The 230,686-nt window shown below is 54.3% G+C and carries 191 protein-coding genes (1 of these 191 only partly in view); 96 read left to right on the top strand and 95 right to left on the bottom strand.

Features of this window, described 5'->3' with window-relative positions; translation table 11 throughout:
- The 7 genes from CA264_RS09645 to CA264_RS09615 all read left to right on the top strand — a co-directional run.
- Window positions 1–232: the final stretch of a hypothetical protein gene (locus CA264_RS09645; RefSeq protein ID WP_025606694.1), read on the top strand. 242 nt of this gene lie to the left of the window's left edge; only the last 232 of its 474 coding nucleotides appear in the window; its start codon lies off the left edge, out of view; the stop codon is at window positions 230–232.
- An 82-nt stretch (window positions 233–314) separates the two neighbouring features.
- Window positions 315–1,121 (top strand): alpha/beta hydrolase family protein, encoded by an 807-nt coding sequence (locus tag CA264_RS09640; RefSeq protein ID WP_025606693.1) that lies wholly within the window; start codon window positions 315–317, stop codon window positions 1,119–1,121.
- A gap of 118 nt (window positions 1,122–1,239) precedes the next feature.
- Window positions 1,240–2,324 (top strand): IS3 family transposase gene (locus CA264_RS09635; RefSeq protein ID WP_237151203.1). Its coding sequence is split into 2 segments (ribosomal slippage): window positions 1,240–1,501 and window positions 1,501–2,324, totalling 1,086 coding nucleotides; the frame shifts between segments, so codons are not numbered across the junction.
- A 77-nt stretch (window positions 2,325–2,401) separates the two neighbouring features.
- Window positions 2,402–2,971 carry a hypothetical protein gene (locus CA264_RS09630; RefSeq protein WP_025606687.1) on the top strand — a complete coding sequence of 190 codons (570 nt, stop codon included), beginning with the start codon at window positions 2,402–2,404 and terminating at the stop codon, window positions 2,969–2,971.
- Window positions 2,968–3,648: a hypothetical protein gene (locus CA264_RS09625; RefSeq protein WP_157593673.1), complete on the top strand. Its 681-nt coding sequence runs from the start codon at window positions 2,968–2,970 to the stop codon at window positions 3,646–3,648. Before CA264_RS09630 ends, CA264_RS09625 begins: the two co-directional genes overlap by 4 nt.
- An 81-nt stretch (window positions 3,649–3,729) precedes the next feature.
- Window positions 3,730–4,179 (top strand): hypothetical protein, encoded by a 450-nt coding sequence (locus tag CA264_RS09620; protein WP_025606684.1) that lies wholly within the window; start codon window positions 3,730–3,732, stop codon window positions 4,177–4,179.
- An 86-nt stretch (window positions 4,180–4,265) separates the two neighbouring features.
- Window positions 4,266–4,595: a hypothetical protein gene (locus CA264_RS09615; protein WP_025606682.1), complete on the top strand. Its 330-nt coding sequence runs from the start codon at window positions 4,266–4,268 to the stop codon at window positions 4,593–4,595.
- Between the two features lie 420 nt (window positions 4,596–5,015).
- Here the strand turns inward: CA264_RS09615 and CA264_RS09610 are convergent, their stop codons facing one another.
- The 9 genes from CA264_RS09610 to CA264_RS09575 all read right to left on the bottom strand — a co-directional run bounded on the left by CA264_RS09610 (window position 5,016) and on the right by CA264_RS09575 (window position 14,682).
- Complete coding sequence (locus CA264_RS09610; protein WP_157593672.1) at window positions 5,016–5,540, bottom strand: hypothetical protein; 525 nt, start codon at window positions 5,538–5,540, stop codon at window positions 5,016–5,018.
- A gap of 77 nt (window positions 5,541–5,617) precedes the next feature.
- Window positions 5,618–7,111 (bottom strand): amino acid permease, encoded by a 1,494-nt coding sequence (locus CA264_RS09605; RefSeq protein ID WP_025606680.1) that lies wholly within the window; start codon window positions 7,109–7,111, stop codon window positions 5,618–5,620.
- Between the two features lie 111 nt (window positions 7,112–7,222).
- Entirely contained in the window at window positions 7,223–7,579 is a 357-nt protein-coding gene (locus CA264_RS21835) for a hypothetical protein (protein WP_157593671.1), read from the bottom strand.
- A 19-nt stretch (window positions 7,580–7,598) separates the two neighbouring features.
- A complete protein-coding gene (locus CA264_RS09600) occupies window positions 7,599–9,332 on the bottom strand; it encodes an amino acid permease (protein ID WP_025606678.1) in 1,734 nt (577 codons plus the stop codon).
- Window positions 9,325–10,449: a lysylphosphatidylglycerol synthase transmembrane domain-containing protein gene (locus CA264_RS09595; RefSeq protein ID WP_025606676.1), complete on the bottom strand. Its 1,125-nt coding sequence runs from the start codon at window positions 10,447–10,449 to the stop codon at window positions 9,325–9,327. The genes CA264_RS09600 and CA264_RS09595 overlap by 8 nt, the downstream gene beginning before the upstream one ends.
- A gap of 12 nt (window positions 10,450–10,461) precedes the next feature.
- Window positions 10,462–12,399 (bottom strand): KUP/HAK/KT family potassium transporter, encoded by a 1,938-nt coding sequence (locus CA264_RS09590; RefSeq protein WP_025606674.1) that lies wholly within the window; start codon window positions 12,397–12,399, stop codon window positions 10,462–10,464.
- Window positions 12,400–12,457: 58 nt separating this feature from the next.
- Entirely contained in the window at window positions 12,458–13,111 is a 654-nt protein-coding gene (locus CA264_RS09585) for a DedA family protein (RefSeq protein WP_025606673.1), read from the bottom strand.
- Window positions 13,112–13,224: 113 nt separating this feature from the next.
- Window positions 13,225–13,584: a hypothetical protein gene (locus CA264_RS09580; protein ID WP_025606671.1), complete on the bottom strand. Its 360-nt coding sequence runs from the start codon at window positions 13,582–13,584 to the stop codon at window positions 13,225–13,227.
- 147 nt (window positions 13,585–13,731) lie between these two features.
- On the bottom strand, window positions 13,732–14,682 hold the full coding sequence (locus CA264_RS09575) for a calcium/sodium antiporter (protein ID WP_025606669.1): 951 nt from the start codon (window positions 14,680–14,682) through the stop codon (window positions 13,732–13,734).
- Between the two features lie 186 nt (window positions 14,683–14,868).
- Here CA264_RS09575 and CA264_RS09570 point away from each other — a divergent pair, with 186 nt between their 5' ends.
- The 3 genes from CA264_RS09570 (at window position 14,869) to CA264_RS09560 (ending at window position 17,593) form a co-directional block, all read left to right on the top strand.
- Window positions 14,869–15,990: an acyltransferase family protein gene (locus CA264_RS09570; RefSeq protein WP_157593670.1), complete on the top strand. Its 1,122-nt coding sequence runs from the start codon at window positions 14,869–14,871 to the stop codon at window positions 15,988–15,990.
- A gap of 220 nt (window positions 15,991–16,210) precedes the next feature.
- Window positions 16,211–16,777 carry a Crp/Fnr family transcriptional regulator gene (locus tag CA264_RS09565; RefSeq protein WP_025606665.1) on the top strand — a complete coding sequence of 189 codons (567 nt, stop codon included), beginning with the start codon at window positions 16,211–16,213 and terminating at the stop codon, window positions 16,775–16,777.
- A 78-nt stretch (window positions 16,778–16,855) separates the two neighbouring features.
- The gene (locus CA264_RS09560) at window positions 16,856–17,593 is read left to right on the top strand and encodes an SDR family oxidoreductase (RefSeq protein WP_025606663.1); all 738 of its coding nucleotides are present in this window, start codon (window positions 16,856–16,858) and stop codon (window positions 17,591–17,593) included.
- A gap of 145 nt (window positions 17,594–17,738) precedes the next feature.
- On the opposite strand, the gene CA264_RS09555 is transcribed toward CA264_RS09560, so the two are convergent.
- Both CA264_RS09555 and CA264_RS09550 read right to left on the bottom strand, forming a co-directional pair.
- The gene (locus CA264_RS09555; RefSeq protein ID WP_025606661.1) at window positions 17,739–18,686 is read right to left on the bottom strand and encodes a phospholipase D-like domain-containing protein; all 948 of its coding nucleotides are present in this window, start codon (window positions 18,684–18,686) and stop codon (window positions 17,739–17,741) included.
- Window positions 18,687–18,799: 113 nt separating this feature from the next.
- Window positions 18,800–19,015, bottom strand: a complete 216-nt coding sequence (locus CA264_RS09550) for a hypothetical protein (RefSeq protein ID WP_025606660.1) — start codon at window positions 19,013–19,015, stop codon at window positions 18,800–18,802.
- A gap of 335 nt (window positions 19,016–19,350) precedes the next feature.
- Here CA264_RS09550 and CA264_RS09545 point away from each other — a divergent pair, with 335 nt between their 5' ends.
- The 9 genes from CA264_RS09545 (at window position 19,351) to CA264_RS09505 (ending at window position 30,679) form a co-directional block, all read left to right on the top strand.
- Window positions 19,351–20,706 carry a sigma-54-dependent transcriptional regulator gene (locus tag CA264_RS09545; RefSeq protein ID WP_025606659.1) on the top strand — a complete coding sequence of 452 codons (1,356 nt, stop codon included), beginning with the start codon at window positions 19,351–19,353 and terminating at the stop codon, window positions 20,704–20,706.
- Window positions 20,707–21,068: 362 nt separating this feature from the next.
- A complete protein-coding gene (locus CA264_RS09540) occupies window positions 21,069–21,428 on the top strand; it encodes a DUF7674 family protein (RefSeq protein ID WP_157593669.1) in 360 nt (119 codons plus the stop codon).
- Window positions 21,429–21,470: 42 nt separating this feature from the next.
- The gene (gene kdpF / locus CA264_RS09535; RefSeq protein ID WP_071784601.1) at window positions 21,471–21,548 is read left to right on the top strand and encodes a K(+)-transporting ATPase subunit F; all 78 of its coding nucleotides are present in this window, start codon (window positions 21,471–21,473) and stop codon (window positions 21,546–21,548) included.
- Window positions 21,549–21,572: 24 nt separating this feature from the next.
- Complete coding sequence (gene kdpA / locus CA264_RS09530; RefSeq protein WP_025606655.1) at window positions 21,573–23,270, top strand: potassium-transporting ATPase subunit KdpA; 1,698 nt, start codon at window positions 21,573–21,575, stop codon at window positions 23,268–23,270.
- Window positions 23,271–23,385: 115 nt separating this feature from the next.
- A complete protein-coding gene (gene kdpB / locus CA264_RS09525) occupies window positions 23,386–25,437 on the top strand; it encodes a potassium-transporting ATPase subunit KdpB (protein ID WP_025606653.1) in 2,052 nt (683 codons plus the stop codon).
- 185 nt (window positions 25,438–25,622) lie between these two features.
- On the top strand, window positions 25,623–26,186 hold the full coding sequence (locus CA264_RS09520; RefSeq protein WP_025606651.1) for a K(+)-transporting ATPase subunit C: 564 nt from the start codon (window positions 25,623–25,625) through the stop codon (window positions 26,184–26,186).
- 321 nt (window positions 26,187–26,507) lie between these two features.
- A complete protein-coding gene (locus tag CA264_RS09515; protein ID WP_036775999.1) occupies window positions 26,508–27,596 on the top strand; it encodes a porin in 1,089 nt (362 codons plus the stop codon).
- A gap of 55 nt (window positions 27,597–27,651) precedes the next feature.
- Window positions 27,652–28,800, top strand: coding sequence for a universal stress protein (locus CA264_RS09510; RefSeq protein ID WP_036776380.1), 1,149 nt, complete (start codon window positions 27,652–27,654; stop codon window positions 28,798–28,800).
- Window positions 28,801–28,846: 46 nt separating this feature from the next.
- Entirely contained in the window at window positions 28,847–30,679 is a 1,833-nt protein-coding gene (locus CA264_RS09505; RefSeq protein ID WP_025606646.1) for an ATP-binding protein, read from the top strand.
- Window positions 30,680–30,811: 132 nt separating this feature from the next.
- On the opposite strand, the gene CA264_RS09500 is transcribed toward CA264_RS09505, so the two are convergent.
- The 3 genes from CA264_RS09500 to CA264_RS09490 form a co-directional block, all read right to left on the bottom strand.
- Window positions 30,812–31,873 carry an NAD(P)H-dependent flavin oxidoreductase gene (locus CA264_RS09500; protein WP_025606644.1) on the bottom strand — a complete coding sequence of 354 codons (1,062 nt, stop codon included), beginning with the start codon at window positions 31,871–31,873 and terminating at the stop codon, window positions 30,812–30,814.
- 181 nt (window positions 31,874–32,054) lie between these two features.
- On the bottom strand, window positions 32,055–32,567 hold the full coding sequence (locus CA264_RS09495) for a hypothetical protein (protein WP_211332070.1): 513 nt from the start codon (window positions 32,565–32,567) through the stop codon (window positions 32,055–32,057).
- Window positions 32,568–32,569: 2 nt separating this feature from the next.
- On the bottom strand, window positions 32,570–33,463 hold the full coding sequence (locus CA264_RS09490; RefSeq protein WP_025606642.1) for a LysR family transcriptional regulator: 894 nt from the start codon (window positions 33,461–33,463) through the stop codon (window positions 32,570–32,572).
- Between the two features lie 106 nt (window positions 33,464–33,569).
- Here CA264_RS09490 and CA264_RS09485 point away from each other — a divergent pair, with 106 nt between their 5' ends.
- The gene (locus tag CA264_RS09485; protein WP_036775996.1) at window positions 33,570–33,818 is read left to right on the top strand and encodes a CBU_0592 family membrane protein; all 249 of its coding nucleotides are present in this window, start codon (window positions 33,570–33,572) and stop codon (window positions 33,816–33,818) included.
- A 150-nt stretch (window positions 33,819–33,968) separates the two neighbouring features.
- Here the strand turns inward: CA264_RS09485 and leuB are convergent, their stop codons facing one another.
- The 4 genes from leuB to CA264_RS09465 are packed head-to-tail and all read right to left on the bottom strand — an operon-like array spanning window position 33,969 to window position 38,236.
- Window positions 33,969–35,090: a 3-isopropylmalate dehydrogenase gene (leuB, locus tag CA264_RS09480; RefSeq protein ID WP_025606638.1), complete on the bottom strand. Its 1,122-nt coding sequence runs from the start codon at window positions 35,088–35,090 to the stop codon at window positions 33,969–33,971.
- Entirely contained in the window at window positions 35,078–35,674 is a 597-nt protein-coding gene (leuD, locus tag CA264_RS09475) for a 3-isopropylmalate dehydratase small subunit (RefSeq protein WP_025606637.1), read from the bottom strand. The genes leuB and leuD overlap by 13 nt, the downstream gene beginning before the upstream one ends.
- The gene (gene leuC / locus CA264_RS09470) at window positions 35,674–37,068 is read right to left on the bottom strand and encodes a 3-isopropylmalate dehydratase large subunit (RefSeq protein WP_025606635.1); all 1,395 of its coding nucleotides are present in this window, start codon (window positions 37,066–37,068) and stop codon (window positions 35,674–35,676) included. Before leuC ends, leuD begins: the two co-directional genes overlap by 1 nt.
- A gap of 1 nt (window position 37,069) precedes the next feature.
- Window positions 37,070–38,236, bottom strand: coding sequence for a 2-isopropylmalate synthase (locus CA264_RS09465; RefSeq protein ID WP_025606633.1), 1,167 nt, complete (start codon window positions 38,234–38,236; stop codon window positions 37,070–37,072).
- A 148-nt stretch (window positions 38,237–38,384) separates the two neighbouring features.
- Between CA264_RS09465 and CA264_RS09460 the strand changes: the two genes are divergently transcribed.
- Window positions 38,385–39,929 carry a hypothetical protein gene (locus CA264_RS09460; RefSeq protein ID WP_025606631.1) on the top strand — a complete coding sequence of 515 codons (1,545 nt, stop codon included), beginning with the start codon at window positions 38,385–38,387 and terminating at the stop codon, window positions 39,927–39,929.
- A 43-nt stretch (window positions 39,930–39,972) separates the two neighbouring features.
- Here the strand turns inward: CA264_RS09460 and CA264_RS09455 are convergent, their stop codons facing one another.
- Window positions 39,973–40,530: a sugar O-acetyltransferase gene (locus tag CA264_RS09455; protein ID WP_025606629.1), complete on the bottom strand. Its 558-nt coding sequence runs from the start codon at window positions 40,528–40,530 to the stop codon at window positions 39,973–39,975.
- A gap of 501 nt (window positions 40,531–41,031) precedes the next feature.
- Between CA264_RS09455 and CA264_RS09450 the strand changes: the two genes are divergently transcribed.
- The gene (locus tag CA264_RS09450; RefSeq protein WP_025606627.1) at window positions 41,032–41,826 is read left to right on the top strand and encodes a hypothetical protein; all 795 of its coding nucleotides are present in this window, start codon (window positions 41,032–41,034) and stop codon (window positions 41,824–41,826) included.
- A gap of 171 nt (window positions 41,827–41,997) precedes the next feature.
- Window positions 41,998–43,911 (top strand): RecQ family ATP-dependent DNA helicase, encoded by a 1,914-nt coding sequence (locus tag CA264_RS09445; protein WP_025606625.1) that lies wholly within the window; start codon window positions 41,998–42,000, stop codon window positions 43,909–43,911.
- A gap of 280 nt (window positions 43,912–44,191) precedes the next feature.
- Here the strand turns inward: CA264_RS09445 and CA264_RS09440 are convergent, their stop codons facing one another.
- Together CA264_RS09440 and CA264_RS09435 are read right to left on the bottom strand one after the other, a co-directional pair.
- Complete coding sequence (locus CA264_RS09440) at window positions 44,192–44,425, bottom strand: hypothetical protein (RefSeq protein WP_025606623.1); 234 nt, start codon at window positions 44,423–44,425, stop codon at window positions 44,192–44,194.
- A gap of 88 nt (window positions 44,426–44,513) precedes the next feature.
- The gene (locus CA264_RS09435) at window positions 44,514–44,741 is read right to left on the bottom strand and encodes a VF530 family protein (protein ID WP_025606621.1); all 228 of its coding nucleotides are present in this window, start codon (window positions 44,739–44,741) and stop codon (window positions 44,514–44,516) included.
- Window positions 44,742–44,812: 71 nt separating this feature from the next.
- On the opposite strand from CA264_RS09435, the gene CA264_RS09430 reads away from it, so the two are divergent.
- From CA264_RS09430 to CA264_RS09410, 5 genes are all read left to right on the top strand, one after another.
- The gene (locus tag CA264_RS09430) at window positions 44,813–45,436 is read left to right on the top strand and encodes a YdcF family protein (RefSeq protein ID WP_036776374.1); all 624 of its coding nucleotides are present in this window, start codon (window positions 44,813–44,815) and stop codon (window positions 45,434–45,436) included.
- A gap of 84 nt (window positions 45,437–45,520) precedes the next feature.
- Complete coding sequence (locus CA264_RS09425; protein ID WP_025606619.1) at window positions 45,521–46,471, top strand: NADP-dependent oxidoreductase; 951 nt, start codon at window positions 45,521–45,523, stop codon at window positions 46,469–46,471.
- Between the two features lie 278 nt (window positions 46,472–46,749).
- Window positions 46,750–49,239, top strand: a complete 2,490-nt coding sequence (locus CA264_RS09420; RefSeq protein WP_025606617.1) for a zinc-dependent metalloprotease — start codon at window positions 46,750–46,752, stop codon at window positions 49,237–49,239.
- A gap of 208 nt (window positions 49,240–49,447) precedes the next feature.
- Window positions 49,448–49,849 (top strand): hypothetical protein, encoded by a 402-nt coding sequence (locus CA264_RS09415; protein WP_025606615.1) that lies wholly within the window; start codon window positions 49,448–49,450, stop codon window positions 49,847–49,849.
- 7 nt (window positions 49,850–49,856) lie between these two features.
- Window positions 49,857–50,057 carry a helix-turn-helix transcriptional regulator gene (locus CA264_RS09410; RefSeq protein WP_025606613.1) on the top strand — a complete coding sequence of 67 codons (201 nt, stop codon included), beginning with the start codon at window positions 49,857–49,859 and terminating at the stop codon, window positions 50,055–50,057.
- 90 nt (window positions 50,058–50,147) lie between these two features.
- On the opposite strand, the gene CA264_RS09405 is transcribed toward CA264_RS09410, so the two are convergent.
- The 6 genes from CA264_RS09405 to hppD form a co-directional block, all read right to left on the bottom strand.
- The gene (locus CA264_RS09405) at window positions 50,148–51,728 is read right to left on the bottom strand and encodes an amidase family protein (protein WP_025606611.1); all 1,581 of its coding nucleotides are present in this window, start codon (window positions 51,726–51,728) and stop codon (window positions 50,148–50,150) included.
- Between the two features lie 163 nt (window positions 51,729–51,891).
- Complete coding sequence (locus CA264_RS09400; RefSeq protein ID WP_025606609.1) at window positions 51,892–53,181, bottom strand: acetyl-CoA hydrolase/transferase family protein; 1,290 nt, start codon at window positions 53,179–53,181, stop codon at window positions 51,892–51,894.
- Between the two features lie 55 nt (window positions 53,182–53,236).
- On the bottom strand, window positions 53,237–54,436 hold the full coding sequence (locus CA264_RS09395; protein WP_025606608.1) for a phosphoglycerate kinase: 1,200 nt from the start codon (window positions 54,434–54,436) through the stop codon (window positions 53,237–53,239).
- A gap of 109 nt (window positions 54,437–54,545) precedes the next feature.
- Entirely contained in the window at window positions 54,546–55,133 is a 588-nt protein-coding gene (locus CA264_RS09390; RefSeq protein ID WP_025606606.1) for a nitroreductase family protein, read from the bottom strand.
- A 351-nt stretch (window positions 55,134–55,484) separates the two neighbouring features.
- Complete coding sequence (locus tag CA264_RS09385) at window positions 55,485–57,218, bottom strand: phospho-sugar mutase (RefSeq protein WP_025606605.1); 1,734 nt, start codon at window positions 57,216–57,218, stop codon at window positions 55,485–55,487.
- A gap of 193 nt (window positions 57,219–57,411) precedes the next feature.
- A complete protein-coding gene (hppD, locus tag CA264_RS09380; protein ID WP_025606603.1) occupies window positions 57,412–58,506 on the bottom strand; it encodes a 4-hydroxyphenylpyruvate dioxygenase in 1,095 nt (364 codons plus the stop codon).
- Between the two features lie 147 nt (window positions 58,507–58,653).
- Between hppD and CA264_RS09375 the strand changes: the two genes are divergently transcribed.
- Window positions 58,654–59,052 carry a hypothetical protein gene (locus CA264_RS09375; RefSeq protein ID WP_025606602.1) on the top strand — a complete coding sequence of 133 codons (399 nt, stop codon included), beginning with the start codon at window positions 58,654–58,656 and terminating at the stop codon, window positions 59,050–59,052.
- 259 nt (window positions 59,053–59,311) lie between these two features.
- Window positions 59,312–60,550 carry a serine hydrolase domain-containing protein gene (locus CA264_RS09370; protein ID WP_025606599.1) on the top strand — a complete coding sequence of 413 codons (1,239 nt, stop codon included), beginning with the start codon at window positions 59,312–59,314 and terminating at the stop codon, window positions 60,548–60,550.
- A 98-nt stretch (window positions 60,551–60,648) separates the two neighbouring features.
- Here CA264_RS09370 and CA264_RS09365 read toward each other — a convergent pair whose 3' ends face one another.
- Window positions 60,649–60,867 (bottom strand): hypothetical protein, encoded by a 219-nt coding sequence (locus CA264_RS09365; RefSeq protein ID WP_025606597.1) that lies wholly within the window; start codon window positions 60,865–60,867, stop codon window positions 60,649–60,651.
- Window positions 60,868–61,368: 501 nt separating this feature from the next.
- Between CA264_RS09365 and CA264_RS09360 the strand changes: the two genes are divergently transcribed.
- Window positions 61,369–61,734 (top strand): methylglyoxal synthase, encoded by a 366-nt coding sequence (locus tag CA264_RS09360; protein ID WP_036776369.1) that lies wholly within the window; start codon window positions 61,369–61,371, stop codon window positions 61,732–61,734.
- A 271-nt stretch (window positions 61,735–62,005) separates the two neighbouring features.
- Window positions 62,006–62,593 (top strand): hypothetical protein, encoded by a 588-nt coding sequence (locus CA264_RS09355; RefSeq protein WP_025606593.1) that lies wholly within the window; start codon window positions 62,006–62,008, stop codon window positions 62,591–62,593.
- Window positions 62,594–62,675: 82 nt separating this feature from the next.
- Here CA264_RS09355 and CA264_RS09350 read toward each other — a convergent pair whose 3' ends face one another.
- The 9 genes from CA264_RS09350 to CA264_RS09310 form a co-directional block, all read right to left on the bottom strand.
- Window positions 62,676–63,839, bottom strand: a complete 1,164-nt coding sequence (locus tag CA264_RS09350) for an acyltransferase family protein (RefSeq protein ID WP_025606591.1) — start codon at window positions 63,837–63,839, stop codon at window positions 62,676–62,678.
- A gap of 173 nt (window positions 63,840–64,012) precedes the next feature.
- Window positions 64,013–64,987, bottom strand: a complete 975-nt coding sequence (gene trpS, locus CA264_RS09345; protein WP_025606590.1) for a tryptophan--tRNA ligase — start codon at window positions 64,985–64,987, stop codon at window positions 64,013–64,015.
- Between the two features lie 89 nt (window positions 64,988–65,076).
- Window positions 65,077–65,622 carry a copper resistance protein NlpE N-terminal domain-containing protein gene (locus CA264_RS09340; RefSeq protein WP_025606589.1) on the bottom strand — a complete coding sequence of 182 codons (546 nt, stop codon included), beginning with the start codon at window positions 65,620–65,622 and terminating at the stop codon, window positions 65,077–65,079.
- Window positions 65,623–65,925: 303 nt separating this feature from the next.
- Complete coding sequence (locus CA264_RS09335) at window positions 65,926–66,840, bottom strand: EamA family transporter (RefSeq protein WP_025606587.1); 915 nt, start codon at window positions 66,838–66,840, stop codon at window positions 65,926–65,928.
- A gap of 251 nt (window positions 66,841–67,091) precedes the next feature.
- Window positions 67,092–67,898 carry a queuosine precursor transporter gene (locus CA264_RS09330; protein WP_025606585.1) on the bottom strand — a complete coding sequence of 269 codons (807 nt, stop codon included), beginning with the start codon at window positions 67,896–67,898 and terminating at the stop codon, window positions 67,092–67,094.
- A gap of 360 nt (window positions 67,899–68,258) precedes the next feature.
- Complete coding sequence (locus CA264_RS09325) at window positions 68,259–69,176, bottom strand: ribonuclease Z (protein ID WP_025606584.1); 918 nt, start codon at window positions 69,174–69,176, stop codon at window positions 68,259–68,261.
- Window positions 69,177–69,191: 15 nt separating this feature from the next.
- Window positions 69,192–69,569 (bottom strand): STAS domain-containing protein, encoded by a 378-nt coding sequence (locus CA264_RS09320; RefSeq protein WP_025606582.1) that lies wholly within the window; start codon window positions 69,567–69,569, stop codon window positions 69,192–69,194.
- A 54-nt stretch (window positions 69,570–69,623) separates the two neighbouring features.
- Entirely contained in the window at window positions 69,624–70,571 is a 948-nt protein-coding gene (locus CA264_RS09315; protein WP_025606580.1) for a phosphoribosylaminoimidazolesuccinocarboxamide synthase, read from the bottom strand.
- A 174-nt stretch (window positions 70,572–70,745) separates the two neighbouring features.
- On the bottom strand, window positions 70,746–72,218 hold the full coding sequence (locus CA264_RS09310; protein ID WP_025606578.1) for an SDR family oxidoreductase: 1,473 nt from the start codon (window positions 72,216–72,218) through the stop codon (window positions 70,746–70,748).
- Window positions 72,219–72,403: 185 nt separating this feature from the next.
- Between CA264_RS09310 and CA264_RS09305 the strand changes: the two genes are divergently transcribed.
- Entirely contained in the window at window positions 72,404–72,841 is a 438-nt protein-coding gene (locus tag CA264_RS09305) for a nucleoside deaminase (RefSeq protein WP_025606576.1), read from the top strand.
- A gap of 15 nt (window positions 72,842–72,856) precedes the next feature.
- Here the strand turns inward: CA264_RS09305 and CA264_RS09300 are convergent, their stop codons facing one another.
- Window positions 72,857–74,332, bottom strand: coding sequence for a helix-turn-helix domain-containing protein (locus CA264_RS09300; protein WP_025606575.1), 1,476 nt, complete (start codon window positions 74,330–74,332; stop codon window positions 72,857–72,859).
- Window positions 74,333–74,494: 162 nt separating this feature from the next.
- On the opposite strand from CA264_RS09300, the gene aceB reads away from it, so the two are divergent.
- Together aceB and aceA are read left to right on the top strand one after the other, a co-directional pair.
- On the top strand, window positions 74,495–76,093 hold the full coding sequence (aceB, locus tag CA264_RS09295) for a malate synthase A (RefSeq protein ID WP_025606573.1): 1,599 nt from the start codon (window positions 74,495–74,497) through the stop codon (window positions 76,091–76,093).
- A 101-nt stretch (window positions 76,094–76,194) separates the two neighbouring features.
- Window positions 76,195–77,475 carry an isocitrate lyase gene (gene aceA, locus CA264_RS09290; protein ID WP_025606571.1) on the top strand — a complete coding sequence of 427 codons (1,281 nt, stop codon included), beginning with the start codon at window positions 76,195–76,197 and terminating at the stop codon, window positions 77,473–77,475.
- 85 nt (window positions 77,476–77,560) lie between these two features.
- Here the strand turns inward: aceA and CA264_RS09285 are convergent, their stop codons facing one another.
- From CA264_RS09285 to CA264_RS09270, 4 genes are all read right to left on the bottom strand, one after another.
- Complete coding sequence (locus tag CA264_RS09285; RefSeq protein WP_025606570.1) at window positions 77,561–78,610, bottom strand: CNNM domain-containing protein; 1,050 nt, start codon at window positions 78,608–78,610, stop codon at window positions 77,561–77,563.
- 38 nt (window positions 78,611–78,648) lie between these two features.
- Window positions 78,649–78,909 (bottom strand): hypothetical protein, encoded by a 261-nt coding sequence (locus tag CA264_RS22080; protein WP_157593668.1) that lies wholly within the window; start codon window positions 78,907–78,909, stop codon window positions 78,649–78,651.
- A 127-nt stretch (window positions 78,910–79,036) separates the two neighbouring features.
- Window positions 79,037–80,464, bottom strand: a complete 1,428-nt coding sequence (locus tag CA264_RS09275; RefSeq protein WP_025606568.1) for an aldehyde dehydrogenase — start codon at window positions 80,462–80,464, stop codon at window positions 79,037–79,039.
- Between the two features lie 3 nt (window positions 80,465–80,467).
- On the bottom strand, window positions 80,468–81,322 hold the full coding sequence (locus CA264_RS09270; RefSeq protein WP_025606567.1) for an SDR family oxidoreductase: 855 nt from the start codon (window positions 81,320–81,322) through the stop codon (window positions 80,468–80,470).
- A 158-nt stretch (window positions 81,323–81,480) separates the two neighbouring features.
- Here CA264_RS09270 and CA264_RS09265 point away from each other — a divergent pair, with 158 nt between their 5' ends.
- Entirely contained in the window at window positions 81,481–82,326 is an 846-nt protein-coding gene (locus CA264_RS09265; RefSeq protein WP_025606566.1) for a hydroxymethylglutaryl-CoA lyase, read from the top strand.
- A 3-nt stretch (window positions 82,327–82,329) separates the two neighbouring features.
- Window positions 82,330–83,070 carry a (Fe-S)-binding protein gene (locus CA264_RS09260; protein ID WP_036775989.1) on the top strand — a complete coding sequence of 247 codons (741 nt, stop codon included), beginning with the start codon at window positions 82,330–82,332 and terminating at the stop codon, window positions 83,068–83,070.
- A gap of 201 nt (window positions 83,071–83,271) precedes the next feature.
- On the opposite strand, the gene CA264_RS09255 is transcribed toward CA264_RS09260, so the two are convergent.
- From CA264_RS09255 to CA264_RS09245, 3 genes are all read right to left on the bottom strand, one after another.
- Window positions 83,272–83,595, bottom strand: a complete 324-nt coding sequence (locus CA264_RS09255) for a 2Fe-2S iron-sulfur cluster-binding protein (RefSeq protein WP_025606563.1) — start codon at window positions 83,593–83,595, stop codon at window positions 83,272–83,274.
- The gene (locus CA264_RS09250; protein WP_036775986.1) at window positions 83,592–84,608 is read right to left on the bottom strand and encodes an NAD(P)/FAD-dependent oxidoreductase; all 1,017 of its coding nucleotides are present in this window, start codon (window positions 84,606–84,608) and stop codon (window positions 83,592–83,594) included. Before CA264_RS09250 ends, CA264_RS09255 begins: the two co-directional genes overlap by 4 nt.
- Window positions 84,609–84,722: 114 nt before the next feature.
- On the bottom strand, window positions 84,723–85,460 hold the full coding sequence (locus tag CA264_RS09245; protein WP_025606559.1) for a DUF72 domain-containing protein: 738 nt from the start codon (window positions 85,458–85,460) through the stop codon (window positions 84,723–84,725).
- Between the two features lie 239 nt (window positions 85,461–85,699).
- On the opposite strand from CA264_RS09245, the gene CA264_RS09240 reads away from it, so the two are divergent.
- The 3 genes from CA264_RS09240 (at window position 85,700) to CA264_RS09230 (ending at window position 89,368) form a co-directional block, all read left to right on the top strand.
- On the top strand, window positions 85,700–86,320 hold the full coding sequence (locus tag CA264_RS09240) for a hypothetical protein (RefSeq protein WP_025606557.1): 621 nt from the start codon (window positions 85,700–85,702) through the stop codon (window positions 86,318–86,320).
- 140 nt (window positions 86,321–86,460) lie between these two features.
- Window positions 86,461–87,228 carry a hypothetical protein gene (locus CA264_RS09235; protein WP_025606556.1) on the top strand — a complete coding sequence of 256 codons (768 nt, stop codon included), beginning with the start codon at window positions 86,461–86,463 and terminating at the stop codon, window positions 87,226–87,228.
- A 154-nt stretch (window positions 87,229–87,382) separates the two neighbouring features.
- On the top strand, window positions 87,383–89,368 hold the full coding sequence (locus tag CA264_RS09230; RefSeq protein ID WP_025606554.1) for a PAS domain-containing protein: 1,986 nt from the start codon (window positions 87,383–87,385) through the stop codon (window positions 89,366–89,368).
- Between the two features lie 8 nt (window positions 89,369–89,376).
- On the opposite strand, the gene CA264_RS09225 is transcribed toward CA264_RS09230, so the two are convergent.
- Entirely contained in the window at window positions 89,377–89,712 is a 336-nt protein-coding gene (locus tag CA264_RS09225) for a hypothetical protein (RefSeq protein WP_025606552.1), read from the bottom strand.
- Window positions 89,709–90,113 (bottom strand): STAS domain-containing protein, encoded by a 405-nt coding sequence (locus tag CA264_RS09220; protein WP_071784600.1) that lies wholly within the window; start codon window positions 90,111–90,113, stop codon window positions 89,709–89,711. The genes CA264_RS09225 and CA264_RS09220 overlap by 4 nt, the downstream gene beginning before the upstream one ends.
- Before the next feature lie 490 nt (window positions 90,114–90,603).
- Here CA264_RS09220 and CA264_RS09215 point away from each other — a divergent pair, with 490 nt between their 5' ends.
- Together CA264_RS09215 and CA264_RS09210 are read left to right on the top strand one after the other, a co-directional pair.
- Window positions 90,604–91,254 carry a response regulator gene (locus tag CA264_RS09215; RefSeq protein ID WP_025606548.1) on the top strand — a complete coding sequence of 217 codons (651 nt, stop codon included), beginning with the start codon at window positions 90,604–90,606 and terminating at the stop codon, window positions 91,252–91,254.
- 143 nt (window positions 91,255–91,397) lie between these two features.
- Complete coding sequence (locus tag CA264_RS09210; protein ID WP_025606546.1) at window positions 91,398–92,261, top strand: pirin family protein; 864 nt, start codon at window positions 91,398–91,400, stop codon at window positions 92,259–92,261.
- Window position 92,262: 1 nt separating this feature from the next.
- On the opposite strand, the gene CA264_RS09205 is transcribed toward CA264_RS09210, so the two are convergent.
- Window positions 92,263–92,667, bottom strand: a complete 405-nt coding sequence (locus CA264_RS09205; protein ID WP_157593667.1) for a hypothetical protein — start codon at window positions 92,665–92,667, stop codon at window positions 92,263–92,265.
- A 165-nt stretch (window positions 92,668–92,832) separates the two neighbouring features.
- Between CA264_RS09205 and CA264_RS09200 the strand changes: the two genes are divergently transcribed.
- Entirely contained in the window at window positions 92,833–93,435 is a 603-nt protein-coding gene (locus CA264_RS09200; RefSeq protein WP_237151202.1) for an AraC family transcriptional regulator, read from the top strand.
- A 142-nt stretch (window positions 93,436–93,577) separates the two neighbouring features.
- Here the strand turns inward: CA264_RS09200 and CA264_RS09195 are convergent, their stop codons facing one another.
- The 10 genes from CA264_RS09195 to CA264_RS09150 form a co-directional block, all read right to left on the bottom strand.
- On the bottom strand, window positions 93,578–94,990 hold the full coding sequence (locus tag CA264_RS09195) for an MBL fold metallo-hydrolase (protein ID WP_119570434.1): 1,413 nt from the start codon (window positions 94,988–94,990) through the stop codon (window positions 93,578–93,580).
- A gap of 83 nt (window positions 94,991–95,073) precedes the next feature.
- A complete protein-coding gene (locus CA264_RS09190; protein ID WP_025606540.1) occupies window positions 95,074–95,874 on the bottom strand; it encodes a sulfite exporter TauE/SafE family protein in 801 nt (266 codons plus the stop codon).
- A 188-nt stretch (window positions 95,875–96,062) separates the two neighbouring features.
- On the bottom strand, window positions 96,063–96,710 hold the full coding sequence (locus CA264_RS09185; RefSeq protein ID WP_025606539.1) for a Crp/Fnr family transcriptional regulator: 648 nt from the start codon (window positions 96,708–96,710) through the stop codon (window positions 96,063–96,065).
- 126 nt (window positions 96,711–96,836) lie between these two features.
- Entirely contained in the window at window positions 96,837–98,198 is a 1,362-nt protein-coding gene (locus CA264_RS09180) for an ammonium transporter (RefSeq protein WP_025606538.1), read from the bottom strand.
- Window positions 98,199–98,640: 442 nt separating this feature from the next.
- Window positions 98,641–99,291 (bottom strand): CatA-like O-acetyltransferase, encoded by a 651-nt coding sequence (locus CA264_RS09175; protein WP_025606536.1) that lies wholly within the window; start codon window positions 99,289–99,291, stop codon window positions 98,641–98,643.
- Between the two features lie 180 nt (window positions 99,292–99,471).
- Window positions 99,472–101,001, bottom strand: coding sequence for a S8 family peptidase (locus CA264_RS09170; RefSeq protein WP_025606534.1), 1,530 nt, complete (start codon window positions 100,999–101,001; stop codon window positions 99,472–99,474).
- Between the two features lie 228 nt (window positions 101,002–101,229).
- Window positions 101,230–103,524 carry a patatin-like phospholipase family protein gene (locus CA264_RS09165; RefSeq protein WP_025606532.1) on the bottom strand — a complete coding sequence of 765 codons (2,295 nt, stop codon included), beginning with the start codon at window positions 103,522–103,524 and terminating at the stop codon, window positions 101,230–101,232.
- 205 nt (window positions 103,525–103,729) lie between these two features.
- Window positions 103,730–105,148 (bottom strand): sugar MFS transporter, encoded by a 1,419-nt coding sequence (locus CA264_RS09160; protein ID WP_025606530.1) that lies wholly within the window; start codon window positions 105,146–105,148, stop codon window positions 103,730–103,732.
- A 239-nt stretch (window positions 105,149–105,387) separates the two neighbouring features.
- Window positions 105,388–106,572, bottom strand: a complete 1,185-nt coding sequence (locus CA264_RS09155; protein WP_036775978.1) for an aldose epimerase family protein — start codon at window positions 106,570–106,572, stop codon at window positions 105,388–105,390.
- Between the two features lie 105 nt (window positions 106,573–106,677).
- Entirely contained in the window at window positions 106,678–107,355 is a 678-nt protein-coding gene (locus CA264_RS09150; RefSeq protein WP_084196189.1) for an RNA polymerase sigma factor, read from the bottom strand.
- 554 nt (window positions 107,356–107,909) lie between these two features.
- Between CA264_RS09150 and CA264_RS09145 the strand changes: the two genes are divergently transcribed.
- Window positions 107,910–108,830: a mechanosensitive ion channel family protein gene (locus CA264_RS09145; protein WP_025606526.1), complete on the top strand. Its 921-nt coding sequence runs from the start codon at window positions 107,910–107,912 to the stop codon at window positions 108,828–108,830.
- Here the strand turns inward: CA264_RS09145 and CA264_RS09140 are convergent.
- The 4 genes from CA264_RS09140 to namA form a co-directional block, all read right to left on the bottom strand.
- Window positions 108,827–110,089: a metal-dependent hydrolase family protein gene (locus tag CA264_RS09140; protein ID WP_025606524.1), complete on the bottom strand. Its 1,263-nt coding sequence runs from the start codon at window positions 110,087–110,089 to the stop codon at window positions 108,827–108,829. The two genes, CA264_RS09145 and CA264_RS09140, sit on opposite strands and share 4 nt — an antisense overlap.
- A gap of 145 nt (window positions 110,090–110,234) precedes the next feature.
- Window positions 110,235–111,884, bottom strand: a complete 1,650-nt coding sequence (locus CA264_RS09135) for a M1 family metallopeptidase (RefSeq protein ID WP_025606522.1) — start codon at window positions 111,882–111,884, stop codon at window positions 110,235–110,237.
- Between the two features lie 138 nt (window positions 111,885–112,022).
- Entirely contained in the window at window positions 112,023–112,307 is a 285-nt protein-coding gene (locus tag CA264_RS09130) for a GNAT family N-acetyltransferase (protein WP_025606520.1), read from the bottom strand.
- Window positions 112,308–112,361: 54 nt separating this feature from the next.
- Complete coding sequence (gene namA / locus CA264_RS09125; protein WP_025606518.1) at window positions 112,362–113,438, bottom strand: NADPH dehydrogenase NamA; 1,077 nt, start codon at window positions 113,436–113,438, stop codon at window positions 112,362–112,364.
- A gap of 265 nt (window positions 113,439–113,703) precedes the next feature.
- Between namA and CA264_RS09120 the strand changes: the two genes are divergently transcribed.
- Window positions 113,704–116,019, top strand: coding sequence for a GH92 family glycosyl hydrolase (locus CA264_RS09120; protein WP_025606516.1), 2,316 nt, complete (start codon window positions 113,704–113,706; stop codon window positions 116,017–116,019).
- 3 nt (window positions 116,020–116,022) lie between these two features.
- Here the strand turns inward: CA264_RS09120 and CA264_RS09115 are convergent, their stop codons facing one another.
- From CA264_RS09115 to CA264_RS09090, 5 genes are all read right to left on the bottom strand, one after another.
- Entirely contained in the window at window positions 116,023–117,075 is a 1,053-nt protein-coding gene (locus tag CA264_RS09115) for an FUSC family protein (protein WP_025606514.1), read from the bottom strand.
- A 220-nt stretch (window positions 117,076–117,295) separates the two neighbouring features.
- Window positions 117,296–117,694: a response regulator gene (locus CA264_RS09110; RefSeq protein ID WP_025606513.1), complete on the bottom strand. Its 399-nt coding sequence runs from the start codon at window positions 117,692–117,694 to the stop codon at window positions 117,296–117,298.
- A 689-nt stretch (window positions 117,695–118,383) separates the two neighbouring features.
- On the bottom strand, window positions 118,384–119,505 hold the full coding sequence (locus CA264_RS09100; protein WP_025606509.1) for a PAS domain-containing sensor histidine kinase: 1,122 nt from the start codon (window positions 119,503–119,505) through the stop codon (window positions 118,384–118,386).
- 51 nt (window positions 119,506–119,556) lie between these two features.
- Window positions 119,557–119,946, bottom strand: a complete 390-nt coding sequence (locus tag CA264_RS09095) for a response regulator (protein WP_025606507.1) — start codon at window positions 119,944–119,946, stop codon at window positions 119,557–119,559.
- Complete coding sequence (locus CA264_RS09090) at window positions 119,936–122,125, bottom strand: PAS domain-containing sensor histidine kinase (protein ID WP_025606506.1); 2,190 nt, start codon at window positions 122,123–122,125, stop codon at window positions 119,936–119,938. Before CA264_RS09090 ends, CA264_RS09095 begins: the two co-directional genes overlap by 11 nt.
- Window positions 122,126–122,876: 751 nt before the next feature.
- On the opposite strand from CA264_RS09090, the gene CA264_RS09085 reads away from it, so the two are divergent.
- The 5 genes from CA264_RS09085 (at window position 122,877) to CA264_RS09065 (ending at window position 132,571) form a co-directional block, all read left to right on the top strand.
- Window positions 122,877–123,917: a FecR family protein gene (locus CA264_RS09085; protein WP_025606504.1), complete on the top strand. Its 1,041-nt coding sequence runs from the start codon at window positions 122,877–122,879 to the stop codon at window positions 123,915–123,917.
- A gap of 22 nt (window positions 123,918–123,939) precedes the next feature.
- Complete coding sequence (locus CA264_RS09080) at window positions 123,940–127,230, top strand: SusC/RagA family TonB-linked outer membrane protein (RefSeq protein ID WP_084196188.1); 3,291 nt, start codon at window positions 123,940–123,942, stop codon at window positions 127,228–127,230.
- Window positions 127,231–127,244: 14 nt separating this feature from the next.
- Window positions 127,245–128,837 carry a RagB/SusD family nutrient uptake outer membrane protein gene (locus CA264_RS09075; RefSeq protein WP_036775975.1) on the top strand — a complete coding sequence of 531 codons (1,593 nt, stop codon included), beginning with the start codon at window positions 127,245–127,247 and terminating at the stop codon, window positions 128,835–128,837.
- Between the two features lie 72 nt (window positions 128,838–128,909).
- Window positions 128,910–129,971, top strand: a complete 1,062-nt coding sequence (locus CA264_RS09070) for a SusE domain-containing protein (RefSeq protein WP_025606500.1) — start codon at window positions 128,910–128,912, stop codon at window positions 129,969–129,971.
- A gap of 128 nt (window positions 129,972–130,099) precedes the next feature.
- Complete coding sequence (locus tag CA264_RS09065) at window positions 130,100–132,571, top strand: glycoside hydrolase family 31 protein (RefSeq protein WP_025606499.1); 2,472 nt, start codon at window positions 130,100–130,102, stop codon at window positions 132,569–132,571.
- A 758-nt stretch (window positions 132,572–133,329) separates the two neighbouring features.
- Here the strand turns inward: CA264_RS09065 and CA264_RS09060 are convergent.
- Window positions 133,330–134,982: a M28 family peptidase gene (locus CA264_RS09060; protein WP_025606497.1), complete on the bottom strand. Its 1,653-nt coding sequence runs from the start codon at window positions 134,980–134,982 to the stop codon at window positions 133,330–133,332.
- Between the two features lie 95 nt (window positions 134,983–135,077).
- Window positions 135,078–135,962, bottom strand: a complete 885-nt coding sequence (locus CA264_RS09055; protein ID WP_237151201.1) for an alpha/beta hydrolase family protein — start codon at window positions 135,960–135,962, stop codon at window positions 135,078–135,080.
- A gap of 256 nt (window positions 135,963–136,218) precedes the next feature.
- On the opposite strand from CA264_RS09055, the gene CA264_RS09050 reads away from it, so the two are divergent.
- A complete protein-coding gene (locus CA264_RS09050; RefSeq protein ID WP_036775973.1) occupies window positions 136,219–137,373 on the top strand; it encodes an acyl-CoA dehydrogenase family protein in 1,155 nt (384 codons plus the stop codon).
- 5 nt (window positions 137,374–137,378) lie between these two features.
- On the top strand, window positions 137,379–138,905 hold the full coding sequence (locus CA264_RS09045; RefSeq protein ID WP_025606495.1) for a sensor histidine kinase: 1,527 nt from the start codon (window positions 137,379–137,381) through the stop codon (window positions 138,903–138,905).
- A 14-nt stretch (window positions 138,906–138,919) separates the two neighbouring features.
- Here the strand turns inward: CA264_RS09045 and CA264_RS09040 are convergent, their stop codons facing one another.
- Window positions 138,920–139,429: a hypothetical protein gene (locus tag CA264_RS09040; protein WP_025606493.1), complete on the bottom strand. Its 510-nt coding sequence runs from the start codon at window positions 139,427–139,429 to the stop codon at window positions 138,920–138,922.
- Between the two features lie 550 nt (window positions 139,430–139,979).
- On the opposite strand from CA264_RS09040, the gene CA264_RS09030 reads away from it, so the two are divergent.
- The 8 genes from CA264_RS09030 to CA264_RS08995 all read left to right on the top strand — a co-directional run bounded on the left by CA264_RS09030 (window position 139,980) and on the right by CA264_RS08995 (window position 149,821).
- Window positions 139,980–141,377: an NAD(P)/FAD-dependent oxidoreductase gene (locus CA264_RS09030; RefSeq protein ID WP_025606491.1), complete on the top strand. Its 1,398-nt coding sequence runs from the start codon at window positions 139,980–139,982 to the stop codon at window positions 141,375–141,377.
- Complete coding sequence (locus CA264_RS09025; RefSeq protein ID WP_025606489.1) at window positions 141,374–142,918, top strand: 4Fe-4S binding protein; 1,545 nt, start codon at window positions 141,374–141,376, stop codon at window positions 142,916–142,918. Before CA264_RS09030 ends, CA264_RS09025 begins: the two co-directional genes overlap by 4 nt.
- Window positions 142,918–144,387, top strand: coding sequence for a glycosyltransferase (locus tag CA264_RS09020; protein WP_025606487.1), 1,470 nt, complete (start codon window positions 142,918–142,920; stop codon window positions 144,385–144,387). Before CA264_RS09025 ends, CA264_RS09020 begins: the two co-directional genes overlap by 1 nt.
- Before the next feature lie 3 nt (window positions 144,388–144,390).
- On the top strand, window positions 144,391–144,759 hold the full coding sequence (locus CA264_RS09015; protein WP_025606484.1) for a hypothetical protein: 369 nt from the start codon (window positions 144,391–144,393) through the stop codon (window positions 144,757–144,759).
- Between the two features lie 120 nt (window positions 144,760–144,879).
- On the top strand, window positions 144,880–145,803 hold the full coding sequence (locus CA264_RS09010; protein ID WP_025606482.1) for a hypothetical protein: 924 nt from the start codon (window positions 144,880–144,882) through the stop codon (window positions 145,801–145,803).
- Between the two features lie 8 nt (window positions 145,804–145,811).
- The gene (locus CA264_RS09005) at window positions 145,812–147,665 is read left to right on the top strand and encodes a glycoside hydrolase family 15 protein (protein ID WP_335682959.1); all 1,854 of its coding nucleotides are present in this window, start codon (window positions 145,812–145,814) and stop codon (window positions 147,663–147,665) included.
- A 213-nt stretch (window positions 147,666–147,878) separates the two neighbouring features.
- Complete coding sequence (locus tag CA264_RS09000) at window positions 147,879–148,694, top strand: SDR family NAD(P)-dependent oxidoreductase (protein WP_025606479.1); 816 nt, start codon at window positions 147,879–147,881, stop codon at window positions 148,692–148,694.
- Between the two features lie 242 nt (window positions 148,695–148,936).
- Entirely contained in the window at window positions 148,937–149,821 is an 885-nt protein-coding gene (locus CA264_RS08995) for an alpha/beta fold hydrolase (RefSeq protein WP_025606477.1), read from the top strand.
- Between the two features lies 1 nt (window position 149,822).
- Here the strand turns inward: CA264_RS08995 and dinB are convergent, their stop codons facing one another.
- Entirely contained in the window at window positions 149,823–150,905 is a 1,083-nt protein-coding gene (gene dinB, locus CA264_RS08990) for a DNA polymerase IV (protein WP_025606475.1), read from the bottom strand.
- A gap of 136 nt (window positions 150,906–151,041) precedes the next feature.
- Between dinB and CA264_RS08985 the strand changes: the two genes are divergently transcribed.
- The 4 genes from CA264_RS08985 (at window position 151,042) to CA264_RS08970 (ending at window position 155,014) form a co-directional block, all read left to right on the top strand.
- Window positions 151,042–151,878: an oxidoreductase gene (locus CA264_RS08985; protein WP_025606474.1), complete on the top strand. Its 837-nt coding sequence runs from the start codon at window positions 151,042–151,044 to the stop codon at window positions 151,876–151,878.
- 368 nt (window positions 151,879–152,246) lie between these two features.
- A complete protein-coding gene (locus tag CA264_RS08980; protein WP_025606472.1) occupies window positions 152,247–152,927 on the top strand; it encodes a type 1 glutamine amidotransferase domain-containing protein in 681 nt (226 codons plus the stop codon).
- A 187-nt stretch (window positions 152,928–153,114) separates the two neighbouring features.
- Entirely contained in the window at window positions 153,115–153,999 is an 885-nt protein-coding gene (gene cysM / locus CA264_RS08975; protein ID WP_025606471.1) for a cysteine synthase CysM, read from the top strand.
- Between the two features lie 163 nt (window positions 154,000–154,162).
- Window positions 154,163–155,014 carry a pirin family protein gene (locus CA264_RS08970; protein ID WP_025606470.1) on the top strand — a complete coding sequence of 284 codons (852 nt, stop codon included), beginning with the start codon at window positions 154,163–154,165 and terminating at the stop codon, window positions 155,012–155,014.
- Window positions 155,015–155,114: 100 nt separating this feature from the next.
- Here CA264_RS08970 and CA264_RS08965 read toward each other — a convergent pair whose 3' ends face one another.
- Together CA264_RS08965 and rluF are read right to left on the bottom strand one after the other, a co-directional pair.
- The gene (locus CA264_RS08965; protein WP_025606468.1) at window positions 155,115–156,137 is read right to left on the bottom strand and encodes a pseudouridine synthase; all 1,023 of its coding nucleotides are present in this window, start codon (window positions 156,135–156,137) and stop codon (window positions 155,115–155,117) included.
- A 156-nt stretch (window positions 156,138–156,293) separates the two neighbouring features.
- Window positions 156,294–157,280, bottom strand: a complete 987-nt coding sequence (gene rluF, locus CA264_RS08960; protein ID WP_025606466.1) for a 23S rRNA pseudouridine(2604) synthase RluF — start codon at window positions 157,278–157,280, stop codon at window positions 156,294–156,296.
- 97 nt (window positions 157,281–157,377) lie between these two features.
- On the opposite strand from rluF, the gene CA264_RS21830 reads away from it, so the two are divergent.
- Window positions 157,378–157,530 (top strand): hypothetical protein, encoded by a 153-nt coding sequence (locus CA264_RS21830; RefSeq protein ID WP_157593666.1) that lies wholly within the window; start codon window positions 157,378–157,380, stop codon window positions 157,528–157,530.
- Here CA264_RS21830 and CA264_RS08955 read toward each other — a convergent pair.
- The 5 genes from CA264_RS08955 to CA264_RS08935 all read right to left on the bottom strand — a co-directional run bounded on the left by CA264_RS08955 (window position 157,518) and on the right by CA264_RS08935 (window position 165,027).
- Window positions 157,518–158,138, bottom strand: a complete 621-nt coding sequence (locus CA264_RS08955; RefSeq protein ID WP_025606464.1) for an HAD-IB family phosphatase — start codon at window positions 158,136–158,138, stop codon at window positions 157,518–157,520. The genes CA264_RS21830 and CA264_RS08955 overlap by 13 nt on opposite strands.
- A gap of 225 nt (window positions 158,139–158,363) precedes the next feature.
- Window positions 158,364–159,311, bottom strand: coding sequence for a universal stress protein (locus CA264_RS08950; protein WP_025606462.1), 948 nt, complete (start codon window positions 159,309–159,311; stop codon window positions 158,364–158,366).
- Window positions 159,312–159,501: 190 nt separating this feature from the next.
- Complete coding sequence (locus CA264_RS08945; RefSeq protein ID WP_025606461.1) at window positions 159,502–161,055, bottom strand: M20/M25/M40 family metallo-hydrolase; 1,554 nt, start codon at window positions 161,053–161,055, stop codon at window positions 159,502–159,504.
- A gap of 137 nt (window positions 161,056–161,192) precedes the next feature.
- Window positions 161,193–162,452 carry a metallophosphoesterase gene (locus CA264_RS08940; protein WP_025606459.1) on the bottom strand — a complete coding sequence of 420 codons (1,260 nt, stop codon included), beginning with the start codon at window positions 162,450–162,452 and terminating at the stop codon, window positions 161,193–161,195.
- A 130-nt stretch (window positions 162,453–162,582) separates the two neighbouring features.
- On the bottom strand, window positions 162,583–165,027 hold the full coding sequence (locus CA264_RS08935; RefSeq protein ID WP_025606457.1) for a zinc-dependent metalloprotease: 2,445 nt from the start codon (window positions 165,025–165,027) through the stop codon (window positions 162,583–162,585).
- Window positions 165,028–165,238: 211 nt separating this feature from the next.
- On the opposite strand from CA264_RS08935, the gene CA264_RS08930 reads away from it, so the two are divergent.
- Genes CA264_RS08930 through CA264_RS08920 form a run of 3 tightly spaced genes read left to right on the top strand, consistent with a single transcriptional unit; the run spans window position 165,239 to window position 167,264 of the window.
- Entirely contained in the window at window positions 165,239–165,715 is a 477-nt protein-coding gene (locus CA264_RS08930) for a c-type cytochrome (RefSeq protein ID WP_036775970.1), read from the top strand.
- An 8-nt stretch (window positions 165,716–165,723) separates the two neighbouring features.
- The gene (locus tag CA264_RS08925; protein WP_025606454.1) at window positions 165,724–166,356 is read left to right on the top strand and encodes a 3-keto-disaccharide hydrolase; all 633 of its coding nucleotides are present in this window, start codon (window positions 165,724–165,726) and stop codon (window positions 166,354–166,356) included.
- Window positions 166,357–166,370: 14 nt separating this feature from the next.
- Window positions 166,371–167,264, top strand: a complete 894-nt coding sequence (locus tag CA264_RS08920; RefSeq protein WP_025606452.1) for an SMP-30/gluconolactonase/LRE family protein — start codon at window positions 166,371–166,373, stop codon at window positions 167,262–167,264.
- 1 nt (window position 167,265) lies between these two features.
- Here CA264_RS08920 and CA264_RS08915 read toward each other — a convergent pair whose 3' ends face one another.
- Entirely contained in the window at window positions 167,266–167,889 is a 624-nt protein-coding gene (locus tag CA264_RS08915) for a class I SAM-dependent methyltransferase (protein WP_025606450.1), read from the bottom strand.
- Between the two features lie 124 nt (window positions 167,890–168,013).
- Between CA264_RS08915 and hutU the strand changes: the two genes are divergently transcribed.
- The 3 genes from hutU to hutG all read left to right on the top strand — a co-directional run bounded on the left by hutU (window position 168,014) and on the right by hutG (window position 172,526).
- Window positions 168,014–169,717, top strand: a complete 1,704-nt coding sequence (gene hutU / locus CA264_RS08910; protein WP_025606448.1) for a urocanate hydratase — start codon at window positions 168,014–168,016, stop codon at window positions 169,715–169,717.
- A gap of 552 nt (window positions 169,718–170,269) precedes the next feature.
- Window positions 170,270–171,514 (top strand): imidazolonepropionase, encoded by a 1,245-nt coding sequence (gene hutI / locus CA264_RS08905; protein WP_025606446.1) that lies wholly within the window; start codon window positions 170,270–170,272, stop codon window positions 171,512–171,514.
- 37 nt (window positions 171,515–171,551) lie between these two features.
- Entirely contained in the window at window positions 171,552–172,526 is a 975-nt protein-coding gene (gene hutG / locus CA264_RS08900) for a formimidoylglutamase (protein WP_025606445.1), read from the top strand.
- A 74-nt stretch (window positions 172,527–172,600) separates the two neighbouring features.
- Here hutG and CA264_RS08895 read toward each other — a convergent pair whose 3' ends face one another.
- The 8 genes from CA264_RS08895 to CA264_RS08860 form a co-directional block, all read right to left on the bottom strand.
- Window positions 172,601–173,002, bottom strand: coding sequence for a hypothetical protein (locus tag CA264_RS08895; protein ID WP_025606443.1), 402 nt, complete (start codon window positions 173,000–173,002; stop codon window positions 172,601–172,603).
- A gap of 59 nt (window positions 173,003–173,061) precedes the next feature.
- Complete coding sequence (locus CA264_RS08890) at window positions 173,062–173,979, bottom strand: DUF1835 domain-containing protein (protein ID WP_025606441.1); 918 nt, start codon at window positions 173,977–173,979, stop codon at window positions 173,062–173,064.
- Between the two features lie 102 nt (window positions 173,980–174,081).
- Window positions 174,082–174,957, bottom strand: coding sequence for an SMP-30/gluconolactonase/LRE family protein (locus CA264_RS08885; protein WP_051364394.1), 876 nt, complete (start codon window positions 174,955–174,957; stop codon window positions 174,082–174,084).
- A gap of 62 nt (window positions 174,958–175,019) precedes the next feature.
- Window positions 175,020–176,132: an AMP-binding protein gene (locus CA264_RS08880; protein WP_025606438.1), complete on the bottom strand. Its 1,113-nt coding sequence runs from the start codon at window positions 176,130–176,132 to the stop codon at window positions 175,020–175,022.
- A 267-nt stretch (window positions 176,133–176,399) separates the two neighbouring features.
- Window positions 176,400–176,855: a DoxX family protein gene (locus CA264_RS08875; protein WP_025606437.1), complete on the bottom strand. Its 456-nt coding sequence runs from the start codon at window positions 176,853–176,855 to the stop codon at window positions 176,400–176,402.
- 463 nt (window positions 176,856–177,318) lie between these two features.
- Entirely contained in the window at window positions 177,319–179,022 is a 1,704-nt protein-coding gene (menD, locus tag CA264_RS08870; RefSeq protein ID WP_025606435.1) for a 2-succinyl-5-enolpyruvyl-6-hydroxy-3-cyclohexene-1-carboxylic-acid synthase, read from the bottom strand.
- 82 nt (window positions 179,023–179,104) lie between these two features.
- Entirely contained in the window at window positions 179,105–180,280 is a 1,176-nt protein-coding gene (locus tag CA264_RS08865) for a chorismate-binding protein (protein ID WP_025606433.1), read from the bottom strand.
- Between the two features lie 37 nt (window positions 180,281–180,317).
- Window positions 180,318–180,737, bottom strand: coding sequence for a PaaI family thioesterase (locus tag CA264_RS08860; protein ID WP_025606431.1), 420 nt, complete (start codon window positions 180,735–180,737; stop codon window positions 180,318–180,320).
- Window positions 180,738–180,796: 59 nt separating this feature from the next.
- Here CA264_RS08860 and CA264_RS08855 point away from each other — a divergent pair, with 59 nt between their 5' ends.
- Both CA264_RS08855 and CA264_RS08850 read left to right on the top strand, forming a co-directional pair.
- Window positions 180,797–181,426, top strand: a complete 630-nt coding sequence (locus CA264_RS08855) for a histidine phosphatase family protein (protein ID WP_025606429.1) — start codon at window positions 180,797–180,799, stop codon at window positions 181,424–181,426.
- Window positions 181,427–181,635: 209 nt separating this feature from the next.
- On the top strand, window positions 181,636–183,312 hold the full coding sequence (locus tag CA264_RS08850; RefSeq protein ID WP_025606427.1) for a pyruvate dehydrogenase complex dihydrolipoamide acetyltransferase: 1,677 nt from the start codon (window positions 181,636–181,638) through the stop codon (window positions 183,310–183,312).
- A gap of 214 nt (window positions 183,313–183,526) precedes the next feature.
- On the opposite strand, the gene CA264_RS08845 is transcribed toward CA264_RS08850, so the two are convergent.
- Complete coding sequence (locus CA264_RS08845; protein ID WP_025606426.1) at window positions 183,527–186,130, bottom strand: M1 family metallopeptidase; 2,604 nt, start codon at window positions 186,128–186,130, stop codon at window positions 183,527–183,529.
- 353 nt (window positions 186,131–186,483) lie between these two features.
- On the opposite strand from CA264_RS08845, the gene yjjX reads away from it, so the two are divergent.
- From yjjX to CA264_RS22200, 13 genes are all read left to right on the top strand, one after another.
- A complete protein-coding gene (gene yjjX, locus CA264_RS08840; RefSeq protein WP_025606424.1) occupies window positions 186,484–187,050 on the top strand; it encodes an inosine/xanthosine triphosphatase in 567 nt (188 codons plus the stop codon).
- An 8-nt stretch (window positions 187,051–187,058) separates the two neighbouring features.
- Window positions 187,059–187,787, top strand: a complete 729-nt coding sequence (pxpB, locus tag CA264_RS08835; RefSeq protein ID WP_025606423.1) for a 5-oxoprolinase subunit PxpB — start codon at window positions 187,059–187,061, stop codon at window positions 187,785–187,787.
- On the top strand, window positions 187,784–188,797 hold the full coding sequence (locus CA264_RS08830; RefSeq protein WP_025606422.1) for a 5-oxoprolinase subunit C family protein: 1,014 nt from the start codon (window positions 187,784–187,786) through the stop codon (window positions 188,795–188,797). Before pxpB ends, CA264_RS08830 begins: the two co-directional genes overlap by 4 nt.
- A complete protein-coding gene (locus CA264_RS08825) occupies window positions 188,794–189,555 on the top strand; it encodes a LamB/YcsF family protein (RefSeq protein ID WP_025606421.1) in 762 nt (253 codons plus the stop codon). The genes CA264_RS08830 and CA264_RS08825 overlap by 4 nt, the downstream gene beginning before the upstream one ends.
- Window positions 189,556–189,562: 7 nt before the next feature.
- Window positions 189,563–190,753 carry an NRAMP family divalent metal transporter gene (locus CA264_RS08820; RefSeq protein WP_025606420.1) on the top strand — a complete coding sequence of 397 codons (1,191 nt, stop codon included), beginning with the start codon at window positions 189,563–189,565 and terminating at the stop codon, window positions 190,751–190,753.
- A gap of 113 nt (window positions 190,754–190,866) precedes the next feature.
- Complete coding sequence (locus tag CA264_RS08815; protein ID WP_025606419.1) at window positions 190,867–191,628, top strand: Mut7-C RNAse domain-containing protein; 762 nt, start codon at window positions 190,867–190,869, stop codon at window positions 191,626–191,628.
- 70 nt (window positions 191,629–191,698) lie between these two features.
- Window positions 191,699–192,523, top strand: coding sequence for a ZIP family metal transporter (locus tag CA264_RS08810; RefSeq protein ID WP_025606418.1), 825 nt, complete (start codon window positions 191,699–191,701; stop codon window positions 192,521–192,523).
- 571 nt (window positions 192,524–193,094) lie between these two features.
- Window positions 193,095–196,205: a SusC/RagA family TonB-linked outer membrane protein gene (locus tag CA264_RS08805; protein ID WP_025606417.1), complete on the top strand. Its 3,111-nt coding sequence runs from the start codon at window positions 193,095–193,097 to the stop codon at window positions 196,203–196,205.
- An 11-nt stretch (window positions 196,206–196,216) separates the two neighbouring features.
- On the top strand, window positions 196,217–197,881 hold the full coding sequence (locus CA264_RS08800) for a SusD/RagB family nutrient-binding outer membrane lipoprotein (RefSeq protein ID WP_025606415.1): 1,665 nt from the start codon (window positions 196,217–196,219) through the stop codon (window positions 197,879–197,881).
- Window positions 197,882–197,893: 12 nt separating this feature from the next.
- Window positions 197,894–198,649, top strand: a complete 756-nt coding sequence (locus tag CA264_RS08795) for a DUF4397 domain-containing protein (RefSeq protein ID WP_025606413.1) — start codon at window positions 197,894–197,896, stop codon at window positions 198,647–198,649.
- A gap of 244 nt (window positions 198,650–198,893) precedes the next feature.
- Window positions 198,894–199,505, top strand: a complete 612-nt coding sequence (locus tag CA264_RS08790) for a peptidoglycan recognition protein family protein (RefSeq protein WP_084196242.1) — start codon at window positions 198,894–198,896, stop codon at window positions 199,503–199,505.
- Window positions 199,506–199,587: 82 nt separating this feature from the next.
- Window positions 199,588–201,453, top strand: a complete 1,866-nt coding sequence (locus CA264_RS08785) for a glycoside hydrolase family 9 protein (RefSeq protein ID WP_237151200.1) — start codon at window positions 199,588–199,590, stop codon at window positions 201,451–201,453.
- A 20-nt stretch (window positions 201,454–201,473) separates the two neighbouring features.
- Window positions 201,474–202,154: a polysaccharide deacetylase family protein gene (locus CA264_RS22200; RefSeq protein WP_162912106.1), complete on the top strand. Its 681-nt coding sequence runs from the start codon at window positions 201,474–201,476 to the stop codon at window positions 202,152–202,154.
- A 75-nt stretch (window positions 202,155–202,229) separates the two neighbouring features.
- Here the strand turns inward: CA264_RS22200 and CA264_RS08780 are convergent, their stop codons facing one another.
- A complete protein-coding gene (locus CA264_RS08780) occupies window positions 202,230–203,756 on the bottom strand; it encodes a glycoside hydrolase family 10-like protein (RefSeq protein WP_025606410.1) in 1,527 nt (508 codons plus the stop codon).
- Window positions 203,757–204,011: 255 nt separating this feature from the next.
- On the opposite strand from CA264_RS08780, the gene CA264_RS08775 reads away from it, so the two are divergent.
- Both CA264_RS08775 and CA264_RS08770 read left to right on the top strand, forming a co-directional pair.
- Complete coding sequence (locus tag CA264_RS08775) at window positions 204,012–207,038, top strand: glycoside hydrolase family 3 N-terminal domain-containing protein (RefSeq protein ID WP_036775966.1); 3,027 nt, start codon at window positions 204,012–204,014, stop codon at window positions 207,036–207,038.
- A gap of 436 nt (window positions 207,039–207,474) precedes the next feature.
- On the top strand, window positions 207,475–207,900 hold the full coding sequence (locus CA264_RS08770; RefSeq protein WP_025606407.1) for a hypothetical protein: 426 nt from the start codon (window positions 207,475–207,477) through the stop codon (window positions 207,898–207,900).
- A gap of 30 nt (window positions 207,901–207,930) precedes the next feature.
- Here the strand turns inward: CA264_RS08770 and CA264_RS21820 are convergent, their stop codons facing one another.
- Window positions 207,931–208,086 (bottom strand): hypothetical protein, encoded by a 156-nt coding sequence (locus tag CA264_RS21820; RefSeq protein ID WP_157593665.1) that lies wholly within the window; start codon window positions 208,084–208,086, stop codon window positions 207,931–207,933.
- Between the two features lie 135 nt (window positions 208,087–208,221).
- On the opposite strand from CA264_RS21820, the gene CA264_RS08765 reads away from it, so the two are divergent.
- The 3 genes from CA264_RS08765 to CA264_RS08755 are packed head-to-tail and all read left to right on the top strand — an operon-like array spanning window position 208,222 to window position 213,923.
- Window positions 208,222–209,304, top strand: a complete 1,083-nt coding sequence (locus tag CA264_RS08765; RefSeq protein WP_025606406.1) for an efflux RND transporter periplasmic adaptor subunit — start codon at window positions 208,222–208,224, stop codon at window positions 209,302–209,304.
- A gap of 25 nt (window positions 209,305–209,329) precedes the next feature.
- Window positions 209,330–212,497, top strand: a complete 3,168-nt coding sequence (locus CA264_RS08760) for an efflux RND transporter permease subunit (protein ID WP_025606405.1) — start codon at window positions 209,330–209,332, stop codon at window positions 212,495–212,497.
- Window positions 212,490–213,923, top strand: coding sequence for a TolC family protein (locus tag CA264_RS08755; protein ID WP_025606403.1), 1,434 nt, complete (start codon window positions 212,490–212,492; stop codon window positions 213,921–213,923). The genes CA264_RS08760 and CA264_RS08755 overlap by 8 nt, the downstream gene beginning before the upstream one ends.
- A gap of 145 nt (window positions 213,924–214,068) precedes the next feature.
- Here CA264_RS08755 and nagB read toward each other — a convergent pair whose 3' ends face one another.
- From nagB to CA264_RS08735, 4 genes are all read right to left on the bottom strand, one after another.
- Window positions 214,069–216,033: a glucosamine-6-phosphate deaminase gene (nagB, locus tag CA264_RS08750; protein WP_071784584.1), complete on the bottom strand. Its 1,965-nt coding sequence runs from the start codon at window positions 216,031–216,033 to the stop codon at window positions 214,069–214,071.
- Window positions 216,034–216,070: 37 nt separating this feature from the next.
- Complete coding sequence (locus CA264_RS08745; protein ID WP_025606399.1) at window positions 216,071–217,321, bottom strand: ROK family transcriptional regulator; 1,251 nt, start codon at window positions 217,319–217,321, stop codon at window positions 216,071–216,073.
- 555 nt (window positions 217,322–217,876) lie between these two features.
- Window positions 217,877–219,295 carry a SusD/RagB family nutrient-binding outer membrane lipoprotein gene (locus CA264_RS08740; RefSeq protein ID WP_025606397.1) on the bottom strand — a complete coding sequence of 473 codons (1,419 nt, stop codon included), beginning with the start codon at window positions 219,293–219,295 and terminating at the stop codon, window positions 217,877–217,879.
- Window positions 219,296–219,308: 13 nt separating this feature from the next.
- On the bottom strand, window positions 219,309–222,533 hold the full coding sequence (locus CA264_RS08735) for a SusC/RagA family TonB-linked outer membrane protein (protein ID WP_025606395.1): 3,225 nt from the start codon (window positions 222,531–222,533) through the stop codon (window positions 219,309–219,311).
- Between the two features lie 346 nt (window positions 222,534–222,879).
- Between CA264_RS08735 and CA264_RS08730 the strand changes: the two genes are divergently transcribed.
- The 4 genes from CA264_RS08730 (at window position 222,880) to CA264_RS08715 (ending at window position 227,759) form a co-directional block, all read left to right on the top strand.
- Window positions 222,880–224,238: a D-alanyl-D-alanine carboxypeptidase/D-alanyl-D-alanine-endopeptidase gene (locus CA264_RS08730; protein WP_071784583.1), complete on the top strand. Its 1,359-nt coding sequence runs from the start codon at window positions 222,880–222,882 to the stop codon at window positions 224,236–224,238.
- Between the two features lie 144 nt (window positions 224,239–224,382).
- Window positions 224,383–225,396: a dipeptide epimerase gene (locus CA264_RS08725; RefSeq protein WP_025606392.1), complete on the top strand. Its 1,014-nt coding sequence runs from the start codon at window positions 224,383–224,385 to the stop codon at window positions 225,394–225,396.
- Window positions 225,396–226,484, top strand: coding sequence for an aminotransferase class I/II-fold pyridoxal phosphate-dependent enzyme (locus CA264_RS08720; protein ID WP_025606390.1), 1,089 nt, complete (start codon window positions 225,396–225,398; stop codon window positions 226,482–226,484). Before CA264_RS08725 ends, CA264_RS08720 begins: the two co-directional genes overlap by 1 nt.
- 96 nt (window positions 226,485–226,580) lie before the next feature.
- Window positions 226,581–227,759 (top strand): C40 family peptidase, encoded by a 1,179-nt coding sequence (locus CA264_RS08715; protein ID WP_025606389.1) that lies wholly within the window; start codon window positions 226,581–226,583, stop codon window positions 227,757–227,759.
- Between the two features lie 76 nt (window positions 227,760–227,835).
- Here CA264_RS08715 and CA264_RS08710 read toward each other — a convergent pair whose 3' ends face one another.
- Complete coding sequence (locus CA264_RS08710) at window positions 227,836–228,885, bottom strand: serine hydrolase domain-containing protein (RefSeq protein WP_025606388.1); 1,050 nt, start codon at window positions 228,883–228,885, stop codon at window positions 227,836–227,838.
- A gap of 276 nt (window positions 228,886–229,161) precedes the next feature.
- Here CA264_RS08710 and CA264_RS08705 point away from each other — a divergent pair, with 276 nt between their 5' ends.
- Window positions 229,162–230,421: a DUF819 family protein gene (locus tag CA264_RS08705; protein ID WP_025606386.1), complete on the top strand. Its 1,260-nt coding sequence runs from the start codon at window positions 229,162–229,164 to the stop codon at window positions 230,419–230,421.
- Window positions 230,422–230,686: the final 265 nt, after the last annotated feature.

Here is a 230,686-nt window from a genome sequence, read left to right as displayed (position 1 = left end):
TGAAGGTGAGCTTAGCGTAATTTTAAAAGACAAAGATGGAATCATCTACCATTACCTTTTCCCTCTAAACTTTCAAAACGGGCAGTTTTATGTTCCAATCCTGCCTTTGAGAGCTAAAAAAGAGAAAGGAGAAATACGGCTGTTAAACTCTGGTGGTGGCCGAGCTGTCTATTCCTTTGACCAGAAGGAAAAGCAGTTCAAATTCATCAAGTATGAAAGCTGGGGAATTTAAGAACAACATCCACTAACCACACCCATAAGCCAGCTACGCCGCCTTATGGCCAAGCACGTTACCTTTAATACACAACTATAAAATGAAAAACATACTTCTAGTTATTATTTTGCTTTTTTCCATTGACAGTTATGCTATCAAGCCAGTAAGAGAGTATGTTACCACACCAGATAGCCTAGGGATGAATTATAAGCAGCAGGTAGTAAGAACTCCTGATGGATATGATCTAAACACGTGGCTTATAAAGCCAGCACCATCTAAAGACAACAAAACTACATTGGTACTGGCTTATGCCGACGGCGGCAACATGCCCTATTGGCTTTACCACATTAAGGCGCTAACAGAAAGCGGATACACTGTGGTCGCCTTTGACTACAGGGGATTTGGTAAAAGCTCAGACTTTGAGATAAACCCACTGAACCTTTACTACAACGAATTTGCCACTGACCTTCAATCTGTACTAGGATGGACGAAGAAGAGCATCAAGGGAAATAGGACTGGTATACTGGCCTTCTCTATGGGGACTATCGTCGCAACTCTTGCCCTGCAACAGGAAAAAGCGGACTTTCTGATAGGTGAAGGTTATGTGTATGATCCTACTGCCTATGTAGCAAAAATAAAGGCACTGAAGAACAGGGACATCATCTTACCTAAGGGTGCCGCCAACTATACTTCACAGCTGAAAAGAATACAGTATGACATGCTTCTTGTGGCAGGTGAGAAAGACGAATTCACGACAGTAGAAGACAGTGAGAAGATTGCCCAGCAAAGGAGTAACAGGGAAACCTTAAGGCACAGCGGCAACCACACAGAAGGATTTATTACAATGACCAAAGAAAACTTCGGTGATATGTATATAAAAGAACTCACTAAGTTCACCCAAAAATAAAAAGTACTAAAAGGTAACCACACCCATAAGCCAGCTACGCCGCCTTATGGCCAATTACGTAGACTTCCCTGAAAGTCGGCCATTGTAAAGTTACAAAAACCTATAACTTTATAATGGAATGAAGAAGACACGCTTCACAGAATCACAGATCATCAAGGCCCTCAAGGAGCATGAGCAGGGCCGCAACGCCCAGGAGCTCTGCCGGGAACTGGGCATCACCACGGCCGCCTTCTACAAGTGGCGCCAGCGCTACGCGGGGCTGGAGGTAAAGGAGCTCAAGCGGATGAAGGAGCTGGAGGAGGAGAACGCCCGCCTCAAGAAGATGTTCGCCGAGCTCTCGCTGGTGCACCACGCTTTGAAGGACGCAGTGGAAAAAAAGCTTTAGAGCCTGACGAGAAGAAGGCGCTGGTGGGGTTTATGGTAGAGGAGCACGGGGTGAGCGTGCGTCAGGCTTGCAAGGCGGCGGGTGTAGCCAGAAGCACCTATGGGTACAAGCCAAAAGAGAAAGACGACAGCCTCATAGAAGAGCAGTTGCAGCTGCTGGTGGAGAAGCACCCGACCATCGGCTTCTGGCAGTGCTTCCACCGGATCAGGAGGAAGGGGCATGAGTGGAACCACAAGAGAGTCTATAGGGTCTACAGCCAGCTCAAACTAAACATCAGGAGAAGGCACCGGAAAAGATTGCCCGCTCGCGTCAAGCAGGCCCTGTTCCAGCCGGAGAAGATCAACCAGGTCTGGTCAGTGGCCTTCATGAGTGACAGCCTCTGGGACGGCAGAAAGTTCAGGCTGTTGAACATAGTCGATGACTACAACCGCGAGATCCTCACCATGGAGGCGGACCTGTCCATACCGGCCCTGCGGCTGATCCGGGTGCTGGAGTACCTAAGGGAGTTCAGGGGCCTGCCGGAGATGATCCGGGTGGACAACGGACCGGAATTTATCTCCCACAAGTTGGAGGACTGGTGCAAAGGAAACAAGGTCAGGCTAGTGTTCATTCAGCCCGGTAAGCCCATGCAGAACGCCTACATCGAGCGCTGCAACGGCAGCATCAGGAGAGAGTTGCTTAACGCTTACGTGTTCAGAACCCTGTCGGAGGTGCGGCAGAAAACAGAGGAATGGATGCAGGACTACAACCATCACCGGCCGCACCAGGCACTTAATTTTAGAACGCCTGCGGAATTACTCGAGGAAATTGTAACTTAAAAACCAACTTTACAATGGCCCAAAATCTGGGGAAGCTTACACAAGCACGTTGGCGGTAACTTTAACTATAAAGGAAAATGAAGCACCTTATATTCTTGCTGATAATCTTGCTATACTTCACGTCGTGCAGCAGTAAGACAGAAACACAGGAAATTAACGGTATGGAATACTCAGTTACTTCTATAGATAGTTCTGCCAACGTACTTGTTGAAACTGATAGTTTCTCTGGTGTGGTATTCAGCGAGCATGAGTCACCAAACCGTGATGTGTTTACATTTAGCATGCTATTAAGACCTAAGGAAAAAGACACTATTACTCCCTTTACACCTTCGCTTGATGATATTGTAATTGCCGAGAGAATCCTGAGAAGATGTGCAGAAGTTGATGAAATAGGTGCTGACAGTTTAGCTATCGGAGAAGTCAATGACCTATCCACTTATAGAAGACAATACTTTTGGGGCATAAATGAAAAGGGGCAGAAACTGATTTGGATAAACTGTTTTTCCAAAGAGAGCGAATTTGACCACAAAGACTGGAAAAAAGAAATAGTAGAAGTACAAGACGGTAGTGATTGGTACTTTAACGTTGTAGCCAACATAAGTACAGAAGAATGTTATAGGTTTTTTAGAAATTCAATTGGTGGTTGAAAACAGCTTCCGCCAACACCGCACAGGCTCCATACTCAGCTGCGCCTCGCCCGCAGCCTGTACCAGCACCGTTGGCAGTGAAAGAAATTATGAAGAACTCTTTGCTATTTGTGTTTCTGGTGCTTCTAATCTCCTGCGGGAGTCATGAAGAGAATATAAATAAAAGCACTGTCGAAAAAGCTGCCGAACCCATTTCAACCACAAAGCAAAATGTTCGTTTCGAACGCATTAGCTTTTCTATATTTCCAGGATGGAGCGATGAAAGGTATAGCAAGGACGTAGAGATAAATAATGATAGTACCGTCTATTACCGTTTAAGAGAAAAGCATGGCGAAACTGTTGTCGAGAATTATAAGACAAAGCTTGATTCAGGGAGTATGGGAAGAGTTTATAGATTAGTGGACTCTATAAATTTCAATAGTTTGAAAGAAGGCTTTTATTTTGAAGAAGATGGAGCATTTCACTCATTGCTATTCGTGTTCGACAATGGAGAAGCAAGAATGGTTGGAACTATGCAAGGTGAGTTAAATGAGACGCTATATGAATTACTTGATATTGTTGAAAAACAAAATCTAAGTAAGAGTGAGAATCGGCATTTTAGCACTACAGAAGACATATTAATTCCTCCTCCGCCAGCCCCAGTTAGTGTACCCTATGACAGTCTAACCAGAAAATAAATACTACCTCTGCCAACAACACCTTTACGGTAGCTACGCCACCGCAAAGCCCAGTACGTTAGCACCAATATTAAATATTTAATGGACTCATATCCTAACCCTTGGGACTTTCATAATACCGACAAGAAGCTAACCGCCTATACAGGAGAATTCAAGGTGGAATATTATAACCTGAATGAAATTGCAATGGGCGCCCCGATAGGAGGAGAATGTTATATTGTAAACAAAGAAAACGGGAAATATAAAATCGGCGATTGCATTGCTGGCCCGCCTGTCTGGGAAACGAACACTAATCGGGTAGCTGTACCGACTTGGACAAGGACTTTACTAAAAGGAACAATGCAGAAGATAATTCTTACAGACCTTGATAAAATGACTCTCACAACCTTTTCAGAAATATTCGATGTTCTGGACTTAAGCTCATTCGACAAGAATTTGATTCACGGATACGATAGCCCGATTTACAAAAAGAGAATAGTTGCTTTCGATATAAAAAAAGCCAAGGTTGAGAAAGTAACAGAGTTAAAATAAAAAATACAGGTGCTAACACTGTATAAAAGTCAGCATCGGCCGACGGCCTCCGCCGTCTTTTATACTAGACATTAGCCAAAACTGAAATGATTGAAAAAAGAACATACTGGTTTATAGCTTTCTTTCTACTTCTTGATTTGGCTGCCTTTGGTCAAGTAAAAAGAAAAGACCTTATAGGAGAATGGACTACTGATAACAGCGATAGCCTATACTATAAATCAGAAATCATCGAACTATATCAGGACGCTAACTTTCGCTTTGGTTTAAAGACCTGTAACTTGGTTGAGTGGAGAGTAGGAAAGCAAAAATTTTCCTTAGTTGACATCTATACTTGTACAGAACCTGGCAGGGAAAGCTACTCTAATGAAAAAGAGACACTTAAATTAAGAAATAAGGGCGGTCAACAATTTCTTTAAATTAATAAAGGAATTGAAACAGCCACCTTTCTGATTCTGGACTTAGAGAAAAGAAAAGTCGACAGGTATCCATGGTACATCAAGGTGCTGAAATCAAAAAGAATCTAAAAACAGGATTGGCTAACAAAGCACAGGCTTAAGCTTCGGCTGATGCCTCGCCTTAGCCTGTACGAGACCGTTGTATAAATTGAAATCATAAAAAGGCAAACTTATTCTCATATGGAAAAGCATGAAATGACACAGTTTAAATTACACTCCCTTTCAAAGCAGCTCGGTACTTACAAAACCAGCCTTATCTTGCCCCGGAGGATCTGGAGTCCCTCTCACCAGAATACAAAAAAAGGTCTGAAGCGGCTCGCTTCAGACCTTAACACATGCAGCTAAATCTTATTTCAGTACGTCGGGCGTAGCATCAGGGGCTTAAGAAAAAGAAAGGTTTCCTTTTCGTTCTGCGGAAGCCTGGCTCGGCTGCTGTATAAGATGTACATTCACGATGTCTCTCCATTTCTCTGCCAGCCTGAGTTCTTCGCGCAGGTTAAGGCTCTCTTCCCGGTTATAAAACGCGAGCGTGTGCTTAGAGTGTCTGGCATTGCGCAATGTAAAGATCAGGTCTATGTTGTCAATTACTTTGCCTCCGTTTACGTCACGGGCAGTGTTGCTCACGCTGCACTGCTGCACTTCGTTCAGGTCCAGCACGATCTCCCGTTCCTGGTTATCGATCTTTTGGGTGTAGAGTAGCTTCATGCTCTGTTTGTCCAGGCCAATTGCATAGCCAGGGTCCCAGATGTCCTGTTCTGTAATGACCAACCCTTGCCGTGCGGCCACCGCCTGGAAAGCCTGAAGTTTCATCGAGAGGTTCTGTTTATACTTGCTGTGTAAGTAAAGGGCGAGCGCTACAAGAGGTGCAATAGAAGCTAACCCGATAATGATTGATTGTAAATCCATGTTATATTTTATTTGTGATGTAAGAGATAGAAAGAAAGTCCACCACCAGAAGTGGCGGACTTTACAGATTCAACATATTAACTAACCAGTTCCCTTGCTTCTGCAGGGGATGTATCTTGCTTCCGCAGCTTGCTGTGCTTGCGTCCGTAGAAGAAATAAATAACCACACCGATTCCCATCCACACAAGCAGGCGCAACCAAGTGTCAAAGCCCAGGTTCACCATCATGTACCCGCAGATAAGTATGCCGAGCGCAGGAACGAGCGGCACCAAAGGCGTTTTGAACGGACGCGGAATGTTCGGGTTTGTGCGCCGGAGGATAATAATACCGGCACAGACAATCACGAAGGCCAGCAGCGTTCCGATGCTCACCAACTCACCCAGCAAGCCGATCGGGAAGATACCGGCTACCACGGCTGCTACCAGCCCTGTGAGAATGGTGGGAACATAGGGTGTTTTGTACTTCGGGTGTACCGTGCCGAATATTGCAGGCAGGAGCCCGTCGCGGCTCATGGCGTAGAAGATGCGCGGCTGGCCCATCAGCATAACAAGTACGACAGAGGCCAATCCTGCCACAGCACCTACTCCGGTAAAGAAGTAAAGCCACTTCAATGCAGGGCCAGCCGCCTCCAACGCCACTAGAACCGGGTCCGGAACGTTCAGCATTTTGAAAGGCACCAAGCCAGTCAGTACCAGCGACATCAGTACATAAAGCAACGTGCAAATACCAAGGGACACCAGCATGCTGATGGGCATGTCGCGTTGAGGGTTTTTGGCCTCCTGGGCAGCTGTGCTGACGGCGTCAAAGCCGATGTAAGAGAAGAAAACAATGGCAGCACCGGCCACCACGCCTTGCCAGCCGTAACGACTGCTGCCGTCGGTCAGGATTTCCTTGGCAGGAATAAAGGGCTCCCAGTTGGCCGTGTTCACGTACTGGAATCCAAAGCCGATTACCAGCAGCACGATGGCCACCTTTACGATCACAATCACGTTGTTGAGCTTGGCAGACTCCTGTATCCCCACAACCAGCAGGGCGGTCATGATCAGGATAAGGATGATTGCTGGCAGGTTCATGAGGGCTCCGGTAAGCTCAAAGGAGCTGCCGTTGTAGGCCAGCGGGGCCGAGGCAATAGCTGCGGGAACATGAATGCCCAATGACTTGAGCAAGCTTACGAAGTTGCCGCTCCATCCTACGGCCACTGTCGCCGCGCCAAACAGGTACTCCAGAATCAGGTCCCAGCCGATGATCCAGGCTATAAACTCGCCCAGCGTAGCATAGCCATAGGTGTAGGCGCTGCCGGCAATCGGAATCATAGAGGCGAATTCGGCATAGCACAGGCCTGCAAAAAGGCACCCCAGGCCCGCAATAAGAAAGGAAATGACGATTGCCGGTCCCGCTGCGTTGGCCGCTGCCGTACCAGTGAGGACAAATATACCGGCCCCGATGATGGCCCCCACGCCCAGCATGGTCAGGTTTGTGGCGGTGAGCGTTCGTTTTAAACCGTGCTCGCCACCTTCGGATTCTCTGATGAGGTTATCGACGGATTTCGTCGCAAAAATATGTTTAGCCATTGCTATGTAATTATGGTTGGCGAAGCAGCTTGCAGCAGCTTCTTTACAAAGGGTAATGCTGAGAGAGAGGCTATGAAGCCCTTATTTGTCAGCAAGGAGAGGGGGAAGTGGCTAAGGAGCGTTGGGCAGTATCCGGAACTGCTCTGTAAGGGTGGAGAAGCCGCCAAGAATGGCCTTGGTGGGTTTTAGATTAAGCTGCGTAAGTTGCTGAGTCAGTAGGTAGCAGAACGGCACCAGGCCGGGCAACACCGGATCGACAGGGTTTGTGGCACGCTGCGGGGCAGAGCCCGCTGACCAGGCTACAGGGGTAGCCTGCTCCTCTGCCGAAAGCTGCTCGGGAGAGGAACCTGACCTGTGGGAGACAACACCCGGTGATAGTTGCTCCGCCCTCAGGTACACAGAAAGGCACAGCAACCCACCCCACAAAAGTAGGAGGAAGTGAACGGCCATGTCTCTCTGTTGTTTCAAGGGCGGATGCTTTAGACGTTTACAGCTGCTGGTGCAGCTTGCTGTTGCGGTACCCGTAGGCGAAGTAAATCACCAGTCCCAGAACCAGCCAGGCCATAAAGCGGCTCCAGTTCGTCAGTCCCAGCTCCGTCATCAGGTACAGGTTTATCAGGAGGCCCAGCACCGGAATCAGGGAAAGGTTTCGGTTGAAAGTGAGCACCGTCAGAACCGCCGTAACCCCAATAAAGCCGTACAGTGATATCTTGTGTTGCAGGCTTCCCCAACCGCCGCTCATGCTGAAAAAGGTTGTAACTGCCGCTTTGTTGTAGAGGAACAGCAGTACTGTGGCAGCCAGGAGCAGTACCGGGAGTATGTACTTGCCGTTGATGTAAGGAACCCGGAAACCTTTGTGTGTGGCAATCGCTGTTTTTTGCTTCTCTTCCAGCAAGAGGATGCCCCCACATACCAGCGCAAAGGCAAACAGCGTCCCGATGCTTGTCAGGTCCGTTACCTCTGTCAGGTTCATGAAAAGAGCAGGCACTGCGACAACCACGCCAGTCACAATGGTGGCAAAGTATGGCGTTTTGTGTTTAGGGTGGATGCGGGAGAAGGCACCGGGGAGAAGCCCATCACGGCTCATGGTCATCCAGATGCGGGGTTGCCCGTACTGAAACACCAGTAGTACACTGGCCATAGCCACAATGGCACTCGTGGCTACGATGCCCGCAATAACATCCAGCTTCACCCTCGAAAACACATAGGCCAGCGGGTCTCCTACGGCCAGTTCGCCAAAAGGAACCATGCCTGTGAGCACCAACGCCAGCACTACGTAAAGCACAGTACAGATGACGAGGGCCAGGATCATGGCACGCGGCAGGTCCCGTTGCGGGTTCTCACACTCCTCGGCCGTGGTAGAGATCGCATCAAAGCCGATGTAGGCAAAGAAAACGGCAGATACTCCTTTCATGATGCCGGCCAGCCCATTTGGAGCAAACGGGGTCCAGTTGTCAGTTTTTACATAGAAGGCACCCACAGAGATTACCAGCAGGATCACCAGCAGTTTCAGCAGCACCAGCAAGTTTGCTGTGCGCTTCGATTCCTTGATGCCGATGTACACCAGGTAGGTGATGAGCGCGGTAATGGCCAGGGCCGGGAAATCCGCCACCAACTTGATGCCACCCAGAGAAGGGGCGTTTTGCCAGGCAACATAAGCGGCTTGAATGTGCCCGGGCAAGGCAGAGAGGCTTTGCCCTTCTGCCAGCAGCTCCAGCGCCGTTTGGTAGCCGCGGGAGGCGCTGAGGTAGTCCATCGTCAGGTACTCCGGTACGCCGAAGCCAACACCATGCAAGACGGCGGTAAAGTAGTCGGACCAGGAGATGGCTACGGCGATGTTACCGATGGCATACTCCATCAGAAGGTCCCAGCCGATGATCCAGGCAACCAGCTCCCCAAACGAGGCATAGGCGTACGTATAGGCGCTGCCGGATACAGGAATGGCCGCGGCAAACTGGGCGTAGCACAACGCTGAAAAGCCGCAGGCAATAGCTGTGAAGATGAAGAGTAGCGATACACCGGGGCCGCCGGCTGCGCTGGCATTGCCGATGGTGCTGAAAATACCGGCACCGATGATGGCGGCAATCCCAAAGGAGACAAGGTCCTTCAGCTGGAGCGTACGAACCAGGTCTGTTCCGTGGGTGCTGCCGTCCCGCTCATAGTCCGCCTGTAGCGCAGTGACACTTTTGCGGCGGGTCAGGTTTTTGCGTAGGTTATTCATGTTGCGACGGTGCTACAGGTATGTGTAAAGGGAATGTGTGAGCTGTACTGATCGCTGTTGCAGGCATTGGAGCACTTACCTCAGAAGTATAAACCCTGGCTACCCAACGGGGGAAGACGAGGGTGCCAACCACCAGGTAGAGGTAATAGGTTAGCAGGCGGTAGAGCAGCACAATAACGGTGGTAAAGCTCCCCAGGAAAGCCCCGAAGAAAGCCGGGAAAACAAGCTCTGCAAGCCCTGCTCCGCCAGGAGTTACGGACACCAGCAGCACGATCTTGTACACCAGGTTGCGTGCAAACACGACAAAGTGATCGCCTATACCCATTTGCGTGAACGCAGCTACCAGGCAGCCGATGATGGCGTAGCGGGCCGTCCAGACAAAGGCAGTTGAGATGCTGGCGTGGAGCCAGTAAGCCCTGTTTTTCGTACGCAGGTGCTTTGAGGCTAGCAGCAGTTCATTGGCATGCCGAAACAAAGCTTGTCTCCAGCGTCGAAACAGTCTGGTATGCCCTAGCCTTAGCAGAAGCCGCTTCACAGCCAGCGGGTTAAGAAACAAAGCGTAGAACATGGTGAAGGCATAGAGGGCGATCAGCAGGTATGAAACTACAAAGGCAATGCCCAGGCTTTGCCTAACTGTTTCATGCAGCGTCTCCAGCTCGGGCAGCAGCTGCCTTTTTGCAGAGAGTAGCACCAGGGGCACCGCCAACACAAAGTACAGGTTGTCGAGCAGGGCTGTCACCATCACCTGTGCCACGGACCTCCCGAGGGCAATGCCCTCTTTGAACAGGATGTAGGACGCAATGGTGGAACCGCCTACCACAGAGGGCAGGGCACAGGAGGCAAACTCCCATAGCGTGATCACCTGAAAGCTTTGCTTCCAAGTAAGCTCTTTTTCGGTGATGTAGCGGATACGGTGCATATAACCACAGTCCCGCACGAGGAGCAGTAGCAAAGCCATAGCCAGCCAGAAGGGGTTTGCCTGCAGCAGCGTTTGCAACTGACCCGGTTCATAGCTCTGGTGCAGCATGTAGCCCACCACTCCCAGGCCCAACAGCAGGGGGAGAAGGAGCTTGCGGGGCGAGAACTTTGCCTGCAGCGTTTCTTTTGTCAGAATCATCACGTTTACACGTTAAGCCAGCACGCGTTTTAACTGGGGCAACTTGGCGGGAGCTATCACCAGCGGCACTTTCTCCACTTTCACAGAGCTGGTGTCTAAGCCAAACCACTTGCTCTCGGAGGTGGCAAACTGCTTTAGGTTAAAGTAGCACTCCATGATCAGGCGCTTTTTGAGAGGCAGGTCGTTATCGTAGGAGAGGAATTTCTCCAGCACCACGAAGCGGAAGTCACCGATGAGGTGCTGCTTGCTCAGGGACTGATAGCGGCTGGTAATGTCTACCTCTCCGTTTTCAACAAGCTCCTCCACTACCTTGCGGAAGAAAAGGTTAATCCGCTGCTCCACCCTGAACCCCAGCTTAAAGTCTATGCGAATCACATCGCCCTCCGCTATGTGCTGTACTTTGTACTCGGTGGTGTAAGGCTCGTCTGTTGTCTCCACATGTATAAACCAGTAAATGTCAGCCCGCTTGGGGCGCTTCTGGAAAATAGAATAGATGATCTTAGATTCGATTTCCTTTGGGTCAGAGGCGCTTGTCATGAACACCAGGTGAGTGGTATACTTCGGGATCGTCTCATCAGTGCTCAAGGCCTCGAGGGCAGGAAGGTAGTCAGGCAGGCGAACATACTCTGTGAAGCTACGCTTGATGTAGTAGGCATTTCTCCAGATGTACATCACCGTCAGCAACAGCATGCCAAGCAACAGGGAGACCCAGCCCCCGTGCGGGAACTTGTTAAGGTTGGCCACCAGGAATGCCAGTTCGATGAGCAGATAAGTAGCCAGGAACAGCGAGACCACTACCTTGGATTTAAACCTGGTATAGAGGTAGTAAGACATCAGAACAGTGGTGGAAAGCATTGCCATGGTGATGGCCAGGCCGTACGCTGCCTCCATGTGCTCGGACTCGCGGAAGTACAGTACCACTCCCACGCAGCCCAGCCACAGGAGCCAGTTAATGCTGGGCACATAAAGCTGGCCCTTCAGGTTGGTGGGGTACACCAGCTTTACCTTCGGCCACAGGTTTAGGCGGATAGCCTCACTGATAAGCGTAAAGGAGCCGGATATCAGCGCCTGGCTCGCAATGATGGCCGCAATGGTCGCTATCGTGATGCCGAAAAGTAAAAACCAATCCGGCATCAGGCCATAGAACGGATTTCCCTGTAGCCTGCTGCCTTCTTGCGTCATCAGCCAGGCTCCCTGCCCCAGGTAGTTTAAGAGCAAAGAGGTTTTCACAAAGGCCCAGCTCAGGCGGATATTTGGGCGCCCGCAGTGGCCCAGGTCCGAGTACAGGGCCTCCGCTCCAGTGGTACACAGGAACACAGTCCCCAAGAGCCAAAAGCCATTCGGGTAGTACAGCAGCAGGTTGTATGCATAGGCAGGATTCAGCGCCTGCAGTATCTCCGGGTGCTGCACCACGGAGACAGCACCCAGGGAGGCCAGTGTGGTAAACCAAAGCAGCATGATGGGCCCGAAAGCCTTCCCTACGATTTCGGTTCCAAAGCTCTGCATGAGAAATAACCCCGTTAGGATGGCCTGCACCAGCGGAACGGTAGGAATAGCAGGATACAGGAGGCGTAACCCCTCTATAGCGGAGGAGACAGAGATGGGCGGAGTGATGATACCATCCGCCAACAAAGCTGCCCCTCCGACCATAGAAGGTACAACCAACCAACTTGCTTTGCGCCTGATAAGGGTGTACAGGGAAAAAATTCCTCCCTCCCCATTGTTATCTGCCTGCAGCGTGAGAAGCACGTACTTTATAGTAGTTTGCAGGGTAAGGGTCCAGAACACGCAGGATATACCGCCATACACCAGCGCCTCTGAGATAGGGGCATCCCCGATGATGGCCTTCATCACGTACAGGGGCGAAGTGCCGATGTCGCCATAAATGATACCAAGCGAAATAAGGAGCCCCCCGGTGGAGACGGCGTTGCCTTTTGATAAAAGACTCATCTTTGTTTAAGTATAGAATTTAGCAATAGCCGCCAAGAAACAGCTGCAACATGAAGGGTTACTGCCTGACCGGTGTTACCAGGCGCTGTTTCACAAACGCTAAAACAGGGGGTAACATGGAAACGCCTATAATGCCCATGACCAGGAGCGAGAAGTTTTGCTTTACTGCAGGCAGGTTGCCAAACAGGTAGCCGATCATGATGAAAAAGAAGACCCAGAGCAGCGCCCCCACCACATTGAAGTACAGGAAACGCTTGTAGTGCATTTTTGCCATGCCTGCCGCAAAGGGTGCAAAAGTGCGCACAATGGGTATAAAGCGCGCGTAGATAATGGTGCGCCCGCCGTGGCGAACGTAGAACTGCTCAGCCTTCTGCAGGTGCTTTTGGCGCAGAAACCAATAATTCTTATGATAGACTTTAGCGCCCAGCTTGATGCCCGTGAGGTAGTTGAAAGAGTCGCCTAAGATGGCCGCAACGCACAGCAGCCCCAGCAACAACGCTACTTGTAAGCCTGACGAGGGAATGGCTGCCAGGGCTCCAAGCGCAAAAAGCAGCGAGTCGCCCGGAAGAAAAGGAGTGACCACCAGCCCTGTCTCACAAAATACGATTAGAAAGAGAATCAGGTAGATCCAGTTCCTGTACTCCTGCAGCAGCAGAATCAGGTGTTGGTCAATGTGTAAAATAAAATCGAGGAGATTCTGGAACAGCTCCATGTGCACAAGCCCACTAAGGCAAAAAATAGAAACATACGTTACATTCCCGTGCTATAAACAGCACAGCAAAACAGCTTCTCAGACCAGAGAAGGAGTAGGAATGGAGGGTGTTTCTAAGGGCCTTTAGTGAGGATGGTATGCAAGCCGCAGCCGCCGTTGGAGGCAGGGTGAAAGTGCGGCGCAGGAGCTGCGTTTTGTGCCTGAGGGTAAAGCTGTTGCAGGACTACCCTCAGTATCGGGGTCAGCAGTGCCTTGTCTAGCTGAAGTACAGCCTCCGGCTCTCCGGAGGAAATCTCCCCGGCAAAGAGAACCAGCTGCTTCTCTACGGACAGGTCTAGCAAATCCTGCTGTGCAGCTTCCTGGGAAGGTGCCGCTTGTACAGGAACAGGCATGGCAAAAGCCAGCACAGCGCACAGCATTACTGCCAGCAGCACGTGGAGCTTTTTAATAACCTGTATACCTGTAGCTATCATCGCAGCAAAGGAATGGTGTTGCAATGACTAAAACAACAGGCGGAGCTACATATTTTGTGAATAAAGTGAGGGGTGCAGGCTGCAGGCACTAACAAAGGGAAATTGTGTACTCAAATAGTATAAACAGCCTTAGCGCCTGGTGCCAGCCTAGAATAGAAGCATCAGGATATAGCCAACGTAGAGGGCTAGCAAAACTGCCCCTTCCCAACGCGCCAGCTGCCTTCCTTTTCCTGTGAAGATAAACAGGAACAGAAGCAGGCTGGATACAATAGTAACCATGATGTCTGTACCTGCCTCAGGCTGCACCGGTACCTGCGTTACGACCGTCGAAATGCCAAGTATAAAAAAGATGTTAAAGATGTTAGACCCTACCACGTTGCCTATGGCGATATCCACGTTACGCTTTCTGACGGCTACCACCGAGGTGGCCAACTCCGGCAGCGAGGTGCCGATCGACACGATGGTAAGGCCAATGATGCGCTCCGAAAGCCCAAAAGACTCGGCGATGCTCACGGCACTCATCACGATCAGGCGACCTCCGATAATCAGCCCGGCAAGGCCAACCAGCAGAAATAGGGAGGCCTGCAGGTAAGTATACTGCTGCGTGGGTGTCTCATCTTCTCCTGTTCCCCCGACGGCCAAGGTAATGTTGTACACCAGGAAGATGGAAAAGAAGAGCAGCAGAATGATCCCGTCTGTGCGGGAAATGGCGTTAGATGCATCCCCGTCCAGAAACGTGTCATTGGCCAGCACGAGCACGGCAACCGCAGCCAGTAAGCTCAGCGGGACCTCCAGCCAGGTGGTGTTGGATTTCACACTGAGTGGATAAATAAGGGCGGAGATACCCAAAATACCCAGCACGTTGAAGATATTACTTCCCAGCACGTTGCCCAGCACCATTGCCGTGTTGTTGTCTACCGCCGCGAAAAGGTTCACCACCAGCTCCGGTGCAGATGTTCCGAAGGCCACAATGGTCAGGCCGATCACAATATTAGGCACGCCCAGTCTTGATGCCAGGCTGGAGGCAGCGTCCACTAGCTTGGTGGCACCGTAGATCAAGGCCGCAAATCCGGCCAGAAGAATTAGAACATCCATCATAGTGGCTATAGTTTATAGAGTTACCTGCTTCGCTTTTTCAACTACGGGAACTCCTGCAGGTAAAGTGGGCTTGCCTGCAAATATAGACCTGCAGCCGATATTTTATAGCAAGCTCCTGTCTTTTTGTACCTTTGCCGCCTGCTTTTACAGGCTTCGGTGAGGCCAGAGGCAGGGAGGAGAACTTTTATGAACTTGAAGCTGACAAGGCAAGGCTACATGGTGCAACTGGACGGCCTCCGCGCAATCGCCGTAACTGCTGTCGTGCTTTTCCACTGGACGCCGGAGGTAAAGCAAACAGGATTCGGAGGCTTGGGGGTACAGCTGTTTTTTGTGCTGAGCGGCTATTTGATCACGGGTATACTGCTGGATGCCCGCACAAAGGCCGAAGCATTGGGGGTGGCTAAAAAGCAGGTCGTCAGGAGCTTCTACGCCCGCAGGTTTCTCCGGATATTTCCGCTCTACTACCTGGTGGTCATACTTGCCGCACTGCTGGGCTCCGTCAACATACAGCGTTACCTCGGGTGGCACCTGAGCTATCTTTCGAACATAGCCATCTTTAGGGAGGGGCACTGGATAGGAGAGGCCTCGCACCTGTGGTCGCTGGCGGTGGAAGAGCAGTTTTACCTGCTGTGGCCGTTCGTTATACTTTTTACGCCGAGGCGCCACCTTTTTGTAACCATGGGAGGGTTTATACTTCTTGCCCCAGCCTTCAAGCTGGCGTGTCTCCTGCTGGAAGTGGGAGGAAGCAGAGCAGGGGTGCTCCCCATCAGTTCTTTGCACTACCTGGGGGCGGGGGCGCTGCTGGCGCTGTGTGAGAAAAGCAGGAGCTTTAGGGGCGATGCCCGGCGGCGCGACAAGTTTGCTGCCTGGATACAAGCAGGAGGGGTAGCAGGCCTGGTTATTTTCGGGGTGCTGCAGCTTACGCCAGGGCTGCTGAAATCAATGCCTGTTTTAGGAGTGTGCAGGGATTTTGCGGTGATCAGTTTGTTTAGCAGCATCACTTTTGGTGCAGCGCAGGGGTTCAAAGGCATAGCTGGCCGGCTGCTGTCTTCAAGGCCCATGCGGTATGTGGGGCAGATCAGCTATGGTCTTTACCTGTTCCATAACTTCGTCCCGTACTTTACCGAGCGGCTCCTGCAGCAGCTGGGTGTGGGTACCGTTAACCGCCCTTTACTGCTAACGGTAGAAGCCCTGGTTTTAGTCGGCCTGAGCGTTGCCTCCTGGCACCTGTTCGAAAAGAAGCTGAACAGGTATAAAGACAGCTTCCCCTATGTTGCTGTGCCAGCAAAGGCGGTGGGGCAACCGTAAAATGTGGCGTAGGAATACCGAATGGACTTTTGCTCTTTTGTATTTTACTCTGTGTACCGCTGCTGCAAAGTGCTGCAAGAAGATCAGGGTTATCTATACTTGATGATAACATTTTAGTGAAAGAAGACTTCATCCTTGCAATGACTTTTTTTAAGTAAGGAAGCGATACTTTTTACCATATGGTAAGTTCTTCAAAAATGAGTTTGTGTAACTTACTGTCATGAAAGAGTTGATAGAGTACATTTTGCAGTTTGGCAACCTGAACAAGCAACAAATCAGCTTTGTTGAAAAAAGAGCAATAGCAGCAGACCTGCAAAAAGACGAGTACTTTTCCCAGGCTGGAAGTATCCCCAGGCACGTCGGCTTTATTGTGGAAGGTGTGATGCGGGGCTGTTACTACAACAACAAAGGGGAAGGAATCACGCGTTGCTTTATCAACGAAAACAGTTTAGTGGTTGATTACATCAATTTTGAAGCTAACCTGGTCTCTACAGAATACATACAGGCCTGTACGGACTGTAAACTCATGCTATTTTCGAAGCAGGATTGGGAAGAGCTCTCCCACACCATTGTAGGCTGGGACAGCATCAAGAACAAGATGGTGCATGCCTGCATGTTCCAAAAGTCCAGAAAAGGCCCCGTCATTTCACAAGACGCTACTACGCGTTATTTAGAGTTCATGGAAAACTATCCGTCGCTTATCAACCGTGTTCCCTTAGCTTATATCGCGTCCTACTTAGGGGTGACGCAGCAGTCGTTGAGCAGAATACGGAAGAACATCCGCTAGAACTGTTTTTACCAAATGGTAAACGGCTTCATTTTTAGAAGGTGCACTTTTGCCTAAGTCATCTAAAAAGCACTAAAAATGAAATCAGCATTAATTACAGGAGCGAACAAAGGCATCGGCTTTGAAACGGCAAAGCAACTGCTGCAAAAAGGATTCTACGTTTACCTCGGAAGCCGTGACTTGAACAAAGGGCTCGAGGCGGTTGAAAAGCTGAAGTCGGAAGGGCTGACCAACGCAGAGGCCATCCAACTGGATGTAACAGATGAAAGCTCAGTCAAAGCTGCCCGTGAGGACATCGGTAAAAAATCAGGTGCCTTGGATGTGCTTATTAATAACGCAGGAATCAACGGGGGGATGCCGTATACCGCACTTGAGGCGAGAGCAGATCAGTTTACCGCAGCCTTCAACACCAATGTGCTGGGCGTGGCAAGGGTCACGCAGGCTTTTATTGACCTGCTACGCAAGTCGGCCGAGCCAAGAATTGTGAATGTAAGCACCAGCGTAGGCTCTCTTTCGTTGCAAAGCAACCCAAGCTGGCCAGCCTATGACTATGCCAAGTATGCGGTTTACGCTTCTTCAAAGGCCGCCATGAACATGTACACCGTTCATTTGGCCTACGAACTGCGTGACACGGCCTTTAAAGTAAATGCGGTGTGCCCCGGCTATACCAAAACCGATTTCACGAATCACAATGGGGGTGAGGTCGAAGAAGCCGGGAAGCGCATTGTAAGGTATGCGCTACTAGACCAGAACGGACCAACAGGAAAGTTTTTCAGCGAAGAGACCAATCCTGAAACTGGCGAAATTCCGTGGTAGAAGGGGGGCACTGTACAAGATCCTAGGCTTGCCGCGTCTCTATAAGTCTACCTCTTTAAGTACGCTGTAGACCTTGTCAACACAAGAGCGAAGAGCAAATTTTTTGCTCTTCGCTCTTGTGTTTCAAGTGTTGTATGTATTGCCTTTATAAACCCTTGGCAAACCTAGGGGTTGAGCTGTTGCTAAATTCCTGCGCCTTCTTCCAATTCTTGTAAAGTATAGGTCGACGAACACTTGTTTCACCCTTTGAGGGCTCACCTGAGTAGTGGCAGAAGTTTTCCTGGTAATCTTCGTTTCCAAATTGAGCCCAACTTTTATAGGCTTGATAACTTAAAGGCCGCTCTGGGTCAAAGGCTATTTTTTCTCCTGTTCTAATGCAGTAGCCTGGCTGGAAAGGCCGCTCAGAAACTTTTTGTTCACTGTAGACAGGCCTTGGCTGCTTCTCGACCTCTTCTCTGCTAGGCCTTTTTGCGTAGTCGTTGGCGTCAAGCTCTTCTTCAAAATCCTCAAGTCTCTTTTTGCCTCTTTCCAGCGTTTTGGCTTTATAAAGTTCTTCCGTTCTATCTAGTAGTACTTTAGAGCCCATGTAGTTTTTGCTAAGTAAACCTTTTTCAAAAATCGGACGCTTTACGTAAACCACTTCATGGTCATTTGCTATGTCAAGACTAGTTTCCCACACGGCCGTATCAGACTGCTTTGATAGCAGACTAATACCTTTCGACTCGAATATCACACCGTATTCTATGTTATTTTTGAAAGAGTAGTCATAAAGGTTAATGGAGGTTAAAACTCCTGCTTCATCATTGGCATAATATTTCGCGTGTAGGTTGGGCACGTAAACCAGGCTGATGTTGGGAAACTGCATAAAGAATTTCAGATCAGACTTACTGAAGCTCTTGCTTACCTGCCCTTCATTTTTCCCAAAGATGATGTTTATGTGCAGTTTTGGGCTGTTCAGGTGCTTTTTAAACAGGTTCTTAAAATAGTCATCAAGCTTGATGTAAGGTGACACAATCAAAAGATCTCTTTTTGCCTCCCAGATAATATTGTAAACAGCATCTTCCAGCTCTTTACCAGTAATAAATTTTGACATTGTAAGTGGTATGTAATCGAATAATAGTTTGTTTTACAGGTTTTGGAACCCCGACATCATCCTCCGCTTCGGACCCTACATAGCGCCGAGAGGTAGTGCCACAGTGTATGGAGTCACAAAAAGTTGACTTTGCTGATGCTAAACAGCGAGTTCATAGGGGCCTTATCGGCCTGCTGGTCAACCAGGCATTTCTGCAGCAGCGAGAATAGGAGATCTTTGGATTGTTTCTCAGCTAAAGCAATCTCCCGCGTATTGGGAATAGCAAAGGGAAAGGATGCCAAATCTGTTTCTGCCTTGGGTTTGGCAGTATTATTTGTTTTCGTAGTCATGTAAACGAGTAGTAGGTGGTGTAACGCAAATACAAGTTACAAAAATTGATAACATCAAGTATAAGAATATAGACTTTTATAAATACCTGAAGCAGGATTTGTAGGATTAGAGGATTAACAGGATGCGCTTGCTTCGCAGCAGCCAACAAGACCCCGCAGCGTGCGCAGCTCCTGCAAGTGTCTGGGTTGTGTTTTGAATGGGCGGTGGTGGAATGAAGCTATGCATTGCCATGCCTGTAGAAGTATAATCAGAAGGAGAACTCTTCCTTAGGAAAAGCTTACTCACCATGTAACGAAAGAACTCCTTAACTTGGCGGCACCAAAACCTTTTAGTAATGCAAACAAATTCAACGCTTCTCCTCATCGATGACGAAAACAACCTGCGGCAGGTACTGGCACGTGTGCTGGAGCTGGAGGGATACCAGGTGCTGCAGGCCAAAAACGCCCGCGAGGGGTTTGAGTTGCTGGAGAACCATGCAGAGGAGGTGGAGGTGGTGCTGAGCGACGTGAAGCTGCCCGACGACCATGGCCTGAACATCCTGCGCAAGGTAAAGGAAAAGTACCCGCTGCCGGAGGTGATCCTGATGACGGCCTTCGGAACGATACAGGATGGCGTAAGTGCTATGAAGCAGGGGGCCTTTGATTACCTGACCAAAGGGGAGAACGACGAGCAACTGATCGTAACAGTGGCCAGGGCTGCCGACAAAGCAAGGCTGCGCAAACGGGTGGCCGAGCTGGAAAAGCAAGTGGAGGCTAAGTTTACCTTAGATACCATTATCGGCCATACACCCGCCTTAAAACAGGCCAAAGAGCTAACGGCACGCGTTGCTGCCACGGATTCGACCGTGTTGCTCGAAGGCGAAACAGGCGTGGGAAAGGAGCTGTTTGCGCAGGCCATCCACAGTGCCAGCCCAAGGCGCAGCAAACCGTTTGTGGCCGTCAACTGCAGCGCTTTCCCGAAAGACCTTTTGGAGTCGGAGATATTTGGCTACAAGAAAGGAGCCTTTACCGGGGCGATGGCCGATAAGAAAGGCTTGTTCGAAGAAGCCAACGGCGGTACTATTTTCCTGGATGAGATAGGGGAGATGCCGCCGGAACTACAGGCCAAATTCCTGCGCGTGCTGGAGACGCAATCCTTTACAAAGCTGGGCGATACAAAACCTGTAAAAGTGAACGTGCGCATTGTGGCCGCCACCAACCGCGACCTGCAGGCTGAAGCCGAGGCAGACCGCTTCCGTCCTGACCTGTACTACCGCCTCTCGGTGTTCAAGATAAGGGTGCCAACGCTGCGGGAGCGACAGGCGGATATCCCTCTGCTGGCGCAGCACTTCCTGCAGCTGTACAACCTGAAAATGAACCGTCGGCTGGAGGGGATGAGCGAAGAGTTTATTCAGAAGCTGAAGCATTACCCCTGGAAGGGAAATATCCGGGAGCTGAAAAACGTGATGGAGCGTGCCGTTATATTGGCCGATGAAGAAAAACTGACGCCCGAGCACCTGCCCGCAGAGTTCTGGACAGCAGCTCCCTCCCTGGAGGCTTCTGAAAGCGATACCTCCCTCAGTACCGTGGAGCGCAAGCACATCATGAAAATACTGGAACAGACCGACGGCAACAAAACCGAAGCCGCCCGCCGCCTGCACATCGGCCTGACCACGCTTTACCGCAAGGTGCAGGAGTATGGCCTGAACTAAAAACTGCCTCAAGTATAGGTGATCAAAAAGGAGCTAAGTATAGCGGCCGCTGACGCGTTTCCGCAAGTATAGCCTACCGATATGAAAAGCCGACCCTACCAAAATGGTAGGGTCGGCTTTTTTGTTGGATCACCTCCAGGAAAAGCGCAAGTGTGAAATGGCTTGATTAGTTGCGGTTTATACTTGGGTAGCCCATACTTTATACTTCCTGGCACCCCCCTTGACTAAAGGTCTGGCACAACAAACCATTTATACTATGAATGAAGTGCTGATGACGATTTTACTGCTGGTAGCCGGGCTTGCCTGCTTCTGGCTCTTTTACAAATCCATTGATTTTTTTGACAACATTTAATTTCTTTTCTATGAGCGCTATGATACAGCATCATGAAATTTCGAAGGAGCTGAGCCAGGAATTTCCGGACCTGGCACCTGAGATTAGTTTAGAAGAGAACAAGCGCAACCTGCACCGCCAGCTGGCCTGCTTTGCCTCTTACACCAACCGCTTTATCGATGCCGTTAACCTCGACGGCGCCCGCCGATGCTTCCGGGAGGCAAACAAGCTGTTGCAGGAAGGCGATCAGCAGGTGCGCCACGCGCTGCAGGTTTCTTACCTGTATGCCCTGCACCTTTACAACGGAGATAACTCGCTGCAGTGGCGCTTGCTGATGGGGCCGGCCCTGGTTCGTTGCTCTCAGCAGATGACGCACAACATGCTGCCTTAATGCCTTTCCAACCTATGAAGCTCATCTATACACACAAAAGATATGATTGCACTTTTCATCCTAAGCATCGTCACGTTTGGCTACCTGTTTTACGTGCTGCTAAAACCCGAGAAATTCTAAGTTCACTACCACAACACAAGAAAAATGTTAACTGATATACTAGGAGTAATCGCCATGTTCCTGCTCACGGTAGCCATTGGGTTGCCACTGGGCAAATACATCGCGAAAGTATACAAAGGAGAGCGTACCTGGCTTGATTTTATGGCACCGCTGGAGCGCTTCTTCTTCCGCATGAGCGGCATCGACGCCAGCCGCGAAATGACCTGGAAACAAAGTATGGTCGCGCTGCTAAGCATTAACCTGATCTGGTTCTTCTGGGCTATGTTTCTGCTGATGACGCAGAGCCACCACCCGTTCTGGAACCCCGATAACAACCCGTCCATGTCGCCTGACCTGGCCTTTAATACGGCTATCAGCTTTCTGGTAAACTGCAACCTGCAGCACTATTCCGGCGAAACGGGGCTTTCCTACCTTTCGCAGCTGGGGGTCATGTGCTTTTTGCAGTTCGTGACGGCAGGCACAGGTATGGCTGCCTGCGCCGTGGTATTCAACGCCATGCGCAGCCGCAGCACACAGCACCTGGGCAACTTCTTCGACTATTTCCTGAAAAGCTGTACCCGCATTCTGCTGCCTTTAAGTGTGGTGGTAGCGGTAATAGTTGCCACGCAGGGCACACCGATGACGTTCGAAGGCAAAGACACCATCACTACTCTGCAAGGAGTGGAGCAGCAGATATCCAGAGGCCCGGCAGCCGCTATGGTCGCGATCAAGCAGGTGGGGACCAACGGCGGTGGCTTCTTCGGGGTGAACTCCGCGCACCCGCTCGAAAACCCTACCTACCTGAGCAACATGGTAGAAAACATGGTGATCATCCTGATACCGATTGGGCTGGCTTTTGCGCTAGGCTTTTACCTGGACCGCAAGCGCCTGGGGTGGATGGTGTTCGGTGCCATGACGGTAGGCTTCCTGCTGCTGCTGACGACAACCGTATACTTCGAGATGAACGGCAATCCTGCCATTTCCAATATGGGCATTGATCAAGGTCTGGGCTCCCTGGAGGGCAAGGAAATGCGCCTGGGCGCTGCTGCCTCAGGTATGTGGGCCACCAGCACCACGGTTACCTCCAACGGGTCCGTGAATGCCATGCACGACTCCCTCACGCCGCTTTCAGGTATGAATACCATGCTGGGCATGATGATCAACTCCTTCTACGGAGGGGTGGGTGTGGGCTTCCTTAACTTCTTTGTCTTTATCATCATTGCCGTGTTTATCTCCGGGTTGATGGTGGGGCGCACGCCAGAGTTTTTGGGTAAGAAGGTAGAGGCCCGGGAGGTAAAGATCGCCATTATAATCGCGCTGTTGCACCCTTTCCTTATACTTTCAGGTACGGCGCTAGCGGCCTATGTGTATGTACAGAACCCGGAAATCGGCTGGTTAAACAACCCCGGCTTCCACGGCTTCTCCGAAATGCTGTACGAGTATACTTCCTCTGCCGCGAACAACGGCTCCGGCTTTGAGGGGCTCGGCGACAACACGCCCTTCTGGAACATCACCACAGGTTTTGTGCTGATCCTGAGCCGGTACCTACCCATTATAGGGCCAGTGGCCATAGCTGGCATCATGGCCAGCAAACGCTATATCCCGGAGTCTGCCGGTACGCTGAAAACCGATACGGGCACCTTTGGCCTGATGGTGTTTTTCGTGATCTGGATTGTGGCTGCACTGGCTTTCTTCCCGTCGCTGGTATTGGGCCCTATTGCAGAATACTTCACCATCTACTAAAAGATATAAACGGCGCAGCAAGAAGCGAAGCGGGTAAGCCCGGTAACGCATTGGAGCACCCCGTCTGCCAGTTTGTGGCAACGCCTCTTGTGTCTGCGCCTTAAATACAAAAGAAATGACAGCTAAAAATAAAGAAACCGGATTGTTTGAAGGGCCGCTGGTAAAACAGGCACTGGCGGAGTCCTTCGTGAAACTCAATCCAAGGCAAATGATTAAAAATCCCGTGATGTTCACGGTGGAGCTGGGCACCTTTGTGATGCTGCTGGTCACCTTGTACCTGCTCATCTCAGGTGATACCTCGCAGGGAAGCCTGGGCTATAACATCACCATCTTCCTGATTCTGCTCATAACCTTGCTCTTCGCCAATTTCGCAGAGGCCATTGCCGAGGCTCGCGGCAAGGCACAGGCGGACTCGCTGCGCAAGACACGTGAGGAAACGCCTGCCAATGTGGTGGACGCCAAAGGAAACGTAACCCAAGTCAGCTCTTCCCAGCTCAAAAAAGGCGATGTGTTCGTGGTATCGGCCGGGGAGCTAATCCCAACGGACGGGGAGATTATAGACGGCCTGGCCTCCATTGATGAGTCTGCTATTACAGGTGAGTCTGCTCCGGTGATACGGGAGGCAGGCGGTGACCGGTCTTCGGTAACAGGCGGTACCAAGGTGCTGTCAGATCAGATAAAAGTACTGGTAACGACTGCGCCGGGCGAGTCTTTCCTGGATAAGATGATTGCCCTTGTGGAGGGAGCCAGCCGCCAGAAAACGCCCAACGAAATTGTCCTGACGATCCTGCTGGCAGGTTTTACCATGACTTTCCTGCTGGTTTGCGTCACGCTGAAGCCCTTTGCGGACTATGCCAACGCACCGCTTACGATTGCCGCCCTGATAGCATTGTTTGTGTGCCTGATCCCGACTACGATCGGGGGGCTGCTTTCGGCCATCGGTATAGCGGGGATGGACAGGGCACTTCGCGCCAACGTAATTACCAAATCAGGCAAGGCCGTGGAAACTGCTGGTGACATTGACGTGCTGCTGCTGGATAAAACAGGCACTATTACCATCGGTAACCGCAGAGCCACTAAGTTTCACCCGGCACCGGGTGTAGATAGAGATGCTTTTATCCGGCAGGCGGTGCTTAGCTCGCTGGCAGATGAAACACCTGAGGGTAAGTCTATCGTGGAGCTGGCGCAGGAGCTGAATGTAGGTGTGCCGCAGCCGGACATGCGCCAGGTGGAGTTTATCAAATTCACGGCCGAGACCCGCTCCAGCGGTATTAACCTGGCAAACGGCACACGCATCCGCAAAGGAGCTTACGATGCCATTCGTAAAATGTCAGAGAACGCCGGCAACCTCTTACATCCAAACGTAACGGAAACGATTGAAAAGATTGCCGCTAACGGAGGCACCCCTTTGGTGGTGGCAGCAAACGAGGAAGTGCAGGGGGTGATTCAGCTGGAGGACATCATTAAGCCGGGCATACAGGAGCGCTTTGAGCGCCTGCGCAAGATGGGCGTAAAAACCGTGATGGTAACCGGCGACAACCCTTTAACAGCGAAGTTTATTGCCGAAAAAGCCGGGGTAGATGACTTTATTGCAGAGGCCACACCGGAAGACAAACTCAACTACATCCGGAAAGAACAGGCCAGCGGCAAGCTGGTAGCTATGATGGGCGACGGTACAAACGATGCTCCTGCACTGGCACAGGCCGATGTGGGCGTGGCCATGAACTCCGGTACACAGGCAGCCAAAGAAGCTGGCAACATGGTGGACCTCGACAACGACCCAACCAAGCTGATCGAGGTGGTGGAGATTGGGAAGCAGCTGCTCATCACCCGCGGCACGCTCACCACCTTCTCCATCGCCAACGACGTAGCCAAGTACTTCGCTATCGTGCCGGCCCTGTTCATCGCTTTTATACCTGCCTTGCAGGGGCTCAACATCATGAACCTGGCTAGTCCGCAATCGGCCATACTTTCGGCGGTAATCTTCAATGCTATTATTATCCCGGTCCTGATTCCGTTGGCATTGCGCGGGGTGGCTTATAAACCGATTGGGGCAAGTGCTCTGCTGCGCCGCAACCTGCTCGTTTACGGAGTGGGTGGGGTGATCGTGCCGTTCGTCGGTATCAAGGCGATTGATATGCTGCTGGTCATGTTTGGACTGGGCTAGTCAGGCTGTAATTGCATAGGTATAAAAGTATAAGAAGGAGCCAAAGCCTTACGCCCGGCTCCTTTACAAAGTAGAAGTATAAACATCTGAATTTATCCGAAATGGAAACTAATATAAAAGAGAAGCCAGTGCAGGAGAGAGCTAACCGAGGGGCCAGTTCTCAGCCCAAGGGCACAGGAAACATCATGAAGCAGAGCCTGATCCTGACCGTATGGTGCATCGGCTTTTTTGTGCTCCTGTATCCGCTTTCGATCTGGGCCATTGCCAGGATGGCTGCTCCAAACGGGGGAGCGGGAAAGCAAGTAACGGTGAACGGCCGTGTGGTTGGTTACGAAAATGTAGGCCAGTCCTTCACCGAAGATCGCTACTTTTACAGCCGCCCATCGGCGGTGGCGTACAACGGCGGCGGCTCCGGCGGCTCAAACAAGGGCCCTTCTAACCCGGAGTACCTGGCAGAGGTACAGGAGCGCATTGATACCTTCTTGGAGCAGAACCCAACGGTAAAGCGCAAGGAGGTGCCGGCAGAGCTGGTAACAGCCTCGGGTAGCGGCCTGGACCCGCATTTATCGCCGCAGGGGGCGCTGGTGCAGATAGAACGCATTGCCCGCGTACGCCACCTGCCCGTGGAGCAGGTGCGGGCGCTGGTGCAGGAGCAGGTAGAGGCTCCGCTGCTGGGTATACTTGGCCCGGAGAAAGTAAACGTGCTGAAGCTGAATGTGGCGCTGGATCAGCTGAACGCGCAGCGGTAGCTTGATTACTGCCCGCTGCAGATGTACTCTGCCGCTGGTGCGAGCTTGTTGCTCGTACCTTCACGCCCACATCACACATTCAGCAAGTACAGCTTTAGCGCAAAGCATGGATTAAATTGTGCCAGATACAAATTGATCTTACTCTTTGTCAGTACGTTTAAACTGGCAGCAGTAAAAGTGAGGGTTGGGCAAGGTACGAGCTGCAAGCTCGCACCAGCGACTACATGTTTCAACTATACTTGGGTTTGGTACTCATCAACTAAAACATACACAAAAGCCGCGGCTACGCAGGCTGCGGCATCAACAAGAACATTTACACAGATGAAATACTTATTCGCCATACTTTTAGCGCTGTACTTATTGGTAACCTTTGCCGCAAGTGCGCAAACAGCCGACTCGTTAGGTATGGAAGAAGCGGAAAAGCCGTTTAAATTGAGCGGCGGCGTGGATGTATACTATGCCTATGATTTCTCGAAACCTGTAGACAAAGACCGACTCTATACCACCCAGGCTTTCCGCCACAACGAGTTTAACCTGAACTGGGGTTTTCTGCAGGCAGATTATGCCACCGATAAAGTGCGGGCCACGCTGGCGCTGCACACGGGTACTTATGTGCAGGCCAACTATGCTGCCGAGCCAAATGAATTGACGCAGCTCATCGCGCAGGCAAACGCCGGGGTAAAGCTGGCCGAAGGCGTGTGGCTGGATATGGGTATTCTGCCCTCGCATATTGGCTATGAAAGCACTTTCTCCCTCAACAACGAAATCTACACGCGTGCCCTCATGGCCGAAAACTCACCTTACTTTGAAACGGGTGCCCAACTAACGGCGGAGGTGTCGGACAAGGTGACGATGAAGTTCCTGGTGCTGAACGGCTGGCAGAACATACAGGAGACAAACGACGCCAAATCACTGGGCTTCGGCATTAGCTATACGCCTACAGACCAGCTCACGCTGAGCTACAACAACTACTACGGCAACGAAGCGCCGGATGAAACGGATAGCAAGCGCCGCTACTTCCATAATTTCTATGCGGCTTATACTTTCTCCGACAGGTTTAACTTAGCCGGCAGCGTGGACTATGGTCGCCAGGAGCTTTGGGATAGCAGGGAGCAAGGCAGCTGGTACGCCGGCATGGTGCTGGCGCGCTACCGGTTAAGCGAAAAGTTTGCCCTGGCAGGTCGTGTAGAGCATTATAACGATGAAGACCAGATCATCATCTCCACGCAAAGCCCCAACGGTTTCCAGACCTCCAGCGCCTCGCTGAACTTCGATTATGCTCCGGCTCCCAACTTTCTGTGGCGGGTGGAGGCACGCGGCTACGACTCCAAAGACAGGATATTTGCCGGCGATGAAGGCATAAAAGACAATAATCTGCTGTTGGTAACCTCTTTTGCGCTGAAGTTCTAGAAGGAGCAGGCAGGTAGTGCTAACTGCATGCCTGCTCCATGTAAGCTTGAAAAACATGAACTCAAAGGAAGAAGAGGATAACAGTAAATCTGCAGATCGCTTTCTGCGGCTGCTGCAGGAGTCGAAGAAGGGGCGCTTTAAGCTGTACATCGGCTTGGCGGCTGGCGTCGGAAAAACATACCGCATGCTGCAGGAGGCCCGGGAACTACAGGCCCACGGGGTAGATGTGCTGATTGGCTATGTGGAGACGCATGGCAGAGCTGGAACCGAGGCGCAGCTGGAAGGCCTGCCTGTGATGAAGCGCAAGTCTATCTTTTACAAAGGCCGCATGCTGGAGGAGCTGGACCTGCAGGCGGTGCTGCAGCGCAGGCCAGAGGTCGTGATCGTAGATGAGCTGGCGCATACCAATGTGCCGGGTTCTGTAAACGAAAAGCGCTGGCAGGATGTGGAGCAGCTGATACAGGCTGGTATCAGCGTGATCAGCGCCGTAAACATCCAGCATATCGAGAGCCTGAACTATCAGATCGAAAAGATTACAGGGGTGGAGGTGTCGGAGCGGGTGCCGGACAAGGTGGTGAAAGCCGCTGACGATATTGTCAACATCGACCTCACGATAGAGGAGCTGCTGGACAGGCTGAAGGAGGGGAAGATCTACGATAAGGTAAAGGTGGAGGCGGCCCTGAAAAACTTTTTTCAGAAGGAGAACCTGCTGCAGCTGCGCGAGCTGGCCCTGCGCGAAGTATCCAACCACCTGATGCAGCGCATTGATCTGGAAGTGGCCATGGCCTCACGCAAAAACTTGGACAAGCTGGTGGCTTGCATCAACACCAATGAGAAAGCGGCAAAAGAGATTATCCGAAAAGCCTCGCGCATGGCAGACCGCTTCCGGGCCAAGTGGTATGTGGTGTACGTGCAGACGGAGCAGGAAAACACGGATACCGTTGGCCTGGCTAAGCAGCGCCACCTGATCAATAACCTGCAGCTGGCTACCCAGCTGGGCGGGCAGATCATCCGGCTGAAAGGCCGCCACGTGGCACAGGAGATACTACAGGTGGCGCAGGACAAACAAGCTACCCTGCTTATCTGCGGCGTAACCGGGCGAAAGTCTTTCAGCGACTGGTTTAAGATCAGCCAGACCCGCCGTATCATCCGTGCCGTTTCAGATGCCGGGATAGACCTGGACATTTTCCTGGTGAGTGTTTAAGCGGCATCGAATATCTCAGTAGCTTTAAAACATTATTTATACTTTCATGAAGTTAAAAACAAAAGTTACGCTTGGCTACCTGACTATTCTGGTGGTGTTATTAGCCCTCGGGGTATACTCTGTCACCAACGTTAACAAGCTGGACAGGGCCGCGCGTAATATCCTCAAAGCTAACCTCTACACGCTGCAGGTGGGCAAGCGCATGATCTCATCGCTCGATAACATGCAGGCCGCCAAACAGCAGTTACTCTTTTCGGATGTAACGCCCGAGGTAAAAGCCGATATGATTCGGGAGAACATGGCTGTGTTTGCTGCTAACCTGCGCAAGGAGCAGGGCAACATCACCGAGCCGGGCGAGGGGCAGCTGGTGGAAGACGTGGCGGAGGGTTTTCAGCACTACCGCATCCTGCTCCTAAACGATTCTTTAGATGCCAATGCCTACTACGTAGAGCTCCTGCCGCGGTACCGTTTGCTGCGCGACCAGCTGGACCAGATGCTCAGCATGAACATGGATGCCATGATCTCGAAAAGCGACCATGCACAGCACATAGCGCAGCAGACTAGAGTTTATACTTTAGTGGCCCTGACTGCGGCTCTGTTGCTGACGCTAGGCTTTCTGCTGACAATTCCCGCAGCCATAGCCAAGCCTATCAACATGCTGGTGGATTCTATTCAGGCAGCCTCTGGTAAGGATTTTTCTAAAAAGATTCCTGTGCGGGGCCGCAATGAGTTTAGCCGCGTGGCAAAGGTATATAACAGCATGCTGAAGAAACTGCAGGAGTATGAGTTCTCGAACCTGAACGTGCTCATGTCAGAGAAAAAGCGGATTGAGCTTATCATGCAGAACCTGGATGAAGGACTGCTGCTGCTGGACCACAACCTGCAGGTAACAGAGGCAAACCCAGTTGCCTGTAAGCTACTGGGCATGGAGCGGGCAAACCTGGTGGGGCGCCAGTCGCAGGAGCTGGAAAACGAGAACGACCTGTACCGGGAACTGGTGAAAGATATCATGATTGGCAGAACATCAGATGACCATTTGCTAACCGTTACTGAAGGAGGGGAGGAAGCATATTACTGTAAAAGTGTTTTAGACATTGTTTCTTACAACGAGCTGAAGGAGCAAAGTGAGCTATACGGCTACGTTGTATCCCTAAGGAACGTAAGTGAGTTCAAACGGCTGGACCAGGCAAAGTCTAACTTCCTGGCAACCGTTTCACATGAACTGAAAACGCCCTTGGCCTCCATAGGGTACAGCCTAAAGTTGCTCCAGAATGAACGGGTGGGCGCTATGAATGAAGAGCAGACAGGCATTATCCGTACGCTGAAGCAGGAAACGTCACGCCTCCAGAAAATGGTAGGGGAGTTAATTGATGTGTCGCGGCTGGAATCTGGGAATATTCAGCTGAACGTACAGAAAACGAACATCACGGACATCATTCATTATGCAGAAGAGGTGATCAGCCTGCAACTGTTGCAGAAACAGCTGCGGGTAGAGGTGCAGCTGGAAAACCAGCTAACCGATGTCATGGCTGATGTAGAGAAAACGACCTGGGTGCTGATTAACCTGCTCAGCAATGCCGTGCGCTACTCCCCGGAAGGCGACGTGATCACCATCACAACAGAGGATGAGGAGAGGCAGGTGCTGATAAAAGTACACGACAACGGCCCCGGTATTGATGCATCAAACCACAGCAAGATATTCCAGAAGTTTGTGCAGATACCGGGTAAAGAGCAGTACAAAGGCGGAGCTGGCCTGGGGCTTTCTATCTCAAAAGAGTTTATTGAGTCGCAGGGTGGCAGTATCTGGGTAGAGAGTGAACTGGGGGCTGGTAGTACGTTCGTCGTTTCTTTGCCGGTGTACCACCTGGCGGAGGTGTGATAGGGGCAGCTATACGTTTATACTTCTGCTGATGCTATGCAAAATTGCCTCTGCTGGTTGCGGTGGCGTGAAAAATGCACCAGTCCATTGCTTATACTTATGCCTGAAGGTATTGGTGAAACCACAGCAACGCTAAAATTGCTCCGTTGCCTTGATCAACTCCTTTAGAATGTCTGCAGTTGGCTGGTTGCTAAACCCGTTGATAGACTGCCCCAACCAGATGCTCACGAAGTCAGGGTTTTCGTTGGCTTTTGCAAGTTTGCGTAATTCCTTCGTCAGTTTGTTTTGGTAAGGGTAAGGTAAAATATGCTCCGAACTATCTACGGCCTCGATAAAGGTGTTTTTGATTCCTCTTGCATAGCGCCCGGAAAAGCTCTTGGTCAGGACAATCTCGCTTTCCTTTACTTCTCGCAGCCTCCTTTTCTCAAACTCCTTCAGCGCACTCTCGGCAGCGCCTAACAGCAGGCTTCCGATTTGGAAGCCCTGCGCCCCCAGTGTTTTGGACGCCAGCAATGTCTTTGCGTTGTAGATGCCCCCAGCGTAAATAAGCGGAACGCTCACCGACTCGTATACCTGCGACAACAAGGACAAGCCACCCGTTTGCGGCAGGTAACCGTTGGTGAAACTCCCCCGGTGCCCGCCTGCTTCAATGCCTTGCACACAAATAACGTCTATGTCAGACTGCTCCAGGAGTTGCGCCTCCTGAACGGAAGTACAGGTGCCGATTAACGTAACATCCTTGCTTTTCAGCCTCTCGATTGACGGTGCATCCAGGTTGCCAAACGTAAAGCTCACGGTCCGGCAACCTTCTGCTATAATGGCCTCTACTTGCTCTCGGTAACTATGAAGCTTTAACTCTTCAAACCCCGGAAGCTTTACCGGCAAGTGGTGCTGCTGCGCTAACTGCTCTATAAACTGTTTTGCTTTTGCGTACCTTTCTTTCAGCTCATCCGAAGGCGCGGGTATGTCGTGGGCGAAAATGTTGACTGCAAAAGGGCGGGGTGTTAGTTGTTTGGTCGCGCGAATCATCTCAGCGCACTTTTCGGCAGGGAAATCGCCTAAGGGAAGGGAGCCCAGGCAACCTACTTTTGTTGCCGCCGCCACCATTTCTGGCGTAGCGACCCCCAGCATGGGTGCCTGGATGATCGGGTACTCAAGCTGTAGCTTCTGAGTGAGTTGGTTTGTCCATTTCATAGTTTAAATTAGTTGGCGTGTTGGTTTATATTACAAGACAGGCGCAGGCTGGAACTGGTAACTCAGCCTATCAGCATACTTGTAAAGATAAAAGCTTTAAGAGCGACAGGGACAATCCTTTTCCTGGTATTGTAGCTTGCCTGTAGCGAGGAGCAGCTGGGCATGCGGCCAGCGCGGCTCTTTACTCCTTCTCAAACTGTAGCCCAACCGGTACTTTTATTTCTCCTTTGTGATAAGGGTTGATGTACAGCTTAATGGTGTCGGCCTCATTTACCGGTTTTAGCATGTAGAAGTCTAAGAAGGGGCCAGTTCCATAGCTAAGGGGGGCACCTGTATGCTGGTTTACAACAGGAGCCGCGGCCTTTGTATAGTTGGGGTTGTCTACGGAGTACCTTCTGATTATTTCAAGCTTGTTGCCATTACTTGACCGCAGTTGAGACAAGAAGTAATAGGAGGAGTTAACGCTACTGCTAAGGTCCGTGTTTTTTATTGCGATGGGGTTTTCTGCTGTATACCCGTAAGAGGGGTCTTTTGCTGGCTCAACGGAGGAAAACAGCTTCTGATTACTCGTGACACAGCCAAACAGAGTTAGGCACATAACGGCTACGGAGCCAACGTTCTGGAGGGTTTTGCTTTTCATTTCTGAAGCGTTAGGTATGTTGTTTAGAGTTAAGGTGCTGAAGCATTTTCCCAATCTTAGCGGCTGCCTGTTATGTACGTAGCGCCTGCTTCCGACACCTGACACAGTATGTTTTTCAGTACGGAGCTGCTGTCGTTTTTACGCCAGGCTACGTAGAGGTTCACCTTATACGGCAGTGTGATAAAGCGCACGTTGGGCAACGCACTGAAAGAGTAAGAATGCGGCAGGATAGTGACGCCAAGTCCCTTCGAGACCAGGCCGAGCACCATCGCCCCGAAGTCCGTTTCAACGCGCACATCAGGGGCAAAGCCCTGGTCATCAAAAATCTGCCGAAGGCTGGAAGTATAAAAAGTATTCTGCGCCAGGTTTGAGAGGATAAACTTCTCGTTCCTCAGGTCGTGGAGCCCTGCAAAGTTCTCCTCGTTAAGCCAGTGGTCTTTGGGTACCACCAGCGTAAACGGCTCCGAATACAGGCAGGTAGACTGCAGGGCCGGGTTCTCCGCGGGGTCGCGCCTGAAGGCCAGGTCCATCTGGTAGTTAAGCAGCAGCTGCTCAAAACTGATGTCTGTCGGCTCCACCAGTTCCACCTTTAGCTCCGGCAGCGTCTGGGATATACTAGTGATCAGATCGGGCATAAAGCTGTAGGCAATAGAACCCGGGTAACCGATCCGCACCGTACCAAAGGCCCCTTCGTGTATCTTCCGGGCCTGTAGGTGAACGCGGTTAATCTCATCGAGTAGGGGCAGCCACTGCTCCCGTAAAAACGCGCCGGCCTCGGTAAGTTTCACACTCCGCTTGTTCCGCTCAAAAAGCCGAACCCCGAGCTCTTCCTCTAACGCCTTGATTTGCCTGCTGAGGGCAGACTGTGTAATAAACATTCGCTCAGCGGTGTTCCAGAAGTGCAGCTCCTGGGCCAGTGCCAGGAAGTACTTTATCTGCTGTAGCTCCATGTAAACTGATTCATTTTTTGCATCACTAAAGCCAATATTAGCATTTTTATGGCCATCCTTGCCCCTTTACTTTGCAGTAACTCTAAATCTTAAAGCAAAGTTGCCAATGCGAAAGTATGTGTGGGAAGGTATAGGTTGGGTAGGAGCAGTGTTTGCCCTACTGGCTTTCAGCCTGAACAGCCTGAATTTTATCAGCAGCCAATCGGTGCAGTACCTGGGGATGCAGATTTTTGGCTGCCTTTTAATGGCACTGTACGCCGCCTCTAAAAAAGCACACGCCAGCTGGGTCGTGAATGCCATCTTTCTGCTGATGGCTGTAATAGCGCTGGTGCGTGTAAACATGCTGCCGTCATAGGCGTTGCACCGTTTGTTTTAAGTTCTGTATCGGGGTAGGAGTGGTATGAGCGCAGAGAAGTCTCCTAAATGCACAAGAGGTGAAACCACAACCGTGGCTTCACCTCTTGTGCTGGGGACAGGTGGCTTTCACCACGGTGCATAGGGCAGCTTAAATAACTGTGCTCATGCCCACTTCCATGTTTTTCTTGTGCAGGCCTTCTACAGCTCCTCCCAAAACGCAGTACGCAATAAAAGCGCCTACCTGCTCTGTGGAGTAAGCAAGGGTTGGAGGAGTTAAGTCCTGCGTTACAATCTTTTTATCCAGAGCCACCTGTACAGATCTCCTCACCAGGTCAGCCTCTTGTTGCAGCCCGAAGTGCTCGAGCATCATAGCGGCGGAAAGAATCATGGCAATCGGGTTGGCGATGTTCTTGCCTTTGGCCTGCGGGTAAGAGCCATGGATTGGCTCAAACAGGGCTGCCGTTTCACCAACGGAGGCCGATGGCAGGAGCCCCAGCGAGCCTGCAATCACTGATGCTTCGTCCGAGAGGATGTCGCCAAACATGTTCTCTGTCAGAATAACGTCAAACTGTTTCGGGTTAAGGATGAGTTGCATGGCGGCATTGTCCACGAACAGGTAGTCTACGGCTACGTCTGGGTACGAAGGGCTTATTTCCTGCACTACCTCGCGCCACAGCCTGGAGGTCTCCAGCACGTTGGCTTTGTCTACCAGCGTGAGTTTGCCGCGCCTGTTTTGCGCCGCCTTAAACGCAAGGTGGGCTATACGGGCGATCTCGAAGCGGCTGTAGGTGCAGTGGTCATACGCACTGTCAGCTATGCGCCCTTTCTCGCCGAAGTAAATGCCACCGGTCAGCTCACGGAAAAACAGCATGTCGGCACCGGCAATGCGCGCATCTTTTAGAGGGGAGTAGGGGAGCAGCACTTCGTAAGCTGTCACCGGCCGGATGTTGGCGTACAGCCCCAGCGACTTTCGAAGCTTGAGCAGCCCTTGCTCCGGCCTTACCTTGGCAGCAGGGTTATTGTCATACTTGGGATCCCCGATTGCCCCTAACAGAATGGCATCTGCCAGGTAGCAGGCCTCCAGCGTCTGGTCGGGCAGGGGATCACCGGTGGCCTCAATGGCGCAGGCCCCCATCGGCTGCCTATCGAATGTAAACTCGTGCCCGAATTTTTCACTCACAGCTTTCAGCACCCTGACGGCCTCCTGGCATACTTCCGGTCCAATACCGTCTCCGGCCAGCACTGCGATTCTTTTGTTTAATACACCCATGTTCTTCTCCTTTCGTAGGCTTCGATCGCCTCTTTCTGGTTCACTAAAAAATCAATGTCATCGTAGCCGTTAATCAGGCATTCTTTTTTGTAAGGGTCGATGTCGAAGGGGATCGTCTCCTCCCACATCGGCACCCGCAGCTGCTGGGCAGGCAGGTCTATGGTAAAGGCGGCGTCCGGGTCTTTCTCGATCTGCTTAAACAGGCGCTCCAGTACTTGGTCTGATACCTGCACAGGGAGCAGGCCGTTGTTCAGGGCGTTGCCACGGAAGATATCGGCAAAGTAGCTGGAGATAACCACGCGGAAGCCAGCATCATAGAGGGCCCAGGCAGCATGCTCTCTGCTGGAGCCGCAGCCAAAGTTCTTCCCCGCCACCAGTACCTGGCCTTTGTAGCGTGCGCTGTTGAGCACAAACTCCGCTTTCAGGTTGCCGTTGCTGTCGTAGCGCCAGTCTCTGAACAGGTTCTCGCCAAAGCCGCTCCTGGAGGTGGCTTTAAGGAAGCGGGCAGGTATAATCTGGTCTGTATCGATATTTTCAATCGGCAGCGGCACGGCTGTCGACTGCAGGATCTCAAACTTTTCCATTAGCTCACAAATTGGGTTACGTCAACAATCTTACCTTCTACCGCTGAGGCGGCAGCTACAAGCGGGCTGGCCAGCAGCGTTCTGGACCCCGGACCCTGGCGCCCCTCAAAGTTGCGGTTAGAGGTGGAAACGCAGTAGGCGCCAGCCGGTACTTTGTCCTCGTTCATGGCCAGGCAGGCGCTGCAGCCGGGCTCCCGTAGCTCAAAGCCGGCGGCCGCCAGTATCTTGTCCAGCCCCTCGGCCTTTGCCTGCTCCTCTACCTGTTTGGAGCCGGGCACGATGATGGCCTCCACGTGGCTGGCTTTCTTCTTTCCTTCCACATACTTGGCAACGAGGCGCAGGTCTTCGATGCGGGAGTTGGTGCAGCTGCCGATAAACACGTAGTCCACGGGCTTGCCAAGCAGCGACTCCCCAGGCTGGAAGCCCATGTAGTGCAGCGACTTCTCAAAGCTGGCCACTTCGCTGGCGCCAACGCTCGATGGGATGGCCGCATTCAGTGCGATGCCCATCCCCGGGTTGGTGCCGTAGGTTATCATTGGCGTGATGGATGCCGCCTTAAAGCGGTACTCTACCTCAAACTTGGCGTCCTCGTCTGAGTACAGGGTGCTCCAGTACGCAAGGGCTTTTTCCCACTGCTCGCCTTGTGGGGCGAACGGGCGGCCTTTCAGGTAGGCAAAGGTGGTTTCGTCCGGGGCTATCATGCCGCCACGTGCGCCCATCTCTATGCTCATGTTGCAAACGGTCATACGCCCCTCCATGCTGAGCGAGCGAACGGCGCTGCCGGCGTACTCCACAAAGTAGCCTGTGGCGCCACCCGTACCCAGGGCCGCAATCACGTACAGGATCAGGTCTTTGGCTGTAACGCCCGGCCTCAGCTCTCCATCCACGGTGATGCGCATGCGCTTCGGGCGGGATAAAAGGAGGCACTGCGACGCCATGACCTGCGCTACCTGGCTGGTGCCGATACCGAAGGCGATTGCCCCAAAGGCTCCGTGAGTAGAGGTGTGGCTGTCGCCGCAGACCATCGTCATGCCGGGCTGCGTGATGCCGAGCTCGGGGCCTATCACGTGCACAATGCCCTGGTAAGGGTGGCCCAGGCCGTAGAGCGGAATGTCATACTTTGCGCAGTTTTCCGAGAGCCTGTCTACCTGAGAGCGCGAGAGCGGCTCCGCAATGGGCAGGTGCTGGTTCTTGGTCGGCACGTTGTGGTCGGCAGTGGCCACGATCTGGTCTTTCCGGTACAGGGGCAGGCCGCGCGTTTCGAGCTCCTCAAAGGCCTGCGGGCTTGTTACCTCGTGGATTAAGTGTTTGTCGATGTAGAAGACATCCTGCCCGCCGGGGATGCTCCGCACCACGTGCGCATCCCAGATTTTATCGAATAAGGTCTTTCCCATATCAGTTCGCTGCAACAAGGTTTTGTTTTTCTACCAGCACATGGAGGTCTTCGTCCACCACTTCCTTTTTCACGTCGGCAACGTGCAGGAACGTTCCGTATGCTTTATCCAATGTTTCTTTATCGAAGTTGTAGCCCAGCTTCTGGAGCCGGTAAGCCAGCGCCGCACGGCCCGAGCGTGCCGTGAGCACGATGGAGGAGTTATCGACCCCAACATCGCGCGGGTCGATGATCTCGTAGGTTTCCCGGTGCTTGATCACGCCGTCCTGGTGAATGCCGCTGGAGTGTGAAAAGGCATTGGCCCCCACGATGGCTTTGTTGGGCTGCACGGGCATGCGCATCATGTGCGAAACCAGTGCCGATGTTTCGGTCAGCAGTTTGCTGTTAACCCCGGTGCTCAGGTTCAGGTAGGGGTGCTGGCGGAGGATCATCACGATCTCCTCGAGGGCGGTGTTGCCGGCCCGCTCCCCCACACCGTTGATGGTGCACTCGATCTGGCGCGCACCGTTTACCACACCGGCTATGGAATTGGCCGTGGCCAAACCTAAGTCGTTATGGCAGTGCGTGGAAAGGCACACTTTATCGATGCCGTTTACATGCTCGTAAAGATACTTGATCTTGGCTCCGTACTCCTCTGGCAGGCAGTAGCCGGTTGTGTCCGGTATGTTCAGCACGGTGGCGCCGGCCTTGATGGCTTGCTCGCACACCCGGGCCAGAAACGCGTTGTCTGTTCTGCCGGCATCCTCGGCATAAAACTCCACATCCTCCACAAAACTTTTGGCCAGCCTTACGGCCTCCACGGCACGTGATATCACCTCTTCGCGGGTAGTGCGCAGTTTATACTTTACATGAAGGTCGGAGGTGCCGATGCCGGTGTGGATCCTTGGGCGGCGGGCGCCCTGCAGCGCCTCGGCTGCCGTGCGGATATCGTTTTCAACAGCTCTGGACAGGCCGCAGACGATGGCTTCCTTCGTCTGCCTGGCGACAGCGTTCACTGCCTCGAAGTCGCCCGGGCTTGAAACAGGGAATCCGGCTTCGATCACATCAACCCCCAGCAGCTCCAGTTGTTTGGCTATAACCAGCTTCTCGTGTGTGTTCAGTTTACAGCCCGGAACCTGCTCTCCGTCTCGTAAGGTTGTATCAAATATTTGTATTTTCTGAGCTGACATCCTTTATTTGGTCTTTGGTACTGATTTAAAGATCCGCCATAGCCTGCTGTTACAAAAACAAGATTTGAAGACGGGCTACAATTTCCATAGACCGTGTATTTGTGTATATGGTATTAATTTACAGATAATTAACAAACGAGCGCATACAATGCCTAACCCAAGTACAGACCCTGTTTTCCAGTTGGTGAAATCCCTCACCCGCTCTGAGAAAAGGCATTTCCGTTTGTTTACCAAGAGGCAGGGGGCAAACGAAGGGCTAAAGTTTTTGCAACTTTTTGATGCCCTCGACAGCCTGGCGCAGTATGAGGACGAGAAGATTCCGGAGCTTGTGCCCAGCCTGAAAAAAGTGCAGCTGCCTAACCTCAAGGCCAACCTGTACAGGCAGCTGCTCTCCAGCCTGCGGCTGTACCACTCCGGGCAAAACCCGGACATACAGCTGCAGGAGCAGCTAGGCTATGCCCGTGTGCTGTACAACAAGGGCCTTTATCAACAGTGCCTGAAGGTATTGGATAAAATAAAATCAGCGGCGCTGCAGGCCCAGCTACAGCATGTTGCCCTTACGGCCATCGATTTTGAAAAACAGATTGAGTCGCAGTATATTACCCGGAGCCTTAGTGGCCGTGCCGATTCCCTGTCGGCCGAGGCCACGGAGCTCGCTTTGCATGTTTCCCAGATGCATGAGCGCTCCAATGTTGCCCTGCGGCTGTACGGCTTATACGTGCAGGCAGGCCACGCCAAAACCGGGGAGGACTTTGAGCGCTTTAAGAACTTTTTCCGAGAGAGCCTGCCTGCGATAGAGCTTTCCAAGGCCGGGTTCATGGAAAGGCTTTACCACTTCCAGGCGCACGTGTGGTACTATTACCTGGTGCAGGATTTTAAAGCGTGTTACCGCTATGCGCAAAAGTGGGTGGACCTGTTTAAGGCCAGCCCCGAAATGAAGCACCACCAGTCCGCCCTCTACATCAAGGGCCTGCATAACCTGTTGGCGGCGCTCTTTAACCTGCAGTACTACTCCCGGTTTGAGCAGGTGCTGCAGGAGCTGGAAAGCTACGCGGCGGATAAAGACCGTCGGGATACCCCTAACACAGAGGTCTTACTGTTCCTCTACATCTACACCAACAAGCTCAACGCCTGTTTCATGCGGGGAGACTTCTCGGGGGGCATCACCATGGTGCCTGAGCTGCTGAAGAAGCTAAAGCAGTACGAGCCGCAGCTCGACCCGCACCGGAGGCTTATTTTCTTTTTCAAAATTGCCAGCCTATACTTCGGGAGCGGCGATAACCAGACCGCAATTACGTACCTGAACAAGATCATCAACTACCCGGACACCAACCTGCGGGAGGATATCCAGTGCTTTGCCCGTATCCTGAGGCTCATTGCCTATTACGAGGCGGGAGATGATTATGAACTGGAACTACAGGTCAGGTCTGTCTACCGCTTTTTGGGTAAGATGAACGACCAGCACCAGATGCAGGTAGAGATCTTTCGGTTTCTGCGCAACCTTGGCAGCGTGGCACCGCATGAACTGAAGCACGCGTTTACAGCCCTCAAAGATAAATTGATGGCTATTGCGGAAAACCCTATCGAGCGCCGCCCATTCCTCTACCTGGATATCATCTCCTGGTTAGAGAGTAAGATACAGCACGTGCCGGTGCAGGAAGTGATAAGGCAGAAGTTCGCCCTGTTAAAGTAAGTGCTGTCTCCAGCGGCAGGCGGGCCCTACCTGTGCCCAAATGCTAAGGCAGCTCCCGGATGACGCGGCAGGGGTTGCCGGCGGCGAACACGCTGGGGGGAATGTCTCTGGTCACCACGCTTCCGGCCCCTATAACGGCGCGGTCGCCGATTGTTACGCCGGGGCAGATAACTACGCTGCCGCCAATCCACACGTCTTCTCCAATGCTGATCGGTTTTGCGAACTCCAGCCCGGAGGCTCTCTCCTGGTGGTTCAGGGGGTGCGTGGCGGTGTAGATCTGCACGTTCGGGCCAAACAGCGTTCTGCTGCCAATGTTTACCTGCATCACATCGAGCACCACACAGTTAAAGTTAAAGAACACCTTCTCGCCGATGTGCAGGTTGGTGCCGTAGTCGCAGTAGAAGGGAGGCTGTATCCAGAGGTCCGCAGCTGCGTGGGGCATTAGCTCTTTCAGTAAGCGGGCACGTTCCTCTTTCTGGTCTTCGCTGGCGTCGTTAAGCTCTTTTAGGAGGAACCGCGCCCGCAGCCTTTCTTCCGACAGCTGTGCATCCAGCGGGTTGTATAGCTCACCCGAGAGCATCTTCTCTTTTTCCGTTTTCATGCGGTATGTTTAGGCTACCTGCTGCAACGCCGTGTTGCTATTCGTTTATTCCGGTTTCTACGGCCGGAAGCGCTTCGCTACAAGCGGTTAAGGGGCAGCAGGTATAACACGAGCAAACAGCCTGTCTTGTTGCCGCAGGGCTTAGTTGGTGTGATGGAAGCAGCGGCACAAAGAGAGAGGCAGTTTCTCCGCCCGTTGTTTTGCCAAATGTTTGCTGCAGGTGGCGCTGCGAGTTAATAGCAGCCACAGCACACACGCGGCCACTTTTTATACTTTCTGCGAGGGGTATCTCAAAGGCCTGGTTCCTCGTATTTATACTTCACCCTTTGCTCAACTTTTAGCTTTTTGACGCAGGGCCGGCATTAACAGAATAGTGTCTGAAAATAATTTATAACTACTTGATATTCAGTAGTGTAAAATGTGTATTTTTTTTGATTTTTTGCACTATTTGCTGCACGGCTCTGTTAGATATATGTACAATAACTATGAAGCTAAATGAGTATGAATCAACCAAATAAAGAGACGAAAGTGCAGAGCAAACCAAAGGTCGAAAGCTATGATATAGCCAAGTCTGATGAAACGCTCCACCTGGCTGTTGACCTGGCAAAATTCATCAAGGAAAACCGCCTGTTCCAGAATATACAGGGGAAAGAGTATGTGAACGTGGAAGGCTGGCAGTATGCCGGTTCCCGACTGGGCATACTGCCTGTGGTGGAGCATGTGGTGAACATCAGCACAGACGATGAGATAAAATACCAGGCAAAGGTAAACCTGCTCGATCTACGGAGCCAGCAGATAGTGGGGGCAGGTTTCGCAATCTGCTCTAACCGGGAGCAGGGTAAGAAGTATTACCAGGAGTTCGCCATTGCCTCTATGGCGCAGACACGCGCTATCGGTAAGGCTTACCGTAACATCCTGGCCTGGGTTATACGTGCGGCCGGTTACGAGCCTACTCCCTCTGAAGAGATGGACTACGGCGGCAACGAGCAAACTGCCAAGCCTGCCGTGCCTACCGAGAAGAAGGCAACCATGAAATCTTCTACCGCCGCAACGGCACCACAGGCGAAGGATGCCGCTCCGGCGGAAGAGGAGCAGTCAGCCAGCGTGCGCTATGCCTCTGCCAAGCAGAAAGAGGAAATTATACGCCTGCTGAATAACCCGACCATTACGCGCCAGGAGAAAACGAAGATGTTGCTTAACATCAACCGCTTCGACGAAGAACGTGCCGCGCAGGCCATCGAGAAGCTGAAGAAGGTGATCGAGGACCGCGAAGACGGACAGTCGGCTGCTGCGTAACCGTATACAACATACCTGTAAACCCCACCTCACACGAGGTGGGGTTTTTTATTTTACCCGGTGTAGCCCGTGAAAGCGGCAGCGGCCCTGAGGCTGCGGGGAAAGTTTGCTGGCGAGTTGCTGTTTTCTGTAGGGCATCCCTTACTTTTGTAGTCTAAGCCTTTCCCAACCGTGCAGGACATCCACCACATACTTAATGCCTACTGGGGTTACGCCTCCTTCCGGCCTATGCAGGAGGAGATCGTGCGCTCGGTGTTGGCGGGGCAGGATACGCTGGCCCTGCTGCCGACCGGTGGCGGTAAGTCCGTGTGCTTTCAGGTGCCGGCCATGGCGCTGGAGGGCATTTGCCTGGTTGTAACGCCGCTTATCGCCCTGATGAAAGACCAGGTGGAGAACCTGAAACGGCGCGGCCTCCCTGCAGTGGCAATTTACTCCGGCATGAGCCGCCGGGAGATAGACATTGCCCTGGATAACTGTGTGTACGGGGGCATCAAGTTCCTGTACCTGTCGCCGGAGCGGCTGCTGACGGACCTGTTTCAGGAGCGGGTAAAGCGCATGAAGGTGTCGCTGCTGGCCGTGGACGAGGCGCACTGTATCTCACAGTGGGGCTATGATTTCAGGCCACCCTACCTGCAACTGGCGGAGCTGCGCGAGGTGCTGCCAAAGGCGGTGCCGGTAATTGCGCTTACGGCTACGGCCACAGAGCAGGTAAAGCAGGACATACAGGAGAAGCTAAAGTTTCCGAAGCCAAACGTATTCCAGAAAAGCTTTGCCCGCGCCAATCTTTCCTACTCCTGCCTGTACACCGAGAACAAGGCCAACCGCCTGCTGGAGATTCTGCAACGGATGCAGGGGCAGAGCATCGTATACGTGCGCAGCCGCAGGCAAACAGTGGAGATGGCCAGGTTTCTGCAGAGCCGCCGGATATCCGCGGCCGCCTACCATGCCGGGCTGAAGTTTGAGGAGCGAAGCGCCGTGCAGCAGAGCTGGGTGGAGGACAAAGTGCGCGTAATTGTGGCGACGAACGCCTTCGGGATGGGCATTGACAAGCCCGATGTGCGGCTGGTGGTGCACCTGGACCTGCCGGAGAGCCTGGAGGCGTACTACCAGGAGGCGGGCCGTGCCGGGCGCGATGAGCTGTACGCCTATGCCACCCTCCTGTACGGGCCGAACGATGTGGCGGAGCTGCAGCGGAAAGTGGAAGAGGCGCATCCTCCTGTTGAGTTTATCCGGAGAGTGTACCAGTGCCTGGCTAACTATTATCAGCTGGCCACGGGCAGCGGTCTTCTCAGCAGCTTTGACTTTGGCCTGGCGGATTTTGCCAAGCAGTACAAGCTGAAGCCGCTGGAGACCCACCATGCCGTTAAGCGGCTGGAGGCCGAAGGGTACGTGCAACTGAATGAGAGCTATTACATGCCTTCGCGGCTGATGCTGGTGCTGGAGAACACGGAGCTGTACAGTTTTCAGCTAAAGAACCCGGAGCACGATAAACTGATACAGCTTATACTTAGGCTTTATGGCGGGGAGGCTTTCGTGAGTTTTGTGAAGGTGCGGGAGCAGAAAATGGCTGAGCTGCTGAAAGTGCCGGAGCAGGAACTGCGTCGGAAGCTGGAGTACCTGCACAAGCTGCAGGTGCTCAACTACGAGCCGCAGCACGACGCCCCGCAGCTTGTTTTCACCGCCCCGCGCGAGGCGGCCGGAAGGGTTATCCTGAACACTAAAAAGCTGGACAGCCTACGGGAGCGGGCGCTGCAGCAGGCAAAGGAAGTGGGCCGCTACGTAGAAACCTCTAACCGCTGCCGCACACAGCTCCTGTTAGAGTACTTCGGGGAAACAACCGATACCCGCTGCCGCATCTGCGACCATTGCCTGGCCGAGCGGAAGAAGGCGCGGGAGCATGGGGAGCAGGACAAGCTTCGGCAGGAGGTGCTGCAACTGGTGAAGGCCCAGCCCTACCTGCCCAAAGACCTGGTGCGGCAGTTCGAGCCGAAGCACGCCGAAACCGTGACAGGGCTGATCCGGGAGCTGGTGGATGTAGGCAGGCTTATGTACCAGGAGAGCGGAAAACTGGAGGTGAGGAATTAGTAGATTGTTTTTTCTGATCTCCTTTTTGTTATCCTTTAGGCAGCTGCTAGTCACGAAACCTAAAGGGCACTTAGCTAAACGCATTAAAAAGTGGTAACTGTTGAACAGAACCACGACCAGCGGCACACCGAACACGAAAAATCCATAGCGCACTCCCCTGTACCAGCAACAGTCAGGTACTGCAGGTGATAGCAGGCAGGTGTGCTGTGCCAGTATCTCCATCACCGCACCGGTGCTGGTGCCGGTAATCAGCTATAGGGAGAGTTGAGGCGCAGGCTACTTAATCTTGTGCGGCAGCTGGCTTCTCCCGCTTCTCCCGCCGGACTAACATCATGGCCACGGGGATACCGATAACCGCTATACTTCTGAAATCCATACTTGCCAAGGCGGCTGCCCCAACCACAGGTTCACCCTGCAGCAGGCGTTTCCATACATCCCACAGTTGCAAAAATGCCATGGTGCAGCCAATGGTCAGAAAGGAGAGGAGGAAGCGGAGTATAAACTTTGTTTTCATAGGTAGGGGCGTTCTATCAGTAAATATAGCAATTTGAGCCACACATCAATGGCTTTGCACTACAGTGCCGCCTGCCACACCGTGTAGCTTACCGCATCTTGCGAAGAGTATACAAGTATAAACTTTCTACTTTTTCGCGGGCCCAGGGCGTGCGGCGCAGAAAGGTGAGGCTGGACTTGATACTAGGGTCGTTCTTAAAGCAGTTGATGTTAATTTTGGTGCTCAGGTGCTCCCACCCATACACCTCTACCAGGTGCTCCAGCATTTTCTGCAGCGTTACCCCGTGCAGCGGGTTGTTCTTCTGTTGTTCTGCCATACTGCAAAAGTACGAAATCCTGCGGAATGTATGGCGGTACCCTGCCTGGTGGCGGTCCGTATAAAGGGGCTATGTTAGAAGAACTCATCATCCGTAGCCTGGCCGATACGCTCCCTGAAGCGCCGGCAGACGCAGTCTTCCTCTTCGGCCAGACCGAAGACAACCAAGCTTCCGTGTTGGCAAGAGCCACAAACCTGCTGGAGAAGCAACAGGTGCAACAGGTCCTCTTTATTCATTCCGGCCCCATCAGCGGGTACCCCGGCTTCGCACGCTGGCAGCAGGAACTCCGGCGGCTGGGCGTGCAGGAGGCAAGTATAGCGGGGGTGCCCGTGCCGGCCAAAACAGACAAACTGCACACGCTGATAGAGGCGGAGGCGATGGCGCAGTATGCCAGGGCGAAAGGCCATACGCGTATCGTGGTGTCGGCCTCGCCCTTTCAGCAGCCGAGGGCCTTGATGGCAGCCGTGACGGCAGCGCAGCGGCACCATCCGCAGTTGTACCTGTTTAGCCAGCCGGGCGAACCGCTTCCCTGGAGCCAGGAGGCGACGCACTCGCAGGGTAAGGTGGAGGATACCAGGGCCGGCCTGATCGCCGGCGAAATGGAGCGCATCCAGAAGTACCATGCCAAAGGAGACCTTGTATCGGTGGAGGAGATGCTCCGCTACCTGAACAGGCGGGATAAGGGGCAGCTGTGAACAGCGCGCAGCGCAGCCCATAACCTTTTGCCGCAGGGCCAAGTTGTATAAGAGTGTATTTGTGCAACCTTATAACCATACACTATGAAAGCATTTGTTTTAAACGAACCAGGGCCTGCGGATAACCTCAAAATGCAGGACGTAGACAAGCCCTCGCCAAAGCGGGGGGAGGTGCTGGTAAAAGTACGAGCCGTGAGCATTAACCCGGTAGACACCAAAGTGCGCGAAGGCAAAGGGCTCTACGAAAAGATGAAGGACACCCCACCTGTTATTGTTGGCTGGGATATTTCCGGCGAGGTAGTGGCCGTAGGCGAAGGGGTGGAGTATTTTAAAGAAGGAGACGAGGTGTTCGGGATGGTGAACTTCCCGGGGCACGGCAAAGCCTACGCCGAATATGTGGCGGGCCCGGAGAAGCACCTAGCCCACAAGCCCGCCAACATTCCGCACCACGAAGCCGCCGCCGCTACACTGGCTGCCCTCACTGCCTGGCAGGTGTTGGTAAACGAGGCCGACATACAGCCCGGGCAGCGGGTGCTGATACATGCCGCAGCGGGCGGAGTGGGGCACTACGCCGTCCAGATCGCCAAGTATTTTAACGCGAACGTCATCGGTACGGCCTCTCCCGAGAACCATGAGTTCCTCCGAACAATGGGGGCGAACGAGGAGGTGGACTACCACAAGTATGACGTGGCGGACGTGGTGATGAACGCCGACATTGTGCTGGACTCACTGGGCGAGGAGAACACCCGGAAGTCGCTGGCCTGCCTGAAAGACGGCGGTAAAATTATTTCGATTCTCGGCGGGGCCACAGAGGCAGTGCAGGCGGAAGCGAAGAAGCGCAACATAGAGGCCAAGAACTACCTGGTGCACTCCAGCGGCGAAGACCAGGCAAAGCTGGCAGACATGATGCGCGACGAAAGGCTGCGGTCGCATGTATCGCATGTGTTTAACTTCGAAGACATGGCCAAGGCGCACAAGCAGGTGGAAACCCGCAAAACGAACGGCAAAGTGGTGGTTACGGTGGCTACAGACTAGCCTGCCACACTAGCCACACAGCGTAACGCTATGGCTATACTTTGCGCCGCCCTGTTGAGGTTCCCTCGGCAGGGCGGCTTTGTTTTCTGCTGCGGCTGCAGCCGTAACAGCGCCTGTGTGCTACCGGTGCCGAAGATGCTTTACGGCAGTTGCGCCCGTTATATTCAGCACAGGCTATAGATACTTTCTCAATTTAAACTTAACTTTAGAGGTGCAACCCGCACCAGGGCACTTTGCTGCTCTGCTTAAGCAAAGTACACATCATTCTTAAAACCAAAATGCCAAAGTTCTACCATGCCGTCAGCCTCGCCTTGCTGGTGGCCCTCACCCAAACCTCCTGCTCCACTACAAAGGCAGCAGAGCAGCAAACCGACACCAGTGCTAAAGCCGAGAGCTCCGAAAGAGCAAAGCCGGCCTCCAGGAGCGGCCTGAAAAGCTACAGCGAAGTAATCACCAAAGACGCCATTTCGGATGAGGGGGTTTTTACCATCCACAAAGTGGGCGACAAGTACTACTACGAAATACCGGACTCGTTGCTGCAGCGCGACTTTCTGTGGATCAGCCGTTTTGCCAACCTGCCCTCCGGCCTGGGTGGCGGTTACATCAACGCTGGCTCGGCCGTGAATGAACAGATGGTGGAATGGCAAAAGTTTGCCGATAAGATCGTTCTGAAAACCAAGTCTTACAACGCCTATGCCGCGGACTCGCTGCCGATCAGCCTGTCGGTAAAGGCGAATAACTACCAGCCTACGCTTTATGCCTTCGATATCGTGGCGCTCACACCCAACTCCCCGGGTTATGTGATTGATGTGACAAAGTTCTTCCTGAGCGATGTGAAAGCGTTCAGCGGCTTGGATGCCGATATGCGCAAAGAGTACAAGGTGAGCAAACTGGACGACAACCGTAGCTTTATCCAGAGCGCCAAAAGCTTTCCGCTCAACATAGAGGTGAAGCAGGACTTTACCTACGATGCCACCGAGCCACCGTCCAACTCCGCCACAGGTTCCATCAGCATCATGATGAACCAGTCGATGGTGCTGCTGCCGAAGGTGCCGATGCAGCCGCGTATCAACGATTACCGCGTAGGCTATTTCAACATCAACCAGTACGACTACGGCTCCGAAGCCCTGAAGGCAGATGAGAAATCCTACATCCGCCGCTGGAAGCTGGTGCCGAAAGACATCGAAGCCTACAAGCGCGGTGAGTTGGTGGAGCCGGTAAACCCGATTGTATACTACCTGGACCCGGCCACACCGCAAAAGCTGCGCCCATACATTAAGGCCGGCGTGGAGCAGTGGCAGGAGGCGTTTGAGACGGCTGGTTTCAAGAATGCCATTATCGCCAAAGACCCGCCGTCCCCGCAGGAGGACCCGGATTTCAGCCCGGAGGATGTGCGCTACTCCGTGATCCGCTACGTGGCCAGCACGACCCGCAACGCCATGGGGCCAAGCGTGTCTGACCCGCGCTCCGGGGAGATCATCGAAAGTGACATTATCTGGTACCATAACCACCTGCGCTCTTACCGTAACCGCTACCTGCTCGAAACCGGTGCCGCCAACCCGAGCGCCCGTACCCTGGATACGCCTATGGAGGACCTGGGCGAGATGATGAAAGAGGTGATTACACACGAAGTGGGCCATGCACTGGGCTTGCCGCACAACATGAAGGCCAGCTCGGCCTACCCGGTCGACTCCCTGCGCTCCGGTGCGTTTACCCAGAAGTACGGCATCGCCCCAACCATCATGGACTATGCCCGCTACAACTACGTGGCGCAGCCCGGAGACAAGAACATCCGCTTCGTGCGCCAGCTGGGGCCTTACGACCACTATGTGATCAACTGGGGCTACCGCTACCTGCCAGAGGCGAAAACGGCCGAACAGGAAGTGCCAACGCTTGCGAAATGGATAGAGGAAAAGGCCAACGACCCGATGTACCGCTTCGGCAGTGGCAGCGGTGGCTTCGACCCGGAGAGCCAGACGGAGGGGATAGGTGCGGATGTGGTGAAAGCCAGCACCTACGGCCTGAAGAACCTGAAGCAGGTGGCGCCAAAGCTCTATGACTGGACCGCCGCGCAAACAAACGACTACGATGACCTGCAGGAGCTTTACGGGGAGTTACTGGGCGTGTGGAGCCGCTACATCGGCCATGTGGTTACGAACGTGGGCGGTGTGCGTGAGGAACGCCTGAAGCCGAACCAGGAGGGATACATCTACAACCCGGTCTCTGCCAAAGAGCAGGCCGCCTCGCTGGACTGGCTTTTGAAAAATGCCTTCTCTTCGCCGGAGTGGCTGAACCAGGCTAAGATCAGCCGCAACATTCACCATGCCAACTATGTGGAGAGTATCCGGAACCTACAGGCACGCCACCTGAACAACTTGCTGTCGCCGGACAGGATGGCTCGCCTGATGGAGAACGAGGTGAACAAAGTAAACTATAATGCCCTGGACATGGTGCGCCAACTGCAGCGCGGCATCTGGAGCGAAGTATACAGCGGAGCTACAATTGACATCTACCGTAGAAACCTGCAGAAGGCGTACCTCGACCGCATGGATTACCTGCTGAACGAGAAGCCGGGCAAAAGCAGCCGCTACGGCACGCCCGTTGACATCAGCCAGTCCGATATCCGCTCCATTGCCAGAGGCGAGCTGGTGCAGCTGCAGCGCCAGTTAAAAAGCGCCCGCACCCGCCATGCCAACGACCTGACCAGGTACCATATTGACGACGCGATCGTTCGGATTGATAATATCCTGAACCCGCAGAACAGCTAAACTCAAAAGCCTCTCCAACCGGAGAGGCTTTTTTTATGGACTTGCTACATGCACCTTATGCACAGCATGTACTTTAAGCGTACAGCGAGGAGGGCACTAAGGGAACTACTTATCCTGTGGCACCCGAAATTTATTTAGCGCAATATGTAATGTATACTTTACATATTGTAATCTTTTGTTTACGTTTGTGTAGATCAACTCACACCAAATGAAAACACAACTATTCCCTTACTATTTAAGAAAGCCGGGCCTGGTAGTATTTGCGCTTGCCTCCTTGCCCTCTGTTGTGGCAGGCTTTACAGATGGCTTTTATCGTGAAGAGTACCAACTGCTCTCAAAGCAAACGATGCACCTGCTAGACATCATTGGCATCGTCGGCCTGGCCGTGTATGCCCTCTCCAAGGAAAAGGTGTACGACGAGCTGTTGCAGCGGCTAAGGCTGGAGGCAATCAAGCTCACGTTCATTGCCTCACTGGCCATTATTGCGTTGGGGTATGTTGTATTCCCGGACTTTGAGGTAGAGCCCTCTTACCTGATCAACCTGCAGGTTCTCTGTTTTATCGGGGTTTACTCCTTTAAGAAGAGCAACATCGTTTCTGCTGTAGGTTAAGTCGCTTATGAATAACGGCATAAAGGTAGAGCGTGCGCGCCACAACATGTCCCAGTCAGACCTGGCGGACAAGCTTGGGGTGTCCAGGCAAACGATCTATGCCATCGAGAACAAGAAGTTTGTGCCGTCTACGGTGCTGGCGTTAAAGCTGGCGCTGATCTTTGACGTACGTGTGGAGGAGCTTTTCCAACTGGAGGACTCGGATTAAGCTGTGCCGACATTAAAAAAGGCCTGCAGAACGTTTGCTTCTGCAGGCCTTTTTTAATGTCGTCCAACCGGAGTCGAAACCAGTCCAAAGCTATCTTTTTTGCGAAGTGCCCCTGGTAAAATTCAGCGGCGGCTTTCGGTGTTGCGTGCCTTGCTCATAGGCATACGTGTACCTGATAAGCACTGGCTCATCGTAGATGCGGCCCAGGAACTGCAGGCCGGCCGGCAGGTGCTCATAAGTATAGCCCATAGGAACCGTGAAGGCAGGCTGACCAGTATGCGGTGCGATCACCTGGCTGTTGTCGCCTTTGTAGCCGGACGTGTCGCCGACTTTGGCCGGCGGGTTGTTCCAGGTGGGGTAAATCAGGGCACCTACTTCATGCTTATCCATGGCTGCTTCTACGGCGCTTCGGAAGGCGATCCTCCTCGGGTCGTGGTAGGCATCCCCGCAAGTATGGGAGCTGTCTTTTGGGGTGAACTGGTGCTGCTGGAAGTACTTCAGGTTTTCGGCTGCGGAAGGTGCGTATTTACCTGAGGCTACGATTTCGTCGAGGTTCTTGACAGGCACAGCAGGCCCCTGGGCCGCTAAGTAGCCGTTGATGTCGTGCTGAAACACATCGCACCACTGGTTCTGGCGCAGGCTGTCGAAACCGGCTATGTCAACTGAGTCTACGATAACGGCTCCTAGTGCTTTCAGGTCTGCGATTGCCTGCTCAAACAGCGCCTTTACCTGCGGGTCGGGAGTATCCTCGCTCAAAGTTCGCAGCACCCCGATACGGGCACCTTTCAGCCCGTTCCTGTCCAGGTACTGCTGGTAGTTCAGGGGCATTTTACCCTGGCTGTGCCGGGTCAGCGGGTCAGCCGGGTCATAGCCTGCAATCACCTCCAGCACCCGTGTGGCGTCCTCTACGGTGCGCGCCATCGGCCCGCCCACGTCGTTGCGCAGGTAAAGCGGAATAATGCCTGCGCGGCTGGTTAAACCCATCGTTGTTCTGAACCCCACCAGCGCATTATGCGAAGAGGGGCCACGGATGGAGTTTCCTGTGTCTGTACCGAGGCCGACGGTGCCGAAGTTGGCTGCCACGGCAGCGGCTGTTCCGCCACTAGAGCCGGCGGGTACGTGCTCCAGGTTGTAGGGGTTCAGCGTTTCGCCCGCAATTGAGCTAATGGTTTCCCGCGGGCTGAACGCCCACTCCGCCATGTTGGACTTCGCCAGCACAATGGCGCCGGCCTTCTTCAGCTCCCGCACCTGGTAAGCGTCCTCGGTTGGTTTAAAACCCTTCAGAGCCAGCGAACCGGCCGTTGTCTGGAGGCCTGCGGTGTTGTAGTTGTCTTTTACGATAAGCGGGATACAGTGCAGGGGCCGTAGCTTCTTGGTCTCGGCAAACTCCCTGTCCAACTCGCGGGCACGCTCCATGGCATCAGGGTTTGTAACCACAATGGCGTTGAGGCCGGTAGGTTTGTCGTACTTCTCGATGCGCTCAAAGTAAGCCGCCACCAGTTGCTGGCAGGTGCAGGTGCCTTCCCGGAAAGACTGGTGTATCGCTGCAATAGTCGCCTCTTCCATCTTCAGCTTTCTGACGGGAGGGGAGGAGACCGTTTTTGTTTCGTAGCTGCAGCTGCCCAGCAGCAGCAGGAGCAGCACGAAAATAGGAGTATACGTTTTATGCATAAGCGGCTTTCATAGCGGGGTGCAGTGGTTTGTAAAAGAATAGTATTGGAACAATATAAACAAAAAGTCCCTGCCGCTCTACAGTGGCAGGGACTTTTTATAAATAATTACATTAGAGACGACGTGCGGTGCGCCTTTGCATAAATTGCACAAATTGCAGTGCTTAGATGTAGCCGTACCGTTTGTAGGCCTCCTGTTCCAGCCGCTCCCGGTGGTCTGGGTGGGCAATGTTGATCAGGGCCTTGGCGCGTTGGCGTAAGTTCTTGCCGTACAGGTAAGCTACACCGTACTCGGTCACCACGTAATGCACGTGGGCACGGGTCGTGGTCACGGCTGCCCCTTCGTTTATCAGCGGCGTAATTCTCGAAATCCCCTTGTTGGTAACAGAAGGCAGCGCAATAATAGGCTTGCCTCCCGGAGACAGGGCTGCCCCCCTGATAAAGTCCATTTGCCCGCCTATACCCGAAAACTGGTGGTAGCCGATGGTGTCGGCCACCACCTGGCCCGTCAGGTCTATTTCGATGGCGCTGTTGATAGCCGTTACCTTTTGGTTGGAGCGAATGATGGTTACGTCATTCACATAGTCGGTGCGCTGCATCAGGATAAGCGGGTTGTCATCCACGAAGTCGTACAGTTTGCGGTTGCCCACGATAAAGCCTGTGGCGATACGGCCCGGATGCCTGTACTTATGCTCGTTGGTGATCACGCCCTTCTCCACCAGCTGCATTACCCCGTTCGACATCATTTCGGTATGGATACCGAGCTCCTTATGGTTTGTCAGGCTGCCGAGCACGGCGTCCGGTATGGCGCCGATCCCCATTTGCAGGGTGGCTCCATCCTCTACCATCTCGGCAATATACTTGGCAATGGCTTCCTCTTTGCTCGTGATGCGAAGGCTGTAGTCTACCTCCGGCAGGGCCTCATCCACCTCCACCAGCACATCGAAGCGCTTGACGTGAATCAAGCCGTCGCCGTGCGTGCGGGGCATCTGAGGGTTTACCTGTGCGATCACGTGCTTGGCGCTCAGCACCGCCTCCCGGGTCACGTCCACCGAAACGCCCAGGGAGCAGTAACCGTGGCGGTCGGGCGGCGACACGTGCACAATCGCCACATCCAGAGGTAAAATACCTGACCTGAACAGGTGCGGTATTTCACTCAGGAAGATAGGGGTGTAGTCTCCGCGGCCACTGTTCACGGCATCCCGCACGTTGGCCGATACAAAGAGCGAGTTAATGAAGAAGGAGTCTTTGTAGCGCTCCTCCGCCACCGGAAACTCACCGTAAGTGGTTATGCTGACCAGCTCTACATTACGCAGTTCATCCGCCCGCTCTGCCAGCTTGCGGATAAGGAACTGCGGTGTGGCGGCGCTTCCCTGTATAAACACACGGTCGCCGGACTTGATAACAGCGAGTGCCTCTTCCGCTGTTTTGTAGGTAACTCTATTCTCAGACATTATTTATACTTGATACTCCCTAACGCTGGGTTAAGGAATGTTCGGGAAAGTTAAACTAGTAGTCGCTGCGCTCAATAGCAGCCACGCCAGGCAGGGTTTTGCCCTCCATGTACTCCAGCAGCGCGCCGCCTCCCGTGGATACGTAAGACACGCGGCTGGCATAGCCCAACTGGTTAACGGCTGCCGCAGAATCGCCACCACCAATCAGGGAGTAAGCGCCTTTTGCCGTTGCCGCCACTACTGCCTCTGCCACGGCTTCTGTGCCCACAGAGAAGTTCGACATCTCAAACACGCCCATCGGGCCGTTCCAAAGAATGGTTCTGGAGTTCAGGATTACCTCGGCATACTGCTCGCGCGCTTCCGGACCTATGTCCAGGCCCATCCACATCGGCTTAATGTGATGGCTCAGGGCGGTGTCTACGTTGGCATCGTTGCTGAAGGCATCTGCGATAACGGAGTCGATCGGGATCATGATTCTGACACCTTTCTCCTTGGCCATGGCAATCAGGCGCTTGGCCAGGTCAATCTTATCTTCCTCTACCAGGGAGGAGCCAATCTGGCCGCCGTCAGCCTTTACGAAGGTGTAGGACATGCCACCGCCGATGAGCAGGTTGTCCACTCTGTCCAGCAGCTTCTCTATGATCAGGATTTTATCGGAGATCTTGGCCCCACCCATGATGGCGGTATAAGGGCGCTCCGCGTTGTCCAGCACACGGCTGGCGTTGTCCAGCTCGGCCTGCATCACGTAGCCCATCATTTTGTCGTTCGGGAAGTAGCGTGCGATAACCGCTGTGGAGGCGTGCTCGCGGTGCGCGGTGCCAAAGGCGTCGTTCACATACACATCGCCCAGTGCGGCCAACTCCCTGGCAAAGTCAGGGTCTCCTTTTTCCTCTGCCTTATGGAAACGCAGGTTCTCGAGCAGCAGGATTTCGCCCGGCTGCAGCTCATGGGCCAGCTGCGCCGCCTCAGGGCCTACACAGTCCGGTGCGAACCGAACGTTGGTGTGAAACTCCTGCTCCAGGCGTGGCACCACATGGCGCAGCGAGTATTTCTCTTCCGGGCCTGTTTTGGGGCGCCCCAGGTGCGACATCAGGATGACAGCGCCGCCATCGTCAAGGATCTTCTGGATGGTTGGCACTGCTGCCCTGATGCGGGTATCGTCGGTAATGTGGTGGTTCTCGTCCAGGGGCACGTTAAAGTCTACACGTACCAGGGCCTTTTTGCCGGCGAAGTTATACTGATGGATAGTTTTCATGCGGTATGGTTAAATTTCGTTTGATCGCTAACTCGTTTTTCGTGTTTCACGGAAAAATGTTGCTCTACAAATATAGTGAATTGACTATAGTATGAAAGTGAACGGGCAACTACCGCCGCCAAACCACCTTATCGGCAAGGGGGGTAACACGTTTGCCTTCGCCCGAAGCGTTGTCGCCATAGCCCAGGTAAATGATCCCCAGCACCTGGTCCTCCTCCCGTAGTTGCAGGTGCTCCTTCATGCTGGGGTGGTAGGCCATTCCCCCGGAGCCCCAGTAGCTGGCGAGCCCAAGGGCAGTGGCACCCAGAAGCACGTTCTGAATAGCGCAGGAAACAGCTGCAATTTCTTCAAGAGCCGGTATCTTGGGCAGGTTGCCCCGCTGCATGTAGGCCACCAGGATGTGGGAGGCTTTGTCGCCCATGTGCAGCAGCTTTTCGTACTTGTCTTGCTGGTATTTATCGGGCGCAATGTTCTGTTTGTATAGCTCGGCATGCTGCTGGCAAAAGCCAGTGGCTGCCTCGCCAGTGTATACAATAAAGCGCCAGGGCTCGGTGTGGCCGTGGGTAGGGGCCCAGTCGGCTAGCCGGAGGAGCTGCTCCACCTGCTCATCGGGGATGCGCTCCCCGTTCATCTTCAGCGGTTTGGTGGTGCGGCGGGTTTCTACAACTTGTTTTATATGTTGGAATAGCTCATTCATGGAGTAGTCGTCGTGTTTAGGTGGTGGCGCTTGCCTGTTGCAAGCCGCCGTAAATGTAAGAAGCCTGCGTTACTTTTACCGCAGCTGGCGCGGTGTTGTTAGCCGGAAAAAGCAGGTTTGTTGCCCCGGCGGGCATAGCCTGCTGCCTGGCATAGGCACCAGCTCCGGCGGGGGGCTGATGCCTGAAAAGTCTTCGGGGTACCTCTCGCGTTTAGCAAAGGGCAGGGGAGCCGGCCTTGCTTTGTGTGTTGCCTGACGAAGCGGCTGGAAAGCAGCAGGAGTAAAAGAAATGGCTAAGCCACGGGGTTTTACTCCTGCTGCTTAGCCACTACTTTCAAGGTATAAAAGAGCTTACTTCAGCTTCAGGTCTTTCAGTACCTGCTCAATTTTCTGCGCTAGCTTTTGCTCCGTGGCTTCATAGTCTGCGGCAGCGGCAAGGGGCTCGTTTACGCTGATATAGAACTTGATCTTCGGCTCGGTGCCGGAAGGGCGGGCAGATACCTTGCTGCCGTCTTCGGCCAGGTACTGGAGCACGTTGGAGCTTTCCAGCGTCAGTTTGTGCTCTTCCCCGGTCATGAGCAGTTTGCGGGTGCTCATTTTATAGTCGCGTACTTCCACCACGTTGGCACCGGCGATCTGCTTGGGCGGGTTGTTGCGCATGTCGGCCATCATCTGCTGGATTTCCTCCGCGCCGCGCTGGCCTTTCTTCGTGAAGGACACCAGTTCCTCTTTGTAGAAGTTATACTTGGTGTACATGCCCACCATCATCTCGAACAGGCTCTGGCCGTTGTCTTTGGCTACGGCCGCCATCTCGGCGATCAGGGCACAGGCGGATATCGCGTCCTTGTCGCGCACAAAGTCGCCGATCATGTAGCCGTAGCTTTCCTCGCCACCGCCAATGTACACTTCCTGTCCTTCTTTCTCCCGGATCACCTCCGCGATATACTTGAAGCCGGTCAGGGTTTCGTACATGGTCACGTCATAGCTGTCGGCGATCTCCTTGATCAGGTCGGTGGTGACGATGGTTTTCACCACGAACTCTTTGCCTGTGAGCTTGCCGGCTTTCTGCCAGGCCTGCAAAAGGTAGTTGATGAGCAGGGCGCCCGTCTGGTTGCCGTTCAGGAGCACAAACTCGCCTTTCTGGTTTTTCACAGCGATGCCTACGCGGTCCGAGTCCGGGTCGGTGGCCATCACCAGGTCTGCGTCAATGTCGCGGGCCTTGTTCAGGGCCAGCGTCATGGCTTCTTTTTCCTCCGGGTTCGGGTACACCACCGTCGGGAAGTTGCCGTTCGGCTCTGCCTGCTCCTCCACCACGTGCACGTTGGTAAAGCCGAAGCGCTTCAGCACTTCCGGTACCAGGGTTATACCGGTGCCGTGTATCGAGGAGTAAACAATCTTCAGGTCGTGCTGGCGCTGGATGGCCTCTTTGGAAACCGACAGTTTCTGCACCTCCTGCATATACGCTTCGTCCACCTCCTTGCCGATCGGCTCGATCAGGGACGGGTTTGCCTCAAACTTCACCTCATCGATAGACGTGATCTTGTTCACCTCGCCGATGATGTTCTTGTCGTGCGGGGCGGTTACCTGCGCACCGTCGTTCCAGTATACTTTGTAGCCGTTGTACTCTTTGGGGTTATGCGAGGCTGTTACCACCACGCCGCTCTGGCAGCCCAGGTGGCGGATGGCGAACGACAGCTCCGGCGTCGGGCGCAGCGCCTCGAACAGGTATACTTTGATGCCGTTGGCCGAGAAGATTTCGGCGGCAATGCGGGCAAACACATCGGAGTTGTTGCGGCAGTCGTGGGCAATGGCCACCTTTACCTGCTCACCCGGGAAGTTCTGCTTCAGGTAGTTGCACAGCCCCTGTGTGGCCATGCCCAGGGTGTAGCGGTTCATGCGGTTGCTGCCAGCCCCCATAATGCCGCGCAACCCGCCCGTGCCGAACTCCAGGTTGCGGTAAAAAGCGTCTGACAGCGCCTCGTGCTCGTTGCGCTCCAGCATGCCGTTTATCTCCTGTTTGGTAGCCGCATCGTAGTTGCCGGCCAGCCACTGGTCAATCTTTTGTTTTACAGATGTCTCAATCATAGTCTGTTTACGCTGTTATTTTAGTAGCGGTATTCTGTGTGGGTTGTTTTGCCTCGGGCAAAGTGCCAAGACAAAAAATCACACCAGCTCTTGTTGCCCTAAACGCGCAGCCGAAGAACTGGTGTGAAATATAGTTATATCAAAATAAAGGTATTTTAGCCACAATTACACGCGGCTATACTTTATTTCCGGCCTAAAGGTTGCCCCGCAGCTCCTGCTCGCGCTCAATTGCCTCGAACAGGGCCTTAAAGTTGCCTTTGCCGAAAGAGCGTGCTCCCTTGCGCTGGATGATCTCGTAGAAAACGGTAGGGCGGTCTTCCACCGGCTTAGTGAAGATCTGCAGCAGGTAGCCCTCGTCGTCGCGGTCTACCAGGATGTTGAGCTTCTTAAGGTCGTCCATGTCCTCGTCTATCTTGCCGATGCGCTCGAACAGGTCCTCGTAGTATGTTTCCGGCACGTACAGGAACTCCACGCCGCGGCTGCGCAGCTCGCTTACCGTTTGCAGGATGTTATCGGTCGCAATGGCGATGTGCTGCACGCCGGCACCCTTGTAAAACTCCAGGTACTCGTCTATCTGCGACTTTTTCTTGCCCGCGGCCGGCTCGTTGATCGGGAATTTAATGTAACCGTTGCCGTTAGACACCACCTTCGACATCAGGGCGGTGTACTCGGTGCTGATGTCTTTGTCGTCGAAGGTCAGGAGCAGCTTAAAGCCCATCACGTTTTCGTAGAACTCCACCCACTCGTTCATCTTGCCCAGCTCTACGTTTCCAACGCAGTGGTCCACGTACTTCAGGCCAACCGGCTCTACTTTCACAATGCTTTCTCTGGCTACAAAGCCCGGCATGAAAGGACCGCTGTAGTTTTTGCGCTCCACAAAAGTATGAATGGTTTCGCCGTACGTGTGGATAGAGGCAAGCTTCACCTCCCCGTGCTCATCGCTTATGGTTTTGGGCTCCATAGCGGGTTTTGCACCGCGCTCCACTGTTCCTCTGAAGGCTTCCTCGGCATCGTCCACCCACAGGGCCAGCACTTTTACGCCGTCGCCGTGCTGGTGCACATGGCGGGCAATGTCAGAGTCCGGGTTGATGGCCGTGGTAAACACAAAGCGGATTTTCTCCTGCTGCAGCACGTAGGAGGCGCGGTCGCGAACGCCGGTCTCCGGGCCTGCATAGGCCACCAGCTTAAAGCCGAAGGCTGTTTGGTAATAGTGTGCCGCCTGCTTGGCGTTGCCCACATAAAACTCAATGTAATCGGTTCCGTTCAGTGGCAGAATATCTGTTGCCATAGTTTTGTATTAGTTTTAAGGTGACGTTTATGTAAAAATACATTTTTTAAGCCAGTATCAAAAGGGGGCGGCGGCGGGCAAATTATCAATGTGATTACTTGCAATTGCTGAGGCATGTTGTCAACTTTGTAAAAAATACGATACGACATGAACGCAAAAGCCCTGAACGAGTCCATTGTGGCCATCCTGGAGAAAAAGCAAGAGCTAAGCAAACTTGACTACAACGATGCACGCTATGATGACATAGAAGAAGAGCTGCACGACCTGGAGGACGATTTTAACGAAGAGTACGGCGATGAGCTGGAGGACGTACTGGAAGACGTGCACGGCAAGATAAAGTCAGATGCCGATATACTGCTGCCGACAGCCTACATGGCCAGCACGCTGGACACAAAGGCCCTGGAAGACAGCGAAGAGGCAGAGGGCGTTTGGGTTGAGTCAGACTCCTTCCCGGGAGTAGAGATGCGCCTGGTACTGGTTGCCAACCCGCCCCGCATCCTGCTGATCCTCTCTGACCAGGAGCGCGTACTCTGGACAGCTGAGTAACAGCCAACACCGGATTTTTTTACCAGCACCTGTGCTGGTGCTTTTATACTTGCCGCACTTACCGATGCCTGTTGGCGGGGTAGGTGCGGCTTTTCTTTTGCAGGGGGCACGCCCGGCTGGCCGACCTTCGCATACCTGCAAAAAATACTGCCGCGGGGCTCCTCAGAAACAAGATCCGCAAAAACTGTTCGTTTATACTAGCGTACTGAAGCCGAACGCTTACATTTGTAGCTGGTTTTGGTGTTGGTAGTTTTGAGGTATGACCATTCTTAGAGTACAATCCCTTTTGCACAGGTGCCTTAGCGCATCGCTCGTTTTTCTGTCCCTGGTTGCTTGCCAGCAAACCAAGAAGGAGGCACCGCTTGCCCCTCCGGCCCCGAAGGAGGTGGAGGATGACAGGCAGCGGGTAACGGCTCCGGCCTCCTTTACTGCCGACCGGGCGAGGCAGCTGGGCAGCCAGCTCGACTCCGCTTTCTCGTACCTCCAGAAGAAAAAGGGCTTTAACGGAACGGTGCTGGTTACCAAGTATGATCAGGTCGTTTACAAGGGTGCCTTTGGCTACGCCGACTTCAGGAGCAAAGACACCCTGACCACCCAAACTGCCTTTCAGCTCGCGTCGGTGTCCAAGCAGTTTACGGCCATGGCAATTATGATGCTGCAGGAGCAGGGCAAGCTTAGCTACGACGACAGCGTGCAGCAGTACATTCCGTCTTTCCCCTACAAAGGCATCACGATCCGTGCCTTGCTTACCCACCGGTCTGGCTTGCCGAACTACACCTATTTCAGTGATCACCTCTGGCCCGACCGTAGGGTGCCGATCACCAACGAGGACGTGCTGCGCCTGATGGCGGTGCACCAGCCCGGCATCTACTATCAGCCCAATACCCACTTCGACTATAGCAACACCGGGTACGCTCTGCTGGCTTCCATCGTCACCAAGGCGTCGGGGGAGCCCTTCGCGCGCTTTATGCAAAAGCACATTTTTGGGCCCCTGCAAATGACGGATACCTTTACGTTCAGCACAGCTCGCGCGGAGCAGCACGATGGGGTGGCCACAGGCCACACGGGCGGCCGTAGAAAAAGGACCCCTGACTACTTAGACACTGTACTTGGCGATAAAGGGGTGTACTCCACGGTAGAGGATCTGTATAAGTGGGACCAGGCGCTGTACACGCAAAAGCTGGTAAAACAGGAAACGCTGGCGGAAGCCTTTACAGGTTCGCGCCTCAGGAAGAAAGACGAAGACTACGGGTTTGGCTGGCGTATCCGGCAGGTGGCGAGTGGCGACACCGTGGTGTACCACGCCGGCTTATGGCACGGTTACACAACCTATCTTTTGCGAAACCCCAAAGAGCACAGCGCGCTCATCGTGCTTAGCAATGTGCCCAACGGCAGCCTGAAGTACGTAAAAGAGATCCAGCACCTTTTGTTCCCGGCCAAGCCGGTCAGTATGGCCAGCAGCAGTGCTGCGGAGCGGAAAGAGAAGGAGCGGCTGTAAAAGAAGGGAATGAGCCACTGCAGCAGCGTGCCTCAGAAAACAAAAAGGCAGGCTAGATATACATCGTAGCCTGCCCTGGCGGTACTGCAGCGCGCGTGTTAAGCTTTTTCTTCTTCATCGGGGGAATCTTTTTTCTGTTCCTCAGGTGGGGTGTCGGTAATGTTTCCGAATTCATCCACATAAGCGATCATCTCCTCCAGGCTTCCTCCAGTGGAGTTCTCCTGGCGCTCTTGCTTACGCTGCACCTTTTCCTCTTTTTTCTTCTGCTTTTTCTTTTCGCGTTGTTTCTTCATGAAGGTGTTCTGAGATCTACCCATACGTGTGTGTTTTTAGTTAAAAGATCAGCCCTCTTTTCGTAAAGCAAGCCGTGCTATAGCTTATACGCGCTGGCGCGGCTTAGGGGCATTTTGAAGCGGCAGGGCATAGCTGCCAGGGATACAATTTCTGTCTCTTCTGGTGTTGCTGGAAGTGCGGCTGTAACAGTTATGCTGATGCCGCCGGAAGAAAGCCGTAGAAGGCTTTACGGACGCTCCTGGATTAAAATCGCTGGCTGGTTATAAAAAACGGAAGGGCCAGGAGTGGTAAGGAGCCTGAATTCAGGAAGAGATGAAAAAAAGCATCTATTACAAAGATAGCAAAAATTGTGCAATTATGCAGGCTTTTGGGCAAGTATCTCCTCCTGCTCCCGGAGGTAGTGGCTGAGTGGGGTGTGGCCGTTGCCGCTTTACCAAGCGGTGCAGCAGGGCGACTGCACTTCGGTAAAAAAGCTTATCTTTGGGCGAAGCTACCAGAGAGGCAGCCCGTATAAATTATACTTTATGAGAACAACCATTGCGTTAATTGCGCACAACAGCCGGAAGAATGATCTGCTGAACTGGGCCAAGGTGCACCATGAGGTGCTCAAGGACCATGAACTGATCGGAACGACCAACACCTCCAAGCTGCTCAACGACATGCTGGACCTGGGGGTGAAAGGCTTTGGCCACGGCCCTAGCGGCGGCGATATCCTGCTGGCGGCTAAAATTCTGCAGGGAGAGGTACACAAGATTATCTTCTTCATTGATGCGGAGACGCCACACGGCCATGAGCACGACATCCAGACGCTGATACGTACGGCCGTGATCAACAACATCCCGATTGCACTTAACCGTGCCTCTGCCGACCTGATCATACTGGAGGAGTAACAGCGGGATTTTACTTTAGTACCGAAGACGCACTTGCGGCTGCCTTTGCAGTAGTGGGTGCTTTTTTTGTGCCTGTGCCTTCCGGTTGGCCGGAAACCTGTTGCGCTGCGCTGTTCAAATTGCACCGTTTTTTTCACGTTTCGCTAAGCTCTCGCTTACCTGCACTTATACAGGAGGGGTGTTCACTTCTCTTGTGGAGCCCTTCAAACCTGTTGGCACCATGGCATCGTAAACTAAAAGTAGAGAATTGATTGAACTAAAAACGGAAACTATGAAGACGAGAGAGATAAACTTATTTAAGTTATTAAGAAACGGAGCCTGCTTTGCCCTGCTGGCTGGCCTGGTAGCCTGTGGCGGCGAGAACTACGAAACCGCTGAAGAAAACGAAGTGGTGGCCACCAACGAGGTGGAGGAGGATGCCGGTGTGATGGACAACTGGGACACAGACAGGTTCAACACCACCTTTGCCTCTAACAACCGCTACGGCGACTGGGACGAGAACGACGATGAGCTGCTGGACGAGAACGAGTTTAACAGCGGTTTCTACGACACCTGGGACCAGAACGACGACGAGCTTATTGATGAAAACGAGTGGTCTACAGCCACGAGAGACTACGGCATGGCAGACCAGAACTGGAGCGAGTGGGACGCTAACTCAGACAACAACCTCGACGAGAACGAATTTAGAACCGGCTTTGCCAACTCCAACTACTACAACGACTGGGACGCTGACCGCGATAAGATGATCAACGAGCGGGAGTACTCCGACGGTGTATTCAGTGCCTGGGATCAGAACGACGACAACATGCTGGACAACAACGAGTATGACGAAAGGTATAACCGCTACTACGGATCTTAATTCTATACTTTAAAATGCTAAAAATCAGCAGCGCCCGGCATATTTCTGTGCCGGGCGCTGCTGTTTCTGGGTATATCTGTACTTATACTTTGATGTAGATTCTGTTGCGGTCCATCCAGTAGCCCATCAGCCAGTGCAGCAGCATGTAAGCGAGGGCAAACATCAGGGAGGCGAACTCCCCTTCACCCCAGCTCAGGAACCAGTTCTGGTAAATCCAGCGGCTCAGGCGCGTTTCCTCATCCACCTTTATAAAGCTCAGGGTCTTGATCACAAGCACAGACATACTGAAGATGAAAAGGGGGTTTTTGCCGAACACTTCGAAGAAGTAGGTCCACTTCTTTAACTTGGCCACCTCAATAACAAGCATAAGCGTGCCCAGTACCACCATCACCAAGCCAACCGAGTGCAACGTATAAGAGCTTGTCCAGAGGGCTTTGTTGATCGGGAATACCAGGTCCCAAACCAAGGCCACGGCGATAACGGCGGCTCCGGCCAGGTTCAGCTTCAGCACGGTGCCCAGGTTGTTGCCGCTCCTCTGAATAAACACGCCCACCAGGTAACCGGCAATCACGTTCACCGCCGCAGGCAGCGTGCTGAGCAGCCCCTCCGGGTCAAACGGGATGCCGTAGCCTTTGTACAAGATCTCCGGGGAGAACAAAAGCAGGTCAAACTTGAGCGCTGCGTTGCCTTCCAGGCTGTACGGGTCCGGCTGGTCGCCGAAGAAGTACAGGGCGGCCCAGTACCCGAGCAGCACCACGGCACTGAAAATAACGGAGCCCTTCACCTTTAGGTAATGCACCACCAGGGAACCAATAAGGTAACAGAGGGCAATGCGCTGCAGCACACCCAAGATGCGAACCGTAGAGAAGTCGATCAGCTCCAGGCCCCCGCCCTCAGCGTGCGCCACAAAGGGGTAGCAGCGCAGCAGCACCCCGATCAGGAAGATAAGCGCTGTGCGTTTAAAGACCTTCTTGAGGAAAACGCTGTCCGGCTGAAGGGAGAACTTGCGCATGCTAAAGCTCATGGCGTTGCCTACCGCAAACAAAAAGGCCGGGAAAACCAGGTCTGTCACTGTAAAGCCGTGCCAGGGGGCGTGCCGGAGAGGCGGGTAGATAGAGCCCCAGCTGCCGGGGGTGTTGACTATTACCATCAGTGCTACGGTTAGCCCGCGCAGCACATCCAGCGACAGGTAGCGCTCGGAGGTAACGCGCGTCAGGGGGGAGCTCTCTGCTACTGCATTTGCCATAAGTTTTAGGTTCAGGTGTTTAGGTTGATTTGAAATGAGCTCATAATATATAGATAATGTATGATATGTAAAAAAAGGAAGCGCAACTTTAAAGTATAAACATTAAAAAAAGCGGCAACAGATTTCTCCGTTGCCGCTTCTGTGCTTTTGTATTCTTCTCTTATGGGTAGCTGCTAGTATCCCAGCTTCTGACGCACGCGCTCCAGTACCGGCCGTGCTATTGCCTTGGCCTTCTCGGCTCCTTCCAGCAGTTTCTTGTCCAGCTCCGGCAGGTTGTTCATGTAATAGTTAAACAGCTCCCGCTCCTTGGCATACTTGTGGATCACAAGCTCGTAGAGCGCCTGTTTGGCATGGCCGTAGCCGTAGCCGCCCGCCAGGTAGTTCTGGCGCATCGTCTCAATCTGCTCCGGCGACGCCAGCAGGCTGTACAGCTGGAACACGGTGTCCCCCTCAGGGTCTTTCGGCTCTTCCAGTGCTTTGCTGTCCGTTACAATGCTCATGATGACCTTGCGCAGCGGTTTATCAGCCTCAAAAATATCAATGATGTTGCCGTAGGACTTGCTCATCTTCTCCCCGTTAATACCGGGTACGGTCATAACGGTTTCGTCTGTCTTGGCCTCCGGCAGCACAAAAGTCTCCCCGTACACATGGTTAAACGAGCTGGCAATGTCGCGGGTGATCTCCAGGTGCTGGATCTGGTCTTTCCCCACGGGCACAAAGTTCGCATCGTACATCAGGATGTCGGCGGCCATAAGCACCGGGTAAGTGAACAAGCCGGCGTTCACATCAGCCAGGCCGCGGCGCGACGACTTATCTTTAAAGGAGTGGGCGTTGGCCAGCATCGGGAACGGTGTGAAGCAGCTCAGGTACCAGCTCAGTTCCGTTACCATCGGCACGTCGGACTGGCGGTAGAAAATATGCTTGTCAGTGTCAAAACCGAAGGCAAGCCAGGCGGCCGCCACCGAGTAGGTGTTGTGTCGCAGCGTTTCGGCATCACGGATGGTAGTGAGCGAGTGCATGTCTGCGATAAAGTACATCGCCTCCTGGTTAGAGGTCTCCGAGAACTTGATAGCAGGAATGATAGCGCCAAGCAGGTTGCCCAGGTGCGGGCGGCCCGTGCTCTGGATTCCTGTAAGATATCGTGCCATAGGTTAGGGTGTTCTTTGTTCCGGGTGCAAATTACGTGAAAATGCTGGAAACATGCCTAGCCCAGCTGCGACATTTCGGAACAGGCGGCCTATAGTTTGCGGAGCGAGTAGTTCCGGGAATCCTTAAACTCATCCTGCTGGCGGTTGAGTAGTTTGATCTCGCGCTCGCTTACCTGCAGAAAGTAGACCGGCTCTACGTCGCCGGCTGTCGGTATCAGCTGCAGTACCACCGCTTCCGGGTTCTGTATGTTGCCTTTTGCCAAAAACCACTTGCCGCTGCTGCTAACCACACCTTTGCTCTCTGGTTTGCCCACGTACATCTGTTTCATCGTAAAGGAGCGGTTGGCGTCTTTCGGGGCACCTGTGAGTGTCAGCTCCACCCGTATGCCCTGGCAGTCGGCGCAGGCTAACGTGCCTCTGAAGGTGCCGTTGGGTGCCGCCATGGCAGGAGCGGAGGCGGCCTCTGCTGTTGTTCCGGCAGCCTTCGCCTTGGCGGAAGCTTTTTTGGCCGTGGCCTTGCTGCCTCCGCTTTTGCCTTTCAGCCACTCGCTATAGCTTTTACCGGTTTGTGCCTGTGCCTGCTGCGAGCCAAAGGTTACTGAGAATAGGATTATAAATGCGATGAGCGTTTTCATGTTGTATCGGTTCTGGGGCCGTGGTTATAAAAATTCAGCGGTGCAGGATACGGCGTTCGCCATACTGCACTGCTTATAGTAAACCGTGGCAAAACGCTCTTTATTGTGTACGGAGGCGTGTATTACAGGCCAGGCACTACGTGGAAGGGGAGGTGCAGGTGCTACGGGGGTGGGGGAATAAAGTTGTATTTTAGAAGCAGGCCGGCACCTTTTGACGTAAGGTAGCCTGTAAACAGAAATGGCCAGGCAGCTGCAGCAAGCAACTCCTAACCATCCTATCAATCAACCAAAAACAATTATACTTTAAGCTGCCACTGCGGCAGCGCGTTTCTTCTTCTTTTGCCCAAGGGAACTGATGTTAGACAAGGCAATGGCCGTTAAAATAAGTGCCACACCGATCCACTGCATCGCCCACACTTCCTCGTGCAGTATGAGGCTGGACATAAGCACGGCTACCGGAAGCTCTGCGGCGCTAAGTATAGCGCTTAGCCCAAGGCCCGTTTTCGGAATCCCGTACGCGTAGAACAGCGGCGGAATGACCGTGCCGAACAGCGCCAGCACCAATCCCCATTTAAACAGGCCGTTGAACAGGGCGCCACTCACCAAAAACTGAGGCGGAAATATACTGAAGACCAGTACGCAGGCACCCGTCAGGATCAGGGCGCTTTTAGTGGTCGGGTGCAGGTTGTTTCCCGCGGATCCGTTGATCATCAGGAAGAACGTGTAGGAGACCGCAGCCAGTAAGCCAAAGGCAATGCCCGTCAAGTCAAAGTCTGGCACTGTGCCCGCAAAAAGCCGACCGGCCAGCGCAGTGCCCAGTAGTACCAGTACTACCATAAGCACCTGGGTTAGGCTCGGTAGTTTGCGTTTTATGATAGCGTCCAGCAGCAGGCTCATCCAGGTAAACTGCATCAGCAGCAGGATGGCAATGGATGCCGGAACAGTTTGAACACACTTGTAGTAGAAAATACTGACAAGGCCGGTACTGGTGCCCATGGCAACCAGCTTGAGCTTCTCCTTGAACGACGTGCTGTTGCTTTTGCCGCCAAGCAGCTTTCGCAACAGCACGAGTGTCCAAAGAATAATCAACCCAAAAAAAACCTGAGTGCCCGTTACTTCACCCAAGTTAAAACCTTCCTTGTAAGCAAGCTTTACAAAAGTAGAAAGCACACCAAAACTACACGCGCCAAGAAATACCAAGGCGATTCCTCTGAACATAAATGTCCCTCCAGTCTAAAAATCAACCAACAAAAAATAGAATAGGAGGGGCCGAAGCAGCCCCAAAAGAGATTGGGGAGCTGTTACAGGTCGTGTAGCTCGTAGCCTGTGATGAAAATCTGTGTATGTGCTAAATGTGCAGGCATTTTCTATTTTGCAAGGCTACAAAGGTAAGGGCAGCACAAGTATAAATCCAAATTAAATTTATACTTGTGGCCTAAGCTTTTGATTACAAGCGCGAAAATTTTGCTTTAGTCCCCGCTTTCCACGGCGGCCTCCTCCATTAGCTCCTCCGCCTGCCGCTTGCCCAGGTAGCCGTCAATCAGGTAATGTGCCACGTAGAGCAGTGGCGTTAGCAGCACGGCAACGCAGAATTTGTAGATGTAGTTGATGGCCGCCACCGACAGCACCTGCTCCATAGACCAGTTGCCAAAGGCGTAGAAGGCTATGAAAAGAACCACAAGCGAGTCGATGAGTTGGGAGACCAGCGTGGAGCCGGTGGCGCGCAGCCATATCTTTTTGCTGCCGGTAATGTGGCGCAGCCAGTGGAAAACAGTGGCATCCAGGAACTGCGAGAGCAGGAAGGCGGCCATCGAACCGACGATTATGCCCAGGCCCTGGCGGTACACACTGTTGTAGGCGTAGTTGATGTCGAAGGGGTTGCCCTGCGGATCGGTGCTGTTTACATCCAGCCAAAACTGGGCAGGCGGCAAACCGGTTACGGCGCTGATGACCAGGAAGGCGTACAGGATGAGCAGCACGGTGAGGATACTCACTTTTTTCACCCCTTCCTTGCCGAAGTACTCATTGATAATGTCCGTGGTGATAAAGACGACAGGCCAGATCACTACGCCGGCTGTCAGGTTAAAGTCCAGTTTAGCGCCTCCCAGTGTCGGGATCTGCGCCCCCGGCAGCCCAAGCAGTGCCTCGCCCGAAAATATCTTAACCCCGATCAGTTCTGCCAGGAGGGCATTGGAGATAAAGATACCGCTGAGAACCAGGAAGAGCTGTGTGCGCTTTTTCTCGTGCGCGTGCTGTGATGGGCTTGTGTGAACCATGATGCTGCTTAGCTTTAAACGTAACTGCGCCTTGTGCAGGACCTGTAAAGAAACAACATCAGCAGCTAGTATAAAAGCAAAACGTGTCGCTTTAAAGGGATGGTGTGCGCCTGTGGCCTGTAAGACGCGCACAGGGAGGGTTGTTTTTGGGGCCGGAAAAGGCTGCAGGTCAATGTTTTTTGCTGTTTTACCGCTATATACCCTAGAGTTGGGTTCCTGTTGCCTTTGCCAGAGTGTGCTGGCGAAGGCGCTGAGCTCCGTAGCGGGTGTAGAGAAAGGTAAGAGTTTTCCTACAGCTGTTCGGCCCGGAGTTGCTGAGGTTAAACGGCGCGCGCTGGCCTACAACCGGAGCGAAGAAGTTTACTCCTGCACGCAAAAGATACTGCCTTCGGTGGCTAAGTCCGTTTTGGCAAAATGCTCCCTGGCCTCCTCCAGCAGGGGCGTCAGGTCTTTGTACCGGACGGAGAAGTGGCCGATGAGCAGGTGCCGCACCTCTGCGGCAAGGGCAAGGGCTGCAGCCTGCCGGGCAGTACTGTGGAAGGTATAGTCGGCGCGCTCACGGAGCTCGTCTGTAAAGGTGGCCTCGTGGTAAAGCAGGTCGATGTTGTGCAGGTAAGGGAGTAATTCCGGTTTGTAGCGGCTATCGGAGCAGTACGCATAGCTGCGGCTGCGCTTCGGCTCCATCGTTACATCGCGGTTGTACACAAGCACGTTGCCTGCCTCGTCCAGGATGTCCGCACCCCATTTCAGGCGCACGAGCTGTGGCGGGCGCAGAAAGTCAGGGAGTTTTTCCTTGATGAGCGGGCGCGGCTTCTGCTTCTCCCGGAACACAAACCCGGCACAGGGCACCCGGTGCTCCATCGGCAGGGTGTGTACGGTAATGCTTTTATCCTCGAATATCTTCTTATGGCAGGATGTGTCCAGCTCATGAAAGACGAGGTTGAAGTTAAGGTTGGTGCCGGAGTACTTGAACTGCAGGCTTAGGATTTCCTGGAGGCCGGGAGGGCCAAAGAGGTGCAGCGGCGTTTGGCGGCCCTGCAGGTGCATGGTGGAGAGCAACCCCGGCAGCCCAAAGTAATGGTCGCCGTGCAGGTGGCTGATGTAGATATTGCAAATGCGCTGATGCTTTATCTTGTAAAGCATCAGCTGCATTTGCGTACCTTCACCGCAGTCAATCAGGTGATACTGATTGCCAATTGTTAATATTTGGGCGGTATGGTGTCTGTTTGCCGAGGGTGTGGCCGACGAACTACCCAAAATCCTGAGTTCGAAATCCACAACAGGCGCGTGTACTTAGTCTTCTTTATTTGTCAGGTCCTGCTCAATCTCGTGCAGGAACACACGGTCGATGGCCTCTTCCACCGTTGGGAGGATGTTCAGCACCGACTCCAGCTTGGAGATCGTGATCAGCTTCATGACATGGTCCTGCAGGCCGGTCAGAATCAACAGGCCGCTGGATGAGTTGCAAAGGCGGTTGGCAATCAGTATAGAGCTTAAGCCGGAGGAGTCAGTGTATTTGACGTCGCTCAGGTCAAGAATCAGGTTGTTGATCCCTTCTGCATTCAATTTCACGAACTCAGACTTCAGGTCTGGGGCGATTGAAGTATCCAACTTCTTCTCATCTATCGTGATAATCGTGTAGTTTTCTTTCTTATCTATCGTGTACTTCATAGTCTACCAGTAAAGGATTTAAATGCGAATGTACCAAAATCTAGTTTAACAAACTTAACTTTTCGCAGTAAAAATATTGTCACTTGTGTGTTGCTCAATGCGTTGCAACACGTTTTTATAGTCCTCTTGTTCAAATTTATGGCCCGTAAACACCTCGTATAGCTCTATATAGCGCTCCGAAATGCCATTGACAACTTCGTCCGTCATTTCCGGCACCTGCTGCCCCTCTTTCCCCTGAAAGCCGTGCTCGATAAGCCATTTGCGCACGAACTCCTTCGATAGCTGGCGCTGCGGCTCCCCGCTTTGCTGGCGCTCGGCATAACCCTCGCTATAAAAGTAACGGGAAGAGTCCGGTGTGTGGATTTCATCGATAAGAAAAATCTGGCCGTTATACTTGCCAAACTCATACTTGGTGTCCACGAGTATCAGGCCTCGCTCTTTTGCAAGGTCGGTGCCACGGGCAAAGAGTGCGCGGGTATAACGCTCCAAATTAAGATAATCTTGTTCAGATACAAGTCCTTTCGCCAAAATTTCTTCTCGGGAGATGTCTTCGTCGTGCCCTTCGTCGGCTTTGGTGGTGGGGGTGATGATCGGCTCCGGCAGCTTATCGTTCTCGCGTAGCCCCTCCGGCAGCGCTACGCCGCAGAGGGTGCGTTTGCCGGCACTGTACTCGCGCCAGGCATGGCCGGCAAGGTAGCCGCGTATCACCATCTCCACTTTAAAGGGCTCGCAGCGGTACCCGATCGTTACGTTGGGGTCCGGCGTGCTGAGTACCCAGTTGGGCACAATGTCAGAGGTGGCGCTCAGGTTGAGGCTGGCCATCTGGTTCAGTACCTGTCCTTTGTAAGGAATGGCGCGCGGCAGTACGACGTCAAAGGCGGAAATACGGTCTGTGGCGACCACAGCAATTCTGTCTTCGAAATAGTAAACGTCGCGAACTTTGCCCTTGTAAAAGCCGGTTTGCCCGGCAAAGGTGAAGTTAGTTTCTTTAATGGCCTCCATTAAGTCAGTGTCGTTATAGGCAAGCAAAGTTAACTATATTTTAGAGGGCAAGAAAAAAATCTAAAACTTGTTAGAACACCTGTCATGGGTGGATTTATATAGCTTGCAAAAGATATTGAAGTATACTTAGGGATATGTTTAAAGTTTTATACTATAGAACCTATAGTTTGCATATTACCCTGAATGTTGCCTTTGTGTTTCCTCTTCCGCTCCGTACCGGATAATGTTGCGGACCATGCCGCCGAAGATGATGAAGTGGAACGGCAGAACCGCGTACCAGTACAGGCGGCCGAGCAAGCCGTTGGGGCGGTAAACAGCCAGCTGCTCCAGGTAGTTGCCGTCCGGCTCTTCGCTTATCTTAAACTGCAGCCATGCCTCGCCGGGCAGCTTCATCTCCGCGTAGAGCAGCAGGCGCCTGTGCTGCCTGTCCGCCACCAGTACGCGCCAGAAATCAATGGTGTCGCCTGCCTCAACGTGGTGTGGGCTACGCCTGCCGCGCCTTAGCCCCACGCCGCCCACCATTTTGTCCAGCAGCCCGCGGATGCGCCACAGGAAATCCGTTTTATACCACCCGCGCTCCCCGCCGATGCTCCAGATGTTGGCCAGCACCTCCCCGGGAGGGCGGTCAAACTTTACGCGCTGTCTGTCTGTCAGCACTCCGTACGCCGGCACCTGCACAAAGTCCATGTAGTTGAGGGGCATGGTGCCGCTCACCAGTGAGTCGGTCCAGCTGGAGACAACAGAGTTCTGCTCAATCTTGGAGAAGGCCAGGCTAACCGCCTCGGTATAGGGTGTGCAGCGGTGCGGGATAACCTTGTCTATACTGTGGTCGCGCACCACGGCATCGTTGCGAAGGCTGTCCACGAGGCTTTGCGACAGGGAGTAGTTTGTGCTGGTCACAAAGTATAGCCAATAGGAGGAGAGGCGCGGGGTGAGCACCGGCAGCGTTACAATGTAGCGTTTCAGGTGGCGAACCTCGGCCAGTTTCAGCAGCATTTGCCGGTAGGTAAGCACGTCGGGGCCGCCGATCTCAAAGCGCCTGCCATAACAGGCTTCACGGCCCAGTACCTCCGTCAGGTAAAAGAGAACGTCGCGGATGGCAATGGGCTGGCACCGGGAGTTGAGCCACTTTGGCGTTACCATAACAGGCAGCTTCTCCACCAGGTCGCGGATGATTTCGAAGGAGGCGCTGCCGGAGCCGATAATAATCGCGGCGCGCAACACCGTCAGGCTAGCCCTGGCTGTGGCCAGCACGTCCTCCACGCGGCGGCGCGAGGCCAGGTGCTTCGACAGCTGCCTGTCGTTGGAGATGCCGCTGAGGTAGATGACCTGCTTCGCGGCAGTGGTGTCCAGGTACGCGGCGAAGCGCTGCGCCGCTTCCTGCTCAGCCTCAGAAAAATCATCCCGGCCGGAGCCCATGGAGTGCACCAGGTAAAAAGCCGCCTCTATAGCTGTAGGTAACTCGTTTAAACCGCCCGGTTGCAGTAAATCCCCCTTTACGATGTGTAGCTTCTCCTTCAGCGTGTCGGGCAGGTGAAAGCGGCGGGGGTCGCGCACCACGCACACTACCTCGTGCCCCAGCTCTACCAGCAAAGGCAAAAGGCGTTTTCCGATGTATCCGTTCGCGCCGGTCAGAAGTATCTTCATAAGGTGTGGTACTCTAAAAGAGCCTGCAAATGTACGGTATACTTTTAAAACAGGCGGGCAGCGGATTAGTTACCAGAAAGAAAGGGAAGCGGATTAAGTGGGGCAGATTAAGCGACGGCTCCGTAGGTTCTGCGAACGCGTCGTATCGATCTGTAGTATACACCTGAAACTAAAGCGAGACAACGATGGACCAGTATTTACAGGCGGCGCTGGAAGAAGCGAGAAAAGGCTACGAGGCGGGCGGTATTCCCATTGGCTCGGTGCTGGTGCACCAGGGCAGGATTATCGGCCGCGGCCACAACAAAAGGGTGCAGGAGGGCAGTGTGGTGCTGCACGGCGAAATGGACGCACTCGAAAACGCAGGTCGCCAGCCGGCCTCCGTCTACCGGGACTGTGTGCTGTACACCACGCTTTCCCCGTGCCCCATGTGCTCCGGCACGATTCTGCTCTACGGCATCCCGAAAGTAGTGATCGGGGAGAACCGCACCTTCATGGGCGAGGAGGAACTGCTTCGCTCCCGGGGCGTGACCGTGGAGGTGGCCGATAACGAGGAGTGCTTCCAGCTAATGCAGAAGTTTATTCGTGAAAAGCCGGATCTGTGGAACGAGGATATCGGCGTGTAACGGCGGAGAGCTGGCCTAGGCTTGGGCCAGCTTCCCCAGCACCTCATTCACCTGCTCCTGCCACAGTTGCTTTTCAAGTATAACCGGTGGCGCAGCGCGCTCGAGGCAGTCTACAGCCGGGCAGCGCTCGCAGGTTTCGTTCACCTTCCGGATGATAATGTCCGCATCCTCTAAAAAGCGAAGCTTGCTGCGCAGGTTCTCGTTTACCAGCAAACCGATGCTTACCGTATTGTAGCGGCTCTCGGCAGGCTGTGCGAGTGCCAGCACCAGGTACTCGTTGTCGGAGTTGATGTAGGAGGAGCGCTGGACTCCCGCCAGCAGGCTTTCCCTTTGCTCCGGCCTCTCCAGTTCCTCAAACAGGGTCAAGGAGATCCAGCGGCGGCAGTAGTGCTCGTTCAGGAAGGAGGCGTGCGGGTTGTGCAGCCCCGACAGGTGCAGCTCCTTTGTAAGTATAAAGCTGTCGCGGGCGGGCTCGTGGTGGAAGCGCAGGAAAAACAGCTGCTTGATGTTGAAGAACTTGGGCAGCAGGGAGGTCAGGCGGTGCAGCAGCGTTTCGGGCGAGGTGTTATACTTCTCCATGAGCTGCAGCAGCTGCTGCGGCTGCCAGGTGGGCAGCGCGAAGAAAGCCTGCATGTCCTGCACCAGCCGGTCCTGGCTCAGCAGCAGGGCGCCCGCAAAATAAGAGGCCTTAAAGTTGTTGAGCACCTCCTCAAAGGAGCGCACCTTTACCCAGGTGGAGGTGTAGGGGCGTTCCTGCAGCTGTAGGTGCTGAAAGCCCAGTTCCCGGGCCACGGCAAAGGTCTTCTGGTGGTCCGTCAGGCTGGGGTTCAGGAGGAGCCTTGGCGGCTGGCCGGGCACCAGCACGGAGCGCAGCGGGGCCAGCTCCCGGTGCGCCTCAAAGCCGTCGGTGCTGGTACTGATGCCAAACTGCTGCTGTAGCACGTTCGCCAGTTCCGCATAGGTCGGGGTGCTCTCCGCATCCAGCCCGTACTGCTCCATAAAGCGCTCCGCCTCCAGTTCGATGTCATCAAAGTAATTATCGTGCAGCTCCTGGTACGAGCGCAGCGCCGAGAAGTAGAACTGCTCCACGCGCAGGTCAAAGGCGCGGGAGATCTCCAGCAGCGTGTTTACGAAGGCGCTCAATTTAGCCGGTGCGGTGGCAAACAGGTCCAGCACCCGGCTCATATCCAACCCAAAATGCTCCAGCGGCAACTCCGAGAGGATGTTGGACTGCAGCAGTTCCCCCACTGGCTGCAGGCGTTTGCTCAGCTGCAGCGACACCAGGTAATCATAGGTCACCCCCAACGTGTCGGCAATCACAGCGACCTTGCTGGGCTTGGGGTGCTTCTTTCCCTTCTCAATCTCATTTAAATAGGAAACGGAGATGCCGGTACTGGCCGCCAGGTCGGTGAGCGAGATGCCTTTGTCGGTGCGTAACTGCTTTACTTTCAGTCCGAAGATCATCCGGATTACATCTTCCTGCAATTTCATGGGCGGGTAAAATCTTTGTGTATGCCTCAATTACGCGCTTTTTGAGTCAATCTCATAAAAAACGTAAAAATTTTATTAGCGAATTTTCGCCAAAGTAAATTAATTCGCGTATAATTGGAATAACACAGCAAAATACTCCTATAACATTAACCATAAAACGCTATGATCATCGAAAGCACAGTTGACGTGAAAGGCACCATGCCAACCGGATTTGAAGAGATACTCACACCAGAGGCACTTGAATTTCTGGAGATGCTCCACAAGAAGTTTGACGCCCGCCGAAAAGAGCTGCTGGCGCTTCGTGTTAAAAAGCAGGAAGCCATCGACGCCGGCAAGCAACTAGACTTTTTACCTGAGACGAAGGAAATCCGCGAGGGAGACTGGAAGGTAGGCAATGTTCCGGAAGACCTGCAGCTGCGCCGTGTGGAGATCACCGGGCCTGTGGATCGCAAAATGGTGATCAACGCGCTCAACTCCGGTGCCAACGTGTTCATGGCTGATTTCGAGGATGCCAGCTCCCCCACCTGGGAGAACCTGGTGCAGGGGCAGCTGAACCTGCGCGACGCCATCCACCGCGACATAGACTTTACAGTGCAGAACGGCAAGACGTACCGCCTGAAGGAAAACGTAGCCGTGCTGAAGGTGCGCCCGCGCGGCTGGCACCTGCCGGAAAAGCACCTGACTGTCGGCGGCGACATGATAGCTGGCTCCCTTTTTGACTTTGGGCTGTACTTCTTCCATAACGCCAAAGAGCTGCTGCAGCGTGGCACCGGCCCTTATTTTTACCTGCCTAAGCTGGAGAGCCACCTGGAGGCCCGTTTGTGGAACGATGTTTTTGTGGCCGCGCAGGAGGCGCTGGGGCTGCCGGTCGGCACCATCAAAGCCACTGTCCTGATCGAGACCATCACGGCGGCTTTCGAAATGGATGAAATCCTGTACGAGCTGCGCGATCATATCGTGGGGCTTAACGCCGGCCGCTGGGACTACATATTCAGCGCAATCAAAAGGTTCAGAAACCGGGAGGAGGTACTGTTCCCGGACCGGACGGATGTAACCATGCAGGTGCCGTTTATGCAGGCCTATACCACGCTGCTGGTGCAGACCTGCCACAAGCGCGGGGCGCATGCCATGGGTGGCATGGCCGCCTTTATCCCGAGCCGCAACAACCCGGCCGTTAACGAGAACGCTTTCAAAAAGGTGAAAGCCGACAAGGCCTTTGAGGCTGAGAAAGGTTTCGACGGTACCTGGGTGGCACACCCGGACCTGGTGGCCGTCGCCCGTGAGGAGTTCGACAAAGTGCTGGGGGAGCGGCCGCATCAGAAGGAAGTACGGCGCGAGAATGCGGAAGTAACGGCCGCGGACCTGACCAACTTCTCCATACCCGGAGGCAAGATCACGGAAACTGGGCTTCGCCTGAACATCAACGTGGGCATTATGTACATCGGCAGCTGGCTCTGCGGGGTTGGCGCTGCCGCGATTCATAACCTGATGGAGGACGCTGCGACTGCCGAGATCTCGCGGGCGCAAGTATGGCAGTGGCTGCACCACCCGCACACCAAAACCGATGATGGGGTGGAAGTGACCGAGGAGCGCGTGCTGCACCTGATTAAAGAGGAAACGGAGAACATTAAAGAAGAGGTGGGCCTGGCGATGTTTAAGAATTACCACTATGAAAAAGCCGCCCATCTGTTCTCAGAGCTGGTGCTCACCACCTGCTTCGTGGACTTCCTGACGCTGCCCGCCTACAAATACCTAGACTAGCCAAAGAGGTGAAGGGGGCGTGGTAAAAAATCGCGCTACCCCTTTATCAGCATCATTGAAAATAAAATCAAAAACAACTCCCTTAAAACATAACTATCGCCATGACTAAGAACGAAAGAAGCCAGAAAATTGAAAGAGATTGGATCGAGAACCCACGCTGGACAGGTATCCGCAGACCTTATAGCGCCGAAGAGGTGGTAAAACTGCAGGGCTCGGTGCAAATAGAATATACCCTGGCCCGCAACGGGGCCGAAAAGCTGTGGCGCTTGCTGCACTCCGAGAAATACGTGGCGGGCTTAGGTGCCTTAACTGGCAACCAGGCGGTGCAGGAGGTGGAGGCTGGCCTGAACGCCATCTACCTGAGCGGCTGGCAGGTAGCCGCCGACGCTAACCTGGCCGGCCAGATGTACCCGGACCAGAGCCTGTACCCGGCAGACTCTGTGCCGAACGTTGTGAAGAAAATTAACAACTCCCTGCTGCGTGCCGACCAGATACAGAGCGTGAACGGCGAAGGCGAGAAAGACTACATGGTGCCGATCGTAGCGGATGCCGAGGCAGGCTTTGGCGGTAACCTGAATGCGTTTGAACTGATGAAAATGATGATTGAGTCCGGTGCCGCCGGCGTACACTTCGAAGACCAGCTGTCGTCGGCCAAGAAGTGCGGCCACCTGGGCGGCAAAGTGCTGGTGCCCACGCAGGAGGCGATCAACAAACTGGTAGCCGCCCGCCTGGCCACGGATGTGATGGGAGTGCCGACCATTGTGGTGGCCCGCACCGATGCCGATGCCGCCAACCTCATCACCAGCGACATCGACCCGCGCGACCACGAGTTTATACTTGACAAGCCGCGCACGAGCGAAGGCTTCTTCCATGTGCGCTGCGGCATTGAGCAGGGCATTGCCCGCGGCCTGGCCTACGCGCCTTATGCCGATTTGATCTGGATGGAAACGTCGCACCCGGACCTGGACCAGGCTCGCCAGTTCGCAGAGGCGATACACAAGCAGTTTCCGGGTAAGTTGCTGGCCTATAACTGCTCTCCGTCCTTTAACTGGGCCTCTAAGCTAAGCGTGGAGGAGATGGAGACTTTCCGCGAGGAGCTGGCCGCGATGGGGTACAAGTTCCAGTTTATTACGCTGGCAGGCTTCCACGCCCTCAACACCAGCATGTTTGAGCTGGCAAAGGCCTACAAGGAGCGCGGCATGGCAGGTTACTCAGAGCTGCAGCAGCGTGAGTTTGGCCTGGCCAAGGATGGGTTTAAAGCTGTGAAGCATCAGTCGTTTGTGGGCACCGGCTATTTCGATGCCGTACAGAACACCGTCACTTCCGGCACCACTTCCACAGCCGCCCTCATAGGCTCTACCGAGGAGGAGCAGTTTCAGTAAGAGGTAGTAGCAAAGGTAAAGCGCCTGCTGTAGCATAAGCTTTGGCAGGCGCTTTTTTTTATGTACAGACACTGTGGCGGCAGTTTTACTCCGGCGAATAGCCCAGGCGGCGCGCGCGCTTCTCCCAGTTCTGCCGGGCCCAGGTTTGCAGGTCGGCCACCTGGTCCAGCTCATCTATGATTTCCATGCCAAGCAGGGTCTCAATCATGTCTTCCATGCTGATCAAACCGGCTGTCCCGCCATACTCATCCACCACAAGGGCGATCTGTTCCTGCTGCTCGAGCAGCTTGTTGAACAGCGTTGGGATGGGCATGTGCTCCGGCACCACCTGTACTTTGCGCCTGATTGATTTCAGGGGCTGGTTCCCCTGCCCGTCTATGATTTTGTACAGCACTTCCTCTTTCAGGATATAGCCTTTCACATCGTCCAGGTTTTCGGAGTAGATCGGTATCCGGGAGAAACGCAGGTCCGGGAAGTCACGGAAGAAGTCTGCCATGGTCATGTCTTCCTGCGCGCTCACGATTACGGTGCGCGGCGTCATGATGTGGCGCACCAGGATGTTGTTGAACCGCAGGATATTCTGAATGATCTGGGACTCCCCCTTTTTGAAAATACCCTCTTTGATGCCCAGCTCTGCCATGGCCGTAAAGTCGGCACGGCTAAGCACACTGCGGCCTTTTTCTGTTTTCAGGCGCTTGGTGATGAACTGTGACAGTACGATAATCGGGTAGAGGGGAGAGTAGATCAGGATTTTGAGCGTGCGCACCGTAAAGGGCGTCAGCTGCTTCCAGTAATTGGCTCCCAGCGTTTTGGGGATAATCTCCGTGAAAATAAGAATGATGATCGTCAGGACCACCGACACAGCCGTGAGGTACTCGTCTCCCCACAGAAGCTGCGCTTCTGCACCCACACCGGCTGCCCCAATGGTGTGGGCAAAGGTATTGAGCGTAAGTATGGCTGCCAGCGGCCGGTCTATGTTGTCCTTAAAATGCTGGAGGTCCTTGCCCAGCGAAGGATTTTCTGAATTAACAATGGAAACGTGGGAGGGTGTGATACTTAACAGCGAAGCCTCGAGTAACGAACAGAGGAATGAAAAGAATAATGCAACCGCAAGGTATAAAAGCAATAAACCCATTTATGTTTTAGTGTTTTGAAAGCGAATGTAGTGAATAATTAAATATGTGACAGCACCCAGGGCACTACTGCTTGCAGCAGTGGCTTCGGTGGTGGCGGCTGTACTCCCAGGCTTGCCTCCACCGAGCTGTTCATTTCCGGCGGTACCGGGGTAACCGCTCCCCGCCGCAAGCTATACTTTACCAAAGGCTCCTGGGGCTGAGGGGTTAACCTCAGCGGTCTGTTTCCCTGCTCCGAAAGCAGTAAACTCGGCCCTTTTTGCTCCGGCGGAACCTGCTGTTTAGCTTCCTGTCTTGCCATCTTTTCCATCGTTTTAACGTGCGTCGTGTTGCCGGCCGGTTTACGCAAGCCCTGCCACACCTGAAACGAAGGCAGGCAGCGGCGGGTTAAGAACGGCGGCTGTGCCTGCATGCGCCACCACCCGGCGCTAGAGCCAGTTAAACAGCTTGCGCAGCATGGGCAGGCGGTTTTGGTAAGGCGGGTAGCGGAGCGGAAGGTCCAGCCAGGTGCCACGGTGCAGCACGCTTTTCTGGTGCGAAAACACATCGAAGCTGTTTTGCCCGTGGTAACTGCCCATGCCGCTGCCGCCTACACCTCCGAACGGCAGGTTCGGGTTTATAAGGTGTGAGATGGTGTCGTTGATGCAGCCGCCCCCAAAGTGGGTGTACTTTAGCAGGTGCTGCTGCTGCTCTTTATTGGAGGAGAAGAAGTACAGCGCGAGCGGCTTCTCGTGTGCATTCACAACCCGGATGGCCTCCTGCATGTTTTCCACGGTAATAACCGGTAGTATGGGGCCGAAAATCTCCTCCTGCATCACTGGGTGTTGCCAGGTAACCTGGTCCAGCACAGTCGGGGCGATGTAACGGCTTGGCGCATCGGTCTGGCCGCCAGAACGCACCAGCCCATCCTTCAGAAAGCCGCTTAGCCGGTGAAAATGCCTGTCATTTACAATGCGGGCATAATCGTGGCTTTGCATGGGGTCACTGCCGTAAAACTCCCCGATGCACTGGTTAATGCGTTGGATCAGCTCCTCTTTTACCTGCTCCTGCACCAGCAGGTAGTCCGGGGCTACGCAGGTCTGGCCCGCGTTCAGAAACTTGCCCCACGTAATCCGGCGAGCCGCCAGCTCCAGGTCTGCATCCTCGGCCACAATGGCGGGGCTTTTGCCCCCCAGCTCAAGCGTGAGCGGCGTCAGGTGTTCGGCGGCGGCCTGCATTACGATCTTTCCTACCTGCGTGCTTCCTGTAAAGAAAATGTAGTCGAAGCGCTGGCTGAGTAAGTGTTGGGTGCTGGGTACGCCTCCCTCCACCACGGCCAGGTACTCCTCCTCAAAGTTGTTGCGGATCATTTTGGCAACTACCGCAGACGTGGTCGGGGTAAGCTCAGAGGGTTTTACAACGGCGCAGTTGCCTGCTGCCATGGACCCGATGAGCGGGTTAAGGAGCAGTTGGAAGGGATAGTTCCAGGGGCCTATAATAAGTGAGACGCCATAAGGCTCTGTATGAATGTAACTGCGCGACGGGAAATTGATAAACGATTCCTTTACCCGCCGGGGCCTGGCCCATTTGTGCAGGTGCTGCAGTGTCTGTTTCAGTTCCAGCTCCACAAAGCCCACCTCCGTGGCGTAAGACTCCAGCTCTGGCTTGTGAAAGTCAGCAAACATGGCGTCAAACAGCTCCTGCTCGTGCTGCCGGATAACCTGCTGCAACTGCCGGAGCCGCTCTTTGCGGAAGCTTATGTCCAAGGTTTTCCCCGAGGAGAAGAAGGTGCGCTGTTTCTGTACCAGATCCCGGATGTGCCGTTCATCGGTTTCGGCGGGAGGGGAGGCTGTTTGAGCGGAGTGAGGGGTTGGCATAGCTTATGGTTTTGAAGCTTCTTTTTCGCGGGGAACCGCTTCGGCTGCCGGGCGCCCAGCAAAGTGATCCATGGAAGAATATACGTGAAATCCGCGGCCTACGATCTTGTCGAAGAGCTTTGTTGGTAGAACTCCGCGCAGGAAGGGTAGCAGGTTCACAATAGCCGGTTTGCGCAGTATGATTTTGTTCTGCTCCACCGCCTCCAGTATCGCACGGGTAATGCGCTCCGGTTTAAGGATGGGCGCGAGCAGCGGGGCCTTTACGCCGGCAAACATGCCGGTGTCTATGTAGCTTGGCGTAACGGTGGTTACATGCAGGTCTTGCTTCAGGGCTTCAAGCTCCAGGCGAAGGCTCTCTGACCATCCCAGCACGGCCCACTTACTGGCTGCGTACACGCTCATGCGCGGGTTAGGGATTAAACCGGCGGCGGAGGCAATGGTGACCACATGGCCGCTGCCGCGGGCAACCATGCGTGGCAGGAAAGCCCGCGTCACCGCCATTACCCCCAGCACGTTAATATCCAGGGTGCGTTTGATGTCGAAGTACGAGTGTTCGGCAAAGGGTTTCCCCACGACAATGCCTGCATTGTTAAAAAGTATATCGGGCACCCCAACGGTGTCCATTACCTGCTGTGCAGCCTGCTCCACCTCCTCCGGCTTTGCCACATCTACTTCATACGTATGCACCTGGTGGCCCTGCGCCTGTAACTCTTGTGCAACCTGTTGCAGGTTTTGGCAGTTAATGTCCCAGATAACAAGCCGGCTGGCCCCGGACTGGAGGCAGCGCTGGCCAAGAAGCCTGCCGATGCCGGAGGCGCCACCGGTTACCAGCACGGTACTGTTTTTTATCTTCGTCATAGGCGGTGGATGCTGTTACAACAGTATAATTCGTTACTTAAACTATCAAATATGCACTGTAAATCAAAGTACGGCGCAGGATTTCTTCCCCTTGCCGGAGTTGTGTATCTTTGGGTGAGGCCGGTGCAGGCCCTGCTTAACAAACTTGCAAAAACACTATGAAAATAATTGAGTGCCCACGCGATGCCATGCAAGGCATCCGGGAGTTTATACCTACCGCGCTAAAGGCAAAGTATATCAACCAGCTGCTCAAGGTTGGCTTCGACACCATTGACTTCGGCAGCTTTGTATCGCCCAAGGCCATCCCGCAGATGCGCGATACTGCCGAGGTATTGGGAAAGCTGGACCTGGAGAACACCTCCTCCAAGCTGCTTGCGATTATCGCCAACACCCGCGGTGCCGAGGATGCCGCGCAGTTTGAGCAGATCGACTACCTGGGCTTTCCACTCTCGGTGTCGGAGACGTTTCAGCAGCGCAACACCAACAAAAGTGTAGCCGAGGCCATGCAACAGCTGGCCCGCATCCAGGAGATTTGCCAGAAAAGCGGGAAGACACTGGTTACCTATATCTCCATGGGCTTCGGTAACCCTTACAACGACCCCTGGGATGTGGACACGGTGATCGGGTTTGTGCAGGAGCTGGACAAGCTGCAGGTAAAAATTGTGTCGCTGTCGGATACCATTGGCGTGGCGACACCGGCCAACATCACCTACCTGTTCAGCCATCTGATCCCGGCCTTTGAGCACATTGAGTTTGGGGCGCACCTGCATACAACCCCTGCCACCTGGCAGGAGAAGGTCGCGGCTGCGTATGAGGCTGGCTGCCGCCGCTTTGATGGCGCCCTGCGCGGCTACGGGGGCTGCCCAATGGCGAAAGATGAACTGGTGGGCAACATGGCCACAGAAAATTTGGTGGGCTTCTTCGAAAATAAAGGTGTAAATTTGAGCCTCAACAAACCCGCCCTGCAGGTTGCAATGGCCGAGTCAGGAGCTGTGTTTCTATAACCTATGGCAAGCAGAACAATAGTAGATATTTTTGTGCCGTGCTTCGTCGATCAGCTGTTCCCGGATACTGCCATGAACATGGTGAAGGTGCTGGAGAAGGCAGGCTGCGAAGTGCGCTATAACCCCAACCAGACCTGCTGCGGGCAACCCGCCTTCAACGCTGGTTTCTTCAACGAGGCCCGGGAAGTGGCCGATAAGTTCCTGGATGATTTCTCCAGTGAGACATCCCATTACATCGTGGCTCCTTCGGCCTCTTGTGTGGGCATGGTACGCAACGCCTACCAGGATATCTTCGTGAAGTCGTCGAAGTTGGTGAAGTACCGCGCCATGCAGAAGAAGGTGTACGAACTGACGGAGTTCCTGACGGATGTGATGGGTATTACGCGTATTGACGGCGCCGCCCTGCCGGGCAGGTACACCTACCATGACTCCTGCAGTGCGCTGCGGGAGTGCGGCATTAAAGCAGGACCGCGCGAACTGCTAAGCAATGTGGCCGGGCTGGAACTGGTGGAGATGGAAGACAGCGAAACCTGCTGCGGCTTTGGTGGTACGTTTGCCGTTAAGTTTGAAGCTATCTCTACCGCTATGGCCGAGCAGAAGGTAGACAACGCCATAGCGACCGGTGCCGATTACATCGTTTCCACTGACAGCAGCTGCCTGATGCACCTGGAGGCCTACATCCAGAAGCAGAACAAGCCAATCAAAACCATGCACATTGCCGATGTGCTGGCGAGCGGGTGGTAAGTATAAGGGGATACCTTTTCTTGAAAGCATAAAAGCGAAGGCCTGTGCAAGTATAGTTTGCACAGGCCTTCGCTTTTATGCTTTGGGCATTAGTATTCTCCCTGACTTGGCTATGTCCAAGGCTGTGATGCAGCCGCAAAAAAGAAGAGGTGCCACGGCCGTGGCACCTCTTCCTGTATAAAAAGTATAAGGTAGTTGCTACTATGCCTCCGGCATAATGCGCACCACCAGCCCGTCAAGCTCAGGCGTTACGCGCAGCTGGCACGAGAGGCGGCTGGTGTCGGTAGCGTGGGGAAGCGTTTCGAGCATATAAGCCTCGTCGTCGCTCATGTCAGGAAGCTCTCCGCTTTGCAGCACCTCTACATGGCAGGTGGCACAAATGGCCATGCCGCCGCATACGGCCTGCACCGGGAACTCATTTGCCTTCAGCACCTCCATAACAGACAGGTTCATGTCCAGCGGGGCCTCCAGTTCTATGCGCTCGCCGCCGTCCTGCTCCACATATATGTTTATTGCGTCTTTCATGCCTGTAGCTCCTGTATCCCGTTTACGGTTGTATACTTTAACACAAACTTCTTATCAGGGTAAATGATATTGTAAGCGCTCTGGGCCATCAGGGCTGCCTCGTGGAAGCCGCAAAGTATAAGCTTGAGTTTACCGGGATAAGTGTTGATGTCGCCGATGGCATAGATGCCGGGAATGTTGGTAGAGTAATCCTCGGTGTTCACCAGAATGGCATTCTTCTCCAGCTCCAGCCCCCAGTCCTCGATTGGCCCCAGCTTGGGAACAAGCCCGAAGAGCGGGATGAAGTTGTCCACCTCGATCTGGTGCGGGGTCGTGTTGTCTACCATCACCGTAACGGCCTCCAGCTTCTCCTCACCATGCACCTCTGTTACATTAGATTTAAGGATGAGGTTGATCTGGCCCTCTTCGGCCATGCTAAGCACCTTGGCGGCCGACTCCGGCGCGCCTCTGAAGGTCGTGCCGCGGTGTACCAGGGTCAGCTCCTTGCAAAGGCCTGCCATAAAGATGGTCCAGTCCAGGGCTGAGTCACCGCCGCCAGAAATCACGACGCGCTTATCGCGGAAGTGCTCCGGGTCGCGCACCATATACTCCACGCCGTTTTTCTCATACTTGTCCAGGTGCTCAATCGCAGGCTTGCGCGGCTCAAAGGAGCCGAGGCCACCGGCAATCACCACCACCTTGCAGGCAATCTCGGTGCCTGCCACTGTGCGCACGATAAAAGAGCCGTCGTCCAGTTTTTCCAGGTCGTCTACGCGCTCTCCCAAGGTAAACGTAGGGTGGAAAGGAGCAATCTGCTGTTCCAGGTTCTTAACAAGGTCTCCTGCCAGCACCTCCGGGAAACCAGGGATATCGTAAATAGGTTTTTTAGGATAAATCTCAGAAAGCTGACCGCCAACGGCAGGCAGCGCATCTACTACATGGCAACGCATTTTTAGCAGGCCAGCCTCAAACACGGCAAAAAGGCCTACCGGGCCAGCACCCACAATGCATATATCCGTTGTTATTTTGTCCATAGGATGATGTTATGGTTACTAATCTTGTGTAAAGTAAAGGTAGCCACCAATCGGCAGCTTCCATAGAATAAATTAAGTTTTCTCGTTTGTTTCTGTACAATTTTCACACCAGAATTATACCTGCCTTTGCCCGACGATTTCCTGTAGCCGGAGTGCGTTAAAGGCCGCGTAGCCCAGCTGGTCGTTGTCGAAATAAAGGTACACTTCCAGCCCCTGCCGCTGCCATTCCAGGCATTGGTTTGCCCACCACTGCAGTGCCTCTTCGGAGTAAGACCCGGCGTACTTGCCGTCAGGGCCATGCAGGCGTACGTACACAAAGTCAGCCGTGAGGTGGAGGGGCGACATGTGGTGCGCCAGTTCATAAATACAAAAAGCGGCGTTATGTTTTCGGAGGAGCGCCAAAACTTCTTCGGTGTACCAGCTGGGGTGCCTGAACTCGAAGGTGTACTTATAGTAGGGGGGCAGCAGTGCCATAAAGTCAGACAGGCGCTCCAGGTTTACCTTCCAGGCCGGCGGCAGCTGGAAGAGCACCGGGCCCAGCTTATGCTCCAGGGCATCGGCACTGCCGAAGAACCGGCTCAGGCTCTCCTGTGGGTCCTTCAGCTTTTTCATGTGGGTCATGTAGCGGCTGGCCTTCACCGCGAAAATGAAGTCGTCGGGTACTGCCTGGCGCCAACCGGCAAAGGTCTCCGGCGTGGGGAGCTTGTAAAAGGAGTTGTTGATCTCCACCGTGCTGAAGAACCGGATGTAGTAACCGTTGAACTCCCTTGGTTTCAGGCCGGCTGGGTAGAAGTTGCCCATCCAGTGCTTGTAGTGCCAGCCTGAAGTGCCGATGTGTATCTGTTTATCCATGTGCGCTTTTGTACATCCGAAGGGGTATACTACTTACGCGGCCACAGTGTTTGGCGGTCCCCGCCGGAGCAGGGGGCTACGGCTCGGTGAGGTTTGATAAATCCTATATTATACGCAGGAGAGCAGGATTTTAGGCGTATGCTGAGGGGCTTCTGCTTGAATAAGGTTTTTTTATGGGTAAATACAGATTTTTTTGAAGTATAAATACCAACCAGCAGTTGAACCGGCCGTTAAAAGGGATGAATTACATTCTAATTTACTACATCATGAACACGGACTATCTAAACGACCAAAACAGCTCGAAAGGCCAGAGGGCGTACGGCGCTGGTAATGAGCAGGACAGAAATAGCTACAGCCGCATGAGCACCGGCAAAAGTTGGAACCGCCCCGTGGGAAACGAGGGCAGTGGCAGCTACTATGGCCGCGACAACGCCAGCATGCGTGGTAACGACTACTACGGAACCCAGGGCTACAGCAACGACTACAACAGAAAGAACTACAGTGCCTCCACCTACGGGGCCAGAGCCGGCAGCGGCTACGGGGACACCAGCCCCCGCTCGAGAGGCAAGGCTGCAGCCCCGGCCGAGTTCCCGGACTACAGCAACCGCCCAACCTACGGCAGCTTTGCCGGAAGCCGGGACTATACCAACTTCATGGACCACAACTACGGCCGCAGTGCCGAGCGAAGCCGCTACAGCAGTGGTTACGATAACAGCATCGCCAACTACGGCAACACCGGCTATGGCTCCACCGGCTACAACAACCGTGACCTGGACCGAGAGCGGAGCGTTGGCGCCCGAAACAGGTACAGCTCGGCAAACCAGGGCCGTTACGGGGAAAACGATGGTCGCAGACGTTAGATAGTATTTCTTATATAAACAGCAAAGCCTGCCTTCCCGGCAGGCTTTGCTGTTTAGGGGAGCCCCGGCTGTTTAGAAACTGAATCATCAGCCCTGCGTTTAGAAAGGGAGTAAAACTATGTAAAACAAACTGACACAGTATGATGAGAGACGACAGAGAAAACCGGTATTTCCGAGGAGACACAGACCGTAACGACAGCAGATTTATGCGGGAGTACGAAGCCCGTTTTCGCGGTCAGGAGCACCCGCGCAGCCACAGCGACCGGCGAGGGAACGACTACGGCAACGAAGGCAGCTACCGCAGCCGCGACTATGGCATGGAGGACAACTACTATGAAAACACCCGCAGAGACCGCCGCAGCCTGGGAGACATACGCCAGGGCTACGGCTTCTCCAGCTTTGGGGACGCCTCCGACAGCTATGAAAACGATATGCACGATATGCAGCGGGAGCGCAATGCCCGCTACGACCAAGGCTACGGCAACGGCAGGCTAAGCGGCTACAGCGGCTCCGCGTTTGGAGGCGCCAACTATAGCGCGCACGGCGGTTACGGCGGTGCGGCAGACTACGGCGCTATGAGCGGGGCCAGGGGCAATATGGAAGACTATGTGTCTTCGTCTGGTTACGGAGGCGGAGGCTACGGCCACATGTACTCCAACAGGGGTGTTCCGGATTTCGGCAACTCGCGCCGCTCCAGTGATGAGGAGGGTTACAGCGGAAGAGAGTTAGGAAACACCTACACCAACAGGTATTACGACAGCGACCCGGGTGGGCAGCGCTCACCAGGCAGTAACCGCCGGCAGAGGGGCGCTTCGGACAGAGGCTACGATACCGGCGAAAGAAACTTTTACAACAGAGGAGACCGCACCGACCGGGGAGGCTACATCAACAAAGATATGAACTATTAAGTGTTTGAGATAAAAGCAGCCGCACCCGCCCACCAGCGGGTGCGGCTGCTTTTAGGGGCATGGGCAACTATAGGATGAAAAACGCTATATTTACTAATGCTGCCGCACGGTACGCTGCGGCCTTATTAAAAGTGCCTGAACACGCTGTACATATATGAAAAACGACCTACGTTCCTGTCTTCAGCAGGTCTCGCACGAGCAGGCCGCACCGGTTTCTGAAAGCCTGGAAAAACAGCTGCTGCAAAAAAATAAGGAGCTGCTGGAGCTAAACCAAAGGCTGTTGCAGGAAATCGAGGAGCGGAAGCGCGTGGAGCAGTCCCTGTTGCAGAGTGAGAGAAAGTACCGGAAAGTGGTGGAGAGTTCTTCGGATATTATCGGGCGCTTTGATAAGAACCTGCGGCACATATTCGTGAACGATGCGGTGGAGGCAGCCTTTGGGCTACCGAAGCAGCAGCTGATCGGGAAATCGCACCAGGAGCTCAACCTGCCGGAGTATGTGCTGCGGGAAACACGCGACAGGATACAGGAAGTGTTCCGGACCGGGCAGAAGGAAACCAGCATCACCTACCTGCCGACGCCGGAAGGGCTGCGCTGCTTCCACAGCGTGATTGAGCCTGAACTCAGCGAGGCGGGCACAGTGGAGACGGTGGTTGCCATAGGGCGCGACCTGACGATGGAAGCGCTAAAGGAGCAGATGCTGAACAGCGTGTTCGATAACACTAGGATTGGGATCACCTCCCTGCACGCCGTGCGCGATGAGCAAGGGCACATTGTTGATTTTGAGTGGATGCTGGCCAACAAAAGCGCTGCGGCTATACTTGGGCAAAGTTCGTCAGAGCTGATAAACAAGCGCATCCTTAGCCTCTTTCCCGGCATAAAAGCCACAGGCCTCTTCGATTTTATGGTGCAGGTGGTGGAGCAGGGCGGAGCGCACAGCCAAAGCCTCTTCTATAACCACGAGCACTTAAACGCCTGGTTCGACTTGCTTATCTCAAAGCTTGCGGACGGCGTTATCCTCACTTTCGTGGATATTTCCGAGCAGCGCAAAACCGCGCTGGCGCTGAAACACACCAATCAGGAGCTGCTGCAGGAGGTGCAGGAGCGCAAAACTGCCGAGCGGCGGCTTCAGCAGGAGCATGAATTGCTCGAGCGCATTATAGAGCACTCCGTTGACTGTATCTGCGCCTTTGACGAAAGAGGGTACTACACCGCCTGGAACCGGATGATGGAGGTATACACCGGCTTTAAGCGGGAGCAGGTGCTGGGCAGGCATATCTTCGATGTCCACCCCCACCTAAAGGACACAAAGGTGGCCCAGAAGGTGAAACAGGTGCTGCAGGGCAGGAGCTGCCGCCTGAAGGCAGTGCCTTTTATGCAGCGCCCCGGCTCGTACGAGCTCAACCTCGTTCCTACTTTTGATGCAGAGCAGCAGCAGACGGGGGGAATCATCTTTATGCGCGACTTGGCGGAAAGCCTGAAGCTAAAGGAGATGACGATACAGCACCGCCTGTCGCAGCAGAAGAATAACCTGCAAGTGGTGCTGCAAACCCAGGAGGAGGAGCGGAAGCGCATAGCAGAGGCACTGCACAACGGTCTGGGGCAGCTGCTCTATGGCATAAAACTGCACCTGGAGCAGGCAAAGGGTGCCGGTACGGGAGCAGTGGCCAGAATTCAGGAAATAGCACTGCTGCTGGAGGAGGCCATCACCGAAACGCGTACGATCTCTTTTGAACTGATGCCCTCCATTCTGCAGGATTTCGGCCTGGAGGTGGCACTGCAGGAGTTTTGCAAAAAGCTGTCGCGGACGCATATTACAATCAACCTGAAGGAGTACAATGCAGCGGCTCGCTTTGATGCGAACCTGGAGATAGCCGTGTACCGTATGGTGCAGGAGCTGGTGAACAACTGTATCAAGCATGCCGGGGCAACCCTGGTTGAGATTGAGGTGGTGCAGGCAAAAGGAAAACTGCGCTTGCAGGTGCGCGACAACGGCAAGGGGGCGGACACGGCCAAGCTGAAGAAATGCGACGGTATTGGCCTGCGCAGCATCAGGAACCGTCTGAAGCTGCTGAACGGGAGGCTCAGAATAAACGCGGAGGCTGGCAAAGGTACCGCCGTAACGCTGCAGGTGCCACTGTAGGAATGCCGTTAGCTTTCGTCTTGCTGCGTTGCAACGCTTGTGTCGGCCACAGAAAGCGCCACATCGAGGTGATGTTTGGCCAGCAGGCTATGCAGGTAAGGCGTCAGGCTGGTAAACAAAAGCGTAATGTTCTTCTCTTCCAGCACATGCTGGTACAGGGTGAGGTTGGTCAGTACGGGTAACTCCACATCGGTTAGCTCGGCACAGTTTATCCATATCTCCCTGATATCCTCTGCCAGGGCGAGCTTAAATATGCGCTTTAGCTTAAAGAGCCCTGCCGCTGTCAAAACTCCCTGCAGCGAAATGTGGCAAAGGCCGTTACGAAACGTATAGGTTGTCTTCATAATTGCTTGCCTTCTGTACCTGAATCGGATGCGTTTGCAAGTTGTAAAGCCTCCTGCTCCGTCTGCACGCTTTGCATAACCCGCTCAAGGCCAAGTATAGAGAATACGTTTTTAATCTTCGGCTGCAGCCCAAACAGGATGAACGGTATGCCTGTTTGCTGACACGTATGAAAAGCGGAAAGAAACACCCCCAGGCCAGCCGAGGAAACGTAGCGGAGGCCGTTGCAGTCGATGAGGAGGAAACGGATCGGCTGAGCCAGGGCCGCCGTCAGCGTATCATCTGCGGCAACGGCGGTGTTGGCATCCAGCTCACCCGTTATGCGCAGAATCAGCCCATCCTGCTGCTGCTCACTCGTAGCATCGAAAGACTTTTGGCCTCCTGTGTCGTTGCCTGTTTTCATTTTTAGTTTATGGTTCGTGCGCATCAGGTTCTTTAAGTCCCTGTCACGCGCCTTTGTTTTTTCGCCGGCTTTACTTTGGTAGATAAAAGAAGAGCGAGCTGAAAACAGAGGGGAACGTCGGGTAAAGAGCAGGCTCATTTACAGGCCTATGCAAATATAAAGAGCTACAATAACTATAGTTCAGGTGTTAAACACGTAAATATAACAGTTTTAATACTGATTTTGCCCGTTTTTCAACATGATTAAGTAGTAATAATTATATATTTGATGAGATCATAGTCGGATTTTGAAGCGTATTAAAACCTATAGTGCTATTTTAATCGGCTTTGCCATTGCGGTGCGATGCAGACGGGCTGTTGTTCCTTTTTAAAGGGAGGAAGGGCTGAGCAGGCAAGGCACTTATAATTTATTGTGACACAAACAGTACCAGGCAGTACGACAAAATAATATTGCATCAACTATTGAAAGAAACAGACTTACGATTACTCCTATGGTTAGATTGATTCTTGCTGATGACCATAAGCTGATACGCGACGGTGTGAAGGCACTGTTAGACGGGCAGCCCGATGGCGTAGACATTGTGGGGGAGGCGGCCAGCGGCAAAGAGCTGGTGGAAATACTGGGGCATGCGGCAGCGGATGTAGTGCTGCTGGACATCAACATGCCTGACATGGACGGCTTTGAAGCCCTGCGCCTGGTGAAACAGCAACACCCCGATGTAAAGGTACTGGTGCTGTCAATGCTGGACCATGAGCGCTATGTGCACCAGATGATGGAGCTGGGGGCATCGGGATACGTGCTGAAGAACGCAGGGAAAGAGGAGTTGCGGCTGGCGATTAAGCTGGTGGCCAACGGCACAACCTATATCAGCTCCCATGTTACTCTCGACCTGCTTCGGAAGGCCAGCTATACCATGCAGCAGGACCAGCCAAAGGAGAGACCGCACAAAGAACTGTCTAAGCGCGAGCTGGAGGTGCTGAACCTGATTTCAGAAGGCTATACCAACGCCGATATCGCCGAAAAGCTCTTCACCAGCAAACGCACCATTGAAACGCACCGGCAGAACCTGCTGGAGAAAACCCACACCAAGAATACCGCTGCGCTCATAAAGTACGCGGTGCTGAACGGCATCATCAACTAGTATAATTTGCGCTGCAACAGAAAGGGCCGGTAAGTAGTACCGGCCCTTTCTGTTGCAGCGCCGCCCATCGTGTCGGCGGCAGAAGCAAAGATGAAACATATGCTCTTGTAACCTGTTTTACAGTATTAAACTACATAGATGATATGGAAGACAGAACCGTGGCCCGCTTGCTTTACGCCGAAACCGTGGATATGGGCGGCATGCCCGTACGGCAGCCTTTCCCGACGCAGCAAGTAGCCCAGATAGATCCGTTCCTGCTGCTGCACCACCACGTTACTGAAATGCCCAAAGGGGTAGTGCCCCGTAAAACGGGCGTGGGGCCGCATCCGCACCGGGGCTTTTCGCCGGTTACCTTTGTGTACCGTGGCGGCGTGCACCACCGGGACTCGAGGGGTAACAACAGCGTGGTGTACGCCGGCGGCACGCAGTGGATGAACGCAGGCCGCGGGGTTGTGCACAGCGAGCGGCCGCCCAGCGACATCATGTCACACGGGGGAGTGCAGGAGATCGTGCAGCTGTGGGTAAACACTCCCGCAGCTAATAAAATGGATCAGCCGGCCTACATGCCGCTGCAGGAGCAGGATACCCCCGTGGTCGAGTCTGAAGGTGTGAAAATACAGGTTGTAGCCGGCACCTTCGAAGGTGTGAGAGGGCCAATAGCCACTGTTTCGCCGGTGCTGGCGCTGCGGCTGACGCTACAAGCCGGGGCTGGCTACACGCTGCCGCTGCCGCAGGACTACAACGCCTTTCTGTACCTGCTGGACGGTGCGCTGCAACTAAAGGGTTTTGGCTTGGTGGAGGGGCTGCACCAGGTGGTGTTTAACCAGGACGGGGAAAGTATCACCGTAACGGCAAAGGAAGACACCCGGGCCCTGCTGATGGCGGGTAAACCCTTGGGAGAACCGGTGGTCGCCAACGGCCCTTTTGTGATGAACACCGAAACGCAGCTTATGCAGGCAATGCGCGATTACCAGATGGGCAAGATGGGCATACTGATCGAAGACTAGGTTAGTCCTGCAGGAACAGCCAGCTAAGTGCCGCCTCTATGGAGGTAAACTGCTCTATTTGCGTTTTGAGGCTGTACTCGCTCTGTGCCTTCTCTATTACCTGCTCAAAAGAGATATAGGTAAACACATCAGGCTGCACCACCCGGCCAACTTTGCTGAGGTTGCCGTGCAGCAGGCCCGGAACCAGCTCCCTCTTGAGCCACTGCTGGTCCTCAAACGTGATGTGGGCAAGCTTGCGTGAGTCCACCAGCCAAAGGTTGATATCACGCTGAATAATGAGGCGCTGTATGTAGCACAGGCCCGTTCTGTACTCCGGGCTACTGGTGCTGCGCAGCCACTCCGAATGCAGCAGGCGGCCTTCTTCTGCAACATGTATCTGGAGGAAGTCGGGAGGAGGAGGTATCATAGAAGGAAGCATCAGGCACAAAAATAAGCAACAACAGTGTATTTAGAACAAGGTATAGTGCAGCTTATTGCCAGGCGTGCTTTTTTAGTTTAGTGCGGGCGGGCGTATGCAGCTTGTGGTGTGGGGGTTGGGGAATAAATTATTAGCAAAGGAGCGTTATTACCTATGGCAGTTTCTTATTTTTACGGCATGGCAAGTATAAAAATCTACATAAAAAATATGGTGTGCGACCGCTGCAAGCGTGTGGTGGCAGAAGAGCTACAGCGCCTGGGCTACACGGTGTTGCAGGTTGGGCTGGGAGAGGCCGAACTGGCCAGCGATAAGGATCAGCTGAACATGGAGGAGGTCCGGGAGGTGCTGCAGAGCAATGGGTTTGAGCTGCTGGACGACCGGAAGACACAGCTGATCGAAAAGGTAAAGCTGGCCATCATAGAACTGGTGCACAGAACAGGGGAGCAGGAGCTGCACGTGAACACGTCGGACTACATAGCCGAGAAGGTTGGCCTGGACTATAACTATATCAGCTCCCTGTTCTCCTCCTTTGAAGGCACCACCATAGAGAAGTACCTGATTCTGCAGCGCATTGAGCGGGTAAAGGAGTTGCTGGTTTACGATGAGCTGAGCCTAAAGGAAATCGCGTACGAGCTTGGCTACAGCAGTGTAGCCCACCTATCCAGCCAGTTTAAGAAGGTTACCGGCCTTACGCCAAGCCACTTTAAACAGGTTAAAACGGATAAGCGCACCACCCTGGATAAAGTGCAGGGCTGATAAGCTAGCGGCAACCCGCTGGCAAGTATAGCCCGGGCAGCTGACCTGGCTATTTTTGTGCTGCAGGTCAAGTATAAAGTATAAAGCCGGTGATAGAATTCTATCGCCGGCTTTATACTTTAAGTAAGCCTGTAAGCAGCTGCTATTTCAGAGTGCTTGGGCACACGAAGCTGGTGCGGGGCATATTAGTTTCTGCAATGGCCTTGTACCCTCCCTGCACGTCTACCAGGTTATCGAAGCCGCGCGCTTTCAGTATAGAAGCGGCAATCATGGAGCGGTAGCCGCCAGCGCAGTGTATGTACAGCGTTTTGTCTTTCGGAAGTTCGGACAGCTGCTCATTCAGGTAATCGAGCGGGTGGGGCGCGGCTGTCTCCAGGTGCTCAGCCTGGAACTCTCCCGGCTTGCGCACATCTACAATGGCAATGTCCTTGTCTTCCGTGTAACGCTTGGCCAGCTCCTGGGCAGGTATGGAGACAATGGTGTCAACCTCTTTGCCGGCTGCCCTCCAGGCCTCCATGCCCCCTTTCAGGTAGCCCAGCGCGTGGTCGAAGCCGACGCGGGCAAGGCGTGTCACCACCTCTTCCTCGCGGCCCTCCTCGGCCAGGAAAAGGATTGGCTGCTTGATGTCCGGGATCAACGCGCCTACCCACGGGGCAAACCCCCCATCAATGCCGATGTTGATGGCGTTCGGGATAAAGGCTTTGGCGAAGTCCTGCGGCTTGCGCGTATCCAGCACCAGTGCCCCGGTTTCATTGGCTGCCGCCTCAAAAGCCTCCGGAGAGAGTGCCTGTAGCCCCTGCTGCATCACCTTATCTATACTTTCGTACCCGTCGCGGTTCATCTGCACGTTAAACGGAAAGTAGCCCGGGGGGGGGAGTAAGCCTGCCGTGACCTCTTTCACAAACTCATCCTGCGTCATGTCGGTGCGCAGGGCGTAATTGTTTTTCTTTTGGTTGCCCAGGGTATCGCTGGTTTCCTTGCTCATGTTCTTGCCGCAGGCAGATCCCGCGCCATGGGCCGGGTACACGATCACCTCATCGGCTAAAGGCATGATCTTGTTGCGCAGAGACTGGTACAGGTACTGCGCCAGCTGCTCTTCCGTCAGGTCCGATTTTACGGCCAGGTCCGGGCGGCCCACATCTCCGATAAAGAGCGTGTCACCGGTGAAGATCGCGTAGTCCTTGCCCTGCTCATCCTTTAGCAGGTAAGTGGTTGACTCCATGGTGTGGCCCGGCGTGTGCAGAACCTTAATTGTGACATCCCCCACCTTCAGTTCCTCCCCGTCCGCAGCGATGCGGGCCGCGAAGGCCGGTTGCGCGTTGGGGCCGAAAACGATTTCTGCACCGGTAGCCTTGGCCAGGTCCACGTGCCCGGATACAAAATCCGCGTGGAAGTGCGTCTCCAGGACGTACTTAATGCTGGCACCGTCCTTTTCAGCCTTGTCCAGGTACGGTTTTATCTCGCGCAGGGGGTCCACAATGGCTACTTCTCCTTTGCTTTCGATGTAGTAAGCCCCTTGCGCCAGGCATCCGGTATAAATCTGTTCTACTTTCATGGTCTTCGGTAGTTTTTGATGATCATTGCAAATATCGGCATAATAATTTTGATGCACAGTGACCTTTGTCACCGGGAGGAGGGCTAGTGCAGAAACAACTCCCGTATGAGAATGTAAACGCCCATGGCGAGCACAAACCAGCCAAAGCCACGCTTCAGCTTCTCGCCCCTGATGTGGTTGGAGAGCGCTGACCCGATGAAAATACCCAACACCGAGAGGGCAGAGAAGGTCATCAGAAAGCTCCAGTTGATATCATAGTTGAAAATATCGCCTACAAAGCCCAGCAGGGAGTTGGCCGCTATAATGAAAAGCGATGTGCCAACGGCCATCTTCATGTCGAGGCCGGTAAAGAGCACCAGCGCCGGAATGATGAGAAAGCCCCCGCCGGCCCCCACTAAGCCCGAAATAAAGCCAACTCCCGTGCCCTGCAGCAACACGGGCAGGTAACTGGTCTCCTGCTCCTCCCGGCCGGCCGGGGCAGGCTTGTAGTTGTTCTTCCGGATCATGCTGAACGAGGCCAGCACCATCAGAACGGCAAACAGGATCATCAGCAGGATGCCTTTGGTGATGTGAAGCCCGAAAAGCGTAACAACATCCTCGGGGATGGCGGGCACTACGTAACGCCGCGTCAGAAACACTGTGAGCAGCGACGGAGCACCGAAAATAACGGCCGTCTGGAAGTTTACCAGCCCTTTGCGGTAAAAGTTGAAGCTGCCGACCATGCTCGTGAGCCCCACCACAAACAGCGAGTATGCGGTGGAGATGACCGGGTTCAGCCGCATGAGGTACACCAGGATCGGTACGGTAAGTATAGAGCCGCCGCTTCCTGTTAAGCCCAGCGATAGGCCGATGAAAATGGCAGCCAGATATCCTAAAATTTCCATAGAGGTTGTGTTTAAAGGGAGCGCATATTTTAAACGTAGCCTTTGAGCTGTACAGAGTATTCTCAGTATTCTGAAGCCCGCATTTGCGCGGTCAGCAACAAAGCTTTTACATGCTCTGGTACAAAGGTACGGGTATGTACGGCCGGTGTCGGTGACATGTGTCACACAGCCTGGCCAGGTGAGGGTGGCTATGTCATTTCCAGGTTCTTTATTTCGATGTGGCTGCGGTGGAGTGCCAGGGCACCGCGCTGCTCCAGCTTTTTGAGCAGCCGTGAGATAACCTCGCGGGAGCTGTTCAGGTCGGTGGCTATTTGCTGGTGGGAGAGCCTAACCTCCGGCCCGAGCGTTTGCAGGTGCCGGCGCAGGTAAAAGACCAGGCGCTCGTCCAGTGCTTTAAAGGCGATACTGTCCAGGGTGAGCAGCAGCTCCTCGAAGCGCTGGCGGTAAGAGCCGATCACAAAGTTGTGCCAGCTTTTATACTTGCCCAGCCACTGTTCCGTCAGGTGCTGTGGCACCAGCACGGCTTCTGATTCCTGCACCGCCCTGGCCATCACCTGGCTTTTTTCGTTGCGGGCGGTGCACATCATGGAGAGGGCGCAGGCGTTGCCGGGCTCCACGTAGTACATCAGAAACTCGTTGCCCTCGTCATCTTCGCGGTAGATTTTCATCAGGCCGCTTAGCAGCAGGAGAGAGGAGCGCAGGTACTGCCCGGTGCGAATCATCTGTTCGCCTTCGGAGAAGCTGCGGATGGTGCTTTGGCTTTCGATGTCATGCAGGAGCGGCGCTTCGAACTGAGGGAAGCGTTGGTGCAGGAGTTCTCGGTGGTTGTCTTCCATGTTGGGCTGCTTGGTACGTCCGATGTAAAGTATAAAAGTATAAAAAATAAAGGCAAACCCCACGCCGGCCTTCCGTCAAAAGGCCAGGGTGGGGTTACAAACTATAAACGGAGATTTCGTGCGGCTCTAAGAGTAGGCTGCTTGCGGCTCTTGTGCCTGTGTCGGCTCCGGGTGCTCCAGCTGCTCGTCGTGCTGGCTCAGGTCCAGGCCCAGCAGTTCTTCTTCGCGCGATACCCGTAGCGGAGTGATCTTGTCGGTTACCCTTAGCAGAAGCCAGGAGCCGCTAAAAGCAAACGCCGATACACCCGCCAGTGCGGCCAGGTGTACCAAGAACAGCCTGTACTCCCCAAAGACGAGGCCGTTGCCAAGCTCAATGGCAGGGTTTACGGCCTTGCTGGCAAATACGCCCGTCAGCAGCATCCCGACCATGCCTCCCACGCCGTGGCACGGGAAAACATCCAGCGTATCGTCCAGAGTGGAGCGTGTGCGCCACTCTACCACCAGGTTGCTGATGACAGCGGCTATGACGCCTATGGCCAGCGAGTGCGGCACCGTGACAAAGCCGGCTGCGGGCGTAACGGCTACCAAGCCTACCACTGCGCCTATACAGGTACCCATGGCCGACGGCTTGCGGCCACGCAGGGCATCAAAGAAGATCCAGGCCAGTGCCGCAGAGGCCGAGGCGGTTGTGGTGGTGGCCAGTGCAACAACCGACAGCGGATTAGCTCCCATGGCCGAGCCTGCATTAAACCCGAACCACCCGAACCACAGCAAGCCTGTCCCCAGCATTACGTAGGGAGTGTGCGCCGGGGCATGGCTTACCTCGTGGCGGCGCTTCAGGTACAAGGCAGAGGCCAGTGCCGCCCATCCCGCCGACATATGCACCACAGTGCCACCTGCGAAATCAAGCACTCCTAGGTTAAACAGAAGCCCGTCCGGGTGCCAGGTGGCGTGTGCCAGCGGCGCGTAGATAAAAACGAAGAACAGCAGAAGAAACAAGGTATAGGAAATAAAGCGGATGCGCTCCGCAAAGGCGCCGGTAATAAGCGCAGGCGTGATGATGGCAAATTTGAGCTGGAACATGGCAAAGAGCAGCAGCGGAATCGTAGGGGCTGCCGGCCAGGGCGCACCGTCTATCACCCCGTCCATCATAAAAAAGGTGAAGGGGTTGCCAAACACTCCGCCAACAGACTCACCAAAGGCCAGGCTAAAGCCAAACACCACCCACAGCACCGTCAGAAAGGCCATGCAGATAAAGCTTTGCAGCATGGTGGAAAGTACGTTCTTTTTGCGCACCATGCCGCCATAGAAGAAGGCCAGCCCGGGCGTCATGATGAGCACAAGAGCGGTGGCAGACAGCATCCAGGCGGTATCTGCGGGGTTTAGCTCAGCAGGTTCCTTTACCTGTGGCACAGAAGGAAACACGAACGTGGCAGCCACTACCAGCAAGAGCAGCAGCATCGGGATTCTGGAAAACGCTTTAGCCATAGGTGGGTATTTGTTAAATTGACAATAATAACCTTATATCGTTAATAAATATGAATATGTTTATCTAATTTATTGATAAATATAAAGCAAAAGCAAGTAAATATGAAATATTTATCAAATTTTTAATGCAAGGCTTGCAGAAATGGCAGGAAGAACGCCATCATGCAGGTAGATTCGCATAGCGGGGCTGGTGATTAGGCGGGGAGGGTGCTGAGAAACAGGGATAGGAGGAAAGCAGAAGCGGGGATGGTTCTACAGGCGGAGCCCTGATCAGCAAAAGTGTTATCTCCGGTAGGGCAAAGGAGGTTTTTTGCCTCGTGAGGAGGCAGGTGGAAGCGAAGCTGTGCCTGCAACGCTACGGGAAAGTGTAAGAGGAACTGTGCTTAGGGGTAATCGGGGGCTCCCTTTTCCGAAGCCCCCGACTTGGTGTAACTATAAAATCTTACTGCTCTTCAAGGCTTTCTACCAGTGCTTTATACTTCTCAAGGTACAGATGCACATGGTAACCGTCAGCCAGCGCATGGTGTAGGCCAATGCACAGCGGTAGCACCACGCGCTCTCCCTGCATTTCAAGTTGCCCGAAAGCCAGCTTTGGCACCGAGTCGTCCGGGTTTACGGTAAACGCATGTTCCATCCCTTTTAGCTTGAACCACGGCAGCGTTGTGCTGTGTAGCAGGTCGGGCCCGTTATAGCCATACAGCAGGCCCTTGCTTTCTTTGGCCTTGGCCACAATCTCTGCCGACTCGGCACAAAAAGTCTGCAGGTCAGGGTGGTGGGGCAGGTGTACGAAGGAGATAGCCTTGTTGTGCTTCAGTACGGTGCTGGAAATGTCAATCGCCTCATACTTCACGATACTGTCGCCCTCCAGGCGTAGCAGGAAGTTCTCTGTGGCGCGGGCCGCTTCAGTGGCCGCGTGCAGGTAACCCAGAAACACAGACAGCCCCTGCCGTTTGCAGTAGCGGTACAGCCCGGTAATGTCTACTTCTGTGCTGATGTTGAAGAAGGGTTGTGTAAACGTGCGGAAGAAGTGAAAGTGCTCTTCGCGCTCCCAGCCTTCCACGGGGAAGGGGTGCTTAGGGTACAGTGGTTTCATGTTGTGGCCAATACGCGGTAAACAAATCGTTTTTGTATACCACAAAGGTACAGCCATGTGTTGAGTCTGTAAAAGGGCAATTGCCCGGGGAGGCTAAATTTATGCGGGAGGTGCTAAAAAGCAGCAAGCCTTCCCAACCCATGTTCAGGCTGAGAAGGCTTGTTGCAGGTATGGTGTAGGTTATAGTGCGGAAACAGCTTTGAAAGCGTTCACGCGGCCATAGCCGTAGTATGGGTCTCTGCCGGGTTTGCCCAGATCGTCAGCAGAGGATCTGAGGGCGGCTTTTACCAGGGCCGGGTCCATTTGGCCTCCGTGCTTGCCTATGATGATGGCTGCTACGCCGGCAGCATGCGGTGCTGCCATACTTGTGCCTACCGACCAATAGTAAGAGTTCTTGCCTGGGGTAAGGCTACTGCCAGTACTAAACACGTAGTCGAACACATACACGTACTGGTTAACGCCGCCTATAGTGGCTCGTTCGATGCCCGGATATACATAGTCTCCGCCGGGAGCAGCAAAGTCTACATCAGACGTGCCGTAGTTGGAGTAGGAGGCCATAAAGTCGAGGTTGGCAGTAGTAGGGGCCAGTGCCCATCCCTGCGGCGCACTTGCAGAAATAGAGATCACGTTCGGGGCGCCGGAAGGAAGGTGGATCAACGACTTGTCTTTGTTGCCGTTGTTTGCCTCATTACCGGCAGAGGCGATCACTGTCGCGCCTTTTTTGGTGGCATACGTTGTCACCTTGTTGATGGCGTTCAAGAGCTCATGCACTGCTTTGGTGTCGCTCACGATAAAGTCATCTGTCGGGTCATCAGGCGTGCCGTTGTCGTCAAGGAACTTGCCGTTGGCTGGCATAGAGGCGCCAATGCTCATGCTGATCACGTCAGCGCCCTGGTTTACAGCATGTAAAATGCCTTCCAGTATCCAGGAGAAGGAGCCTGAGCCAGAATCGCGCAGCACTTTAACCAAAATGAGCTGTGCCTCCGGGGCTACACCGATCGTGCCTATCCCGTTATCGGCCGCGGCGATGGTGCCGGCAGTGTGGGAGCCATGGCTACCTACATCCGCAAGGGCATAGCCTAATTCCTCACCGGGTACAAAGTTTTTGCTGGCTGCAAAGTCAATGTTCGGAGCCAGGTCTGCGTGGTCCAGGTCAAAACCGCTGTCCAGTACGGCAACACGCACTCCCTTGCCGCGGTAACCGGCGTTCCAGGCTTCCGGTGCGTCCACTGCATCGTGGCCCCACTGCAGGTTAAAGTACCTGTCGTCGTCTCCGCTGGCTGGCGGGTTGCCATAGCTGGCGGCGTCAAACTCCACCACCTTTTCCTGGTCAGGGCTAAGCCACTGGATGTCCATGTCGCGGATAACAGAGCCGACTCCGTTTATTTTGCTGGCTTTTGCCGCAAAGTTCGGGTCGCTGGAGGTAACAGTGGCGATGCCTACTTCTGTCATCAGGCCTGTCACTTCCCCTTCTATCCCTCTCAGCTGCTCTTTGATATCAGCAGGTAGTGAGTTGGAGGTGGCAACCACCAGGTAATGGCCTCTCTTGAGTTTTACGGCCGGGTTCGCACCGCCGCTTTGAGCAGCGCTGGCAGCGTCTGCGCTGAAGTCAGCCACAGGTGACGCCTGGTCGTTGTCGGGTGAGCAACCAAATAACAAAGCAAGGGCTAGTGCCGGGTAAACTACGCGGCTGGTAAGTTTGCTGTACATAAAGGGTTTGTTTAAGGTGAGAAATACACAAGCAGACTGTTTCTGCTTGTGGTCCAGTATAAACGTGAAAAAGTATAAAAGTTTGTGGCTACTTGTACTTAATACCCTTTATTATGGCGAAGGGAGGGATTCTTAGTGTCAGCTGCTGCAGAAGCTGGGTGAACTTATCTCGCTGGTTTGCACAAGCTGTGTTAAGTAGGAGGATACTGTTTTTATATTTGACTCTGCTTACCAGGGCAGCCTGAAACCGAGGCTGATAAAGCCGCGCCATTCCGAACCGTCTTCATGGGCAGTGCCTAGTGTTACCGGGCCAAAAGGCGTGAGGTAGCCGAGGGTGGCGCCGTAGCCGACACGGGTGCTTTTACCGCGCAAGCTGCGGTAGCCGTGCAGTATACTGGTATTGATGAGGGTGGATGTCGCCTGCAGGTAGAGCTTTCTGCGTAGCTCCACCTGCAGGCCGATGCCGGAGTAAAACAGGTTATCGGTATAGTAGGCGAAAGGCTCTGCAGCACGGTACTCCACCATGTTTGGCAGCACGGAAGTATAGCCCCCGATCATGGTTTCTTCACCTATCGGGAGGTCGTTGCTGGTGTAGAGGAACAGCCCATGGCGTAGCATCAGGCTCAGGTTGCGGCGCAGCGGCACCACCCCGTTCGCCTGCAGGGCAACCTTGAAGTACGGAACAATGTCGCTGTTGCCGAGCAGCTGTGCCAGCTCCGGGTGCTCTTCTCCCGCGCGGACGGAGAACTTGTTGCCGAAGATAAAGTTGGCCTGCAGCTCGGTTCTCCAGCCACGGGTGGGGTAGGCGTGCCTGTTGAGTGTGTTGAGCCGGAAAAACGTGGAGAGCCCCCAGTTGCGCACCTTTAGCTGCTCCAGTGCGCTTACATCGACAGAAACAGAGTCGATGGTGACCTGGCCGGCTACCTGCGGGTACAGGCGCGCGAGCTTGTACTCCAGCCGCTGCCCCAGCGTCCAGGTGTTGTTAGTCGTGGTCTGCCAGCCCAGCTGCCCCACATTCGCGTTCTGCTGAAAGATGGCCACCTTGCTGCCCCTATCATCAAACAAAGACATATCGTTCTTATAGTACTGGCTGGCCAGCTTCAGGGCCAGCTGGTTGCGGTAGCCCATGTACTTGAGGTAGTTCACATCGCTGCGGATGTTCTGCCCCAGGTCCACCTCGGCCACAAAACGGGAGCGCTCCCAGAGCAGGTTACGGTGGGTATAGTTCACCGTGGCTCCGGCACGGTTCTCAGAGTCGTAGTATACGGCTGCTTTTAACGCCGCCTCAGCTGCCTCCTCCACGTTTACCTGCAGGTAATGGCCACCGCTGTCGGCCGGTACCATGGCGTAAGAAACTTTGTTGAAGCGGCCCGTGCCGTAAAGTATTTCAATCCGGTTTTCGATGCTCCTGATGGACGTGGTCTCATGCTCGTTTAGCCGCAGCCGGCGCCGAATAATACGCTTGGGCATAGAGCTGGCCCCGCTGATGTGCAAACGGCTTATCTGCACGGAGTCCTGGCGGCTGCGGTACACCGGCCGGTGCATCGGCTCGGGAAAAGACTTGAAATAGGCGGCCAGTGTGCGCAGGCTGTCTTCATACTGCCGCGCCACATGTTCTCCGATCCGGATGATCTCTTTGGTGTCGGCAAAGCTGCCGGTGCTGTAGCCCTCCAGGCTCGGCAGCACGTCAATCAGCAGGTCCGTCTTTTTCTTCTCGCTCTCCAGGTTGGAGGCGCTTGTGAAAAACGTAGCCTGCACCAGCACATCGAGCATTGACTTTAGGTTCTTCTCTGGCTCCAGTCCGCCGCCCACGTTCACCCCAATCACGAAGTCAGCCCCCATGTCCAGGGCTTCCTGCACCGGGAAGTTCTGGACCAAACCCCCGTCTACGAGCAGGCGGCCGTCCAGCTTTACGGGCGTGAAAACGGTGGGAATGGCCATGCTGGCCCGCAGCGCCTCGGGCAGAAAGCCTTGCCGCAGCACCACCTTTTCCCCCGTTGTAAGATCAGTGGCAACACAAGCGAAGGGGGTGGGGAGTTGGTTGAAGCTCTGGATGCCGTGCGCGCCGCGGGACAGGCGGATGAGCAGGTTGTTAAGGGCCTGCCCTTCGATCAAGCCGCTCGGAAAGCCGATCTCAAAGTTGTTCACCGGTAGCTCCAGCAGGTAGCGGCCATAGTAGTCTTTCTCCTCCATGGCAATCTGGCTCAGCGGCACCTGGTTGCTCAGCAGCATTTCCCAGTCCTGTTCCAGCGCTATGCGCTCAATCTCCTCGGCAGAGTAGCCAAGGGCGTATAGCGCACCCACCAGGCTACCCATACTTGTGCCGGTAATATAGTCAGGGCGAATCCCGGCTTTCTCCATCACTTTCAGAAAGCCGATGTGCGCCATCCCCTTTGCGCCGCCACCGCTCAGCACCAAACCAATCCTGGGCCGGTGTGCCGGTCGCTTCTGCTGCGCCTGCACCACATGCGGCGCAGTACAGAGCATGCAAAGGAGCAGCAGGATGTAGGGGAGGTGTTTCATCGGTGGAGGCAGGCTGCGTTTATACTTTGGCTCTTCTAAAACTGCTGTGCAGGCGTTTTAAGTATGGTGCTGCTGCAGCAGCCTGGCCGTAAGTTAAGCAATTCTGAGAAAGCTGCTAGTGCGCGGGCGCGCGTTTCGCTGCAGGGGCACAAAAAAGGCAGCCTGTGGTAGCAGGCTGCCTTTATAAAAAGCGTTATGATGTGCCTTACGCTGCAGGCTCCTTCACTTTCGAGCCGGAGAAGCCATAGTACATAATGTACAGGTAGCAGACCATCGGTACCAGGAATGAAAGCTGCAGGTTACCGGTCGCGTCGGCAATGGCGCCTTGCAGCGGCGGTATGATAGCACCTCCCACAATGGCCATCACCAGCAGCGAAGAACCCTGTGACGTGTGCACGCCCAGGTCTTTGATCGCCAGTGTGAAGATGGTCGGGAACATGATGGAGTTAAACAGGCCGATGGCGATAACGGCCCACATTGCCACCGATCCTGTCGCAAAGCTGGTAATGAGCAGGAGCACAACCACGGTGCCGGCAAACAGCCCCAGGGTTCTGTTCGGGATAAAGCGGCCCAGCATCAGTACTACAAAGTTCAGGGCAATCAGGCCGAGGGTAATCAAGGCCTCATCCATACTGTAAACTGATGAGATAATGACAAACACAACGGCAGCGATACCGGCGATGATCAGGTACTTAAACGTGCTGTTCTTCATGCTTGAGAGGGCAACAGCGCCGAAGAAGCGGCCCACCATGGCGCCACCCCAGTAAAAGGCCAGGAAGTGGCCCGCCTGCGTCTCATCCAACCCTGCGATTTCCGGAAGCCTGAAGAAGTTGATCAGGGTGCTGCCGATGGCAACCTCCCCGCCCACGTAGGCGAAAATACACACAATGCCCAGCACCAGGTGGCGGTAACGCAGCGCGCCCGCGTCCGGGGTAATGTCGTCTTCGCTTTGGATGCTTGGCAGCTTCGCGATTTTAATCAGCACGGCGATGGCCAGGAGCGTGGCCGCCAAACCGAGGTAAGGCAGCTTTACAGAGTCGGCCCCTGCGCTTTCGGCGTTAACCGCGCCAAAAATTAGGTAGCCGCCGATGATAGGGGCCACGGTTGTACCCAGTGAGTTTAGCGCCTGGGTCATGTTGAGGCGGCTGGCCGCACTTTCCGGCGGTCCAAGAATGGTTACATACGGGTTAGCGGCTATCTGTAGCACGGTAATGCCCGAGGCAAGTATAAACAGGGCCCCCAGAAAGAAACCGTAGCTATGCAGGTCGGCGGCAGGGTAAAAAAGGGCACACCCCACAGCAGCGATGACAAGGCCGACGATAATACCGTTTTTATAGCCGATCTTGCGGATAGGATCCCCTTTGGTGATCGACATGATAAAGTACAGCAGCGAGATAAAGAAGTAAGCGCCGAAGAAGGCCGTCTGGATTAGCATCGCCTGCCACAGCTCCAGGGTAAACACTTGCTGCAGTTTCGGTATCAGGATGTCGTTCAAACACGTGATGAAGCCCCACATGAAGAAGAGCATCGTTACCGTGATGAGCGGGCCCGTGTATTTTTTAGTAACGGCGTTTCCGCTGGCCGCTTTGGCAGCATTCACGTCGGTATGGGTGGTTCCGGCCATTTCTTTGATCGTTTATTAATTCGTTAGTATTCGGTTTAGCTACCTGCCGGGGCAGGTTTTTAATGGTTCAACTTTATCGGCAGCCTGTGCCGGGTGTCTGTTTCCTGGGCTGTGCCACGAGGCGAGACACAACGGTAGCCCTTCTGCACTCCTTAGCCAAAAGAGCCCCGCGGACCTAACCCTGAAATGCCATGGCAGCAAACGCTGCTGTAGCGGGCAGGTGCCGCTGCCGGCCCCTTTTACTGCTTGTCTGCCCTAACAGAGAACTTGTAGAGGGTGCTTTCCTGGTAGGTCTCGCCCGGTCTCAGGATCGTAGACGGGAAGCCCGTCTGGTTCGGGGAGTCCGGGAAGTGCTGCGTTTCGAGGCAAAAGGCGTAGTGCCTGGTGTACTTGTTGCCGTTCTTGCCTGTCAGGGTGCCGTCCAGGAAGTTGCTGGTGTAAAACTGGATTCCCGGCTGCGTGGTGTACACTTCCAGAACGCGGCCAGAGGTGGGCTCATACACTTCGGCTGCCTTGGTCATACCTTCCGCGCTTTTGTTCAGCACAAAGTTATGGTCGTAGCCGCCGCCCGGTATCTGGTTCAGGAACTTCCCGATCGGCTGGGGCTGCGTCAGGTCCAGCTGGGTGCCTTTTACGCTTGCCAGCTCGCCCGTTGGAATCAGGGACGCATCAACGGCTGTATACTTATCGGCGTTGATCTGGATGATGTGGTTGCTCACGTCCTTCACCTCGCCTGCCGACAGGTTAAAGTAGCTGTGGTTGGTCAGGTTAACAGGAGTGGCTTTGTCGGTGGTGGCGCTGTAGTCTATCTTCAGTCCGTTATCATCCGTCAGGGTGTAGCGGACGGTGGTCGTCAGGTTCCCCGGGTAGCCTTCCTCCATGTCCTTGCTCAGGTAGGTCAGCTCAATGGCGTTTTGCTCCGGCATTTCTTCTGCCTGCCACACCACGCGGTCGAAGCCGATGTTACCGCCGTGCAGGTGGTTCGGGGCGTTGTTCACAGCGAGCGTATACTCCTGGCCATCCAGTGTAAACTTGCCCTTCGCGATGCGGTTGGCAAAGCGCCCGATAACGCCGCCGATGTGCGGGTCGTTAGGGATGTAGCCGTTCACGTCGTTAAAGCCCAGCACGACATCTCCCATCTCGCCGTTCTTATCCGGGGTGATGATGGCGTTCACGATGGCGCCGTAGTTGCTAATCTTAACTTTTACACCGTTTGCATTGGTGAGGGTATACAGGCTGATTTCCTGCCCGTCGGGAGTGGTGCCAAAGGGCTCTTTCTCAATTCTCATGGTGGTAGCTTCGGTCGCGGTAGTAGTCGTTTCCTGCTCTGAGGCTGTGCTGCTGCAGCCGCTAAGGCCGCTTACGCTGAGGCCGCCCAGCAGGGTGGCCATGAGCAGAAGACTGCGTGTGTTTCCTTTTCTCATAAGGCTTTTGTGACAGATATTTTTAATCAAGATTTTAAGATAGGCTGTTTCTTGTAATAAAGCCAGCGCCGGTCGGTAGAAAGCAGGTCTGCATAGTAAATAAGGCTACAGTTTCCCCAGGTCCAGCAGCAGAGAGGCGTTGCCGGGCACCTGCTGTGCCGGAGCATCGGCACTGGCATTGGCTTGCAGGCTGCTGGCCAGCCCGCTCATGCGCTTGCGCAGCGATTCTGTTACGGCTGGCTGTGGCTTTTCGTTAAAGAGGCGGTGGAGTTTATCAATGGCCTTGTAGGTTAGCTTGTACACAGACTTCTGGTCAATTTCCATAATGTCAGCGATTTCGTCGTACTGCAGGCCGGTGTAGTACTTGAGGAAAATAACTTCGCGCTGCCGCTCCGGCAACCGGGAGAGCAGGTGGTGTACCTTCTGCTGGATGAGCTCAAATGACTGGGAGCTGATGAGTGCGGCCTCATAGGAGGCCTCTGCGCCCAGGCTCAGATCTTCCGGCAGCGGCTCGTGCCTGCTTTTGAAGGAAGCCTTTTTGCCCAGCTCGCAGCGAAAGGACTTGAGCAGGTAGTTCTTCACACTCGGTGGGTTGGAGAGCTTCTCCCGGCTCTTCCACACCTGGAAGAAAACCTGCTGGATGCAGTCCTTCACCAGATCGTTGTCATGGGTGAGTTTGCCCCCATAACGCAGCATCACAGGCGCGTAACGCTTGTAAAGTAACGTAAAATCAGCCTCACTACCTTCCCTAAACCTAAGCCAGACTTGTAGCTCTTCTTCCATGTGGACCGTGTTTTAGATATGCAGCTTGTTTGGGATCAGATGGCAGGGCCAAACGCTTCTCCTGCGCCAGCAGATGGGCGCGGCAGCATAGGGTGGCTCAATAGCAAGTGATTCCTCAGTTGATACTAAATTTTGCAATGGCGGCAACAATCAATTCAACATTCAAACAAGCTGACTTTGGCAGCCTCTGGTTTGGGTACAAAACCCATCGCAGGAGCTACTGTAAAATTTCCCCAAGTTAGGGATTATAAAGTACAATAAAAACGCTCGATTTACCCTTCAAACAGTTGCTTAAGCGGTAGAGCCTGAGTTACAGGGCTGTTCCGGCGGTACAAACATGCCTCCTGGCAGGTGATTAAGCAATCAGTTAAAATATAGGAAGATCAATAATTGCAACAGGAAAACAACCTATGCAACAAAATGTTCTGTGACATACGCTATATACGGATGTTTAGATGCTATAGATGTTGTTACGGCAATTTGCCTGCGTGCCCTGCCCATCCCCTAAACACTTGTAGGCCTTGTTTGCGTATGGGTGGTAAAACCTGATGCCCATGCACGAACTCACCCAGTGGCTGGCTGGCCACTCCGCTCTTCCCCAGGACTTCTACGGCAGGCTGTTTTACTCCCTGGCAGTGATAGGGGTGCTGTGGCTGCTGAGCAGGCTACTGCTGCGGCTGGTGCGGCAGCGGCTCACCGACCTGCGCAAGCAGTACCAGTGGCGCAAGTTTACCAACTACACGGCCACGGGGCTTGCCATTCTTTTCCTTTCCTATATCTGGTTTGACGGGTTCAGGTCTATTGCCACCTTCCTGGGCTTACTGTCGGCGGGGTTGGTGCTGGCGCTGCGGGAGCCGGTGCTGAATATGGCCGGTTGGGTGTTTATTATCTGGAAGCGCCCCTTCCGTATCGGGGACCGTATCCAGGTGGGGGAGCACATTGGCGACGTGATTGACACGCGGCTTTTTCAGTTCTCGCTGAACGAGGTGCAGGGCTGGGTGAAGGCCGACCAGGCAACGGGGCGGGTGGTGAACATCCCGAACCTGAAGGTGTTTACCGAAACGCAGGCCAACTACAACTATGGCTTTCCATTTATCTGGCAGGAGATACCGGTGCGGATCACCTTTGAAAGTAACTGGCAGAAGGCCAAAACGATCCTGCGGGACATCATGCAGCGGCACGCCGAGCAACTGACGGAGGCGGCCCGGCAGCAGATAAAGCGGCAGTCGCAGCGGCACCTCATTTTTTACGAGGACCTGCAGCCCCGCCTTTACACCACCGTGTGCGACAACGGCATTGAGCTCACCATGCGCTATGTGTGCAGCCTGATGCGCCGCCGCCAAAGCGCCCACCTGGTATGGGAGGATGTGCTGACCGAGTTCCTCAGCTCCCCCGACATCCGCTTTGCCTACCCGACCACCCGCTTCTACCAGGGGGGAGGCGAAGGGCAGGAGCCGCTGCCCGAGCAGGTTTAGTTTTGGTAGAGCCGGCCCCCCTTCATCACCATCCGTACCGCGCGCAGTTGGCTGATGTCTTTCTGCGGGTCACCGGAAACAGCGACTAGGTCAGCCAGCAGCCCTGGCTTAAGGCGGCCCACCTTCTGGCCAATGCCAAACACGTCGGCGTTAACCGATGTGGCAGCGCGCAGCACCTGCAGCGGAGACATGCCGTAAGCCACCATCAGCTCCATTTCGCGCGCATTTTCTCCGTGAGGGAACACCCCCACATCGCCACCCATGCAAATTGTGACGCCCGCATCCAGCGCGGCTTTAAAGCTCTGCCTTTTAAGTTGGATGCGCTCCGGCTCCGGGTCCTGCCCCTTGCGCCAGCCACGGTACTGGCTAATGGCATCGCCGGCGGCAAGGGTGGGGCAGAGGGCAACTTTGTGTTTTTTCATGAGGCGGTAAATCTCCGGCGTGGCGCCATCGCCGTGCTCCATCGTGGAAACCCCGGCAAGTATGGCACGGCGCATGCCTTCCGGCGTAGCGGCATGGGCTACAACAGGGCGGCCACTGCTGCTGGCCACCTCCACTATTTTCTTCAGCTCATCCAGCGTAAAAGTAGGGGCTGCCTCTCCGTTCAGGCCCCACCGGTAATCCGCGTATACTTTGATGATATCGGCGCCGTGGCCGATCTGCTCACGCACTTCTTTGGTTACACCTTCCAGTCCGTCTGCCTCTGCAGCACCGATAGGCGTTTCGATGTCGTAGCTTAGCTCTTTAGGGCCATAGCTGCCTGTTGCCACCAGTGCTTTGGTAGCCACCAACATCCGCGGGCCAGGTATGGCACCCTTCTCAATGGCTTGCTTCAGGCCCACGTCATCGTAACCGGCACCCTCTGAGCCTAAGTCGCGCACGGTGGTGAAACCGGCCAGCAGTGTTTTGTTGGCATGCACTGTAGCCCGGGCAATGCGCTCTGCCCTTGATTCTCGCAGCACCTGGTCGTTCCAGGGTGTTTCGTTGTAAGGGTGCAGCAGCAAATGGCTGTGGCCTTCTATCAAGCCGGGTAGCAAGGTAGTGCCTTTCAGGTCACGTACTGTCGTGTTAGAAGGCGTGCTCAGAGCAGGGCCAACAACTTCAATTTTATCATTCTTTACCAGTACCTGCCAGTTTTCATGCATGGCCTCACCGTCAAATACCCTGTCTGGTTTAAGGAGTATGTAGCTGTCTTGTGCAAGTAGGTTTTGCGTGAAGCAGCAAACGAAGAGTATAGCCGTGGTAATTGATTTTAGCATAGGTAAGGTTTAGGAAGTATGCGTAGTATAAATATGAGGAATTAAAGCTTTTCGCGCAAACTTCAGCTTTATACTTTGCTGTTGAAAACAAAACACCGCCCCGGGTAACCGAGGCGGTGTTTATACTTGTTGTGGAGAGGTGATACTAGGCGGTTGTTACACGTTGAGCTGTAACATAGAAGTTTTTATCTACCTCTACTTTAGAGCCCCTCTTTACGTTTTTAAGTTCTTTCCACTCCGTGGTCGGCTCCAGCCACTGTTCCTTTCCGTTCAGGTACACCTTCACCGGCATGTCGAAGTTGCTGACGCTGTTCGCCCAGCGGTATTGCAGGGTACGGCCCGCCTGCTTGTACTCCAGTTTCGGGATGCGCACGTCGCGCAGGTACTGGTCAAATACAGACGTCAGGTCGCGGCCCACCTTCTGGCTCAGGTAGTCTTCTATTTGCTGCGTGGTAACGGTCTGGTGGTAGAAGTCCTTGTTCAGGCCACGCAGAATGCCTCTCCACTTCTCGTCGTCGCCTACGATCTGGCGCAGGTTGTGCAGCATGTTGGCGCCTTTCGGGTACATGTCGCCGGAGCCGGAGTTGTTCACACCGTAGTGGCCGATGATGGGCTTGTCGTTGCGGATGATGTTGCGCAGGCCGACGATGTACTCGTTGGCCGCCTCTGTGCCGTAGTGGTAGTCCAGGAACAGCGACTCGGAGTAGTTTGTGAAGCTCTCGTGGATCCACATGTCGGCTACGTCCTTGTAGGTGATGTTGTTGGCGAACCACTCATGGCCCGACTCGTGCACGATGATGAAGTCGAACTTCTTGCCCCAGCCGGTGCCGCTTAAATCCCGCCCGAGGTACCCGTTCTGGTAGCCGTTGCCGTAGGTGACGGAGCTCTGGTGCTCCATGCCCAGGTAGGGCACCTCCACCAGCTTGTAGCTGTCTTCATAGAACGGGTAGGGGCCGAACCAGTGCTCGAACGCCTGCAGCATTTGGTTTACCTGCTTGAACTGCTCCTTGGCCTTCCCCAGGTTGTCGCGCAGCACGTAGTACTCTAGGTCCAGCTGGCCTTTCTCGCCCTCATACTTGTCTGAGAAGTGCACATAGTCGCCGATGTTGATGTTGACGCCGTAGTTATTGATGGGGTTGGACACGTACCAAGTATAGGTTTTGCTGCCGTCCGGGTGCTCCTGCACGTTTTTCAGGCGGCCGTTGCTCACGTCCATCAGGCCTTCGGGCGTGCGCACGCTGATGCGCATGCTGTCGGGCTCGTCGTACATGTGGTCTTTGTTGGGCCAGAAAAGGCTGGCGCCGTCTCCCTGCACCGAGGTGGCGATAAAGGGCTTGCCGTTCTGGTCACGCTCCCAGGTAATGCCCCCGCTCCAGGGCGGGTTTTCGCTTACCTGCGGCTTGCCGCCGTAGTATACCTTGATCTCCTTCTCCTCGCCCGCCTTCTGCGGCTCCTGCAGCTGCACAAACCAGGCATTACCGTCCTGCTGCACCTGCAGGTCTTTTCCGTTCTGCGTCACCTTCTGGATGTGCATCGGGGGCTGCAGGTCTACCTGCAGGCGCTGCCGCGGCTCCAGCACCCTGTAGCGGATGGTGTTGCTGCCCTGCAGGCTGCTGTCCTGCGGGTTTACGCTGACGTGGAGGTCGTAGAAGGTGAGGTCCCACCAGGCGCGCTCGGGGGTGATGCTCCCGCGAAGGGTGTCCTGGCGGGTGAACTCCTGGGCCTGTGCCGCTGTGCCAGCCAGACTAAGGGTGGTGCCCAAAGCCAGGGAGTATAGGAGGTGGCGTTTTTTCATGGTGTTTGTTTGGGTGAGTCTAATACACAACATCCTGCCCGGAAAGTTAATTTCGTTGGGCAGGATGCGGTAGCTAAGATAGCTCTTTCTTACAGGAGAGCCAACAGCGGCAGGCGATATTTTCTTGCGAAGGGCCTGTTACTCTGGCTGCACCATATCTTTATACTCTGGGTTGCGCTTGATATAGGCCTCTACCACCGGGCAGGAGGGAATAACTTTGTAGTTCCTGGACCGTGCATACTCCAGCCCTTCTTTCACCAGCTTTCCCGCTATGCCTTTGCCGCGCTGGCTGTCCGGCACATACGTGTGGTCAAAGTCCATTACCTCTGTTTCCGGGTAAGTATAGGTAAGCTCCGCGTCTTCCTCCTTGAAAGGCATGTAAAAGCGGAGGTCTTCTTCATCATGAATTACGTTGTCGCTCATCTTATTGCTTATTGGTGGATTTGAGTTTACGGCTGCCGGCGCCAGGTGTTCGTGTTAGCGCCGGCGGGGCTTTGCGCGCTCGTACTGCAGCGGCCATGGGTGCTCATCGTCCAGGGCAAGGGAGGCGTGCATCGGGAAGTACGGGTCGCGGAGCAGTTCGCGGGCCAGCAGCACTATATCCGCCTGCCCATTGGCCAGAATCTCCTCGGCCTGCTGCGCCTCTGTAATAACGCCCACAGCGCCAGTCAGGATATCGGCCTGCTGTTTTACCTGTTGGGCAAATGGCACCTGGTAACCCGGCCCAACAGGTATGGTCGCCTGAGGTACGTTGGCGCCGGTGGAGCAGTCGATCAGGTCTACGCCGCGCTTTTTGAGCTCTTTGGCCAGTGCCACGGAGTCATCGCCCGTCCAGCCGCCCTCGGTCCAGTCGGTGGCGGAGATGCGCACCAGCAGCGGTAATTCCTCCGGCCATACCTGGCGCACGCGCTCGGTTACCTCCAGCAGCAGCCGGATGCGGTTCTCAAAAGAGCCTCCGTACTGGTCGGTGCGCTGGTTGCTTAGCAGGGAGTAGAACTCGTGCAGCAGGTAACCATGTGCCGCGTGGATCTCGATCACCTGGAAACCAGCTTTCAGAGAACGTACGGCAGCGGCCTCAAAGGCGTCTTTGAACGCATCGATCTCCTGCAGTGTCAGCTCGTGCGGCACAGGAGTCTCTTCTGAGAAAGGAATGGCGCTGGGGGCTACAGTTTGCCAGCCGCTCGCTTCGTCCGGTGCAATGGCTGTGCCGCCGTCCCAAGGCCTGTGGTGGCTGGCCTTCCTGCCGGCGTGGGCCAGCTGTATGCCCGGCACGGCGCCTTGCTCAGTGATAAACCGGGTAATGCGCTGCAGCCCGTCAATGTGTTCGTCCTTCCAGATGCCCAGGTCGTGGGGGGTGATGCGGCCTTCCGGAACCACAGCCGTGGCCTCAAAAATGATCAGGCCGGCGCCACCCACAGCCCGGCTGCCCAGGTGCACCAGGTGCCAGTCCGTCGCAAAGCCGTCCTGGCTGCTGTACATGCACATTGGCGATACCGCGATTCTGTTTTTCAGGGTAATGCCGCGTATCGGGAGTGGCGAAAAAAGTATAGCCATACGTGTAATGTTGTTGAATGAATGTTTAGAAACTAGCGCATGCCTACGACTGTTCTGCGTGGGGCGAAGGGCTGTGGCTGGTGCTGGTTCGGCCACATTCGCTGACGCGCCCAGTCGTTAAACATGCGGTTGATCCCAAGATAACACGTACCTCCCCACAAAGTTTTAGGTTTTGGCGGTGCCGTGCGGGATTGTGCTGATGGTGAGGGATTTTAAAATGGAATGCCTATATTTCGTGTGCAAACATTATCTACCCTCTCACCGCATGAAAAAAACAATCCTTTCCGCGCTGCTTCTCATCCCTGCCGTTTTAGCGGCACAGTCCAACAGCCCCCGGGACCTGGTGCAATATGTTAACCCGATGATCGGCACGGCCAAGATGGGCCATACCTACCCCGGTGCCACCGCCCCTTTCGGCATGGTGCAGCTAAGCCCCGACACAGACACGATTCCGTACGCCATGGATGGCAAGTATAACAAGGACGTGTATAAGTACTGCGCCGGCTACCAGTACGACGACCCTACGATTGTCGGCTTCAGCCACACCCACTTCAGCGGTACGGGCCACTCTGACCTGGGCGACTTCCTGCTGATGCCCACCACTGGAAAGCTACAGCTGAACCCGGGCACAGAGAAGAAGCCGGAAAGCGGCTACCGCTCCGCCTTCTCCCATCAAAACGAAAAAGCCGAGCCTGCTTACTATAAAGTAAAGCTGGATGACCACAACATCACCGCTGAGCTTACTGCCACCAACCGCGTGGGCATGCACCAGTATACTTTCCCGAAGGCCGAGGAGGCGCACGTCATCCTGGACCTGATGCACGGCATTTACAACTACGACGGCAAAAACGTGTGGACCTTTGTGCGTGTGGAGAACGATACACTGGTAACCGGCTACCGCCAGACGAACGGCTGGGCCCGCACGCGCACGGTATACTTTGCCATGTCCTTCAGCAAACCGATCAAAAGCTATGGCAACAAGGACTTCTCGGAGCCGCAGGTGTACAAGGGCTTCTGGCGCAAGTTCGACCAGGAAAAGAACTTTCCGGAGTTTGCCGGCACCAAACTGCGCGCCTACTTCGATTTTGATGTGCAGGAAGGGGAAAAGCTGCAGGTAAAGTTCGCCCTTTCGCCGGTTAGCACAGAAGGGGCGCTGGCCAACATGCGCGCCGAGGTGCCCGGATGGGACTTTGAGCAGGTAAAGCAGCAGAGCCAGGCGCTCTGGAACAAAGAGCTCAACAAGATACAGGTAAAGGCCCTGAAGCAGGAGGACCTGGTGAACTTCTACACGGCCATGTACCATACCTTCCTGGGGCCGACCACCTACATGGATGTGGACGGCAACTACCGTGGCCTGGATCAGAACATCCACAAAGCCGACGGTTTCACCAACTACACGACCTTCTCGCTGTGGGACACGTACCGCGCACTGCACCCTTTCTTTAACATCGTGCAGCCGAAGCGCAACGCCGACATGGTGCAGAGCATGCTGGCACATTACGACCAGAGCGTGCACAAGATGCTGCCTGTGTGGTCGCACCACGCCAACGAGAACTGGTGTATGATCGGCTACCACAGTGTGCCGGTTATTGCCGACGCGGTGATAAAGGGCAATGCTGGTTTTGATGTGGAGAGAGCCCTGGATGCCTGCGTAGCCACCGCCAAAACACGCTACTACGATGGCCTGGACTATTACATGGACCTGGGTTATGTGCCTGAGGACAAAAATGGGTCGTCGGTATCTAAAACGCTGGAGTATGCCTACGATGACTGGTGCATTGCCCAGATGGCTAAAAAGCTGAACCGCCCGGATGTGTACGAGGAGTTTATGCAGCGGGCCCAGAACTACAGGAATGTATACGATGCCCGCACCGGCTATATGCGGCCTAAGCTGAGCGACGGCTCCTGGAAGAAAGAATTCGACCCGCTGGACACGCACGGGCAGGGCTTTATTGAGGGCAACTCCTGGAACTACAGCCTTTACGTGCCGCACGACCCGGCCCAGATGATCAGCATGATGGGAGGGAAGCAGCGCTTTGCCCAGCACCTCGACTCGCTCTTTACGATGGAGCTGCCGGACAAGTACTTCGCCAATACCGAGGACATCAGCCGCGACGGCATCATTGGAAACTATGTGCACGGCAACGAGCCTTCGCACCACGTGGCATACCTCTACAACTGGACCGATGAGCCCTGGAAAACGCAGGAGCGCACGCGCATGATCCTAAAAGCCATGTACAAACCAACGGTGGACGGCCTGGGCGGCAACGACGACTGCGGGCAGATGAGCGCCTGGTACATTTTCAGCACGCTGGGCTTCTACCCGGTGGCACCCGGCTCTGAGCAGTACGCCATCGGCAGCCCGGCCATCAAAGAGGCAAGCATACACCTCGAGAACGGCAAGACTTTCACCATCCGTACCAAAAGCCAGAGCGATAAAAACGTGTATGTGCAGAAGATAGAGCTGAACGGGAAACCGCTTAACCGCAGCTACCTGACCCACACCGAACTGGTGAATGGCGGGGACCTGGTGTTTTACATGGGCGCTAAGCCGAACAGAAAGCAGGTGAGCATGCGCTAAAACCTAACGCTCCGCCTCCGCCAGTATGCGGCTGAGGTCGGTCAGGATGCTGCCGATGTCGCGGAGCGTGCGGTTGGATTTGATGCTGCGCAGGCTCTCGAGGCAATGGCTTTGCAGCTTGTTTGCCTCCTGTATGCTGGCCAGCAGGGCAGGGTGGTGCCGCTCCTGTTGCTCTACCATCGTGCGGCTGAAGAGCGTTATGCAGGAGGCGGTGGCCTCCATCGCCTCCTGCAGCGCCTGCGTATCCTGCAGGTCTGTTTCAAAGATGTGTGCGGAGTTAAGGTCGGCAATGCCCCGGCGGATGCCCCGGATTTGGGTAGTGATGTGCTCCAGCCGCTTCACACTTACGGCCAGCCGGCTCAGGCGGGTCCGCTTGTGTGTCAGGAAGGGGTTGTACTTGAGGCTTTGCTCAGCCAGCTGCAGGGCTTTTATACTTGCCTCGGTGGCGGCAATGAGGGCATCGGTCTCCTGACGGCCCACCAGCTGGCCTTTTTCCGTCTGGCGAAGCTGCCTGGCCAGGAACTGCAGGGTTTTGGTGCCCTGCTCCCCCAGGGCAAGTATACTTTTCTCTACCTCCGGGATGGCGTTCTGCGGTACAATCAGGGCGTTGATCAGCACAGCCACTACAGAGCCCATCAGCGTCTCCAGTACCCGCTCCAGGGCGTAGCCTTCCTCCTGCAGCCCAAAGGCCAGCACCAGGAAAGAACTCACCGCCACCTGCGACACGATCTGCGGGTTCATGCGGAGCCCCTTGGAAATCCACATCCCGGTAATGATCACCAGGAAGATAGAAAAGCTGCTGATGCTGAACCAGTGCCCGATCAGCAGGCTGACCGCCACGCCGCCGATAATGCCGATGATGCGCTGCGTGGCTTTCTCAACAGAGTCGGCAACGGTTACCTGCACGGTAAGGATAGAGGCCAGCGGCGCAAAGTAGGGGAAGTCGGACCCCAGCACCGTGGTAGCCACCAGCCAGGACGTGGCTGCTGCCAGCGCTGTTTTTACGATCTGGAGTGAGAGACCGAAGCGGGCAAAGAAGTCAAAGGTTTTGGGCATAGTAACGTAACCTACGGCCGCGCCTGAAGTTTGGTGAGCGGTAAAGGTAAAAAGGATATGCTGAGCAACCAGCGGTAGCAGGCGATAAAATCTGGCAGAAGCATGGAACTGGCCGCTCCGCAAGCTCTTTTGCCCCGCGTACGTACGTGCTTCTGTATCAGTCTGGTTTACTCTTAGCTGGTAGGGCGTGTCGGGGAAGTTACTTTTTGGGCTGCTGATGCTAAGCCTGCTTCAGTAGCTTTTTGATGATGGCCTCCTCCAGTGGTTTGTGAAGGAACCCCGCCAGAAAGGGGTAGCTTTGGGCGCGTTTCATCTCATCGGCGTCTACCGAGGAGGTCAGGATATAAATGCGGCAATGCTCCTGCAGTTGTCCTTCGTAGGGTGTCAGCGCGTCCAGGAAGTCCCAGCCACTCATAAAGGGCATGTTCAGGTCCAGGAACAGCACATTTGGCAGCTCGCCCGGCTCTCCCTGCCGCAGGGGCTGTAGCAGGAGCTCCAGTGCATCCGCAGGTTGCAGGAAACTAAAGTACTCCTGGGCAAAGTTATCCGCCGCCAGCATTGCCTCCGCCAAAAAGACGCTCACCTCATCGTCATCCACAATAAACACTTTTTTATACATGGCCGGCGCTGGCGTTTAGGTGCACTTTCACAGTTGTTCCCTTGCCCGGTGCCCCCTGCAGTTCCTGTTCCGCTTCCGTCTGGTCATCCAGGCTAAAGCCATGCATACCTGTTATGCCGGAAGCATCATGTTTTAAAAGCAGTTTGGCTGGCCCGCCTGCATAGCAACAGCGGCCCTTTCCGTCAACTGTTGAGAAGGGGGCTGTTGTGCTGCCGGTGGCCTTACGGAGGAAATGTTGCGACGCTGGGTGCATGGTTGTACAGTAGGAGCTAACTAGTTTGTCCGGGTTTAGTTATTATATGTATACCTTCTGTCATAAAGCTAAGTTAGGCGCACCCTCACTTAATTTTCCGTTGCTGCCGCTAAGACCGTTGTTTAGCCATTAAAAGATGCAAGATAGCCTTTGGGAGCGCTTCGCAAAGTGACTTTCGTCAACTATCCGGGTGGCCGAGAAATGTATATTTCAGGAACAAAGCCGTTGCACGCACGGTAAGTGCTTGCGCTGCAAACGGCACATGTGGGGCATTAGCATTTAACCTCGCCTGTTAAGGTGTTAGGGGATAACTGGTGCCGCTGCGGAGATTGGTGCAAGAGCGTGGCCTGCGTATCGGTGCTGGAGGCAGGGGAGGAAAAGAAGTGCCGGCGCACCAGCAAACTGGCAAACCGGCGCCTTACCCGTGTCGGAGAAACTATACTGAAGCAGGGATAGGAAGCGTAACGGTGAAGGTGGTGCCAACGGCTGGCGTGCTTTCTACCTCTACTTTGCCTTGTAGCAGCCTAACCTGTTCTTTTACTAAGTATAAACCGAGGCCTTTTCCCTCCACTTCGCTGTGGAAGCGTTTATACATTTTAAACAGATCGTTGGAGACCTTATCCAGGTCCATGCCCCGCCCGTTGTCGGCTACTGCTATAACTGCTTCGCCGTTTTGCTGCTTCAGGGTTACGGTTACCTGCAACGGCCGCTCCGGGTCCCGGTACTTCAGCGCGTTTGAGAGCAGGTTCTGGAGAATGCTGGTTAAATAGGCCTTGGCCGTGAAAAGCTGCAAATCGGCCTGCCGTGCGATGGTGATGGTGGCCCCGGCGGCGCTGATCTCCTGTTGCAGGCTGGCCAGGCATACTTGCAGCAGATCTTCCACATGGCAGAGTTCTCCCGTCTCATCGCCCTGCTGGCGCAGCGCCAGCATCTGGTTCAGGTCACGCACCATGCCATCCAGTTGCTGAGCCGACTGCAGCAGCGAGCCAATGGCTGTCGCCTGCGTTTTCTGTGGCAGGTTGTCCTTTTGCAGGAGCTTGCTAAGCCCGATCAGGCGGGCAATGGGGCTGCGGAAATCATGGGCGATTATCTTGCGGAAAAGCTCCAGTTCTTCGTTCTGCCGGATTAACTCCTGGCTGGTGTGCAGCAGTGCGCGCTCGCGCTCTTTCTGCGCCGTGATATCCTTTGCAATCCCAAAGATGCCCACCATCTGGTCACCCGCTTTCAGGGGGAAGTTCGTGATATCCAGAAACACGGATACGCCGCTGCTGTTGCGCACCACTGTCTGGTAGCGCTGCGGCAGCCCCTGCTTGGCAGCCTTGAAGTGGTGTACCACCTCTTCCCAGTACTCCGGGTGGATAAACAGCTGAAAACCCTCCCCCACCAACTCCTTCTGTTCTTTCTGCAGCAGCTCGCACACTGTGTCGTTTACAGTATGGAAAATGCCATCCATGGTGATGGTATACACGGCATCGGGGTAGTTGTTGAAAAGAAGCCGGTTGAGGCGCTCCAACCGTAGGGAGGAGATGCCTGGGTTAGTGTAGGTTGGTGAGGTCACGGGCTATGGGCGTTAAGTTTGTCGTGTTTGAGCAGGTTACTGTCGGTGGCTTTACTTGAGCTGTATGAGCCACTCATCCTCCAGGGGCTTTTGCAGGAAACCGGCAACCAAACTGGTGCCATGGGCGCGCTTGCGCTCCTGCTCGTCTACCGAGGAGGTAAGGATGTAAATGCGGCAGTGGCCTTTCAGCGTGCTTTCGTACGGTTTCAGCGCCTCCAGAAAGTCCCAGCCACTCATAAAGGGCATGTTCAGGTCCAGGAAGATCACTTCCGGCAGCGAATCCTGGCTTTGGCCGGTGGCGCTTTCGAGCAGGGTCTGGAGCGCATTCTTTGCGTCGAGAAAGCCCTTGCACTCCGTGGCAAACTGGTCCGCCTCCAGTATGGCCTCCGTCAGGAAGATACTAACTTCATCATCATCAACGATGTAAACTTTATTGTACATTTTTTGCGCCTAAGTATATTGTAAATGTCGTGCCCTGGTTAGGGGCGCTTTCTACCTTTATTTTCCCTCCGAGCGCCTCCACCTGTGTCTTCACAAGGAAAAGGCCGATGCCCTTGCCGTGCGTGTTCGGGTGGAAGCGCTTGTATAACTGAAACAGCTGGTGCTGCACCACATGCTCTTCGAGGCCCGTGCCGTTGTCGATCACCGTGAGCACATAACCGCGCGCGTCCTGCTCGGCTTTAATGGTCAGCTCCAGCGTGCGCTCTTCTGCCTTGTACTTTAGTGCGTTTGAAATAAGATTGTGCAGGATGTTGTGCAGGTAAGCCCGGATGGAAGAGAGCCAGTATGCCGGGTCAATGGCCACGTTTACCTGCGCGTGGTGGTGCTCCAACTCTCCGGCAAACTGCTCCAGCACCTCTTCGCACACCTCCTGCAGGTACACTGTTTCACGCGGTGACACTCTGCCGGAGTCGCGGATGGAAAGCACGTTGTTTACATCCTTTATGACAGCGTCCAGCTCCTGCACGGAGGCATGGAGCTTCTCCAGCGCCGTGTCGTACGGCTCCGCGTCTTTAGGCAGCCGCTGCACGAGCTGCGCCAGCCCCAGTGCATTGGCGACAGGGGCGCGCAGGTTGTGCGATATGATATAGGTGAACTGCTGCAGGTCGCGGTTCTGCTTGTAGAGGTCATCCGCCAGCTTCAGGAGCCTGACCTCCGCCTCTTTCTTCTCTGTAATGTCCGTTTCCAGGGCAATGTAGTTGGCAAGGTTGCCAAACTGGTCGAAAATAGGGGTCACGTCTATATAGAACCAGAGCTTTTCGCCGCACTTCTTGTAGTTAAGCACCTCCTCCGAGAAGGGCTGCAGGCTGCTGTACTTGCTGCGGATTCTTTTCGCTACTTCCGGGTCCGTGTCGGTGCCCTGCAGGAAATCGCTCGGTACGCGGCCCAGCACCTCCTCGCGGCTGTAGCCGGTCAGGCGGCAGAAGCCGTCGTTCACCCACTCAATGCGGCACTCCGGGTCCATGATCACTACCCCGTTTATGGTCTTACTGGCTACGAAAGACAGCTTTTCGATCTCGCGCTCCGTTCTCTTCTGCTGTGTGATGTCTACAAAGTGAACCGAAATGCCATCTTTGTTCGGGTAAAGGGTAAAGTACAGGGTGCAGGGGTAAGGGGTCCTAAAGGTCTCCTCAAAGTGCACCGCTGTCTTCTGCCGGGACACTTCCTGGCACACCTGGTAGAAGCGCGTGGAAACGCCTTTTGGAAAGAGCTCCCATATTACTTGCCCGGTAAGCTCTTCCCGGCTCCGGTTCATAAAAGAGGCAAACGCGGCGCTTACAAACGTAAACCGCCAGTGGCTGTCGAGCACGTAAAACGGCTCGGTTATACTTTCCAGAATGGTGTTTAGCTGCTGGGCCTGCTCCTGAATGAGGCGTTTGGCTTTGTTGGCCTCTGTAATGTCTTTGGCGATGCCCTGTACCCCTTGTAACTGCCCTGCAAAGTATACCGGCATCAGCGAAACAGTGATGTCCTTTTCCTCTCCGGCTCGGGTCAGGATGCAGATCTCCACGGTAAGCGCCTTGCCCGCCAACACCTTCTGGAACGCCTCGTTCGCTGCGGCCAAAGAGTCCGGGTGCACCATTGCGCTGTAGGAAATCGTTAGCGCCTCGTGCTCACTGTAGCCGGTAATGGTCTCCATGTGTTGGTTTACCTGCCGGAACTTACCCGAGGTGTGGAGCGTGAACACGGCGTGTGGGTGCTCGAAGAAGAGGGACTCGTAATACGCCTGGTGGTACTCTTTCTCGTAGAGAAGCTGCCTTGCCTCCGTTACGTCCCGGGAGCTGGTCATAATGCCCTGCACGTGCTCGTTCTCAAGCATGTTCGTGGCATTGCACTCTATCCAGCGCCAGCCTTTGTCCCGGGACTTGTGGCGGAACAGGGCAGATTTACCCTTGCCGCTGGTCAGCAGTTCTGCCATGGTGGCAAGTACGTCCGGCAGGTCATCGGGGTGTATAAAGCTGTAGGCGCTAGCACCCTCCAGCTCTTCTACCTCATAGCCCAGAACAGTTTTTACAGATTCGCCCACGAACAGAAACTTACCCTCGGCATCGATCACCGACACAAGATCCATGCTGTTGCCCACAATGGAGCGGTAGAATTCTAGCGAGTGGCGTTGCATAGATATACTGGGTAGAGGAGCTTGCAAGGTGGTGGTATATTAAGTTGTCTACAGATTCCTGCCTGAGTAAGCCTGCGAAACTGCGCCTGCTTACGATGTTGCATAAATGGTAAAGTATGGCGTATAGCTAAGATACAAATAAGATTCAGAAAACAAGCGATACGAATCCCGTTGTTCCCCGGCAAAGATAAAATATATCATTATCTATATGTCTATCATCCTATGTATAAAATTCCTGGCTTGCGGTGCCGAAGCCAATTTGGGCGCTCTTCCTGCGCTGCGCTCGTGGGAGAATGCCGCCAGCCATCGCTTTCCTGGGTGGGGAAAGGGAATAGCCTAAGCCCGGCGGCTGCAGGCGGGAGCGTCATAAGAGCGGAGGTACGACGAGTAAGCCCAATAGGTGTTGCTGTAGCGGAGTGCGTGTTCCGGCAGAAAGCTATAACACAGGGAATTCGTGCTTCTCCTTTAAGCTGTAAACAGACAGCTTGTAAGGTCGTGTGTCAAGCAAATTAAAGCCTTTGATTTAGACCGTGGAGTTAGAAGCCAAAGGCCTTATTTATGCAAACAAAGCGGTAAAACCTCATTTGCCGCATCAAAACCCACACGAAAGACAGGGGTGGTCTATCCTTTCAACATTTTTTAACAATTTCTTAAAATTTTCTTCTCCGGGAGGGATAAAACGGTGGCCAACCTACTATAGTGGTTAGTGAGCAGACACTAAGTACTGCTGAATACTATTAACAACGCTTGAATGGAGTACCACTACTTTACCGCAACTGACTTTGCAGCTGATGAGAATTTTATCCAGTGGGTGCAGCAACCAACCCGGGAGCGCAAGGCCTTCTGGGAGAAGTATCTCGAGGAGAACCCGGGGCAGCGCCAAGCCATACAGGAGGCGCGCCAGCTGGTGCTGCACCTCTCTGCGGACAATGAGCCAGCCCTGGAGCAGGACCTGGAGGATATCTGGGCGCGGCTGAGCGAGGCGCGGGAGCACTATCTGTCCCATGGGGAGGAGGAGGAAGGCGACAACGTGATCCCCATAAGGTTCTGGCAGCGCAGTGCCATCTGGATAGCGGCGGCTGTGTCGGCTTTGCTGCTTGTGAGCGGGTACCTCCTTTTAAAACCGGAGCAAAAGCAAGCGGAAATAACCTACGCCACCACTACCGGGGAGCGCCTGCGCCTGCACCTGCCCGACAGCTCTTTTGTGGTACTGAACGCCAACTCAAGTATAACGCTGCCAGCCACCTGGGGCCCAAACCAAGACCGGGCAGTGCAGCTGGAGGGGCAGGCCTTCTTCTCCGTAACGCATAAGCTCAACAGCCAGCGCTTTGTTGTGAGCACTGCCGATGGCCTGGAGGTAGAGGTGCTGGGCACCGAGTTCAGCGTGTCTAACAAGGAGCACATCAAACGGGTGATACTGGAGCGCGGCAAGGTAAACCTGCACATCAGCCAGAACGGGGAGCGCCAGCAGCTGACGATGGCTCCCGGTGACCTGGTGGAGGCCACCGAGGCGACAGGGGTCGCAAAGCGCAGGGTAAACCCGGAGCTCTACAACGCCTGGAAGAACACCAGCCTTGTGTTTGAGAACAACACCCTGGAAGAGGTGGCGCAGCTGCTGGAGCACAGCTACGGCTACACAGTGCACATCAGCGGGCAGGGCCTGGCCACGCAGCGCATTACAGCCTACCTCAACACCAACTCGCCTTCACACATCCTCTCAACACTGTCGGAGACGCTGGAGGTGGAGATACAACAGCAAAACAAGACCATTACAATAAGCAATAAGCTCTAACTGATCAATTAACTATTTTCCTATGCGTAAAAAAACTACAAACCGAATAAGGACCTGCAGCCTGATTACGGCGGCGTGTTTCCTTTATTTTTCGGGAGCAGCTCAAGATCATTACGACGCGAAGGTGGCGCTGGCTAACACCTCAGGTGTAGTAGGGCAAAGCACCTCAACCGTGTCGTTGAGCAGCGTTCTCAAGGATCTTCGCAGCAAGTATGGCATTCAGTTTTCTTATAAGGCAGACGTGGCCCGTGACCTGCAGTTTCAGGTGCCAGCTAACCTGGCGGGTGAGCCAAGTGTGGATGCGGTGCTGACGAAGGTGCTGGCCCCGAGCGGCCTTACTTATAAGAAGGTAAACGATGTGTACATCATCGTAAAAGATGCAACTACCGCCACGGCACCTGTTAAAGCGACTCCGGTAGCTGAAAGAAAGGCTGTACAGGAGCAAACGGTGCGCGGCACCGTGACAGACGATAGCGGAATACCCCTTCCGGGTGTAGCCGTTGTGGTTAAAGGCACGACGCGCGGTACTTCCACTGACCTGAATGGTAACTTTAGCATCGCAGTTCCGGCCAATGCCACGCTGGTGTTTAACTACATCGGTTTTTCATCGAGAGAAGTTGTGGTAGGCAACCAGGCAACCATCGACGTTTCCCTGAAGCCCGACACCAAAGCACTGCAAGAGGTAGTGGTGGTGGGCTACGGTACGCAGAAAAAGAGCGACCTTACGGGTGCGGTGACGGCTGTAACGGAAGAGGACTTCCAGGATGGCCAGGTAACCACACCCGAGCAGCTCATCTCTGGTAAAGTGGCTGGTGTGCAGATCACCTCCAACAGCGGTGCCCCGGGCGCAGGCAGCCGCATCCGCATCCGTGGCGGAGCATCGCTGAATGCCAGCAACGATCCGCTGATTGTTATCGACGGTGTGCCGGTGGACAATGACCAGGTGGCAGGCTCTGCTAACCCGCTCAACTTCATCAACCCGGACGATATCGCCTCCATGAACATCCTGAAGGATGCTTCTGCTACTGCCATTTATGGCTCGCGCGCCTCTAACGGTGTGATCATCGTTACCACTAAAAGCGGTAAGGCTGGAGATAAGATGCGCATTAACTTCAGCACGAAGCACTCTATTTCTACTGTAAACAAAGAGGTGGATGTGCTAAGTGCGGATGAGTTCAGAAAAGTGGTTATGGAGCAAGGCACTCCGGAGCAGCAGGAGCTGCTTGGCGAGGCCAACACCAACTGGCAGGATCGCATTTACAGAGAGGCCTATACCACTGACAACAACCTGAGCGTAAGTGGCTCCCTTAAAAACCTGCCGTACCGTGTGTCGGTAGGCTACCTGAACCAGGAAGGCGTGCTTAAAACCTCTGCGTTTGAGCGTGTAACGGCTGCCGTTAAGCTTACGCCTACTTTCCTGGACGACCACCTGAAAGTGGATGTAAACGTGAAAGGGGCTAAAACGAACAGCCGCTTTGCCGATATAGGCGCTATTGGTGCCGCTGTTGCGTTTGACCCTACTCAGCCTGTGTATCAGGACAATGCCTTCGGTGGCTACTTCGAGTGGACGGACGTAAGCGGCAACCCTATTACCATCGCGACCAGAAACCCGCTTAGCATGCTAAAGCAAAAGCGTGACGAAGGCGAGGTGCTCAGAAGCATCGGTAATGTGCAGCTGGATTACAAGTTCCACTTCCTGCCGGAGCTGCGTGCTAACCTGAACCTTGGTTACGACATCTCAGAAAGCGAGGGCATTACACGCTCGCCGGGCACGATGGCTGCGGAGTACTATGAACGCGGCTCGGTGAAGGAGTATGAGGAGGACAGAACAAACAAGTTGCTGGATTTCTACCTGAACTACAACAAGGAGCTGCCGGGCATTGCCAGCCGTATTGATGCGACTGCCGGCTACTCTTACCAGGACTTCCTGATTAAAAAACCGGCTTTTGCCACCTTCCGCGACAACGGTGACGTGCGTAAGAAAGCTGATCCTTTTCCGTTCGAAACACAGAACACACTGGTGTCTTTCTTCGGAAGAGTTAACTATGCGTTCAAAGACCGTTATATGTTAACGGCCACCGTTCGCCGCGACGGCTCTTCCCGTTTCTCAGAAGATAACCGTTGGGGCACTTTCCCTTCCATGGCGCTGGCCTGGCGTATTGTGGAAGAGTCTTTCCTGAAGAACTCGACCGTTGTTTCTGACCTGAAACTGCGCGTAGGCTACGGTATAACCGGCCAGCAGGACATCTCTGATAACGACTATCCGTTCCTGGCACGCTATACCAGCTCTGACAATGCGTCTATGTACCGCCTGGGCGACATGTACTACCTGTTGCTGCGCCCGGAAGAGTATGACCGGAACCTGAAGTGGGAAGAGACGGAAACCTACAACGCGGGTATCGACTTTGGCTTCCTGAACAACAGGCTGTACGGTAGCCTGGACTACTACAACAGAAAAACCGATGACCTGTTGAGCATCATCGCTGTTCCGGCCGGTACGAACCTGACAAACCTGCTGCTAACCAACGTTGGCTCTATCGACAGTGAAGGCCTGGAGGCTGTGCTGAACTTTGTAGCGATAGACAAAGAGGACCTCGGCTGGACAGTGGGCGTGAACGGCTCCTGGAACAGAAACGAGATTACGAAGCTGAACACGGTGAAAGATGAGAACTCAGTAGGTGTGTTGGAGGGGGATATCTCCGGTGCCACAGGCCGTAAGATCCAGATCCACTCGGTTGGGTATGCGCCGTACAGCTACTATGTGCACAAGCAGGTATATGATGACAACGGCAAGCCGATTGAAGGGCTGTACGCCGACCTGAACGAAGACGGTATCGTGAACGATGCAGACAGATACCGCTACAAAAACCCTGAGCCACAGTTCTACTTCGGCTTTAACTCCCAGCTGAACTACAAAAACTGGTCGCTGGGGCTGCTGATGCGCGCCAGCCTGAATAACTACGTCTACAACAACGTGTATTCCAACAACGCGGCCTATGATGTGTTCCAAGCAGGGGAGTACTTGGCCAACATGGTAGGCAACGTGTACGAGACGGAGTTTAACACGCGCCAGTATGAGTCTGACTACTATATCGAGAACGCCTCCTTCCTGCGCATGGAGAACATCAGCCTGGGCTACAACTTCGGCAAAATCCTGAACGATAAAGCCAACCTGCGCCTGAATGCCAATGTGCAGAACGTGTTTACCGTCACCAAGTACGATGGCCTGGACCCAGAGATTGCAGGCGGTATTGACAACAACTTCTATCCAAGACCAACTGTCTACACCGTTGGCCTGAACCTGGAACTTTAATTAACTGAATCAAGATGACATCTAGATATTTAAGAACAATACTTTGTGCAGGGTTGGTAGCGGTTGGTACTGCATCCTGTACCGATGACCTGGATCGCGTACCTGCCTATGAGGTAACCTCGGCCACCGTCTATAAAGATTTTGCCAACTATAAAAGCATCCTGGCAAAGCTGTACGCCGGCTTTGCCGTAACTGGCCAGCAGGGGCCTGCTGGTAAGCCCGATGTGGGAGGCGTTGATGAAGGGGCATCTAACTACGTGCGTACGTACTGGACCCTGCAGGAAGTGCCGACGGATGAGGCTGTGGTGGCCTGGAACGACCCGGGATTGCCGGTGATCAACACGATGCTGTGGGCCGCGAACAACGACATGACCAAGGCCATGTATTACCGCATCTTTTACCAGGTTACAGCAGCCAACGAATTTATCCGCGAAACCACCGATGCAAAGCTGGAGGAACGCGGCATAACAGGGGCTAACCTGGAAGCTGCCAAAACCTACCGTGCCGAGGCGCGTTTCCTGCGTGCCCTGAGCTACTGGCATGCCCTGGACCTGTACGGCAGTGTTCCTTTTGTTACAGAAGAAGATCCGATCGGGGCTTTCTTCCCGGAGCAGATCAGCAAAGAGGACCTGTTTGCCTACATCGAGTCTGAGCTGAAAGCCGTTGAGAGCGAACTGGTGGACGCGCGCCAGAACGAGTATGCCCGTGCTGACAAAGCCGCTGCCTGGACACTGCTCACCAAGCTGTACCTGAATGCTCCCGTGTACACTGGGGAGAATAAGTATACAGAGGCGATCACCTATGCCAAGAAAGTGATTGACGCGGGTTACCAGCTGGAGGAGGATTACGACGAGCTGTTTATGACAAACAACGACAACTCGAGTGAGATTATCTTCCCGATTGCTTTTGACGGTATGAGAACGCAGTCGTACGGCGGCACTACCTTCCTGACGCATGGCGCGGTGGGCGGAGACATGGTCGCCGCTGATTTCGGAATAGACTCTGGCTGGGGTGGGCTTCGTGTTACTCCTGCGTTTTATAACCTGTTTTCAGGCACTGCGCTTGATAATGACGACAGAGCCAACTTCTTTACAAAGGGGCAGACCCTGGAAGTAGAAGAAATTAAGACGTTTAAAAACGGTTACCCTATCACGAAGTGGAAGAATATTAACGCTGCAGGCGAAGCTGGCTCCAACCCAACTTTCGTGGACACGGACTTCCCGATGTTCCGTTTGGCTGATGTATACCTGATGTATGCAGAGGCCGTGCTGCGTGGAGGTTCGGGAGGATCTGTCGGACAGGCGCTGGAGTATGTAAACGCCCTGCGCAACCGTGCCTATGTTGGCACAGGCGCAGACGGCAGCATTACCAGCAGCCAGCTGAACCTAAACTTTATACTTGACGAGCGCGCCCGCGAACTTAACTGGGAAGGGCATCGCCGCACAGACCTGATCCGCTACAACTTGTTCACTGGCGGAGAATACCTGTGGGCCTGGAAGGGCGGTTTAAAGGAAGGAACTTCTGTGCCGGCCTATAGAGCGCTGTATCCGATACCTTCTGATGACCTGGTGGCAAATCCAAACCTGAAGCCAACCCCAGGGTACTAAATCTATTTGCAGCACCCGCCAGAGCTGCTGCTGCTGGCGGGCGCTGCTTTTTAAACTGTAAAGAAGTTTTATATGAAAAACTGGATAAATAGATCATTACTGTTTTTTGTGGCTTCACTGGCTTTAGTGAGCTGCGAGAAAGACGAGGACATGACGGTACTCCGCGTAGGAGATGCGCCGGAGCTAACAGCATCTGCCACGGCTGTGGATTTAGTGAAAGATGCGGCAACGGATACTGTCATAACGCTTAACTGGACACCCGCGGAGTTCGGCTACCAGGCAGCTGTGGCTTACAGCATCCAATATGATATGCCCGGCAACGAGTTCGCTAAGCCCAAAGAGGTTTCTGGTATCAACGCCACGAAGAAAGCGTTCACTGTAAAAGAATTCAACGCTTTGGCCGCTAAACTTGGCTTGCCTGTGGGTGCTGCCTCTACTATGGAGTTGCGCGTAAAGGCAGATATTTCTACAGAGGTAACGCCGCTGTATTCTGAGCCAGTAACGGTGTCTGTAGTGCCGTATCTGGATATCATTGAGTATACGTCACTTTATGTTCCTGGAGAATACCAGGGATGGGACCACGCTACTGCGCCCAAAGTTGCCTCTCTGGATGATGATGGTATTTTTGAGGGATATGTGTACATGGGTACTGTCGCTAAAGGGTTTAAATTCACAAGCAAACCGAACTGGGATGGACCGAACTATGGTGCAGGAGCAACAGCCGGAACATTATCTACTGCCGGAGACGCTGATAACCTGACAGTGAGTGAGCCTGGTGTTTATCTGCTAAAAGTTGATACCAAAGAACTTACCTGGTCTGCTACCAAGGTAGAGTGGGGGGTAACTGGCAGCGCAACTCCTAAAGGATGGGCCAGCGATGTGATAGCCGACCATGATCTGACCTATGATCCTGAGAGAGGTGTGTGGGCAGTGACGCTTCCTCTGACCGAAGGCGATTTAAAATTCAGAGCAAACGATGCCTGGGGCCTGGACTATGGAGATGACAGCCCAGGTGACGGCTATGTAGACAAAGGTAGCAACGATAATATAAAGGTTAAAGAAGCTGGTACCTATGAGATTATACTCGATCTAAGTACGCCCGGATACTATAACTACACACTTACCAAGCAGTAAACTGCACCTGCCACAGCTGTATGTGTACTTCTCAATAATGCAGTTGTAGAAACTTTACAAGGTACCCCGGCAGTGACTTCCGCCGGGGTACCTTCATCCTGCTAACCTTCAAACATCAAACCTTCAACATGAAATTTACTTGCAAACAGCTTGCTTCAACGCTTGTGCTGTCGGCGCTTAGCTTTGCCTCTTTTGGCCAAGGCAATGGCCCGGTGCACCAGGTGGGGAATGTAAGCGATGTGAAAATTAACGGACAGGTAGTTGACCTTACCACCGATAACAACGGCCACATACAGGTAAGTGTCTACAGCCCGACCGTAGTACACGTGCGCATGGATAAGAAGCCGCTTGGCGAAAACTTCTCTTATGCCGTTGTTGGTAAGCCAAAGCAGGCCCAAGCCAATATTACCCAAAGCAATAGCGAAGTTACTATCACGACAGACTCGCTGGTGGCTCGTATCAGCAAGAACCCTTTTGCGGTGGCGTTTTTTACCAAAGATGGCAAAGTAATCAACCAAGACGAGAAAGGCTTAACAACTTCATGGATAGGCGAGGAGGTGACCACCTATAAGCATATGCAGGAAGGCGAGCGTTTCATTGGCCTTGGTGAGAAAACAGGTGGCCTGGACCGCCGTGGTAACGGGTACACCAACTGGAACACAGATGCCTATGGCTATAGTACAGGGCAGGATCCGCTGTATGCTACCATTCCTTTTTATGTGGGTATTCACAACGGCCTGAATTACGGTATCTTCTTCGATAACAGCTATCAGAGCGATTTTAACTTTGGAGCCAGCAATAACCGTTTCTCTTCTTTTGGGGCACAGGGTGGCGAGATGGATTATTACTTCATCTACCACACCAAGCTGGCTGATATCATTACATCATACACAGACATTACCGGCCGCATGGACCTGCCGCCGCTGTGGAGTTTAGGATACCAGCAGAACCGCTATTCCTACTACCCGGATACAGAGGTAATGCGTATTGCACAGACGCTTCGTGAAAAGAAAATCCCTGCCGACGGTATTACGCTGGATATCCATTACATGGATGCCTACAAACTCTTTACCTGGGACAAGAGCCGATTCCCTAACCCAGCCGAGATGAACAAGAAACTGGAGAACATGGGCTTCAAAACAACGGTGATTGTAGACCCGGGCATCAAAGTAGAAGAAAACTACGGTGCTTATGAGCGTGGCAAGCAAAGTGATATTTTCCTGAAGTATACCGACGGGGAATACTATACAGGCCAGGTATGGCCAGGCTGGACGCACTTCCCGGACTTTACCGGCGACGCTGGCCGTGAATGGTGGAAAAAAGAGATTAAGTTCTTTTCCGAGACTGGCGTAGACGGCTTCTGGAACGACATGAACGAGATTGCTACCTGGGGCCAGAAAATGCCAAACAACGTGCTGTTTCAGTACGACGGCCATCTTACTTCGCATAAAGAAGGGCGTAACGTATACGGCTTGCAAATGGCCCGCGCCAGCTACGAAGGTGCTCGTGAGCACCAGCCAAACCAGCGTCCATTCCTGCTTTCTCGTGCGGGCTTCTCTGGCTCTCAGCGCTACACTGCCATTTGGACGGGTGATAACCGTTCAGAAGACAGCCATATGCTGCTGGGCATCCGCTTACTTAATAGTATGGGTGTGAGTGGTATTCCATTCTCTGCCATGGATATTGGCGGCTTTACAGGTAACCCGTCTATCGGGCTCTATGCCCGCTGGATTCAGCTTGGTGCCTTTACGCCATACTTCCGTAACCACACGGGTGTAAACTCTAAGTCATCAGAGCCTTGGGCTTACGGTGAAGAAGTAACCGAAATCTCGCGTAACTTCATCAACCTGCGCTACAGACTGATGCCATACATCTACTCCAACTTCTACCTGGCATCTCAGACGGGCCAACCGCTGATGCGTACGCTAGCGATTGATTACACCCATGACCCGAAGGTATACAATGGAGAGTTTGACACACAGTTCCAGTTCGGAAAAGCCTTCCTGATCATGCCCTTCGAGAGTGGCAAAAACTACGGTAAAGTATACTTCCCGCAAGGCAAGTGGTATAACTTGTATACGGGCGAGGTGGAGACTGGTAACCGTGAAGAGATCATCCCGATCAGCTACCACAGGCTACCGATCTACGTGAAGGAAAGCAGCATTATCCCGATGCAGTCGCTGGTGCAGAGTACTTCTGAGAAGCCAACCGACACGCTGACGGTACACATTTACAAAGGCGATGTAAATAACAGCTTTGTGTATTATGAGGATGATGGCAAGAGCTACGAGTACCAGAAGGGTGCCTATTACAAGCGAAACATCAACTACGACGCACGCCGCAAAACCATCACGTTTGATAAAGTAGAAGGTAACTACAACTCAAACTTTAAGAACATAAAAGTGATGCTGCACGGTTTTGACGATAAAGCGAAAGTGAAGCTGAACGGCAAAACTCAAAAGTCACAGCAGGATTTCGCATCGTTCATCGATCCAATTTCACGCTTCGATCCGCAAGGAGTTTCAAACCCACGGGAAGGCTATAACGTGCAAAGCTTCGTTATCAAAAACGACAGCGATAAAATGACACTTAGCTACTAAATTTGATTAGAGCATATGCAAGCTCCCCTGTGCTTTTAGTGCAGGGGAGTTTTTTTGCTTATAGGCTACTGTTTCAACCACCCTTAGCCTCTCCTTATCTAAGGAGGGAAGCTTATAGCTGCCATTTCATAACTATAAATTTCATAGCGGGCGGTGTCGCGCGGACAGGCCGCAATCTGTCCCTACAGATCCTGTATTTATAAGATGGTGTGTCTATAAGAAGCTATAGCAGTAGCTATCTGAAACATCCCCAGTCCTTGGGTTGAGCGCCTTGTGCATGTTGCGGTGCCCGTAAGGGCAGCCCGCAGCGGAGCGAGGAGCAGCTTCAGGCACACAGCGCGATACCCGAGGACGAGCCCTCGCGGGCTTGAGCGCTCCAAAGCCAGAGGTGAAACGATAGGTGTGTGGGAGCTGGAGGATGAACAGAAACTAACACGTATAGCTTGGCTGGAGAAGCAGTAAGCAGAAGCTATGGAAGTATAAGCAGCGGCAGTCAAAGGCACAAGCGGACGCTTGCGCCAGGAAAGAACTTTGGAAGTATGACTGCAACAAGTATAGCTGCCGCTAAGCAAGTATGGCTTTGCAAGCCAGCCGAATTGCAAACTCAACATCATAGTAAAACACAGGTCTGTAGACTTGCACCAGAGATGGGGCAGTGTTATTTAGTAGTTGTGACATAGAGACCGTACTGAAGTAAAACAAAAGAGCCGGGGAACTCTTACCCGGCTCTTTCAATACTCTAAATTTTAACATTATCGCTACTGTAAATTTCCAAAGCGACTTCCGAAGAAATCACCTTCTTTCCAGGTTGGTCTATCAGCATCCTGCGCTACTAAATAGCCAATTAGGAAATTCAGCTGAGCATACTTCTTAGCAGCATCAAAATCAAAAACACCACCTTCCAAGCCATCCTGTGGCTTGTGGTAATACTTCTCACGCCATACTTTCACGGTCTCGTCCAGGTTGTTTTTGCCGTCAGCGGTTTTGTTGCCATACTTGATGTGGAGGGCTGGTACCCCTTGCGTTACAAAGCTGTACTGGTCGCTGCGCACAAAACGATTTTGCTCTGGCTCCGGGTCCTGCTCAACATCCAGGCCTAAGTAATTGCTCGCCTGCTTCACCTCATCCTCTAAAGAAGAATGAGCGGCTCCTAAAGGCACTACGGCTAGCAGCGGAGCGATAAGCGTTGGCATATCTGTGTTGATATCAGCAACGATTTGCGACGACGGTACGGTAGGATATTTAGCAAAGTATGCAGATCCCAACAAGCCCATTTCTTCAGCGGTAACCATTACAATCAGGACAGAGCGCTTTGGCTTGTTCTTGAGCCTAGAGTATACATTGGCAATCTCCAGCAGACTGGCTACACCAGAGGCATTGTCATGGGCGCCGTTGTAGATAGAATCACCATCGATAGGTCTGCCAATGCCAACGTGGTCGAGGTGAGCGCTATGTACCACATACTCGTTTTTCAGTTTAGGGTCAGAGCCTTCAATTTTCCCTACCACATTGTAGCTTTCAATATCGTTGTAGCTGCTACCGTAGCTGCCTCTGATGCTAAAAGGTAAGGCTGCCGAAGTTGTTTTGCCTGATTTTATACTTGCAGCAGCTTGTGCCACTTCTAATCCAGCCGATGACAACAACTTCTGGAACGTATCGTGGTGAAGCATGCCAAGCAACTTAATGTCGTCATGGTAGCTGCGGGAGGCTGCCACTTTTCCGTCTGCACCTATTACGCTGCTAACCCCTCTGGAGAAGTTTGGCACGCCACCTTTTGGGTTTGTACTACCTACCAAAACACCAACCGCACCGTGTGCAGCAGCTGTATTCAGAATGGTTTGCATATCCATGCTGTAAGACGATACGGTGGAGGGGAAGCCTTCTGGTGTGCCACGCATAATTACCACAACTTTACCTTTCGCATCTATGTTAGCATAGTCGTCATAGTTCATATCGGGCGCACTGATGCCGTAGCCAGCAAAAACAAGCGGAGCCTCCTCTAGGTTTACCTCTGGCTTAGCAGGGTTGGGGTATACAGAGAATTCCACTCCATCTTTTAATGCCTCGGCTGCTCCTTCGTTTGCCTGCAGTTTCAACGTAGCATCAGGGTTAGGTGTGGCAGTGCGGATACGGACCGTCTGCAGGTATGAATTGTTTTCACCTGCCGGAGCCACATTCATTTTTTTGAACTGATCTGTTACATAATCTACTGCCATCTGGTAGCCGGGTGTACCTGGTTTACGACCAAGCAGCTTGTCATCAGCCAGGTAAGCAATGTGTGCTTTTATGTCATCCGGCTTTACCTTGCTCAGCGATTTTGCTACTGGTTTCGGTACGTTGGCCGACTGTGCAAATGCGCCAGGCATAGCCAGGGTAAAGCAGATACCTGCCGCAATTAATGTAGATTTCATGTCAGGTTTAGAATGATTAGTTTTTATGATTTATCGGCTTAATTCCTTTTTAGAAGGGATTTTCAATGTAAGGTTTAAGTATACAGCTAAAATATTTACAAGAGTTCCTGCACTGCCTTTAGCACTTGCGGCCAAGCAGGAGAGGATGGAGCCACTAAATCAAAATGTCCTGCATCAGGTAGAAGTACAACTTGAGCATTATCTCCTGCCGCTTTCGCTTTTTGAGCAAAATTCTCAGCCTGTGCCACAGGTACAATTGGGTCGCGCTTACCTTGTACCAAGCGGCTTGGCACCTGCAATGGTAACATCTGCTGCGGCGAAGCCTGAGCGTACCGCTCTGGGAAATCTGTAGGCGAGCCGCCCATCAGTTGTGGCACAGCTGCATTGCAACTGCCTTCCTGCTGGCTGTAAGTTTCTAAATCGGCAATACCAGCCAGCGATATAACACCTTTAAGCTTAAGCGGCTTCTTAGCATACAGTGAGCTTGATTTTGGCAAGTGATGCCTCGCAGCCAGCCAGAGCGCCAGGTGCCCACCAGCCGAATGCCCGATCACGGCAACACGTTTTGCATCTATCGGATATGACTTTGCCAGTTCTCGCACGTAATCAGTTGCCAAGGCTACATCTTGAAATGTGCCGGGCCAGCCACCACCTACGTCACCTACACGCCTGAACTCAATATTCCAGGTAGCATACCCAGCCTTAGTCAGTTCCTCGCTTAGGTGGCTCATGTACTCTAAATTATACTCGTTCAGCCAGCAGCCGCCATGTACTACCACTACCACTGGAAACTCACCTTTACCTTCAGGCAGTCGCAGCTCTCCAAACTGAAGCGCATCAGGTCCATACTTGATGATGTGGTCTGCAGCAGGCACAGGCATTTCTGCAATCTGCTGCCAGGTTACAAGATTCGGTTTCTGCTGTGCTACAGCTGTGGCGGCAAAAGCCAGCAGGGCCATTAGGATCAGGTAAAGACGCATAAGCAAACGAGGTGTTTTTTAGAAAGCTGCAGTATACGCATTTTGGTGCAAAGCTCGTATAGATTCCTGTTGTGCCAGCCGTTGTTACGGTCGTAGCGCTGCTGTAACAGTTGCTGTACGATTAAAGTAAAGTGGTTTTGCTACGCTTGTGAAAAGAAGTGTATACCTTTATCGAAACAAGCGTTACACCACACTTCCGAACACTGCAGTAACCTGCCAAAGTACCTTGTATATACTGCTGCCACTGTAAAACCACATGAGCTTAGAGAAAGTACTGAACCAGATAAAAGATATTGCTGAAGGCGTTGTGCGTGAGGAGGCTGTCGCCGTGGACAGGGAGGCCTGGTGGCCTGAGAAAAGCATGCGAACCTTTCAGCGCGAGGGCCTGGGCGGCTTTGTTGTGCCGAAGGAGAGTGGCGGCTTGGGGCAGGGGCTTTACGGCCTGGCACAGGCTTGCGAAACCATTGGGCAGGAATCGGCCTCAACGGGGCTTTGCTTCGGCATGCACTGTGTCGGCTCAGCCATGATCGCCGCCAAAGCCACCTCCCATCAAAAGGAGCATTTCCTGGAGCGTATTGCCGCCGGCGAACACCTGACCACACTGGCGCTGAGCGAACCGGGTACCGGGGCACACTTCTACTACCCGCAAACGCAGTTGTTGTCTGTCTCTGAAAACGAGTTTTTGCTGAATGGGAAGAAAACCTTTGTAACCAACGGAGGCAAGGCCGACTCTTACGTCATCTCTACGATGGGAGTGGACCCGGAGGCGGCGCAGTACGAGTTCTCCTGCGTTGTGGTGGAAAGCGATGCACAGGGGCTGGAGTGGGGGCCGGAGTGGAAGGGGCTGGGAATGCGGGGCAACTCTTCCCGCAGCCTTGCCCTGAAAGATGTAAAAGTGCCGGCCGCCAACCTGCTGGGGGAGCACGGCGATCAGGTGTGGTATGTGTTTCAGGTGGTTGCTCCTTACTTCCTGACCGCCATGTCCGGAACTTACCTTGGGGTTGCCCAGGCCGCCTTGAACGAGGCGCGTGAGCACCTGATGCAGCGCACCTACAGCCACAGTGGCATATCGCTGAGCCAGAACCAACTGCTGCAGCACCGGCTCGGTACGCTGTGGGCGAAAGTGGAGCGCACACGGCGCCTCATCTACCATGCCTGCCAGCAGTACGACAGTGGTGACGCCATGGCCGTGCTGGGTATTATTTCGGCTAAAGCCGAGGTGGCTACCTGTGTGGTGGAGGTGGTAAACGAGGCCATGACGCTGACCGGTGGGATCGCTTACCGCGAAAGCTCCAGGTTAGAGGTGCTGCTGCGCGATGCGCGGGCCGCGCACATCATGGCTCCCACCACAGACATTCTTTATACCTGGCTGGGCCGCGCCCTGCTGGAGCAACCTATCCTGGACAGCTAAGCCCCATGTCAGCTATACTTTACACCGGCCTTCATGACGCGACGCTGGAACTGCTGAAGTCCGGCCTCCAGGATGGGGGTGTCGCTTTTAGCGAAATACGTGAAAGTGAGATTAAATCGCTGCAAGCCACCCTGGCCAGGTACAGCGTGCTTGTAGTGGGGGAGGAGGTACACAACCCGGTGCGTGTGGCGCAGGAGGCCTATGCCGGCGATAAGCATTTGTCGGTGCTGCTGGTAAACGATGAGCAGAATTTCGTGCGCGTAAAGCAGTCGCTGCAGTTTTCCCCTTTTATCGGGCCAACGGTAACGTGCGTGTCAAACCAGGTGCGGGAGCGGCTGGTAAGCATTGTGCAGGATGCCATCCTGCGTTCTGAGCAGCGTAGAAGTTTTCAGCATATTCGGAAGTCGGTTTCCCCCCAGATGGATCTCAACGCTTCGGTGCTGGATAAGGTGCGGGGCGACTATACAGCCAAAGTGCTGGAGGTGGCGCCAATCGGGGCGGTGCTGGTATCGGGGCAGGGCAATGTGCTTACAATCAATGCGTACGCCGCCCATCTTTTCGGGAAAACTGAACGGGAGATACTGGGCGCGTCGCTGCGAGAGCTCTTTCCGGCGGAAGTGCAGCCGGCGGTGCAGCTGTTTGTGAGCCAGGCGCCGATACGGGAGCCCAAGAAAGTGTTCGAGCTAAGGCTACAGGAGCAGGTGAAGTATTTGGAGGCTTCCCTGGCCCAGGTAAATGCGCAGCGCGCAGACGGCCTTCAGCTGCTTATCATCAACGATATTACCGCTACAGTGCAGGCACAGCAGCATACGCAGGCGCACCTGGAAGAGCTGGAGCGTATGAACGCGCACCTAACGCGCTTAAACGCAGACCTGGATACGTTTGTGTACACGGCCTCCCATGACCTGAAATCCCCGATTCTGAACATCGAGGGGCTGGTGGGGCTGCTGGAGGCTAGCTTAGGCGAAGGCACGCAGGTGGTGGCGGAGGAGCTGAAGCATATAAAGGCCTCCGTGCAGCGCTTTAAAAACACGGTGGAGGACCTGACGGAGGTTGCCCGCATCCAAAGGAGCTTTGAGCAGGAAGCGGCCCTGCTGCAGGTAGACCAGCTGGTGGAGGAGGTAAAGGAGCTCATTTCCTTTCAGCTCAGCGCAGCTCAGGCGCAGATTGACCTTGACTGTTCCGGTGCTCCCCAGGTGCACTTTGCCAAGCGCAACCTCAAAAGTATACTGTATAACCTGATAAGTAACGCTATCAAATACCGCTCCCCGGGCCGCAAACCGCACATTCAGGTGAAAACGTGGCAAGAGAACGGTCTCTTTGTTCTGCAGGTACAGGATAACGGCCTGGGTATTCCGGCCAATAAAAAGGAGAAGGTGTTTGAGCTGTTCAAGCGCATCCACGTGCATGTAAAAGGCACAGGCATCGGCTTGTACATTGCGAAACGGATCGTGCAGAACAACGGTGGCAGCATCCAGTTAGATAGTGTGGAGGGGGAGGGGAGCACCTTCACAATTAGGCTGAAAGTATAAATCCCACTCTCCTGTCAGTCCTCGTCGTCTTCGTTGGACCAGCGAACCAGGGCATCGGCGGCTAGCCCTGTGGCCACGGCATAGATGCTGTGGAACAGCATGTCTTCGCTGATGGCTTTGGGCTTCCATTCCGTAACCGGTTTCATCACATGCAGGGAGGGCATAACCGTTAACTCCGTTCCCCAGACTGCTCCAAAGTGGGCCATGGTGCCGGAAGCCCCGTCCACACCGAACTCCGCCATCAGCGCCCTTGGCACCCCCCAGGTGGCCCCGTAGGCTACGTGCATCAGGTTAGAGATGGTTTTCTTAGACTCTTTGTCCTTTGCCTTTACGCCGAATACTTTTTTGGCGGCTTTGTAAGGCGTGTTGCTGGCGCCACGGCCCGTGAGTTGCATCTCGACCATTTGTGCTATGGTCATGGCTGCGGTGCCGATTAAGCCGGCCACCAGTCCTTTTCCGATGGCGCCTGCTACGCGTGTGGCTACTGAGGCAGCTTCTTCTGCGGTATGTTTTTCGTTCTGCATTTTAGCGGTGGTTGTGTAGTATCTATACTTACAGAACGCCTGTAGGTTATACTTTAGGAAGAATTCTCGTGTGGGTGGGGCAGAGGCTGTGCCTGTAACAGGAAACGGGGAACTACACCTGCATGAGAGAAGGTATAACCGCCGCTATCTTGTTTTCCCCGGCTTCGTCAGAGGCATGAGCTGTTCCTGCCCCGGGTGTGAGTGATCCAAAGCCAGCATTAAGTAGTAGGTAAATGGGAGCTGGAGAATGAACAGGAGCCGGAAAGTGTAACTTGGCCGAAGATGCACTGGGCAACGGCTACGGAAGTACAGCTACAATTAGCTGCGGCAGTTGGAGGCATAAGCGGGGGGGGCTCCAGGAGGAGCGCCGTGAAAGCAGCAGGCAAGTGCACCGGGTTCTCAGAATCCTCTACTCATAAAACAAAAACCAACCTATCCGACTTTACTACAAAAGCACAGAAAACAGAGTTATTTAAGGTAAATTTGAGGAAAGCCGTACAAGAAGGCGTAGAGCAGCAGAACCGCTGCTATTATCCGTGAAGCCACCGCTATGGAGGAAACAAAACCGACAGCTGATTTCTGCATCAAGACCCCGGGCCGCCGCATTGTGGTTATCGGCAACGGCATCTCCGGCGTCACCTGCGCGCGCCACATCCGCAAACGCGACAGCGAAGCGCAGATCACCATCATCTCCGGCGAAACAGAGCACTTTTTCTCCCGCACCGCTCTGATGTACATTTTTATGGGGCAGCTGAAGTATGCGCATACCAAGCCCTACGAGGACTGGTTTTGGGAAAAGAACCGCCTGCAACTGGTGCACGGCTGGGTGACAAGCATAGATTTCGAGAGAAAGGAACTGCAACTGCAGCAGCAGGAGCCACTGCCATACGACATCCTGATTCTGGCCCTTGGCTCAAAGCCAAACATGTTTGGCTGGCCGGGCCAGGAGCTGGAGGGCGTGCAGGGGCTGTACAGTTATCAGGACCTGGAAAAGATGAACGCCAACACCGCCAACTGCCAGCGTGCCGTGGTGGTAGGAGGAGGCTTGATAGGTATTGAGCTGGCCGAAATGCTACTTAGCCGTAACATACCTGTTACCTTCCTGGTGCGCGAAAAGCATTTCTGGGAAAGCGTGTTGCCGCCCGAAGAGTCTGACTTAATAATGCGCCACATGCGCGAGCACCACATTGACCTGCGCCTGGAAACGGAACTACAGGAGGTGCTGGATGATGGCACAGGGCGGGTAGGTGCTGTCTTGACAGCTGCAGGCGAGGAGATTCCCTGCCAGTTTGTGGGCCTTGGCGTAGGCGTCAGCCCGAACATCGGTTTAGTGAAAGACACACCACTTGACCTGAACAAAGGCATCCTGGTCGATCAGTACTTTGCCACCAACATCCCCAACGTATACGCCATCGGCGATTGTGCCGAATACCGCGTGCCGCTTCCGCATCGTAAAAGTGTGGAGCAGGTGTGGTATACCGGCCGCATGCATGGCGAGACACTGGCGCACAACCTGACGCGGGAGCCCGTACGGTATAACCCCGGGCCCTGGTTTAACTCAGCCAAGTTTTTCGACATCGAGTACCAGACCTACGGCATGGTGCCGAACAAATGGAGCGAGCCGGTAACATCATTTTATTGGGAGCATGAGCGTGGCAAAATGGCTTTCAGGGCAGTTTTCAATGGCAAGGATAAGCGGCTGCACGGGGTGAATGCATTTGGCATGCGGCTGCGGCACGAGTTTTTTGACGAGGCCCTGAAAGAGAACTGGACAGTAGAGCAGGTGTTGGAAGAGATGCACCGCGCCAACTTCGACCCTGAGTTTTACGACAGGCACCAGCGCGCCATGCTACAGGCATACAACCAACAGTTTGGTGCTAACCTGCATCCAAAGAAACAAAAGAAGAAAGGACTGCTCTCCTTTTTAGGGAGCAGAACAACCGCATGAAGATAACACAGAAAATAGGGCTGGGAGTATTCCTGCTCTGCTTGCTGCTCTTTAACGCGCTGCTTTTTATGGGGCAGTTCGAGCTCACAGCACAGCAACTGGAGCAGACAATTAAGCAGGAGCATGTAGCGGTGCTAAAGCAGGAGCTGCAACCGATGCTGGGCAAAACCTATTCCTCCAGCTTTGCTTTTGCCACCGACTTTAACCAGTACCTCGATAACTACAACGAAGAGCAGCAACGCAGCCAGCAATGGGACCGAGTGATATGGGATGACTATGTTTTCGCGCTCACCAAAGTGGCCAGCCAGGGCTTTGTGCAAAGCAACAAGCTGCTGTTGCTCTTCCTGACGGTGGTTTTAGGTGCCGCCGGGGCCTTGCTCTACATCCTGCCGAAGCACCGGGGCGAGCCGGCAGGCGTGCGCAACAACGGCGTGATGTTCTCCTCCAACAAATCGCGGGGCTGGGTTGGCATAACCCTGGGCGTTTACCTCACCGCGGTATACATCCTGCTGTACTGGTACCCGGAGTACCTCGTGAACTGGACCATGTTAGTAGACCCCTTGAGCAGGGCGCTTTCCGGCGGACCTGCCAGCCAGTGGTTCCTGTACGGCACGCTCTATACTTTGGCTATACTGGTGATGGGCGTGCGGATGTTCCGCAAGTACAAAGGCAATGCATACCAGCTGGTGCGTACCTCCTCGGTCATGTTCTTTCAGCTGAGTTTTGCCTTCCTGATACCGGAAATCCTGGTGCTGCTCAACAAACCGTGGCAGGACCTTAAAAACATCTGGCCCCTAGATTACGATTTCTACTTCGACTATAGCGTGGCCAGCATGTTGGGCGGCGGTGCAGTGGGTATGTTTATGCTGATTTGGGGTACACTGCTGGCGCTGGTGGGAGTGCCTGTTTTTACCTACCTCTACGGCAAGCGCTGGTACTGCAGCTGGGTGTGCGGCTGCGGAGGGCTCGCCGAAACAGCCGGAGACCCTTACCGCCACCTCTCCGACAAATCGTTGAAAGCATGGAAAGTTGAACGCTGGCTGGTGTACCCGATCCTGGTGATTATCGTGGTGATCACGGTTATGACCATTGCCAACTATTTTACTGATTTTGCCTTGCTGGAGGAGTACACAAACGTGCTGCACCAATGGTACGGCTTTTTAATTGGAGCTGCCTTTGCCGGGGTGATTGGCGTGGGTTTTTACCCGTTGATGGGCAACCGCGTGTGGTGCCGCTATGGCTGTCCGTTGGCAGCGTACATTGGCATTGTGCAGCGCTTTAAGTCCAGGTTCAGGATTACGACCAACGGTGGCCAGTGCATTTCCTGCGGCAACTGCTCGGCTTACTGCGAAATGGGCATCGATGTGCGCTGGTATGCGCAGCGTGGGCAGAATGTGGTGCGCGCTTCCTGTGTCGGCTGTGGTATTTGCGCCACTGTGTGCCCGAGGGGCGTGCTGAAGCTGGAAAACGGGCCGGAGCAAGGGCGCATCACCGATATTCCCATACTTACAGGAAACGACTCCATAAAAGTGCTGCATTAATGAAGGTTCTGATCATACTGTGCCTGCTGCTGTATGCCGCTGCCATGCTGTTCATCCTCTTGTATAGTTTGGCGCAGGCACACCTGCTCTACCGTTTCCGGCGCTACCTGAAGCAGGGCAGCAACGCCACACCGCCTGCCCCGGAGGTGTGGCCCATGGTAACGGTACAGCTGCCGGTATATAACGAGAAGTATGTGGTGGAGCGCCTGATAGACACGGTTGCCGCCTTAGATTACCCGGCAGCTAAAATCGAGTTTCAGCTACTGGATGATAGCGACGATGAAACTACACAGATTATCCAGCAAAGTATACAGCAGTACCCGCACTTGCCGTTCCGGCACATCAGGAGGCAGGACCGTAGCGGCTTTAAAGCGGGCGCTCTCAGGTATGGGCTGGAGCAGGCCAAAGGGGAGTTTATCGCCATTTTTGATGCGGACTTTACTCCTTCGCCAACCTTCCTGAAACAAACAGTCCCCCACTTCTCACACCCGGAAACAGGCATGGTGCAAACCCGCTGGGCGCACCTGAACAAAGGCTACTCCATCCTCACCAGGCTACAGGCTTTTGCCCTGGATGCCCACTTTTACATTGAGCAGGTAGGCCGTAGCAGCCTGAATGCCTACATCAACTTCAACGGCACGGCGGGTATCTGGCGCAAAGCCACCATTCTGGATGCGGGCAACTGGCAGGACGATACCTTAACCGAGGACCTGGACCTTAGCTACCGCGCCCAACTCAAAGGCTGGCGGTTTAAGTACCTGCCGGAGGTGGAGTCGCCGGCGGAGCTGCCCCCGGTGATGAGTGCCCTCAAGTCGCAGCAGTTCCGCTGGACAAAAGGCGGGGCAGAGTCGGCGGTGAAGCATTTGGGCAGCGTGCTGCGCTCCCGTGCCCCGCTGCAGACAAAGTGCCACGCCACGGCACACCTGCTGAACAGCTCTGTGTTTGTGGCGGTGCTGCTGGCGTCGCTGGCGAGCATACCGCTGCTTTGGGCGAAGGTAAACAATCTGCTGCCGCTGGTGGTTTTTAACGCAGGAGCGGTAACCCTGCTGAGCTTTGCCGTGATCAGCCTGGTGTATTTTCAGGCGAACGCGATGGGAAATGTCTCCCAGTCAAAGCGCACGGGAGGCTTTTTGCTGTACTTCCCGCTGTTTCTCTCCATCTCAATGGGGCTGGCCCTGCACAATGCGGTAGCCGTTTGGGAGGGGTGGAGCGGCCGTAAGTCGCCCTTTATCCGGACGCCGAAGTTTAACCTGGAGGCGCGACAGCACAAGTGGCAGGAAAACTTTTACCTGAACATCCGCATGCCCTACACCACGTACGCGGAGGGGCTGCTGGGCCTGCTCTTCCTGGGCGTTGCCGTTTGGGGCATTGTGCAGCAGGAGTACGGGATGCTTGTTTTCCATGGGATGCTGGCCCTGGGGTATTTGCTGGTGTTTTACCACTCCTATCAATCCTACAGAAAGATATGACGCATGAAGCAGAAACTACAGTTCGTGTACAACGCGGAGAAAGGCTTTTTTAACAAACTCACTGACTTCGCACATAAAATCATCTCTCCCGGCACCTACGCCTGTAGCCTGTGTGCGCTAACCTATGGCAAGTTTACCCGGAAGCAGGCGTGGACCAACTACGTGAGTAGCCTGCCGATGGAGGTGGAGTTCATCTATAAAGACGAGTGGAAGTTTTCACCGGTCCGGGAGCAGTACCCGCTGGTGGCGCTGCAAACCCGCGAAGACAGGATAGAGGTGCTGCTGGAGGCGGAGGAGCTGAACAGCTTAAAGTCTCTGAAGGAGTTGCAGGAGCGGCTGGATAAGGCCCTGCTGCAGGCGTCCGAAGTATGAATGTCACAAAAAGCAGCGCCGGCTTCGGCCGGTGTTCCATCAAGAAAAAGAACCAGTAATTACCAAGGCACAAGCAGCTGCCGCGCCCGGAACAGGTATGCTGTTTGCTGTACATCAACCATGAAAAACCTCCTTTACCTGCTGTTGCTTGTTGGCATTGCAAGCTGCAAACCCACAGACGCGACGACCTCCAACCCCACGCCCCGAAGTATAAACGATGCCGCCTTCGGTGCTTACTGGTACCAGGGCAAAGCCGAATTAAACGCTTATGCGCTGGAGCAGTACCGCTACGGCGAAAAGCGGGACGGAGAGGCAGTGCTGATCTTTGTAACGGAAGATTTCTCCAGAGAGAAACAAGTGAAGCTGGATAACCCGCAGGCCAGCGAACAGGATGCGCAGAAGGTGCTGAAGCTGAATCTCACCAAGAAGTTTGTGACCGGCATTTACCCTTACTCCATGATGCTCTCGGTGTTTACGCCGGTGTACGATAGCATTCCGGCAGTGAAGGTTACGGCCAGTTCGCAGGAGTGGTGCGGGCAGACGTACACGCAGCTCAACCGCAGCCATGGCAAGTATAAAGCACAGCTGTTCTCCTACTTTGAGCAGGAAAGCGATCAGGAACTCACCCTTGACGCCATACCCGAAGACAACCTCTGGACGCTGCTGCGCCTGGACCCAGGCCAGGTGCCAACGGGGGAGGTAAAGCTGATCCCCGCCCTGCTGGACCAGCGCCTGACCCACGCACCGCTGGCCGCGGAGGAGGCCTTTGTCAGTCTGGCCGCTGCGCAGGACAGCATGGCGGGCTTTGCCGCCGCAGACCTGCGCGTGCTGGACGTGAAGTATAAAACGTACCCGCGTGAGCTGCGCATTTTTTACACCGCCGCTTTCCCCTACGAAATTGCCGGTTGGGAGGAGGTAAAGCCGCTGGAAGGCGGGAAGCGGGAGGTGAGCCGCGCCGTTCGCAAAAGCAAGCTGCTAAGCGATTACTGGACGAAAAACAAAACCGAGTTTGAGCCGCTGCGACAGGAACTACACCTGAAGTAAGCCTTTTAATAAAACTGCACAAGCCCGCTTCACCAGGAGCGGGCTTTTTTTGTTTTACAGGATGCTGTAGCGCTGGAGGGCGAGGTGCCGTAAGTATAGCAACGGGCAAACCGCACCCAAGCCGGCGCCCCTACACAATGAAAGAGAGAGAAACCCTAATCCAAGGCCTGGCTGTAATCGGCGACCGCCGCACCTGCGCCTATATTTCCAGGAGCGGGAGCGTAGTGTGGTACTGCCCGCGCCGCTTTGATGCGCCCGCCGTTTTTGCAAGCCTCCTGGATGCAGCGCAGGGCGGCTCCTGGCGTATCGATGCGCCGGGGCTTGCGTTTATGTCCCGCTCCTACCGCAACGACAGCAGCGTGCTGTGCACCAGGCTCCGCAGCAGCTCCGGTGAGCTGGAAATAGAAGACTACATGCCGATGAACGCCGCCTTCCACGGCATCTGCCGGTCGCTCTCCGCCGCCCCCGAAAATCTGCGGGTGGTACTTTCTCCCAAGCCGGAATACGGCATGCAGGAGCCGCAGCTGCAGCAAAAAGCAGGGGCCGTAAGTATAAATGGCGCTCTTTTTCTGTACGCCTCACACCCCCTGCGCCTGGAGCAGCACCGCATCGTGTGCGAGGTGCCCGCCGGTGAGCGCTCCTGGTTTGTGCTGAGTGAGCAGGAGCAGCATATACAGCCGCAGGCACTGCAGGAGGCACTTGCGGCCACGCAGCAGGAGTGGAAAAAAGTAACCAGCCACATCACCTACCACGGGCCTTACGAAGAGGAAGTGCGCAACTCTTTGCGGGTGCTGCGCCTGATGACCTTTGCCGAGAACGGGGGGATTATTGCGGCTGGCACCACCTCTTTGCCCGAAGTGAAGGGCGGCCACCGCAACTACGACTATCGCTTTGTGTGGCTCCGCGATGCAGCCATGATCGCCAGCGCCCTTACCCGCGCCGGCTCCGACGGAGAGGAGGAACGGCGCTTCCTCAGCTTTATCTGCGATGCCATGCAAGGTATGCCGGAGCCGGTTGTGCCCTTTTTTACGCTGGATAAGGCACCAGCCCCGGAAGAGCACCTGCTGCAGCACCTGCAGGGGTACGCCAACAGTCTCCCCGTACGTGTAGGCAACGACGCTAACCATCAGCTGCAGCTGGATGCCATCAGCAACGTGCTGCTGGCGGCCAAGCTGATCTACAACCGCTTCAACACAAGGGAGCACTGGGAGCTGGTAAGCTACCTGGCCGATTACCTGACCGACCACTGGCAGGAGAAGGATCACGGCATGTGGGAAGAGACACAGAAGCAGCATTACACGTCTAGTAAAGTAGTGGCGGCAGTAAGCCTGGAGTTTATCTCGGAGCACAGCCAGGAGGAGGCGCAGCGGCAGCGATGGTGTGAAGCCGCTGCCGCCATCAGGCGCTTTGTGGCTGCTAACTGCCTGACCTCAGAGGGTGCGTACGCGGCTTTCGCCGGTTCGGAAGCCGTGGACGTGAGCGCCATCCTTTTCCCCATTTGGGCCTATACCGATGCCGAAGCGCCCGAAGTGCTTAAAACCCTCGAGGTGCTGGAGCGCGATTATTGCCAGCAGCACCTGTTCAGGCGCCACCTCGTGGATTACAGCTCCAAAAGGGAAGGGGCTTTTCTGGCGGGCACCTTTTGGGTGGCGCAGTACTGGGTGATGCGCCGCGACTGGCAAAAGTTTGAGCAGGTTATGGGCGCTGCCCTGGCTTTTATGAATGATGTCGGCCTGATGCCGGAGGAAGGTGACCCTGCGACAGGAGAGTTTTTGGGCAACATGCCGCAGACTTTCGTGCACGCCTCGTTAATCGGTGCGGTTATAGACTACAAAGCAGCGCAGGAAAAAGAGAAAAAATAGCCACGGCGTTGGCAGGGGCAGCGAATGCTGCGCCTAGTTGCTGGCGCAGCCGGGCGGGCAGCAAAGGGGTGAGCCGCAAACAAAACATCAGGTTAATGATTTTATAACTAAGCGCAGCCACGGAGGTGTTCCCGTTATCAGAGGAAAAACGGGTAGCCACCAAGCAAAAGGTGTTGCGACGGCGCTTTTTTATCACGCTAAAAGAACATTGCCATGGATTTAAAGATAGCGGGCCGGGTGGCCGTGGTAACCGGGGCAGACTCGGGTATGGGCCTTGCCACTGCCAAAGTGCTGGCTGCCGAAGGGGCGAAGGTCATCCTGACGGATAAGACGGATGCCGAACTACAGGCGGCGGCAGACCAAGTGCGGCAGCAGGCGCAAAGTGCCGCGGACGTGGTTGCCATACAGGCAGACCTGACCCGAACGGAAGATGTGCAGGCGCTGGCAGAGCAGGTGAAAGAGACGTTTGGCGGGGCACACATACTGGCGCACTACGCCGGCGAAAGAGGGGCTGCCGGCGACTTCCTGAAGCTCACGGACGAGGACTGGCTCGACACCCTGAATGTAGACCTGCTGGGAGCCGTACGTGTCTGCCGTGCTTTTATCCCGCAGATGCAGGAACTGGGCTGGGGGCGTGTGGTGCTGGTTTCCTCGGAGAACGCCATGCAGCCCTATGAAGAGGAAAGCCCCTACAACGCGGCGAAGGCCGCCATCGTCAACCTTGCCAAGTGCCTTTCCAGGGCCTACGCTCATGATGGCTTGCTGATTAACTGTGTGTCGCCGGCCTTCATCAAAACTCCAATGACAGACACCATGATGGAGCAGAAGGCGAAGGAGCGGGGCACTTCTGTAGACGAGACCGTGCAGTGGTTTCTGGAGAACAAGCGCCCGCACATTAAGGTAAACCGCCGTGGCAGAGCCGAGGAAGTGGCAGCGGTAGTGGCTTTTTTATGCTCAGAGCAGGCCAGCTTTGTAAACGGCAGCAACTACCGCATAGACGGTGGCTCTGTAGAAACGGCCTTCGGGTAAGGATGCGCGCTTTTGCCGAAGGGCTTTTCCTGCCAGGCTTTTTCTGGTAGTTGGCCCGTTCCTGAGTCTAGCGCTTCGGACAGTTGCTACTGCACACGTGTACGCTTTGCCGTGTTGGCTTTGCAGAGGGCTGGCTGGTTGCTTTTAAGTGTTTGATACTACATCTACCTCCGCTTCATACGATAAGAAATCCTGCCAGCACGTTAGTATAATAATCGCAAAGACTTGAAAACAACGTAGCCATGAGTAACGACAAAGAGGTAAAGCAGGTGCTGGAAGAGCACAGGGCCGCAGGCAGGTATATTGAGGTAGATGGTATCCGAACCTTTGTGCTGGATGAGGGAGCGGGGGAAGCGGTGTTCTGTATCCACGGCGTGCCCACATCCTCCTTTCTGTACCGCAAGGTGATAAAGGCCCTCGCCCGGAAAGGCATGCGCGGGGTGTGCCTCGACCTGCCCGGCCTGGGCCTCTCCGACAGGCCGAAGGACTTTAACTATACCTTTCACACCTTTGCCCGCTTTTGTGCGCGTGCTGCCGAAGTGCTGGGTATCCAGCAGTACCACCTGCTTATTCACGATATCGGCGGGCCGATAGGGTTCGCTATGGCGGCAGAGAACCGGGAGAAAGTCCTGTCGCTAAGTATACTCAACACCTGGATAAATGTAGACACTTTTAAAAAGCCGCTGCCGATGCGCCCCTTTGAGATGCCGGTGCTGGGGGAGGCCGAGCTTAAATCCATCACGCACCCCACATGGTACCTGCTGTTTACACAGATGGGGGTTGAGCACGCCGACGCTGTGCCAAAGGAAGAAGCCTACGCCTACGTGGACTTGCTGAAGCGCGAGGACGGGGGCGATGCCTTCCTCAAGATCATGCGGCATTTTGAGAAGTCCGATGTCTTCAGGAACCTATGCTACCAGGCCGTAGAAAATGTGCCTTACCCTGTTCAGGCAATCTGGGGTGCCGAGGACCCGGGGCTTACGTACGAGCGCTATGGGGAAGAGATAAAGCTTGCCGCCAACCTCAAGGAAGTTCACAAGCTAAACGCCAAGCACTTTCTGCAGGAGGAAAAGCCGGAGGAGATAGCCGCACTGGTTGTGGAGCAGGCGGCAAGGGGCAAGGCCTAAGCTACAGTTCCAGCGTTAGTTGGTACCCTTCCTGCAGGCGGTCGTGCTGGTACAGCAGGCTACTGACGGACACCCCCAGCAGGCGCACCGGGTAGAGCGGGAGCTGGGGCGTGCGCAAGAGGTCGCGGACAATGGTATACATAGCGTCTGCGCTGCTGAACTCACTCAGGAAGGTTTTGCTGCGCGTGTTCTGTGTAAAGTCAAAGTACTTGATCTTCAGGGTCACGGTTTTGGCTGTCACCTTCAGGCGCTCCATGTCCTGGGCCACCTCCTGGCACAGCGAGTCTAGCTGCAGCAGCATGTCGTGCTCTTCCACCAGGTCTACATCAAAGGTGCGCTCTGAGCCGATAGACTTGCGAATGCGGTGCGGCTGTACCTCCCGGTCGTCCTGGGCGCGGGCAATGCGGTAGTAGTAGCGCCCCACTTTGCCGAAGTGGCGCACCAGCTCCTCTTCTGTTCGCTGCCGTAGGTCGGCGCCGGTAAGTATGCCCATGGCCTGCATTTTGGCTGCCGTTACTTTCCCTATGCCATGAAACTTCTCGATGACCAAACCCGCCACCAGGTTTTCCGCGACATCCGGGGTAATGAGCGTAAAGCCGTTTGGCTTGTTCATGTCGGATGCGATCTTAGCCAGAAACTTATTATAGGATACTCCGGCAGATGCCGTCAGTCCCGTCTCCTCCAGGATACGCGCCCTTATTTCGTTGGCGATGATGCTGGCAGAGGGCATGCCGATCTTGTTCTCCGTAACGTCCAGGTACGCCTCATCCAGCGAGAGCGGCTCCACCAGGTCGGTATAGGCGTGAAAAATCTCCCGAATTTGCCGTGAGACAGCGCTGTATACCTCAAACCGGGCCTTTACAAAGATCAGGTGCGGGCAGCGCTGCGAGGCTATTTTAGACGCCAGCGCAGAGTGCACCCCATACTTACGGGCTTCGTAACTTGCCGCTGCCACCACGCCGCGTGCCCGGGAGCCGCCCACGGCCACAGGCTTCCCGCGCAGCTCGGGGTTATCGCGCTGCTCCACAGAGGCAAAAAATGCATCCATGTCGATGTGAATGATCTTGCGGATAGGCTGTTGCAAAATGGCTTAGGTTGAGGTGCAAAGGTAGGCAAACTGCAGCAGGAAGTATAGCCTTTGCCTCTATCAATGCTGCCACAGGGCTGTACTTCCTGCCGCTTGCTGCGTATATTCGACCTCACACCAAAAAGACAATAAGATGGCAGAGAAAATATGGTTTATCACCGGCGTGTCGAGTGGCTTCGGGCGCACGCTGGCAGAGGAAGTGGCCAGGCGCGGCGACAAGGTAATCGGCACAGTGCGGCAGCACAGGCAGCTGGAGGAGTTTAACGCCATCTCTCCCGGCAACACGTTCGCCTATATGATGGATGTAACCAACGCCGATGGGGTGAGAGCCACCGTGGATGCAGCCGTTAAACATCTGGGCCGCCTCGACGTGCTGGTGAACAACGCCGGTTTCGGGTTTCTGGGTGCCGTGGAGGAGGCATCGGTGCAGGAGTTCCGCGAAGTGATGGAGACGAACTTTTTCGGGGCTCTGCAGGTAACGCAGGCGGTGCTGCCGCACATGCGCAGGCAAGGTAGCGGCCACATCATACAGATGTCGTCGGTGGCCGGGTTCCGGAGTACGCAGGGCTTCGGGGTTTACAATGCCAGCAAGTTTGCCCTGGAGGGGATGAGCGAGGCCCTGGCGCAGGAAGTGGCGCCGCTGGGCATACGCGTGAGCATAATTGAGCCGGGGCCGTTCCGCACGAACTTCGCCGGCTCCAGCATAAAAGGGGCTAAGCAGGAGCTGCCGGAGTATGAGGGTACCGCACGGGTGTTCAAAAACAACATTCTGGGGTATGCCGGTGAGCAGGAGGGGGACCCGGTAAAGGCCGCCCAGGTGCTGCTGCAGGTCGTGGATAGCGACAACCCGCCGCTGCGCCTGCCATTGGGCCAGACGGCCTACGATGGTGTGCGCCGGAAGCTGCAGCAGGTGGAGCAGGACCTGCAGAACTGGGAACACACCGCCACCAAAACCTCCTTTAACGACTAAAGGCACGGCCAGTGCAGCACCCAACCAGATATGCCTAACCGATAGGCTTAATGCTGTACTGGCGACTTACCGGTTTCGTAGCAGTGCGGGCAAAAGCCTGTGGTAGCGCTGAGCTTCAACGGCTGCTCCAAACACTTTTCCGTTCGCCGAGCTTAAACAGGCTGGTTCGCCACCGTTTTCCGAACAGTATCTCAGCCCCTTTTGCAGAGCATGAGGTAGTCGTAGGGTGCTTTTTGCAGCTTCTGCTTCGGCCTCTACAACCGTGGCCCTGCCGACCCGGAGGCGTTAATTTGCCCCGAAGGCAGCGCGTCCGCCAACCTTCCCGTAAGTATAAAACGAACAAACATACCTGTAAACTATAACGAGCTATGAAAGTACTATTTGTTTTAACATCACATGCTGAGTTGGGCGACACCGGCAAAAAGACCGGCTTTTGGGTGGAGGAGTTTGCCGCACCCTATTATGTGCTGTCCGACGCGGGCGTAGACATCACCATTGCATCGCCGGCGGGCGGTGAGCCGCCCATCGACCCGAGCAGCGAAGCACCGGGGGCACAGACCGACGCCACCAAGCGCTACAACGGCGATCAGGAGCTGCAGAACAAACTGATGAAAACCACAAAGCTCAGCGAGGTAAAGGCCGACGACTTTGACGCAGTGTTTTACCCCGGCGGCCACGGCCCGCTGTGGGACCTGACGGAAAGCGAGGAGTCTATTCGCCTGATCGAGACATTTGCAAAGCAGCAGAAGCCTATAGCGGCCGTATGCCATGCCCCGGCTGTTTTTGCCAAAGTAAAGGGACCCGATGGGCAGCCGCTGGTAAAAGGCAAAAACGTGACCGGCTTTACGAACTCCGAAGAAGAGGCCGTGAACCTGACCGAGGTGGTGCCTTTTCTGGTGGAAGACAAGCTGCAGGAACTGGGAGGTAACTACTCCAAGGTAGCCGACTGGCAGCCGCATGTAGTGCGGGACGGCCTGCTGGTGACCGGGCAGAACCCGGCATCCTCCGAAGGCACCGCCGAAGAACTGCTCCGGCTTCTGAAAAAGTAAGAGCAGGCAAAGCTTAAAAAGCACCCTTCCTGATGCGCGAGTCGGGCGGGGTGTTTTTGTTTTGGAGTGCCTGGCCATCGGAAAAAACAGAGCGGACCGATACAAAACAGTGCAGTCGCTTTATGGCTTTGTAAACTAAGACTTACCTTTGCGGTTAGTTAAGCAGTGTAGATACATTAATTCTGATATGGCAACCTTACTTGATTTTATAGGCAATACCCCGCTGGTAGAGCTGACACAGATAAACACCAAACCCGGCGTAAAACTGTACGGCAAGCTGGAAGGCAATAACCCCGGCGGCAGCGTGAAAGACCGTGCCGCCTACAGCATGATTAAGGGAGCCCTGGACCGTGGCGACTTAAAGCCGGGCATGAAACTGATAGAAGCCACAAGCGGCAATACCGGCATCGCACTGGCAATGATCGCGCGGCTTTTTGAGGTGGAGATTGAGCTGGTAATGCCAGCCAGCGCCACCAAGGAGCGGGTACAAACCATGGAAGCCTACGGAGCAAAGGTTGTGCTTACACCGGCCGAGAAATCAATGGAAGGTGCGATAGACTATGTGGCCGAGCAGGTGGCGAAGGGTGGCTACCTGGTGCTGAACCAGTTCGGAAACCCGGATAACTACCTGGCACACGTGCGCTCCACAGGCCCGGAAATCTGGCGCGATACCCAAGGGACGGTTACGCACTTTGTGTCCTCGATGGGCACGACAGGCACTATCATGGGAGTGTCTCGTTACCTGAAGGAGCAGAACCCGAAGGTGCAGATTGTGGGGGCGCAGCCGGTGGAGGGGTCCCAGATACCGGGCATCCGTAGGTGGCCGGAGGCGTACCTGCCTAAAATATTTGATCCTTCGCGGGTAGACCGCAACATCGATGTAAGCCAGGAGGAGGCTACCGCCATGACCCGCAGGCTAGCCCGTGAAGAAGGGGTGTTTGCAGGCATGAGCAGTGGCGGTGCCGTTCATGTGGCAACAAAGCTGATCGAAGAGCTGGAAGAAGGCGTGGTGGTTTGCATTATCTGCGACCGGGGCGACCGCTATCTTTCCTCAGACCTTTTTGCGCTTTAATCTGCAGGGGCACGCGCACTACCCTGTAAAAGAAAAGGGGAAGCCGAAAACCGGTTTCCCCTTTTCTTTTACAGGGCAGCCGTAAGTATAAAGCAGGAGCCGCGCTTGTAAGTGTGGCATCAATATTGTAATTTAGTGTACGTACATTGAATATAAAAACGCTATGAGAAAGATCAAGAAAATACACAAAGCAGCCTACGCCCCCATGGATGACCTGGTAACTTACCGGGCCATGCCAACGCGCGAGGTGGAATATATTGACCCTTTCCTGTTCCTGAACCACCATGGGCCGCAGGTATACAAGCCGGGCAACCGCGGGCTGCCGTTCGGGCCGCACCCGCACCGTGGCTTCGAAACCCTGACGTTTATACTGGAGGGGGATATTATGCACCAGGACACCGGTGGCGGCAAAGACGTGATTGAGGCAGGTGGTGTGCAGTGGATGACGGCAGGCCGCGGCTTGATTCACGCAGAAGTCTCGTCGGAGAAGTTTAAGAAGGAGGGAGGCCCGCTGGAGATCCTGCAGCTGTGGTTTAACCTGCCTGCCAAGTATAAATTGGTCGAGCCTAGCTATGTGGGCCTGCAGCAGGACAAAATCCCGACGGTAACGGAGGATAACGGCAAGGTGCGCGCGAATATCATCTCCGGAAAGTGGGGAGACACCGAGGGGCCGATTCCTTCCCTGAGCGACATCCATATGGCCAGTGTAACGCTGCAGCAGGGCGGTAGCTTTACAACCAGTGTGGATGCAGCACGCAACGTCTTCTTCTACGTTGTGCGCGGAGCGGTGAAGGTGAACGGCGAGACCGCGGAGAAACTGCACCTGGTAGAGTTCTCCAACGAGGGCAACGAGATTAAGGTAGAGGCGCTGGAGGATAGCTACCTGCTCTTCGGGCATGCCATGCCGTTTAACGAACCCGTTGTAGCCCACGGGCCTTTTGTGATGAACACCGAGCAGGAAATTCAGGAGGCTTTCCGGGATTACCAGGCAGGAAAAATGGGCAGCTGGGAGTAACAGCCTGGCTAGCTGTGCAAGTAGCAGATCAAATTACCCAAAAAGGCAAAGCCCCTGCGACACTGTAGTTGCAGGGGCTTTGCCTTAAGTAAAAGTACGGTTAGCGCGAACGGCCTGAGGAGCCTCCGCCTCTGGTAGCCCCTCCCTTCTTGGCGCCACCTTTAAAGCCACCTCTCTCGGGGGCACCTTTGCCGGAGCCTTTTGCGCCCCCTCGTGTGCCCTTTGCGCCGCCGGGCCCCGCTGCAGCAGGCCTGGACTTGCCGATGCGTTTGCCTGCACCGCCACGCTCTGGCGCAGCAGACCTGTCCGGCTTCTGGTGGCCTCCTCTGTCAAAGGATGCTTTTTCTCTGCCTGAAGCGCCTCTTGGGCTAAACTCCTTGGCATCGGGTCTGCCTTTTGCTGCCGGCTTGCCTGGCTTAGCGGCGGCAACCTGTTTCAGGGTGTCCAGCTCGGCTGCGGTAAGTGTTCGCCAGTGGCCTTTCTGCAGCTTGGTGAGGGTAATGTGCTGCACTCTCACCCGCTGAAGAAAAGTTACTTTGTAGCCCATGGCCTCGCATACTTTCTTGATGCCGTGGTTCATGCCCGGCTCCAGGGTAATCCGGAACCGCGTTGTTGACTCCTTGTTAACAACCGCTTTTTTAGGGTGCCCGTCCTCAAAAGACGCGCATGCCTCGCTCAGTTTGGAGATGAACTCCGGGGAAAAGGGCTTGTTTACCGTCACAACCAGTTCTTTTTCCAGCCTGCTGTCGGCTTTAGAGAGTTTCCGGACAAAGTCGCTGTCGTTGCTTAGCAGCAGCACGCCTTCGTCTTCCCTGTCCAGCTTGCCGATTGGTTGCAGGGAGGCCGGGTGGTTGATGGCGCGGACCACGTTGTCGCGCACCCCCATGTCTGCCGTGGCCGACATGCCCGAAAGCTTGTTCAGGACCAGGTACACCGGCGCTTCGTCGCGCACAGACAGCAGCTGGTCATCAATGCGTACTTTGTCTTTGGGCGTTACCTTTACGCCTGCTTCTGGCAGTTTGCCGTTTACGGTAACACGCTCCTCCTCAATCAGTCGGTCGGCTTCGCGACGGGAGCAGAAGCCCGAGTCGCTTATGAATTTATTTAATCGCTTTGGTTCCATGGTGTTATGTTGGCGCTGTGCAGTAGGGTGTAGTATGTTCTACCGCCTTTTGTTGCACAGGCGCTTATGAAAAGGCAAAATTACAGGAAAAGGATTGGTTTACCTATTGTCGCGGCAAAACCTGTAGGCGGGGCAGCAGCAGGAGCCGCAAATGCCTTACCTCCTTTTGCCTCCCCTTGCCGCCCCGCTTCTCCCTTTGCCACCGGCGGCACCTTTCGGGCTTCCCTTGGATGCGCCGCGGGAGCCTCTGGCGCTGCTCTGGCTCTTGGGTTTGTCGCGTTTGCCGCCTGCCGTGCTTTTGCCGCCCTTGGGACCGCCGGCACGGGTGGATTTACCGGCTGCGGAGCCGCCTGTGCGTGGTTTGGGTTTGTTGCTTTTAGCAGGAGCCGATGCCTCCGCAGCACGTTTCTTGCCTACAGAGCCTTCTTCCGTTTTGGTGGAGCCTGCGACCAGGCGCAGGAGCTCTGCCACCTCCGGCTCCGTCATGTTTCGCCACTGGCCCAGCGGTATTTTGTTTAGCGACAGGTGCATGATGCGGGTGCGCTGCAGCGTCTGCACCTCGTACCCTAGCGCTTCGCACATGCGGCGAATCTGGCGGTTCATGCCCTGTGTCAGTATAATTCGGAACTTGTTGGGGCCCTCCTGTGCCACAAAGCACTTTTTGGTGTTCACGCCAAGTATAGACACACCGCCGCTCATCTTCTCCACGAAGTCCTGGTTAATCGGCCTGTCCACTGTTACCACGTACTCCTTTTCGTGCCTGTTTCCGGCCCGCAGGATTTTGTTAACAATGTCGCCATCGTTTGTCAGGATAATCAGGCCCTCGGAGTCCTTATCGAGGCGGCCCACCGGAAATATCCGCTCCGGGTAATTGGTAAAGCTGATGATGTTGTCGCGCTGCGAAGTGTCGGTGGTTGTTTCGATGCCGGCAGGTTTGTTGAGGAGCAGGTACACCGGTTCCACCGCGTTCACCTCCAGTAGGTTGCCGTCTACACGCACTTTGTCTTTTGCCGTGACCTTGGCACCGACGTCGGGGCGCTTGCCATTTACCATTACCCGGCCTTGCTCTATCATTTTGTCGGCCTCGCGGCGGGAGCAGTAGCCTGAGTCACTTATAAATTTATTTAATCTGATCGGTTCCATACTTTCGTGGTGTTGCGAGGGTGCTGTTGCTGGTGAAAAACACCGGCAAAGACCTTCGTTTTGTGCGTCCTGTACTTCTACGGCCAAAAGTACGGGAATGCAGTTGATTTACCTATTGCAGCGGGAGGTACACCTCTACAAAAACGATGTGGAGCAGGAGCAGAAGCCCCTGCTTTTCAGGAGGCAGGGAAGGGGGTGGTGCAACTCCCTGTTGTTGCCTGCCAGGAGCTGCCGAAGCTACCGCTGGTAAGGCACGATGCTGCCGTCTTTCACCAAAAAGGCCTTCTCAGCCCTGTCAAGTATCAGTTCTTTGCTATCGGAGTAGGCTTCCTTGATGCGGTAGGGCTTCCCTTCGAAGTGCCTGGCGATCCTCTCCAGCTTTTCTTCGTCCTTGCACGCTTTGCCTATCACCTTGTAGGTGCCGTTTTCATAGCGCACCCTTGTGCCGGCAAAGCCGTTTATGGGATACATGCTGAACAAGGGCCTGACGTAGAGCTCCAGGCCACCAGTTGCACAGTATACCTGTGTGCCTTCGGCTTTCAGCTGGTCAAAGCGCTCGAGTAGCTCCTTGTTAAAGTTTTTCGGGTACTCCTGCTCCCAGAACTCCCGGGCATAGGCCTCCACCTGCTGCGGCTGGAGGTGGTCTAGATAGTTAAAGAAGTTTTCCTTGAACTCTGTTTTCCTGATCCGATGCAGGTGCTTGAGCGCCTTGTAGTACATCATCTGGAAAAAATAATGAACCCTTTGCGGTTCCTTGGAAAGAATAAACTGGTAGAACTCGTCCTTTGAGCTCTTGTTGTAAAAGGTGCCGTTCAGATCAAAAACGACAACTGCAATTTCTTCCTGGCTTCGCTCCATCTTATCCTGCTAGTAAAAGGCACTTTAGCTAACACGCTAAATCCGGGGATTTGTTCGCCTGGTACTGCGGGTGCGGCAGGGGTGGGGAAGGTGTTGAGGCAGGAAAATAAAAGGCTGTAGCCGGGTGCCGTTGCTGTGGCACCCGGCTACAGCCGGGGTTCATCTTATAAATAGCAGCCCTAACCTGTCGCCGCGTGGCTCCTTTGGTGGCAGGTGGGGTGAGCTTTAGTGTACTGCCGGGGCAGATTCCTCCCTTTTCTCCCGAAGCTGCTCCAGGATTCCGGACGGCAGGGCCAGCAGTGGCACCAGGGGGTGAGCCGTGATCTGGCCGGTGATGCTTTTATCTAGCAGCCGCTCGAAGAAATTATGCTTTTGCGGAATCATGACCAGCAGGTCTGCCTCCTGCTCCCGGATGAACTCCTGAATGCCGGCAGCTACGTCGGGGCAAATATCAAAAGACACATCGTAGGCTATACCTTCCAGGTTAGCGGCAAGTGCCTCTAATGCAGGCTGGGCGTTAAACTTGTCGTACTGCTCGTTGGTGCGGTACAGGTGGAGCACCTCCAGCTTCGCCCCGAGCATCTTCACAAAGTCCCGGAGAAGGTGCAGGTCTGCGGTGGCAGGAAGCTTACGCAGGTTAATGGCGAAAACAACCGATTTGAAGCTCCGGAAAGTAACCCCCTGCGGAATAGCCAGCACAGGAACCTGGCTTTCCTGCATCACCGAAATCGTAGTGCTGCCAAGTATGGCCTGGCTGACAGCCTCGCCTGTTTGCATGCCCATTACCACGAGGTCAACCTGGTACTGCGTGATCGCCTCGAGGATCTTTTCATAAGAGCCGCCCATTTTGGCTACGCACCTTACCTTTACCTTGTCTAAAGCAGCTATCTTTTCGCTAACGTCGGTAGCTGCCGTTGCTGCGGCCTGTAACCTTGTCTCATCGCAGATACCCTTTCGCGACGCATCGGAGAAAAGCTCCAGCTCCTTTACTTTCCCCTCTTCCAGAGCCACAATCACATCGGCCGCTTCGTAGGTAGCCGGTGGCGACATAACGGGGAAGAACACGTTAAAAAGTATAACCTCTGCGTTTGATCTGCTGGCTAGCTCAAGGGCATAGCAAAACGAGTTTCTGGAACTGGCGGAAAAGTCGATGGGGACTAGTATGGTTTTCATGGCGGCTGCTGTTAAAGTTTCTATAAAATGTCCGGCTTGGCTGGCACAGCTGAACGACACTGTAAAACTACCACACGGCTACAGGAAAAGGGATGCGCTTGATCAGTAGAAAAGATGATCTTCGTTAGCTTTTAAGCAAACGAGGCTGCCTTTTAGGGGCAGCCTCGTAAGTATAAATATAACCTCAGTGTTAGTCTAAGCCGCCTTTGCGGGTTGGCTCTCTTTGCTCAGGCCACGTTCTCTGTTCTCCCGTTCTGGAATCAACAGGTAGCACGATGCGCTCACGATTCGCCGTTGCAGGATCTTCGCTGGCTTTGTAGGCAAGTATAGCTACCAGTATGGCATTGTTGCGCACATCATCAAACACAATTTTATCGTAAGTGTCGCGGTTGGTGTGCCAGGTGTAGGTGCCGTAAGACCAGTTAAGTGAGCTTAGCATAAAAGCAGGTGCGCCAGCAGCCACAAAAGAGGCATGGTCAGAACCGCCGCCACCCGGGAAGCCCGGGAAGTTTGTTTCGATACCGCTGGTGATTTCTCTTGGAGCAGCACTTAACCAACGGCCCAGGTAGTCATACGCGTGCAGGAAGCCCTGACCAGAAATGTTCACTACTCTGCCAGTACCGTTATCCTGGTTAAAAACTGCCTGAATGTTCTTTACGATTTCAGGATGATCTGCCACAAAAGCACGTGAGCCGTTGAGCCCTTGCTCTTCGCTACCCCAATGTCCGGCAATGATGGTTCTTTTAGGGTTGGGGTACATCTTCTTCAGGATGCGCATGGCTTCCATCATCACAATGGTACCAGTACCGTTGTCGGTTGCGCCCGTGCCACCGTCCCATGAGTCGAAGTGAGCTGATAGCACCACATATTCTTCTGGCTTTTCAGTGCCTTTAATTTGCGCAACAGTGTTAAAGGTAGGCGCATTTTTGAGTTCTTTTGACTCTGCCTGAATTCTGATTTGTGGTTTACTGCCAGACTCTACCAGCCTGTACAGCATACCATAATCTTCCAGGGCAACGTCTATACTTGGAATTTTCTTTGTATAGGCACCAAATATCTTGTTCACACCAAAGCCACGCGACCAGTTAGAAGTCACCACACCTGCTGCACCTGCTTTTTCCAGCGCTGCCGGCAGTGTACGGGAAGTATAGCCGGTTTTCTTCATGTTCTCGTTGAAGGCCGCTGTCTGTGCCTCGCGCTCTTCCTTCATCTTGGCCAGCGACTCTTTGGTGGCAAACTCTTCCCAGTTATAATCGGGGCGGCCGGTTGGCTGCTGCATCGAGATCATTACCAGTTTGCCTTTCACGCTTGGTAGCCATTTCTGGAAAGCTACCGAGTCCTGCACATCTGGCAGCACTACCAGTTCAGCCGTAACGCCTTTACTTTTGGTGCCCGGGCTCCAGGCCAGTTGCGTTGCTTCCAAAGACTGAACGCGGGGGTGCACCATGTCTACATGCGTAACGCCGCGTTGCCAGCCGCGCCACTCGCCCCATTTTTCGTTTTTAGCGGCAATGCCCCAGTCTTTATACTTTGCCACGGCCCAGTCATGTGCTTTCTGCATTTCGGGTGTGCCGACTAAGCGCGGCCCGGTGCCGTCCAGCAGCTCGTGCGCCAGTACCTCCAGCTGAGAGTTCTCGTTGGCTTCTTTTACGATGCCCTCCACTACAGGGTCTTTTACCTGTGCCTGCGCTATACCGCCAGTTAGCAGCAGCAGGAAGAGAAAGGCGTGTACTTTTCTTTTCATGATTGTTTTAAGGGGTTGGTTGAATATATTGTTTCTGCAATAGAGGCCATATCGGGGAGAAGGTTTAATGAGGGAGGTAAAAGTTTTAACACAGAAGCAATGGCTAGCCAGGAGTGGGGTGTGCAGCTTTCGCCTGCTCAGGTGCAGCGGAGCTCAAAAACGGTAATCTCCGGTAGGATACCCACACGCCCCGGGTACTCCAGGAAACCATAGCCCACATTTACATACAGTTGCTGCTGCTGCTCCTGGTACAGCCCGGCCCACTCGCTGTAGCGGTATTGGATGGGGCTCCACTGGAAGTGATCTGTTTGAACGCCAAGCTGCATGCCGTGGGTGTGGCCGCTAAACGTAGCATCAATCTGCGGGTATTTCGGTAGCACCTCCGCTCGCCAATGCGATGGGTCGTGCGACAACAGCAACTTTACAGGGGCGTCTTTTGTGCCTTTTACGGCCATGTCCATCCTGCCGTACTGTGTAGCCATTCCAGTGCCCCAGTTCTCAATGCCGATAATAGCCAGTTCTTCCTTATCTACTTTTAAGCTTCGGTGCTCGTTCAGGAGCAGATCCCATCCCATGTTTTTGTGCGTGGTTTTGATTGCGGCAAGATTTTTTGCTTTGGCTGCTGCACTTTCCCAAAGCTTGTAATCGCCATAATCATGGTTGCCCAACACCGAAAATACCCCAAGAGGAGCCTTTACTTTCGAGAAGATATCCTGGTAATCACGCATTTCAGAAGCTCTGTCATTTACCAAATCGCCAGTAAAAAAGATGAAGTCGGGCTTCTCCTGGAGTAGCATTTCCACGCCGCCCAGCACGGCTCTTTGGTTATAAAAGCTTCCGGAGTGTATGTCTGATAGTTGCCCGAGCCTAATGCCATCAAAGGCTTTGGGGAGGTTTGGTAAGTATAAAACCTGGTGCTTTACCTGATAGTCATACGCCCCGGAGAGCACACCCCGGCTCATGGAAACGAGTGGTACAGCCGCAACCAGTGCGCCTGTTTTCAACAGAAATTCGGAGCGGGTAATCTTGTTCTCTACCGGGTTCGCGGGTTTTATTTGCTGCTGCTTTACAGGAGCCAGCTTGCGCTTCAGCCAGACACTGCCCCGCCTCACGTCATCTAACAGCACAAAGGCCAGAAAGGTAATCTTAGTAGTCAAGGCGATAAAGAGGTTTGCGATAAACATCTCCCGCACCGGCTCACTCACGTTGAACTGCCTGTTGATGAAAACGGCAAGCAAAATGGTTACGGCTGCGTAGCCCCACCAGGTACAGGTGAAATGCTTCTTTTTGGAGCCCCCGGAAAACCAGCGCATGGCAAGTATGGCTTGATAGAGGTACAGGTCTAAACCGAGCAGCAGCAGGGAGAAAATGAGGAAGCCGATGATCTGGAAAAGCATGAGCTAAATTTGTTTATGTGAGCGTGACGTTGCAGGTGTACAAGATAATGAAGTATAGATAAATAGCTATGTATATACAAAAGAGCCCCTGCCAGGCATCTCCGACAGAGGCTCTTTTGTGTCCTGCTCTTTACTCACAGCCGATCACGGCACCGCTTCCTATAGGAGAACCCGGCGGTAGGTCCAGTGCCCTGCTGGGCTTCACTTCTTCTGCCACGGGGCGGTTCAGCCGCTCCATAGCCAAGGTCAGGTGTGCCTGGTAAGCATCTTGCTTTATACTTCGCTGTTTGCTCTCGATAAAGCTTTTCAGGTCTTTCAGGGCAGCAGCGGCTACAGCGCGTGCCTGGTACGAGGCACTTTCATCATGTGCCAGCGTCAGCAGGTGTGTCAGTACCAGCTGCTCCGTCTGCAGCTGCACAATTTCCTGCAGGCCCTCCTGGTGGCGGCCTTTCCAGGTGTTCTCCACGAGTTGCTCTACCACATCCTGCAGGCTTAGGCTGTTGCCCCGGGCTCCAAGTTCTACCAGGCGGGAGGCACGCTCCGGGTGCAGCAGAAACGAAAGCGTGAAATCAGCAGAAGCCTCGGCTGCGGCCAAAGGGTCGAAGGTCAGGCCGGTGCGTTTCTCGAATAGCTCACGGCTGTTGCGCAGGCCCGGGGCGCGGGGCGGAATCAGCGCGATGATGTGCTCTGGCAGCGTCAGTACTTCCGGTGATAAGGTTTTCAGCATGGCGTCCAGCGCTTTTTGCTGGTCTCGTTTCGCCACCACCTCGGTTACCAGTTGCTTGTCGCCACGTACCGCATACGTGTAGTTTACGCCGCCAATCAGCTTGGCCACGGCCTCTGTCTGGTAACGGTGGTAGTTGTAAATCGGCACCAGCACATCTTCCAGCGTACTCATGGCGGTGCCGGGTTTGATGTTCTTCTCGGAGAAGTTTTCCAACGCCTTTTCTCGCACACGCAATACGTTCTGCAGCTCATCGGTGGCATTGGTGCCATTGTCCCAGAGGTGCGCGGTGGGGTGTGCGCCTCCCGGGGAGCGGGCATCGCGGTCAGAGATGAACGACAGGTTGCCGGCTCTTCCTTTTGCCAGCATCTCATCCAGTGCTTTTTGCTCATTTGTGCCTTTCGGGAAGTCCTGGTAGCCATACGCTACGGCCACTTTGTCCCATTCCCCGATGCTGGTACCATAGGCATTACTCAGGTCAATTTTTCCGGCTCTGTCCAGCTTCACCTGCGGGTGCGGGTAGTCCATAACCGAGGCATTGTTATTGGCAGCGTAGTTGTGCATAATCCCCAGGGTGTGCCCTAATTCGTGTGCTGATAACTGGCGAATACGTGCCAGCGCCATCTCCATCATCGCCTTGTTTACGGGCTTTCCCTCTTCATAAGGAGCCAGCAAACCTTCTGCGATCATATAGTCCTGGCGCACCCGCAGCGAGCCGAGCGATACATGACCCTTGATAATCTCCCCGGTTCGCGGGTCAATAACGGAGGCGCCGTAAGACCAGCCGCGTGTACTGCGGTGCACCCACTGAATCACGTTGTAACGCACATCCATCGGGTCGGCAGAGTCTGGCAGCACTTCTACCCGGAAGGCATCCTTGTAGCCGGCAGCTTCAAAAGCCTGGTTCCACCAGCGGCCACCTTCCAGCAGTGCTGTGCGAATAGGTTCCGGGGCTCCGTTGTCTACATAATACACGATAGGCTCCACAGCCTCTGATACCTTGGCTTTGGGGTCTTTTTTCTGAAGGCGGTGGCGGGCAATAAAGCGCTTCTCAATGTCCTCGCCAACAGGTGTGGCATAATCTAAATATGAAATTCCGAAATAGCCAGCACGAGGGTCAGATGGTCTTGGGGTATAGTTGTTATCAGGTAGTTGAATGAAAGAATGGTGCTGTCGCAGCGTGAGTGCCTGCACGTCTGGTGCCACTTCCCATACGTAGCGCCCGGCATCCTCGCCACCGGTAAAGGTAAGGGTGGCTTCAAACTCTGTGTTCTGCGGAAAGCTTTTCGTGCGCGGCAGGTAAAGCGCGGAGCGGCTGGCATCTAACTTATAGCTTCCCTGCTTGCTGCGCTTTATACTTCCGGCAACATTATGGGCATCGCGGAGCAGGAAATCAGTCGCGTCAACGAGTAGCCTGTCACCGTCTGCGGCTTCAGCCTTAAACCCCCAGATGATGGACTGGGCAAAGGAGTCTTCCACGGCGCGGCGCTCGTTCGGGTTGTCTGAGGTGGCGCGGTAGGCGAGGTTCGGCTGCACCAGCATCACTTTGGGGCCTTGCCTGCTAAAGTACACCACTTTGTTGTCGCCCAACTGGCCGCGGTCCAGGCCGATGTCGTTAGAGCCCAGGCCGGCCGACAGCGAGTTTACGTACAGGAACTCCTGGTTCAGCTTATCTATTTCGAGCCAGATCTTACCTGTTTCATCGTCATAGTAAAAGGTAAAGTAGCCGGGGTAGCGCTTCATGCCTTCCGTTTTAGAGATGATGGAAGGCAGCTTTTGCGCCATGCCCGTGCCAGCCAGCAGCAGAGGAAGCAGCAAGGCCCAGAGGCATTTTGTGAAGGATGAGGTCATGATAATGTAGGTTTAGCATTGGGGTTGATGAAGTAAGATAGAAAATTTTGCGGTGTTTTGGCAGCTGCACACGCTGCCGTTGCCTCCGAAGCAGGTTGCCTATACTTTGTGCAAGCGCTGTTAAAGTGCCTCTGATAGCCCAAAACAGATAAATCGGAAACAAAAACTACTGCAAAAGGTATAGCTTTGCATAGACACACAAGCATAGATCATGAAAGTAAAATACTTGCTAACCATCTTGAGCAGCTGCGCTATACTTGCCTCTTGTGGCGGAAACGAGTCCGAAGGCGAGCAGTACTACGACTCGGAGCAGCGTGAGGCAGCGGCAGAGGACGGCACCGAGAGCCCGGTGGAGCAGACGAAAGTAGGCGCTGATGCAGCAGCCAACGACATGACCGACAATAGCCAGGCCGCAACAGAGGAGGCGAATTTCGATAAAGGCGCCAAGCTCATTGCCATGTCCGATTGCCTTTCGTGCCACAACGAGGAGCAGAAGGTGGTGGGCCCCGCCTATGTTGAAGTTGCCGACAAGTATGCGTTCAACGATAAAAACGTGGACTACCTGGCTGGCAAGATCATAGAGGGGGGCGCTGGCGTGTGGGGCCAGGTGCCTATGACGCCGCACCCGGACCTGAGCCGCGAGGATGCCCGTGAGATGGCCAAATACATCCTGTCGTTGCACAAGTAAGGCAAAGCATGCAGCAGGACAGCTGGGCACCCTTGTTTAACGGAGAAACAACAAGCGGCTGGCACTCCTACGGCCAGCCTGCAGCCGGTGCGGCCTGGGAGGTGCGCGCGGGTGCCCTGTACCTGAACACAGACGCCAAAGCGAAGGGGGCTACCGGCGGCGACCTTGTCTCGGCCGGGGTATACGGCGATTTTCACCTGAGACTGGAGTGGAAGATTGCCCCCGGCGGCAACAGCGGCTTGTTGTTTTATGTGCAGGAGGAGCCGGAAAAGTATACCCAAAGCTGGCAGTCCGGTCCTGAAATCCAGTTGCTTGACAATGCCCTGCACGCTGACGCTATGATCCCCAACCGACGCGCCGGAGATCTGTACGACCTGCTCGCCTGTACAGAAGAAACGGTAAAACCGGCAGGGGCATGGAATGAGCTGGAGCTAATCTGTGACGCAGGCAAGGTGCAGGTAATCCAAAATGGTGTGCAGACACTAACGGCGCAGCTGTGGAACGATGCGTGGCAGGAGCTTATCCAGCAAAGCAAGTTCAAGGACTTTCCGGACTTTGGTACTTACAAAAGCGGCCGCATTGCGCTGCAGGACCATGGCGATGAAGTATGGTTTCGTCACATTTTCATACAGGAGCTCTAACGAAAAAATCAACTTTGCCTACCCATGACCCACTTATTGCCTCAACTGTAGCAGGTACCCAAAGCCGCTTAGGTGAAGGGCCGTGCTGGCATCCGCAGGAGCAGGTGCTGTATTGGGTGGATATTGAGGGGCAAGCCCTGCGCAAGTACAGCCCAGGCACAAAGGAGGTTGTTGCGTATCCGATGCCGGAGCGTGTAAACGCGGTGGTGCCAATGGCTGGCGGAGGTTTGCTGCTGGCGCTTCATAACCGCGTTTGCAGCTACAATACAGCCACTGGGGAAATAGGCACGCTTGCAAGGCCGCTGACAGATGCGTCTATCCGCCTCAACGATGGAAAGTGCGACCCCTGCGGGCGCTTCTGGGTTGGAACTATGGCGCTGGATGTACGTGCCGGGGCTGCGGCCTTGTACTGCGTCCAGCAGAACCTGCAGGTAACACTGGCGCTGCAGCACCTTACCATCTCCAACGGACTCGCCTGGTCCAAGAACGGCGATACATTTTATTTTACCGATTCTCCCACACGCACTGTACAGGCTTTCGACTTTGATCTGGCGGCAGGAAGTATCCGCAACCCGCGCGTTGTGGTGCGTGTGCCGGAGCAGGAGGGTATGCCTGACGGCCTGGACATCGACGTAAACGGGAACCTCTGGATTGCGCTGCATGGAAGTGCCGCTGTGGCCTGTTTTAACCCTGATACAGGCGAGCAGTTGCAGCGGGTAGAGGTAGAGGCCATTAACGTAACATCCTGCACCTTCGGAGGCCCCAACCTGGACACGCTCTACATCACCACAGCCCGGGAGTGGCTGCCAGAGGAGCAGCTCGAGAAGTACCCGCTTAGCGGAAGCGTTTTCGAGGTAAAGCCAGGGGTGAAAGGGCGAGAGGTGAACTTCTTCCGGCCGTCCGTGTAGCTTACCGCTTTTGCAGTACCAGCGTCGTCATGCTCCTGTCCTGCTCCACCAGAACTGTTTTCAGGGGTTCCAGCATGGTGGCACCAAGTGTGGCCAGCAGCTCGCGCAACAGTTTTTCATCCGCCAGAAACCAAGCCGGTCCGTGCGGCATCTGGTACAGCCTTTCTCCCACCTGCTGCAGCTTGCCCTCCATGCCGATGGTCGTGCTGAGGCGGCAGAAGAGCATGCCTCCGGGCTGTAGTACGCGCCACAGCTCCTGCACCATCCCTCTGAAATGCATCTCATCTTTTGCAAAGTGAAGCACTGCGCTGCAAAGCACCACGTCAAACTGCTCGTCAGCAAAGGGGAGGGCCGCCAAATCGGATACTACGAAGTTTTTGGCCGAGGTGGCAGGGGCTACCTCGGCAGCCATTGCGCGCACCTTTGCTATGGCTGCCTCAGAGCTGTCTGCCCCAAAGGCTTTTACGCCGGCCTGCATCAGGTAGCGTATGTTCCGGCCAGTGCCGCAGCCGGCATCGAGCAGCGTTACTCCTTTCCTGATGCGGCCTTTCAGGAGCTGGTCGAAAAGGTAAATGTCAATGTCTCCAAGTTGGGCAGCGAGTGAGGTAAGGGGCAGGTGGAACATGGCCGTGAAAGTATAGTTGGACGTGAATTTAGGGATATCCGGGAGGAAATTAAGTATGGATTTACTGTCTTTTCTGAGTAAATTTTCTGATTATTGAGTGAATACCTTATCTAAAACAATAACTATGAACACAGCCACTTCATCACCTACTTCAAAACTAACCAAAGCAGAATTTATTCAGAAGTACGCAAACCATCCCACCTATATTCCGCCAACAGGACCGGAGCTAAACGCGAAGAACTGGCAAGCAGAAGCAGCGTTGCGTATGTTCCTCAACAACCTGACCGACGAAGTAGCCGAGGCACCTGCCGACCTGGTGGTGTACGGCGGTACCGGCCAGGCGGCACGCACGCCGGAGGATGCCCGCAAGATTATCGAAGTACTCCTGGACCTGGAGGAGGATGAGAGCCTGCTGGTACAGTCTGGCAAGCCGGTAGGCAAAGTGCGAACGCATGCCGAAGCACCCCGTGTACTGATCGCCAACTCTAACCTGGTGCCGCATTGGGCCACCTGGGAGTATTTTAACGACCTGCGCAAGCGCGGCCTGATCATGTATGGCCAGATGACGGCGGGCAGCTGGATTTACATCGGCTCACAGGGTATACTGCAAGGCACCTACGAAACCTTTGTGGCGTGCGGTGTGCAGCACTTCAACGGTGACCTGCGCCATAAGCTGTTGGTAACAGGCGGCCTAGGTGGTATGGGGGGCGCTCAGCCTTTGGCTGCCACCATGGCAGGTGCTACTTTCTTAGGGGTGGATGTAGACCCGGACCGCATTAAAAAGCGCCTGGAGACCCGCTACATCGACAAAATGACCTACGACTATGAAGAGGCGAAACAGTGGGTGCTAGAGGCGAAGGAAAGAGGAGAAGCCATTTCCGTAGGCCTGGTGGGAGATATTGGTGATGTGCTGGAGCGGCTGATCAAAGATAACATTACCCCGGAAATCCTGACGGACCAGACCTCGGCTCACGACCCGCTGCATGGGTATGTGCCCAACGGCTTGAGCCTGAAAGAGGCCAAAGAACTACGGGAGCAGGACCCGGCGAAATATAAAGAGCTGTCCCTGAAAAGCATGGCGCGCCATGTAGGTTTTATGCTGGAGTTGCAGAAGCGTGGCAGCAAAACATTCGACTATGGCAATAACCTGCGCGAGTTTGCGCAGCAGGGCGGTGAGGCGAATGCCTTCAACATACCGGGCTTTGTGCCGGAGTACATTCGGCCGCTTTTCTGCGAGGGCAAAGGGCCTTTCCGCTGGGCGGCACTTTCCGGTGACCCGGAAGATATCCGTGTAACCGATGAGGCCTTGAAAGAACTCTTCCCGGAGAACGCACACATGATCAAGTGGCTGGATGAGGCGGAGGAAAAAGTGGCTTTTCAGGGGCTGCCGTGCCGCATCTGCTGGCTGGGCATGGGCGAGCGCGAAAAAGCAGGTTTGCTCTTTAACCAACTCGTGCGCGAAGGCAAGGTGAAAGCGCCTATCGTGATCGGCCGCGACCACCTCGACTGCGGTTCCGTGGCCTCGCCGTACCGTGAAACGGAAGGCATGAAAGACGGCTCTGACGCCATTTCTGACTGGCCGCTGCTCAACCTGATGTCTAATGCTGCGGGCGGTGCCACCTGGATTTCGTTTCACCATGGAGGCGGTGTAGGTATTGGTTACTCGCAACACGCCGGTATGGTGATTCTGGCTGACGGAACAGACCGTGCCGAGCGCTGCCTGCGCCGCGTGCTCCACAACGACCCTGCCATGGGTATCTTCCGCCATGCTGATGCAGGCTACGAAACCGCGCAGGAGAATGCCAGGGAGTTTGGGTTGGAGCTGTAGCCCAGCCAGTTCCTTAGATAAAAATGAAAGTCTTACTGTAGCTGGCGTTGTTCAAGTATAAGTTTCACAGCGAATGATATCGCACGGACAGGTCGCGACCTGTCCGTGCATAACAGGACACGGCATTTGCTCAAGCTCCGACAGCTTTGGCTACCTGAACTGATCCCGGTCCTTGGGTTGAGCGCTCCAAAGTATAGAGTGAAACGTTCGGTATGTGGGAGCTGCAGGATGAACGGGAGCTAGAAAAGATAGCTTGGTTGAAGACGCAGAAAGCCGTGGCTATGGAAGTATAAATACAGCTAGCAGGGGCAGCCAGCGGCACAAGCGGACGCTTGCGCCAGTAAAGTGCATGTATAGCCAAGGCAGTAGCAGGTTTGGCTTTGCAAGCCAGTTGAGTTACAAACGCAATACCATTTTAAAGCACGAGTTGCAAACTTGCGCCAGCAGGAGGCAGGGGGAGGCAGAAGCGGACCCTCGCGCTATAGAAGGCTAAAAATTGTGAAGGCAATCCCAGCCAAAAAAATCAAAAACGACAAACACATTATCAAAACTATGACCAACCAAACAACCCTCATCGGCCCCTTCAGCCAACTCCTGCCAATGGCAGAGCTGCCCAAGGCAGGCCCAATCCAAGACGAGCAGTTGCAGGTGCTGGAGCGTGCGGGCGTACTGGTGAAGGGAGAGCAGATCGTTAAAATCGGAAACTACGACCAGCTGCACCACGAGGCGGTAGAGCAGAAGTATGAACTGCAGTTCATACAGGAACCCATGGTGCTGTTGCCGGGCCTGATAGATGCCCATACCCATATTTGTTTTGGTGGCAGCCGCGCCAACGACTACGCCATGCGCGTGGCCGGTAAATCATACTTAGAGATCGCCCGAAGCGGCGGCGGTATACTTGACAGCGTGCGCAAAACACGTGAGGCAACATTGGTAGAGCTGGTGACCCTGCTAAAGGAACGGTGCAGCCGTCACCTGCAGGAAGGTGTCACCACCTGCGAAGTGAAAAGCGGCTACGGCCTCACGGTGGAGGAGGAGCTCAAGATGCTGGAGGCAATCCAGCTGGTGAACAAGCACCACAAGCTGGACCTGGTCCCGACTTGCTTAGCTGCACACATGCTGCCGCCTGAGCACGCTGATGCCCGGCTATACTTGCAGGAGGTGCTAACGGAGCTACTGCCGCAGGTGCAGGAGCAAGGTCTGGCAAAGCGGGTGGATATTTTTGTAGAGGAAACCGCCTTCAAAGAAGAGGAAGCGCTGGAGTTTCTTTTGGCTGCGAAGGAAATGGGCTTTGAGGTAACGGTGCACGCAGACCAGTTTAGCACCAGCGGTAGCAGGGTGGCAGCCGAGGCAGGCGCTGTGAGTGCAGACCACCTGGAGGCAAGCGGAGAGGAGGAGATAGAGCTTCTCAGGGAAGCAGGTGTTGTGGCAACAGTGTTGCCGGGGGCGTCGCTTGGCCTGGGAATGCATTACGCCGCTGCCCGTAAGATGCTGGACGGCGGCCTCTGCCTTGCCATCGCCACCGACTGGAACCCCGGCTCCGCGCCCATGGGTGATTTGCTGATGCAGGCAGCTGTACTTGGGGCAGCCCAAAAGCTAACGACGGCAGAAACGCTGGCAGCCATTACCACACGCGCCGCCACTGCGCTCAAACTTACCGACCGTGGCTGCTTAGCGAAAGGCAAGCTGGCCGACATGATCGCCTTCCCGACAAGTAACTTTAAGGAGATTCTGTACTTACAGGGCAAACTGAAGCCGGGTAAAGTATGGAAACGCGGTAAAGCAGTGGCAGTCTAAAGTATAAAACCTCAGCGGTAAACAACAAGCGGGAGATATGTATAAATCTGCTACAAAAGAATATTGGAAAGGTAGAGTAGATGCACACGATGGTGCACTGGGGGCGCGGTGGCACCAAAAAGTACAGCTGCTGGACCTCTCTCAGCCATTACCTGATGCTGACACAGGCACCGTCGCTTTTGCTTTTCTGGGCTTTTGCTGCGATGAGGGCGTGCGGCGCAACCAGGGCAGGACAGGGGCTGTGGCTGGCCCTGCGGCTTTACGGTCTGCCATGTCCTCCTTTGCACACCATCTGCCAGAACGTGTTGGCTTGTACGATGCCGGCGATGTGCTGTGCACCAACGGAAACCTGGAGGAGGCGCAGGAGCAGCTGGGGAAGAAGGTAGCGGCACTGGTGCAGGCCGGCTACCGCCCGCTGGTGCTCGGCGGCGGCCATGAAACAGCCTATGGGCACTTCCTGGGCCTGGAGAAAGCGACAGCGCAGCAGCGGCTGGGTATCCTGAACTTTGATGCCCATTTTGACCTGCGCAGCTATGCACAGCAGGCAAGCTCGGGTACGCCTTTCTTGCAGATAGCGGACAGGTTGCAGGGGCAGGGGCGCGATTTTGTTTACAAGGTGCTGGGGCTGCAGGAGTACGGCAACACAGCCGTCCTCTTTCAAACAGCCGCTGAGCTGGGGGTAACCTACAGCCTGGCCGAAACCGTGCAGATGCACCGGCTCACGCAGCTACAGGAAGAATTGCAGGCGTTTCTGGATGAGGTTGATGCTGTATACACGACCATTGATATGGATGTGTTTGCGGCCGCCTATGCACCGGGCGTCAGTGCTGTTAACGTACTTGGGCTGCAGCCGGAGGTGGTGCTGGCGCTGCTACGGCAGGTGATCCAAAGCGGCAAGCTCATCAGCCTGGACGTAGCCGAACTTAACCCCGCCCTGGATATTGATATTCGCACTGCAAAGCTAGGCGCCGCACTGCTGTATGAGGTGGTGCGGGAGTGGCATCACGTATAGATAATGAGCGGCCTTTTTTATGCACTGGAGCCACAGCAGCTTGCGCTGCTGTGGCTCCAGTGCTATAGCAGGGTTTACTTCCCGACTTTGAATTTTGTCCAGTAGGTGGTGTCGCTTGTTTTTACCTCAATCAGGTAAGTGTCGGCCCTCAGTCTGCCCAACTGGTAGCGCCAGGAGCTGCGGTTAGCCTCCTTGCGCACCGGCTTCTGAAACACCACCTTTCCTGCCGTGTTCTTTACCTGCAGCATGGCGTCCTCCTCCAACTCCTGCGAAAAGTCGAGTTGGTAGGTGCCGTGGCGGGTAGGGGTCAGGTTGATGCCGGAAAGAGTTTCTGTATTTGTGCTGTAGCCTTTGGTGCTCACTAAAATATGCTCCGGTTGCTGTGGCGGCGACTCCTGTGTCTGCGCCAGGGCAACTGTAGTCAGGGGCAATCCTGCGGCGAGCGCTAAGGCATACTTTTGTCTCATCTTCTTCATGGCTCGGTGGTTAAAGTAAATGTATGCTCCTGCTACTGCAGTTTTGGGGCCAAACTTGCTCAGGAGCTTTCGCGCAGGCGCTCACGGTCACTATCGAAGCAAAAGTTACTGCTGCCGTTTACTTCCGCACCGCCCAACCAATGCAGCTTAGGCGTAAAGGAAGCATACCCCTCCAGTACCCGCTCACCAAAGAAGCTAAGTTTCAGCGGCTCCGTCGTCTGTGCCAGGTCAGGCTGCAGGCGGGCCAGCAGGTGCTTTAACTGCACGTCGCCATAGCCGTAGCCCGGGTCCTGTTGCCAGAACTTACGCATCACGTCTTCTATACTCTTGGCGCCCTCCTGGATAAACTGGAGCAGGGCCCGTTCAGGCTGGCTGAGGCCATCGGCGCAGTTTGGGAAGCGGTTCAGGTGCAGCCTGAGGGCGGCCTCCATGTGTGGCAACGGCAGGGGCATTTGCTGCAGGTACAACTGCAGCTTAAGCGGGTGCGGCCCTGCGTACAGGTCCCACAGCTCCTTAACCTGCTGCAGCTGCTCCTCAGAGAGCGGGCGTCGCTCCTCCAGTAACTGCTGCAGCTCCCCGGGCTCCATGCGTGCTATCTGCTTGGGTGCCGGTGGCGTACACACGGACACGGTGGTGGGTTTGTTCTGCTGAAGGCGCTGCAGGAGGTAGATCAGGTTCACCTGGCACATCAGGTCGACATCAAACCACAGCACTACCTCGAAAAAGGCCCCTGCGCCCTCCAGCTTGTGCACCTCGCTTAGTACCTTCTGCCTATACGTGTCGGCGTCCTCGCCATACGCATCGGCGATATACTGCTGCCTCTTCTGCCAGAACTCATCCTCAGGCAGGCTGCCTAGTGCAGGCCCCTCAGATAGCACCTCGCGCCACACCAGCACCTGGCCAGGTATGGCGGCAGCCGAAAAAGCAGTGACGGATGCGTCGCCGTTAAGTATGTGTAGCGTAGGAAGTTTTTTCATAGCATCAGCCCTAAAAGTGCACAGGAAATGAGAAGGCAACTGACACGTAACGGTGCAGCTGCCTTGCCTCAAACATTATAACGGTATAGGCCTTTAACGGATTTACCGTGTGCTTAGTCTATAAGCCACGACCCGATTATCGTTAAAAGTTGGCACCAGCAGCAGCCCTGGCCGCTCGGCGTAGCTAATGTCGGCGGCATTGATGTTCTGGGGTTTGGTGTTGAGCAGGCGCCATTTGCGGCGTCTCTCGTCTATGTAGTAAACCTCCCCCTCCCAGCTGGAAACAAGGTAGCCGCCACCGGTAACCTCGGCAATGCCGTCGGCTGATGGAATGCCGTCGACCCAGTCGGAGAAGTTCTTTGTCTGCGGGTCTACCAGGCGCACCTCTCCGCTGCTCATAAAGGCAACAATCATGCGGTCGCCCTCTATAAAGATGCCGTTGGGTTTCTCCCTTCCGGTGTTGTCCATCCAGGTGCTGACGCGGCCGTTGCGGAGCAGGTAAATGCGCTTCTGCTCGGAGTCGGTAACGTAGACGTTGCCGGTGTTATCCACTGCCACATCGTTCAGGTATTCGGCTCTATCCGGGGTGTACCTCCCGAGTACAGCCCCTGACTGTGTGGATATGGCCACGATCTCATCGGTGTCAGCCACATAGAGCACGTTGTTGTAGATGGCCATGCCGCGCGGGTTGCTGAGGCCGGTCACCCAGTAAAGCTCGTCTAGCTCACCGTTGGGGCTTAATCTGGAAATAAAGCCGTCGCCGTCTTTTGACTTAGAGGATTTGTTGATGTTGCTGACGTAGATAACGTTGCGCTGCGGGTCGTACTGTGCCGATTCAGGGGTTTTGAAAGCATTGTCGGAGGCCCAGGCCTGCTGGAGCTGCAGGGGTGCTCTGGCGGTGAAGAGGCTACTGTTGCAGTTGCTGAGCCCCAGCATAAAAAGAAACGGGCACACACCGTTTCGTAAAAACTTCTTCATAGGGCTGATGTTGGTTTTTACTTTTTACGGGAGTGTGCCCGGGCCGATCACATTCGCTACGTTTAATCCGTGTGCAGGCCCAGCTTCTGGAGTGTGCGCTGCCGCGATACCTTGCCGGTGGCTGTTTCAGTGAATGCGGGGCTGTAGTACGTTTCCCGTGGCATCTCGAACTTTTTCAGGTAGAGGCGCATCTTTTCGTAGAGCTCCTGCTCTGCCTGTGGCGCCAGCGCCTGGCCCTCCAGCACCAGTACAATCTTGTCGCCCAGCACCTCGTCTGGCTGCGGCGCTATAAAGAAGCGCGGGGCATTCTCCATGTCCAGCATCGCTTCGGCTATGCCCAGCTCCACTTTCTCCGTCTGTACCTTTACCCCTCCGGTGTTGATGGTGTTGTCAGCGCGGCCGATCCAGCGGAAGCGGGTAGGCGTTAGCAACTCCACGATGTCGTTTGTCACCAGCAGCTCGTTGTTGGTGACATCTCCCTTTATGGTGAGGCAGCCGCGCTTGTCGAGGCCTATCTGGATATTCTCCAGCACATTGTAATACTCGGCGGCACCTGCGCCATTGAGCTGGCGCAATGCGATGTGCGAGGCCGTTTCCGTCATGCCATACGTGTGGTAGACCGGCGCCTGTATGCTCTGCCACTCACGCTGCTGGGTAGGGGAGACAGGGGCACCGCCGATCAGAAGGGCTTTCATGTTGTTGAGCTGCCCGATGCGCTCCGGCGCCTCTTGCATGATTGCGTGCAGCTGCATCGGCACAAAAGAGGCAAAGGCAACCTTCTCGTCGGGGCTTACCAGCGCCAGCGGGTTGCTGATTGGCTCCACGATGATCATCTTTAGCTCCCCGATAAAGCCGCGCACCAGCATCATCATGCCAGCAATGTACTCAGTGTTGAGGCAGATGAGGGTACAGTCACCGGGGGTGACTTGTAGCAGCTTCAGGGTGCGCCGTGCGCTTGCCTCCAGCTGCGCGCGCGTAAGGCTGATGGTTTTAGGCACGCCTGTAGAGCCTGACGTCTGGATCGGAAACTCCTGCACCCCGTTGAGCCAGTTGCGGCAAAACTCCAGTGTTTTGCTCTCATAGCCATTCAGCGGAATGCTGTTTCGGAAGGAATAGGCGGCAATCTCATCGTAGTAAAACTTCTTGCCGTTCAGGGTCAGGTATTTCTCTGTCATGGGTCAGTTCTGGTAAAGCGTATGTCCACCTGCCAGGGAGGCCGAAAAAGTAGTGCCTCGTTGGGGGAAGTGAAGGTATACGTGCACTGCAAAATTCGCAGCTAAGTACCGTTAAAGCAAACAAAGCAGGCAAAGGTTTTTGCCTGCTTTGTTCTTAACCCAAAACCACGTTTTCCTGCCCTGTACTTCTGTTTGTGGAGCTAGAAAAGCAGAAGCCTGCCATCCGCACCGGAGCACCGGCTTTTTTCAGGTCCTGTGCTTTTTGCCTCAGTACAGCCAGTCGCGTTTCGGCTTGCGGATCAGGTGATCGACGGAGAAGCGCCCCGAGCCGAAAACAAGAAAGAAAATAAGCAGAAAAAGTACGATGACTGACGTCCAGAGCTCTGTGTTCTCTGAATAGAACCCTCTTTCGGGGTTAATAAAGAAAACGGCACCCAGCAAGATCGGAATTTGAAACAGTATCGCCACACGTGTGAGAAGCCCCATCGCTATCAAAAGCCCCCCAACCAAGTGAGCAAAGGCCACATAGTGCGCCAACCCGATAGATACCCAGGGAAACTGGCTCTTCCGCATGATGCTGAACAGCGCCTCTGTGTCCTGCACGAACATAACTCCCTTTACCAGCAGGAAGATACCCAGGGCCACCCTTAAAAAGTCGAGCCATACGGGGTGGTGCGTGTCTCCCCAGCGTCCAACGCGGTTCATATCGTGTGTGAGGTTCATGGCTGATATGGTTTAGTGGAACAATTTGATTTGTAGTATGTTAAACGATTTTGGTAATATTATGGATGTTAGAACGAAGGTTTGTTTTAGAGGAAGTATATGGCGGAAGCTTGCCGGGGAAAATATGATCGGCACAGTGGGTGAATTGTGACAGTCTGGCAATAAAAAGAGTGATGGGTTTCTGGCCTGAGCATCCTTTTGGGGCTCCGCCAGGCAGACCTGTAGCTACGGCCTGTTTTGAAGTGTAGCACTTGGGCAGCGGTGTGAAGGTAAGTCCGCCTTGGCTTTTTAGATTTGAAAGAGAAGCGCTATGAGGGGCAGAAACGAGGAGCGATTGGCCGGAGAGGCAAAACCTGTACTTGGGAAAAAACGGCAATAGCAGCACCTCTTTGGACAGTGGGCTTAGAACAAGTACACGCAGCAGCTACGCCTGTCGTGCCGAAGGCGTAACTGCTGCAGAAAATTAACCTAAAGGGAGCGCCCTTACCGCCATTCGGTACTGTTCAAACGCCTCGGCATTGGCGGGGCTGTCTGTAAAGACCTCCAGTATGCCCGCTCCGGCCTTTTCGGAGAAAAAGCTGGGCAGCGCCTGCTCGAGCTCCTGCAGCGAGCGTACAGCCGTGTAGCCGAGGCCAAAATCACGGGCGGTGTTTTCTGCGTCCAGGGCCTGATGCGTTTCAAAGTACGGCGCCAGCTCTGGCTGCTGCTTCGGCCCGTCAATTATCCTGAAAATACCCCCTGCATGGTTGTTGAGCAGCACAATGCGCAGATTTCCGGGCAGGTAATTGTGCCATAGTCCGTTGCGGTCGTAGAAGAAAGCCAGGTCGCCGGTGAGGAGGGTGGTGATGCCGGAGCTGGTAAGGGCGCAGCCGACGGTGGTGCTGGTGCTGCCGTCTATGCCGCTGGTGCCGCGGTTGGCAAATACTTCCACGCGCTTCTCGGCCTGTAGCCCTACGATGTTGGCATAGCGCACCGACATGGAATTGGCCAGGTGCAGGTTGCTGTGCTTCGGTAAGAGCTGGAGCACCCGCGCCACTACAGCAAGTTCGCCAAAGGCAGCCTCTGTCGTGAACTGCTGCAGAAATTTAGTTGTGGCGCCGCTGGCCTTCTTCCATGCCTGCACAAAGGCCACATCATTCTTAATGCTGCCTGCCATGCCGGCAAAAAAGCTGTAAGGGGTGCAGCGGATTATTTTCGTTAACGACTGAAAGGTGTCGGCTACCGCGCCGGCAGGCTGCAGGTGCCAATGCGCCTGCGGCTTGTTTTTGCGCAGGTACAGTTTCAGTGCTTTGGAGATGATGGACTTGCCAAAGGTGATCAGCAGGTCGGGCTGCAACTGGCGCAGGAGTGCCTGATCGGTGTTGGCAAAGATGGCATCCTGGTGGCGCACCGCGTTCGGCAGCTCATGCACGTTGCTGATGATATCGCCGACCACCACGGCACCGGTAGTGTCCGCAAAAGCCTTTATTCTCTTAAGCAGCTCTGCATCACGCTGCCCGTGCCCAGCCAGCATAAGTATGCGCTTGTACTTTAGTATCTCCTGCTGTAACCGTAGCGCCTGCATTTCGGTCAGGCCGTATGCCTGTGGCTCTTCCTCAATTACCTTCACTTTGGCATTGTACTCCAGCGCTTCGCCGGGGGCAGGGTAAAAGGGCTCCCGCAGCGGCACGTTTATGTGCACTGGCCCGGCCGGGAAGGCAGCGGCCTCGTTTAAAGCCTCCGATACCGTACGTTCGCTTTGCCACACGGCGTCCGGGTGCTGCAGGTCCACCGGGAAAGTATAGCTGCGCTTGATGTGCTGCCCAAACACGTGCTGCTGGCGGATCGTTTGGCCGTCCAGTTGGTCAATCCACTCCGGGGGCCTGTCGGCGGTGAGCACGAGCAGGGGCACCTGCTGAAAGAAAGCCTCGGCGACGGCAGGGGCGTAGTTTAACGCGGCGGTGCCGGAGGTGCAGATTAAAACGGTGGGTTTGCCAGTAGTAAGCGCCATGCCCAGGGCAATAAAGGCGGCCGCACGCTCATCGCTTACCGTGCGCACCGACAGCTTCGGGTGGCGGGCAAAGGCAATGGTGAGCGGTGCGCAGCGCGAGCCAGGCGATAGTACCACCTGCTTGACACCTTTCCTGGCACAGATTTCGGCTATGTTTACAACTGGCTGTAGAATCACAATCTTAATTTTGAATGAGTGAAGAACTGACTGAGTGTTTGGTAGAACAGGAGGTCGTGTAACTACAATTCATATCCAAGAATCAATCACTCAAAAGCTCTAAAACTTTCCGCATCGTTTGCATTTTGTGCTCTGTTTCCTGCCACTCCTTCTGCGGGTCAGACTCTGCGGTGATACCTGCCCCGGCATACAGAATTGCCTCAGACTCCTGTAGCTCCATGCAGCGCAGGTTTACATAGAGGTGCGAGCCCGTGGGGCCGCTAACGGGGCCCAGGTAGCCGCTGTAATAGCTGCGGTCGTAGCCTTCGTGGGCAAGTATGAACTCCAGCGCGGGCGCTTTCGGTAAGCCGCAGATGGCAGAGGTCGGGTGTAGCAGCTCCAGCATGTCGGTGCCCAGCGTCGGGAAGTGAACTTCCTTCATATCCACCCTGAAGTCTGTGCGCAGGTGCATCAGGTTACCTGCTATTACGGTGCGCGGCCCGATTTCGGTGTACTCGCGGAGGCGAAGCTTTTTAAAGCAGCTCAGGATGTAGCGCTCCACCATGGCTTGCTCTTCTATTTCCTTTTGCCGCCAGATAGCATCTGCTACGTTGGCGACCACTGGCTGCGTGCCCGCCAATGCCATGGTGTGGAACACCTGCTGCTCGTTAATGCTGACCAGTATCTCGGGAGAGGCGCCCATCCAGGTGCCCACACCCGGTACGGAAACCAGCGAAACAAAGGCCCTGGGGTAGGCAGCGGCCATGGCCTCGAAAGCGGCTATGGGAGAGAAGCCTGCCGGTAACGCTTCCTGCTTGGTACGGGAAAGCACCACCTTTTCCATCGTCTCGGCCTGTATCTGCTCCACCGCCTTGGTAACGGCAGTGGTAAACCCCTGCGCCGTCTGGAAGTGCTGCTGCGTTGCCGGCACGGTGTGCCAGCCGGCTTTGCTTTCCTCGTTAAGCAACCGGTAAAATTTCTCCATTTCCTCCTCCGGCACACCGTCTGCTACCACGGGGGGTGCAGTGCTGCCGTCAAAGTATACATCAGCCCTTATAAAGGTATTATGGTGCTGTGCCGTGGGCTGGAAAGGGCAGAAAAGGAAGCCGAAGGGGCTGCGCTCAAGCTGCGGTTGCCCGGTGGCGTAACCGGGCCCCAGCTGCACGCAGGCCTGCGTGCTATCGGTGTTTGGCAAGCGCCAAACAGCCACCGCCTTTTGCCCGGCGATGGCTGCTCTGAAGGTATCTTGTAACGTAAAAACTCGGGTTGCTGTACCCATGCTATGTTCTCCTGAGGCGGTCTGGCCTCTGTAAAGGTTATTTTTTGTCGATCACGGCCACGGTCATGCGGCTAATGCAGATCAGGTCGCCTGCCTCGTTGGTGATTTTGGTTTCCCACACCTGCGTGCTGCGGCCCACGTGGAGCGGAGTTGCCTTGCCGTACACCCAGCCAGTGCTGATGCCGCGCAAGTGGTTCGCATTTATCTCTAAACCAACGCAGGCTTTTTTTGTTAAATCCACCTGCAGGGCGGCACCCATACTTGCCAGCGACTCAGCCAGCACCACCGAGGCGCCCCCGTGCAGCAGGCCCATGGGCTGGTGGGTGCGCTGGTCCACGGGCATCCGGCCACAGAGGAAGTCCGGGCCTGCCTCTGTTATTTCAATCCCTAAGTGCTCAATCATGGTGTTTTGGCACCACTGTTTTACACGCTCAACCGTATCAGTATTTTTATCCATAAGAAGCGATGTCTAAATTCGCGCTTACATTTAAGTAAGAAGGCAAAAGTAGAAGAATTTTGAGTATTAAGAAAGTATACCTCATCCGCCACGGGCAAACCGACTATAACCTGCAGAGTATTGTGCAGGGGAGCGGCGTAGACTCGCACCTCAACGACACAGGCCAGCGCCAGGCAGCGCTCTTTTTCGAGCATTATAAAGATGTGCCCTTCGATAAGGTCTACACCTCCACTCTGCAGCGCAGTATAGAGTCTGTGCAGGGGTTTATTGACCTGGGGATAACGCATGAGCGCCATGCCGGGCTGAACGAAATTAACTGGGGCACCCGCGAGGGCTCGCGCGTGACGCCCGAGGAGGATGCCTACTACCACGGTATCCTGCAGACGTGGTGCGACGGCGAAACCGGCGTGTGCATTGAAGGCGGCGAGAGCCCGGACCTGGTGTTTGAGCGGCAGAAGCCTTTTATCGAGCTGATGCTAAGCCGGCCGGAGGAGGAAACGATCCTGATCTGCATGCATGGCCGGGCGATGCGCATCCTGCTTTGCCAGCTGCTGCGCTACCCGCTGCGCTGCATGGATGAGTTCCAGCACAAGAACCTGTGCCTCTACCAGCTGAACTATACCGGCAGCATGTTCTCCGTAGAAAAATACTGCGATGTAACGCACTTGCAGCAGGCTGGGGCCAGGTGATGCAGAAGTAAAAGTTAATTCTTTAGAAATTACGCCTGATTGCGTAACTTGCTTTTTCGGAGCTATGGCAGCTGCATAAGCCTTTTTTACAGGTGCAATAAGTCATATCCTATCTTTTGTGTGCCAACATAGTTTGAATAAAATATTTTTAAATCTAATTTTGGGCGGATAATACAAGACCTATTGGGCGAATAAACAACACGATATTTATGGCTGAAGTTATAAGAATGCCCAAGATGAGCGACACGATGACAGAGGGGGTGATTGCATCTTGGTTGAAGAAAGAAGGCGATAAGGTGAGCTCCGGCGACATCCTGGCCGAAGTAGAAACCGATAAGGCGACCATGGAACTGGAGTCTTACGAAGATGGGACACTGCTGTACATCGGTCCTAAGAAGGGTGATTCTGTGCCGGTTGACGCGCTGATTGCGATCATCGGTAAAGAAGGCGAGGATATCTCCGGCCTGCTGAACGATGCGAAAGGCGGTAACGGAAAACCTGCTGCCAAAGAGGAGAAGCCGGAAGAGAAGAAAGAAGAAACGAAAGCTGCCCCTGCTCCACAGGAGGCCCCTGCCAAGGTAGCCGACGTGAGCAACATCAAGGCTTCTGTTATCCGCATGCCAAAAATGAGCGACACCATGACAGAGGGTGTACTTGTGAGCTGGCAGAAAAAAGAAGGCGACAAAGTAAAGTCAGGCGATATTCTGGCTGAGGTAGAAACCGACAAAGCCACCATGGAGCTGGAGTCTTACGAAGACGGCACCCTGTTGTACATCGGTGTAAACGAAGGCGATTCTGTTGCCGTGGATGCCATCATTGCCATCATCGGGGAGGAAGGCGCTGACTACAAAGCACTGCTGAGCGCTGCTTCTTCTAACAAGCAAAGCCGCCAGGAGAACGCTAAAACTGACGAAGCCATCGAAGAAAGTGTAGACGCCGTGACTTCTGAGAAAGTGGAGGAAACGAAAGTGACTGACACGGCAACAGAAAGCAACGAGGCCTCTGAGAACGGCCGCATCAAGGCTTCCCCGCTGGCAAAACGCGTTGCGAAGGAAAAAGGCTATAACCTGTCTCAGATTAAGGGCTCCGGCGAAAACGGCCGCATTGTACTGCGCGACGTGGAGAACTTTACGCCGTCTGCCGCTCCGCAGAAAGCCGCTGCCCCTCAGGCTGCTCCAGCTGCGGCAATACCAGGTGCACCTGCTGAGGCGTACGAAGAAGTGAACGTATCGCAGATGCGCAAAGTAATTGCCCGCCGCCTGGCTGAGAGCAAGTTCTCTGCACCGCACTTCTACCTGACCATGGAAATTGATATGGACAAAGCCATTGAGGCGCGCGCCAGCATCAACGAAGTGTCTCCGGTGAAGGTATCGTTCAACGACCTGGTGATTAAGGCCGCCGCTGCCGCCCTGCGCCAGCACCCTGCCGTTAACTCATCCTGGTTAGGAGATAAGATCCGCTATAACAAGCACATCAACATTGGTGTGGCTGTGGCGGTGGAAGAAGGCCTGCTGGTGCCGGTTGTGCGCAATGCGGACTTCAAGTCGCTTTCTGCTATCTCTGCAGAGGTGAAAGACCTGGGAGGCAAGGCGAAGAGCAAAAAGCTGCAGCCGTCTGACTGGGAAGGAAACACCTTCACCATCTCTAACCTGGGTATGTTCGGCATCGAAGAGTTTACGGCCATCATCAACCCGCCGGATGCCTGCATCATGGCTGTTGGGGGCATTAAGCAAACACCGGTTGTGCGCAACGGCGAGATCAAGATTGGCAATGTAATGAAAGTTACCCTGTCCTGCGATCACCGCGTAGTGGACGGCGCTGTAGGGTCAGCCTTCCTGCAGACGTTTAAGAACCTGCTGGAGAACCCGGTGAGAATCCTGGTGTAACTCCTGTCAAGTATAAAGTATAAAAAAGCCTCTCCGGAAACGGAGAGGCTTTTTTGTTTTCAAGGGAGCCAGAGACGCGCCATACTTAGCTCCGGCGCGCATCTGGCTGGCAAGAAGAGGACTGACAAGTTGCGGTCTGGGCTTGGCGCAAACGTCCGCTTGCGTTAGCTACTACTTTTTCTGATGGTTCGCAGCAGGTTGCCCTTCTAGGCCGCTATTCCCTCACCAGCCTCTCTGCCCTGAACAAATCATCGGCCGCCTGCAGAATCTTGTCTTTCAGCTTGGGGTTGTAGTTCGGGTTGCGGGCCAGGAAGTCGCGTACGGCCCGTGCCGCTGCGGGGCTCTGGTAGGAGCCGAAGGTGGCACGAAGCCAGTTGAACGGAAAGAAGATATCCCCGGTGCGCTGTATTTCGTCCAGTAGTTCCAGGCTCTGTGGCAGGTAGTGCTGTGATGTTTTCGCGCGCAGCGGGTGATGCAGGTAGCCCAGCGCTGCGGTTACCCACGCCTCTTTCTCCCTGTTCTCCGCCTCTTTCAGGGAGGCGAAGAAAGCATCCCGCTCCTGCAGGTTGGCAGACAGCGCCGGCATCATGAACGCGAGGCGCTGTTGGCGATCAGGGTTCTGGATACGGCCGAGCTGCCGTGGCAGTATGTTTTCTGCCGGGTAGTCCCGCACGGCCAGGGCGAGGGCCAGGGATGTATAATCGTCCTCGTTCAGCTTCACGCCGGCTGGCGCCTTCTGCTCTTGCCATACCTGGTACAGCCTGTCTTGTGCCTCCTGGGTGAGCGCTATACTTTGGTAGGTCTTGAAAAGCAGCTTTTTCACGTTGCCGGCCGGCTGCTGCTGCAGTGCCTGCCACACTTTCTGCTCCAGTTGGGCCGCATACTGCTGGCGCTGCGCCGGTGTAAGCAACAGCCAGTAGATATTGCCCATCTGGCCCGTTAGCAGCTTTACGTTCAGCTCCTCACGCTCTTGTGCCAGGTTCTCTTTGTAGAAGGAAAGCAGTTGCTCCGGGGTGATGCTACGCCCGTTCAGCATGTTTTCGTACAGGTTAATGTAGCTGGAGGCGCGCTGCACCGGGTCCTGTAACCGGGGGAGCCGCTGCAGCAGCTGCTCTTCCACCGGAAATACGCCGTAGCCCTGGCCCGTGGAATTGAAAAGTATAAACTGCGGAGCCTCCTTCCCGGCAGCCGCGTTTACCACCGTCTTGCTTTCGGCCATGTTCACAGTCAGCTCTTCCATACGGTCAGGGTACACCAGCGCTATCTCGAAGGACTGTGGCCACACCCGCTCAGACCCGTCTTCGCCCCGCTGCGTTACAGTGAGCTGCTGAACTTTGCCGCCCGCCGTTTTCAGGTCATAGCTGAAAATGGGGCGGCCCGGCTCGTTTACCCACACCTGGTTCCACTGCTCCAGGTCGGCTTCGGTGCGGGCATCCAGGATCTTAATCAGGTCCGGCCAGGTGGCGTTTTGGTAGGCGTATGTGCGGAGATATTCCTGCAGCCCCTCCTGGAACTTCTCTGCACCCATCAGGCGCTCCAGCTGCCGCATCATAATGGGCGCTTTGTGGTAGATGATGTTGCCGTAGAGCGACCCGGCGTCCTGCAGGTTGTCCAGCGGCTGCCGGATCGGGTTAGCCCCTGCTGTGCGATCAATGCTGTAGGCGGCGGGGAAGTGGTCGACCAGGAACTTCATGTCGTAGTTGGTGTCTTCTAAGGCCACCTGGGTTATCTTATCAGCCATAAAATTGGCAAAGACCTCTTTCATCCACACATCATTAAACCACTGCATGGTTACCAGGTCGCCAAACCACATATGGGCCGTTTCGTGGGCAATCAGGTTAGAGCGGGATATCTGCTGGTCTTTCGTCGCGCCATCGTCCAGGAACAGGCTGGACGCTTTGTACTGGATGGCGCCCACATGCTCCATGCCACCGTACTGGAAATCCGGTATCGCCACAAAGTCAAACTTCTGGAACGGGTACGGTATCTGCGTGTAATCCTCCAGAAAGGCCAGGGCGTCGCTGTGGATCTGGAAGATCGGGCCCATGCTTTCCTGTATTTTCGTGGCGTCTGTTTCGCGGTGGTAAAAGTGCATGGTGGTGCCCTTCATGTCGCGCTGAGCGTGGCGGAACTTGCCTGCCGCAAAGGAGAAAAGGTAAGTGGGAATGGTATCTGAGGTGGCAAAAGAATAGCTCTTGCTGCCGCCGCTTTGCGTGGAGTCTACCAGTTGGCCGTTGGCCAGTGCACTCCAGTCTTTCGGCAGCGTAAGGTTTAGGGTGAAAGTAGCCTTCAGGTTTGGCTGGTCAAAGACAGGGAGCACGGTGCGGGCGCGGTCCGGCACCAGCAGTGTGTAGAGGTAGTCTGCGTTGCGGTTCAGCGACAGGTCACCGGCGACGAACTCGACTTTAACTTCGTTAAGTCCCTCTTTGAGGAGCTGCGTCGGAAGCAGGATGTGCTCTTTCTCGACACGAACCTCTGCCAGTTTGCCGTTGATCCATACTTGCTTCAGGTGGTCTGGTGCCTCTTTAAAGTCGAGCTGTAGCGGCTGGCTGTTGTCGGCTAGCCGGAAGGTGATGGTTTCGGAGCCAAGTATGGGTGTTTGCTTCTGCGCTGGTAGCTGCAGGTGTATGTTATAGGCAATATGGCTGAGGACCTGTTTGCGGTAATTGGCCAGTTCCGCTGATACACCGGTTTCGAGGGGTACGGCCGCTGTGGGCACAGCCGTAGTGGTAGCCCGCGGGCCACTGCAGGAGGCAAGGCTCGCTACGCCCAAAAGCCCCACACCGGCTAGTAGTAAGGTTCTGTTTCTCTTTTTCATCTTAGTCAAATATACTTAAAAGCCCGCAATCCTTCCCCCAAAGCCGGTGATAAGTGCCGTGTGGCTGGCGCGTTTTCTAAATATTTCTTTTCTTTAAGGATTAGGGTATCGGGGGAAAAGCTTGTTTTGCTTGGTCTGTGTGGTTTTACTGCTTTTTTGCTGCGTATAGCTACATGGCTTCCCGAGCTGTACGTGGCTTTCTGACCCTTGTGCGGAGTTTGGTGCGGGTAAGAGAAGCAACGCCTGTTGCTGCCCTCGGGGCGCATGCGTGTGTTGAGTAGCCAATACAGCAGGTAAGGTGTAGCCCGTTTCCCCGGATAAACAGTTAAATCATAGGTTGAAGTCCCAGAAGAATGACGGAAAATAAGCGTAAAGTAGTAATCGCCTCTAAGAACCCGGTGAAGGTAAATGCCGCAATGGGAGGCCTGGGGCGCATGTTCCCGGGGTATGAGTTTGTGGCGGAGCCAGTCTCGGTGCCCTCCGGCGTAGCCGACCAACCCTTAACAGAGCAGGAGACGCTGCAGGGGGCGCTGAACCGTGTGGCAAACGCACAGGAAGCCCATGCCGAGGCAGACTTCTGGGTGGGCATAGAAGGAGGAGTGGAAACCATGGCGGGAGAACTGACAGCCTTTGCCTGGGTTGTGGTGCGGGACCGGGAGCAACTGGGTCGCGCAAGGTCCGGCACGTTCTTTCTGCCAAAGGCCGTGCAGGAACTGGTGGAGCAGGGGGTAGAATTAGGGGAGGCTGATGACCGTGTGTTTGGCCACGCCAACTCCAAGCAGAAAGGCGGGGCCGTGGGTATCCTCACGCAAAACGTGTTGGACAGGCGCGAACTCTACGAACAGGCCGTTGTGCTGGCACTGGTGCCTTTCAAGAACAAAGCCCTCTACCTGAACCCGCAGCCGCAGCACGAAGTATAACGGTACTTATGCCTGAAATCATTCAAAACCCGCCCCTGCTCATATGCCCCCGAGGTGAATCCGCGGTGGAACTGCAGTTTGGGAGCATCATAAGTAAAAAGATATTAAACCGCATCCGGGCAATAGCGCAGGTGCTGGACGAGCAGCCTTTTCCCGGTCTGGTGGAGTACGTCCCCGCCTTCACGACCCTTACCGTTTACTACGATCCCTGGGTGATTAGCCAGCAGGGAAAGCTGGATGCCTACGAGGAGCTGACGCAGAAGCTGGAAGTGCTGGTGGAGCAGGTGCAGGAAACAAGATCGACCCCCGCACGGGTGGTGGAGCTGCCGGTGGTATACGGCGGTGCCTATGGCCCGGACCTGCAGGAGGTGGCGCTGCATACGGGCCTGCGTGAAGAAGAGATCATCGACATGCACAGTGCAGGGGAGTACCTGGTGCACATGGTTGGCTTTGCACCAGGCTTCCCGTATTTGGGGGGCATGGATAACCGCCTGGCTACACCGAGAAAAGCGACACCCAGCGCACGTATACCCGCAGGCAGTGTGGGGATAGCGGGTGCGCAGACAGGCGTCTACCCGATCAGCACGCCCGGAGGGTGGCAACTGATCGGGCGAACACCGGTAGCCCTTTTTAACGCCGCCCGGCAAGTGCCCAGCCTGTTACAGGCCGGTGACAAGGTGCGGTTTGTCCCGATCTCTGAAAAAGAGTACGAGGAAAGGAAGGAGGGGCAGGAATGAAGCTGACGGTACTAAAGTCCGGCCTGCTTACCACGGTGCAGGATCTGGGGCGAAAGGGTTTCCAGCGCCAGGGCGTGCTGATGGGCGGTGCCATGGATAAAGTTGCCTTGCGCATTGCAAACCTTTTGGTGGGAAATCCGGATCACGCTGCCGTGTTGGAGCTGTCCATGCAGGGGCCTGAGCTTCGCTTTGAGCAGGATACCCTTATCGCCCTGGCTGGAGCAGATCTTTCGGCAAGTATAAACGAGGAGCCCGTTCGAATGTGGCGGGCGGTGTTGGTGAAGGCCGGCAATGTGCTGCGCTTTGGCAAGCCGGTGCAGGGCAACTACGCCTACCTGGCAGTTGCCGGAGGGGTGCAGGTGCCGGAGGTGATGGGAAGCCGGTCTACCTACCTGCGCGCCGGAATTGGCGGGCTGCAGGGCCGAAGCCTTCAGCGCGGGGATGTGTTACAGTTCGGTGACGTGAGCGACACAAACAGGCTGCTGTTAGGCGACCTGCTCCTGCAGGACAGGAAAGAGAACGCCTTTACAGAGGCTGCCTGGTGGCCGGAGCCGGAGCTGCTCCCACGGTATGAGGAAAACCCGACCCTGCGCGCGATGCGGGGGCTGGAGTACAACTGGTTTACAGAAAACAGCCAGGGCTATATCTGGAATGAAAAGTATAAAGTAACGCCGCAGTCAGACCGCATGGGCTGTCGGCTACAGGGTACTATACTGGCCCTGGAAGAGGAACGCGAGCTTCTGTCCACCGCCGTGAGCTATGGCACCGTGCAGGTGCCGGCGCAGGGCGACCCTATCGTGCTTATGGCCGACAGCCAGACAACTGGCGGCTATCCCCGCATTGCCCAGGTTATCACCGCAGACCTTCCTGCGCTGGCGCAGGTGCAGGCGGGCAAAATCATTCGGTTTCAGGAAGTAAGCCTGGAGGAGGCGCACAGACTACTGTACCAGCAGGAGAAGCACCTGCTGGCGCTCCGGCAGGCCATTCTGTACAAACTACATCAACAATGAACCAATACACCGTGGACCTGAACTGCGACATGGGCGAGAGCTACGGAGCCTGGCGCATGGGCAACGACAGCGAGCTCCTCAATTATGTTACCTCCGCCAACATTGCCTGTGGCTACCATGCCGGGGACCCATCCACGATGAAAAAGACGGTGCGGCTGGCGCTGGAGAAAGGCGTGGCTATGGGGGCACACCCCGGCCTGCCGGACCTGAGCGGCTTTGGAAGAAGGGAAATGGCTGTTTCGGCAGAGGAGGTGTATGACATGGTGTTGTACCAGGCAGGGGCGCTGGCGGCATTTGCCAAAGCGGAGGGAACAAGGCTGCACCACCTGAAGCCTCACGGTGCCCTGTACAACATGGCTGCTACGAACGTGGAGCTGGCACAGGCTATCGCGGAGGCCGTGTACAAACTAGATCCGGAGCTTATACTTTATGGCCTTGCCGGCAGCGAGCTGGTTAAGGCAGGGGAGAAGCTGGGGTTGCAAACTGCCAGCGAGGTTTTTGCGGACCGTACTTATCAGCAGGACGGTTCACTGACTCCGCGGCGCCACCCAAACGCCTTAATTGTAGACCAGGAGGAGGCCGTGCGGCAGGTGGTGCGAATGGTGAAGGAGGGCAAAGTGCTGTCGCAGCAGGGGGACGAGGTACCGGTAAAGGCGGACACTGTTTGTGTGCACGGCGACGGCCCCCACGCACGCGCCTTTGCGCAGCTTATCCGCGAGCGCCTGCTGGCTGAAGGAATCAACCTCACTGCACGGTAAACGAAGGATGAAGAAGAGAAACTGGAGCGTTTTACTGGGCGCCGCCTTCCTGATGGCAACTTCGGCCGTTGGCCCGGGCTTCCTGACGCAGACAACCGTTTTCACACAGCAACTGGCGGCCAGCTTTGGCTTTGTCATTCTGATCTCTATCGTGCTGGATATCGGGGTGCAGTTAAATGTATGGCGGGTAATTGCCGTGTCCGAACGAAGGGCGCAGGATATTGCCAACATGGTGCTGCCCGGCCTGGGTGCGTTTATTTCTTTTCTGATTGTGCTGGGCGGGCTGGCTTTTAATATAGGCAATGTGGGTGGCGCGGGGCTTGGGTTTAACGTGCTGCTCGGTGTGTCGCCGGAGGTAGGGGCTGTTATGGCTGCTGCTATGGCGGTGGCCGTGTTTCTGGTGCACGAGGCCGGAAAGGTGATGGACCGCTTTGCACAGGTGCTGGGTTTTCTGATGATCCTGCTGATCGTGTTCGTGGCATTTACGTCTGCACCACCCGTAGGAGTGGCGCTTACGAAATCCTTTTTCCCTGACGAGGTGGATGTGTTGGCCATTATCACGCTGGTGGGCGGCACCGTGGGCGGCTACATCACTTTCGCTGGAGGGCACCGTCTGCTGGATGCCGGCATCAAAGGCAAGGAGTCGCTTCCGGAGGTGAATGCGAGTGCCGTGTCAGGTATCACGGTGGCGTCCATTATTCGCATCTTCCTGTTCCTGGCGGCGTTGGGTGTGGTAAGCAAAGGGCTGGTGCTGGACCCGGCCAACCCGCCTGCCTCCGTGTTTCAGCTTTCTGCCGGGGTGATTGGGTACAAGCTTTTCGGGGTCGTGATGCTTTCAGCAGCCGTTACCTCTGTTATCGGCTCGGCCTATACTTCCGTTTCCTTTCTGAAGTCTTTCAGCCGTAAAATCCAGGCCTATGAAAACGGGGTTATTATCGTTTTTATACTTGTTTCCACCGTTATTTTCGTGACGATCGGGCAGCCTGTTCGCCTGCTTATACTTGCCGGGGCGCTAAACGGCCTGGTTCTGCCGCTTACGCTGGGGGTAATGGTGTATGCTGCCTACAAACCAAAAATAGTGGGAACGTACCGGCATCCGCTTTTGCTAACGGTGTTTGGTGTGCTGGTTGTGCTGGTGATGGCTTACCTGGGCGGCTATACCCTGGTGCAGCAGTTGCCGAAGCTCTTTGCCCTGTAGCCCTGTAAGGCAAGCTCCGCCGACCACTCAGCCAAAGCAGTAAAAGGCTATTGTTTTCAGCCGTGCCGGAGCCCTCCTCTAATCGGCAGGAGCATCTCTGCGTAAAGCCAAGTATGCTAACAACGCCGGAAAATAAGGCCCACTTCATTTTTCATGGTGCCCTGAACGACTTTCTTCGGAAGCGGCAGCAAACCAAGCCGCTTACCTATTCTTTTAAAGGCTCCCCAGCGATCAAAGATGCTATAGAAGCCATAGGCGTACCGCACCCGGAGGTTGATGTTCTCCTGGTTAACCGACAGCCGGTCACGCTCCGGTACCGGCTCTGCGACCGGGACGAGGTGGAGGTGTACCCGGTGGATATATCGCGCAGTTGGCCTGTCGGTTACTCGCTGGAGGAACAGAACCCGCCCCCGCCCCGCTTTGTGCTGGACGTGCACCTCGGCACGCTTGCCAGAAGCATGCGCATGCTTGGCCTCGACGCATCCTACGACAACAACCTATCTGACAGCGCTATCGCCGGGATGGCGGAAGAGCAGCAGCGCGTAGTGCTAACGCGGGATATTGGGCTGCTGAAGCAAAAGGCTGTTACCTGGGGCTACTGGCTGCGCTCACAGCACACCGACGAACAACTGGAGGAGGTGATACGGCGCTTTAAGCTGTGGGACAGGTTTAGCCCCTTTGAACGATGCCTCACGTGCAACGTACCGGTGCAGGAGGTAAGTAAGGAGGAGGTGCTGGAGCAGTTGCCACCCAAGACCCGGCTATACTTTAACGAGTTTTTCCGCTGCCCTTCCTGCAGGCGCGTGTACTGGAAGGGCTCGCACTACGACCGCATGCAGCAGTACCTCGAGCGAATCAGCAGGATGCGGGAATAAATTTTCTCCTTTTCTTTTAGAGCAACCATTTATCCCTGCACCGGGTAAGTAGCAGCTGTACCGCTAGCATATGGAAAGCATTGAATCCTTTTTGAAAGAGTTAGGGCCGGTGTATGCCGCGCTCCTGGCAACTGTTTTTACATGGTTCGTAACAGCGTCGGGGGCAGCCATGGTTTTTTTCTTCAAAGACCTTAACCGGGCCTGGCAGGATATTATGCTGGGCTTTACAGGCGGAGTGATGCTTGCCGCCAGCTTTTGGTCTTTGCTGAACCCCGCCATTGAGTATTCTGCAGAGCTGTACCCGAACATGGTCTGGATGCCGGCGGCCGTCGGGTTTCTAGCTGGCTCGCTCTTTATTTTCGGCCTCGACAAACTGGCTCCTCACCTGCACATCAACTTTAGTGAAAGTGAGCAGGAGGGGGTGAAGGCACATTGGCACCGCACCACGCTGCTCGTGCTGGCTATAACGATCCACAACATACCAGAGGGATTAGCAGTGGGGGTGCTGTTTGGGGCGGCGGCGCACGGGGTGGAGCATGTCAGTATCACCTCAGCCATTGTGCTGGCGTTCGGTATCGGCCTGCAGAACTTCCCTGAGGGCTTTGCCGTGGCCATGCCCCTGCGCCGGATGGGAGTGAGCCGCCTGAAAAGCTTTTGGTACGGGCAACTCTCTGCCGTCGTAGAGCCTGTTGCAGGTGTGTTGGGAGCGGTGGCCGTGGCCTACATACGCCCGGCGCTTCCGTTCGCGCTCGCTTTTGCCGCCGGCGCCATGATTTATGTAGTGGTGGAGGAGGTAATTCCCGAAACGCAGCGAGACAAGTACACCGACCTGGCGGTGCTGGGCCTGATTGCGGGATTCGTGGTGATGATGGTCCTGGATGTGGCACTCGGATAAGCGCGGGTTTCCCACTATTGAGAGGCAGGTTTGCTTCCCCCACGGCTTACATGCTGCCTCCACTGCAGACTGTACTTTGTTTGGCCCCTGTTCTTGCCCTTCTGGCACTGGAAATGCAAAAGCCACTTTTATGTGAGTTGCAACATCTTTGTATTGTTTCCCCGCGCATTTTTGGTGTCACCACTTTAAAGCTACTTCTTCCTGTTCCGTTATTGCACTTTTAATGTTATGCCAGTGAGTGATAAATCACTGTAAAGCAGGGGTAGTGCTGTAGGTATGTCTGTTTAAAATTGTATTATAATAAGTGTGCTGTGCTTGGGTTAGGTGTTGTTTCTATGTGTGCAGCTCTTGTTTTGAATGCCCCTGGCGCTGCACATGGGTTGGGTGATTTTAAATAAAAAAGCTTGCAGATCAGCTTATTCAGTGTGTTATGAGATTTGCTGTTTCTGCGCAGCAACAATGTTGTTGCTGCGCAGAAAATTGATGTAAATGCAGTAAATTTTCCTTGAAATTAGTATGAAATATAAAATATTGTATATCTTCATGCCTGAATATCAACCTAACAGATAGCATGAAGAACAGTATACGATGTATCTTGTGGGGGCTCTGTATGCTCCTGCTGCATTTCGAAAGTTTTGCCCAAGGCAAGACTATTAGTGGAACAGTGACCTCTGCAGAGGATAAGATTCAACTGCCGGGAGTTTCTGTTACCGTAAAGGGAAAGGCGCGTGGTTCTGTAACCGACGCCGTAGGGCACTATACAATCAGTAATGTAGAGCCGAGCGATGTGCTGGTGTTCTCCTTTATTGGTATGAAGCCTGTAGAGCGTACTGTGGGGAACGCCTCTACAATTGACGTAGCCCTGCAAACGGACAATGAGACGCTCGACGAAGTTGTTGTAACGGCTCTTGGTATTAAGCAAGAGAAGAAAGCGCTTGGTTATGCCGTTACAGAGGTGAAAGGAGCAACGATTGCCCAAACGCAGCGTGAGAACTTTGTTAATGGTTTGGCCGGCCGTGTAGCAGGTGTTGATATAAACACTACTTCTGGTCTGCCAGGTGCCTCTACCTCTATTATGATTCGTGGTGTTTCCTCGCTTAGCGGTAGCAACCAGCCTCTTTTTGTGGTGGATGGTTTGCCTATCAGCAACAGTACTTTTAACACCACGGCGTTTGCTTCTACAGCGAGCTCTGCCACCTCGCTGGACAACAGGGCAACAGATTTTACGAACCGCGCTGCTGACATCAACCCTGAGGATATTGAGAGCATCACTATTTTGAAAGGCCCTGAGGCCTCTGCTCTATATGGTATTGATGCAGCCTCCGGTGCGGTAGTTATAACTACCAAAAGAGGTAAGGCTGGTGCCCCTCGCATAGACTACAGCAACAGCTTCAGAGTAGAGCGTATAAATAAGTTCCCTGAAATTCAGAAGGTGTACGGCCTTGGTAACAATGGTGTTGATGATAACACAGGAGGAGTTACGTCATATTTCGGTGGCCGCTACCCAGAAGGAACGCAGTTCTATGATAACGTAGATAATTTCTTTGAAAACGGTTTTACTCAGAAACACAACGTATCGTTAAGTGGCGGCTCTGAAAAGGCGACTTATCGTATTTCAGGTGGTTACACGGGGCAGGAGGGATTTGTGCCTGGCACGGATCTTACGAAGTTCAACCTGTCTTCTGCCGTAACAGCAGAAATGAACAAGTACATCTCTGCTGACCTGACCTTTGCCTATACTTACACAGATAACAGCTCAGCCTTCAAAGGCGCAGGTGGCCCGCTGCTAGGCTTGCTTACCTGGCCAACGACTGACGATGCGAGTATCTACATGACTGAGAACGGCGAGCGTCGGTTTTACTCCACAGGGGACAATGAGATCGAGAACCCGTTCTTTAACGTTAACAAAAACACTATCAACAACATCAACAACCGCTACATTACAAACGCTCGCCTGATGGTTGAGCCTTTAGAGTGGCTGCGTTTTGTTGGTAACGCCGGTTTCGACTTCTCCTCAGGTAAGATCACCATGGTCCGTCACCCTGAGTCAGCCTACGGCTATTCACGTGGTGGTATTTTTGACCAATCATTGGACAACACACGTAACTTCAACCTGCAGTACTATGGAGAAGTAAACCGTTCGTTCTTCAATGATAAGTTTAACACTAATCTTAAAATAGGTAGCGCGGTAAACTCTCAGGAAACCTATACGCAAGCTGTAACCGGTGAGCGCTTCCTGGCACCAAACCTGTACTCTATCGAAAATACCGACAACACAACACACCGCGGAAGAAACAGGCTGTCTCAGCGTCGCCTTATTGGCGTGTTTGGTAACCTGACGATGGATTACGATAATATTCTCTTCGTAACCTTAACAGGCCGTAACGACTGGAGCTCTACCTTGCCAATTGAGAACAGGTCGTTCTTCTATCCTTCAGTAAGCACTAGCTTTATTTTTACTGAGTTAGAGCCATTCCGTGGTTTTAACAACGTTCTTAGCTATGGTAAACTTCGCGGGTCTTGGGCAAGAGTGGGTAAAGATGCCAATCCGTACAGCATCCGTGCATTCCTGGAGCCTAAGAGCACAACAGGTGGCGGTTTCGGATACGGCTTTACTGGCCCTAGTCCAAACCTCAGACCGGAAATGACCACTTCTTATGAGTTTGGTACTGAACTGAAGTTCTCTGGAAACCGCCTGGGCATTGATGCAACCTACTTTAACAAGCTGTCAGAAGATCAGATTGTGCAGGATATGCGCCTAAGCTACGCCACAGGGTTTATTCTGCAGGCATTTAACGCTGGTAAAATGAGGACAGAGGGTATTGAGCTGCAGCTTAACGCCTCTCCTGTTGTGAACACGGACTTTACGTGGGATGTGCTGGCAAACTTTACACACCTTTGGAGCGAGTTGATCTCACTTCCGACAGGGGTAAATGAGTTCTACATGTCGGATACGTGGTTGTATGGCAACGTACGTAACGGTTCGGTTATCGGCGGCCCGCTGACAACACTTACCGGCTTCGATTATCAGTACAATGATGCCGGACAAGTACTGATTGACCCGAACACTGGCTATCCTCTGCGTGACCTGACGGAGTGGAAGATTGTTGGTAACAGACAGCCGGACTTCACGGTTGGTCTGACAAACTCTTTCACTTATAAAAACATGTCTTTGAGCTTCCTGCTCGACTTTAGAAAGGGCGGCGATATCTACAATGCAACGGAGCACCTGTTAACTGCCCGTGGCCTGAGCATGAGAACGTTGGATCGTGAGACACCGGTTGTATTTGACGGCGTGATGAAAGACGGTCTGGAAAACACGGCCAACCCAACGCCGAACACGAAAGTGATAGATCCTTCACGTGACATGAACTACTGGTCTACTTCTTATGGTCTGCCAGAGGTTAACTTTATTGAGAAGGATATCAACTGGGTGCGTCTTCGTGATGTGACGCTGAACTATAACCTGGACTCAGACCTGCTGAGCCGTGTTAAGTTCATTAAGTCAGGCAGCGTTTTCGTTACTGCCACCGACTTGTTTATCCTGACGAATTATTCTGGCCTGGACCCAGTGGTGAATGGTAACTCTGCTGCAGTTGGAGGTAGCGGGGGTGTTGGTTTCGACTACGGTAACTTCCCAATGCCGATCGGAGTGAACTTTGGTGTGAGAGTAGGCTTCTAAACTAGAAAAGAATGAAAACGAAATATAATTACTTCAAAAAAATAGTGTGTGCCTCCCTGTTTGCTGCAGGCACATTAGTTACGACAGGCTGTGAAAGCTATCTGGACGTAAACACCAACCCCAATGGTCCAGACCAAGTGGTAGCGCCGCATTTATACTTGCCAGCAATACAGTCTGAACTCGTGCTTGGTATGCAGTATGATGCACGATACCTTGGCCGTTATATTCAGAACTGGAACTACCGGGATGCTGACCTGACATGGGATCGTCATGGATATGCTACAGGTAGTGATGCAGCGGGCCAGTTGTGGCGATCGGTGTATTGGACGATGGGTGTAAACCTTACGGACATGATCACAAAGGCACAAGAGGAAGAGCGTTGGGACTTTGTGGGTGTTGGCTATGTGCTGCGAGCTTTTGGATGGCAGATGCTGACCGACTACCATGGTGAGATTGTTGTGAAGCAGGCTTTTGAGCCAGGGCGTACTACTTTTGATTATGATTCACAGGAGTATGTTTATGAGGAGGTAAGACGTCTGGCAATGCTCGCTATCGAAAATTTAGAGCGTACCGATGGTAAAGTGGGTACCACGTTAGGCCAAGGCGACCTGATTTATAACGGTGACCGCGAGAAGTGGCTTCGTTTTGCGTATGGTTTGCTGGCTATCAATGAGAGCCGCCTTACCAACAAGTCAAACTTTAACCCTGATAAAGTAATAGAGTATGTAGACAAGGCACTGCAAAGCAATGCGGATGATGCATCAGTTCGTTTTGAGGGCGCAGTAAGCTCTGACACGAACTTCTTTGGTCCGCGCCGAGGAAACCTGAACCCGTACCGTCAGTCTAAGTTTATTGTCAGCCTTCTGGATGGTTCAAACCCAGTGCTAAACGATCCTAGCCTGGTTGGTGAGGACCCTGTGTTTACGGAGCAGCACCTGAAAGACCCTCGACTGCCGGTTATGCTGGCACCAGCAAATGATGGACAGTACCGTGGCGTAACACCGTCTGTTGGTGTTTCTGAATACTCGGTAGTAAATGAGCGTCCGCGTAACCTGTGGAATACAGCAACAGATAACGTTGCCTCCTCTACACCAAATAAGTACCTGTTTGGTAACAACGCCCGCTTCCCAATTATGACCTATGCGCAGCTGCAGTTTATTAAAGCTGAGGCGGCCTACATAAAGGGAGAGAAGGCGACGGCGTTGGATGCTTACACGAAAGGTGTCAATGCCCACATGAACTTTGTGAAGACCTTTGTGACAAATGACTCTTCTACTCCGGAAGATGAAGTAGCTGTGTTTGAAGAGCGTCGCAAAGAGTACCTTGCCAGTGAGGAATTAGTGCCAAGCACTGCCGCAGAGCTTACTTTGCAGAAGATCATGCTGCAGAAGTATATCGCTCAGTGGGGATGGGGCTTTATTGAGACGTGGTCTGACCTGAGAAGATATCATTACATCGAAAATGAAGATGGAGCGGTAGACGCCAACCCTGCAAACAATGTTTTTGCCGGGTTTGAACTTCCTGAGACTTTCTACGGACCAAACCAAGGTAAGCCAGCTTACCGTTTCCGCCCTCGATACAACTCCGAGTACATGTGGAACGAAGCATCCCTTGATAAAATCGGTGGTCAGGAGCCAGACTATCATACATACGAAATGTGGTTTAGCAAACAGTAATCAGAGATATCAATGAAGAATATATTTATCAAATCATTTGCGGTACTGTCTGCGGGGCTAATGTTGGGCTCGTGCGAAGAGAACGCTATCGAAGATTTCAACGAGCCGGCAAGTACAGGCGCTTATATTAAGTTTGTACATGCAGCACCAGATGCACCAGCTGTGAACTACTATTTGGGTAGCACTAAAATCTCGGCAGTTCCTGCTAATACTGCCGGAGAGGTACAGGGTATTGTATTTACCGGGGGCAACTCTATCTTCCCTAGCACTTATGGTTACGCCAATGTCGCTGCTGGAAACCAAACGCTTCAGGCTTTGGGCCTGAATAACGCTGTCGTTGCTAGCTCTAGCCCGACACTTGCGGATGGAGAGTTTTACACAGTTTACCTGTTAGGCGAAAGTTCTTTTGAGAACTATGTTGTAGAGGATGAGGTACCGGCCTTAGACTATAGCAAAGCATACCTGCGCTTCGTTAATATTTTGCAGGATGATACCCATGAGATTGACGCAGTGCTTGTGAAAGAGGCTACTTCGGAAAGTGCGGAGCAGAGAATACCTCTTGGCGATAACGTTGCTTTCAAAGAGCATTCAGAATATGTTGCCTTTGAGCCTAATGGCAGCTATGTGGTGGAGTTTACTGTCGATGGAGAAACAACTGTACTTCAAGCGACCTCGAGCTTTTCGCCTATTGCAGGCAGAGTCTACAGCCTGGTGTTGCGGGGTGACCAAGACACTAGCTTTGGCACTAACTTATATCGGGATAGATAGCCCTTTCGAATTTCTTACAGGAAGCGCCGCCCATATGGGCGGCGCTTCCTGTTCCTACTGACTTTTGTTACATCATGCGTTGCCAGTAAACTCTCTTTTAAAAGACAGAGGCTCAAGTTTAAGCACAACATAAAGCCACTTTACTCCAGCCGCTTTGCTAATGCCAGGAACAGGCTTGTTTAAAGTGCATTCTGTTCATTCCTGGTTCGCCATGTTTACACCGTCACTAAAAGATATAAACCTTATGAAACATGCTTTTATTCTGTTTTCCTTACTCATTGCGTTTGCCGGCTGCCAGCGCGCAGTACCCCAATCGGCAGTGCCGGCAGGTATAAGCTATTTGCCTAGAGAAGCATGGGGGGCCAACGCCCCGGTGCTAGCCATGCAGCCCCACAAAATTAGCCGGATTACAATCCACCACACCGCAACCAGGCAGAACCCCGCAAAGCCGTTGGGGGATAAAATGTTGGCGCTGCAAAAATTTTCGCAGAACGAAGGATCCCTGGCAGATGGAAGGACAAAGCCCGCTTGGGCAGATGTACCTTACCATCTCTACCTGGACTGCAACGGTGCGGTAGCTGAGGGTAGAGACATAGACTATGCAGGAGACTCTAACACCGCCTACGATCCCGCCGGCCATCTGCTGGTGGTGGTTGAGGGTAACTTTTCGGCAGAAGAGTTAACGGAGAAGCAGCGCTTAACACTGGAGGAGCTCGTGCCTGCACTGGCTAAACGCTATCACGTTGCAGCAGACAGCATAGGCGGGCACCAGGATTTTGCGCAAACCCAGTGCCCGGGCACAGAGCTTTACGCCCTGCTTCCCCAGTTGCGTCAGCTGGTGGCCAGCCAAAGGTAAGGTGCCCGCAGTAGCAACGACTGTTTTTTTGCTTTAGTCAACGATGGCATAAGTTTGATTTACAAAATGCAATCTCAACAACATGGTAAAAAAGAAAACAATACTTTCGGTTGCCCTGGCGGCGGCCGTCGTTACAACGTGCAGCTTGTCCCTTTCAGGGTGTATGCAGTCTAAGTACAACAGCAAGAGCACAGCAGCCTCGGAGCAGGAAGTGCAGTCCTGGGTGCGTATCAACCAGCTTGGCTACACCCCGGCGGGTGTGAAAGTTGCTGTTTGGGCAAGCAAAACCCAAGACCACTTCGACCGCTTTGAGTTAGTGGACGCCGGCACAGACAAGATTGTTTTTAAAGGAAAGGCCGGTCAGCCTTTTGGTGCCTATGGGCCTTTCGAAGAAACTTACCGCCTGAATTTTTCTGAATTTAGTAAGCCCGGTAGCTACTACTTGAGGGCAGGAAATGCCAAATCGCCTGTTTTCAGAATTGCTTCTGATGTATATGATGGCGCCGCAGAGTTTGCACTTCGGTACATGCGTCAGCAGCGGAGCGGTTATAACCCGTACCTGCAGGATTCCTGCCACACAGAGGATGGCTACACCATGTACGGGCCGATGCCGGACAGTACGCTGATCGACGTATCCGGTGGATGGCACGATGCCTCTGATTACCTGCAGTACGCCACTACTTCTGCAAACGCGACGTATCACCTGCTTGCGGCCTACCGCGATTTCCCGGAGGTTTTTTCAGATAACTACCAGGAGAACGGCCTCCAGGGAAACAATGGTGTCGCCGATGTGCTGGACGAAGCGAAGTGGGGGCTTACCTGGCTAACGAAAATGCATCCCCGCGAAGACTGGCTCTTTAACCAACTCGCTGACGACCGCGACCACCAGGGCATGCGGCTGCCAACCGAAGACCCGGTAGACTATGGCATGGGAAAAGGCAAAGCCCGCCCGGTATACTTTGCAACGGGGGAGCCGCAGGGCTTAGGCAAGTATAAAAACCGCGCAACCGGTGTGGCGTCAACAGCAGGGAAGTTTGCTAGCTCTTTTGCCCTGGCCTCCCAGATTTATAAGGACAAAGATGCCGCCCTGTCTAAACGCTTTGGCGAAAAAGCGTTGTCGGCCTACAAACTGGGGCTGGAGAAGCCGGGCGTTAGCCAGACTGCTCCGAACCTGGCTCCCTACTTTTATGAGGAAGATAACTGGGTGGATGACATGGAGCTAGGTGCCGCCGCCCTTTACCAACTGACAGGCGAACAAAACTTCTTCAACCAGGCCTATCAGTACGGCTTGCAGGAAAAAGTAACGCCCTGGATGGGGGCAGACACCGCGCGCCATTACCAGTGGTACCCGTTTCACAACTTTGGGCACTATGAGCTGGCCAAAAAGGCAGACCCAGGCACCAAGGCGGAGCTGGTTAACTTCTACCGGCAAGGCATTGAAAGAGTGTATGAGAAAGGCAAAAAGAACGCTTTCTACCGGGGGATTCCCTTTATCTGGTGCTCTAACAACCTGACCACTTCCTTTGCCATTCAAAGCTACCTGTACCATGAGTTAAGTGGCGATGACACCTATGCGGAGCTGGAGCAGGCTAATTTTGACTGGCTCTTTGGGGTAAATCCCTGGGGTACCAGTATGGTCTATGGGCTTCCGGCTAAAGGTGATACGCCAGTGGACCCTCACTCTGCCTTCACGCACCTTCATAATTTCCCAATAGATGGAGGGCTGGTTGACGGACCGGTCTACGGCAGTATCTTCAATAACCTGAAAGGTATAAAGCTGTACGGCTCGGACGACTATGCTGCCTTTCAGTCGGACCTGGTCGTATACCACGATGATTTTGGCGACTACTCTACAAACGAGCCCACGATGGACGGTACCGCTTCCCTGATTTACTTGCTGGCTGCCAAGGAGCACAGTTCCAGGGAGGGGGCTCAGGCAAAAAAGTAGTAACCGATGCGCATGGCGCCATTATACGGGGAGACACCACTCAAAAGCGTCTGGCATTTGTTTTCACCGGAGACGAGTTTGCAGATGGTGGAAGCTCGATTCTGTCGGCGCTAAAAGAGCATGACACCAAGGCCTCTTTCTTTTTTACCGGCCGGTTCTATAAAAACCCCGGTTTCCGGGAATTGATAAAAAGCCTGAAGCAGGAAGGGCATTATTTAGGCGCGCACTCTGATGACCACTTACTGTACTGTGACTGGGTGAAGCGGGACAGCCTGCTGGTTTCGCACGAAGCGTTTAAAGAGGACCTACGGCGGAACTACGACCGCATGGCTGGTTTTGGTGTCGGGAAAGCAGATGCCCGCTACTTTTTGCCGCCCTACGAGTGGTATAACCAGCGTATTGCAGCCTGGACAGCACAAGAGGGACTGACGTTAATCAACTTTACCCCGGGCACGCGCTCTACTGCAGACTACACCTGGCCTGAAATGGGCAAGAGGTACGTCAGCTCAGAGACGGTGTACAACTCTATCCTGGCGCATGAGGCAAAGGACCCCAATGGTTTGAACGGTTTTATACTTCTGATCCATATCGGCACAGACCCACGGCGCACAGATAAGTTTTACAATCGTCTGGGGGAGCTTCTTACAGCGCTGACCGCCAAGGGGTACACATTTACGACTGTAGCGGATTTGCTTGAATAAGTTTACCTAACCCCAGCATTAACAGAAAGGGCCGCCCAAATGGGCGGCCCTTTCTGTTAATGCTGGGGCAGGAGCTTAGTCCTTCCACTTCAGCTTTACCCGGGCGCTGGGCGTACTCTCGTTCTGTACACGGTCCAGGGCGGTGACAATGTAGTTATACTTGCCTTCTTCCAGAGCTCCCTTATCAAAATAGGAGGTCTGGTCGCCGAACACCTTGCCAACAATACGGGAGGAGTTGTTCAGGTCAATCTCTTCGTCCTTCTTGAAGCGGTAAACGACATAGTAGCGGGCTGCTTCGCCGTTTGCCGCCGCCTTCCAGCGCAGGTGCACCCCATCGAAGCCCTGCTCCGCTTTTAAGTCTGAGGGAGCTGGCGGAGGCGTGTTGTCCAGCCAGCTCATCACAGGTACGAGGGCAGGGGTGCGGTAGTAGTTCTCGCGCAGCGTGTCCTGCACGCCGTTCGGGTTGGCCATCACTGACTTCGAGCTGAAGTACACACTGCCCTGCACATGTGGGGTACTGCGGTTCAGGCGCAATTGCCTGCCCGGCTCCAGCGGGTCGTGCCATGCTTTGTAGCGGGCATCGCTGTTCACGCGGTAGGTGCCCTGCCCAATGTAGAGGTGCTTGCCAAAGCTGTTTTTGCTCCACCAGTCCAGCAGCTTGGCATAGTCTGCCACCTCAAAGCCGATGTGAAAGTATAGCTGCGGTACGCTGTAGTCTATCCAGCCCTTCTCCAGCCAACCGCGTACGTCGGCGTACAGGTGGTCATAGTTGGTCAGGCCGCCCTTGGTGTCGGAACCTCTCGGGTCTTCCACCGTTTTGTTGCGCCACACGGCAAAAGGGCTGATGCCGAACTTTACGTACGGCTTCACCGACTTTATACTGTCTGACAGCATCTGAATGACCTCGTCCACATTGTAGCGGCGCCAGTCATCTTTATCCTGAATGTTATTGTTATACTTGGCGAAATCGTCGTCATCCGGAAAAGGCTCCTTGGTAGGGTAGGGGTAGAAGTAATCGTCAAAGTGCACGGCATCAACATCGTAGCGGCGCACCACTTCCGTAATCACACCTACAATGTACTCGCGCACCTCCGGGAGGCCCGGCTTAAAGTACAGCTTATCGCCGTACTTCACGAACCACTCCGGCTTAGTGCGGGTAATATGCTTTGGGCTGATATTGGCACTTACCGTGTCAAAGGTGGCACGGTACGGGTTAAACCAGGCATGGAACTCCATGCCCCGTTTGTGTGCCTCATCGATCTGGAACTTCAGCGGGTCGTAGGGCGGGTTCGGTGCCTGCCCCTGTTTGCCTGTCAGCCAGTGCGACCACAGCTCCTGCCCGTTCGGGTAGAAGGCATCGGTTGTGGGGCGCACCTGCACCACAACGGCGTTCATGCCGCTTTTCTGGTGCTCATCCAGTATGTAGCGAAACTCCTCTTGCTGCACGACGGATGAAAGCCCGGGCTGGCTTGGCCAGTCGATGTTGGCTACCGTTGCGATCCAGACGGCCCGGAGTTCACGCTTGGGAGCCTCTTGCTGCGCCAGCAGAACCTGGGGCAGGCACAGGAGTAACAGAAAACAAATGGAGAGATGTTTTTTCATTTCGGGTGATTTATGGTTAGTGAAAGTTGGCGATCCGAAAGCCGGCGCAGCAGTGGCCCGCGCAGGTATATTTCTGACTAAATATACCAAAGTGCTTATTCTTCAGAAAGAAGGAAGGCTGCTTTAGGTGAAATTTTATGTTTAAACTTTATTGAGTGAAGTGGCGGGCTAATTAAGCTGATTTTATTGCACCTGTTTTGGCATATTTAGTTTAAATTTACACCTAAACACGCTAATACTTAACCACTAACCACTTTGAAAAAGAGACCTTTACTTTTGCTCACCCTGCTGGCCCTCCTGCTAACCGGGGCAGTAAATGTGGAAGCGCAGAAGCGCACCTCCAAGACGCGCCGCAACACGACCGAGAAGGCGGCGGCCAAGGTATTTAACCCGGCCACAGACCCTCCTTTCCTAAACGCGAACCAGGCATGGGTAGACTCGGTATTTCAGACCCTGTCGCCGGAAGAGCGCATTGCGCAGCTCATCATGATCCCGGTTTACTCCAACAAAGACCAGGCACACATCGACTCCATCAGCGCCCTGGTGCGCAACTATAAAGTAGGCGGGCTGATCTTCTTCCAGGGAGGCCCGGTACGGCAGGCGAAAATGACCAACCGCTATCAGCAGGAAAGCAAAGTGCCGCTGATGATCAGCATAGATGCTGAGTGGGGGCTGGCCATGCGCCTCGACAGCACCACCCGCTTCCCTTACCAGATGGCCCTGGGAGGCATTGAAGACGAAGAGCTTATTTACAAAATGGGCGCGGAGATTGCCCGCCAGTGCCGTCGGCTCGGGGTGCACGTAAACTTTGCCCCGGTAGTGGACGTGAACAACAACGCGAACAACCCGGTGATCGGTTTCCGCTCTTTTGGCGAGAACAAGTACAACGTTACCCGCAAAGCCCTGGCCTACATGCGCGGCATGCAGGACGAGAAGGTGCTGGCCAACGCCAAGCACTTCCCCGGCCACGGCGACACCGATGTAGACTCGCATGTGGGCCTGCCGGTGATCAACTTCTCCAAAATCCGCCTCGACTCTGTGGAGCTGTACCCGTTCCGTGAGCTGATGAAAAACGGATTGGGCAGCCTGATGGTGGCGCACATGAACATCCCGGTGCTGGACAACACGCCAAACCTGGCTTCCACACTATCCAAACCGATCGTGTCCGACCTTTTAAAGAAGGAGATGGGCTATAAGGGGCTGGTATTTACCGATGCCCTCAACATGCAGGGCGTGGCTAAGTTCTACGAGCCGGGCATTGTGGATGTGAAAGCCCTGCTGGCCGGTAACGATATGCTGCTGAACACCATGGATGTGAAAACAACTATCCAGGAAGTGAAGAAGGCTATCGCCAACGGGGAGATAACACAGGAAGAGGTAGACGCCCGTTGCCGCAAAGTGCTGGCTGCCAAGCAATGGCTGGGGCTGGATAACTGGCAGCCAATCGAAACAAAAAATCTGATTGCTGACCTCAACAACCCGTATGCGGATTACCTGAACCAGCAACTGGTAGAGGCTTCCCTAACCTTGCTGCGCAACAAGCAGAACATCCTGCCGCTGCAACGCCTCGATACGCTTAAAGTCGCGGCGCTCGCCATCGGTACCGATACGGAAACCGATTTCCAGCGTGGCCTGGCCCGCTACACCAAAGTAGACACGTTCTTCCTGACGCCAAACACTTCTATTGCGGAGCTGATGGCGCTAAAGGAAAGGCTGCAGGACTATAACCTGGTGATAGCCGGTGTACACAAGCTGAACCTGAAGGCGGGAAGCAGCAACTTTGGCATCACCGCCGAAATGAACCTGTTCCTCAAAGACCTTATCCGCACCAAGCCGACTCTTGTGAGTGTGTTCGGTAACGTGTACAGCCTGGCTATGTTCGAGGACCTCGGGAAAGCGGACGGTCTGATCGCCGCTTACCAGGAATCGCCTATCACCCAGGACGTGGCCGCCCAGATGATTTTTGGCGGGGTAGGAGCCAAGGGCAAACTGCCGGTTACCATCTCCAACAGCTTCAGGATTGATGACGGATTGATGACACAGGGCGGCCTGCGCTTTGCCTACACCAAGCCGGAGGCAGTAGGGCTGAAAACGGCTGACTTTGCCGGAATCGACTCGCTGGTGGCGCAGGCAATGGAGCAGAAAGCGGCGCCGGGCGCCCAGGTGCTGGTTGCTAAAGACGGAAAGGTGATTTTCCAAAAGGCCTATGGCTTCCATACGTATGACAACACGGTGCCGGTGCAGAAAACAGACCTGTACGACCTGGCCTCTGTTACAAAGATAAGCACCTCCTTAGCCGCCTTCATGAAGTTGAAAGGCGAGGGCCGCTTTGATGTGGACCGCACTTTAGGCGAATACCTGCCGATGATGCAAGGCTCTAACAAAGAGAACCTCAAGTACCGCGACATCCTGACGCACCAGGCACGGCTACAGGCATGGATACCGTTCTGGAAGGAAACAGTGAAGAAGAATGGCAAGTTTAAGTGGCGCACCTTTAAAGCTGACTCCTCTAAGCGGTTCCCGATTAAAGTGGCGCAGAACCTGTACATCCACCGCAAGTACGCCGAAAAGATCTATAACGAGATAAAGGACTCTCCGCTGAATGAGAAGCCCGGTTACGTTTACAGCGACCTGTCGTTTATCCTGGCGCCGCTGGTGGTGCAGAACATCACCGGGGAGGATTTTGAAACGTACCTGAAGGAGAATATTTACAAGCCAATCGGTGCGACCAGCCTGACGTTTAACCCTTATAAGTACTATCACCCGCGTGATATTGTGCCGACGGAGCACGACTCGCTGTTCCGGAAGCAGCTATTGCACACAACCGTGCACGACGAAGGCGCAGCTATGCTGGGCGGCGTGAGCGGCCACGCCGGTTTGTTCGGTAACGCAAACGACGTTGCCAAGCTGATGCAACTGTACCTGAACGATGGCACGTTTGCCGGTGAAACCTACATTGGGGGCAACACGGTGAGCGAGTTCAGCAAGTGCCAGTTCTGCGAGGAGGGTAATTACCGTGCCCTCGGCTTCGACCGTCCGGCTAAGCCCGGTGCACAGAACAGCAATGCCGCTCCTGGTGCTCCCGTAGAGAGCTTTGGCCACTCCGGCTTTACCGGCACCTATACCTGGATCGACCCGGTGAACAACCTGGTGTATGTATTCCTGTCGAACCGTGTGCACCCGACCCGCGAAAACAACCTGCTGGGCAAGCTGAACACCCGCACGAATGTGCTACAGGTGGTGTACGACGCCATGGAGAAAAGCAAAAAGGTACAGCAGTAGCCGCTGACCTTAGCAAATACACGAAAAGGGGCTCCCAGCTTGGGAGCCCCTTTTTGTTTACCCTACTCTGGGGCTATACTTGGCTGGCTGGCTTCCTTTGCCAAAGCCGGTTACTGAAACGCTCGTTCCAGAGTGTTAGCGGAGAGAGTACCGAACCCGCACAAGTACGGTGGCGTCAAACAAGCTTTCGGTGTTTTGTGCTGAAACCCTACGCTGCGGATTTGTAGTGTTATGGTTGGTTCTACAGGGGCAGGAAGCCATTATTTTACGAGCGTCCTTCGGGTATCTGGCTACTTGGGGTAAATTAGTTGTGTTTTTATATTGCTGGCGCACAGTTTGTTGTGTCTTGTTGGTGGGAGGGCTTACATTTTTTTAAAGATTATTTCATGTTAGCCTATTTGATTGTACAATTAATGTGATGTAGCTTTGCAATCAAATGATTAAGGCTTTTTTAAAATACCTTCTGTCGCTTAGTGTCCTCCTGGGGATTGTGTATGGCCAACTATATGTGCCTACCTACCAGGAGCTGTCTCGCTATGCTGCTGCAGAAAATAGCCTTCAGGGATCCGTATTCGCCAGCCTGGGTTCCGTGCAGGAAGCCCAGATCGCTGCCCCAAAATACTCTTCCTACAACCTCGACAAAGACTTCAGCATTGAAGCCACGGACGGAGAGGACGACTCACTTGACTTTGTTGCGCTTAAAAAGCTTTTAAGCAACAACCCTTACTTCACATCGCTTCTGTACGCCCTTGCGCTGGCGTATTTCATCTGCTTTGTTCAGGCAAGCTTACGCTTCTGTAAGCACTTTTTCTCTAAGCTATCCCATAAAAGGTACCTCCTGCTACAGGTATTCAGGATATAGTAAACCCTCTTCAGCAAGTATAGCTTGCCATCACCACGCAGCCGTATGGCCGGGCACAGGTAGCGTTAACGCAGCTGTAGCCCAAGCTTTCGCGTTCCGGTTTTCATCGGGCTTTAGCGAAAGCAGCGCCTGCCCCAGCGCTGTTGTGGTGCCGTAGTTACCCGTGCTGCGGTAACTGCATTTCATTGTGCATCATTTTAAAAGCTGTTCACAGCCTGCTCTCCGGCGGCCCCCTGCTGCCTGTGTGCGTTGGTGTACCGTGTGGTTTCTCATTTCAAGTCAATCGTTAATAAACCCTTTGTTTTAAAAGCAAAAATCATCATGAAGAGAATTCTCATGCTCATGGGCTTGTGCGCCTTATTGTGCAATACAAGCTGTGAATCCAAAAAGGAAGAGAAGGAAGAGAAAGTCACCTTTATGGTTACTAGTCCGATGAAAATGGACACGACCGTCACAAAAGATTACGTAAGCCAGATCCATTCTATAAGCCATATTGAACTGAGAGCGCAGGAACGGGGCTACCTGCAGAAAATATTCGTTGACGAGGGGCAGACGGTAAAGAAAGGACAGCTGCTGTTCCAGATTACGCCGACCCTTTATGAGGCAGAGCTGCAAAGCGCGCAGGCCGAGGTGAACTTTGCGGATATTGAGTACCAGAACACGAAGAAGCTGGCAGACAGCAACATCGTGTCCCCTAACGAACTGGCTATGGCCAAAGCCAAGCTGGACAAGGCCAAAGCAGAACTGGCCCTGGCGAAAGTTCACCTGCAGTTTACGCAGATCAAAGCTCCGTTTGATGGCATCATCGACCGCTTCCATGTAAGGCTGGGTAGCCTGGTGGATGAGGGTGAGCTGCTCACCAACCTGTCGGACAACAGCAAAATGTGGGTGTACTACAACGTGCCAGAGGCCGAGTACCTGGACTACAAGTCTCATGAAAAGCAGGACAGCGCCGTGAAAGTGAAGCTGTTGATGGCAAACAACAAGCTGTTCAGCCACCCCGGTGTAGTGGAGACAATCGAGGCCGACTTCAACAACGAGACGGGCAACATTCCTTTCAGAGCCACATTCCCTAACCCGGACAGGCTGTTAAGGCACGGCGAAACAGGCAACATCCTCATGAGCGTGCCACTTTCCAATGCTTTGCTTATCCCGCAGAAAGCCACCTTTGAGGTGCTGGACAAGAAGTATGTGTATGTGGTGGATAAAGACGGTGTGCTTAAGTCGCGCGAGATTACCGTGGCAGCGGAGATGCCGCACATTTACGCTGTACAAGACGGCCTGGCTGAAGGAGATAAGTTCCTGCTGGAAGGCCTGCGCCTGGTACGGGAAAATGAAAAAATACACTACAAATTCGTGGAGCCTAGCACTGTCCTGTCCCAGTTGGATCTATATGCAGAGTAATCAGGTGTCCTAAAAATCAGAAGAAATGTTTAGTAAGTTTATAAAACGACCCGTATTTGCGATTGTCATATCGGTCATGATTGTGTTTGTAGGCTCCCTGGCTATCAGACAGCTGCCTATATCCCAATTCCCGGAAATTGCCCCGACTACAGTCAACATCTTTATCGCCTACCCCGGCTCCAGTGCCGATGTGCTGGTAAAGTCCACGCTGATAACCTTAGAGCAGGCTATAAACGGCGTGGAGGGGATGCGCTATATCGCCACTGATGCCACAAGTGCCGGTGAGGCTACCCTTAGGGTGATCTTTGAGCCGGGCACCGACCCCAACGATGCCGTCGTCCGGGTGAAAACAAGGGTGGACCAGGTCATGCCACTCCTACCGGAGCTGGTGCAGCGCGAAGGTGTGGTGATCACGCCCATCCAGCCGAGTATGTTGATGTACGTCAACCTCTACTCTAAGAATGAGAGCATGGACGAAAAGTTCCTGTTCAACTACGCCACCGTTAAAATGATCCCGGAAATTCAGCGTACCAAAGGGGTCGCCAGGGCGCAGATTCTTGGTAGCCGCAGGTATGCGATGCGTGTATGGCTAAACCCTGACCGTATGCGGGCCTACAGCATCTCGGTAGAAGAGGTAATGGAGGCGCTAGGGGAGCAAAGTATCATTGGCCGCCCCGGTAGAATTGGCCAAAGCTCGGGTATAGCCGCCCAGTCGCTTGAATATGTGCTTACCTACAAAGGGAGGTACAGCGAGCCGGAAGAGTACGAGAATATCATTATCCGGGCCAACGCCGAAGGCGAAAGCATACACCTGAAGGACATCGCTACCGTAGAGTTGGGCAGTGAGTTCTTTGATATCTATTCCAACCTGGATGGCCATCCTTCAGCGGCCATTGTACTGAAGCAGAACTACGGCAGTAACGCCAGCGATGTAATTGCAGAGGTGAAAGACAAGCTCGAGGAAATGCGGCCGTACTTCCCGCCGGGGATGGACTACAAAATCAGCTATGACGTTTCCCCGTTCCTGGATGCTTCTATAGAGCAGGTAATCCACACCCTTCGGGATGCCTTTATACTTGTTGCCATTGTTGTGTTCATCTTCCTTGGCGACTGGCGCTCCACGCTGATCCCGATTCTGGCTGTGCCCGTGTCCCTGATAGGGGCCTTCTTTGTGATTCAGTTCTTCGGGCTTTCCATTAACCTGGTTACGCTTTTCGCACTCGTACTGGCCATCGGTATTGTGGTGGACGATGCGATTGTGGTCGTCGAGGCCGTCCATGCTAAGATGGAGGAAGAGCCGCATTTATCGCCTTACAGAGCGGTTCAGAAAGTGCTTGGCGAAATCAGCGGTGCTATTATCGCGATCACAGCAGTAATGGTATCGGTGTTCCTGCCGATTTCGTTCATGTCGGGGCCGGTGGGTACTTTTTACCGCCAGTTCTCGATTACGATGGCCAGTTCCATTGTCATCTCGGCCGTTATCGCCCTTACGCTTACTCCGGTGCTGTGCGCCATGCTGCTAAAGAACCACCATGGTCAACCGAAGAAGTCGAACGTGTTAACCCGCACGCTTGACGGTTTTAACAGAGGCTTCGATAAGCTTACCGGCAAGTATGTGGGCCTGCTTACCTCTATTGTTAGCAGAAGGTGGCTCACCTGGATCATCTTGTTGGCGTTTGGTGCCGGCATAGTATACGAAAACCAAATTCTGCCGTCAGGATTCATCCCTAACGAAGACCAGGGTACCATTTACGCCATCATCCAGACCCCTCCGGGATCTACCCTTGAAAAAACCAACCAGGTGTCTCAAAAGCTGCAGAAAGTCTGCGAAGAGATTGAAGGGGTAGAGTCAGTGTCCTCTTTGGCAGGCTACGAGATCATGACCGAAGGTAGGGGCTCTAACGCGGGAACCTGTCTGATCAACCTTAAAAACTGGTCGGAGCGCGATCATACCGTGAAAGAGATTATGGAGGAGCTGGAAGAGAAGTCAAAAGGCCTTGGGGCTGTTATCGAGTTCTTTGAGCCGCCGGCCATCCCGGGCTTCGGTTCCTCAGGCGGTTTCTCCATGCGTTTGCTGGATAAAAACACCGAAACAGACTACCATGAGTTCGACAAGGTGAACCAGGAGTTCCTGGACAACCTGCGCAAGCGTAAAGAGCTTACCGGCTTGTTTACCTTCTTTGCCGCCAACTATCCGCAGTACGAGCTGGAGATAGACAATAACCTGGCCATGCAAAAAGGCGTGACGATCGATAAAGCGATGGAGAACCTCAACATTCTGATTGGTAGTACCTATGAGCAGGGCTTCATCAAATTCGGGCAGTTCTTCAAAGTATACGTGCAGTCAGACCCTAAATTCAGAAGGCTCCCGTCCGATATCTTAAAGCTGTATGTTAAAAACGAGAGCGGCGAAATGGTGCCTTACTCAGCCTTCATGAAGCTGAAGAAAACGCAGGGCCCTAACGAGGTTACCCGTTTCAACATGTATAACTCAGCGGCTATACAGGGGCTCCCGGCCAAAGGCTATACTACGGCAGATGCCATTCAGGCCATACGCGAAGTGGCGAAAGAAACCCTGCCAAAAGGGTACGACATCGCCTGGGAAGGCCTTTCTTATGACGAGGCTAGCAGAGGGAATGAGGCCCTGTATGTGTTTATCATTGTGGTGATGTTCGTCTACTTCGTGCTGGCGGCACAGTATGAGAGCTTTATTATTCCGCTGGCGGTGGTGTTGTCGCTGCCGGTGGGTGTGTTTGGCTCGTTTTTGCTGCTGAAGCTGATGGGGCTGGAGAACAACATCTACGCGCAGGTAGGCCTTATCATGCTGGTCGGCTTGCTGGGTAAAAACGCCGTGCTCATTGTAGAGTTTGCCGTGCAGAAGCGGCAGGAGGGAGCCACAATATTTGACGCCGCCATCGAAGGTGCCAAAGTGCGTTTCCGCCCAATCCTGATGACCTCTTTCGCCTTTATCGCGGGCTTGATACCGTTGATTATTGCAACCGGTGCTGGAGCTATTGGTAACCGGACAATTGGTGCCTCCGCCCTCGGTGGTATGTTGTTCGGAACAATTTTCGGGGTAGTCATTGTGCCGGGCTTGTACTACATATTCGCCCGCATGGCAGACGGCCGTCACCTGATCAAAGATGAAGATGAAGTTCCTTTAACCGAAGATTATGTCCATCACAATGTTTAAAAGAGTCCTATATAAATGCCTGGGGATTGCCTGCCTGTCGTTAACCGTTACGGCATGTGTTACTCCGTCAGTAGTTGAAAGAACAGCGAACACAACAGTACCTGCGAGTTTTAATAACTCGCAGGACACTATCAACACAGCAACGCTGCAGTGGAAAGAGTACTTCACCGACCCGAACCTGATTGCCTTGATAGATACCGCCTTGAGTAACAACCAGGAGTTGAACATCACGCTGCAGGAAATCGAAATCTCACGAAACGAAGTAAGGGCCCGGAAAGGGGAGTACCTGCCGTTTGTGGGGTTGAAAGGCGCTGCCGGAGTAGACAAGGTGCCAAGGTACACGAACATAGGGGCCATGGAGGCCACCACCGATATAAAACCGGGGAAAGAAATGCCGGAGCCGTTGCAGGATTACCTGGTGGGGGCTTATGCAACCTGGGAAGTGGATATCTGGAGCAAGCTGCACAATGCCAAGAAAGCAGCCGTTAACAGGTACCTGTCCAGCGTTGAGGGAAGGAACTTTATGGTTACGAACCTGATTGCTGAAATTGCTGATTCATACTATGAACTGCTGGCCCTTGATAACCAGTTGGCCATTGTGCAGAAGAACATCGAGATTCAGAACAATGCCCTCGAGATTGTAAAACTGCAGAAAGAAGCCACCCGCGTTACGGAGCTGGCCGTTCGCCGGTTTCAGGCACAGGTGCTCCACACAAAGAGCCTGCAGTACGACATACAGCAAAGGATCATAGAAACTGAGAACAGGATCAACTTTCTGGTGGGCAGGTTCCCGCAGCCAGTTCAACGGAACGATGAAACGTTCGAGAACCTGATTCCTGAGACCATACAGGCAGGTATTCCTGCACAGCTGCTGCAAAACCGTGCTGACATCAAACAGGCCGAGCTGGACCTGACTGCTGCCAAACTGGATATAAAGGTGGCGAAGGCCCGCTTTTATCCTTCTTTAGGCATCTCGGCAGGTATAGGCTTCAATGCCTTCAACCCGTCGTACCTGCTAAAGACGCCGGAATCGCTGCTGTACTCGCTGACGGGAGACCTGGTGGCACCGCTGGTTAACAGAAACGCGATTAAAGCCGACTATAACAGCGCCAATGCAAAGCAGATTCAGGCCGTGTACAATTACGAGCGCACCATCCTGAATGCGTATGTGGAGGTGGCGAACCAGTTAGCGAGAATCAACAACCTGGAAAAAAGCTACGATTTAAAAGCACAGGAAGTGGAGGCGCTGAACCAATCGGTGGTGATCTCCAACATGCTGTTTGCCTCTGCAAGGGCAGATTACATGGAGGTGCTGATGACCCAGCGCGATGCCCTGGAGTCCAGGTTTGACCTTATCGAAACCAAGATGCAGCAGATGAATGCCATGGTCAATATCTACCGGGCCTTGGGTGGCGGGTGGAAGTAGCCGTGCAGTAAGTAACTCCACCGGGGACTGAAAAGCAGTTTTAAGACTCCGTAAAAACAGAAAAGCCCGCTCAGAAACTGAGCGGGCTTTTTTCGTGGCTCTAAACTCTCAAATGATCCTATGTGTGTCCTAGAGAAAGGATGGTTTAGAAATTGTAACGCACGAATGCCTCCATGGCCTCGTAATCGGCAAGGCCAAGTTTATGGTAATTTTCAGCGGTTTCACGGTTACGCTCTTCGGCACGCACCCAAAACTCGCGCGCGTCGTCGCCCGGGAAAACCGGTCTGTCTTTCTGTGATTGATGTTTGAAGATAGCCTCACGCTTACGGATCACCTCCTGTGGCGAGAGCGGCACAGCCATCTCGATCTCATGGGTTTCGAACTCATGCCATGCGCCGCGGTACATCCAAAGCCAGCAGTCGTTAGCCCACTCTTCTGTTTGGCGCAGGCGCTGCAGTGCCTCTACCACTATCTTAAAGCACACGATGTGCGTGCCGTGCGGGTCTGCAAAGTCGCCGGCGGCAAAAACCTGCTGCGGCTTCACCCGCTGTAGCAGGTCCATCGTCAGCTCAATGTCCTTATCGGTAACAGAGTTCTTCTTGCGCTTGCCCGTCTCGTAGAAAGGCAGGGCCATGAAGTGGATGTTCTCATCCTCCAGCCCGGCGTAACGCGCACCGGCGTAGGCTTCGCTCTTACGGATAAAGCCTTTCACGTTCAGTATCTCCTGCGTGTCTACCTGGTTCGGCTGTTTCTCCTCGATAAAGCCGCGCATGTCGTCGTAGATCTGGCGCAAACGGCTGGTGTCGCTGCCAATGCTCTTGTTAAAGTCAATGGCGAACTCCATGTAGCGGAGCACATCATCATCCCAAACGGCGGTGTTGCCCGAGGTTTGGTAGGCCACATGCACATCGTGGCCCTGGTCCACCAGTCGGATAAATGTACCACCCATGGAGATGACATCATCGTCCGGGTGAGGAGAGAAGATAATAACGCGTTTCTGCGCCGGCTCGGCCCGCTCTGGGCGCTGCGTGTCGTCTGCGTTTGGCTTGCCTCCCGGCCAGCCGGTAATGGTGTGCTGTATCTTGTTAAAGATATCTATGTTGATGTTATAGGCAGGGCCGAACTCGGTGGCCAGCTGCGCCATACCATGCGTGTTGTAGTCTTCGTCGGTCAGTTTCAGGATAGGCTTACCCAGTTTTTCTGAGAGCCAGATCACCGCCTTCTTCGTCAGCTGCTCATCCCACACGCAGTCCTTTACAAGCCACGGGGTATTAAAGCGAGTCAGCTCAGAGGCAGCGTCATCATCCAGCACAAACTCTACGCTGTTCGACAGCTGCAGGTAAGTGGCAGGCACCTCGCTGGACATCTCTCCCTCTACCGCTTTTTTGATGATCGGCGCTTTCTTCTGGCTCCAGGCCATCAGGATAATTTCGCGTGCTTTGAAGATGGTGCCGATGCCCATGGTGATGGCTTTGGTCGGTACATTCTCCTTGCCGCCGAAGTCGCGGGCAGCGTCGCGGCGGGTCAGGTCGTCCAAGGTTACGAGGCGCGTACCAGAGTTTGGTGCCGAGCCCGGCTCGTTAAACCCGATGTGGCCCGTACGGCCGATGCCCAGGATCTGCAGGTCCAGCCCGCCTACCTCTTCTATCTGGCGTTCGTAGTTGAGGCAGTAGGCGTGTATTTCCTCTTTCGGCAGGGTGCCGTCCGGTACGTGCACGTTTGCCTTTTCGATGTCGATATGGTCGAAGAGGTTCTCGTTCATGAACGTCACGTAGCTCTGCGCCGCATCCGGCTGCATCGGGTAGTACTCGTCCAGGTTGAAGGTGATGACGTTGCGGAAGCTAAGTCCTTCCTCGCGGTGCATGCGCACCAGCTCTGCATACACCCCCACCGGCGTGGCGCCGGTCGCCAGCCCCAGTACAGCCTGCTGCCCCTTGTTTTGCTTATCCCTGATCAGGTCAGCAATGCGTTTTGCCACCGACACAGAGGCGATGTGCTGGTCCGGGAAAACGCTTACCGGAAGTTTCTCAAAACGTGTCTCCTCCAGCAGGTTCAGCCGGGGCATGGAGTTCTGTGATTTGAAAGGAACGGTACTGTTTAACGTTTGCATCGTGCTATATTCTTTGTCTTTTCTGAGTTAATCGTCTTTACCTGGCCTGCTCCAACTGCTGCTCCAGGATGTTCTCCAGCACCGTAGCCGCGGCTCCCAGCATGCTGGCGCTCTGCCCGAGTGTGGACAGCGCTATGCTGGTGGATTCGCGCAGCTGCGCCATGCAATAGGTGTTGATGGCCTGTTGGATGGGTGTGGTGATAAACTGCTTGGCTTCGGCTATTTTCCCGCCAAGTATAATAAGCTCCGGGTTAAACAGCTGGATAAGTATGGCGATGCCTTTGCCCAGGTGCTTGCCGGTTTCTGACAGCATGTTGATGGCGAACTGGTCGCCGTTGTGGGCGGCGTCTATCAGGGTCTGCGGCTCCAGCTCGTCCAGTTCCTCATCGGGCAGCTTGCTCAGCAGCGATTTCTGCCCCTCCTTGATTCTCTGGCGGGCTATACTTGTAAGGGACACCCCGGAGGCCACCGTCTCAAGGCAGCCGCGCTTTCCGCAGTGGCACAGGCTACCGTCTTCTATCAGCGGAATGTGCCCGAACTCTCCGGCAAAGCCTGAGGTGCCGCCGCGCAGCTTACCGTCCATAATCACGCCCGTACCGATACCCCAGTCCATGGAGAGTACCAGCACGTCCTGCTTTCCCTTCGCCTCGCCAAAACGTAGCTCCGCCAGGGCAGCGCTCTTTACGTCGTTCTGTATAAACACAGGCTTACCGAGTTTCTGGCTCAGCAGCTCCTGTAATGATTCCTCTAATAGGTCGGTTCTCAGGTAGGTGTGGTTGTTGCCTTCTTTCCCCGCCACCAGGCCCGGCATGCTGATGCCGATGCCCACTAGTTTCTTCGGGTCGATGCCTGACGTGGCGATGTGCTCTTCCACTCGGGTGCAAAGCTCGTTCAGGCCGCTCAGGTCCTCGGGTAACGTGTAGGCATAGGTGCGAACAGGTGTGATTTGGTTGTTGTTGTTATCCACGATCACCATGCGGGTGCTAAAGCGGTCCATTTCGATGCTAAGCACGAAAAGAGAGTTATTGCGCAGCCCGTACAGGTCCGGCTTGCGTCCGCCTACCGATTTGCCGAGCCCCTGCTTCTCCACCAGCCCCTCAGAGATAAGCTCACCTAATAATCCCATTGAAGTTGGGGAGCTGATGTTGAAGCGAGAGCAAATATCGGCATTGGTGCGGACACCTTTTACGTACAGGTGTCTGATTATCTTTACCTTCTGTAAAAACTTCTTCTTCTCAACGTTGTTGAGGCTCTCCAGATAATCGGTATGTGATGTTAAGGTGCTCATGCACTAGGTCTCATTCTATAGTGGCAATTTGAGTAAAAAGTTTTGGTTAACCAATAAACTTCTTTAAAATTTTTTATTTAAGTCTGCGTGTTAACATCGTGTTTGTGCAAAAGGTGTGCCGGTAAGCATTTTTTTTGGTGTTACTGCAGCTGTAGTGGAGCCACAGCATCTGAAAAGTCTGCAGCATTTACACTACAGCCTATGGAATAGCTTTTCCGTCTGCTCCTGGTACGCTGTGTTAGTCCGCTGCCCCACCGGCACGCCAGGCTTGCTCAGGGGGAGCGTTTGGAGCAGCCTGTAAGGGGTAAAGCTTTCAGTGCCGCTGTGTGGAGTGTCTTTTAGCCTGCCTGCTGATGTCTCAGGGGTATCAAGTACGGACAGCTTTGCCAGCCTGACCTGCTATCTGCGAGCCATGGAGGGGCAGGGGCGGCGGAGAAACCCACTAGGCCAAATGGCAGCTAGAGCTGTGTAAGCAAGCAGGCATTAATATACCACTAAATAAAAAAGCCGCTCTTACAGCGTAAGAGCGGCTTTGCTTGTCAAGTTAGATCTCGGCTATTTGTCCCACCACAGGCGTCCGTAGAGGTCGTCCTGACCGTTGAAGGCAGCCTGAACCGCCTCTTTGTAGTTCTGGCTGTTGTTTTGTGCCTCCTGGCTTGGGTAAGCTTCGCGAAGCGGGATGGCACGGCCAGCGTTATCTTCCGGGGCCTCCAGGGCCGGATAACCTGTTCTGCGCCACTCCGCCCAGGCTTCGTAACCGTTCATGAACAGGTGCACCCAGCGCTGGTAACCGATCTGCTCCATTGCGCGGGCAGGGTCGTAGGCTACCTCCGGCTGCTGCATCATTTCCTCCAGGCCTGTTACCTCACCATTGTTCCACTGCTGCACAGATGCTTCGATAGCCATGTTGTAGTAGTTCTCTGCCACAGCGTCGCCACCTGCAATCCAGCCGCGCTTTGCAGCCTCAGCCAGGGCAAAGAGCCCCTGGGCATAGGTTACCAGGTAAACAGGGGAGTTTTGCTGGCGGAGGCTTTCCCCCAGCATAGAGATGTTCTTTTTACTGTATTCGCCGGTGTTGGCTACATCTCCGGGCAGGCCGTACTTCAGGCCCACGTACTCGCCCTGGCTGTTAGGCTCCGCGAAGGTGCCCAGGCGCGGGTCGCCCAGCGGCTTCATGTAGTCCACCAAAGGCTTGCTGACCGCATACCACTTACGGTTCAGAACCTCAAACACCTCGTACCAGTAGTTCTGGTTATCCGTGTTTGAAAGGTGCGGGTAAACGAAGTTATCCGCATTAGAGGTCATGATGCCCCCTTCCAGCGCTTTGTTAAACTCCGCTTTGGCTTTGTCAGGAGCTACCTCAGAAAGGCGCAACGCCATCAACAGGTGGATGGTATTCGCCAGCTTGCGCCACTTATCCGGGTTTCCGGAGTACATAATGTCGTTATCAACCACGCCCGGCACCATCTCGGCGTTTGCCTCGTCCAGCAGGGTAAACAACGCGTTGTAGATGGTCTCCTGGCTATTGTAAGCAGGGGTGAAGTTCTCTTTGCCCTGCAACGCCTGTTCATACGGAAGGGGGCCCCACCTGTCTGTCATGTGCCAGAAGAAGTACGATTTGAGTACCTTGGCCATCGCCAGCTGGTTTGGTACAGGCCCCTCGCTCACATCCAGCTCATTGGACGCAAGCACCGACTCGATGTTCATCAGCGGGCCGGTATAGTAGTTATAGAAGTTAAAGTAGACGGAGTTATAGCGCGAGGCGTCGGTGTACTCTGTCTCTGACAGGTGCTGCGCATAGAGCGGCCCGTAGGGGCTGGAGCTGGTTCCCGGCAGGTACATCATGGAGTTGGCAAGCAACTGCGTGTTGGAAGCCTCACTCGGCTGGTTCGGGTTAACGCTTAGCTCCTCATCAAACTTATTACAGCCGGTAAAGGCGAAGCAGGCTAGTGCAAATATGATCAGTTTCTTCATTGTCGTTCTATAATTATAGGGTAACATTCAGGCTCAGGCCAAAGGAGCGCACGCTTACGAGCTGCCCTGTCTCGAGCCACGAGATTGGCTCGCTGCCGTTAGCCAGCTCGGACGGGTTAAGGCCTTTAGGGGCTTTCTGCCAAATCATGAATGGGTTGCGGGAAACAAGGCCGATGTTAACCGAAGAGAAAGGCAGCTTGCTGAGCAGGTTGCTGCCCAGGGTGTACCCCAGGCGTAGCTCACGGAGCTTTACGTAAGAGGCGTCGTACAGCCACTCTTCATACACCTGTGTCCCCAGCTTTGTTCTGAAGTATGACTTGGCGTCAACATAGGTGCTTACCTCTTTGCCGCTCACGTCTTCCCCGTCGATGATGGTGCCCGGGCCGTAGATACCAGTTACTTTAACACCACCACCTTCAGACAGCGGGTCGCGCACGTTTTTCCCACGGTCGTTCATGGCAGCGGTTTCCACAGCCTGCCCCGTTTTCACGGCCAGCATGCGGGACCAGCTAAAGAACTGCCCGCCGATCTGGAAATCAACCAGGGCGCTCAGGCTGAGCGGGCCGTAGCTGAAGTTGTTTGTAACGCCGCCCGTATAGTCTGGAAGCACGCTGCCGAAGTTGTGGTTAGGCTCATACAAGGGCAGGCTTTGCGCATCGAGTAAAATCTTCCCGGTGTCAGGGTCGCGCATATAAGCCTGCCCGATCAGTGTACCGTAAGGCTGGCCCTCCGTGGCGTTTACACTCACCGTTACCCTCGAATAGGTGTTGCTTGCAATCTGGTAGTTATTGATCTCCATTGTGCCGTCGCTGTAGAGCTCCTTTATCATGCTCTTGTTGCGGCTGAAGTTCACGCCCAGGTCCCACGTGAACTTACCGGCTACAGGAACGGCGTTCAGCGCAACCTCATAGCCTTTGTTCTCGATAAGGCCGGCGTTAATCACGGTGGAAGCATAGCCGCTGGCGCCCGACACCGGCAGGGTCAGGATCTGGTTGCGGTTACGCTGCTGATACCAGGTGAAGTTCATGCCGATGCGGTCCTGCAGGAATTTCAGGTCCAGGCCGGTTTCAAAAGAGTGGCTGAAAGAAGGCTTGATCAGCGGGTTGTTCAGCTTGTCTGGAATGTAGAGCGTGTTAATGGTCCGCTCTTCATCGGAATAGGTGTTGCCGATGGCGTAGTTAAACGATGTCTGGTAGGGCTCCAGGTCTGAGCCTGCCTGGGCATAGCTTACCCGAACCTTGCCAAAGCTTAACGGGCTCCAGGCGACCAGCTCGCTAAACACGGCACTACCCGAGATAGACGGGTACCAGTAGGAGTTGTTGTCCTCTGGTAAGGTAGAGGAGTTGTCGTTACGCAAGCTGGCATCCAGAAACCACGTGTCTTTGTAGCCGAGCGACACCATGCCGTACACGCTCTTTACCTCTTTCTCGCGCAGGTAGGAAGAAACTTCGGGGCGGTCGATGGAGGCTGCGATGTTGAAGAAGTTCGGCGTGGATAAGCCCCCCTCCGCCGACTGGTACAGGTACGAGTACTCCTGCTGCAACAAGTTTGCGCCCACGTTCGCGTTTAAGGACAGCTCGCCCCAATACTTGGTGTACTGGCCCATGAACTCATAGTTCATTTCGCGGTTCTGGTACTTGCCAATGGAGAAGTCCTGCAGGCTGCGGCCACCACGGGCAGAGCGGGTGTCGATATTCTGCGTGAACATGTCGCTGCGCGCAAAACCGCTCAGCTTTAGGCCGTCCATTACCTCATAGGTCAGGCCTACGTTCCCGAAGAAGCGGTCACGCTTGTCCTGCGAGTAGTTTTCGTACGCCTCAAAGTACGGGTTGTTCCAGTACAATGGCTCTAGGTCGCTGACAACGCCTGCGCCATTGGGGTTGTCGATGTTCCAGTGCAGGAACGAGCCGTCGTCATACTTGTAGTTTTTCAGCCGCTCCATGTCTACGCTGCGCTGGAACCACTGCGTCAGGTATGTGGCGCCGTTGTCGTAGCCCTGGCCCGGGCGCTGCGCCTGGTTGTAAGCGTAGTTAAGGCTGGTGGATACCTTTATCTTTTTAGATACGTCCATGGCGCCGTTAAAGCCCAGGTTGCTGCGGTCTAGCCAGGTGTTTGGCGTCACGCCTTCGATGCTGGTGTTGTTAAAGCTTAGCCTGAACGTGGAGTTAGCGCCGCCGCCGCTAACAGCGATGTTGTTGTTAAAGGTGTGCCCCAGCTCATAGAAGTCTTTGATGTTGTCCGGATGCGGTACGAAGGGCGTTAGCTTGCCGTAGTCCGGGTCTGCGGGGTAGAAGCTGTAAAACTGCCTTACCAGCTGGCCGTCCATTCTTGGCCCCCAGCTTTCATCCGCGCCCTGGTTTACGTAAGGGTCGCCGTTTTCCAGCGTGCTGAACTTTTGCGTGCTACCTCCCCCGTACGTGTTCTGGAGGGGCATAAAGTTACCGGCTTTCTCTACGGAGTAAGCCCCGCTGTACTCGACGCGCACTTTGCCCTGGGCGCCTTTTTTCGTCGTAATCATGATAACACCGTGCTGGCCGCGCAGACCGTACAGGGCGGAGGCAGCCGGGCCTTTTAGCACGTTCACAGATTCTATGTCATCCGGGTTGATGTCCTGGATCGCGTTGCCGTAGTCCTGGCCGCTTCTTTCGGCGAAGTTGGTGTTGGCCATAGGCGTACCGTCTATCACGATCAACGGCTGGTCGTTGCCAGACAGCGTGTTTACACCGCGGATTTTGATGCGCTGTGTTCCGCCCATACTTGCGCCGGAAGAGCCCGACACCTGCACACCGGCAACGCGGCCGGCCAGTGAGCCTAAAACGTTCTGCTCCTTTGTTAGTGTGAGGTTCTCGCCGTCTACCTGCTGGGTGGAGTAACCCAGGGAGCGCTCTTCGCGGGTAATGCCCAGCGCCGTGACAACTACTTCCTTTAGCTGCTGGTTGTCGGCGCCGAGCTGTACGTTCAGTACCGCCTGGTTGCCCACCTGCACTTCCTTGGTCTCATACCCCAGGAAACGGAAAAGCAGGACAGCTTTTTGGTTGGGCACGTTGATCTGGTATGAGCCGTCTGCGTTGGTCGATACACCGGTGGTAGTGCCTTTCACAATGACACTGACCCCTGGCAAGGGAAAGTTGTCTTCGGCCCCTGTTACCGTACCGCTCACGGTTAGTTGCTGGGCAAAGGCGGTGCCGCACCAACATACCAAAAGCAGTAAAAGAGTGGTTAAGTAGGTTTTTCTCATAAGGGTTAGGTTAGATAAATGTTAGACTTGTGATTTCTAATATAGTGATATAGATGTATATAGAAAACCTTTATTTATCCTGTGGCAACATTTTGATGTAATTACGCCAATCCAATCGCTGTTTAACTGCCGATACTGCTGGTGTAGGAGCCAGTAAAGTATGGTTTCTGCTAAATGTCTTTTTTATAGCTACTTGTGCAGTCTTATGGTTTTATGGTTTCCGGAGGTATGATTTACTGCGTTGGCAGGGGGAGAGGGGCGGTATTATAAAGAGGTTGTAACAAAGACTTTGAATATATATCACTTTTTACGTACTTAAAGTCCTCAACTTAACGCATCACACCTTATGCACCTGACCAAACCGCTTTACAGATGGGCGATGCTGTCCTGTTTGCTTTTCACGCTGGCCTGCAGTAGTGCCAACAAAGTGCCTGCCGTGTCATCGGTAGAGCCGGAGCGCTTCGGGCCGGCGGAGATAAAGCGCGAGGTGGCCAACTCAGAGGTGCTGCGGCAGAGCTTTGTGGGCTTTGCGCTCTATGACCCGGAGCTGAACGAGATGGTGGTGGAGCACAACGCCGATAAATACTTTGTGCCGGCCTCCAACACCAAGCTCTTTACCTTTTATGCAGGGCTTAAGATGCTGGGCGATTCTATCCCGGCGCTGAAGTACGTTAGCCGTGGCGACTCTCTTATTTTCTGGGGCACCGGCGACCCCACCTTCACGCACATGGACCTGAAGAACACCATCGCCTATGACTTTCTGAAGAACCGCCCCGAGAAAAAGCTATACTATATAGATGCCCCCTTCGCCAGCACGCCTTATGCCAGTAACTGGGGCTGGGACGACTACAACTATTACTACCAGCCGGAGCGCAACGTTTTTCCGGTGCATGGAAACATCGTGAAGTTTTTGCGGGAGGAGGGGAAGCCAGCCTACTCTACCACGCCCGGCTATTTTAAGGCCCAGGTAAGTGCAGACTCGGCAGACGCCCCCAACGGAGACACCTTTGTGCGAGGCTGGCGCAATAACAGCATTACCTATTACCCCAAGCAGGCGGCGGCCAGGTTCTCCACCGAGGTGCCTTTTATCACGTCACCGGCCACCGTGGTTGCTTTACTGGCCGATACGCTAAACCGCCCGGTGGAGTGGCTGAAGACGGATGTGCCGGAAAACGGAAAAGTGCTTTACGGCTTGCCTGCCGACACGGTGTTTAAGCGCATGCTGCAGGTAAGCGACAACCTGCTGGCCGAGCAGCTCATGGCGCTGGCCTCCGGCACCATCTCCGACACGCTTTCTGTAGAGCGAGCGATCCAGTACATGAAGCGCACCTACCTGAGCGATCTGCCGGATGAGCCCGTGTGGGTTGACGGCTCCGGGCTCTCCAGCATGAACATGTTTACGCCACGGAGCATCATCGCACTGCTGCAGAAGCTCCTGCAGGAGCGCCCGCAGGAGGAGCTGTTGCCTATGCTGGCCACCGGCGGCCGCCCGGGTACTTTCCGTAACATCTACAAGGCCGATGTGCCCTACGTGTTCGGCAAGTCCGGCACCCTGTCGCATGTGCACAACCAGAGCGGCTACATCCTTACAAAGAGTGGGAAAATGCTGCTCTTCAGCTTTATGAATAACAACTATGCCGTGCCTACCTCCGCCATCCGCGATGAAATGGTGCGCATTATGACGGAAGTGCACAACCGCTATTAACGTATAGCGCCAAAGTATAGCGCCGCTGGCGGCACACGCCACGTGCATGTTTAAAGCTGCCCAAGGGCAGAGCAGAAGAGGCGGCTTACCTGTAATTCCGTACGTACCTTAAAACAATAACATCAACCATAACCATACACCCGAATGAAACTGACCATCCGTTCCTTTGACCTGCCGCTGAAGCATACCTTTACCATTTCCTACGACTCGCGCGATGTGCAGCCAACCCTGATTGTGGAGCTGCAGCAGGGCCAGCACAAAGGCTATGGCGAGGCAACCAGCAACCCCTATTACGGCTTCACGATTGAGAGCATGACGGCGGCGCTGGAGAGCATCCGGGAGAAGATTGAGGCAACGGAGCTGGAGAGCCCGGAGGAGTTCTGGGCACAGATGCAGCCACACTTACAGGACAATCCCTTCGCGCTGTGCGCCCTGGACATAGCCGCCCATGACCTGTTCGGAAAGATGCAGGGCCAGCCGCTTTACAAAATGTGGGGCCTCAGCACCAACCATACGCCCCTCACCGACTATACCATCGGTATCGACAGCATCGATAAAATGGTGCACAAGCTGAAGGAGATGCCCTGGCCGCTTTACAAGATCAAGCTAGGCACGAAAGACGACGTGGCCATTATTAAAGAGCTGCGCAGGCATACTGATGCGGTGTTCAGGGTGGATGCCAACTGCGCCTGGGGCGTGGAGGAAACCATTGAGAACGCGAAGCAGCTCAAGCCGCTGAACGTGGAGTTTATTGAGCAGCCCATGCGCGCCGACGATATGGAGGGGATGAAGCAGGTGTACCAGCAGTCGGTGCTGCCGCTGATCGCAGACGAGAGCTGTATCACCGAGCGCGATGTAGCCAAATGCCACGGGCACTTCCATGGGGTAAACGTGAAGCTGGTGAAGTGCGGCGGCCTGACCCCCGCACGGCGCATGCTTAAAGAGGCGCATAGCCTGGGCATGAAAACAATGGTGGGCTGCATGACAGAGTCCTCTGTGGGTATCTCTGCCATCGCACAGCTGCTGCCGATGCTGGATTACGTGGACATGGACGGTGCCCTGCTGCTGAGCAAGGACATTGCCAAAGGCGTAACCATAGACTTCGGCAAGGTGAAGTACAGCGAGCTAAACGGTACTGGCGTAGAGCTGCTGGCCTAATGAGCACCCCTGCCTACACCGATCACCTGCCGGGGCGAACCGTTACGCTGGAAGGGGAGGAGTTTCTCTACTTTAGCGGCACCTCGTACCTGGGGATGGCCTGCAACGAGGCCTTTCAGGAGCTGGTGCATACGGGCATGCGGCGCTACGGCACGAACTATGCCAGCACCCGGCGCTCCAACCTGCGCCTGCAGGTGTACGGCCTGGTGGAGGAGCAACTGGCAAAGCTTACCGGCGCCGAGGCGGCTGTCACCATGTCGTCGGGCTTTCTGGTGGGGCAAACACTGGTGCAGGTGCTGCGCGAGCGGGGCCACTTTCTCTATGCTCCCTGCGCTCACCCGGCGCTCTGGCTCCATGCCGCCGTAGCAACGGAGGCGAATGCGGAGATGGGTTTTGATGCGTGGGCGGCGCAGGTGCTGGAGCAGGTAAAGCAGCCAGGCCAGGAGGCTTTCGTAATCGTTTGCAATGCGCTGGACCCGCTGCAGGCCACGAGCTACGATTTCAGCTGGGTGGCTCAGCTGCCGGCAGACAAGCAGATTACCTTAGTTGTGGATGACTCGCATGGCTTCGGGGTGCGGGGAGCTGGGGGAGCGGGTATATACCCGGAGCTCAGCAAGTATAAAAACGTGGAGCTAGTGGTGGTGAGCTCCTTCGGGAAGGCGCTGGGCGTACCTGCCGGTATGATACTAGGTTCCGCCAGAATGATTGAGGAGGTGAAGGCCAGCTCATACTTCGGCGGCGCTTCGCCCGCCATTCCGGCGTACCTGCAGGCCTACCTGCAGGCTGGGGAACTGATCAGTGAGGCGAGGGAGCGCCTGCAGCAAAATATCCATACCTTTTTGCAACAGCTGGAGCACCCTGGCGAGCTGTTTCGCTTTATCCCCGGTTACCCGGTCTTTAGCACAAGGTACGGCAGCCTGGCGGCGCATCTGCACGAGCACCGAATCCTTATTTCCAGCTTTCGCTACCCGACTGCGGAGAGCGCGCCCGTAACAAGGGTCATTCTAAACAGCCTGCACACGCCGGCTGACCTGCAGCGGCTGACGGAGGCAATAAACCAATTTGTACCGGAAATTGTCATAAGGTAAGGCAATGCCCGGCTACTTTTATACGTGTATCTAACCTTCAACGCATACACTGCGGCCGCTGCAGGCAAAATTTGCAGCGCAGGCAGTAATAAAAACATGATGAAAAAGAACTATCTTATTTTTGCCCTTGGCCTCCTGATGGCCTGCTCTCCGGGAAAAGAAACCACGGTTTCTTCAGCCTCTGATCTGGAGCCGCACATAGAAAACGTCCGTCAGCAGTACGCGCCGGATAAGCGTGTCGCGCTGTTCAGCGTGGAGCAAAGAGGCGAGGTGCTGGCCGGTGAAACGAACATGCCGGCGGCAAAAGCGGAGTTGCTGAATAAGCTTAAGGCAGAAAACATCAGCTATGTAGACAGCATACAGGTACTGCCGGCGGCGGATCTCGAAGGAAAGAACTTCGGTGTGATCACGATATCGGTTGCCAACCTGCGCTCCGATCCGAAGCACCCAGCCGAGCTGGCCACGCAGGCCACGATGGGTACGCCGGTGCAGGTGTATAAAAAGAAAAGCGGGTGGTACCTGGTGCAAACCCCGGACAAGTACCTCGCTTGGGTAGATGCCAGCGGCGTTACGCTGATGGACAAAACCACCTTCGATGCCTGGCAGAAAAGCCCGAAACTGCTCTACACCAAACCGTACGGCTTTGCCTATGAAGGCACCAGTACCGCGGGGGGTACCGTGTCGGATATGGTGTACGGCGATGTGCTGGCGCTGAAACAGAAGCAGGGCAACTTCTACGAGGTGTCTTTCCCGGATGGGAGAACCGGTTTTGTGCCTGCCTCAGAAGCTGTGAAGTATGATGAGTGGGTGGCCAGCCGCCAGCCCAACGGCGATAACCTCGTGAGCACGAGCAAGCAGCTCCTGGGCCTGCCGTACCTGTGGGGCGGCACTTCGTTTAAAGGCGTAGACTGCAGCGGCTTCACCAAAACAGTGTACTTTATGAATGGCCTGGTATTGCCGCGTGATGCCTCGCAGCAGGTACACATCGGGGAGTTAGTTGATACCTCCAACGGCTGGGATAACATGCAGCCAGGCGATCTGCTGTTCTTCGGGGTGCCGGCCACCGACGACAAGTCTGAGCGGGTGGTGCATGTGGGGATGTGGATCGGCGGCGATCAGGAGTTTATTCACTCTGCGGGCCGTGTGCGCATCAGCAGTATGAACCCAAGCGCTGCGAACTTTGATGAGTCGGAGCTGAAGCGTTTCCTTCGCGCCAAGCGCGTTACTCCGGAGGATGCCGTGGTCGATCTTCGTGAGACCAACCTGTATCAATAAGAAAAACAAGATTTTATACTTTGAAGAGGCGTCGGGAGGCGCCTCTTTTTTTGTTTCTCCCGTAGGCGTTCAGCGGTTAACGCGTCAGCTGTTGCAGGTGCCTTACCAGGGGCGAACCAAGGCATAGCTCCGGAAACTGCGCTAACGCATCTAATAACTCACCCAGAAAAGCCCAGTTGTCGGCGATGTTGGAGAAGCAGGCGATCAATACCTCACGCTGCGGTAGCCGAATCACGAGGTTGGTGAAGCCCGAGGTATCGCCGCTGTGGAAGAACTCGCGGGTGCCATTGCCTACCTCGGCAAAGAACCAGCCCATGTGGTAATGCCAGCCCTGCGTACGGTCGATAACGCTTGGATTGGTGTTTGGTGTGATTGTTATGTTAAATACAGTATTGCCCGAGAGAGCCTTATGCCACTTCTGGTAATCGGAGAGGGAGATGTAAATGCAGCCATCCCCGCGGGTGGCGGTTCCGATACCCTGGTCCGAAAGTACAAGCTCGCCACTTTCACTAAACGCATAACCCATCGCCCGGTGGGGAATATCGGCAGCTGGGTGGTACAGCCGGGAGTTGTGCATATGCAGCGGCCGGAAAATGTGCTCCTGCAGGAACTCAGCGTAGGCCATGCCGGAAACACGCTCCACTAAAAGGCCCAGCAGCACATAGGCTGTGTTGCTGTAGCGGTATTGCGTGCCGGGGGAGAAGAGAAGGCGCTGCTGTGCTGCCGTAAGCTGCAGTACGTCCTCATCGGTCAGTTGTATTACCTGGCTGGCAGGTAGGTGCTCTTCGAAGTCCGGCAGCCCGGAGGTGTGGTTCAGCAGGTGGTTCAGCGTTGCTTCGGCAAAGTGTGCCAGCTCCGGGAAGTATGCACAGAGGCTGTCTGTTAGATGCAAGGCATTTTTCTGGGAAAGCAGGTGCACACACATCGCCGTAAACTGCTTCGACACGGAGGCCATCCGGAAGTTTGTGGAAGGGGTGAGGTCGGCGCCGGAGCCAACATCGGCCAGGCCCGCGCTGCCCTGGTACAGTGGCTCGCCTGCTTTAGCCACCAGCACGGCTGCACCGGGGCTGTTGTTGCGGTAGTTGCTGTGTAGTAAACGGTCAAGGCTTTCCTGGAGTGTGGGCATGGCGCTGGGTTGTACTGTTTTATACTTGCTTAACGTGCCAAAAATAGGAAAGCGGGAGAAGAAACCAGCTGTTGCGCCTGCTCTTTTGCACCGGAACGCTTCCTGCCGAACAAAATTTGCCTTAAATCGGCCGCAGGTGTTGGCAATGGGCGTTTGTAGTTCTAACTTTAAAGCTTCTGACCGGTAGCGTCCCGGCCCCGAACAGGTGATCCGAGTGAGGCTGCAACCGGCTCAGAGCGAAACATTCACCCTTAACGACTAACACTAAACCAACCCATGACCGAATCTAGCGCTCCGCTGATTACGAATGAGGCCGTGGTGCTGGGCATCCTGCTCGTCATCCTGGCTATCGTCTTTCAAACCTCCGCCAGTTCCAACCGCTTTTGGCTTAAGTTTTACAAGGTAGTGCCGTCGGTGCTGCTGTGCTACTTCCTGCCGGCCCTGCTCAACACGTTTAACATCATCTCAGGCGAAACCTCGCAGCTGTACTTTGTGGCCTCGCGCTTCTTTCTGCCTGCCTCGCTTATCCTGCTCACCCTCAGCATCGACTTTAAGTCGCTGCGCATGCTGGGCAGCAAAGCGGTGATCATGTTCTTTGCCGGTACGGTAGGGGTGATGCTGGGCGGCCCGCTGGCGCTGTTCCTGGTCGGCTCTGCCTTTCCGGATGTGCTGTACACCGGGACCGATGAAGTATGGAAAGGCCTGTCCACGATCTCCGGAAGCTGGATAGGCGGCGGCGCAAACCAGGCGGCCATGCTGGAGGTTTTCGGTGCGAGCAAGGAAGCCTTTGGGCAGATGATTGCGGTAGACGTGCTGGTGGCCAACGTGTGGATGGGCTTCCTGCTGTACTGGTCGCAGAAGCCGGAGAAGATCGACAAGCTGCTGAACGCCGATAGTCGCCCGATCAGGGAGCTGGAGGAGCGCCTGGAGGGCCTGCAGGCGGGCAAGCGCGTTATCCCTACCGCCACTACCACCATGATCGTGCTGGGGGTTGCGTTTGGCTTTACAGGGCTGTCGCATTTCCTGGCCGATATCATTGCGCCGTACTTTGCCGAGAACTTCCCGGCGCTGGAAACCTACTCTATCACCAGCGGCTTTTTCTGGCTGGTGATCCTTGCCACCACGGCCGGGCTGGTGCTTTCGTTTACCAAAGCCAGTGAGCTGGAGAGCTATGGCGCCTCGCGCTTCGGCACCGTTTTCCTGTACTTCCTGGTGGCCACCATCGGCATGAGCATGGACCTGGCCGCTGTGCTGGATAACCCGAAGCTGTTCCTGGTGGGGGCGCTCTGGATCATCTTCCACATCATCATTATGCTGGTGGTGGCGCGTATTATCCGGGCACCTTTTTTCTATGTGGCGGTGGGCAGCCAGGCCAACATCGGCGGGGCAGCCTCTGCACCAATCGTGGCGGTGGCCTTCAACAAGTTTCTGGCGCCGGTGGGCGTGCTGCTGGCCGTGCTCGGGTATGCCGTGGGCACCTATGGCGCTTACCTCTGCGGGCTGATGCTGCAGTATGTATGGAACATGCTGGCCTAGGCAAGTATAGCTTACATGAATCGGCCCCGCCAGGAGATCGTTATCTTCTGCCGGGGCCGGTTTGTTTTGGAGCTTCTGTGGATGAGTATGATAAATTCTCTTGGTGTGTGCAATTTTTTTTTGCGCTAACTGCCGCTGCTTTCTGCTACTTGGAATGAGCTATACTTTCTGGCTGTTGTTCATCCTTCAGGTTCGCTTCTGCTAAGTTTCACTTCTAGCTTTGGTGCGCTCCCGGCCGCGGGGCCTCGTCTTCCCGCATCGCGCT

It is taken from the genome of Pontibacter actiniarum, assembly GCF_003585765.1.
GTDB classification, from domain to species: Bacteria; Bacteroidota; Bacteroidia; order Cytophagales; family Hymenobacteraceae; genus Pontibacter; species Pontibacter actiniarum.
Note: the sequence above shows the minus strand (reverse complement) of the source record. Positions and strands in the feature narration are given on the sequence as shown.

Excerpts from the sequence above, each read along its gene's own strand:
- CA264_RS09640 (WP_025606693.1), top strand. The coding sequence starts at position 315 with ATGAAAAACATACTTCTAGTTATTATTTTGCTTTTTTCCATTGACAGT.
- CA264_RS09630 (WP_025606687.1), top strand. The coding sequence starts at position 2,402 with ATGAAGCACCTTATATTCTTGCTGATAATCTTGCTATACTTCACGTCG.
- CA264_RS09620 (WP_025606684.1), top strand. The coding sequence starts at position 3,730 with ATGGACTCATATCCTAACCCTTGGGACTTTCATAATACCGACAAGAAG.
- CA264_RS09615 (WP_025606682.1), top strand. The coding sequence starts at position 4,266 with ATGATTGAAAAAAGAACATACTGGTTTATAGCTTTCTTTCTACTTCTT.
- CA264_RS09610 (WP_157593672.1), bottom strand. The coding sequence starts at position 5,540 with ATGGATTTACAATCAATCATTATCGGGTTAGCTTCTATTGCACCTCTT.
- CA264_RS09605 (WP_025606680.1), bottom strand. The coding sequence starts at position 7,111 with ATGGCTAAACATATTTTTGCGACGAAATCCGTCGATAACCTCATCAGA.
- CA264_RS09600 (WP_025606678.1), bottom strand. The coding sequence starts at position 9,332 with ATGAATAACCTACGCAAAAACCTGACCCGCCGCAAAAGTGTCACTGCG.
- CA264_RS09595 (WP_025606676.1), bottom strand. The coding sequence starts at position 10,449 with ATGATTCTGACAAAAGAAACGCTGCAGGCAAAGTTCTCGCCCCGCAAG.
- CA264_RS09590 (WP_025606674.1), bottom strand. The coding sequence starts at position 12,399 with ATGAGTCTTTTATCAAAAGGCAACGCCGTCTCCACCGGGGGGCTCCTT.
- CA264_RS09585 (WP_025606673.1), bottom strand. The coding sequence starts at position 13,111 with ATGGAGCTGTTCCAGAATCTCCTCGATTTTATTTTACACATTGACCAA.
- CA264_RS09580 (WP_025606671.1), bottom strand. The coding sequence starts at position 13,584 with ATGATAGCTACAGGTATACAGGTTATTAAAAAGCTCCACGTGCTGCTG.
- CA264_RS09575 (WP_025606669.1), bottom strand. The coding sequence starts at position 14,682 with ATGATGGATGTTCTAATTCTTCTGGCCGGATTTGCGGCCTTGATCTAC.
- CA264_RS09570 (WP_157593670.1), top strand. The coding sequence starts at position 14,869 with ATGAACTTGAAGCTGACAAGGCAAGGCTACATGGTGCAACTGGACGGC.
- CA264_RS09565 (WP_025606665.1), top strand. The coding sequence starts at position 16,211 with ATGAAAGAGTTGATAGAGTACATTTTGCAGTTTGGCAACCTGAACAAG.
- CA264_RS09560 (WP_025606663.1), top strand. The coding sequence starts at position 16,856 with ATGAAATCAGCATTAATTACAGGAGCGAACAAAGGCATCGGCTTTGAA.
- CA264_RS09555 (WP_025606661.1), bottom strand. The coding sequence starts at position 18,686 with ATGTCAAAATTTATTACTGGTAAAGAGCTGGAAGATGCTGTTTACAAT.
- CA264_RS09550 (WP_025606660.1), bottom strand. The coding sequence starts at position 19,015 with ATGACTACGAAAACAAATAATACTGCCAAACCCAAGGCAGAAACAGAT.
- CA264_RS09545 (WP_025606659.1), top strand. The coding sequence starts at position 19,351 with ATGCAAACAAATTCAACGCTTCTCCTCATCGATGACGAAAACAACCTG.
- CA264_RS09540 (WP_157593669.1), top strand. The coding sequence starts at position 21,069 with ATGAGCGCTATGATACAGCATCATGAAATTTCGAAGGAGCTGAGCCAG.
- kdpF (WP_071784601.1), top strand. The coding sequence starts at position 21,471 with ATGATTGCACTTTTCATCCTAAGCATCGTCACGTTTGGCTACCTGTTT.
- kdpA (WP_025606655.1), top strand. The coding sequence starts at position 21,573 with ATGTTAACTGATATACTAGGAGTAATCGCCATGTTCCTGCTCACGGTA.
- kdpB (WP_025606653.1), top strand. The coding sequence starts at position 23,386 with ATGACAGCTAAAAATAAAGAAACCGGATTGTTTGAAGGGCCGCTGGTA.
- CA264_RS09520 (WP_025606651.1), top strand. The coding sequence starts at position 25,623 with ATGAAGCAGAGCCTGATCCTGACCGTATGGTGCATCGGCTTTTTTGTG.
- CA264_RS09515 (WP_036775999.1), top strand. The coding sequence starts at position 26,508 with ATGAAATACTTATTCGCCATACTTTTAGCGCTGTACTTATTGGTAACC.
- CA264_RS09510 (WP_036776380.1), top strand. The coding sequence starts at position 27,652 with ATGAACTCAAAGGAAGAAGAGGATAACAGTAAATCTGCAGATCGCTTT.
- CA264_RS09505 (WP_025606646.1), top strand. The coding sequence starts at position 28,847 with ATGAAGTTAAAAACAAAAGTTACGCTTGGCTACCTGACTATTCTGGTG.
- CA264_RS09500 (WP_025606644.1), bottom strand. The coding sequence starts at position 31,873 with ATGAAATGGACAAACCAACTCACTCAGAAGCTACAGCTTGAGTACCCG.
- CA264_RS09490 (WP_025606642.1), bottom strand. The coding sequence starts at position 33,463 with ATGGAGCTACAGCAGATAAAGTACTTCCTGGCACTGGCCCAGGAGCTG.
- CA264_RS09485 (WP_036775996.1), top strand. The coding sequence starts at position 33,570 with ATGCGAAAGTATGTGTGGGAAGGTATAGGTTGGGTAGGAGCAGTGTTT.
- leuB (WP_025606638.1), bottom strand. The coding sequence starts at position 35,090 with ATGGGTGTATTAAACAAAAGAATCGCAGTGCTGGCCGGAGACGGTATT.
- leuD (WP_025606637.1), bottom strand. The coding sequence starts at position 35,674 with ATGGAAAAGTTTGAGATCCTGCAGTCGACAGCCGTGCCGCTGCCGATT.
- leuC (WP_025606635.1), bottom strand. The coding sequence starts at position 37,068 with ATGGGAAAGACCTTATTCGATAAAATCTGGGATGCGCACGTGGTGCGG.
- CA264_RS09465 (WP_025606633.1), bottom strand. The coding sequence starts at position 38,236 with ATGTCAGCTCAGAAAATACAAATATTTGATACAACCTTACGAGACGGA.
- CA264_RS09460 (WP_025606631.1), top strand. The coding sequence starts at position 38,385 with ATGCCTAACCCAAGTACAGACCCTGTTTTCCAGTTGGTGAAATCCCTC.
- CA264_RS09455 (WP_025606629.1), bottom strand. The coding sequence starts at position 40,530 with ATGAAAACGGAAAAAGAGAAGATGCTCTCGGGTGAGCTATACAACCCG.
- CA264_RS09450 (WP_025606627.1), top strand. The coding sequence starts at position 41,032 with ATGAATCAACCAAATAAAGAGACGAAAGTGCAGAGCAAACCAAAGGTC.
- CA264_RS09440 (WP_025606623.1), bottom strand. The coding sequence starts at position 44,425 with ATGAAAACAAAGTTTATACTCCGCTTCCTCCTCTCCTTTCTGACCATT.
- CA264_RS09435 (WP_025606621.1), bottom strand. The coding sequence starts at position 44,741 with ATGGCAGAACAACAGAAGAACAACCCGCTGCACGGGGTAACGCTGCAG.
- CA264_RS09430 (WP_036776374.1), top strand. The coding sequence starts at position 44,813 with ATGTTAGAAGAACTCATCATCCGTAGCCTGGCCGATACGCTCCCTGAA.
- CA264_RS09425 (WP_025606619.1), top strand. The coding sequence starts at position 45,521 with ATGAAAGCATTTGTTTTAAACGAACCAGGGCCTGCGGATAACCTCAAA.
- CA264_RS09420 (WP_025606617.1), top strand. The coding sequence starts at position 46,750 with ATGCCAAAGTTCTACCATGCCGTCAGCCTCGCCTTGCTGGTGGCCCTC.
- CA264_RS09415 (WP_025606615.1), top strand. The coding sequence starts at position 49,448 with ATGAAAACACAACTATTCCCTTACTATTTAAGAAAGCCGGGCCTGGTA.
- CA264_RS09410 (WP_025606613.1), top strand. The coding sequence starts at position 49,857 with ATGAATAACGGCATAAAGGTAGAGCGTGCGCGCCACAACATGTCCCAG.
- CA264_RS09405 (WP_025606611.1), bottom strand. The coding sequence starts at position 51,728 with ATGCATAAAACGTATACTCCTATTTTCGTGCTGCTCCTGCTGCTGCTG.
- CA264_RS09400 (WP_025606609.1), bottom strand. The coding sequence starts at position 53,181 with ATGTCTGAGAATAGAGTTACCTACAAAACAGCGGAAGAGGCACTCGCT.
- CA264_RS09395 (WP_025606608.1), bottom strand. The coding sequence starts at position 54,436 with ATGAAAACTATCCATCAGTATAACTTCGCCGGCAAAAAGGCCCTGGTA.
- CA264_RS09390 (WP_025606606.1), bottom strand. The coding sequence starts at position 55,133 with ATGAATGAGCTATTCCAACATATAAAACAAGTTGTAGAAACCCGCCGC.
- CA264_RS09385 (WP_025606605.1), bottom strand. The coding sequence starts at position 57,218 with ATGATTGAGACATCTGTAAAACAAAAGATTGACCAGTGGCTGGCCGGC.
- hppD (WP_025606603.1), bottom strand. The coding sequence starts at position 58,506 with ATGGCAACAGATATTCTGCCACTGAACGGAACCGATTACATTGAGTTT.
- CA264_RS09375 (WP_025606602.1), top strand. The coding sequence starts at position 58,654 with ATGAACGCAAAAGCCCTGAACGAGTCCATTGTGGCCATCCTGGAGAAA.
- CA264_RS09370 (WP_025606599.1), top strand. The coding sequence starts at position 59,312 with ATGACCATTCTTAGAGTACAATCCCTTTTGCACAGGTGCCTTAGCGCA.
- CA264_RS09365 (WP_025606597.1), bottom strand. The coding sequence starts at position 60,867 with ATGGGTAGATCTCAGAACACCTTCATGAAGAAACAACGCGAAAAGAAA.
- CA264_RS09360 (WP_036776369.1), top strand. The coding sequence starts at position 61,369 with ATGAGAACAACCATTGCGTTAATTGCGCACAACAGCCGGAAGAATGAT.
- CA264_RS09355 (WP_025606593.1), top strand. The coding sequence starts at position 62,006 with ATGAAGACGAGAGAGATAAACTTATTTAAGTTATTAAGAAACGGAGCC.
- CA264_RS09350 (WP_025606591.1), bottom strand. The coding sequence starts at position 63,839 with ATGGCAAATGCAGTAGCAGAGAGCTCCCCCCTGACGCGCGTTACCTCC.
- trpS (WP_025606590.1), bottom strand. The coding sequence starts at position 64,987 with ATGGCACGATATCTTACAGGAATCCAGAGCACGGGCCGCCCGCACCTG.
- CA264_RS09340 (WP_025606589.1), bottom strand. The coding sequence starts at position 65,622 with ATGAAAACGCTCATCGCATTTATAATCCTATTCTCAGTAACCTTTGGC.
- CA264_RS09335 (WP_025606587.1), bottom strand. The coding sequence starts at position 66,840 with ATGTTCAGAGGAATCGCCTTGGTATTTCTTGGCGCGTGTAGTTTTGGT.
- CA264_RS09330 (WP_025606585.1), bottom strand. The coding sequence starts at position 67,898 with ATGGTTCACACAAGCCCATCACAGCACGCGCACGAGAAAAAGCGCACA.
- CA264_RS09320 (WP_025606582.1), bottom strand. The coding sequence starts at position 69,569 with ATGAAGTACACGATAGATAAGAAAGAAAACTACACGATTATCACGATA.
- CA264_RS09315 (WP_025606580.1), bottom strand. The coding sequence starts at position 70,571 with ATGGAGGCCATTAAAGAAACTAACTTCACCTTTGCCGGGCAAACCGGC.
- CA264_RS09310 (WP_025606578.1), bottom strand. The coding sequence starts at position 72,218 with ATGAAGATACTTCTGACCGGCGCGAACGGATACATCGGAAAACGCCTT.
- CA264_RS09305 (WP_025606576.1), top strand. The coding sequence starts at position 72,404 with ATGGACCAGTATTTACAGGCGGCGCTGGAAGAAGCGAGAAAAGGCTAC.
- CA264_RS09300 (WP_025606575.1), bottom strand. The coding sequence starts at position 74,332 with ATGAAATTGCAGGAAGATGTAATCCGGATGATCTTCGGACTGAAAGTA.
- aceB (WP_025606573.1), top strand. The coding sequence starts at position 74,495 with ATGATCATCGAAAGCACAGTTGACGTGAAAGGCACCATGCCAACCGGA.
- aceA (WP_025606571.1), top strand. The coding sequence starts at position 76,195 with ATGACTAAGAACGAAAGAAGCCAGAAAATTGAAAGAGATTGGATCGAG.
- CA264_RS09285 (WP_025606570.1), bottom strand. The coding sequence starts at position 78,610 with ATGGGTTTATTGCTTTTATACCTTGCGGTTGCATTATTCTTTTCATTC.
- CA264_RS22080 (WP_157593668.1), bottom strand. The coding sequence starts at position 78,909 with ATGGCAAGACAGGAAGCTAAACAGCAGGTTCCGCCGGAGCAAAAAGGG.
- CA264_RS09275 (WP_025606568.1), bottom strand. The coding sequence starts at position 80,464 with ATGCCAACCCCTCACTCCGCTCAAACAGCCTCCCCTCCCGCCGAAACC.
- CA264_RS09270 (WP_025606567.1), bottom strand. The coding sequence starts at position 81,322 with ATGACGAAGATAAAAAACAGTACCGTGCTGGTAACCGGTGGCGCCTCC.
- CA264_RS09265 (WP_025606566.1), top strand. The coding sequence starts at position 81,481 with ATGAAAATAATTGAGTGCCCACGCGATGCCATGCAAGGCATCCGGGAG.
- CA264_RS09260 (WP_036775989.1), top strand. The coding sequence starts at position 82,330 with ATGGCAAGCAGAACAATAGTAGATATTTTTGTGCCGTGCTTCGTCGAT.
- CA264_RS09255 (WP_025606563.1), bottom strand. The coding sequence starts at position 83,595 with ATGAAAGACGCAATAAACATATATGTGGAGCAGGACGGCGGCGAGCGC.
- CA264_RS09250 (WP_036775986.1), bottom strand. The coding sequence starts at position 84,608 with ATGGACAAAATAACAACGGATATATGCATTGTGGGTGCTGGCCCGGTA.
- CA264_RS09245 (WP_025606559.1), bottom strand. The coding sequence starts at position 85,460 with ATGGATAAACAGATACACATCGGCACTTCAGGCTGGCACTACAAGCAC.
- CA264_RS09240 (WP_025606557.1), top strand. The coding sequence starts at position 85,700 with ATGAATTACATTCTAATTTACTACATCATGAACACGGACTATCTAAAC.
- CA264_RS09235 (WP_025606556.1), top strand. The coding sequence starts at position 86,461 with ATGATGAGAGACGACAGAGAAAACCGGTATTTCCGAGGAGACACAGAC.
- CA264_RS09230 (WP_025606554.1), top strand. The coding sequence starts at position 87,383 with ATGAAAAACGACCTACGTTCCTGTCTTCAGCAGGTCTCGCACGAGCAG.
- CA264_RS09225 (WP_025606552.1), bottom strand. The coding sequence starts at position 89,712 with ATGAAGACAACCTATACGTTTCGTAACGGCCTTTGCCACATTTCGCTG.
- CA264_RS09220 (WP_071784600.1), bottom strand. The coding sequence starts at position 90,113 with ATGAAAACAGGCAACGACACAGGAGGCCAAAAGTCTTTCGATGCTACG.
- CA264_RS09215 (WP_025606548.1), top strand. The coding sequence starts at position 90,604 with ATGGTTAGATTGATTCTTGCTGATGACCATAAGCTGATACGCGACGGT.
- CA264_RS09210 (WP_025606546.1), top strand. The coding sequence starts at position 91,398 with ATGGAAGACAGAACCGTGGCCCGCTTGCTTTACGCCGAAACCGTGGAT.
- CA264_RS09205 (WP_157593667.1), bottom strand. The coding sequence starts at position 92,667 with ATGATACCTCCTCCTCCCGACTTCCTCCAGATACATGTTGCAGAAGAA.
- CA264_RS09200 (WP_237151202.1), top strand. The coding sequence starts at position 92,833 with ATGGCAGTTTCTTATTTTTACGGCATGGCAAGTATAAAAATCTACATA.
- CA264_RS09195 (WP_119570434.1), bottom strand. The coding sequence starts at position 94,990 with ATGAAAGTAGAACAGATTTATACCGGATGCCTGGCGCAAGGGGCTTAC.
- CA264_RS09190 (WP_025606540.1), bottom strand. The coding sequence starts at position 95,874 with ATGGAAATTTTAGGATATCTGGCTGCCATTTTCATCGGCCTATCGCTG.
- CA264_RS09185 (WP_025606539.1), bottom strand. The coding sequence starts at position 96,710 with ATGGAAGACAACCACCGAGAACTCCTGCACCAACGCTTCCCTCAGTTC.
- CA264_RS09180 (WP_025606538.1), bottom strand. The coding sequence starts at position 98,198 with ATGGCTAAAGCGTTTTCCAGAATCCCGATGCTGCTGCTCTTGCTGGTA.
- CA264_RS09175 (WP_025606536.1), bottom strand. The coding sequence starts at position 99,291 with ATGAAACCACTGTACCCTAAGCACCCCTTCCCCGTGGAAGGCTGGGAG.
- CA264_RS09170 (WP_025606534.1), bottom strand. The coding sequence starts at position 101,001 with ATGTACAGCAAACTTACCAGCCGCGTAGTTTACCCGGCACTAGCCCTT.
- CA264_RS09165 (WP_025606532.1), bottom strand. The coding sequence starts at position 103,524 with ATGAAACACCTCCCCTACATCCTGCTGCTCCTTTGCATGCTCTGTACT.
- CA264_RS09160 (WP_025606530.1), bottom strand. The coding sequence starts at position 105,148 with ATGGCCGGAACCACCCATACCGACGTGAATGCTGCCAAAGCGGCCAGC.
- CA264_RS09155 (WP_036775978.1), bottom strand. The coding sequence starts at position 106,572 with ATGAGAAAAGGAAACACACGCAGTCTTCTGCTCATGGCCACCCTGCTG.
- CA264_RS09150 (WP_084196189.1), bottom strand. The coding sequence starts at position 107,355 with ATGGAAGAAGAGCTACAAGTCTGGCTTAGGTTTAGGGAAGGTAGTGAG.
- CA264_RS09145 (WP_025606526.1), top strand. The coding sequence starts at position 107,910 with ATGCACGAACTCACCCAGTGGCTGGCTGGCCACTCCGCTCTTCCCCAG.
- CA264_RS09140 (WP_025606524.1), bottom strand. The coding sequence starts at position 110,089 with ATGCTAAAATCAATTACCACGGCTATACTCTTCGTTTGCTGCTTCACG.
- CA264_RS09135 (WP_025606522.1), bottom strand. The coding sequence starts at position 111,884 with ATGAAAAAACGCCACCTCCTATACTCCCTGGCTTTGGGCACCACCCTT.
- CA264_RS09130 (WP_025606520.1), bottom strand. The coding sequence starts at position 112,307 with ATGAGCGACAACGTAATTCATGATGAAGAAGACCTCCGCTTTTACATG.
- namA (WP_025606518.1), bottom strand. The coding sequence starts at position 113,438 with ATGGCTATACTTTTTTCGCCACTCCCGATACGCGGCATTACCCTGAAA.
- CA264_RS09120 (WP_025606516.1), top strand. The coding sequence starts at position 113,704 with ATGAAAAAAACAATCCTTTCCGCGCTGCTTCTCATCCCTGCCGTTTTA.
- CA264_RS09115 (WP_025606514.1), bottom strand. The coding sequence starts at position 117,075 with ATGCCCAAAACCTTTGACTTCTTTGCCCGCTTCGGTCTCTCACTCCAG.
- CA264_RS09110 (WP_025606513.1), bottom strand. The coding sequence starts at position 117,694 with ATGTATAAAAAAGTGTTTATTGTGGATGACGATGAGGTGAGCGTCTTT.
- CA264_RS09095 (WP_025606507.1), bottom strand. The coding sequence starts at position 119,946 with ATGTACAATAAAGTTTACATCGTTGATGATGATGAAGTTAGTATCTTC.
- CA264_RS09090 (WP_025606506.1), bottom strand. The coding sequence starts at position 122,125 with ATGCAACGCCACTCGCTAGAATTCTACCGCTCCATTGTGGGCAACAGC.
- CA264_RS09085 (WP_025606504.1), top strand. The coding sequence starts at position 122,877 with ATGGAGTACCACTACTTTACCGCAACTGACTTTGCAGCTGATGAGAAT.
- CA264_RS09080 (WP_084196188.1), top strand. The coding sequence starts at position 123,940 with ATGCGTAAAAAAACTACAAACCGAATAAGGACCTGCAGCCTGATTACG.
- CA264_RS09075 (WP_036775975.1), top strand. The coding sequence starts at position 127,245 with ATGACATCTAGATATTTAAGAACAATACTTTGTGCAGGGTTGGTAGCG.
- CA264_RS09070 (WP_025606500.1), top strand. The coding sequence starts at position 128,910 with ATGAAAAACTGGATAAATAGATCATTACTGTTTTTTGTGGCTTCACTG.
- CA264_RS09065 (WP_025606499.1), top strand. The coding sequence starts at position 130,100 with ATGAAATTTACTTGCAAACAGCTTGCTTCAACGCTTGTGCTGTCGGCG.
- CA264_RS09060 (WP_025606497.1), bottom strand. The coding sequence starts at position 134,982 with ATGAAATCTACATTAATTGCGGCAGGTATCTGCTTTACCCTGGCTATG.
- CA264_RS09055 (WP_237151201.1), bottom strand. The coding sequence starts at position 135,962 with ATGCGTCTTTACCTGATCCTAATGGCCCTGCTGGCTTTTGCCGCCACA.
- CA264_RS09050 (WP_036775973.1), top strand. The coding sequence starts at position 136,219 with ATGAGCTTAGAGAAAGTACTGAACCAGATAAAAGATATTGCTGAAGGC.
- CA264_RS09045 (WP_025606495.1), top strand. The coding sequence starts at position 137,379 with ATGTCAGCTATACTTTACACCGGCCTTCATGACGCGACGCTGGAACTG.
- CA264_RS09040 (WP_025606493.1), bottom strand. The coding sequence starts at position 139,429 with ATGCAGAACGAAAAACATACCGCAGAAGAAGCTGCCTCAGTAGCCACA.
- CA264_RS09030 (WP_025606491.1), top strand. The coding sequence starts at position 139,980 with ATGGAGGAAACAAAACCGACAGCTGATTTCTGCATCAAGACCCCGGGC.
- CA264_RS09025 (WP_025606489.1), top strand. The coding sequence starts at position 141,374 with ATGAAGATAACACAGAAAATAGGGCTGGGAGTATTCCTGCTCTGCTTG.
- CA264_RS09020 (WP_025606487.1), top strand. The coding sequence starts at position 142,918 with ATGAAGGTTCTGATCATACTGTGCCTGCTGCTGTATGCCGCTGCCATG.
- CA264_RS09015 (WP_025606484.1), top strand. The coding sequence starts at position 144,391 with ATGAAGCAGAAACTACAGTTCGTGTACAACGCGGAGAAAGGCTTTTTT.
- CA264_RS09010 (WP_025606482.1), top strand. The coding sequence starts at position 144,880 with ATGAAAAACCTCCTTTACCTGCTGTTGCTTGTTGGCATTGCAAGCTGC.
- CA264_RS09000 (WP_025606479.1), top strand. The coding sequence starts at position 147,879 with ATGGATTTAAAGATAGCGGGCCGGGTGGCCGTGGTAACCGGGGCAGAC.
- CA264_RS08995 (WP_025606477.1), top strand. The coding sequence starts at position 148,937 with ATGAGTAACGACAAAGAGGTAAAGCAGGTGCTGGAAGAGCACAGGGCC.
- CA264_RS08985 (WP_025606474.1), top strand. The coding sequence starts at position 151,042 with ATGGCAGAGAAAATATGGTTTATCACCGGCGTGTCGAGTGGCTTCGGG.
- CA264_RS08980 (WP_025606472.1), top strand. The coding sequence starts at position 152,247 with ATGAAAGTACTATTTGTTTTAACATCACATGCTGAGTTGGGCGACACC.
- cysM (WP_025606471.1), top strand. The coding sequence starts at position 153,115 with ATGGCAACCTTACTTGATTTTATAGGCAATACCCCGCTGGTAGAGCTG.
- CA264_RS08970 (WP_025606470.1), top strand. The coding sequence starts at position 154,163 with ATGAGAAAGATCAAGAAAATACACAAAGCAGCCTACGCCCCCATGGAT.
- CA264_RS08965 (WP_025606468.1), bottom strand. The coding sequence starts at position 156,137 with ATGGAACCAAAGCGATTAAATAAATTCATAAGCGACTCGGGCTTCTGC.
- rluF (WP_025606466.1), bottom strand. The coding sequence starts at position 157,280 with ATGGAACCGATCAGATTAAATAAATTTATAAGTGACTCAGGCTACTGC.
- CA264_RS21830 (WP_157593666.1), top strand. The coding sequence starts at position 157,378 with ATGCAGTTGATTTACCTATTGCAGCGGGAGGTACACCTCTACAAAAAC.
- CA264_RS08955 (WP_025606464.1), bottom strand. The coding sequence starts at position 158,138 with ATGGAGCGAAGCCAGGAAGAAATTGCAGTTGTCGTTTTTGATCTGAAC.
- CA264_RS08950 (WP_025606462.1), bottom strand. The coding sequence starts at position 159,311 with ATGAAAACCATACTAGTCCCCATCGACTTTTCCGCCAGTTCCAGAAAC.
- CA264_RS08945 (WP_025606461.1), bottom strand. The coding sequence starts at position 161,055 with ATGAAAAGAAAAGTACACGCCTTTCTCTTCCTGCTGCTGCTAACTGGC.
- CA264_RS08940 (WP_025606459.1), bottom strand. The coding sequence starts at position 162,452 with ATGCTTTTCCAGATCATCGGCTTCCTCATTTTCTCCCTGCTGCTGCTC.
- CA264_RS08935 (WP_025606457.1), bottom strand. The coding sequence starts at position 165,027 with ATGACCTCATCCTTCACAAAATGCCTCTGGGCCTTGCTGCTTCCTCTG.
- CA264_RS08930 (WP_036775970.1), top strand. The coding sequence starts at position 165,239 with ATGAAAGTAAAATACTTGCTAACCATCTTGAGCAGCTGCGCTATACTT.
- CA264_RS08925 (WP_025606454.1), top strand. The coding sequence starts at position 165,724 with ATGCAGCAGGACAGCTGGGCACCCTTGTTTAACGGAGAAACAACAAGC.
- CA264_RS08915 (WP_025606450.1), bottom strand. The coding sequence starts at position 167,889 with ATGTTCCACCTGCCCCTTACCTCACTCGCTGCCCAACTTGGAGACATT.
- hutU (WP_025606448.1), top strand. The coding sequence starts at position 168,014 with ATGAACACAGCCACTTCATCACCTACTTCAAAACTAACCAAAGCAGAA.
- hutI (WP_025606446.1), top strand. The coding sequence starts at position 170,270 with ATGACCAACCAAACAACCCTCATCGGCCCCTTCAGCCAACTCCTGCCA.
- hutG (WP_025606445.1), top strand. The coding sequence starts at position 171,552 with ATGTATAAATCTGCTACAAAAGAATATTGGAAAGGTAGAGTAGATGCA.
- CA264_RS08895 (WP_025606443.1), bottom strand. The coding sequence starts at position 173,002 with ATGAAGAAGATGAGACAAAAGTATGCCTTAGCGCTCGCCGCAGGATTG.
- CA264_RS08890 (WP_025606441.1), bottom strand. The coding sequence starts at position 173,979 with ATGAAAAAACTTCCTACGCTACACATACTTAACGGCGACGCATCCGTC.
- CA264_RS08885 (WP_051364394.1), bottom strand. The coding sequence starts at position 174,957 with ATGAAGAAGTTTTTACGAAACGGTGTGTGCCCGTTTCTTTTTATGCTG.
- CA264_RS08880 (WP_025606438.1), bottom strand. The coding sequence starts at position 176,132 with ATGACAGAGAAATACCTGACCCTGAACGGCAAGAAGTTTTACTACGAT.
- CA264_RS08875 (WP_025606437.1), bottom strand. The coding sequence starts at position 176,855 with ATGAACCTCACACACGATATGAACCGCGTTGGACGCTGGGGAGACACG.
- CA264_RS08865 (WP_025606433.1), bottom strand. The coding sequence starts at position 180,280 with ATGGGTACAGCAACCCGAGTTTTTACGTTACAAGATACCTTCAGAGCA.
- CA264_RS08860 (WP_025606431.1), bottom strand. The coding sequence starts at position 180,737 with ATGGATAAAAATACTGATACGGTTGAGCGTGTAAAACAGTGGTGCCAA.
- CA264_RS08850 (WP_025606427.1), top strand. The coding sequence starts at position 181,636 with ATGGCTGAAGTTATAAGAATGCCCAAGATGAGCGACACGATGACAGAG.
- CA264_RS08845 (WP_025606426.1), bottom strand. The coding sequence starts at position 186,130 with ATGAAAAAGAGAAACAGAACCTTACTACTAGCCGGTGTGGGGCTTTTG.
- yjjX (WP_025606424.1), top strand. The coding sequence starts at position 186,484 with ATGACGGAAAATAAGCGTAAAGTAGTAATCGCCTCTAAGAACCCGGTG.
- pxpB (WP_025606423.1), top strand. The coding sequence starts at position 187,059 with ATGCCTGAAATCATTCAAAACCCGCCCCTGCTCATATGCCCCCGAGGT.
- CA264_RS08830 (WP_025606422.1), top strand. The coding sequence starts at position 187,784 with ATGAAGCTGACGGTACTAAAGTCCGGCCTGCTTACCACGGTGCAGGAT.
- CA264_RS08825 (WP_025606421.1), top strand. The coding sequence starts at position 188,794 with ATGAACCAATACACCGTGGACCTGAACTGCGACATGGGCGAGAGCTAC.
- CA264_RS08820 (WP_025606420.1), top strand. The coding sequence starts at position 189,563 with ATGAAGAAGAGAAACTGGAGCGTTTTACTGGGCGCCGCCTTCCTGATG.
- CA264_RS08815 (WP_025606419.1), top strand. The coding sequence starts at position 190,867 with ATGCTAACAACGCCGGAAAATAAGGCCCACTTCATTTTTCATGGTGCC.
- CA264_RS08810 (WP_025606418.1), top strand. The coding sequence starts at position 191,699 with ATGGAAAGCATTGAATCCTTTTTGAAAGAGTTAGGGCCGGTGTATGCC.
- CA264_RS08805 (WP_025606417.1), top strand. The coding sequence starts at position 193,095 with ATGAAGAACAGTATACGATGTATCTTGTGGGGGCTCTGTATGCTCCTG.
- CA264_RS08800 (WP_025606415.1), top strand. The coding sequence starts at position 196,217 with ATGAAAACGAAATATAATTACTTCAAAAAAATAGTGTGTGCCTCCCTG.
- CA264_RS08795 (WP_025606413.1), top strand. The coding sequence starts at position 197,894 with ATGAAGAATATATTTATCAAATCATTTGCGGTACTGTCTGCGGGGCTA.
- CA264_RS08790 (WP_084196242.1), top strand. The coding sequence starts at position 198,894 with ATGAAACATGCTTTTATTCTGTTTTCCTTACTCATTGCGTTTGCCGGC.
- CA264_RS08785 (WP_237151200.1), top strand. The coding sequence starts at position 199,588 with ATGGTAAAAAAGAAAACAATACTTTCGGTTGCCCTGGCGGCGGCCGTC.
- CA264_RS08780 (WP_025606410.1), bottom strand. The coding sequence starts at position 203,756 with ATGAAAAAACATCTCTCCATTTGTTTTCTGTTACTCCTGTGCCTGCCC.
- CA264_RS08770 (WP_025606407.1), top strand. The coding sequence starts at position 207,475 with ATGATTAAGGCTTTTTTAAAATACCTTCTGTCGCTTAGTGTCCTCCTG.
- CA264_RS21820 (WP_157593665.1), bottom strand. The coding sequence starts at position 208,086 with ATGAAATGCAGTTACCGCAGCACGGGTAACTACGGCACCACAACAGCG.
- CA264_RS08765 (WP_025606406.1), top strand. The coding sequence starts at position 208,222 with ATGAAGAGAATTCTCATGCTCATGGGCTTGTGCGCCTTATTGTGCAAT.
- CA264_RS08760 (WP_025606405.1), top strand. The coding sequence starts at position 209,330 with ATGTTTAGTAAGTTTATAAAACGACCCGTATTTGCGATTGTCATATCG.
- CA264_RS08755 (WP_025606403.1), top strand. The coding sequence starts at position 212,490 with ATGTTTAAAAGAGTCCTATATAAATGCCTGGGGATTGCCTGCCTGTCG.
- nagB (WP_071784584.1), bottom strand. The coding sequence starts at position 216,033 with ATGCAAACGTTAAACAGTACCGTTCCTTTCAAATCACAGAACTCCATG.
- CA264_RS08745 (WP_025606399.1), bottom strand. The coding sequence starts at position 217,321 with ATGAGCACCTTAACATCACATACCGATTATCTGGAGAGCCTCAACAAC.
- CA264_RS08740 (WP_025606397.1), bottom strand. The coding sequence starts at position 219,295 with ATGAAGAAACTGATCATATTTGCACTAGCCTGCTTCGCCTTTACCGGC.
- CA264_RS08735 (WP_025606395.1), bottom strand. The coding sequence starts at position 222,533 with ATGAGAAAAACCTACTTAACCACTCTTTTACTGCTTTTGGTATGTTGG.
- CA264_RS08730 (WP_071784583.1), top strand. The coding sequence starts at position 222,880 with ATGCACCTGACCAAACCGCTTTACAGATGGGCGATGCTGTCCTGTTTG.
- CA264_RS08725 (WP_025606392.1), top strand. The coding sequence starts at position 224,383 with ATGAAACTGACCATCCGTTCCTTTGACCTGCCGCTGAAGCATACCTTT.
- CA264_RS08720 (WP_025606390.1), top strand. The coding sequence starts at position 225,396 with ATGAGCACCCCTGCCTACACCGATCACCTGCCGGGGCGAACCGTTACG.
- CA264_RS08715 (WP_025606389.1), top strand. The coding sequence starts at position 226,581 with ATGATGAAAAAGAACTATCTTATTTTTGCCCTTGGCCTCCTGATGGCC.
- CA264_RS08710 (WP_025606388.1), bottom strand. The coding sequence starts at position 228,885 with ATGCCCACACTCCAGGAAAGCCTTGACCGTTTACTACACAGCAACTAC.
- CA264_RS08705 (WP_025606386.1), top strand. The coding sequence starts at position 229,162 with ATGACCGAATCTAGCGCTCCGCTGATTACGAATGAGGCCGTGGTGCTG.